The sequence below is a fragment of the Staphylococcus sp. FSL W8-0304 genome (assembly GCF_038006565.1).
GTDB classification, from domain to species: Bacteria; Bacillota; Bacilli; order Staphylococcales; family Staphylococcaceae; genus Staphylococcus; species Staphylococcus epidermidis.
This window is the reverse complement of sequence record NZ_JBBOVL010000001.1, coordinates 2076175-2306860: the sequence shown is the minus strand read 5'-3', so window position 1 is coordinate 2306860 and position 230686 is coordinate 2076175. Positions and strand designations below refer to the sequence as shown.

At 31.8% G+C, this 230686-nt stretch carries 216 protein-coding genes, 1 pseudogene and 2 riboswitches (2 of these 219 running past the window's edge); of the genes and pseudogenes, 149 read left to right on the top strand and 68 right to left on the bottom strand.

Annotated elements, in window-relative coordinates:
• The 7 genes from rpoB to tuf form a co-directional block, all read left to right on the top strand.
• On the top strand, positions 1-3427 hold the 3' portion of the coding sequence (gene rpoB, locus NST35_RS10950; RefSeq protein WP_001833083.1) for a DNA-directed RNA polymerase subunit beta. Its footprint begins 125 nt before the window's first position; the window shows 3427 of its 3552 coding nt (coding positions 126-3552); the start codon falls outside the window, past its left edge; the stop codon is at positions 3425-3427.
• Between the two features lie 158 nt (positions 3428-3585).
• Positions 3586-7182: a DNA-directed RNA polymerase subunit beta' gene (gene rpoC, locus NST35_RS10945; RefSeq protein ID WP_161386571.1), complete on the top strand. Its 3597-nt coding sequence runs from the start codon at positions 3586-3588 to the stop codon at positions 7180-7182.
• A 328-nt stretch (positions 7183-7510) separates the two neighbouring features.
• Positions 7511-7771, top strand: coding sequence for a ribosomal L7Ae/L30e/S12e/Gadd45 family protein (locus NST35_RS10940; RefSeq protein WP_001832275.1), 261 nt, complete (start codon positions 7511-7513; stop codon positions 7769-7771).
• Between the two features lie 90 nt (positions 7772-7861).
• Positions 7862-8275 (top strand): 30S ribosomal protein S12, encoded by a 414-nt coding sequence (gene rpsL, locus NST35_RS10935; protein WP_001833079.1) that lies wholly within the window; start codon positions 7862-7864, stop codon positions 8273-8275.
• 70 nt (positions 8276-8345) lie between these two features.
• Entirely contained in the window at positions 8346-8816 is a 471-nt protein-coding gene (rpsG, locus tag NST35_RS10930) for a 30S ribosomal protein S7 (RefSeq protein WP_001137495.1), read from the top strand.
• Between the two features lie 119 nt (positions 8817-8935).
• The gene (fusA, locus tag NST35_RS10925) at positions 8936-11017 is read left to right on the top strand and encodes an elongation factor G (protein WP_001832287.1); all 2082 of its coding nucleotides are present in this window, start codon (positions 8936-8938) and stop codon (positions 11015-11017) included.
• A gap of 218 nt (positions 11018-11235) precedes the next feature.
• Complete coding sequence (gene tuf / locus NST35_RS10920) at positions 11236-12420, top strand: elongation factor Tu (RefSeq protein ID WP_001832289.1); 1185 nt, start codon at positions 11236-11238, stop codon at positions 12418-12420.
• A 125-nt stretch (positions 12421-12545) separates the two neighbouring features.
• Here tuf and NST35_RS10915 read toward each other — a convergent pair whose 3' ends face one another.
• The gene (locus NST35_RS10915; protein WP_002494717.1) at positions 12546-13715 is read right to left on the bottom strand and encodes a M20 family metallopeptidase; all 1170 of its coding nucleotides are present in this window, start codon (positions 13713-13715) and stop codon (positions 12546-12548) included.
• 573 nt (positions 13716-14288) lie between these two features.
• On the opposite strand from NST35_RS10915, the gene NST35_RS10910 reads away from it, so the two are divergent.
• Positions 14289-14798, top strand: coding sequence for a GNAT family N-acetyltransferase (locus NST35_RS10910; RefSeq protein WP_001832276.1), 510 nt, complete (start codon positions 14289-14291; stop codon positions 14796-14798).
• 251 nt (positions 14799-15049) lie between these two features.
• Positions 15050-16000 carry an ornithine cyclodeaminase family protein gene (locus NST35_RS10905; protein WP_340747308.1) on the top strand — a complete coding sequence of 317 codons (951 nt, stop codon included), beginning with the start codon at positions 15050-15052 and terminating at the stop codon, positions 15998-16000.
• An 87-nt stretch (positions 16001-16087) separates the two neighbouring features.
• Here the strand turns inward: NST35_RS10905 and NST35_RS10900 are convergent, their stop codons facing one another.
• Complete coding sequence (locus NST35_RS10900) at positions 16088-16297, bottom strand: hypothetical protein (protein WP_002469109.1); 210 nt, start codon at positions 16295-16297, stop codon at positions 16088-16090.
• A 258-nt stretch (positions 16298-16555) separates the two neighbouring features.
• On the opposite strand from NST35_RS10900, the gene NST35_RS10895 reads away from it, so the two are divergent.
• The 6 genes from NST35_RS10895 to NST35_RS10870 all read left to right on the top strand — a co-directional run bounded on the left by NST35_RS10895 (position 16556) and on the right by NST35_RS10870 (position 23832).
• Positions 16556-17512 (top strand): NAD-dependent epimerase/dehydratase family protein, encoded by a 957-nt coding sequence (locus tag NST35_RS10895; protein ID WP_001832307.1) that lies wholly within the window; start codon positions 16556-16558, stop codon positions 17510-17512.
• A 456-nt stretch (positions 17513-17968) separates the two neighbouring features.
• A complete protein-coding gene (locus tag NST35_RS10890) occupies positions 17969-19045 on the top strand; it encodes a branched-chain amino acid aminotransferase (protein ID WP_002486095.1) in 1077 nt (358 codons plus the stop codon).
• A gap of 271 nt (positions 19046-19316) precedes the next feature.
• Complete coding sequence (locus tag NST35_RS10885) at positions 19317-20033, top strand: IspD/TarI family cytidylyltransferase (RefSeq protein WP_002445744.1); 717 nt, start codon at positions 19317-19319, stop codon at positions 20031-20033.
• The gene (locus tag NST35_RS10880; protein WP_002445745.1) at positions 20026-21057 is read left to right on the top strand and encodes an alcohol dehydrogenase catalytic domain-containing protein; all 1032 of its coding nucleotides are present in this window, start codon (positions 20026-20028) and stop codon (positions 21055-21057) included. The genes NST35_RS10885 and NST35_RS10880 overlap by 8 nt, the downstream gene beginning before the upstream one ends.
• 16 nt (positions 21058-21073) lie before the next feature.
• Positions 21074-22768 carry a CDP-glycerol glycerophosphotransferase family protein gene (locus NST35_RS10875; RefSeq protein WP_002445746.1) on the top strand — a complete coding sequence of 565 codons (1695 nt, stop codon included), beginning with the start codon at positions 21074-21076 and terminating at the stop codon, positions 22766-22768.
• A 368-nt stretch (positions 22769-23136) separates the two neighbouring features.
• Entirely contained in the window at positions 23137-23832 is a 696-nt protein-coding gene (locus tag NST35_RS10870) for an HAD family hydrolase (protein WP_002438704.1), read from the top strand.
• An 89-nt stretch (positions 23833-23921) separates the two neighbouring features.
• Here the strand turns inward: NST35_RS10870 and NST35_RS10865 are convergent, their stop codons facing one another.
• From NST35_RS10865 to NST35_RS10850, 4 genes are all read right to left on the bottom strand, one after another.
• Entirely contained in the window at positions 23922-25226 is a 1305-nt protein-coding gene (locus NST35_RS10865) for an NtaA/DmoA family FMN-dependent monooxygenase (protein ID WP_002438706.1), read from the bottom strand.
• Between the two features lie 48 nt (positions 25227-25274).
• Positions 25275-26027, bottom strand: a complete 753-nt coding sequence (locus NST35_RS10860) for a 3-oxoacyl-ACP reductase (protein WP_002456017.1) — start codon at positions 26025-26027, stop codon at positions 25275-25277.
• Positions 26028-26128: 101 nt separating this feature from the next.
• A riboswitch (TPP riboswitch) is annotated at positions 26129-26228 on the bottom strand.
• Between the two features lie 154 nt (positions 26229-26382).
• Complete coding sequence (locus NST35_RS10855) at positions 26383-27045, bottom strand: deoxynucleoside kinase (RefSeq protein ID WP_002438709.1); 663 nt, start codon at positions 27043-27045, stop codon at positions 26383-26385.
• Positions 27038-27655: a deoxynucleoside kinase gene (locus NST35_RS10850; RefSeq protein WP_002456016.1), complete on the bottom strand. Its 618-nt coding sequence runs from the start codon at positions 27653-27655 to the stop codon at positions 27038-27040. Before NST35_RS10850 ends, NST35_RS10855 begins: the two co-directional genes overlap by 8 nt.
• A 66-nt stretch (positions 27656-27721) precedes the next feature.
• Here NST35_RS10850 and tadA point away from each other — a divergent pair, with 66 nt between their 5' ends.
• From tadA to sdrG, 4 genes are all read left to right on the top strand, one after another.
• Complete coding sequence (gene tadA / locus NST35_RS10845) at positions 27722-28228, top strand: tRNA adenosine(34) deaminase TadA (protein ID WP_340747307.1); 507 nt, start codon at positions 27722-27724, stop codon at positions 28226-28228.
• A gap of 167 nt (positions 28229-28395) precedes the next feature.
• Positions 28396-29274 carry a Cof-type HAD-IIB family hydrolase gene (locus NST35_RS10840; protein WP_002438712.1) on the top strand — a complete coding sequence of 293 codons (879 nt, stop codon included), beginning with the start codon at positions 28396-28398 and terminating at the stop codon, positions 29272-29274.
• A gap of 4 nt (positions 29275-29278) precedes the next feature.
• Positions 29279-29845, top strand: a complete 567-nt coding sequence (locus NST35_RS10835) for an NADPH-dependent FMN reductase (protein ID WP_002438713.1) — start codon at positions 29279-29281, stop codon at positions 29843-29845.
• A gap of 482 nt (positions 29846-30327) precedes the next feature.
• Positions 30328-33084, top strand: coding sequence for an MSCRAMM family adhesin SdrG (gene sdrG, locus NST35_RS10830; RefSeq protein ID WP_071813250.1), 2757 nt, complete (start codon positions 30328-30330; stop codon positions 33082-33084).
• Positions 33085-33448: 364 nt separating this feature from the next.
• Here the strand turns inward: sdrG and NST35_RS10825 are convergent, their stop codons facing one another.
• From NST35_RS10825 to NST35_RS10795, 7 genes are all read right to left on the bottom strand, one after another.
• Entirely contained in the window at positions 33449-34951 is a 1503-nt protein-coding gene (locus NST35_RS10825; protein ID WP_002456013.1) for a glycosyltransferase, read from the bottom strand.
• Between the two features lie 370 nt (positions 34952-35321).
• Positions 35322-35720: an arsenate reductase (thioredoxin) gene (gene arsC, locus NST35_RS10820; protein WP_002445750.1), complete on the bottom strand. Its 399-nt coding sequence runs from the start codon at positions 35718-35720 to the stop codon at positions 35322-35324.
• Between the two features lie 15 nt (positions 35721-35735).
• Positions 35736-37028, bottom strand: coding sequence for an arsenite efflux transporter membrane subunit ArsB (arsB, locus tag NST35_RS10815; RefSeq protein WP_002445751.1), 1293 nt, complete (start codon positions 37026-37028; stop codon positions 35736-35738).
• A complete protein-coding gene (locus tag NST35_RS10810) occupies positions 37025-37342 on the bottom strand; it encodes an ArsR/SmtB family transcription factor (RefSeq protein ID WP_002445752.1) in 318 nt (105 codons plus the stop codon). The genes arsB and NST35_RS10810 overlap by 4 nt, the downstream gene beginning before the upstream one ends.
• 143 nt (positions 37343-37485) lie before the next feature.
• Positions 37486-38364: a GTP cyclohydrolase FolE2 gene (gene folE2 / locus NST35_RS10805; RefSeq protein ID WP_002445753.1), complete on the bottom strand. Its 879-nt coding sequence runs from the start codon at positions 38362-38364 to the stop codon at positions 37486-37488.
• A 13-nt stretch (positions 38365-38377) separates the two neighbouring features.
• A complete protein-coding gene (gene bshB2, locus NST35_RS10800) occupies positions 38378-39043 on the bottom strand; it encodes a bacillithiol biosynthesis deacetylase BshB2 (protein WP_002445754.1) in 666 nt (221 codons plus the stop codon).
• Between the two features lie 15 nt (positions 39044-39058).
• The gene (locus tag NST35_RS10795; protein WP_010959127.1) at positions 39059-39421 is read right to left on the bottom strand and encodes a YojF family protein; all 363 of its coding nucleotides are present in this window, start codon (positions 39419-39421) and stop codon (positions 39059-39061) included.
• A 284-nt stretch (positions 39422-39705) separates the two neighbouring features.
• Between NST35_RS10795 and nagB the strand changes: the two genes are divergently transcribed.
• The 9 genes from nagB (at position 39706) to NST35_RS10750 (ending at position 47340) form a co-directional block, all read left to right on the top strand.
• On the top strand, positions 39706-40437 hold the full coding sequence (nagB, locus tag NST35_RS10790) for a glucosamine-6-phosphate deaminase (protein ID WP_002475564.1): 732 nt from the start codon (positions 39706-39708) through the stop codon (positions 40435-40437).
• A 121-nt stretch (positions 40438-40558) separates the two neighbouring features.
• Positions 40559-41191: a 3-hexulose-6-phosphate synthase gene (gene hxlA / locus NST35_RS10785; protein ID WP_001832167.1), complete on the top strand. Its 633-nt coding sequence runs from the start codon at positions 40559-40561 to the stop codon at positions 41189-41191.
• A 1-nt stretch (position 41192) separates the two neighbouring features.
• On the top strand, positions 41193-41741 hold the full coding sequence (gene hxlB / locus NST35_RS10780; protein ID WP_002475501.1) for a 6-phospho-3-hexuloisomerase: 549 nt from the start codon (positions 41193-41195) through the stop codon (positions 41739-41741).
• A gap of 120 nt (positions 41742-41861) precedes the next feature.
• The gene (locus tag NST35_RS10775; protein WP_002475566.1) at positions 41862-42509 is read left to right on the top strand and encodes an HAD family hydrolase; all 648 of its coding nucleotides are present in this window, start codon (positions 41862-41864) and stop codon (positions 42507-42509) included.
• Positions 42510-42614: 105 nt separating this feature from the next.
• Positions 42615-43988, top strand: a complete 1374-nt coding sequence (locus tag NST35_RS10770; RefSeq protein WP_002475604.1) for a long-chain fatty acid--CoA ligase — start codon at positions 42615-42617, stop codon at positions 43986-43988.
• A gap of 2 nt (positions 43989-43990) precedes the next feature.
• Positions 43991-45139 carry an acetyl-CoA C-acyltransferase gene (locus NST35_RS10765; RefSeq protein ID WP_002445760.1) on the top strand — a complete coding sequence of 383 codons (1149 nt, stop codon included), beginning with the start codon at positions 43991-43993 and terminating at the stop codon, positions 45137-45139.
• On the top strand, positions 45105-45467 hold the full coding sequence (locus NST35_RS10760) for a protein VraC (protein WP_002475544.1): 363 nt from the start codon (positions 45105-45107) through the stop codon (positions 45465-45467). The genes NST35_RS10765 and NST35_RS10760 overlap by 35 nt, the downstream gene beginning before the upstream one ends.
• A gap of 3 nt (positions 45468-45470) precedes the next feature.
• Positions 45471-45731: a hypothetical protein gene (locus tag NST35_RS10755; RefSeq protein ID WP_002445761.1), complete on the top strand. Its 261-nt coding sequence runs from the start codon at positions 45471-45473 to the stop codon at positions 45729-45731.
• A gap of 187 nt (positions 45732-45918) precedes the next feature.
• Positions 45919-47340: an MFS transporter gene (locus tag NST35_RS10750; RefSeq protein WP_002486092.1), complete on the top strand. Its 1422-nt coding sequence runs from the start codon at positions 45919-45921 to the stop codon at positions 47338-47340.
• A 292-nt stretch (positions 47341-47632) separates the two neighbouring features.
• Here NST35_RS10750 and vraX read toward each other — a convergent pair whose 3' ends face one another.
• On the bottom strand, positions 47633-47812 hold the full coding sequence (gene vraX, locus NST35_RS10745) for a C1q-binding complement inhibitor VraX (RefSeq protein WP_002445763.1): 180 nt from the start codon (positions 47810-47812) through the stop codon (positions 47633-47635).
• A 450-nt stretch (positions 47813-48262) separates the two neighbouring features.
• Between vraX and NST35_RS10740 the strand changes: the two genes are divergently transcribed.
• The gene (locus NST35_RS10740; RefSeq protein WP_162152155.1) at positions 48263-48400 is read left to right on the top strand and encodes a hypothetical protein; all 138 of its coding nucleotides are present in this window, start codon (positions 48263-48265) and stop codon (positions 48398-48400) included.
• 229 nt (positions 48401-48629) lie between these two features.
• Here NST35_RS10740 and thiD read toward each other — a convergent pair whose 3' ends face one another.
• Together thiD and NST35_RS10730 are read right to left on the bottom strand one after the other, a co-directional pair.
• Positions 48630-49460 (bottom strand): bifunctional hydroxymethylpyrimidine kinase/phosphomethylpyrimidine kinase, encoded by an 831-nt coding sequence (gene thiD / locus NST35_RS10735; protein ID WP_032603372.1) that lies wholly within the window; start codon positions 49458-49460, stop codon positions 48630-48632.
• Positions 49461-49566: 106 nt separating this feature from the next.
• Positions 49567-50547: a choloylglycine hydrolase family protein gene (locus tag NST35_RS10730; protein WP_002458378.1), complete on the bottom strand. Its 981-nt coding sequence runs from the start codon at positions 50545-50547 to the stop codon at positions 49567-49569.
• 166 nt (positions 50548-50713) lie between these two features.
• On the opposite strand from NST35_RS10730, the gene NST35_RS10725 reads away from it, so the two are divergent.
• The 4 genes from NST35_RS10725 to NST35_RS10710 all read left to right on the top strand — a co-directional run bounded on the left by NST35_RS10725 (position 50714) and on the right by NST35_RS10710 (position 53732).
• Positions 50714-51364, top strand: a complete 651-nt coding sequence (locus tag NST35_RS10725; protein ID WP_002445765.1) for a uracil-DNA glycosylase — start codon at positions 50714-50716, stop codon at positions 51362-51364.
• 9 nt (positions 51365-51373) lie between these two features.
• Positions 51374-51733 carry a DUF5327 family protein gene (locus NST35_RS10720; RefSeq protein WP_002458377.1) on the top strand — a complete coding sequence of 120 codons (360 nt, stop codon included), beginning with the start codon at positions 51374-51376 and terminating at the stop codon, positions 51731-51733.
• Positions 51734-51757: 24 nt separating this feature from the next.
• A complete protein-coding gene (locus NST35_RS10715) occupies positions 51758-52126 on the top strand; it encodes a DUF423 domain-containing protein (protein WP_002458376.1) in 369 nt (122 codons plus the stop codon).
• Positions 52127-52241: 115 nt separating this feature from the next.
• Positions 52242-53732, top strand: a complete 1491-nt coding sequence (locus tag NST35_RS10710; protein WP_002445768.1) for an APC family permease — start codon at positions 52242-52244, stop codon at positions 53730-53732.
• Between the two features lie 160 nt (positions 53733-53892).
• Here NST35_RS10710 and NST35_RS10705 read toward each other — a convergent pair whose 3' ends face one another.
• The 3 genes from NST35_RS10705 to hemQ form a co-directional block, all read right to left on the bottom strand.
• On the bottom strand, positions 53893-54345 hold the full coding sequence (locus tag NST35_RS10705) for a threonine/serine exporter family protein (protein ID WP_002456857.1): 453 nt from the start codon (positions 54343-54345) through the stop codon (positions 53893-53895).
• A 12-nt stretch (positions 54346-54357) separates the two neighbouring features.
• On the bottom strand, positions 54358-55122 hold the full coding sequence (locus NST35_RS10700; RefSeq protein ID WP_002456858.1) for a threonine/serine exporter family protein: 765 nt from the start codon (positions 55120-55122) through the stop codon (positions 54358-54360).
• Between the two features lie 502 nt (positions 55123-55624).
• Positions 55625-56374, bottom strand: coding sequence for a hydrogen peroxide-dependent heme synthase (gene hemQ, locus NST35_RS10695; RefSeq protein ID WP_002458373.1), 750 nt, complete (start codon positions 56372-56374; stop codon positions 55625-55627).
• Between the two features lie 170 nt (positions 56375-56544).
• Between hemQ and pta the strand changes: the two genes are divergently transcribed.
• The 6 genes from pta to NST35_RS10665 all read left to right on the top strand — a co-directional run bounded on the left by pta (position 56545) and on the right by NST35_RS10665 (position 62615).
• Positions 56545-57534: a phosphate acetyltransferase gene (pta, locus tag NST35_RS10690; RefSeq protein ID WP_002445772.1), complete on the top strand. Its 990-nt coding sequence runs from the start codon at positions 56545-56547 to the stop codon at positions 57532-57534.
• A complete protein-coding gene (locus NST35_RS10685; RefSeq protein ID WP_002445773.1) occupies positions 57534-58373 on the top strand; it encodes a lipoate--protein ligase family protein in 840 nt (279 codons plus the stop codon). The genes pta and NST35_RS10685 overlap by 1 nt, the downstream gene beginning before the upstream one ends.
• Positions 58374-59065: 692 nt before the next feature.
• Positions 59066-59986 carry a mevalonate kinase gene (mvk, locus tag NST35_RS10680; protein WP_002445774.1) on the top strand — a complete coding sequence of 307 codons (921 nt, stop codon included), beginning with the start codon at positions 59066-59068 and terminating at the stop codon, positions 59984-59986.
• 4 nt (positions 59987-59990) lie between these two features.
• Positions 59991-60974 carry a diphosphomevalonate decarboxylase gene (mvaD, locus tag NST35_RS10675; protein WP_002469363.1) on the top strand — a complete coding sequence of 328 codons (984 nt, stop codon included), beginning with the start codon at positions 59991-59993 and terminating at the stop codon, positions 60972-60974.
• 12 nt (positions 60975-60986) lie between these two features.
• Positions 60987-62063, top strand: a complete 1077-nt coding sequence (locus NST35_RS10670) for a phosphomevalonate kinase (protein WP_001832075.1) — start codon at positions 60987-60989, stop codon at positions 62061-62063.
• 210 nt (positions 62064-62273) lie between these two features.
• On the top strand, positions 62274-62615 hold the full coding sequence (locus NST35_RS10665) for a DUF1450 domain-containing protein (RefSeq protein WP_002438738.1): 342 nt from the start codon (positions 62274-62276) through the stop codon (positions 62613-62615).
• A 388-nt stretch (positions 62616-63003) separates the two neighbouring features.
• Here NST35_RS10665 and merA read toward each other — a convergent pair whose 3' ends face one another.
• Both merA and hypR read right to left on the bottom strand, forming a co-directional pair.
• Positions 63004-64335 (bottom strand): hypothiocyanous acid reductase MerA, encoded by a 1332-nt coding sequence (merA, locus tag NST35_RS10660; protein WP_002456011.1) that lies wholly within the window; start codon positions 64333-64335, stop codon positions 63004-63006.
• Positions 64336-64339: 4 nt separating this feature from the next.
• The gene (hypR, locus tag NST35_RS10655) at positions 64340-64762 is read right to left on the bottom strand and encodes a redox-sensitive transcriptional regulator HypR (RefSeq protein ID WP_001832072.1); all 423 of its coding nucleotides are present in this window, start codon (positions 64760-64762) and stop codon (positions 64340-64342) included.
• Between the two features lie 156 nt (positions 64763-64918).
• Here hypR and NST35_RS10650 point away from each other — a divergent pair, with 156 nt between their 5' ends.
• The 8 genes from NST35_RS10650 to NST35_RS10615 all read left to right on the top strand — a co-directional run bounded on the left by NST35_RS10650 (position 64919) and on the right by NST35_RS10615 (position 74648).
• Complete coding sequence (locus tag NST35_RS10650; protein ID WP_001832085.1) at positions 64919-65857, top strand: aldo/keto reductase; 939 nt, start codon at positions 64919-64921, stop codon at positions 65855-65857.
• 460 nt (positions 65858-66317) lie between these two features.
• Positions 66318-68999, top strand: coding sequence for an MMPL family transporter (locus NST35_RS10645; protein ID WP_001832045.1), 2682 nt, complete (start codon positions 66318-66320; stop codon positions 68997-68999).
• A 23-nt stretch (positions 69000-69022) separates the two neighbouring features.
• Positions 69023-69967 carry a glycine betaine ABC transporter substrate-binding protein gene (locus tag NST35_RS10640; protein WP_001832065.1) on the top strand — a complete coding sequence of 315 codons (945 nt, stop codon included), beginning with the start codon at positions 69023-69025 and terminating at the stop codon, positions 69965-69967.
• A gap of 349 nt (positions 69968-70316) precedes the next feature.
• Positions 70317-70886, top strand: a complete 570-nt coding sequence (locus NST35_RS10635; RefSeq protein WP_001832161.1) for a TetR/AcrR family transcriptional regulator — start codon at positions 70317-70319, stop codon at positions 70884-70886.
• Positions 70887-71096: 210 nt separating this feature from the next.
• Positions 71097-71770, top strand: a protein-coding gene (locus NST35_RS10630) for an IS6 family transposase (RefSeq protein ID WP_325959010.1) whose coding sequence is annotated in 2 segments (ribosomal slippage) — positions 71097-71262 and positions 71262-71770 — 675 coding nt in all. Because the reading frame shifts where the segments join, the coding sequence is not laid out codon by codon here.
• Between the two features lie 448 nt (positions 71771-72218).
• Positions 72219-72695 carry a GNAT family N-acetyltransferase gene (locus NST35_RS10625; RefSeq protein WP_001832180.1) on the top strand — a complete coding sequence of 159 codons (477 nt, stop codon included), beginning with the start codon at positions 72219-72221 and terminating at the stop codon, positions 72693-72695.
• 91 nt (positions 72696-72786) lie between these two features.
• Positions 72787-74085: an HD domain-containing protein gene (locus tag NST35_RS10620; protein ID WP_001832138.1), complete on the top strand. Its 1299-nt coding sequence runs from the start codon at positions 72787-72789 to the stop codon at positions 74083-74085.
• Positions 74086-74141: 56 nt separating this feature from the next.
• On the top strand, positions 74142-74648 hold the full coding sequence (locus tag NST35_RS10615) for a YwhD family protein (RefSeq protein ID WP_002486210.1): 507 nt from the start codon (positions 74142-74144) through the stop codon (positions 74646-74648).
• A gap of 86 nt (positions 74649-74734) precedes the next feature.
• Here the strand turns inward: NST35_RS10615 and larC are convergent, their stop codons facing one another.
• Genes larC through larA form a run of 4 tightly spaced genes read right to left on the bottom strand, consistent with a single transcriptional unit; the run spans position 74735 to position 78825 of the window.
• Complete coding sequence (gene larC, locus NST35_RS10610; RefSeq protein ID WP_001832070.1) at positions 74735-75922, bottom strand: nickel pincer cofactor biosynthesis protein LarC; 1188 nt, start codon at positions 75920-75922, stop codon at positions 74735-74737.
• Positions 75919-76695 carry a nickel pincer cofactor biosynthesis protein LarB gene (gene larB, locus NST35_RS10605; protein WP_001832104.1) on the bottom strand — a complete coding sequence of 259 codons (777 nt, stop codon included), beginning with the start codon at positions 76693-76695 and terminating at the stop codon, positions 75919-75921. Before larB ends, larC begins: the two co-directional genes overlap by 4 nt.
• 14 nt (positions 76696-76709) lie before the next feature.
• Positions 76710-77537, bottom strand: a complete 828-nt coding sequence (larE, locus tag NST35_RS10600; RefSeq protein WP_001832048.1) for an ATP-dependent sacrificial sulfur transferase LarE — start codon at positions 77535-77537, stop codon at positions 76710-76712.
• Positions 77538-77556: 19 nt separating this feature from the next.
• The gene (gene larA / locus NST35_RS10595; RefSeq protein ID WP_002495845.1) at positions 77557-78825 is read right to left on the bottom strand and encodes a nickel-dependent lactate racemase; all 1269 of its coding nucleotides are present in this window, start codon (positions 78823-78825) and stop codon (positions 77557-77559) included.
• Positions 78826-79113: 288 nt separating this feature from the next.
• Here larA and adhP point away from each other — a divergent pair, with 288 nt between their 5' ends.
• The 14 genes from adhP (at position 79114) to NST35_RS10525 (ending at position 93198) form a co-directional block, all read left to right on the top strand.
• Positions 79114-80136, top strand: a complete 1023-nt coding sequence (gene adhP, locus NST35_RS10590) for an alcohol dehydrogenase AdhP (RefSeq protein WP_002445783.1) — start codon at positions 79114-79116, stop codon at positions 80134-80136.
• An 82-nt stretch (positions 80137-80218) separates the two neighbouring features.
• Positions 80219-80611, top strand: a complete 393-nt coding sequence (locus tag NST35_RS10585; protein WP_002445784.1) for a hypothetical protein — start codon at positions 80219-80221, stop codon at positions 80609-80611.
• 595 nt (positions 80612-81206) lie between these two features.
• Positions 81207-82406 (top strand): IS110-like element ISSep2 family transposase, encoded by a 1200-nt coding sequence (locus tag NST35_RS10580; RefSeq protein ID WP_071813246.1) that lies wholly within the window; start codon positions 81207-81209, stop codon positions 82404-82406.
• Between the two features lie 254 nt (positions 82407-82660).
• Positions 82661-83077, top strand: coding sequence for a DUF1934 domain-containing protein (locus tag NST35_RS10575; RefSeq protein ID WP_002458357.1), 417 nt, complete (start codon positions 82661-82663; stop codon positions 83075-83077).
• A complete protein-coding gene (argS, locus tag NST35_RS10570; RefSeq protein ID WP_002456919.1) occupies positions 83074-84735 on the top strand; it encodes an arginine--tRNA ligase in 1662 nt (553 codons plus the stop codon). The genes NST35_RS10575 and argS overlap by 4 nt, the downstream gene beginning before the upstream one ends.
• 241 nt (positions 84736-84976) lie before the next feature.
• Entirely contained in the window at positions 84977-85612 is a 636-nt protein-coding gene (locus NST35_RS10565; RefSeq protein ID WP_002470119.1) for an endonuclease III domain-containing protein, read from the top strand.
• Positions 85613-85666: 54 nt separating this feature from the next.
• On the top strand, positions 85667-86419 hold the full coding sequence (locus NST35_RS10560) for a MerR family transcriptional regulator (protein WP_002445809.1): 753 nt from the start codon (positions 85667-85669) through the stop codon (positions 86417-86419).
• Positions 86420-86865: 446 nt separating this feature from the next.
• Entirely contained in the window at positions 86866-87753 is an 888-nt protein-coding gene (locus tag NST35_RS10555; protein ID WP_002469601.1) for an ABC transporter substrate-binding protein, read from the top strand.
• Between the two features lie 276 nt (positions 87754-88029).
• Entirely contained in the window at positions 88030-88974 is a 945-nt protein-coding gene (locus NST35_RS10550; RefSeq protein ID WP_002469602.1) for a FecCD family ABC transporter permease, read from the top strand.
• A gap of 58 nt (positions 88975-89032) precedes the next feature.
• Positions 89033-89761: an HAD family hydrolase gene (locus NST35_RS10545; protein ID WP_002445812.1), complete on the top strand. Its 729-nt coding sequence runs from the start codon at positions 89033-89035 to the stop codon at positions 89759-89761.
• A complete protein-coding gene (locus tag NST35_RS10540; RefSeq protein ID WP_002456921.1) occupies positions 89739-90536 on the top strand; it encodes an alpha/beta fold hydrolase in 798 nt (265 codons plus the stop codon). The genes NST35_RS10545 and NST35_RS10540 overlap by 23 nt, the downstream gene beginning before the upstream one ends.
• Positions 90537-90740: 204 nt before the next feature.
• Entirely contained in the window at positions 90741-91250 is a 510-nt protein-coding gene (locus NST35_RS10535; RefSeq protein ID WP_002445814.1) for an SA0570 family protein, read from the top strand.
• A gap of 244 nt (positions 91251-91494) precedes the next feature.
• On the top strand, positions 91495-92214 hold the full coding sequence (locus tag NST35_RS10530) for a hypothetical protein (protein WP_002445816.1): 720 nt from the start codon (positions 91495-91497) through the stop codon (positions 92212-92214).
• A gap of 207 nt (positions 92215-92421) precedes the next feature.
• The gene (locus NST35_RS10525; RefSeq protein WP_002445817.1) at positions 92422-93198 is read left to right on the top strand and encodes an alpha/beta fold hydrolase; all 777 of its coding nucleotides are present in this window, start codon (positions 92422-92424) and stop codon (positions 93196-93198) included.
• A gap of 172 nt (positions 93199-93370) precedes the next feature.
• Here NST35_RS10525 and sarA read toward each other — a convergent pair whose 3' ends face one another.
• The 5 genes from sarA to sroA all read right to left on the bottom strand — a co-directional run bounded on the left by sarA (position 93371) and on the right by sroA (position 97166).
• A complete protein-coding gene (gene sarA, locus NST35_RS10520) occupies positions 93371-93745 on the bottom strand; it encodes a global transcriptional regulator SarA (protein WP_001832055.1) in 375 nt (124 codons plus the stop codon).
• Between the two features lie 412 nt (positions 93746-94157).
• A complete protein-coding gene (locus NST35_RS10515) occupies positions 94158-95111 on the bottom strand; it encodes a hypothetical protein (RefSeq protein WP_002438787.1) in 954 nt (317 codons plus the stop codon).
• Positions 95112-95436: 325 nt separating this feature from the next.
• Positions 95437-96366: a DMT family transporter gene (locus tag NST35_RS10510; protein WP_001832125.1), complete on the bottom strand. Its 930-nt coding sequence runs from the start codon at positions 96364-96366 to the stop codon at positions 95437-95439.
• Positions 96367-96719: 353 nt separating this feature from the next.
• On the bottom strand, positions 96720-96944 hold the full coding sequence (locus NST35_RS10505; protein ID WP_002438795.1) for a DUF2922 domain-containing protein: 225 nt from the start codon (positions 96942-96944) through the stop codon (positions 96720-96722).
• Between the two features lie 15 nt (positions 96945-96959).
• The gene (sroA, locus tag NST35_RS10500; RefSeq protein WP_001832147.1) at positions 96960-97166 is read right to left on the bottom strand and encodes a sigS mRNA-stabilizing protein SroA; all 207 of its coding nucleotides are present in this window, start codon (positions 97164-97166) and stop codon (positions 96960-96962) included.
• Positions 97167-97889: 723 nt separating this feature from the next.
• On the opposite strand from sroA, the gene NST35_RS10495 reads away from it, so the two are divergent.
• The 8 genes from NST35_RS10495 (at position 97890) to NST35_RS10460 (ending at position 106242) form a co-directional block, all read left to right on the top strand.
• A complete protein-coding gene (locus tag NST35_RS10495; RefSeq protein WP_002438805.1) occupies positions 97890-100292 on the top strand; it encodes a DUF4040 family protein in 2403 nt (800 codons plus the stop codon).
• On the top strand, positions 100279-100704 hold the full coding sequence (gene mnhB2 / locus NST35_RS10490) for a Na+/H+ antiporter Mnh2 subunit B (protein ID WP_001832105.1): 426 nt from the start codon (positions 100279-100281) through the stop codon (positions 100702-100704). Before NST35_RS10495 ends, mnhB2 begins: the two co-directional genes overlap by 14 nt.
• A complete protein-coding gene (gene mnhC2, locus NST35_RS10485; RefSeq protein WP_001832057.1) occupies positions 100701-101045 on the top strand; it encodes a Na+/H+ antiporter Mnh2 subunit C in 345 nt (114 codons plus the stop codon). Before mnhB2 ends, mnhC2 begins: the two co-directional genes overlap by 4 nt.
• Positions 101035-102537, top strand: coding sequence for a Na+/H+ antiporter Mnh2 subunit D (gene mnhD2, locus NST35_RS10480; protein WP_011082609.1), 1503 nt, complete (start codon positions 101035-101037; stop codon positions 102535-102537). The genes mnhC2 and mnhD2 overlap by 11 nt, the downstream gene beginning before the upstream one ends.
• The gene (gene mnhE2 / locus NST35_RS10475) at positions 102534-103016 is read left to right on the top strand and encodes a Na+/H+ antiporter Mnh2 subunit E (protein WP_001832121.1); all 483 of its coding nucleotides are present in this window, start codon (positions 102534-102536) and stop codon (positions 103014-103016) included. The genes mnhD2 and mnhE2 overlap by 4 nt, the downstream gene beginning before the upstream one ends.
• The gene (gene mnhF2, locus NST35_RS10470) at positions 103013-103315 is read left to right on the top strand and encodes a Na+/H+ antiporter Mnh2 subunit F (protein ID WP_001832031.1); all 303 of its coding nucleotides are present in this window, start codon (positions 103013-103015) and stop codon (positions 103313-103315) included. The genes mnhE2 and mnhF2 overlap by 4 nt, the downstream gene beginning before the upstream one ends.
• On the top strand, positions 103290-103754 hold the full coding sequence (gene mnhG2, locus NST35_RS10465) for a Na+/H+ antiporter Mnh2 subunit G (RefSeq protein WP_001832099.1): 465 nt from the start codon (positions 103290-103292) through the stop codon (positions 103752-103754). The genes mnhF2 and mnhG2 overlap by 26 nt, the downstream gene beginning before the upstream one ends.
• Positions 103755-104202: 448 nt before the next feature.
• Positions 104203-106242, top strand: coding sequence for a cation:proton antiporter (locus NST35_RS10460; RefSeq protein ID WP_001832160.1), 2040 nt, complete (start codon positions 104203-104205; stop codon positions 106240-106242).
• 734 nt (positions 106243-106976) lie between these two features.
• On the opposite strand, the gene mntC is transcribed toward NST35_RS10460, so the two are convergent.
• The 3 genes from mntC to NST35_RS10445 are packed head-to-tail and all read right to left on the bottom strand — an operon-like array spanning position 106977 to position 109486.
• Positions 106977-107906, bottom strand: coding sequence for a manganese ABC transporter substrate-binding lipoprotein MntC (mntC, locus tag NST35_RS10455; protein ID WP_001832103.1), 930 nt, complete (start codon positions 107904-107906; stop codon positions 106977-106979).
• The gene (locus NST35_RS10450; RefSeq protein WP_001832042.1) at positions 107903-108739 is read right to left on the bottom strand and encodes a metal ABC transporter permease; all 837 of its coding nucleotides are present in this window, start codon (positions 108737-108739) and stop codon (positions 107903-107905) included. The genes mntC and NST35_RS10450 overlap by 4 nt, the downstream gene beginning before the upstream one ends.
• Entirely contained in the window at positions 108740-109486 is a 747-nt protein-coding gene (locus NST35_RS10445; RefSeq protein ID WP_001832084.1) for a metal ABC transporter ATP-binding protein, read from the bottom strand.
• A gap of 119 nt (positions 109487-109605) precedes the next feature.
• On the opposite strand from NST35_RS10445, the gene NST35_RS10440 reads away from it, so the two are divergent.
• Positions 109606-110250, top strand: coding sequence for a metal-dependent transcriptional regulator (locus tag NST35_RS10440; protein ID WP_001832139.1), 645 nt, complete (start codon positions 109606-109608; stop codon positions 110248-110250).
• Between the two features lie 164 nt (positions 110251-110414).
• Here NST35_RS10440 and NST35_RS10435 read toward each other — a convergent pair whose 3' ends face one another.
• The gene (locus NST35_RS10435; RefSeq protein ID WP_002438814.1) at positions 110415-111161 is read right to left on the bottom strand and encodes a M50 family metallopeptidase; all 747 of its coding nucleotides are present in this window, start codon (positions 111159-111161) and stop codon (positions 110415-110417) included.
• A 174-nt stretch (positions 111162-111335) separates the two neighbouring features.
• Here NST35_RS10435 and tarA point away from each other — a divergent pair, with 174 nt between their 5' ends.
• A complete protein-coding gene (gene tarA, locus NST35_RS10430; RefSeq protein WP_002495310.1) occupies positions 111336-112094 on the top strand; it encodes an N-acetylglucosaminyldiphosphoundecaprenol N-acetyl-beta-D-mannosaminyltransferase TarA in 759 nt (252 codons plus the stop codon).
• A gap of 77 nt (positions 112095-112171) precedes the next feature.
• On the opposite strand, the gene tagH is transcribed toward tarA, so the two are convergent.
• The gene (gene tagH, locus NST35_RS10425; protein WP_001832071.1) at positions 112172-112966 is read right to left on the bottom strand and encodes a teichoic acids export ABC transporter ATP-binding subunit TagH; all 795 of its coding nucleotides are present in this window, start codon (positions 112964-112966) and stop codon (positions 112172-112174) included.
• A gap of 331 nt (positions 112967-113297) precedes the next feature.
• Between tagH and NST35_RS10420 the strand changes: the two genes are divergently transcribed.
• From NST35_RS10420 to NST35_RS10370, 11 genes are all read left to right on the top strand, one after another.
• The gene (locus NST35_RS10420; RefSeq protein WP_001832041.1) at positions 113298-114110 is read left to right on the top strand and encodes an ABC transporter permease; all 813 of its coding nucleotides are present in this window, start codon (positions 113298-113300) and stop codon (positions 114108-114110) included.
• Between the two features lie 322 nt (positions 114111-114432).
• Positions 114433-115524, top strand: coding sequence for a teichoic acid glycerol-phosphate primase TarB (gene tarB / locus NST35_RS10415; protein WP_002438817.1), 1092 nt, complete (start codon positions 114433-114435; stop codon positions 115522-115524).
• Positions 115524-116588 carry a glycosyltransferase family 2 protein gene (locus NST35_RS10410; protein ID WP_002438818.1) on the top strand — a complete coding sequence of 355 codons (1065 nt, stop codon included), beginning with the start codon at positions 115524-115526 and terminating at the stop codon, positions 116586-116588. The genes tarB and NST35_RS10410 overlap by 1 nt, the downstream gene beginning before the upstream one ends.
• A gap of 134 nt (positions 116589-116722) precedes the next feature.
• Entirely contained in the window at positions 116723-117121 is a 399-nt protein-coding gene (gene tagD, locus NST35_RS10405) for a glycerol-3-phosphate cytidylyltransferase (protein WP_001833002.1), read from the top strand.
• A 983-nt stretch (positions 117122-118104) separates the two neighbouring features.
• Entirely contained in the window at positions 118105-119832 is a 1728-nt protein-coding gene (locus NST35_RS10400) for an ABC transporter ATP-binding protein (RefSeq protein WP_001832157.1), read from the top strand.
• A 285-nt stretch (positions 119833-120117) separates the two neighbouring features.
• Entirely contained in the window at positions 120118-121347 is a 1230-nt protein-coding gene (locus NST35_RS10395; RefSeq protein ID WP_002493541.1) for a NupC/NupG family nucleoside CNT transporter, read from the top strand.
• Between the two features lie 536 nt (positions 121348-121883).
• Positions 121884-122717 carry a YitT family protein gene (locus tag NST35_RS10390; RefSeq protein ID WP_001832123.1) on the top strand — a complete coding sequence of 278 codons (834 nt, stop codon included), beginning with the start codon at positions 121884-121886 and terminating at the stop codon, positions 122715-122717.
• A gap of 358 nt (positions 122718-123075) precedes the next feature.
• On the top strand, positions 123076-123873 hold the full coding sequence (locus tag NST35_RS10385) for an ABC transporter ATP-binding protein (protein ID WP_001832050.1): 798 nt from the start codon (positions 123076-123078) through the stop codon (positions 123871-123873).
• A 319-nt stretch (positions 123874-124192) separates the two neighbouring features.
• A complete protein-coding gene (locus NST35_RS10380; protein WP_001832127.1) occupies positions 124193-124693 on the top strand; it encodes a hypothetical protein in 501 nt (166 codons plus the stop codon).
• 224 nt (positions 124694-124917) lie between these two features.
• Entirely contained in the window at positions 124918-125985 is a 1068-nt protein-coding gene (locus NST35_RS10375) for a YkvI family membrane protein (RefSeq protein ID WP_001832177.1), read from the top strand.
• Between the two features lie 278 nt (positions 125986-126263).
• On the top strand, positions 126264-127313 hold the full coding sequence (locus NST35_RS10370; protein WP_002438830.1) for an alpha/beta hydrolase: 1050 nt from the start codon (positions 126264-126266) through the stop codon (positions 127311-127313).
• Positions 127314-127873: 560 nt separating this feature from the next.
• Here NST35_RS10370 and NST35_RS10365 read toward each other — a convergent pair.
• Positions 127874-128380, bottom strand: a complete 507-nt coding sequence (locus tag NST35_RS10365; RefSeq protein WP_001832115.1) for a GNAT family N-acetyltransferase — start codon at positions 128378-128380, stop codon at positions 127874-127876.
• A 108-nt stretch (positions 128381-128488) separates the two neighbouring features.
• Between NST35_RS10365 and graX the strand changes: the two genes are divergently transcribed.
• From graX to NST35_RS10330, 7 genes are all read left to right on the top strand, one after another.
• A complete protein-coding gene (gene graX, locus NST35_RS10360; protein ID WP_001832033.1) occupies positions 128489-129412 on the top strand; it encodes an auxiliary protein GraX/ApsX in 924 nt (307 codons plus the stop codon).
• 18 nt (positions 129413-129430) lie between these two features.
• On the top strand, positions 129431-130105 hold the full coding sequence (gene graR / locus NST35_RS10355) for a response regulator transcription factor GraR/ApsR (RefSeq protein WP_001832046.1): 675 nt from the start codon (positions 129431-129433) through the stop codon (positions 130103-130105).
• Positions 130098-131138 (top strand): histidine kinase GraS/ApsS, encoded by a 1041-nt coding sequence (gene graS / locus NST35_RS10350; protein WP_002438833.1) that lies wholly within the window; start codon positions 130098-130100, stop codon positions 131136-131138. Before graR ends, graS begins: the two co-directional genes overlap by 8 nt.
• A gap of 145 nt (positions 131139-131283) precedes the next feature.
• The gene (gene vraF, locus NST35_RS10345) at positions 131284-132045 is read left to right on the top strand and encodes an ABC transporter ATP-binding protein VraF (RefSeq protein ID WP_001833013.1); all 762 of its coding nucleotides are present in this window, start codon (positions 131284-131286) and stop codon (positions 132043-132045) included.
• Positions 132035-133924, top strand: a complete 1890-nt coding sequence (gene vraG, locus NST35_RS10340) for an ABC transporter permease VraG (protein ID WP_001832022.1) — start codon at positions 132035-132037, stop codon at positions 133922-133924. The genes vraF and vraG overlap by 11 nt, the downstream gene beginning before the upstream one ends.
• Positions 133925-134445: 521 nt before the next feature.
• The gene (locus NST35_RS10335; RefSeq protein WP_002457534.1) at positions 134446-135063 is read left to right on the top strand and encodes a DUF47 domain-containing protein; all 618 of its coding nucleotides are present in this window, start codon (positions 134446-134448) and stop codon (positions 135061-135063) included.
• A 14-nt stretch (positions 135064-135077) separates the two neighbouring features.
• On the top strand, positions 135078-136088 hold the full coding sequence (locus NST35_RS10330; RefSeq protein ID WP_001832181.1) for an inorganic phosphate transporter: 1011 nt from the start codon (positions 135078-135080) through the stop codon (positions 136086-136088).
• 192 nt (positions 136089-136280) lie between these two features.
• On the opposite strand, the gene NST35_RS10325 is transcribed toward NST35_RS10330, so the two are convergent.
• Positions 136281-137081: a LysM peptidoglycan-binding domain-containing protein gene (locus tag NST35_RS10325; RefSeq protein WP_001832086.1), complete on the bottom strand. Its 801-nt coding sequence runs from the start codon at positions 137079-137081 to the stop codon at positions 136281-136283.
• A gap of 410 nt (positions 137082-137491) precedes the next feature.
• Between NST35_RS10325 and NST35_RS10320 the strand changes: the two genes are divergently transcribed.
• The 5 genes from NST35_RS10320 to NST35_RS10300 all read left to right on the top strand — a co-directional run bounded on the left by NST35_RS10320 (position 137492) and on the right by NST35_RS10300 (position 142507).
• Positions 137492-138151, top strand: coding sequence for a Bax inhibitor-1/YccA family protein (locus NST35_RS10320; protein ID WP_001832176.1), 660 nt, complete (start codon positions 137492-137494; stop codon positions 138149-138151).
• 262 nt (positions 138152-138413) lie between these two features.
• Complete coding sequence (locus tag NST35_RS10315; protein WP_001832107.1) at positions 138414-140588, top strand: helix-turn-helix transcriptional regulator; 2175 nt, start codon at positions 138414-138416, stop codon at positions 140586-140588.
• 114 nt (positions 140589-140702) lie between these two features.
• The gene (locus NST35_RS10310) at positions 140703-141062 is read left to right on the top strand and encodes a transcriptional regulator, SarA/Rot family (RefSeq protein WP_002455993.1); all 360 of its coding nucleotides are present in this window, start codon (positions 140703-140705) and stop codon (positions 141060-141062) included.
• A 252-nt stretch (positions 141063-141314) separates the two neighbouring features.
• A complete protein-coding gene (locus NST35_RS10305) occupies positions 141315-142031 on the top strand; it encodes a YebC/PmpR family DNA-binding transcriptional regulator (protein WP_001832120.1) in 717 nt (238 codons plus the stop codon).
• Complete coding sequence (locus NST35_RS10300; RefSeq protein ID WP_001832058.1) at positions 142031-142507, top strand: cupin domain-containing protein; 477 nt, start codon at positions 142031-142033, stop codon at positions 142505-142507. The genes NST35_RS10305 and NST35_RS10300 overlap by 1 nt, the downstream gene beginning before the upstream one ends.
• Before the next feature lie 251 nt (positions 142508-142758).
• On the opposite strand, the gene scdA is transcribed toward NST35_RS10300, so the two are convergent.
• Positions 142759-143433, bottom strand: a complete 675-nt coding sequence (gene scdA / locus NST35_RS10295) for an iron-sulfur cluster repair di-iron protein ScdA (protein ID WP_001832101.1) — start codon at positions 143431-143433, stop codon at positions 142759-142761.
• Between the two features lie 171 nt (positions 143434-143604).
• Between scdA and NST35_RS10290 the strand changes: the two genes are divergently transcribed.
• The 6 genes from NST35_RS10290 (at position 143605) to NST35_RS10265 (ending at position 148533) form a co-directional block, all read left to right on the top strand.
• Positions 143605-144750, top strand: coding sequence for a globin domain-containing protein (locus NST35_RS10290; RefSeq protein ID WP_001832143.1), 1146 nt, complete (start codon positions 143605-143607; stop codon positions 144748-144750).
• 19 nt (positions 144751-144769) lie between these two features.
• The gene (locus NST35_RS10285; protein ID WP_001832064.1) at positions 144770-144955 is read left to right on the top strand and encodes a hypothetical protein; all 186 of its coding nucleotides are present in this window, start codon (positions 144770-144772) and stop codon (positions 144953-144955) included.
• A 288-nt stretch (positions 144956-145243) separates the two neighbouring features.
• Complete coding sequence (locus NST35_RS10280; RefSeq protein ID WP_001832140.1) at positions 145244-145837, top strand: DUF402 domain-containing protein; 594 nt, start codon at positions 145244-145246, stop codon at positions 145835-145837.
• Positions 145838-145917: 80 nt separating this feature from the next.
• Positions 145918-146772 carry a LysR family transcriptional regulator gene (locus NST35_RS10275; protein WP_001832044.1) on the top strand — a complete coding sequence of 285 codons (855 nt, stop codon included), beginning with the start codon at positions 145918-145920 and terminating at the stop codon, positions 146770-146772.
• A 57-nt stretch (positions 146773-146829) separates the two neighbouring features.
• Positions 146830-148038 (top strand): sugar efflux transporter, encoded by a 1209-nt coding sequence (locus NST35_RS10270; protein ID WP_001832093.1) that lies wholly within the window; start codon positions 146830-146832, stop codon positions 148036-148038.
• A gap of 6 nt (positions 148039-148044) precedes the next feature.
• Entirely contained in the window at positions 148045-148533 is a 489-nt protein-coding gene (locus NST35_RS10265; protein ID WP_001832028.1) for a DUF456 domain-containing protein, read from the top strand.
• A 55-nt stretch (positions 148534-148588) separates the two neighbouring features.
• Here the strand turns inward: NST35_RS10265 and NST35_RS10260 are convergent, their stop codons facing one another.
• Positions 148589-149278: a DUF1129 family protein gene (locus NST35_RS10260; protein WP_001832056.1), complete on the bottom strand. Its 690-nt coding sequence runs from the start codon at positions 149276-149278 to the stop codon at positions 148589-148591.
• Between the two features lie 438 nt (positions 149279-149716).
• Between NST35_RS10260 and NST35_RS10255 the strand changes: the two genes are divergently transcribed.
• The 3 genes from NST35_RS10255 (at position 149717) to NST35_RS10245 (ending at position 151241) form a co-directional block, all read left to right on the top strand.
• A complete protein-coding gene (locus NST35_RS10255; RefSeq protein WP_001832142.1) occupies positions 149717-150139 on the top strand; it encodes an SA0632 family lipoprotein in 423 nt (140 codons plus the stop codon).
• A gap of 131 nt (positions 150140-150270) precedes the next feature.
• The gene (locus NST35_RS10250) at positions 150271-150567 is read left to right on the top strand and encodes a hypothetical protein (protein WP_001832178.1); all 297 of its coding nucleotides are present in this window, start codon (positions 150271-150273) and stop codon (positions 150565-150567) included.
• A gap of 125 nt (positions 150568-150692) precedes the next feature.
• Positions 150693-151241 carry a GNAT family N-acetyltransferase gene (locus NST35_RS10245; protein WP_001832026.1) on the top strand — a complete coding sequence of 183 codons (549 nt, stop codon included), beginning with the start codon at positions 150693-150695 and terminating at the stop codon, positions 151239-151241.
• Positions 151242-151539: 298 nt separating this feature from the next.
• On the opposite strand, the gene NST35_RS10240 is transcribed toward NST35_RS10245, so the two are convergent.
• From NST35_RS10240 to NST35_RS10230, 3 genes are read right to left on the bottom strand one after another with little or no spacing between them, the layout of a single operon-like run.
• Complete coding sequence (locus tag NST35_RS10240) at positions 151540-152106, bottom strand: LOG family protein (protein ID WP_001832158.1); 567 nt, start codon at positions 152104-152106, stop codon at positions 151540-151542.
• Positions 152107-152116: 10 nt separating this feature from the next.
• The gene (locus NST35_RS10235) at positions 152117-152566 is read right to left on the bottom strand and encodes a YaiI/YqxD family protein (protein WP_002438849.1); all 450 of its coding nucleotides are present in this window, start codon (positions 152564-152566) and stop codon (positions 152117-152119) included.
• Positions 152567-152568: 2 nt separating this feature from the next.
• Positions 152569-153249 (bottom strand): hypothetical protein, encoded by a 681-nt coding sequence (locus NST35_RS10230; RefSeq protein ID WP_001832119.1) that lies wholly within the window; start codon positions 153247-153249, stop codon positions 152569-152571.
• A gap of 196 nt (positions 153250-153445) precedes the next feature.
• Between NST35_RS10230 and NST35_RS10225 the strand changes: the two genes are divergently transcribed.
• Positions 153446-153910, top strand: coding sequence for a GyrI-like domain-containing protein (locus NST35_RS10225; RefSeq protein WP_001832179.1), 465 nt, complete (start codon positions 153446-153448; stop codon positions 153908-153910).
• Between the two features lie 282 nt (positions 153911-154192).
• Here NST35_RS10225 and NST35_RS10220 read toward each other — a convergent pair whose 3' ends face one another.
• Positions 154193-155065 carry an undecaprenyl-diphosphate phosphatase gene (locus tag NST35_RS10220; protein ID WP_001832082.1) on the bottom strand — a complete coding sequence of 291 codons (873 nt, stop codon included), beginning with the start codon at positions 155063-155065 and terminating at the stop codon, positions 154193-154195.
• A 210-nt stretch (positions 155066-155275) separates the two neighbouring features.
• On the opposite strand from NST35_RS10220, the gene NST35_RS10215 reads away from it, so the two are divergent.
• Positions 155276-156910: an ABC transporter ATP-binding protein/permease gene (locus NST35_RS10215; protein ID WP_002455988.1), complete on the top strand. Its 1635-nt coding sequence runs from the start codon at positions 155276-155278 to the stop codon at positions 156908-156910.
• Entirely contained in the window at positions 156907-158601 is a 1695-nt protein-coding gene (gene cydC / locus NST35_RS10210; protein ID WP_002438857.1) for a thiol reductant ABC exporter subunit CydC, read from the top strand. Before NST35_RS10215 ends, cydC begins: the two co-directional genes overlap by 4 nt.
• A gap of 240 nt (positions 158602-158841) precedes the next feature.
• On the opposite strand, the gene mgrA is transcribed toward cydC, so the two are convergent.
• Entirely contained in the window at positions 158842-159285 is a 444-nt protein-coding gene (gene mgrA, locus NST35_RS10205; RefSeq protein WP_001830335.1) for an HTH-type transcriptional regulator MgrA, read from the bottom strand.
• Between the two features lie 221 nt (positions 159286-159506).
• Between mgrA and NST35_RS10200 the strand changes: the two genes are divergently transcribed.
• The 5 genes from NST35_RS10200 (at position 159507) to NST35_RS10180 (ending at position 165078) form a co-directional block, all read left to right on the top strand.
• Positions 159507-160433, top strand: coding sequence for a CobW family GTP-binding protein (locus NST35_RS10200; protein ID WP_001830339.1), 927 nt, complete (start codon positions 159507-159509; stop codon positions 160431-160433).
• 21 nt (positions 160434-160454) lie between these two features.
• The gene (locus tag NST35_RS10195) at positions 160455-160748 is read left to right on the top strand and encodes a hypothetical protein (protein ID WP_001830319.1); all 294 of its coding nucleotides are present in this window, start codon (positions 160455-160457) and stop codon (positions 160746-160748) included.
• A 128-nt stretch (positions 160749-160876) separates the two neighbouring features.
• On the top strand, positions 160877-161818 hold the full coding sequence (gene mdh, locus NST35_RS10190) for a malate dehydrogenase (RefSeq protein ID WP_002438862.1): 942 nt from the start codon (positions 160877-160879) through the stop codon (positions 161816-161818).
• Positions 161819-161951: 133 nt separating this feature from the next.
• Entirely contained in the window at positions 161952-163508 is a 1557-nt protein-coding gene (locus NST35_RS10185; RefSeq protein ID WP_002438863.1) for an SLC13 family permease, read from the top strand.
• A 196-nt stretch (positions 163509-163704) separates the two neighbouring features.
• Positions 163705-165078: a cryptochrome/photolyase family protein gene (locus NST35_RS10180; protein ID WP_001830324.1), complete on the top strand. Its 1374-nt coding sequence runs from the start codon at positions 163705-163707 to the stop codon at positions 165076-165078.
• Positions 165079-165127: 49 nt separating this feature from the next.
• On the opposite strand, the gene NST35_RS10175 is transcribed toward NST35_RS10180, so the two are convergent.
• A complete protein-coding gene (locus NST35_RS10175) occupies positions 165128-165397 on the bottom strand; it encodes a hypothetical protein (protein WP_002438864.1) in 270 nt (89 codons plus the stop codon).
• The gene (locus NST35_RS10170; protein ID WP_002438866.1) at positions 165394-166011 is read right to left on the bottom strand and encodes a DUF1361 domain-containing protein; all 618 of its coding nucleotides are present in this window, start codon (positions 166009-166011) and stop codon (positions 165394-165396) included. The genes NST35_RS10175 and NST35_RS10170 overlap by 4 nt, the downstream gene beginning before the upstream one ends.
• A gap of 409 nt (positions 166012-166420) precedes the next feature.
• On the opposite strand from NST35_RS10170, the gene norA reads away from it, so the two are divergent.
• The 10 genes from norA (at position 166421) to NST35_RS10120 (ending at position 178358) form a co-directional block, all read left to right on the top strand.
• Positions 166421-167584: a multidrug efflux MFS transporter NorA gene (norA, locus tag NST35_RS10165; protein WP_001830321.1), complete on the top strand. Its 1164-nt coding sequence runs from the start codon at positions 166421-166423 to the stop codon at positions 167582-167584.
• A gap of 321 nt (positions 167585-167905) precedes the next feature.
• On the top strand, positions 167906-168376 hold the full coding sequence (locus NST35_RS10160; protein ID WP_001830333.1) for a hypothetical protein: 471 nt from the start codon (positions 167906-167908) through the stop codon (positions 168374-168376).
• Positions 168377-168489: 113 nt separating this feature from the next.
• Positions 168490-168972, top strand: a complete 483-nt coding sequence (ybaK, locus tag NST35_RS10155; RefSeq protein ID WP_001830357.1) for a Cys-tRNA(Pro) deacylase — start codon at positions 168490-168492, stop codon at positions 168970-168972.
• Positions 168973-169202: 230 nt separating this feature from the next.
• Entirely contained in the window at positions 169203-169961 is a 759-nt protein-coding gene (locus tag NST35_RS10150) for a DeoR/GlpR family DNA-binding transcription regulator (RefSeq protein ID WP_002438877.1), read from the top strand.
• Positions 169958-170878 (top strand): 1-phosphofructokinase, encoded by a 921-nt coding sequence (gene pfkB / locus NST35_RS10145; protein ID WP_002438878.1) that lies wholly within the window; start codon positions 169958-169960, stop codon positions 170876-170878. Before NST35_RS10150 ends, pfkB begins: the two co-directional genes overlap by 4 nt.
• A 5-nt stretch (positions 170879-170883) precedes the next feature.
• On the top strand, positions 170884-172836 hold the full coding sequence (locus NST35_RS10140) for a PTS fructose transporter subunit IIABC (protein ID WP_002456133.1): 1953 nt from the start codon (positions 170884-170886) through the stop codon (positions 172834-172836).
• A gap of 374 nt (positions 172837-173210) precedes the next feature.
• Positions 173211-174383 carry an N-acetylglucosamine-6-phosphate deacetylase gene (gene nagA / locus NST35_RS10135; RefSeq protein WP_001830343.1) on the top strand — a complete coding sequence of 391 codons (1173 nt, stop codon included), beginning with the start codon at positions 173211-173213 and terminating at the stop codon, positions 174381-174383.
• Between the two features lie 236 nt (positions 174384-174619).
• Positions 174620-175969, top strand: a complete 1350-nt coding sequence (locus NST35_RS10130; protein ID WP_340747306.1) for a hemolysin family protein — start codon at positions 174620-174622, stop codon at positions 175967-175969.
• Between the two features lie 240 nt (positions 175970-176209).
• Positions 176210-177049, top strand: coding sequence for an aldo/keto reductase (locus NST35_RS10125; protein ID WP_002457628.1), 840 nt, complete (start codon positions 176210-176212; stop codon positions 177047-177049).
• Positions 177050-177251: 202 nt separating this feature from the next.
• Positions 177252-178358, top strand: a complete 1107-nt coding sequence (locus tag NST35_RS10120) for a glycosyltransferase family 2 protein (RefSeq protein WP_002457627.1) — start codon at positions 177252-177254, stop codon at positions 178356-178358.
• Positions 178359-178426: 68 nt separating this feature from the next.
• Here the strand turns inward: NST35_RS10120 and NST35_RS10115 are convergent, their stop codons facing one another.
• The 8 genes from NST35_RS10115 to queC form a co-directional block, all read right to left on the bottom strand.
• Positions 178427-179479: a sensor histidine kinase gene (locus NST35_RS10115; protein WP_032602599.1), complete on the bottom strand. Its 1053-nt coding sequence runs from the start codon at positions 179477-179479 to the stop codon at positions 178427-178429.
• A gap of 2 nt (positions 179480-179481) precedes the next feature.
• Positions 179482-180171, bottom strand: a complete 690-nt coding sequence (saeR, locus tag NST35_RS10110) for a response regulator transcription factor SaeR (protein WP_002457625.1) — start codon at positions 180169-180171, stop codon at positions 179482-179484.
• Positions 180146-180619: a DoxX family protein gene (locus NST35_RS10105; RefSeq protein ID WP_001830332.1), complete on the bottom strand. Its 474-nt coding sequence runs from the start codon at positions 180617-180619 to the stop codon at positions 180146-180148. The genes saeR and NST35_RS10105 overlap by 26 nt, the downstream gene beginning before the upstream one ends.
• A gap of 50 nt (positions 180620-180669) precedes the next feature.
• Positions 180670-181107: a DM13 domain-containing protein gene (locus tag NST35_RS10100; protein WP_002457624.1), complete on the bottom strand. Its 438-nt coding sequence runs from the start codon at positions 181105-181107 to the stop codon at positions 180670-180672.
• 601 nt (positions 181108-181708) lie between these two features.
• Positions 181709-182308: a hypothetical protein gene (locus tag NST35_RS10095; protein ID WP_002445900.1), complete on the bottom strand. Its 600-nt coding sequence runs from the start codon at positions 182306-182308 to the stop codon at positions 181709-181711.
• Between the two features lie 99 nt (positions 182309-182407).
• Positions 182408-183121: a 7-carboxy-7-deazaguanine synthase QueE gene (queE, locus tag NST35_RS10090; RefSeq protein WP_002457623.1), complete on the bottom strand. Its 714-nt coding sequence runs from the start codon at positions 183119-183121 to the stop codon at positions 182408-182410.
• The gene (gene queD / locus NST35_RS10085) at positions 183122-183541 is read right to left on the bottom strand and encodes a 6-carboxytetrahydropterin synthase QueD (protein WP_002445902.1); all 420 of its coding nucleotides are present in this window, start codon (positions 183539-183541) and stop codon (positions 183122-183124) included.
• 4 nt (positions 183542-183545) lie between these two features.
• The gene (queC, locus tag NST35_RS10080; RefSeq protein ID WP_002457622.1) at positions 183546-184217 is read right to left on the bottom strand and encodes a 7-cyano-7-deazaguanine synthase QueC; all 672 of its coding nucleotides are present in this window, start codon (positions 184215-184217) and stop codon (positions 183546-183548) included.
• Between the two features lie 131 nt (positions 184218-184348).
• A riboswitch (PreQ1 riboswitch) is annotated at positions 184349-184395 on the bottom strand.
• 118 nt (positions 184396-184513) lie between these two features.
• Here queC and NST35_RS10075 point away from each other — a divergent pair.
• The 8 genes and pseudogenes from NST35_RS10075 to NST35_RS12540 form a co-directional block, all read left to right on the top strand.
• Positions 184514-185101, top strand: a complete 588-nt coding sequence (locus tag NST35_RS10075; protein WP_002457621.1) for an anthranilate synthase component II — start codon at positions 184514-184516, stop codon at positions 185099-185101.
• Positions 185091-186242 (top strand): chorismate-binding protein, encoded by a 1152-nt coding sequence (locus NST35_RS10070; RefSeq protein ID WP_002457620.1) that lies wholly within the window; start codon positions 185091-185093, stop codon positions 186240-186242. The genes NST35_RS10075 and NST35_RS10070 overlap by 11 nt, the downstream gene beginning before the upstream one ends.
• Before the next feature lies 1 nt (position 186243).
• Positions 186244-186852, top strand: coding sequence for an aminotransferase class IV (locus NST35_RS10065; protein ID WP_002457619.1), 609 nt, complete (start codon positions 186244-186246; stop codon positions 186850-186852).
• Positions 186853-186900: 48 nt separating this feature from the next.
• A complete protein-coding gene (locus NST35_RS10060; protein WP_001830353.1) occupies positions 186901-187107 on the top strand; it encodes a hypothetical protein in 207 nt (68 codons plus the stop codon).
• Between the two features lie 18 nt (positions 187108-187125).
• Positions 187126-187857: a 5-oxoprolinase subunit B family protein gene (locus NST35_RS10055; RefSeq protein WP_002457618.1), complete on the top strand. Its 732-nt coding sequence runs from the start codon at positions 187126-187128 to the stop codon at positions 187855-187857.
• Complete coding sequence (locus NST35_RS10050) at positions 187845-188849, top strand: 5-oxoprolinase subunit C family protein (RefSeq protein WP_002457617.1); 1005 nt, start codon at positions 187845-187847, stop codon at positions 188847-188849. The genes NST35_RS10055 and NST35_RS10050 overlap by 13 nt, the downstream gene beginning before the upstream one ends.
• A gap of 507 nt (positions 188850-189356) precedes the next feature.
• Positions 189357-191297 carry a polyglycerol-phosphate lipoteichoic acid synthase LtaS gene (ltaS, locus tag NST35_RS10045; protein WP_002457615.1) on the top strand — a complete coding sequence of 647 codons (1941 nt, stop codon included), beginning with the start codon at positions 189357-189359 and terminating at the stop codon, positions 191295-191297.
• A 295-nt stretch (positions 191298-191592) separates the two neighbouring features.
• Positions 191593-191889, top strand: a pseudogene (locus tag NST35_RS12540) (transposase); the annotation flags it as partial.
• Between the two features lie 705 nt (positions 191890-192594).
• On the opposite strand, the gene NST35_RS10035 reads toward NST35_RS12540, so the two are convergent.
• A complete protein-coding gene (locus tag NST35_RS10035; protein ID WP_001829605.1) occupies positions 192595-193410 on the bottom strand; it encodes a ZIP family metal transporter in 816 nt (271 codons plus the stop codon).
• A 121-nt stretch (positions 193411-193531) separates the two neighbouring features.
• Between NST35_RS10035 and NST35_RS10030 the strand changes: the two genes are divergently transcribed.
• The 6 genes from NST35_RS10030 to NST35_RS10005 all read left to right on the top strand — a co-directional run bounded on the left by NST35_RS10030 (position 193532) and on the right by NST35_RS10005 (position 201813).
• Positions 193532-195421, top strand: coding sequence for an ABC-F family ATP-binding cassette domain-containing protein (locus tag NST35_RS10030; protein WP_192805692.1), 1890 nt, complete (start codon positions 193532-193534; stop codon positions 195419-195421).
• Between the two features lie 10 nt (positions 195422-195431).
• Positions 195432-197213: a DNA helicase RecQ gene (gene recQ / locus NST35_RS10025; protein ID WP_100198936.1), complete on the top strand. Its 1782-nt coding sequence runs from the start codon at positions 195432-195434 to the stop codon at positions 197211-197213.
• A gap of 199 nt (positions 197214-197412) precedes the next feature.
• A complete protein-coding gene (locus NST35_RS10020) occupies positions 197413-198387 on the top strand; it encodes an ABC transporter ATP-binding protein (RefSeq protein ID WP_002457610.1) in 975 nt (324 codons plus the stop codon).
• A complete protein-coding gene (locus NST35_RS10015) occupies positions 198380-199894 on the top strand; it encodes an ABC transporter permease/substrate-binding protein (RefSeq protein ID WP_002457609.1) in 1515 nt (504 codons plus the stop codon). Before NST35_RS10020 ends, NST35_RS10015 begins: the two co-directional genes overlap by 8 nt.
• A gap of 202 nt (positions 199895-200096) precedes the next feature.
• Positions 200097-201152: a histidinol-phosphate transaminase gene (gene hisC, locus NST35_RS10010; RefSeq protein ID WP_002457608.1), complete on the top strand. Its 1056-nt coding sequence runs from the start codon at positions 200097-200099 to the stop codon at positions 201150-201152.
• A gap of 121 nt (positions 201153-201273) precedes the next feature.
• Positions 201274-201813, top strand: coding sequence for a 5' nucleotidase, NT5C type (locus NST35_RS10005; RefSeq protein ID WP_002445915.1), 540 nt, complete (start codon positions 201274-201276; stop codon positions 201811-201813).
• Positions 201814-201879: 66 nt separating this feature from the next.
• Here NST35_RS10005 and adhE read toward each other — a convergent pair whose 3' ends face one another.
• The 5 genes from adhE to NST35_RS09980 all read right to left on the bottom strand — a co-directional run bounded on the left by adhE (position 201880) and on the right by NST35_RS09980 (position 209612).
• Positions 201880-204489, bottom strand: a complete 2610-nt coding sequence (adhE, locus tag NST35_RS10000) for a bifunctional acetaldehyde-CoA/alcohol dehydrogenase (protein ID WP_002457607.1) — start codon at positions 204487-204489, stop codon at positions 201880-201882.
• 398 nt (positions 204490-204887) lie between these two features.
• The gene (locus NST35_RS09995; protein ID WP_002457606.1) at positions 204888-205811 is read right to left on the bottom strand and encodes a diacylglycerol/lipid kinase family protein; all 924 of its coding nucleotides are present in this window, start codon (positions 205809-205811) and stop codon (positions 204888-204890) included.
• Between the two features lie 624 nt (positions 205812-206435).
• Positions 206436-207941, bottom strand: a complete 1506-nt coding sequence (locus NST35_RS09990) for a peptide MFS transporter (RefSeq protein WP_002457605.1) — start codon at positions 207939-207941, stop codon at positions 206436-206438.
• A gap of 281 nt (positions 207942-208222) precedes the next feature.
• On the bottom strand, positions 208223-208723 hold the full coding sequence (gene queF / locus NST35_RS09985) for a preQ(1) synthase (protein WP_002445919.1): 501 nt from the start codon (positions 208721-208723) through the stop codon (positions 208223-208225).
• A 13-nt stretch (positions 208724-208736) separates the two neighbouring features.
• On the bottom strand, positions 208737-209612 hold the full coding sequence (locus NST35_RS09980) for a DMT family transporter (protein WP_002445920.1): 876 nt from the start codon (positions 209610-209612) through the stop codon (positions 208737-208739).
• A gap of 752 nt (positions 209613-210364) precedes the next feature.
• Between NST35_RS09980 and nrdI the strand changes: the two genes are divergently transcribed.
• The 8 genes from nrdI to NST35_RS09940 all read left to right on the top strand — a co-directional run bounded on the left by nrdI (position 210365) and on the right by NST35_RS09940 (position 217994).
• Positions 210365-210763 (top strand): class Ib ribonucleoside-diphosphate reductase assembly flavoprotein NrdI, encoded by a 399-nt coding sequence (gene nrdI, locus NST35_RS09975; RefSeq protein ID WP_001829589.1) that lies wholly within the window; start codon positions 210365-210367, stop codon positions 210761-210763.
• Positions 210726-212831 (top strand): class 1b ribonucleoside-diphosphate reductase subunit alpha, encoded by a 2106-nt coding sequence (nrdE, locus tag NST35_RS09970; RefSeq protein ID WP_002457603.1) that lies wholly within the window; start codon positions 210726-210728, stop codon positions 212829-212831. The genes nrdI and nrdE overlap by 38 nt, the downstream gene beginning before the upstream one ends.
• 118 nt (positions 212832-212949) lie before the next feature.
• Complete coding sequence (nrdF, locus tag NST35_RS09965) at positions 212950-213918, top strand: class 1b ribonucleoside-diphosphate reductase subunit beta (RefSeq protein WP_002445923.1); 969 nt, start codon at positions 212950-212952, stop codon at positions 213916-213918.
• Entirely contained in the window at positions 213893-214114 is a 222-nt protein-coding gene (locus NST35_RS09960; protein WP_002445924.1) for a hypothetical protein, read from the top strand. The genes nrdF and NST35_RS09960 overlap by 26 nt, the downstream gene beginning before the upstream one ends.
• Positions 214115-214177: 63 nt before the next feature.
• On the top strand, positions 214178-215152 hold the full coding sequence (locus NST35_RS09955; RefSeq protein WP_002457601.1) for an ABC transporter permease: 975 nt from the start codon (positions 214178-214180) through the stop codon (positions 215150-215152).
• Positions 215136-216095, top strand: coding sequence for an iron chelate uptake ABC transporter family permease subunit (locus tag NST35_RS09950; protein WP_002445926.1), 960 nt, complete (start codon positions 215136-215138; stop codon positions 216093-216095). The genes NST35_RS09955 and NST35_RS09950 overlap by 17 nt, the downstream gene beginning before the upstream one ends.
• Positions 216092-216871: an iron ABC transporter ATP-binding protein gene (locus tag NST35_RS09945; protein ID WP_001829596.1), complete on the top strand. Its 780-nt coding sequence runs from the start codon at positions 216092-216094 to the stop codon at positions 216869-216871. Before NST35_RS09950 ends, NST35_RS09945 begins: the two co-directional genes overlap by 4 nt.
• Before the next feature lie 79 nt (positions 216872-216950).
• Complete coding sequence (locus NST35_RS09940) at positions 216951-217994, top strand: ferrated catecholamine ABC transporter substrate-binding lipoprotein SstD (RefSeq protein WP_002457600.1); 1044 nt, start codon at positions 216951-216953, stop codon at positions 217992-217994.
• Positions 217995-218145: 151 nt separating this feature from the next.
• Here NST35_RS09940 and NST35_RS09935 read toward each other — a convergent pair whose 3' ends face one another.
• The 3 genes from NST35_RS09935 to NST35_RS09925 form a co-directional block, all read right to left on the bottom strand.
• On the bottom strand, positions 218146-218460 hold the full coding sequence (locus tag NST35_RS09935; protein ID WP_002445928.1) for a CHY zinc finger protein: 315 nt from the start codon (positions 218458-218460) through the stop codon (positions 218146-218148).
• Between the two features lie 21 nt (positions 218461-218481).
• Complete coding sequence (gene murB / locus NST35_RS09930; RefSeq protein WP_002445929.1) at positions 218482-219414, bottom strand: UDP-N-acetylmuramate dehydrogenase; 933 nt, start codon at positions 219412-219414, stop codon at positions 218482-218484.
• Positions 219415-219530: 116 nt separating this feature from the next.
• Positions 219531-220058, bottom strand: a complete 528-nt coding sequence (locus tag NST35_RS09925; RefSeq protein WP_002457598.1) for a GrpB family protein — start codon at positions 220056-220058, stop codon at positions 219531-219533.
• Between the two features lie 116 nt (positions 220059-220174).
• On the opposite strand from NST35_RS09925, the gene NST35_RS09920 reads away from it, so the two are divergent.
• The 3 genes from NST35_RS09920 to NST35_RS09910 all read left to right on the top strand — a co-directional run bounded on the left by NST35_RS09920 (position 220175) and on the right by NST35_RS09910 (position 222935).
• Positions 220175-221065, top strand: a complete 891-nt coding sequence (locus NST35_RS09920) for an EMYY motif lipoprotein (protein WP_002445931.1) — start codon at positions 220175-220177, stop codon at positions 221063-221065.
• 148 nt (positions 221066-221213) lie between these two features.
• Complete coding sequence (gene ytxJ, locus NST35_RS09915; RefSeq protein WP_001829675.1) at positions 221214-221534, top strand: bacillithiol system redox-active protein YtxJ; 321 nt, start codon at positions 221214-221216, stop codon at positions 221532-221534.
• A gap of 270 nt (positions 221535-221804) precedes the next feature.
• The gene (locus NST35_RS09910) at positions 221805-222935 is read left to right on the top strand and encodes a glycerate kinase (RefSeq protein WP_002457596.1); all 1131 of its coding nucleotides are present in this window, start codon (positions 221805-221807) and stop codon (positions 222933-222935) included.
• A gap of 91 nt (positions 222936-223026) precedes the next feature.
• Here the strand turns inward: NST35_RS09910 and pepT are convergent, their stop codons facing one another.
• The 4 genes from pepT to gdpS all read right to left on the bottom strand — a co-directional run bounded on the left by pepT (position 223027) and on the right by gdpS (position 226822).
• Positions 223027-224265, bottom strand: a complete 1239-nt coding sequence (pepT, locus tag NST35_RS09905) for a peptidase T (RefSeq protein WP_002457595.1) — start codon at positions 224263-224265, stop codon at positions 223027-223029.
• Between the two features lie 20 nt (positions 224266-224285).
• Positions 224286-224780, bottom strand: a complete 495-nt coding sequence (locus tag NST35_RS09900; protein WP_002445934.1) for a threonine/serine exporter family protein — start codon at positions 224778-224780, stop codon at positions 224286-224288.
• A gap of 15 nt (positions 224781-224795) precedes the next feature.
• Entirely contained in the window at positions 224796-225557 is a 762-nt protein-coding gene (locus NST35_RS09895) for a threonine/serine exporter family protein (protein WP_002445935.1), read from the bottom strand.
• 194 nt (positions 225558-225751) lie between these two features.
• Entirely contained in the window at positions 225752-226822 is a 1071-nt protein-coding gene (gdpS, locus tag NST35_RS09890) for a GGDEF domain-containing protein GdpS (RefSeq protein WP_002457594.1), read from the bottom strand.
• A 341-nt stretch (positions 226823-227163) separates the two neighbouring features.
• Here gdpS and NST35_RS09885 point away from each other — a divergent pair, with 341 nt between their 5' ends.
• Positions 227164-228243 (top strand): glycosyltransferase family 4 protein, encoded by a 1080-nt coding sequence (locus tag NST35_RS09885; RefSeq protein WP_002457593.1) that lies wholly within the window; start codon positions 227164-227166, stop codon positions 228241-228243.
• A gap of 59 nt (positions 228244-228302) precedes the next feature.
• On the opposite strand, the gene NST35_RS09880 is transcribed toward NST35_RS09885, so the two are convergent.
• Entirely contained in the window at positions 228303-228944 is a 642-nt protein-coding gene (locus NST35_RS09880) for a YigZ family protein (protein WP_002445938.1), read from the bottom strand.
• Between the two features lie 144 nt (positions 228945-229088).
• Here NST35_RS09880 and fakB1 point away from each other — a divergent pair, with 144 nt between their 5' ends.
• Together fakB1 and NST35_RS09870 are read left to right on the top strand one after the other, a co-directional pair.
• A complete protein-coding gene (fakB1, locus tag NST35_RS09875; protein WP_002445939.1) occupies positions 229089-229955 on the top strand; it encodes a fatty acid kinase binding subunit FakB1 in 867 nt (288 codons plus the stop codon).
• A gap of 324 nt (positions 229956-230279) precedes the next feature.
• A protein-coding gene (locus tag NST35_RS09870) for a DEAD/DEAH box helicase family protein (RefSeq protein ID WP_340747305.1) crosses the window boundary here: on the top strand, positions 230280-230686 show its start. The gene runs 676 nt beyond the window's last position; only the first 407 of its 1083 coding nucleotides appear in the window; its start codon is at positions 230280-230282; the stop codon falls past the right edge of the window.

The window sequence follows — 230686 nt, the reverse complement described above, 5'->3', positions numbered from 1 at the left end:
AGAAGGTTTATTAGAAATGTTCAGAGATATTTCTCCAATTGAAGATTTCACTGGCAACCTATCTTTAGAATTTGTAGATTACAGATTAGGTGAACCTAAATATGATTTAGAAGAATCAAAAAACCGTGACGCTACTTATGCAGCACCTCTTCGTGTGAAAGTGCGTCTTATTATTAAAGAAACTGGTGAAGTTAAAGAACAAGAAGTCTTCATGGGTGATTTTCCACTGATGACAGATACAGGTACGTTCGTAATTAATGGTGCTGAACGTGTTATCGTATCTCAATTAGTTCGCTCACCATCCGTGTATTTTAACGAGAAAATCGATAAAAATGGACGTGAAAACTATGATGCAACAATCATTCCTAACCGTGGTGCTTGGTTAGAGTATGAGACAGATGCTAAAGATGTTGTATATGTTCGTATCGATAGAACACGTAAATTACCATTGACTGTATTACTACGTGCGCTAGGTTTCTCAACTGATCAAGAAATTGTTGACTTATTAGGAGACAGCGAGTATTTACGTAATACATTAGAAAAAGATGGGACAGAAAATACAGAACAAGCTTTATTAGAGATTTATGAACGTTTACGTCCTGGCGAACCACCAACAGTAGAAAATGCTAAAAGTTTATTATATTCTCGTTTCTTCGACCCTAAACGTTATGATTTAGCTAGTGTAGGTCGTTATAAAGCGAACAAAAAATTACACCTAAAACATCGTTTGTTCAATCAAAAATTAGCAGAGCCAATTGTTAACAGTGAAACTGGTGAAATTGTCGTTGACGAAGGAACAGTTTTAGATCGTCGTAAACTTGACGAAATCATGGACGTATTAGAAACAAACGCTAATAGCGAAGTATTTGAACTTGAAGGTAGCGTAATTGACGAACCTGTAGAAATACAATCTATTAAAGTATATGTGCCTAACGATGAAGAAGGTCGTACGACTACTGTCATTGGTAATGCACTACCTGATTCTGAAGTTAAATGTATTACTCCAGCAGATATTGTTGCCTCAATGAGTTATTTCTTCAACTTATTGAATGGCATTGGTTATACAGATGATATTGATCATTTAGGTAATCGTCGTTTACGTTCTGTCGGTGAGCTATTACAAAATCAATTCCGTATCGGTTTATCAAGAATGGAACGTGTTGTTCGTGAAAGAATGTCAATACAAGATACAGATTCTATTACGCCACAACAACTGATTAATATCAGACCAGTTATTGCATCAATCAAAGAATTCTTTGGTAGTTCACAATTATCTCAATTCATGGACCAAGCTAACCCGTTAGCAGAGTTAACGCACAAACGTCGTTTATCTGCTTTAGGGCCTGGTGGATTAACACGTGAACGTGCTCAAATGGAAGTGCGTGACGTTCACTACTCTCACTATGGGCGTATGTGTCCAATTGAAACACCTGAGGGTCCTAATATTGGTTTAATAAACTCATTGTCAAGTTATGCTAGAGTGAATGAATTTGGTTTTATTGAAACGCCATATCGTAAAGTGGATTTAGATACAAACTCAATCACCGATCAAATAGATTATTTGACAGCTGATGAAGAGGATAGCTACGTTGTTGCACAGGCTAATTCTAGACTTGATGAAAATGGACGTTTCTTAGATGATGAAGTTGTTTGTCGTTTCCGTGGTAATAACACTGTTATGGCTAAAGAGAAAATGGATTACATGGACGTTTCACCAAAGCAAGTTGTTTCAGCAGCAACAGCATGTATTCCATTCTTAGAAAATGACGACTCTAACCGTGCGTTAATGGGAGCAAACATGCAACGTCAAGCAGTGCCTTTAATGAATCCTGAAGCTCCATTTGTGGGTACAGGTATGGAACATGTAGCCGCAAGAGACTCTGGTGCTGCAATCACTGCTAAGCATAGAGGGCGCGTTGAACATGTTGAATCTAATGAAATTTTAGTTCGTCGTTTAGTTGAAGAAAATGGAACTGAGCATGAAGGTGAATTAGATCGTTATCCTTTAGCGAAATTCAAGCGTTCAAACTCTGGTACTTGTTATAACCAACGTCCGATTGTATCAATTGGAGATGTTGTTGAATATAATGAGATTTTAGCGGACGGTCCTTCAATGGAATTAGGAGAAATGGCATTAGGACGAAATGTAGTTGTTGGTTTCATGACATGGGACGGTTACAACTATGAGGATGCTGTAATTATGAGTGAACGACTAGTTAAAGATGATGTATATACATCTATTCATATTGAAGAGTATGAGTCAGAAGCTCGTGATACGAAATTAGGACCTGAGGAAATCACACGTGATATTCCAAACGTATCTGAAAGTGCACTTAAGAACTTAGATGATCGTGGTATCGTTTACGTTGGTGCAGAGGTTAAAGACGGTGACATCTTAGTAGGTAAAGTAACGCCTAAAGGTGTAACAGAATTAACAGCTGAAGAGAGATTATTACACGCTATCTTTGGTGAAAAAGCACGTGAGGTTCGTGACACATCATTACGTGTACCTCATGGTGCTGGCGGTATCGTTTTAGATGTTAAAGTCTTTAATCGTGAAGAAGGAGACGATACTTTATCTCCTGGAGTTAACCAATTAGTACGTGTATATATTGTCCAAAAACGTAAAATACATGTTGGTGACAAAATGTGTGGTCGTCACGGTAACAAAGGTGTTATTTCTAAGATTGTTCCAGAAGAAGATATGCCATATTTACCAGATGGTCGACCAATCGACATTATGTTAAACCCATTAGGTGTACCATCACGTATGAACATTGGACAAGTATTAGAATTACATTTAGGTATGGCAGCTAAAAACTTAGGAATCCACGTTGCTTCTCCAGTGTTTGATGGTGCCAACGATGATGACGTTTGGTCAACTATCGAAGAAGCTGGAATGGCGCGTGATGGTAAAACTGTCCTATACGATGGACGAACTGGTGAACCTTTCGATAATCGTATTTCAGTTGGTGTCATGTATATGCTTAAACTTGCACACATGGTAGATGATAAGTTACATGCACGTTCTACTGGACCATACTCACTTGTTACACAACAACCATTAGGTGGTAAAGCACAATTCGGTGGTCAACGTTTCGGTGAGATGGAGGTATGGGCACTTGAAGCTTATGGTGCTGCTTATACTTTACAAGAAATCTTAACTTATAAATCTGATGATACTGTAGGTCGTGTTAAAACTTACGAGTCTATAGTTAAAGGTGAGAACATTTCTAGACCTAGTGTTCCAGAATCATTCCGAGTATTGATGAAAGAACTACAAAGTTTAGGTCTAGATGTTAAAGTGATGGATGAGCATGATAATGAAATCGAAATGGCCGATGTTGATGACGAAGATGCAGCAGAACGCAAAGTAGATTTACAACAAAAGAGTGCTCCAGAATCACAAAAAGAAACTACCGATTAATAAGCACTTAAGATAATTGAAACCTTAGAGGTATGAAATGCTAGTCATTTCAACCTCTTTAAGGTATTTAATTTCAATGTATGTAATCAATCAAATAGCACAGCTAATCTAAATTGAAGGAGGTAGGCTCCTTGATTGATGTAAATAATTTCCATTATATGAAAATAGGATTGGCTTCACCTGAAAAAATTCGCTCTTGGTCTTATGGTGAAGTTAAGAAACCTGAAACAATAAATTACCGTACACTTAAGCCTGAAAAAGATGGTCTATTCTGCGAAAGAATTTTCGGACCTACTAAAGATTGGGAATGTAGTTGTGGTAAGTACAAACGTGTACGCTACAAAGGTATGGTATGTGATAGATGTGGCGTTGAAGTAACGAAATCAAAAGTGCGTCGTGAAAGAATGGGTCATATTGAATTAGCAGCACCCGTATCTCACATTTGGTATTTCAAAGGAATTCCAAGTCGTATGGGGCTATTATTAGATATGTCTCCTAGAGCATTAGAAGAAGTAATATACTTCGCTTCATATGTTGTAGTTGATCCAGGACCAACTGGACTTGAAAAGAAAACATTATTATCTGAAGCTGAATTCAGAGAATATTATGATAAATACCCAAATCAATTTGTTGCCAAAATGGGTGCAGAAGGTATAAAAGACCTATTAGAAGAAATTGATTTAGATGAAGAATTAAAAGAGTTACGTGATGAGCTTGAATCTGCAACAGGTCAAAGATTAACACGTGCGATTAAACGTTTAGAGGTAGTTGAGTCATTTAGAAATTCTGGGAATAATCCTTCTTGGATGATTTTAGATGTATTACCTATTATACCACCTGAAATTCGTCCGATGGTTCAATTAGACGGTGGACGTTTCGCTACAAGTGATTTAAATGACTTGTATCGTCGTGTTATCAATCGTAACAACCGTTTGAAACGTTTATTAGACCTTGGAGCACCAGGCATCATTGTTCAAAATGAAAAACGTATGTTACAAGAAGCAGTCGATGCTTTAATTGACAATGGTCGTCGTGGTCGCCCTGTAACGGGACCAGGTAACCGTCCATTGAAATCTCTTTCACATATGCTTAAAGGTAAGCAAGGACGTTTCCGTCAAAACTTACTAGGTAAACGTGTTGACTATTCAGGACGTTCAGTTATCGCAGTTGGACCAAGCTTGAAAATGTATCAATGTGGTTTACCAAAAGAAATGGCGCTTGAATTATTTAAACCATTCGTTATGAAAGAGTTAGTTCAACGTGAAATTGCAACAAACATTAAAAATGCTAAAAGTAAAATTGAACGTATGGACGATGAAGTTTGGGATGTGCTAGAAGATGTTATAACTGAGCATCCAGTACTATTAAACCGTGCTCCAACACTACACAGATTAGGTATTCAGGCATTTGAACCTACTCTAGTAGAAGGTCGTGCAATTCGCCTTCACCCTCTTGTTACAACTGCTTATAATGCAGACTTTGATGGTGACCAAATGGCTGTTCACGTTCCATTATCAAAAGAAGCTCAAGCTGAAGCACGTATGCTTATGCTTGCAGCACAAAACATCCTAAACCCTAAAGATGGTAAGCCAGTTGTAACACCATCACAAGATATGGTTTTAGGTAACTATTACCTAACATTAGAGCGAAAAGATGCCGTGAATACTGGTGCAATCTTTAACGATACTAATGAGGTTTTAAAAGCTTATGCAAATGGTTATGTACATCTACACACTCGTATTGGTGTTCATGCTAATTCATTTAATAATCCAACGTTTACTGATGAGCAAAATAGCAAAATTTTAGCTACTTCAGTAGGTAAAATTATTTTCAATGAAATTATTCCTGATTCATTTGCATACATTAATGAACCAAGTCAAGCTAACCTAGAAAGAACGACACCTGATAAATACTTTGTTGATCCTACACAATTAGGTGAAGGTGGACTAAAAGAATACTTTGATAATACAGAACTTATTGAACCTTTCAACAAAAAGTTCTTAGGAAATATCATAGCAGAAGTATTCAATAGATTTAGCATTACTGATACTTCAATGATGCTTGATAGAATGAAAGATTTAGGATTCAAATTCTCATCTAAAGCTGGTATTACTGTTGGTGTTTCTGACATTGTTGTACTTCCAGATAAACAAGACATTTTAGATGAACATGAAAAATTAGTTGAACGTGTGACTAAACAGTATAATCGTGGTTTAATCACTGAAGACGAGCGTTACAATGCTGTTGTAGAAATTTGGACTGACGCAAAAGACCAAATTCAAGGCGAATTAATGCAGTCTCTTGAAAAAACTAACCCAATATTCATGATGAGTGATTCTGGTGCCCGTGGTAATGCATCAAACTTCACTCAATTAGCTGGTATGCGTGGATTAATGGCAGCACCATCTGGTAAGATTATTGAATTACCAATCACATCTTCATTCCGTGAAGGTTTAACGGTATTAGAATACTTTATTTCTACACACGGTGCGCGTAAAGGTCTTGCCGATACAGCACTTAAAACAGCTGATTCTGGTTACCTTACTCGTCGTCTTGTTGATGTAGCACAAGATGTTATCGTTCGTGAAGAAGATTGTGGTACAGACCGTGGTTTATTAGTTTCTGATATAAAAGAAGGAACTGAAATGATTGAACCATTTATCGAACGTATCGAAGGTCGTTATTCTAAAGAAACAATTCGACATCCTGAAACAGACGAAGTAATTATTCGCCCAGACGAATTAATTACACCAGATATTGCAAAACAAATCACTGATGCAGGTATTGAGCAAATGTATATACGCTCAGCATTTACATGTAACACACGTCATGGTGTATGTGAAAAATGTTATGGTAAAAACCTTGCTACTGGTGAAAAAGTTGAAGTGGGTGAAGCAGTTGGTACAATTGCCGCTCAATCTATCGGTGAACCAGGTACCCAACTTACAATGCGTACTTTCCACACTGGTGGTGTAGCAGGAAGTGACATCACTCAAGGTCTTCCTCGTATCCAAGAAATCTTTGAGGCACGTAATCCAAAAGGTCAAGCTGTGATTACTGAAATCGAAGGTGTAGTTGATGATATTAAATTAGCAAAAGATCGCCAACAAGAAATAATTGTTAAAGGTGCTAATGAAACTAGATCTTATCTAGCATCAGGTACTTCAAGACTTAAAGTTGAAATAGGTCAATCTGTTGAACGTGGTGAAGTTCTAACAGAGGGTTCAATTGAACCTAAAAACTATTTATCTGTAGCAGGCCTAAATGCAACTGAAAGTTACTTATTAAAAGAAGTACAAAAGGTTTACCGTATGCAAGGTGTTGAAATTGACGATAAACACGTTGAAGTTATGGTAAGACAAATGTTACGTAAAGTTCGCATTATTGAAGCTGGTGACACTAAATTATTACCAGGTTCACTAGTTGATATTCATAACTTTACTGATGCTAACAGAGATGCATTCAAACATCGTAAACGTCCAGCTACAGCTAAACCAGTATTACTTGGTATTACTAAAGCTTCTCTGGAAACTGAAAGCTTCTTATCAGCAGCTTCATTCCAAGAAACAACACGTGTGCTTACTGATGCAGCTATTAAAGGTAAACGTGATGATTTACTTGGTCTTAAAGAGAATGTTATTATCGGTAAGTTAATTCCTGCTGGTACTGGTATGAGACGTTATAGTGATATTCAATACGATAAAGCTACTGCACCAGTAACAGAAACAAGTGAAGAAGTTGAAACGATAGATTAATGAGTCTAATTAGACTTTGATTTATGACATTATCACAAATCATGCATTAGGCCGAAAATTATGAGCCATAAAATTCTAGTACAGAAATTTTCAGACGAAAATATTTGTGCCAGAGTTATCAATCAAGAGTGGGACGATGCGTTTAGTTTAATTTATGTCCCACTCTTTTCTTTTTTACTACAAATTATAGATATTGTAATAATTACTATGAAATTTTGAAGTGCTTTGTATTTTATTTATAAATGCAAATATAAGTTGTTGACTACTAGTAATAAATAATGTTAATATATTAAAGGTTGATGCAAGCAGAACTTTGGAGGATATGTAGATGTCTAATGAAAAAGTTGCACGCTTTAACAAACAACAATATGTAGTTGGTCTTAAAGAAACGCTTAAAGCGTTAAAGAAAGGTCAAGTTACATCATTGATTATTGCTCAAGACGTTGAAGTTCATTTGCTAACTCGCGTGTTAAGCTATATCAATCATAAAAATATACCAGTATCATTTTTTTCTAGCCAACGTGCGTTAGGAAAATATGTAGGTATTAATGTTAATGCGACAATAGTTGCATTAATAAGTGAGAATTAGTAAGTGTTTTACTTACTAAATTTTATTTAACCTTAAAATGAACCACCTGGATGTGTGGGATTAAAAAATGAAGAGAGGAGGACATATTCAATGCCAACTATTAACCAATTAGTACGTAAACCAAGAAAAAGCAAAACGAAACAATCAGATTCACCAGCTTTAAACAGAGGTTTCAATAGTAAAAAGAAACAATTTACTAACTTAAACTCACCTCAAAAACGTGGTGTATGTACTCGTGTAGGTACAATGACACCTAAAAAACCTAACTCTGCGTTACGTAAATATGCACGTGTGCGTTTATCAAATAACATTGAAGTTAACGCATACATTCCTGGTATCGGACACAACTTACAAGAACACAGTGTTGTACTTGTTCGTGGTGGACGAGTGAAAGACTTACCTGGTGTGCGTTACCATATCGTACGTGGTGCACTTGATACTTCAGGTGTTGATGGACGTAGACAAGGACGTTCATTATACGGAACTAAAAAACCAAAAAATTAAGTTTAAAATTACGTAAATTTTAAATATATTTTTAAATAATATACTATAATAGGAAGGGAGGATTTAGATTATGCCTCGTAAAGGATCAGTACCTAAAAGAGATGTATTACCAGATCCAATTCATAACTCTAAGTTAGTTACTAAATTAATTAACAAAATTATGTTAGACGGTAAACGTGGAACAGCTCAAAGAATTCTTTATTCTGCATTTGATCTTGTTGAACAACGTAGTGGTCGTGATGCATTAGAAGTGTTCGAAGAAGCAATTAATAATATCATGCCAGTATTAGAAGTTAAAGCTCGTCGTGTAGGTGGTTCTAACTACCAAGTACCAGTTGAGGTGCGCCCAGAACGTCGTACTACTCTTGGATTACGTTGGTTAGTTAACTATGCGCGTCTTCGTGGTGAAAAAACTATGGAAGACCGTTTAGCTAACGAAATCTTAGATGCTGCAAATAATACAGGTGGTGCAGTCAAAAAACGTGAAGACACTCACAAAATGGCTGAAGCGAACAAAGCATTTGCTCACTACCGTTGGTAAGATTAAAGCAATTACCCTGAGTGTGTTCCGTTATATGGTTTACCAATAAATGGCTCATGCTTAGGGCATCGCCATATCTATAGTACTTATTCAGTAAATACTGGAAGGAGAAAAAATACATGGCAAGAGACTTTTCTTTGAAAAATACTCGTAATATCGGTATCATGGCTCACATTGATGCTGGTAAGACAACTACGACTGAACGTATTCTTTACTACACAGGTCGTATCCATAAAATTGGTGAAACACATGAAGGTGCTTCACAAATGGACTGGATGGAACAAGAGCAAGACCGTGGTATTACTATCACATCTGCTGCTACAACTGCACAATGGCAAGGTCACCGTGTAAACATCATTGATACTCCTGGACACGTAGACTTCACAGTTGAAGTTGAACGTTCATTACGTGTACTTGATGGTGCCGTTACTGTACTTGATGCACAATCAGGTGTAGAACCTCAAACTGAAACAGTTTGGCGTCAAGCAACAACTTATGGTGTACCTCGTATTGTTTTTGTAAACAAAATGGACAAATTAGGTGCGAACTTTGAATATTCAGTAAGCACTTTACATGATCGTTTACAAGCAAATGCAGCACCTATTCAATTACCTATTGGTGCAGAAGATGAATTTGAAGCAATCATTGACTTAGTAGAAATGAAATGCTTTAAATATACAAACGACCTAGGTACAGAAATCGATGAAATCGAAATTCCAGAAGACCATAAAGAAAGAGCTGAAGAAGCTCGCGCTCAATTAATTGAAGCTGTTGCTGAAAACAACGACGATTTAATGGAGAAATATCTTGGGGATGAAGAGATTTCAGTTGATGAATTAAAAGATGCTATCCGCCAAGCTACTACTGACGTAGAATTCTACCCAGTACTTTGTGGTACAGCGTTCAAAAACAAAGGTGTTCAATTAATGCTTAATGCAGTAATTGATTATTTACCTTCACCATTAGATGTTAAACCAATTATTGGTCATCGTGCGAACAACCCTGATGAAGAAGTTGTTGCTAAACCAGATGATTCAGCAGAATTTGCTGCTTTGGCATTTAAAGTTATGACTGACCCTTATGTTGGTAAATTAACATTCTTCCGTGTATACTCTGGAACATTATCTTCAGGTTCATATGTGAAGAACTCTTCTAAAGATAAACGTGAACGTGTTGGACGTTTATTACAAATGCACGCGAACTCACGTCAAGAAATTGACACTGTTTATTCAGGTGAAATTGCAGCTGCAGTAGGCCTTAAAGAAACAGGTACTGGTGATACTTTATGTGGAGAGAAAAATGACATTATCTTGGAATCAATGGAATTCCCAGAACCAGTTATCCACTTATCAGTTGAACCAAAATCTAAAGCTGACCAAGATAAAATGACTCAAGCTTTAGTTAAATTACAAGAAGAAGACCCAACATTCCATGCACACACAGATGAAGAAACTGGACAAGTTATCATCGGTGGTATGGGTGAATTACACTTAGATATTTTAGTTGACCGTATGAAGAAAGAATTCAACGTTGAATGTAACGTAGGTGCTCCAATGGTTTCTTATCGTGAAACATTTAAACAACCTGCACAAGTTCAAGGTAAATTCTCACGTCAATCTGGTGGTCGTGGTCAATATGGTGATGTTCATATTGAATTCACTCCTAACGAAACAGGTGGCGGTTTCGAATTCGAAAACGCTATTGTTGGTGGTGTAGTTCCTCGTGAATACATTCCATCAGTTGAACAAGGTCTTAAAGATGCTATGGAAAATGGTGTCTTAGCTGGTTATCCATTAATTGATGTTAAAGCTAAATTATTTGATGGTTCTTATCATGATGTCGATTCATCTGAAATGGCCTTCAAAATTGCTGCATCATTAGCGCTTAAAGAAGCTGCTAAAAAATGTGATCCAGTTATCTTAGAACCAATGATGAAAGTTACTATCGAAATGCCTGAAGAATATATGGGTGATATCATGGGTGACGTGACTGCTCGTCGTGGACGTGTAGACGGTATGGAACCACGTGGTAATGCTCAAGTTGTTAACGCATATGTACCACTTTCAGAAATGTTTGGTTATGCAACTTCATTACGTTCTAACACGCAAGGTCGCGGTACTTACACAATGTACTTTGACCACTATGCAGAAGTTCCTAAATCAATTGCTGAAGAAATCATCAAGAAAAATAAAGGTGAATAATATAACTTGTTAAGACTAGCTATGCTAGGTTAAAATACAGGTTGAGCTTATTTATAAGCTGACATTTTTATGATTTGATTTTTAGGGGTAAATGCATTATAAAAGAATTATAAATTCTTTTATGCTACACTCAATCAATTTTCTTCTCATGATGGTGAGAAACTATCATGAGAGATAAATTTGAAATAACTTTTATTAAGAATAGGAGAGATTTAATAATGGCAAAAGAAAAATTTGATCGCTCAAAAGAACATGCCAATATTGGTACTATCGGTCACGTTGACCATGGTAAAACAACTTTAACAGCTGCTATCGCAACTGTATTAGCTAAAAATGGTGACACTGTTGCACAATCATACGATATGATTGACAACGCTCCAGAAGAAAAAGAACGTGGTATTACAATCAATACTGCACATATCGAATACCAAACTGACAAACGTCACTATGCTCACGTTGACTGCCCAGGACACGCTGACTATGTTAAAAACATGATCACTGGTGCAGCTCAAATGGACGGCGGTATCTTAGTTGTATCTGCTGCTGACGGTCCAATGCCACAAACTCGTGAACACATCTTATTATCACGTAACGTTGGTGTACCAGCATTAGTTGTATTCTTAAACAAAGTTGACATGGTAGACGACGAAGAATTATTAGAATTAGTTGAAATGGAAGTTCGTGACTTATTAAGCGAATATGACTTCCCAGGTGACGATGTACCTGTAATCGCTGGTTCTGCATTAAAAGCATTAGAAGGCGATGCTGAATACGAACAAAAAATCTTAGACTTAATGCAAGCAGTTGATGATTACATTCCAACTCCAGAACGTGATTCTGACAAACCATTCATGATGCCAGTTGAGGACGTATTCTCAATCACTGGTCGTGGTACTGTTGCTACAGGCCGTGTTGAACGTGGTCAAATCAAAGTTGGTGAAGAAGTTGAAATCATCGGTATGCACGAAACTTCTAAAACAACTGTTACTGGTGTAGAAATGTTCCGTAAATTATTAGACTACGCTGAAGCTGGTGACAACATCGGTGCTTTATTACGTGGTGTTGCACGTGAAGACGTACAACGTGGTCAAGTATTAGCTGCTCCTGGTTCTATTACACCACACACAAAATTCAAAGCTGAAGTATACGTATTATCTAAAGATGAAGGTGGACGTCACACTCCATTCTTCACTAACTATCGCCCACAATTCTATTTCCGTACTACTGACGTAACTGGTGTTGTAAACTTACCAGAAGGTACAGAAATGGTTATGCCTGGCGACAACGTTGAAATGACAGTTGAATTAATCGCTCCAATCGCTATCGAAGACGGAACTCGTTTCTCAATTCGTGAAGGTGGACGTACTGTTGGATCAGGCGTTGTAACTGAAATCTTTGAATAATATATTATTCATCAAAAAAGACTCCCATTTGGGAGTCTTTTTTTGTTATATCTCTGAATATAACTCATTCAATGTTCATTATGCTATTTTATTTAAATGATTTAATACACTTAGTTATCCTCTTGTTAAAAAACATTTTCAATTTCTAATATTTTTAAAAATTCACTAGCTGCATATTTTAATGAAGATTCATCAATGTCAAAATGAGGATTATGATGAGGTGCAGTAATGCCTTTGTCTTTATTACCACAACCAGTTAAGAAGAATGCACCAGGTCGTACTTTAAGGTAATGTGAAAAGTCCTCACCAATCATCATTAAGTCTGACTCATTAAATCTTAAATGTAAATCATTAGCTGCTTGTTTGACTACATCATATGATTGTTGATGATTGTGTACTGGTAAATAACCTTTAATATATTCCAATTCATATGTAATATCGTTTGATAAAGATAAACCTTGTAAGAGCTTATCCATTTTATTTTGAACATGACTTTGTAATTTTGTGTCAAAAGTACGTACAGTACCTTTACAAAAAGCTGTATCTGGAATAACACTATCTGTTGATCCTGCTTGAATCATTCCGAAAGTAAGAACAGCTTCCTTTACTGGATCAATTGTTCGAGAAATTATTTTTTGGGCACTTAAAATAAACTCAGCCATAATGACAATAGGGTCTATTGTTTCGTGTGGTTTTGCACCGTGACCACCTTTTCCATATATAGTCACACTAAATTCATCTGGTGAAGCCATTATTGCTCCAGGTCTAGAATAGATTGTCCCAGATGGATAACCACTCCATAAGTGTGTGCCATATATTTTATCGACATTCTGTAGACAGCCATCATCAATCATCTCTTGAGAACCACCTGGCATAATTTCCTCACCATATTGGAATATAAAAACAACATTACCTTTCAATAAATGACGATGCTCATGAACAATTTCAGCTACTCCAAGCAAAATAGCTGTATGTCCGTCATGTCCACAAGCATGCATGCACCCTTTATTTTTTGAACGATAGGGTACATCATTTAATTCTTGAACAGGTAGTGCATCGAAATCTGCTCGTAATGCAATCGTTGGTCCATTTGAATCAGATCCTTTAAAAGTTGCTTTTATACCATTACGTCCAACTGGTGTTTCTATGGTGCATGCTAATTGGCTCAATTGATTTACAATAAAATCATGCGTACGTTTTTCCTCAAAAGAAAGTTCTGGGTATTGATGCAAATATCGTCGTAATTGCACCATTCTCTTTTCTTTATTACTTGCTAATTGAAACCAATCAAACACATGTATCACTTCTTCCATCTTAATTATTGATATTAGTATATCATTATTGTTTTAGCTTAAATAGACTTTGTTTTGTTATTAAGATATCACACGTTTTTTACACTATCTATTAAGATTTGGAAACATTAAAATGATTAAATATAAATGAATAGCCCCATAAAAATACAACACAAATCATAATACCTCACTTAAAATTAATAAGAAAAAATCGTCCATAAAATTTTTGTTATTAACTGTTATTATAGAAGATAAAGTTTATGTAAAAGTATTCAAAAATATGTAGAATACTAAAATACTAGGTAGTGATGTGAATTAGGCGTATTTCTAAGAATTTAATTGGTATACGACATTTTAATATTATATGAAGTTCTGGCTAAAGGAATATTAGAATTAGTAATTATAGTTTATTAGAAGTGGAAAAAATTAAAAAGTAAGAAAATTATTATAAAATAATACCTTAACTTATATGTAGAAATATAAAATTATTATGATATAGTTTGTTATAATTTTTGATGTTCACAGTTAATCACATTAAAATAGAGTTATCAATAATATAAGTTATGGGGTATTTAAGTGGAGGAAATAAGACCAATAACCTATCAAGATAAAGAGGCATACTATTATTATATTCAAGAGTGGTATGAAAATGAGGAAAAAGTGGTACCAGGGAATACAGATATTGCCAATTATAGTTCATTTAACAATATGGTTGATCGGCTTAATTGTAGTGAAGTTGATGAGGGTTTTGTACCGACTACAACACTATTTTATTTTAAAGATTCAATTATTATAGGTGCTGTTGATATCAGACATCAATTAAATGATAAACTATCTAATATTGGTGGTCATGTGGGATACGGTGTAGCTAAATCTTATAGAGGGAAAGGTTACGCTACTATCCTTCTAGAAAAGGCTTTAGATGAACTTAAGACATTAAATGTAGAGGTCGTACTTATGACTTGTAATCCACTTAATTTTGCTTCTCAAACAGTGATGAAGAAATGTGGTGGATATCAAATTGAATCCTATATTAAAAAAAATGGTAAACCTGTTCATCGATATCATATACCTAATACAAAATAATCATGATTATTAAGAATATATTGTGATAAAGCAAATATATGATTTTTATTTTTAAAATGATTAGAAGAAAAGAGCTTTTTAAAGTCAATATTATTTGAGATAGGAGCTTAGACTTTTAAGTTTATTTAAGCAAAAGAATTTTAATGGAGACTTACGATTTAACACATCTTGTTATATTAAACTTTGTGAAAAACTTAACCATCTAAATAATCCTATATAATACATTAAACGCGTGGGGGGGATTCATAATAATGAAATATATAGATGAGCAAACACAAGCTCAATTATTAGACATGAATGAAGTCATTTTAGAAGTAGAAAAAGCTTTGCAAGCTTTTTCAGAGAATAAGACGATAACGCCATTAAGATATGTTTTGCCATTTAATGAGCAAAATCGTTATTTAGTGATGCCAGCATTATCAGATGAATTAAATATCGTTGGACTTAAAACAGTCTCATTTGCACCTGAAAATTCAAAAAAAGGGAAAGCGACTATTACTGGATCAGTTATTTTAAGTGACTATGAAACAGGAGAAACATTGTCTATATTAGATGGTGGTTTTCTTACTAAAGTAAGAACTGGTGCAATTTCAGGTGTAGCTACTAAATATCTAGCAAAAGAAAACGCTAAAACACTTAGTGTAATAGGGGCAGGTGTACAAGCTGAAGGTTTAATTGAAGCGATACTTGCTGTTAGAGATATTGAAAAAATTCACATCGCAAGTAGAACGTTCGAAAAAGCAGAAAAATTTGCTCAAAATATACGAAATCGATTTAATATTAAAGTGAGTGTATTTAGATCGGCAGATGAAGCGATAGACAGTGCAGATATTGTAGTTACAGCAACAAATGCAAATCAGCCCGTTTATACTCATTCTTTACATTCAGGCGTGCATTTAAATGCAGTCGGATCCTTTAAACCAGATATGCAAGAAATACCTTCAGAAACAATGCTTGTTGCTAATAAAATTGTTGTTGAATCTATGGAAGCAGCTTTAGAAGAAACAGGTGATTTAAAAATTCCTCAAGCAGAAGGAATATTAACTAAAAATATGCTACATAGTGAATTAGGCGACATTATTTCTGGTGAAAAAGTTGGCCGCGAAACTGAAGAAGAAGTGACAGTCTTTAAATCGGTCGGTCTAGCAATTGTAGATATCATTGTGGCACAATATTTTTATAAAAAATTAATACAATCTTAGGTTAAATCAATGTTAGGAAAAATAGAGCAGGTAGACCCGTAACTGCTCTATTTATTTTTTATCTGACGATAGGGAAATTACTTTTAACTAAGATTGATGTTTATAATTAGTTATACATTTGAACAATGCAACTACAAATAGCATGATAAAAATAATTAAACTGATACTTGATAATAGCACAGGCACAACTTGATGTTTATTAATAAGTACATTGATATCTACAATTAAAAAAATAACGAAAATAATCATAGATATAATTAAATTTGATTGACGACGTAGGTATGAACTTCGTTTCATCTACAATACAAATCCCCTTTAAAATTCAATACTTTTAGTATATATTTTATCGTATTTTACTAACAAAGAGCAAACCTACCTTTTTAGTCGTCAGTCACTGTGCCTTCAGACAAACGTTAGACTAACGTACGCGTGACTTTACAAATAAAGAACATATTTTATAAAGAAATTACCATCATATTATTATATTTTTTAAGTAAGAGGATTGTTCATTCTACAAAAGTTGCGTTTTATATTTAAATATAAGGAGATTAGTTTATGAAAAAAATAATAATCACTGGAGCACTTGGTCAAATTGGTACTGAATTAGTTATTAAGTGTAGAGAAAGATATGGAACTGAAAATGTATTAGCTACTGATATAAGAAAGCCAGAACCACACTCTCCAGTTAAAAACGGTCCTTTTGAAATCTTAGATGTTACAGATAGAAATCGTTTATTTGAAACAGTGAGATATTTCAATGCTGATACACTTATGCATATGGCTGCACTGCTTTCTGCTACAGCGGAAAAGAAACCACTAGTTGCCTGGGATTTGAATATGGGGGGACTTATAAATACACTCGAAGCAGCAAGAAGGTATCAATTAAAATATTTTACGCCAAGTTCAATAGGAGCTTTTGGTATTTCGACACCTAAAGTAAATACACCTCAATTAACAATACAACAACCAACGACTATGTATGGTATAAACAAAGTAACTGGGGAATTATTATGTCAGTATTATTATGTCAAATTTGGAGTAGATACACGTAGCGTTAGATTTCCTGGTTTAATTTCACATGTTAAAGAACCTGGCGGTGGCATAACAGATTATGCAGTTGATATGTATTTTAAGGCAGTTAGAAAAGGACATTATACAAGTTATATTAATCGTTACACTTATATGGATATGATGTACATGGAAGATGCTATTGATGCGATTATCAAATTAATGGAAGAAGACAGTGTTAAATTAAAAACAAGAAATGGCTATAACTTAAGTGCGATGAGTATTGAACCTGAAATGCTAAAACAAGCTATACAAGTATACTATCCAGATTTCACCTTAGATTATGACATTGATTTAGAGCGTCAAGATATTGCATTAAGTTGGCCAGATAGTATAGATACGAGCTGTGCTCAGGAAGAGTGGGGATTTGATCCTAAATATGATTTACCAACTATGACTAAAGTGATGTTAGAGGCAATTGAGAAAAAACAAAAAGAATGCTGAGCCCATACCGATTTTTTAAAGTATATAGCTATCTTTTAAAACTTTAATAAAAGATACTGCATCAAAAAATTGGATGACAAGTGAAGTTAGAAGCAGTTTTTCGCGTAACTACATTACACAAATTGTCTGATTTATATATCATCTCATACAGATGTTTTTTGGCTCATATGGTCAAATTGAATGATAATATATAGGGTAAAGAAAAGTCTATTTTAGTTCCAAGTCTACTTTTAAAGAAGCTAATTTTCGATGAGAACACAAATTTAATTACGGAAAAAATAGGTGATGATAATAACATAACTTGTAACTTAATAAAGGTAGTGTTTTACTTATACTGTATACATAATAAAATTAATATCTATTTTGAATATTTAGAAAATTCATTGAATAGTAGAATCACGATTGATATAATTTAGTGTATCTATTTAATTGGAATTATATTAGGAGGCAACAGTCATGTCAGAAAAAGTAAAATTCGAAAAAAGAGAGTCTTTAAAAGAAAAACCTGATACAGCAAACTTAGGATTTGGACAATATTTCACAGACTATATGTTAAGTGTTGATTATGACGCTGATCAAGGATGGCATGATATGAAGATTGTGCCGTACGCACCATTTGAAATTTCACCAGCAGCGCAAGGGTTACATTATGGTCAGGCAGTTTTTGAAGGCCTTAAAGCCTATAAACATAATGGCGAAGTTGTATTATTCCGTCCAGATCAAAACTTTAAACGTATTAATAATTCTTTAGCACGTTTAGAAATGCCAGAAGTTGATGAAGAAGCATTATTAGAAGGGTTGAAGCAGCTTGTCGACGTTGAACGAGATTGGGTACCTGAAGGCGAAGGTCAATCGTTATATATTCGTCCTTTTGTATTTGCTACTGAAGGTATTTTGGGTGTACGTTCTTCACATCAATATAAATTACTAATTATTTTATCTCCGTCAGGGGCTTATTATGGTGGTGACACATTAAAGTCAACTAAAATTTATGTCGAAGATGAATATGTACGTGCAGTACGCGGAGGTGTAGGTTTCGCTAAAGTTGCAGGTAACTATGCGGCCAGCTTACTTGCACAAACAAACGCTAATAAATTAGGTTATGACCAAGTATTATGGCTTGATGGTGTTGAACAAAAATATGTTGAAGAAGTTGGTAGTATGAATATTTTCTTCGTAGAAAATGGCAAAGTAGTTACGCCAGCATTAAACGGTAGTATCTTGCCTGGTATTACTAGAAAGTCAATTATTCAATTAGCTGAAGATTTAGGTTATGAAGTTGAAGAGAGAAGAGTTTCTATAGAAGAGCTGTTTAACGCATATGATAAAGGTGAACTTACAGAAGTATTTGGTTCAGGTACAGCAGCTGTTATCTCTCCTGTAGGTACACTTCGCTATGAAGATAGAGAAATTGTTATTAATAACAATGAACCTGGTAAAATCACTCAAAAATTATATGACACATATACTGGTATTCAAAGTGGCAAATTGGAAGATAAATACGGATGGAGAGTAGAAGTTCCTAAGTATTAACAATAGAGTTTTCAATTATTTATTAAATATCATCTATAGTATATTTATTATTTGGCAGATTGATTTTTTAAATTTCGATCTGCTTTTTTAAAATCCGTTTATATAAAAATATTTTTTAATTAATTAATCACTTCATATTTTTGTTGTGTGTGGTAAAATACAATTGATATAAAATGAATATAAATCAATTAAATTTAGACAGAGAAACTTTTTTAACGTATGTTTTTTCTGTCTTTTTTTATTTACACAACTAAGAATAAGGAGAGATAAAATGATTTATGCGGGTATATTAGCAGGTGGTATTGGTTCTAGAATGGGAAATGTTCCATTACCCAAACAATTTTTATTATTACAAGGAAAACCTATTATTATTCATACAGTAGAAAAATTTTTAATGTATAAGGACTTTGATGAAATCATTATTGCCACGCCTCAAAAGTGGATCAATTATATGCACGATTTGCTAAACAATTATCGATTAGACGATAAGAAAATAAAAGTAATACAAGGCGGCGACGACAGAAATCACACTATAATGAATATTATAGAAAGCATTGAGCAACATAAAAAATTAAATGATGAAGATATCATCGTTACCCATGATGCAGTTAGACCATTTCTAACAAATCGAATTATTAGAGAGAATGTGGAATATGCTAGTCAATATGGCGCTGTAGATACGGTTGTTAATGCTGTTGATACTATCATTTCTTCAAATGATGCACAATTTATTTCTGAGATTCCAATTAGAAGTGAGATGTATCAAGGACAGACGCCTCAAACTTTTAAAATAAAAGAGTTAAAGGATAGCTATTTATCGTTAACTCAATCTCAAAAGGAAATATTAACTGACGCGTGTAAAATACTCGTAGAATTGGGTAAGCCAGTAAAATTAGTCAAAGGAGAGTTATTTAACATAAAAATTACAACACCATATGATTTAAAAGTTGCGAATTCAATTATTACTGGAGCTGTTGATAATGATTAATCAAGTATATCAATTAGTAAGTCCAAGACAATTTGAAGCAACATTTAAAACTATTGATTTACATAATCATAATAGCAAAGTTATTGTTCGACCCTTATATTTGTCAATTTGTGCAGCCGATTTGAGATATTATTGTGGAAATAGAGATAGCAAAATTTTATCTAAGAAATTACCTATGTCATTGATTCATGAAAGTGTAGGTGAAATTGTATACGACTCTGAACATCGACTAAAAAATGGAACTAAAGTTGTTATGATTCCCAATACACCGTCTAAATCGCATAATATCATTGCAGAAAATTATTTAACTTCTAGTCATTTTAAGTCAAGTGGTTATGATGGTTTTATGCAAGATTATATAGTCATGAAACCTGATAGAGTAGTCACTTTACCACAAGAAATTGATTTGAGTGTAGCGTCGTATACTGAATTAGTTACAGTTAGTGTTCATGCAATAGATCGTTTTAAAGCAAAAGCAATACCACAATTTGAATCATTGGGGATATGGGGGGACGGTAATTTAGGATATATCACTGCAGTTTTACTAAAAAAACTATATCCTACTACTAAAATTATAGTTTTTGGAAAAACATTATATAAATTAAGCCGTTTTTCATTTGTAGATGAAATCATTCAAATTGACAATATTCCTCAACATATCAAAATTGATCATGCATTTGAATGTGTGGGTGGTAAAGGAAGTCAGCAGGCTATTGAACAAATTATCAATATTATTAATCCTGAAGGGAGTATCGCTTTATTAGGAGTGAGCGAACTGTCTATACAAGTGAATACAAGAATGGTTTTAGAAAAAGGTTTAACTATAATTGGTAGTAGCAGAAGTGGTTTAAAGGATTTTGAAAAAACTATTGAATTGTATCGTAAATATCCTGAAGTTCTTAATCAATTAGCATTACTTAAAGGTAAAGAATTTGAAATAAATACCATAGAAGACCTCATTACAGCGTTCGAATATGATATTTCTAACGCATGGGGAAAAACAGTTTTAAAGTGGAATATTTAAAGAAAAGGAAACAACTATGACAAAGCAAAATATATTTATAGATGACATTTATTGGGAACGTGTCCAACTCTACGTCAAAGGACATTTTGAAGGAGTAAAACCTACAAGAAATTTCCTTCTCAGAAACCTAACAGAAACAAAGCTGTTAAATGCTAATCGTGTTAATATTCAAGGATCAACTTTTGAGGCAAGATTTAATATTGCTATTTTAGAAAAAGGCAATTTTTTAAGTACAGGTAATTATATATTAATCAACCGACAAGAAGATGAATACGTCTGCCAAATTAATCCAAAATTTTTGAATGATAAAAAAAAGCAAATGACTTTAGAGGAGTTAAGAGATTACAACTCACTTGAGACCCAATCGTTACAAAAAAGTTATTTATTAAAAAATTATGGTAAGAGTTTTCAAAGGTATAATAACAAAGAGATTAAATCTTACGTCATTGTTCCAGCAATTTCCCAAGAAATTAATGAGTTTATTTTTAAAGTTCAATATAAATCTGAAATAAATAAAATAAGTAAACTTAAGCATTTATCATTCATATTACATAAAGCTTTGAGGAAAATTAGTTTCAATGTAAGAGATAAAATCTATTTGTCGATATTTAACATTTCCAAAACAGTATATAAGAATAATAAAAATCATGTTTTGTTTACATCAGATTCTAGAGCAAATATGTCAGGAAATTTTAAATTTATATACGAAGAAATGCTTAAACAACAATTGGACAAAAAACTTGTCATTCATTCCATTTTTAAACCTAATATAGCAAATAGGAGATCGTTTATTGATAAATTAAAATTCCCATATTTTTTAGGAAAATCTAAATATATTTTGGTTGATGATTATCATCCGATGATATATAAACTTCAATTTAGAGAAAACCAAGAAATAGTTCAAGTATGGCATGCCGTGGGTGCTTTCAAGACTGTAGGATTTAGTAGAACTGGGAAAAAGGGAGGACCTTTCATAGATTCTATTGGCCATAGGAATTATAGTAAAGCTTATGTTTCGTCAAATAATGATATTCTTTACTATGCTGAAGCTTTTGGAATTGAAGAACATAAGGTTATTCCAACAGGTGTTCCACGTACGGATGTTTTGTTCGATGAATCTTATAAAACACGCATTAAACAAAGTTTAGAAACAAAATTACCAATTATAAAAAATAAAAAAGTCATTCTTTTTGCACCTACATTTAGAGGAAGTGGGCATCGCACAGCACACTATCCTTTCTTTAAAATTAATTTTGCAAGATTAGCTAGTTATTGTGAAGAACACCAAGCTACTGTTTTGTTTAAAATGCATCCTTTTGTTAGAAATAAATTAAATATCCCAGCAATTTATAATAAATATTTTTTAGATATTTCAAATTACCGCGAAGTAAATGATGTATTGTTCATTACGGATATTTTAATCTCTGATTATTCTTCTTTAATCTATGAATTTTCAGTTTTTAAAAAACCAATGCTTTTTTATGCTTTTGATTTGGAAGATTATATTTACACGAGAGATTTTTATGAACCTTATGAAACCTTTGTTCCTGGTAAAATAGTGAAAACTTTTGATGAACTTATTTTAGCGTTAGAAAATAATGATTTTGAATTTGAAAAGGTAAAGCCGTTTTTAAATAAGAATTTTAAATATAAAGATGGTAAATCGAGTGAACGATTAGTTAAAGATTTATTTAACAAATTTTTTCAGTAAAAGAATTTAAAGGTTCTAATTTATGCTAATTGTAACAATAGATAAATAACAAGTTAGAAAATTTATATCATAGTGAAACAACTCTAAATCTAGTCATGTCTAGTAAATTTTCAAAGTATAGTTAAGTCATTTTGTTTTTAGCAAGTTCTAGATTAGTGATGTACAAAACGTATTATGAATAGAGTCTTTTAAAGTATGTATTAATTAATAAAAGTACCTAAAGAAAATAGCCATTTTTAATTTTGAACCCAATTTTAGTTTTTATACTTAAATAAAGTTCAGTTTCCTATAATTGTCATGTAATCTATAATACAATAGTTTATGTAACTATAATTAATATAAAAATCATTTTCAGGAGAGAATTAAAATTGGAATGGATATTATTTGATAAAGATGGTACATTGATTGAGTTTGACAGTAGTTGGGAAAAAATTGGCGTACGTCTCGTTGATCAACTTTTAGAAACCTTTCCAGTACATGATAAGGAAGCGGCACATCGCCAATTAGGCATTATCGATAAAAAAATTAAGCCAGATTCTGTTATGGGATCGGGTTCATTAGGTGAAATTATAGAGTCTTTTAATGGTGTAACAGGTAAAGAAACATCAGATTGGACAAAGGATACGAGTCAGGAACTCATTGATTCAAGAGTGCCTGAAAACAATTGGATTGATGGTGTACAAGAAACTATTCAAGCTCTTAGAAATGAAGGATATCACATAGGTATAGTAACAAGTGATACTAAAAAAGGAGTCGATCAATTTCTGGAGGAAACGCAAACTAGAAATCTCTTTGATTTAGTAATTTCTACAGAAACACACGCAGAAGAAAAGCCACATCCTAAAGTTTTAGATCCACTATTTAATGCTTTTGATGTTAAACCAGAAAAGGTAGCAATAGTAGGAGATACGGCCAACGATATGAAAACCGCGATTAATGCTCATTTAGGATTAGCTATCGGTGTGCTAACAGGCGTGGCTAAAAAAGAGGAACTCTACGACGCAGATGTCATCATTAATAGTGCAAAAGATGTTAAACAAGTTATAGAGCAATACGGAAAATAAAGTTTTTAAATTGAGTAAGACGTAGATGTGTGAGTCGATTCGCACGTCTACGTCCTTTTTCTTTTAATAATACATAAAAAACATCGGTTTTATGAGTCGAGATTTAATAATGTACGTAGTGTAGATTGATTATAAGAATTTTTAAATAAAGCACGACGTTGTAGTTCTGGTATAATGTATTTTAAAAAATCTTCAAGGCTATGGGGTAATGAAGGTGGCATCAGATTAAAGCCGTCTGCAACGCCTTCATTAAACCACTGCTCCATCTCATCCACTATCTCCTCAGGTGTACCTATAAGAGTAAGATGACCACCACCGGCACTTAAGTAACCTAATAATTCTCTTACAGTCGGTTGTTTATCTTTTATAATGGCTAAAACTGTTTCATATCGACCAATCGGACCTTTGAAATTTTTAGCAGGAGGTAAGGGAGGAACTGGTTCATCTAATTCCCAATCTGAACAATCTTGTTGAACAAAAAAACTGAGTTGCTTTAAAGCATCTTCAATGGGTAATTTTTGATCAAGTTCTGCTTTTTTTGATAATGCTTTTTCATGGGTTTCACCTACATAAGTTACTAAACCAGGGAAAATTTTAATTTTTCTATCTGGATGTTGAGTTTTAGAAATAGCATCAGACAATTTCTTTTTATAACTACGTGCTTGCTTGATATCCCATGAAACAGAGTAAACAGCATCAGCATATTTTGCTGCTAATGCAATACCTTCTTTTGACGCACCGGCTTGCATAGATACTGGTTTACCTTGAGGACTTTGTGGTGTTGTATGTGGTCCTCGTACTTGAAAATAGTCTCCCTCATGATAAAAAGGTTTAATATCTTTAGACTCAATAATTTTGTTGTTGTTTTTATCTGGTACATAAGATGCAGTTGACCAAGAAGTGAATAGCTGATTCATTACCGATGCAAATTCATCTGCTTTTTTGTAGCGCTCATGTCTTTCTGGTAAGTATTGAAGACTGTGATTTTGGGCTTCAATATCTGTCATGGATGTGACTAAATTCCAACCCACACGGCCATGAGATAAGTAGTCTAGACTTAATAATTGACGAGAAGCGGTGAATGGATTTGAAAATGTACTCGATATTGTTGGCACTAATCCTATATGTGATGTAACTTGTGCAATAGCTGATAAGTTAATTATAGGATCAAACCAAAAAGCGGGCATAGTAGTATTATCACTTGCATTAAAGGCTTGATTATCTGCAAAAAAGACGATATCCAAAAGACCTTTTTCAGCTATTTGAGCTAAATGCTGATAATAAGATATGTTGCCGATATCCTCAATATTAGAATCTTTCATACGCCATGCCGCTTGATGATGACCACATCCATACAGTAACACACCTATGTTAAGAAAGTGATTATTTGTCATATGAACACCTCATTAATTATTATCTTTTTGTAAAAAATACACAAACAATTAGTTCATTGTTAAACCACCGTCAACGGTAATATTTTGACCTGTTACGCCACGTGCTTCATCTGAAGCGAGATATACGACCATATTGGCTACATCTTGAGGTGATGTTACTTTTCTAAGAGGTGTAGTTTGAGCAATTAAATCAAATACTTCAGGTGTAGTGACTGCACTTGCATCAGTCGTTTTGAGTAATCCTCCAGAAACAACATTTGCTGTAATACCATATTGTCCAAGTTCTGCAGCAATATTACGAGTAAAGCCAATGAGACCTGCCTTTGCTGTTGTATACTCATGATAAGGTACGACTGGATTTTGATACAAATTGGTTCCAATACTAACAATGCATCCACTTTGTTGTTCTATAAATTGTGGTATGACGCTTTGAGTCACATTAAATGCTCCTTTTAAAGTACCATTAAGTTGTTGTTGATAATCTTCCCAAGTTAAATCTTTAAACGATTTTTGCTGATTTGGATCAAATTTAAAACCAACAAGTGCATTATTAATGACTATATCTATTTTTCCAAAATGTTGTGTGGCAGTTTGAATCATTCGATTCACATCGTTTCTGTCTGTCACATCAGCTTGAATAGCTATAGCCCTACTTTGATTATAATTTCTAATTAATTTTTCAGCTTTATCCTTATTTTGTTTGTAATTAACAACAACATTGTAGCCTTTTTCTAGTAAAGTTATTGCAATTTTAGCGCCTAATCCACGACTACTTCCCGTGATAATTGCAGTTTTTTTCATCTTTATGCCCCCAATAATTTTTATTTGTATAAGAAAAAATGCACAACCTTCATGAGAAAAGTTGTGCATCCAAATCAATATATAAAGACAGAATGATAATTAGATGAGATTCAACACTTTCCTCCGCTAGTATAAGCTAGTTCAGGTTCAAAGGGTTTGGATGATATCCATCTCAGTTAAAAAACACCCCTAGTGCATATAATTCAGTTATAGTATAAACATAGAATTTTTATAAAATATTGTCAACATTCTTAATAATAGCTATATCTGTTATTTTAATATTTGAGTAAAAGGTATATGAAATAACTTGTGAAAGTATATAAATATAAGCTCTAATTTTCTACAATTAGATATATTATCTTGTATCCACTTGTCGGTATGCTTTAATAACTTGAGCAATTTTATCAATGACTGAATCAAGGGAGTCTACGTCTTCGTGTATGTCATATTCATTAATATTAAGTCGAACAACAGGACATGCATTAAAATTGTTAATCCAATTTTCATACCGTTTAAATAGTTTTTTCCAATATTCTGGATCTGTATTGATTTCCATGTCACGTCCCCGCTGTTGAATACGATCAATTACTTCATCATAATCACATTCTAGATAAATCAGAACATCAGGCTTTGGAAAATAAGGTGTCATAACCATTGCATTAAATAATTCGTAATACGTGTGGTAGTCGTCAGCACTCATTGTTCCTTGTTCTTCGTGCATTTTTGCAAAAATATCCACATCTTCATAAATTGAACGATCTTGAACGAATCCGCCACCATACTCAAACATGCGTTTTTGTTCCTTAAAACGTTCAGCAAGAAAGTAAATTTGAAGATGAAAGCTCCAACGTTCAAAATTATGATAAAATTTATCTAAATAAGGATTATGGTCTACATTCTCAAAGGAAGTTTTAAAATTTAACTTGTCAGCAAGTGCTTGTGTTAACGTAGATTTACCAACCCCTACAGTGCCAGCAATGGTTATTACTGCATTTTGAGGAATACCATAATTATTCATCTTTATTTTCTCCAATCATAGGTTTTACTAAATTTAAAATATTTTGGTAATCGTAATCATTTTTAACGAAATCTTGTTGAGATGTATCAATTCGAATGACATTTGCACCGTCATTCTTTAATGATTCATAATAAGCAAGATAATCTTTTTTTAAAGTAAGTAAATAGTCATCTTCTATTTGAGATTCAAAGCTACGATTACGTTGTGCAATTCTAGATTTTAATACATCTAAATCAGCATCTAAAAAGATAATTGTATTTGGCATTTCGATATCTTCAGTTAAAATATCAAAAATACGACTGAATTTATCAAATTCTTTAGCATCTAAAGTATTTTTAGCAAAAATTTTATTTTTATGAATATGATAATCGCTAACTATACCTTGATTTAGCGACTCAATATCTCTAATCTGTTTATATCTGTTACATAAAAAGAACATTTCAGTTTGAAAACTCCACTTTTCTATATCATCATAAAAATCAGATAGAAATGGATTTTCATCAACAATTTCTTTCTCTTCATAAAAACCAAACGTCTTGCTTAATCGGTGAGCAAGAGAGGATTTACCAACACCTATAGGTCCTTCGATTGCAATAAATGGTTTATTCATAATCACTTCTCCAAATGTTAAGATAGACAATGAGTATTGTACCATAAGTGAGGTATTCCAACACATATGAAAAAAAATCATGATTACATGCGCTTAGCAATTAATGAAGCACACAAAGCCAAAGCATTAGGAGAAGTTCCAATCGGAGCAGTTATTGTTAAAGAGGATCAAGTCATTGCACGTGCACATAATTTAAGGGAAACATTGCAGCAACCTACTGCCCATGCAGAGCACATAGCGATAGAACGGACGTCAGAAGTTGTCGGCAGTTGGAGATTAGAAGAATGTACGTTGTATGTTACATTAGAGCCCTGTGTCATGTGTGCGGGCACTATTATTATGAGCCGTATTCCAAAGGTTGTGTATGGTGCTACTGATCCCAAAGGAGGATGTTCAGGAAGTCTTATGAATTTATTAGAACAACCGCAGTTTAATCATAGGGCAATCGTAGAAAAAGGAATTTTAGAAGAAGAGTGTGCAGAACTATTGAGAAGTTTTTTTAAGGAAATACGTGAAAAGAAAAAAGCAGAAAAACAGGGGAAGATACAAAAGGATATAAATTTGTTAAAATGATGTCGTACATAAATAAACGTATTTTTGAAGTCCAGTAAATCGTTAAAGATTGTGTGATAACATATAACAATGATGAAGTTAAGACACATGCTACACACATTAATTTTAAATCAATTAAAAAAATTCATATAGCATCACTTTAAAATAAGTGGAAACGAGGTCAACTAATGATAAAGCTAATAGCAACTGATATGGATGGAACATTACTTAACGCTGGTCATGAAATCACCACTATGAATCAAGAAGCGATAAAATTTGCGCAAGCGAACGGCATTACAGTAGTTATTGCAACTGGTAGAGCATTTTATGAGGCACAAACACCTGTTGCTGAAACAGACTTAAAAGTACCTTACATATGTTTGAATGGTGCAGAAGTTCGTGATGAATCATTTAATATAATGAGTACATCGCATCTTAATCATGATTTAGTACACAAAATTACTACAGCACTTAAAAATAATCATATTTATTATCAAATTTACACAAACCGTGGCATATATACAGAAGATCCTAAACGTGATTTAGCAATCTATATAGATATTGCAGAACGTGCGGGTCAAAAAGCAGATGTAGACAAGATACGAAATAATATACAAAAACGCATAGATAACGGTACTTTAAAAGTTGTAGATAATTATGATTCAATTGAAGATATTCCTGGAGAACTTATTATGAAGGTGTTAGCTTTTGATGCAGATTTAAGTAAAATCGACCAAGTAGGTCAAGCGTTAGCATCATCACCAAATTTAGCAGTATCTTCATCATCAAGAGGTAATCTAGAAATCACTCATTCAAACGCTCAAAAAGGCATTGCCTTATCAGCTATTGCTCATCAATTGGGTATAGATTTAACAGATGTGATAGCAATAGGAGATAATTTAAATGATATTTCAATGCTAGAACGTGTAGGTTATCCAGTAGCAATGAATAATGCTACAGACGAAGTTAAACATATTGCTAAATATGTCACAGACACCAATGAAAATAGTGGAGTTGGAAAAGCAATCATGAAAATATTAAAAGAAGAAAATAATTTAGAGGTGTAAAATAATGAAAGGTTTAATTATTATAGGGAGTGCTCAAGTAGGGTCTCATACGAACGCTTTATCAAAATATTTAAAAGGTCAACTCGGCGAACATGATGTTGAGGTGGAAATCTTTGACCTAGCTGAGAAACCCATTCATCAATTGGATTTTGCTGGTACAACACAAGCAGTTGATGAAATTAAAAACAATGTCAAATCTTTACAGAGTAAAGCAATGGAAGCAGATTTCTTAATTTTAGGAACGCCAAATTATCATGGATCGTTTTCAGGTATTCTTAAAAATGCACTTGACCACCTTAATATGGACCATTTCAAAATGAAACCCGTGGGACTCATTTGCAATAGTGGAGGAATAGTAAGTTCTGAGCCATTATCACACTTAAGAGTCATCGTACGTAGTTTACTTGGTATTGCTGTACCAACGCAAATTGCTACACATGACTCTGATTATGCTAAATTAGAAGATGGTACCTTATACTTAGAAGATAATGAATTTCAACTACGTGCAAAATTGTTTGTTGATCAAATTGTATCCTTCGTAACAAATAGTCCATATGAACACTTAAAATAATCATATTTTATGATTTGTTTTTATCAAGCAATATCATTAAATTAGCTCCCTTTGATGTTTTTAGTAAACATTAAAGGGAGTCTTTATATTTATTGCCTTAATAAAACATATACATGATTTTTGAGATTTAACTTTAAAATATTCCATAAAACACTGTGACAGAGATGTGCATAATACTAATATGAAACACCGCGGTTATTTATATTTTTATCATTCGAAATAGTTTGGTGACAATTTTTTTGATGAATATAGTAATAATTTCAACTATTTATGTTATTAGAATTTTAAGAAATGTAGAGCGAATTAATTAACTGTTTATTAAATGTTTGTTAACATATTTAAAAAATATTGCAAAAAAGACTTATATACTATATTGTATTTTACTCTAGAAACGATTTTTACTTGAAAATTACATTGAAATAGTCAAAGATAAGGAGTTTTTATGATTAAAAAAAAATAATTTACTAACTAAAAAGAAACCTATAGCAAATAAATCCAATAAATATGCAATTAGAAAATTCACAGTAGGTACAGCGTCTATTGTAATAGGTGCAACATTATTGTTTGGTTTAGGTCATAATGAGGCCAAAGCTGAGGAGAATACAGTACAAGACGTTAAAGATTCGAATATGGATGATGAATTATCAGATAGCAATGATCAGTCCAGTAATGAAGAAAAGAATGATGTAATCAATAATAGTCAGTCAATAAACACCGATGATGATAACCAAATAAAAAAAGAAGAAACGAATAGCAACGATGCCATAGAAAATCGCTCTAAAGATATAACACAGTCAACAACAAATGTAGATGAAAACGAAGCAACATTTTTACAAAAGACCCCTCAAGATAATACTCAGCTTAAAGAAGAAGTGGTAAAAGAACCCTCATCAGTCGAATCCTCAAATTCATCAATGGATACTGCCCAACAACCATCTCATACAACAATAAATAGTGAAGCATCTATTCAAACAAGTGATAATGAAGAAAATTCCCGCGTATCAGATTTTGCTAACTCTAAAATAATAGAGAGTAACACTGAATCCAATAAAGAAGAGAATACTATAGAGCAACCTAACAAAGTAAGAGAAGATTCAATAACAAGTCAACCGTCTAGCTATAAAAATATAGATGAAAAAATTTCAAATCAAGATGAGTTATTAAATTTACCAATAAATGAATATGAAAATAAGGTTAGACCGTTATCTACAACATCTGCCCAACCATCGAGTAAGCGTGTAACCGTAAATCAATTAGCGGCAGAACAAGGTTCGAATGTTAATCATTTAATTAAAGTTACTGATCAAAGTATTACTGAAGGATATGATGATAGTGATGGTATTATTAAAGCACATGATGCTGAAAACTTAATCTATGATGTAACTTTTGAAGTAGATGATAAGGTGAAATCTGGTGATACGATGACAGTGAATATAGATAAGAATACAGTTCCATCAGATTTAACCGATAGTTTTGCAATACCAAAAATAAAAGATAATTCTGGAGAAATCATCGCTACAGGTACTTATGACAACACAAATAAACAAATTACCTACACTTTTACAGATTATGTAGATAAATATGAAAATATTAAAGCGCACCTTAAATTAACATCATACATTGATAAATCAAAGGTTCCAAATAATAACACTAAGTTAGATGTAGAATATAAGACGGCCCTTTCATCAGTAAATAAAACAATTACGGTTGAATATCAAAAACCTAACGAAAATCGGACTGCTAACCTTCAAAGTATGTTCACAAACATAGATACGAAAAACCATACAGTTGAGCAAACGATTTATATTAACCCTCTTCGTTATTCAGCCAAAGAAACAAATGTAAATATTTCAGGGAATGGCGATGAAGGTTCAACAATTATCGACGATAGTACAATCATTAAAGTTTATAAGGTTGGAGATAATCAAAATTTACCAGATAGTAACAGAATTTATGATTACAGTGAATATGAAGATGTCACAAATGATGATTATGCCCAATTAGGAAATAATAATGACGTGAATATTAATTTTGGTAATATAGATTCACCATATATTATTAAAGTTATTAGTAAATATGACCCTAATAAGGACGATTACACGACGATACAGCAAACTGTGACAATGCAAACGACTATAAATGAGTATACTGGTGAGTTTAGAACAGCATCCTATGATAATACAATTGCTTTCTCTACAAGTTCAGGTCAAGGACAAGGTGACTTGCCTCCTGAAAAAACTTATAAAATCGGAGATTACGTATGGGAAGATGTAGATAAAGATGGTATTCAAAATACAAATGATAATGAAAAACCGCTTAGTAATGTATTGGTAACTTTGACGTATCCTGATGGAACTTCAAAATCAGTCAGAACAGATGAAGAGGGGAAATATCAATTTGATGGGTTAAAAAACGGATTGACTTATAAAATTACATTCGAAACACCGGAAGGATATACGCCGACGCTTAAACATTCAGGAACAAATCCTGCACTAGACTCAGAAGGCAATTCTGTATGGGTAACTATTAACGGACAAGACGATATGACTATTGATAGCGGATTTTATCAAACACCTAAATATAGCTTAGGGAACTATGTATGGTATGACACTAATAAAGATGGTATTCAAGGTGATGATGAAAAAGGAATCTCTGGAGTAAAAGTGACGTTAAAAGATGAAAACGGAAATATCATTAGTACAACAACAACTGATGAAAATGGAAAGTATCAATTTGATAATTTAAATAGTGGTAATTATATTGTTCATTTTGATAAACCTTCAGGTATGACTCAAACAACAACAGATTCTGGTGATGATGACGAACAGGATGCTGATGGGGAAGAAGTCCATGTAACAATTACTGATCATGATGACTTTAGTATAGATAACGGATACTATGATGACGACTCAGATTCAGATAGTGATTCAGACTCAGATAGCGACGACTCAGACTCCGATAGCGATTCCGACTCAGACAGCGACTCAGATTCCGATAGTGATTCAGATTCAGACAGTGACTCAGACTCAGATAGTGATTCAGATTCAGACAGCGATTCCGACTCAGACAGTGACTCAGGATTAGACAATAGCTCAGATAAGAATACAAAAGATAAATTACCGGATACAGGAGCTAATGAAGATCATGATTCTAAAGGCACATTACTTGGAGCTTTATTTGCAGGTTTAGGAGCGTTATTATTAGGGAAGCGTCGCAAAAATAGAAAAAATAAAAATTAAATTATTCAAATGAAATTAGTGAAAGAAGCAGATACGACATTTGAATAGAAAGTATATTTAGTCCAACAAATATAAGGTGTTGATTAAAACTATAATATAACTTTCACGTTTATCATATCTTGTGAAAAAGACGATGCAAACAAGGTCATTTTTATTAAAAATGACTGAAATGTATAATTTTTAGAGCAACAGATGTAACTCACAATCTGACAGTGATTTAATAGAGGAACCGTGAATTTTAAATGAATTCATGGTTCCTTTTTATCGAATGAATAAAAATTTTTTTATGTAATACAAAAAAATACTATGAAACCATTTAATGATAAATGACTTCATAGCAAAATTTGATTTTTGTTTTTATGCTTTAGTTAAAATGTTGAAGTAAATTTTTCCACAGTAACATGATTTGTGTTTGAGAATACTTTTGTGCAGTTTCAATACAATGGTGAGAAAAAGATTGTTGAAGTTGGGGGTTGTTGAGCAATAATTTTACTTTTTCAAATAGCATGTGTTGATTATTCTTTTCTATTAAATATCCATTCTTACCGTCCTGTATCAATTCACCTGGACCATATTGAATATCATAACTGATAGAAGGCACACCATGTGATTCACATTCTAATAATGCTAAGGAAAAGCCTTCCATATTACTTGTTATTAAATTTAGATATGCATCTTGATATTCATCAGTTAAATCTTTTAAAAAACCTCTTAATATTACGTGTTTTTCTAGTCCTAATTCTTGAATGCGTTCTTTTAAATGTTGTTCTTCTTTACCAAAACCATACATATGTAGTTCGATATTTGGAAACGTATCTTTAAGCCTATTAATAAGTTCAATTTGTTGTATCAATTGCTTTTCAGGTGAGTATCTTGCGACAGAAATAATTTTTTTAGGTGAAACATAGTTATTTTTATTAGAGTCATCGTTCATTTCAAAAGATGAATAACCAACTGGAATAGCATATACTGGAATGACTCCTCTGATTCTCTCAATTACGTCAGCTTTTTGTTGTTGTGTTGAAACAATGATGGCTTTATACCTTTGTAAATGTTCAAAAACCCCTTTATAAACATTTTTGATTGGTGAATGCGTTAAATCAGTAACATCTTTAACATGAGTGCTATGTAACACTGCAATAACAGGGATGTAAGATGCAACTATGTTAAATATATGTGATGTAACGAGGTTACGATCGCTAAAGAATAAGTCACTACTTTGATATATTGTTTCAATAAAAAAAGCACCTAGCTCAGTTTCATTGTTTAAAAAGTGCGTTTTACCTAAATGATTTAATATAATCTTTTTTGCCACATAGGGATGATTTGAATTAATATCATAATACTTTTCAATTTTCACGTTTCCTTGAGGAGAAAGATAGTACTCTGCTTGTATTTTTTGGTCCGTTGATAAAACTCTAACGCAACTTAAAAATCCACGTGTATCGTATAACTCTCTTTTTATTTTTCTTCTAGATGTATCAAAGTAATTAATATAATCAATTTTTTGATAAGCTTCATCAGCAAAATGCGCATACATTATAAATTGTTGTTGATCATAAATCCGAACGTCATTTGTCTCAGAAACAGGTTTTATAGTATAGCCACATTCATTTCTCCAGTAATGAATCCAATTTTTACTGAACACTGATGTTACGTTACTTGCTTCTTGAAAATAATCATACATGTTTATATAATCTTCGCTATTAATATATTGCGATGCTGTTTGAGTTAAATAGCGATTCCATGCTAGTAATAAGATTTTAGCTTGATAATGATATGCTTTAAATAGGTTTAATCGATTAATCATTGCTTTTTCTATACCAGCAGTTTTATGACCGATGTTATTACCTACAAAATAGTACATAATTTACCTCATATAGTTAAGTTTATTTTACAAACATTGTAACATAATAAAAACTTATAATATTAATAAAACTAATAAACATTTAAAAATAATTTATACGAAAATACATACTACTAACTATATTTACCTCTTTATAATCAAAAAATTTAAAATAACGAGTCACTTACAAACGAGCTTATAATAAAATTTATTGTGTGTGAATACAACTATTGTGATAGCACCCACAATAAACGATTTTAGTTGTTTATCATGATTACTCCACTTAGTATATTTCTGTTATTGTAGTTTCACTCATCAGTATGATAGCGAAGTATGTTGTTAAATTTGTTGAAAAGTATAAATAATAGTGAGTTTTAAGTTTTGAGTTAAGTTACACTCTATGAGCAAATGTTTCGATCGCTGCTTTAATCTCATCTCTTACACGTTGAAATTCTGACCAATCTTTACCAGCAGGATCATCAAATCCCCAATGTTCTTTAGTGACGTTTTTAGGTAAAACTGGACAGTTTGCATCTGCATCACTACACAATGTGACAACTATATCAGACGCTATTAAAATGTCATTGTTTATCAGGTCAGAAGTGTGATGTGAAATATCAATACCGACTTCTTTCATAGCTTTTATAGCATGCGGATTAACACCATGTGTTTCAATGCCAGCAGAATATACATTCCATTTATCACCTAATATTAATTTTCCAAAACCTTCAGCCATTTGACTGCGACAAGAATTACCAGTACAAATAAAATAAATAGTTTTCTTTTGCATAAAAAATCTCCTAATTTAAAAGATAATAAGTGTTAGGTAAAGACCTAACAAAGTAAAGAATAATACAGGTATAGTAATTACAATACCCGTTTTAAAGTAAGTACCCCAAGAAATTTTAACTCCTTTTTGAACTAAAACATGTAACCATAATAATGTAGCAAGAGATCCAATGGGTGTGATTTTTGGTCCTAAATCTGCTCCAATCACATTGGCATAAATCATTCCTTCTTTTATAGAACTTATAGCATGCGATTGATCGATGGCTATCGCATCAATAAGTACGGTAGGCATATTATTCATAATTGCTGAAAGAAATGCGGATACAAATCCCATGCCCATAATACTGCTAAAAAGTCCGTGCTGAGCTATTGATGATAAAATATCTGCTAAAATCAATGTCATCCCTACATTCTTTAAGCCAAAAATAACAAGATACATACCGATAGAAAATATCACGATATTCCACGGAGCCCCTTTGATCACTTGTTTCGTATGCACTACATTAGACTGACGCGCTAATAATATAAAAATCACAGCTATAGCTCCAGTGATAAATGATACAGGTATATGTATGAACTCACTCACTAAGTAACCTATAAGTAATAAAGCTAAAATAATCCATGAAATTTTAAATAATCGTGTGTCTCGTATAGCATCTTTAGGTTCAGAAATACTTGATATATCAAAAGTTTTAGGGATGGATTTTCTAAAGTAAAACCATAAAACTAAGATACTAGCTAATAGAGAAAATAAATTAGGTATAAACATACGCATTAAATATTCAACAAATTTAATACCAAAGTAATCTGCTGATACAATGTTAACTAAATTACTTACAACAAGTGGCAATGAGGTGGAATCTGCGATAAACCCACAAGCTATAATAAAAGGAAATACTAACTTATTATTGAAACCTAAATTTCTTATCATTGCTAAAACAATAGGCGTCAAAATTAAGGCTGCACCATCATTAGCAAAGAATGCTGCAATAAGCGCCCCTAATATCATGATATATATAAACATCTTTAATCCATGTCCATTAGATGCCTTAACCATATGAATAGCTGACCATTCAAAGAATCCTATCTCATCAAGAATCAATGATATAAGAATGACTGAGACAAAAGTTAGTGTAGCATTCCAAACAATTCCGATTACTTCTAATATATCTGTAAAATTTACTACACCCGTAATAATAACTAAAAGCGCCCCAATGATTGCTGAAATACCTATGTCTAACCCTTTAGGTTGCCAAATGATTAAGGTTAAAGTGATGAAAAATATTACAATTGCTAATACAGTAGTCATGAAATTTCACCTTTCTTTATAGTATGACAAATACATTGGTTATGAGTTGAATGAAGTAAATTTAATTGATTTGTCACTTGTTCAAATAAGCGGTGATTAAGTTCGTATATTTGTTTATTGCCAACTTTGTTTGCAAACACTAATTTGCAATCAACAAGTAACTTCATATGGTGGCTTAGTGTTGGTTGTGAAAAGTTAAAATGTATAAGTAAATCACACGCACACAATTCACCACAAGATAATAAATCTAAAATTTCTAATCTGCTAGGATTCGCAATGACTTTTAATATGTTAGATAATTGAATATATGACATAACATGGCCTCCTATAACATAACATAGATTATCATCTATATAGATAAACGTCTATGCTATATTGGCATTTTAGTTAAAAAAACATGCCAGTTGTATCTTATAAAATAAAAATACAACTGGCATTGTAATTGAAAATCGATATTTTATTTGCGATATTTCAGACGTGCGAAAGCATCATGCTGGTGGATAGACTCTTCATTACGACATTCAATATCGAACCCTTCAATCCAATCAAATTCAACTAAGTCTGCTGCAATTAGTCGAATTAAATCTTCAACAAATCGTGGGTTTTCATAAGCACGTTCTGTTACTCGTTTTTCATCAGGACGTTTTAAGATTGGATATAAGATAGAACTAGCGTTGGCTTCCATAGCGTCTAAAATTTTATTTTTATAATCATCGATGACGTCATTATTTTTATCTAAATATGCTTTAACTGTAACGATACCACGTTGATTATGTGCAGAATATTCACTAATTTCTTTTGAGCAAGGACATAGTGTTGTTACTTTGGCTTGAATAGTTAATTCTTTACGTGTAACGGTATGATTTTCAATAGCTAAACCATAAGTAACATCTGCATGACCTACAGCTTTAATATGTGTAACAGGACTATAACGATCAAAGAACCATTTACCTGACACATCAACACCTGCAGCATTTTGATTCATCTTATCTTGTAGCGTACGCAACAATTGATGTAGTGTGTTAAATTCAAGTTCAATGCCATTATCATAATGTTTTTCAACGCTTTCTAATATGCGACTCATATTAATGCCTTTTTCATTTTTATTTAAACTCGTTGAAAAACTAAATAAACCAGCTGTTTGATACTGATCAATTAAAACTGGATAAGTTAAATTTTTAATGCCTACTTCCTCTATTTCAAATAAGAAATTTTTGTGAGTGCTTTGTAAATCGGTCATTTCATTTTTAGTAGTTGGTTTCGTACCTTTGACAGGGTCAACAGAACCGAAATGTTTCCAACGACCCTCTCTAGTGGATAAGTCAAATTCTGTCATGTTTTACCTCCATTTAAGATTCAAAGTGATATGTCCAAAATGGCTCTATTTTTAAGAAACTTTGTGCTTGACCATCTATTTCGGGACTAGCAAGTTGTTTTAAAAATGGTCCTGTTTGTGAAGCATGCGCTTCGAAAGCTTTGAGTTTTATATCACTATATTGCGATATGTCATTTTGAATATCAGGTTCTCCAAGAATTTCCGGTGCATCATTGCTAAACGCTACAAGTGTAAGACGTGGGCGATCTGATACATGCATGCGCCCAACTGTACGTACTACAGCTTCTGCAGTTGCTTCGTGATCAGGGTGGACTGCAAATTTAGGATAGAACGAAATAATTAATGATGGATTTGTTTCGTCAATAAGTGATTGAATCATTTGATCCATTTGATCGTAAGGTTCAAATTCAACAGTTTTATCTCTTAACCCCATTTTCCTTAAATCTGTAATCCCAATTGCTTTGCATGCTTCTTCTAACTCACGTTCACGTATAAGTGGTAAAGATTCTCTTGTTGCAAAAGGAGGGTTACCTAGATTACGTCCCATTTGTCCTAGGGTGAGACATGCATATGTGACAGGAATACCTTTTTCAATGTAACTTGCGATAGTTCCAGCAGACGAAAAGGTTTCATCATCAGGATGAGGGAAAATCACAAGTACGTGTCTTTCATCAGTCATGATTAGCAACCTCCTTTATATAGTAAATGGCTGTTTACTTATTTCTATTGTAGCAGCCAATTGTCCTTCATAATTAAAACCTACAATTAAAAATTCGTTGTTCTTATTAACTTCATAGTGCGTAAGTCCTTGCACGTAAACCCAGCCACCATCTTTTAATTTAAGACCTACACGATATGGATCTTTATCGCCGCCTTTAAGTTGTGCATGTTCAAAAGTCACGACAATATTTCTTAAAAATGTTCCAGCGTTAAATACACGTTGATCGAAATGATTTGCATAAGCACCATTTGTTGTTTCAACGTGTAGGTAAACAGGCTGATTTGCGTAAGAAGTTAATAAATCTAGCACTTCTTGTTCTTTAATTGGTTCCAACACGTTCACTCCCTTAAACTAAATAATATGTTACTGACGGACTACCGATAAACATATTATTTACCAGCAAACTCGTTTATCTATCTATTTTACTAGAAAGCTATGTATATTTGTACACGAATGCTCGATTTAATTAGGAAAAATTCAAGAAAAAACTTTGAATACTACGTATAGAGCGTTAATATGTTTAAAATCTTAAGCATTTGTTACATTATAAATTAAGAGATACAAAAGAGTAAGGCGTAAGTCATCACTCATTGCCATATTGAAATTAGAGGTGTTTGATATTGAAAATGATTAATTTAGATTCAAAAAAACTTGCGTCATTTTATGTAGCATGCGAGTTGTTTAAACAGATACAGCAGTACCCTCATACCAAACTCGGTTTAGCAACTGGTGGAACTATGACTGACGTATATCATTACTTAGTAAATTTATTAACCAAAAATAAAGCTGATGTGTCGCAGGTTGAAACATTTAATTTAGATGAATATGTAGGTTTAAAAGCAAGTCATCAGCAAAGTTACCATACCTATATGAATAAAGTGCTATTTGAGCAATATCCTCATTTTGCTAAAAATCACATTCATATTCCTGATGGCTATTCAGAAAATCTAGAAGCAGAAGCGGAACGATATAACAAATTATTAGATGAAAGAGGTCCGATTGATATTCAAATTTTAGGAATTGGAGAAAATGGTCACATTGGATTTAATGAACCAGGAACAGACTTCAATAGTGAAACACATGTGGTGAACTTAACAGAAAGCACTATAAAAGCAAATAGTCGATATTTTGACAATGAAGCGGATGTTCCTAGACAAGCAGTTTCAATGGGATTAGCAAGTATTTTAAAAGCTAAAAGGATTATACTACTTGCATTTGGTCCAAAGAAAAAAGAGGCCATAAGTAAACTGTTAAATGAACAGGTTACCGAAGATGTACCTGCGACCATTTTACACACACATCCTAATGTTGAAGTTTATGTAGATGATGATGCAGCACCAGATTGTTTATAATTATTTAGTAGTTTATATAGTAGTTTTTATATACAAAATATTTTATGTGTTTAATAAGTTTAGTGAAGGGTATAAAACTATAAGCAAAAGAGAATTTCTCAAAATGAAAGGATGAATTTCATTGGAACTACAATTAGCCATTGATTTATTAAATAAAGAAGAAGCAGCAAAATTAGCTCAAAAAGTTGAAGAATATGTAGATATTGTTGAAATCGGTACACCAATTGTAATTAACGAAGGCTTACCTGCAGTTCAACATTTAAATGAAAATATTAATAATGCTAAAGTATTAGCTGACTTGAAAATTATGGATGCAGCAGATTACGAAGTAAGCCAAGCAGTAAAATATGGTGCAGATATTGTTACAATTTTAGGTGTTGCTGAAGATGCTTCAATTAAAGCAGCAGTTGAAGAAGCGCATAAACATGGAAAAGCATTGCTTGTTGATATGATAGCAGTGCAAAACTTAGAGCAACGTGCTAAAGAACTAGATGAGATGGGTGCAGACTATATCGCAGTTCATACAGGTTACGACTTACAAGCAGAAGGAAAATCTCCATTAGATAGCTTGCGTACAGTTAAATCTGTTATCAAAAATTCTAAGGTTGCAGTAGCAGGTGGTATTAAACCAGATACTATCAAAGATATTGTTGCAGAAGATCCAGATTTAGTTATTGTTGGTGGCGGTATTGCGAATGCTGACGATCCTGTAGAAGCAGCAAAACAATGTCGAGCAGCTATTGAAGGTAAATAAGATGAGTGAATTTAATAATTATCGTCTTATTCTTGAAGAGTTAGATGCTACTTTATCCCAAGTAGATAATACAGAATACGAACGTTTTGCTAATGATGTTATAGGTGCAGATCGCATATTTACAGCTGGTAAAGGTCGTTCAGGTTTTGTTTCAAATAGTTTTGCAATGCGCTTAAATCAATTAGGTAAAAATGCCTACGTTGTAGGTGAGTCAACAACACCTTCAATTAAAGAACATGATTTGTTTATTATTATTTCAGGTTCAGGTTCTACAGAACATCTAAGATTATTAGCTGAAAAAGCACAATCTGTCGGTGCAAAAATTGTCTTATTAACTACAAATGCGGATTCGCCAATCGGTAATCTTGCAGAGACAGTTGTTGAATTGCCTGCAGGTACTAAACATGATGTTGAAGGTTCAAAGCAACCACTTGGTAGTTTATTTGAACAGGCCTCACTTATATTCTTAGATAGTATTGTATTACCTTTAATGGATGCATTTCACATTAGTGAAAAAGCAATGCAAGAGAATCATGCTAATTTAGAATAACTAAAATGAGAGATAAGCACTTTTGTCTATGATTAGACAAAGGTGCTTTTTAATATATGGTGCAACATTACTCCTTTAAGTGTATATTTATAATATAACTTAAACTATGAGGTGAACATCATGAATTTTGATAGTTATATTTTTGATTTTGATGGAACGCTAATTGATACAACAACGTGTCATGTTAAAGCTATACAAAGCGCTTTTAAAAGATTAAATTTAGATGAACCTACAGAACAAGCTATTTTACATACATATCATTTAAATTTATATAACAATTTTAAAGCGTTAGCTTCACACGAACTGTCTTTTTATCAAATAGAAAAATTAATAGATGAATACCATCGTTGTTTTAGCAACGATGAAATACATCAATCAAAAGAATATACCGGAATAAGTGAAGCATTACAGTTTTTACATAACCAAAAGAAAAAAATATTTGTACTATCTAATAAAGATACACTAACAACGCAAAGGTATTTAGATTATCTTGGATTAAGTCGTTTTATAACTGATTCATTAGGTGTCTGTATTAAAAATGAAGACAAACTTCTTTGTGAAACGATTCAAAATTTGATACAGAAACATCATTTAATGATAGGTAAAACTGTGTATATAGGGGACACAGCACAAGATATCAAGAGTGCGAATCAAGCTCATGTGCAAACATGTGCTGTCACATGGGGAGCGCAATCTGCACACGAATTGTTGTATGAAAATCCTCATTATGTTGTTAATAATCCAGAAGAATTTTTAACAATTTTATAATATTCTCAATGGTAGGATAATCATTCATGAGGAATTTTATCCTACTCTTTTTTTAAAACTATGAAGCAAGTATAATGTAAACATAATTATATAGAGTGTTTACAAATGGTGATGAAGATGAAAAAAATAATGGAATATTTACAGCATTATATTAATCAATACCCGCATCGATTAGCTTTAGTATTTGAAGATCGACATCTAACGTATGGAGAATTAAGTAAAGAAATTTATCAGGCTAGTATGCGCTATAAAGAAGTAAAATTAAACGAAAAAGTAGGTCTAATGGATGACCATCCTGTAAATAATATTATTAACTATTTTGCGGTACATCAAAGAGGTGGAATTCCTTGCATTTTTAATCATCAATGGAGTAATGAAAGGATACATCAACTTGTAAAAAGTTATGACATACAATGGTTAATTAAAGATAATCATCTTACCTTAAATCATGATGACTCAATTTATAATGATGAGGTGATCCCACGTAATGTTATACATATAGGTTTCACGTCAGGAACTACAGGTTTACCCAAAGCGTTTTATAGAAATGAACATTCTTGGATAGTTTCTTTTAAGGAAAATGAGAAATTACTCCAGCATTGTGAAGAAACCATTGTAGCACCGGGTCCTTTATCACATTCACTTTCATTGTACGCATGTATTTATGCATTAAGTACTGGAAAAACATTTATAGGTCAAAAAAATTTTAATCCACTATCTCTTATGCGTCTTATTAATCAATTGAACAAAGCGACAGCAATATTTGTAGTGCCAACGATGGTACAACAACTTATTTCAACCCAACGACATTGTTCATCGATTAAAAGTATTTTGAGTAGTGGTGCTAAACTTACATTGCAACAGTTTCAACAAATCAGCACTTTATATCCACAAGCAAATTTAATAGAATTTTTTGGGACATCTGAAGCAAGTTTTATAAGCTACAATTTTAACCAATCATCTCCTGCTCATTCTGTAGGTAAACTTTTCCCTCATGTCGAAACGCGATTATTAAATCAAGATGATGATGCAGTAGGATTATTAGCCGTTAGAAGTGAAATGGTGTTTAGTGGTTATGTGGGACAGAGCAATCAAGAGGGGTCATGGATTAAAACAGGTGACTTCGCTTATATTAAAAATCAACATTTGTTTTTAGTAGGTAGAGAGAGTGACCGTATTATAGTTGGGGGAATCAATGTATATCCAACAGCTATTGAAAGCTTAATTATGGATATTGAAGGCATTGATGAGGCGCTTGTCATCGGTATACCACATGCTAAATTTGGAGAAATAGCGATATTACTTTATTCAGGTAAAGTACAATTGAATTACCGACAAATTAAATCTTTTTTAATGAAACAGCTTTCAAGACAAGAAGTTCCATCAAAATTAAAGAAAATTGACCATATGATATACACAGAATCGGGAAAGATTGCTAGAAAAGAGATGAAAAATAAATTTATTAATGGAGAGTTATAAAAATGAAGCAACCTGTTATTATTGCAGCAAAACGTATAGCCTTCGGTAAGTATGGTGGCCGATTGAAGCATTTAGAACCTGAATCATTACTAGAACCTTTATTTAATCATTTTACAGATCAGTATCCAAAAGTAATGTCTCTTTTGGATGACGTCATTTTAGGTAATACGGTAGGTAATGGTGGTAATTTAGCTAGAAAATCATTACTCGAAGCAGGATTAGATTTTAAAATACCTGGTATAACAATTGATCGTCAATGTGGTTCAGGTCTTGAAGCTGTTATACAAGCTTGTAGGATGGTACAAAGTGGTGCTGGAACAATATATATTGCAGGTGGTGTTGAGAGTACTAGTAGAGCTCCTTGGAAAATCAAACGCCCGCAGTCAGTTTATGAATCTGAGTTTCCACAATTTTTTGAACGGGCGCCTTTTGCAAGAGAAGGAGAAGACCCTTCAATGATTGAAGCCGCTGAAAATGTAGCGAAAAAATATCACATCAGTAGAAATGAACAAGATGACTTTGCTTATCGCAGTCATCAGTTGGCATCAAAAAACATGAATAACGGTAATATTTCCCAAGAAATTTTACCGTTCAAAGTGAAAGGTGAATGTTTTAATCAAGATGAAAGTATTAAACCTCAACTCACTCTCAAAACACTTGGCAGACTTAAACCGCTTTTAAATGAAGGAACAGTCACAGTAGGAAACAGTTGTATGAAAAATGATGGTGCAGTATTACTGATTGTTATGGAAGAAAATCGGGCACGTCAATTAGGATTCACCGAAGGGATTAAGTTTGTAAATAGTGCTACTGTAGGTGTTCAACCTCAGTATTTAGGAGTGGGTCCAGTGCCAGCAGTAAATCAATTATTAGCTCGGGAACGATTAACTATAAATGATATAAATGCAGTAGAATTAAATGAAGCATTTAGCTCTCAAGTTATTGCTAGCCAACAACAACTTAACATACCTTTGAATAAGTTGAATTGTTGGGGTGGAGCAATTGCTACAGGGCATCCATATGGTGCAAGTGGAGCAGCGTTAGTCACACGTTTATTTTATATGAAACATCAATTTAGAACTGTAGCAACTATGGGAATAGGTGGAGGAATAGGAAATGCAGCTTTATTTGAAAGATGGTATGGAAATTAGAGAAGTTCAATTTACAAATGAAGAAGTTCAAAATTATTGTGAATTGCTTAATATAAAGTATGACCATTATGTTCCTACTCTTATGTGTGCCAAGTTATGGCCACAATTTGAGTTATTTCAATCTTTTTCAAAGAAGCCTATCATATTAAAAGAGACACACATTAAGACACAACAACAACTTCAGGTCGATTGTACCTATGAAGCGACATTGCATAAGGTTTCACAAAAATTAATTAAAAATATCATTAAATATACATATGGACTCGAAATAAATAAAGATAAAAAACATTGTATGTATATAAAACAAATATTTATCGAGGTAAGATAAATTATGAAATTTACAATAGAAATGGTGAATGAATATTTAACTATAGTTAATGATGAGAATCCGATCCATCGTTCCATTGTACCGGGACAACTCATATGTGAAAAAGTATTTTCTGAACTTAATGTGAATTGGATGAATTACAAAATTAAGTACTTAAAACCAATAAATATAGATGAGGAAGTACAATTTTTAATAAAAGAAAATGATGAAATTATAGTTTTTAAAACGTATGATGATATCAAACTAACAATTACTAGAAGTTGAAAAGGTTAAAGCTTGTAAGTTAAATTTTAGTAAATATTTAACTAATAATAATTATTTCATCTCTAAACAATGAATTCTGAAAAATGAATAAAAATTAATTTTCAAAAAAATGTATTTTTAATAAGTTTGACATTTAAACTGAACACTCTATAATTACTTACCATATTCATAGAAGGAGTGTTTTGTTTTGGAGTTTGATAAAAACCAAATTACAATGGTTGACGGTAATAATGCCAAAAAAACAGTTATTGCCACTGGAATAGGTAACGCTATGGAGTGGTTTGATTTTGGTTTATACTCATATTTAGCAGTAATAATAAGTAAAAACTTTTTTAGTCAAGTTGATAATGATCAACTAAAGTTAGTTTTTACATTTGCTACATTTGCTATAGCATTTTTATTACGCCCTATAGGTGGTATTGTTTTTGGTATCATTGGAGATAAATACGGTCGTAAAATAGTATTAACTACAACAATCATATTAATGGCCTTTTCCACGCTATTAATAGGCGTTTTGCCTACATATAATGAAATAGGAGTATGGGCGCCAATATTATTACTTTTAGCTAGAGTCCTACAAGGATTTTCTACTGGAGGAGAATATGCAGGAGCAATGGTTTATGTTGCTGAGTCATCACCAGATAGAAAAAGAAATTCTCTTGGTTGTGGACTGGAAATTGGAACATTATCAGGATATATAGCTGCGTCAATTTTAGTATTTGCTTTAAATATCTCTTTAACTGAAACACAACTGAATTCATGGGGATGGAGAATTCCTTTTTTATTGGGAATGTTCCTAGGTCTTTTTGGATTATATTTGCGTCGTAAATTAGAGGAATCACCAATATATGAAAACGAACAAAGGGAATTACAAAAGCATCCCACAAGAGAGCCTATCGGGGTATTTACTTTAATTAGATTTTACTATAAAGATATTATAGTATGTTTTGTTGCAGTAGCATTCTTTAATGTTACTAATTACATGGTTACTGCTTATCTGCCATCATATTTAGAAGGTGTAATTAAATTAAATGGAACAACTACTAGTATCATGATTACTTGTATTATGGTTATAATGATTCCATTGGCACTAATGTTTGGACGTATAGCCGATAGAATTGGGGAGAAAAAAGTATTTCTTATCGGTTTAGGTGGATTAATATTATTAAGTGTTGTGGCTTTCTCATTGATGCAATTACAATCGTTATTCTTTGTATCAATAGGTGTATTAATACTAGGTTTCTTTTTATCAACTTACGAAGCAACGATGCCTGGTTCACTTCCAACGATGTTTTATACACATGTACGTTATCGTGCCTTAGCTATTACTTTTAATGTTTCTGTTTCTTTACTTGGAGGTACTACGCCATTGATAGCATCATATTTAGTTAGTACTACTAATAATCCATTAACACCAGCATATTATTTAACAGTAATAAGTATAATAGGTTTCATAGTCATAGCATTATTGCACAAAAGTACCGCAAGTAAGTCATTAAAAGGATCTTACCCTAATGTTGATAATGAAAAGGATAGAGAGTATTATGAAAAAAATCCTGAACAGGCATTATGGTGGTTAAAGGAAAGACAGGAAAAAGAAAAATTCTAATGTTTTAGTTTTAAAATTTATAAATCGTTGAACGATTATTTGTCCATATAAAAACGCTAATGTTAGCAATGCTCAAAGGTTCTCTCCGAGCTACAAAAGGGGACAAGTTTTGGCTAACATTAGCGTTTCTCACTTGTTAGGGTGAGTGTTAATTTAGGGATGATAGAATGTCTTTAAAGCTAAACGTATTAAGGGACTAAATGCTTTAAAACTCATTTTATTTGGGTCTGGAAAGACAAAAGTGCTAATTCTCAATTAGGTTTGATGCAATGTCTAGATGTCTAGAATAACGTTAACGATATGAGTAACTTGTCGGCATGTTGTCAACGTCATTCTCTAGTAGAGAGAGCAATTGATAGATTTCATACTTATTAAAAGTTTCATCACATTTTATAGTAATTGTCTTGAAAGTTTTAGTTATGATTTCATAAACGGGTGTTCCATTTTCTATATTTCTTCTGTAGATAATCATGTTGTTTATACCTCCCTTGCCTCTCTACACTTTAAATAATAAAGGATAAACCATAAGAAATCATGGGTCTGTAGTATCAAATTTGCATACGACGATAAACTGATTACTTTCTAAGACTTTATATGTATACAATGTTTATTACGGTTTGAAAGGAAAGAGAAGAGAGGCTGGGACATAATTCCTAGCAAAATAGCCAGTAAATGGATTTTCATAAATTCATTTACTGGCATCTTTATTTAAAATACTTCGTATTGTTGGCTCGCTTTCTTAGGTGACAGCTTCAGTCTGTAGTCTTCAGCTTGTCCTGTTCCCTCAAGAGTTTCGCCAAAATACTTTGTGTTTATATGTAAATTTATATTAAAATACTTTGAAAAATAAGGCCCTTTCGTATAATTTAATAAATACCAATAAACAAAATTAACGAGGTGCTTTATGTATAAAGACTATAACATGACTCAACATACTCTACTAATGGAAACTTCAGTTCATATCCCCACAAATGATATTTCACGACATGTAAATGATATTGCAGAAACAATTCCCGATACTGAATTCGATGAATTCAGACATTATCGTAGCTTAATATAAGAAAAGTAACAGCTCAACGAGCTGAAAATTATCAAAAAAATTATAAAAAAGACAATTCCTATATTATTTCAATAGAAATTGTCTTTATTTACTTATCTTGGACCTTTTTGTCCCAGGCTTTCCACATCTATATAGATATTGATTTAATTATAATTACAAAGTTTGTAGGAATTAAATGAGCCTATAAATTAGGGCTAAAATGTACTAGTATTTATACAATCTAGTATTTTTAAACCTCAGTGACTTCAACGTTAATCTGTTCAATACGGTTATATGCACCATGATCAACAGGTCCTACAAAGTCATTCATTTTCCAACCATTTTTGATTGCTGAAGCTACAAATGCTTTAGCAGCAATGATTGCTTCTTTTGGAGATTTACCGTTCGCAAGATAAGCTGTTGTGGCAGCAGCAAATGTGCATCCTGCACCATGATTATAACTTTGTTGGAACATGTCAGTAGTTAATTGATAAAATTGTTGGCCATCATAGTACAAGTCATAAGATTTATCTTGATCGAGTGCTTTGCCACCTTTAATAATGACATGAGGTGTGCCTTTGTCATAAATCACTTGAGCAGCTTTTTTCATGTCCTCAATTGATGTTAATTTTCCTAAACCAGAGAGTTGACCTGCTTCGAATAAATTCGGGGTAACTACTGTAGCTTTAGGTAGTAAATATTGAATCATTGCTTCTGTGTTTCCTGGATTAAGTACTTCGTCTTCACCTTTACAAACCATTACTGGATCAACTACAAAATAGTCTGCACCAGATTCAACAAAAACATCTCCGGCACGTTTAATAATGTCTTGTGTTCCTAACATCCCTGTTTTAATAGCATTAGGTCCAATTGATATTGCTGTTTCAAGTTGTTTTTCGAAGATATTCATATCAATGGGTGTTACATCATGGGACCATGTTTCTTTATCCATTGTCACAATAGATGTTAAAGCTACCATTCCATATACATCAAGTTCTTGGAACGTTTTAAGATCTGCTTGCATACCGGCACCAGCACTTGTATCTGAACCAGCTATCGTTAATACTTTTTTTAAAGCCATCATTCATTCACTCCCATTAATTTCTAGTGTCTTTATCATATCATGTTTATCGCGTACGCTAAATTATTATATTTTGTAAAATTCAAAATCAATCATCATACGTTAGTTACTGTATTGATGTTATCTTTAATTCGTGATTAATAGGTAAGAATGTCAACTCATTCTTACTTAAAAGATCTTCAGTTAATTTTATTTTGAAAATTTGATTACTAAAGTATGGCTTAATATAATAGCTTCTTTCTTTACTTTCCATCACTAATTGATATTGTGTGTAATGTATTTTATTGGCATCGATAACTGCACCTTGAGGGATACTGACTGATTCTAGAACTTTAAAACAATTCATTAAATTTTCATCTTCATTATGGGAACAGCGTAGTTGGTGTCTTAAATATGTAGCCCGTATAAAACGTTCTGTTGAAGTATAACCACCCGGTAAGCCATTTGTTCCTGCTTCACAACCCATTGATCTTACTAGCACTTTACCTATTAATTGATTGGTTGATTTCTGTGGTGTTAAATAAGCATAATTTCTTAAGTTAGATAGATGCCAATCTAATTTAGGCGCATTTGTTAAGGTATGAACATAATTATCTTTAACTATTAATAAGCCATTGTGAGGTTCTATGGCTACGGTATGTCCTGTTTCATCAGTGACCATGAAATGTAAAGGAGGAACGATATTCAAAGTTGTATTTTTTTCATTCATAATATTGATCTTCTTAACCTTTTGTTTTAATTCGCTAATACTTTTATTAAAACCTAAAACCCAAACAATAAACTCCTCAGGTGCTAAGTTAAAATAACCATAACGTTTATGGGTACTGTATGAGGCTTCACCAGTGAAGTAATGGTTCGAAATAGCTAAACCTTTTTCGTTTATACCATCACCAAATCTATAACGTCCTACTTTTAAATTTGTTCCAACAAAACCATATTCAAGACGCATGTCTGAATCTAGATCAAATTGGTAGTGATAATGACGTGGAACAATGGTTGGGATACCATTAAATTCAAATGCAAAGTCCATCGTTCTAGCTAAATAATGATAACGTTGTTTTGTATATAAAGAAATAGCCGTACACATATATAACACTCCAAACTACTGAAATTTATCTATAGTAATTGTAATATAATTAAAAATAGATTGATTGTAAACCTAAAATATATAAAGGTTTACAAAAATTAATGCTTATAAAATCAGTCATTTTTCCAATATGAATATGTTAAAATGTAGCTTGAGGTGAAAACGAATGAAATGGTCAGAGGTATTTCATGATATAACAACACGCCATGATTTTCAGGCGATGCATGACTTTTTAGAAAAAGAATATACGACTCAAATCGTTTATCCAGATAAAAAAAATATCTATCAAGCATTTGATTTAACGCCTTTTGAAGATATCAAGGTTGTTATTTTAGGACAAGATCCTTATCACGGTCCTAATCAAGCACATGGTTTAGCATTTTCAGTGCAACCTCATGCTAAATTTCCACCATCTTTAAGAAATATGTATCAAGAACTAGAAAATGATATAGGGTGTCATAGAACTTCGCCCCATTTACAAGACTGGGCAAGAGAAGGTGTCTTGTTATTAAATACGGTATTGACTGTTCGACAAGGTGAAGCACATTCACATCGAAATATTGGGTGGGAAACATTTACGGATGAAATCATACAAGCTGTTTCTAATTATCGTGAGCATGTTGTTTTTATTCTTTGGGGAAGACCTGCTCAACAAAAGGAACGATTCATTGATACATCTAAACATTTAATTATTAAATCGCCACATCCTAGTCCACTATCGGCTTTTAGAGGATTTTTTGGTTCTAAACCTTATTCAACTACAAATAATTATTTAAAATCTAAAGGAAAAACACCAGTTCAGTGGTGTGAAAGTTAGGTGAGAATAATGAACAAAAAACAGATTCTACAATTGATTGAGCAAGAATTGGTACAAGCAGATGAAGCTCAGACAGATACTGAATTTGAAAAGCATATGTATGCTATACACATGCTCACATCTCTTGTTAGTTCTCATCAAAGTCGTTCAACAATAGAGAAATTAAATCGTTCTAAACCAATGAATAGTAATATAAAAGATGATTATGAGATGAAACAACAGACTTCACAAAAACATGATGTAACTGTAGCTGAAATAGAAGCAATGGGTGGTAAAGTACCACAATCAATGAAAAAGCATCATACTTCTAATAATATGATGATTACAGATGATCATGTTGGTAATGGTGAATCTATTTTTGATTTTTAAATATAAAGGAGTACATTCAAAATGATGAAAGTTTTTATTATTTTAGGTGCATTAAATGCAATGATGGCTGTCGGTACTGGGGCATTTGGAGCACATGGATTGGAAGGTAAATTATCAGATAAATACATGTCAATATGGGAAAAAGCAACAACTTATCAAATGTATCATGGATTAGGTCTGTTAGTTATAGGTTTAATAAGTGGTACAACATCAATTAATGTAAATTGGGCTGGTTGGTTATTATTCTTTGGTATTGTCTTTTTCAGTGGTTCCTTGTATTTCTTAGCCTTAACACAAGTTCGTATTTTAGGTGCAATTACGCCAATAGGTGGTGTTCTATTTATAATTGGTTGGCTTGTTCTTGTAATTGCTACACTTAAATTCGCAGGGTAATCACTTCATACAATCTTGTTACAATATGACGTTCTTTACAATTTAATGGTAAAAGTTCATGAGTTAATTCACTCACCTTTTAGGGTATACTATACTCTCGAGGTGAGTTTTATTTATGGAAAATAAAAATAACAATGTAGATAGAGGTAACCTTAAGCAGAATCTTTCCGAGAAATTTGTATGGGCTATTGCATATGGTTCGTGTATCGGATGGGGCGCTTTTATATTACCAGGAGATTGGATTAAACAATCAGGGCCTATTGCTTCTTCAATAGGTATAGTAATCGGTGCGTTATTGATGATTCTTATTGCTGTAAGTTATGGCGCACTCGTTGAAAAATTTCCTGTTTCTGGTGGCGCATTTGCTTTTAGTTTTTTAAGTTTTGGAAGATATGTAAGCTTTTTCTCTTCATGGTTTTTAACATTTGGCTATGTTTGTGTTGTTGCGTTAAATGCGACAGCATTCAGTTTGTTGATTAAATTTTTATTACCAAATGTTTTGAACAACGGAAAGTTATATACAGTAGCTGGTTGGGATGTTTACATAACTGAAATTGTTATCGCAACAGTGCTACTTATAGTGTTTATGTTGATTACTATTAGAGGTGCCAGTGTGTCTGGTTCGTTACAATATTACTTCTGTGTTGCAATGGTCCTTGTAGTTGCACTTATGTTTATAGGTTCTTTCTTTAGCAGTCACTTTAGTTTGAGTCATTTAGAGCCATTAGCAAGTGTAGATAAAGGATGGTTTCAATCAATCATTATGATTGTCTCTATTGCACCATGGGCGTACGTAGGGTTTGATAATATACCGCAAACTGCTGAAGAATTTAACTTTTCTCCTAACAAGACGTTTAAACTTATTGTTTATAGTTTACTAGCTGCGTCACTCACTTATGTAGTGATGTTACTTTACACAGGCTGGCTAGGTACACAAGCAACAAGTTTAAATGGTAACTTATGGCTTACCGGTGCAGTGACTCAAGATGCATTCGGTTTTATTGGCCTTGCAGTATTAGCAGTGGCAATTATTATGGGGATTTTTACTGGATTAAATGGATTTTTAATGAGTTCGAGTCGCTTACTATTTTCAATGGGGCGCTCTGGCATTATGCCAACAGTATTTAGTAAATTACACAGTAAACATAAAACACCATATGTCGCTATTATTTTCTTAGTAGCTGTATCTTTAATTGCTCCTTGGTTAGGTAGAACGGCATTAACATGGATTGTAGATATGTCATCTACAGGTGTTTCAATTGCATATTTTATTACTTGTTTATCTGCTACGAAATTATTTAGTTTTAATAAACAGAGTAATACGTATGCACCAGTTTATAAAATTTTTGGTATTATAGGATCGATTGTATCCTTTGTGTTCTTATGTTTATTGCTTATTCCAGGTTCTCCTGCAGCACTTTCGATACCATCATACATCGCTTTAGGAATTTGGTTGGTAATAGGATTAATCTTTTTTATCATTCGCTTGCCAAAACTTAAGAAAATGAATAATGATGAAATGAGTCGATTGATTTTAAATCATTCTGAAGACGAAGTTTTAGAGATGATTCATGAACCTGGTCAATCTAATTCAACGAATAAATAAATTTAAAAGTTATTTTGTGACAATATTATAAAATCCCAAAATGAAATTTTTTAGAATTTCATTTTGGGATTTTTATTTATCATATATTTTCCAACAACATTTAACCATAAATTTAATTGGTTAGAGTAACGTTAATTTTTAGCGAAAGAGTTTATTGATATTACAATCCTTTTCTGGTACGCGCAAAACCTGAAATAACGATTTTAGAAATTTGATCAGCAAATAATAAACCCAAAGCAATAGCACCTGCTATTAATGTCACTTCAAGCATTGTGTTAATCGCCTTACCAAAGTGTAATAACACTAAGTTTTTAGTGGCATCATAAGCAAGTCCACCTGGAACTAGAGGTATAATACCTGTAACCATAAAAATAATTACAGGCTCTTTTTTTCGACGAGCCATGTAATGACTAAGTAGACCTAACGCTAAACTTCCGAAAAAGCTTGAGTAAATCGTATGGAGCTCAAAGCCGTTAAATAATACAGTATAAACCATCCATCCACAAGCGCCGACAAAGCCACAAGCAAAATACAACTTCCTAGGGGCATCAAATATGACACAGAAAAAGAGTGAAGCAAGAAAGCTAAATATAAAATTAAATATCCAAAACATATGAGTGCACTCCTAGACTAAAATTAATATTGAACTTACACCAGCGCCTATACCAAAGGCAGTAACTAAAGCTTCTAAAGATTTTGTTGTAAACATTAACATATGTCCTCCGAATAAATCTTGAATAGCATTTGTAATAAGTACTCCAGGTACAATAGGCATGACCGCGGCAATGATAATTGTAGCTAAATCTCCGCTAGGAACAAATGCATGTCCAATTACAGAAATAATACCTATTACCAAAGAACCTATAAATTCTGGAATAAATTGTGCGTGTAGCTTTCGATCTAATATTTCTACTACTAAGTATCCAATCGTTCCAGCTAATACAGCTGTGATGATATCAACCAGACGACCTCCCTGTAGATAGAGGAAGCTCGTAGCGATAATTGCTGCGGCAATTCCTTTGAAGGGTAGACTGCTATCTCTTTTAGCAACATATATTTCCTCTAATTGATACTTAGCTTCTTCAAGCGTCATCGTGCCATTTGTAATTTGACGTGAGATTTCATTAGCTTGAGAAATTTTTATTAAGTTCGTATCTCGAGTTTTAATCCTATATAACCGAGGATATGCTTCGTTATGTAAAACAAATTCAATTACAGTATTAGTCACGAAACTATTGCTTTCAGGATAGCCCAATTTTGTAGCAATACGTGCCATGGTATCCTCTACCCGTGTACCTTCTGCTCCAGATTCTAGTAATATACGAGCAGTAATCATAACAACATCTTTTATCAATGCTTCATGAGATGTTTCAATTGTATCCTTATTCATTTCATCACCAAATTTTTTTAAAATTAAGAATAAATCATTATTATAATTATAGTAAAGGTTTTAGGAAAACGCCACAACCCTTGAGGTTTACATGACGTGCAACTTGTCATTTAAAGTCATTTTCATAGAGTTAAGCAGATAAAATAATGATTATATAGATGAATTTTATAATAAATATTAAAAAAACCTTATAGTTGTACATTTACCTTTATATAATGTTTCAAATATTTCAAAAAGGTTAAAATAATATTAGTTAACGATGACAGTGAATATATTGAGTAGCGACGGTATATTCTATGAGGTTAACTATATACGTAGTAGTGATTTAAAGTTCTCCCAAGGATACTACAACATAAGAGCCTAGTACATCTTAATTGTACAGGCTCTTAAAATTTTTATAGTCATTAAATTTAAGATAAGGTATTATCTTTTCTACATATTAAAAACCCTACACACCAGTAAATTATGATTCTGGTGTGTAGGGTTAATTTTTCACTTTAACTTATATACTAAAAAATTGTTTGAAGTCTTCGATGTTTAAAATATGCCCAATATAGAAACTACCAAATTCGCCATAACGAGCAGTCGTTTCATCAAAACGCATTTCATAGACAATTTTTTTGAATTGAAGTACATCATTTGAAAATAATGTAACACCCCATTCGTAGTCATCAAAACCTACTGAACCTGTGATAAACTGTTTGATTTTACCAGCATATTTACGACCTATCATCCCATGGTTATACATTAAAGTTTTACGGTCTTCGATAGGTAACATGTACCAGTTATAAGTTTCATTGCGTCGTTTATCCATTGGATAGAAACATATATATTCAGAATGTGGTAATTCAGGGTATAATCGTGCCTTAACATGGGGATTTTCATAAGGATCTTCATCAGATTTGCCTGCTAAATAATTACTTAATTCTATCACTGACACATAGGAATAAGTTGGAATGAGATAGTCTGCGATACGTAATTTATTAAACTCATTTTCAATTTGATTTAACTCTTTCATCTCTGGACGTAAAAACCATAGTAAAAGGTCCGCTTTTTGACCTGTAATGTTATAAATTGCATGATCACCTTGATGTGATTCTCTAGCAACTGCTTTATCTTTAACAAATGTTTCTAGTTCAGTAATCATTGCTTCACGATCATCTTCAGCAATTAAACGAAAAGTTGTCCAGTCTACTGCATAAAATAAATGTAAGCTATACCAACCATCTAAAGTTTCTGCTGCTTCACTCATTATCAATCTCTCCTTTTTCAAAATTCTTATTGGATTCATTTCAAATTCTATCACAAACATTCATTTAACTACTAAAAAAATGTTTACAAAAGCGAAATGGAATTCTGATAAAAAATAACGTATAATTTACTATGTAAACGTTATTATAAGAGAGAATTAAGGAGGATATTATGGCTGATTTATTATCTGTATTACAAGACAAATTATCCGGAAAAAATGTAAAAATAGTATTACCTGAAGGTGAAGATGAACGAGTGCTCATTGCTGCGACTCAGCTACAAAAAACTGACTATGTTTCACCTATCGTTTTAGGAAACGAAGATAATATTAAATCTCTTGCGTCTAAACACGCTTTAGATTTAACGCAAATTGAAATCATAGATCCAGCGACGAGTGAACTTAAAGATGAGCTTGTAGATGCTTTTGTTGAAAGACGTAAAGGTAAGGCAACTAAAGAACAAGCAGTTGAATTATTAGATAATGTAAATTATTTCGGAACAATGCTTGTGTATACTGGAAAGGCTGAAGGTTTAGTGAGTGGTGCTGCACATTCTACTGGAGATACAGTAAGACCAGCATTACAAATTATCAAAACTAAACCTGGTGTATCTAGAACATCTGGTATTTTCTTTATGATTAAAGGTGATGAACAATATATTTTTGGGGATTGTGCTATTAATCCAGAATTAGATGCTCAAGGACTTGCTGAAATTGCAGTAGAGAGTGCTAAATCAGCACAAAGCTTTGGAATGAACCCTAAAGTAGCTATGTTAAGCTTTTCTACAAAAGGTTCTGCTAAATCGGATGATGTTACTAAAGTGCAAGAAGCATTGAAGTTAGCTCAAGAAAAAGCTGAAGCGGATCAATTAGAGCATGTAGTTATTGATGGGGAATTCCAATTTGACGCTGCTATTGTTCCTAGCGTAGCAGAGAAGAAAGCACCTGGTGCAAAAATTCAAGGTGATGCGAATGTATTTGTTTTCCCTAGTCTAGAAGCAGGTAATATTGGTTATAAGATTGCTCAACGTTTAGGTGGATACGATGCAGTAGGACCAGTCCTACAAGGATTAAACTCTCCAGTCAATGATTTATCTCGTGGTTGCTCAACTGAAGACGTTTATAACTTATCTATTATTACAGCTGCTCAAGCCTTACAATAATGGACTTAGCAACTAAATATTTTAATCAAATCAACTGGCGTTATGTCGATCATTCAAGTGGTTTAGAGCCCATGCAATCTTTTGCGTTTGATGACACTTTTTCCGAAAGCGTTGGTAAAGACTTATCTTGTAATGTAGTACGAACGTGGATACATCAACACACCGTGATTTTGGGCATTCATGATTCGCGTTTACCATTTTTAAGTGATGGTATTCGTTTTCTTACAGATGAACAGGGATATAATGCGATTGTTAGGAATTCTGGTGGCTTGGGTGTCGTATTAGATCAAGGAATATTAAATATATCTTTGATTTTTAAAGGACAAACCGAAACGACTATTGATGAAGCCTTTACAGTGATGTATTTATTGATTAGTAAAATGTTTGAGGATGAAGATGTTAGTATCGATACTAAAGAAATTGAGCAATCGTATTGCCCAGGAAAATTTGATTTAAGTATTAATGATAAGAAATTTGCCGGGATTTCTCAGCGACGAGTACGTGGTGGTATCGCAGTGCAAATATACTTATGTATTGAAGGTTCTGGCTCAGAACGGGCATTAATGATGCAACAGTTTTATCAACGTGCACTTAAAGGGCAGACTACTAAGTTTCACTATCCAGACATAGATCCCTCATGTATGGCATCTTTAGAAACTCTTTTAAATAGAGAAATTAAAGTGCAAGATGTTATGTTTTTATTATTATATGCACTAAAAGATTTAGGGGCAAACTTAAATATGGATCCTATTACAGAAGACGAGTGGACACGTTACGAGGGGTACTATGATAAGATGCTAGAACGCAATGCGAAAATAAATGAAAAATTAGATTTTTAGCAAGGTGACACCATAGATAAGTCATAAAAAGATAAGCCTGGGACAAAATAATTGTCTCAGGTTTTTTTACGTATTAGCAGTGATAGTTGATGTGAATAGAAAATATTTTTATATAAATTTTCAATCAATGGGGTTCTAACCAAGAGAATTTTACATAGAAAACCAATAAAAAAGACAAGTGTTATTCGAGGTTAAAAGAGGACAACAAATTCAATCCTACTACTATTTTGTTTAATAAAAATACCTTTCAAACAAAAGTTAAGATGACTTTGTTAGAAAATGATATATATTCTATCACAAATTTGTAGTATTATAGTTGAGGTGGAAAATTTTAAAAACTTTAGTAAAAAATTTAACGATGTTTACAAAATTGTCATTTAAGGTAAATATATTTCATGATTTTGATAACTCTTTAAAAGAGTTTTATAATATTAAAATGTTGTGAAAACTTAAACAAAAAGTTATTATACTCTTTTGTTGTTATTTTACTTTTAAATAGTTATAATAAACGCTTGATTATTGGCAATATAATAAATGTATTCGATAAAATTGACATTTAAGTGACATCAATCAAGATGAATATGTAAAGAAATTAAATTAATATCACGTTAAACAGCAAGTCAATCATTTTAACATCGTCAGTACATCTTATGAAGTGATATTTTAAAGAAGGTATATAAAGGTGAGAAAATATGACTAGACAAGGATACGGAGAATCTACTGGAAAGATTATTCTAATGGGTGAACACGCAGTTACATTTGGTCAACCGGCAATCGCAATTCCATTTAATGCTGGGAAAATTAAAGTCCTCATTGAAAGTTTAGATGAAGGAAATTATTCTTCTATCACAAGTGACGTATATGACGGAATGTTGTACGATGCTCCCGAACATCTAAAGTCTATCATTAATCGCTTTGTTGAAAAAAGTGGAGTGAAAGAACCACTATCAGTAAAAATTCAAACTAACTTGCCTCCATCAAGAGGTTTAGGTTCAAGTGCTGCAGTAGCAGTAGCGTTTGTACGTGCCAGTTATGATTTTATGGATCAACCTTTAGATGACAAAACATTGATTAAAGAAGCAAATTGGGCGGAGCAAATCGCACATGGTAAGCCAAGTGGTATCGATACGCAAACGATTGTGTCAAATAAACCTGTATGGTTTAAACAAGGGAAGGCCGAAACATTAAAATCACTAAAATTGAATGGTTATATGGTTGTCATTGATACCGGAGTAAAGGGTTCTACCAAACAAGCAGTGGAAGATGTTCACGTATTGTGTGAATCTGATGAATATATGAAATATGTAGAGCACATTGGTACACTTGTTCACAGAGCTAGTGAATCGATTGAACAGCATGATTTCCATCATTTGGCTGACATATTTAACGCATGTCAAGAAGACTTGAGACATTTAACAGTAAGTCACGATAAAATAGAAAAATTACTTCAAATTGGGAAAGAACATGGTGCCATTGCTGGTAAACTAACTGGTGGAGGAAGAGGTGGCAGCATGCTTCTTCTTGCGGAAAATTTACAAACTGCAAAAACTATTGTTGCTGCAGTTGAAAAGGCTGGCGCAGCACATACATGGATTGAACATTTAGGAGGTTAAATCATTGGTGAAAAGTGGCAAAGCACGAGCACATACAAATATTGCGTTGATTAAGTATTGGGGGAAAGCTGATGAAACTTACATTATTCCTATGAATAATAGTTTATCAATTACCTTAGATCGATTTTATACTGAAACAAAAGTGACTTTTGACCCTGATTTTACTGAAGATCGCCTTATTTTAAATGGAAATGAAGTGAATGCCAAAGAGAAAGAAAAGATTCAAAACTATATGAATATAGTGAGAGATTTGGCTGGAAATCGTTTGCATGCGCGAATTGAAAGTGAGAATCATGTGCCAACAGCAGCTGGACTTGCTTCTTCAGCGAGTGCTTACGCTGCTTTAGCTGCCGCTTGTAATGAAGCTTTGTCATTGAACTTATCAGATACAGACTTATCACGTTTAGCTCGACGTGGTTCAGGTTCTGCTTCTAGAAGTATTTTTGGTGGATTTGCTGAATGGGAAAAAGGGCATGATGATTTGACCTCATATGCACATGGAATTAATTCCAATGGTTGGGAAAAAGATTTATCAATGATATTTGTAGTGATTAATAATCAGTCAAAAAAAGTATCTAGTAGGTCAGGTATGTCACTAACAAGAGATACTTCTAGATTCTATCAATATTGGTTGGATCACGTTGATGAAGATTTAAATGAAGCTAAAGAGGCAGTTAAAAACCAAGATTTTCAACGCTTAGGCGAAGTCATTGAAGCAAATGGTTTACGTATGCATGCCACTAACTTAGGTGCTCAACCTCCTTTTACGTATTTAGTGCAAGAAAGCTACGATGCTATGGCGATTGTGGAACAGTGTCGAAAAGCCAATTTACCTTGTTACTTTACAATGGATGCGGGTCCCAATGTAAAAGTTTTAGTAGAAAAGAAAAATAAACAAGCTGTGATGGAACAATTTTTAAAAGTATTTGACGAATCGAAGATTATAGCAAGTGATATCATCAGCTCTGGCGTTGAAATTATTAAGTAAGGAAGAGATAGAATGATTCAGGTAAAAGCCCCCGGAAAACTTTATATTGCAGGCGAGTATGCAGTAACCGAACCAGGATATAAATCTATTCTTATTGCAGTAAATCGCTTTGTAACGGCGACAATTGAGGCGTCAAATAAAGTTGAAGGTAGTATTCATTCCAAAACATTACATTATGAACCAGTTAAATTTGACCGTAATGAAGATAGAATTGAAATCTCAGATGTTCAAGCTGCTAAGCAACTGAAATATGTTGTGACAGCTATAGAAGTGTTTGAACAGTATGTGCGCAGTTGCAATATGAATTTAAAGCACTTTCATTTAACCATTGATAGTAACTTAGCAGATAACTCTGGTCAGAAGTACGGATTAGGTTCAAGCGCCGCTGTTTTAGTATCTGTTGTTAAAGCTTTGAATGAATTCTATGGTTTGGAATTATCAAACCTTTATATTTATAAATTAGCTGTAATTGCAAATATGAAATTACAAAGTTTAAGTTCATGTGGTGATATTGCGGTTAGTGTCTACAGTGGTTGGCTTGCATATAGTACGTTCGACCATGACTGGGTGAAACAGCAAATGGAAGAAACATCGGTGAATGATGTTTTGGAAAAAAATTGGCCAGGCTTACATATCGAACCTTTACAAGCTCCCGAAAATATGGAAGTCCTTATTGGATGGACTGGGTCCCCAGCTTCTTCTCCACACTTAGTGAGTGAAGTCAAACGTTTAAAATCAGATCCAAGTTTTTATGGTGATTTTTTAGATCAATCTCATGCTTGTGTAGAAAGTTTAATCCAAGCTTTTAAAACTAATAATATCAAAGGTGTTCAAAAGATGATACGTATAAACAGACGTATTATTCAATCTATGGATAACGAAGCATCAGTTGAAATTGAAACAGATAAGCTAAAAAAATTATGTGATGTCGGTGAAAAGCACGGTGGCGCTTCTAAAACTTCAGGTGCTGGTGGTGGCGATTGCGGCATTACTATTATCAATAAGGTAATTGATAAAAATATTATTTATAACGAATGGCAAATGAATGATATCAAACCATTGAAATTTAAAATTTACCATGGACAATAAGTAAAGTAACTCGTGATATAAGTCATTTAGGGTTCGAGGCTCAACCGGGGGTGGGACTGTGTATTCAGTTCCACTTTCTTATTTTATTAGTATATGGTATGTATGAATTTTAAAGTGAAAAGTATCTTGAATTTTATAGTAAAAAGAGTAAAATAAATAGAGTTATATTAACGATGATGGAAGAGTTTATATAGAAAGGTGGGTAGCAAGATGAAAAATAAATTTTTAATCTGTGATGAGTGTCAGGCTGTGAATTTAAAATCTTTGAAGCGAAAATTAGAAAAATTAGATCCGGAAGCTGAAATTGAAATAGGCTGTCAATCTTATTGTGGACCAGGTCGGCGTAAAACATTTGCATTTGTTAATAATCGACCACTTGCTGCATTAACCGAAGAAGAACTTATGGAAAAGGTTACAAAACAATTAAAAAAACCACGTGATCCAGAAGAAGAAGAGCGACTAAGAAAACGTAACGAAGAACGAAAACGTCGTAAAGAAGAACAAGATCGCAAACTTAAGGAAAAGTTAAAGAAGCACAAAGCAGAGAAATAAATAAATCAAAACCACCTGAGACATGAATGATTGTCGCGGGTGGTTTTGATGTTAGTAGTACATAATTAAGTTGCAAATTCGAATATATGAAGCCATTTAATTTTCATTACTTTGTAATATGATAGAAGAAAGCATTAAATATGAATACTGTCATATTCTTATTAAAGACTGATGAGTTCTAAAAAATGAATTTATCGGTCTTTAATTTTAAATAGTCATGATAGATAATTCCTACATTTGTAGTATCTAATCATCAGAAATCAAAGTATAGAGTGGAGCGCAGGAGAAGGATTCACCTGCATAAGAACCACTAATGATCAGAGATCAAAGTATAGAGTGGAACGCAGGAGAAGGATTCACCTGCATAAGAACCACTAATGATCAGAGATCAAAGTGGTTCTAAAAACAAGTCATTAAAGGATTCGGTCATTGTCGGATGTGTGTATATATTATCTCTTAATACTGTGTAAGGAATATGTTGATCTATAGCAAGTTTGATTAAGCTAATCAGTTCTTCTGATTCTTTGCCATATAATGACGCTCCTAAAATTTCTTTTGTATCTTTATTAATTACTGCTTTAAATAAACCTCTGGAATCATTATTGATTTTGTGACGGGGTATGTTACTGACAAAGACTTTATTTTCTAGAATATCGTATCCTTGTAATTTCGCCTCACTTGCAATTAGTCCTACTCTAGATAGAGGAGGATCAATAAAGACCGTATAAGGTATTGCACCACGATTTTCAGTTGTTCTAGAACCATCACCAAATAGATGTGATTTAATGATTCTATAATCATCGAGTGAAATATACGTAAATTGCAATCCACCTTTAACATCACCTGCAGCGTATATGTGTTTCACTGTACTTTGCAAATGTGTATTTACAATTACTTCACCTTGTTTTCCGATTTTTACATCTGTATTTTCAAGACCTAAGTGATTTGTATTTGGCTTACGACCTGTGGCTAAGAGCACAGTATCAGCTGATATTTCTCCATGATTTGTGTGTATGATAGTTTGATCTTTATTGTTTGAAAATGCAATAGTACTAGTATTAGTGTTTATAGTCACACCTTTATCTTGTAAATCTTTGACAATAAGATTTGCAATGTCTTGATCTTCATTTGTCATGATAGCATCACCACGCTCAAGAATTGTTACATGTGTTCCAAAATTTGCAAACATTGAAGCGAATTCGAGAGCGATATAACCACCACCAATAATAACAAGTTCTTGAGGTTGATAGTCAATATTTAGTAATCCAGTAGAATCATATATATTTTGAGCTGTATCTATCCCTTTGATATCTGGGATATTTGCACGTGAACCAGTGTTGATTACTATCTTATCTGCTGTAATTGTTTCTTGAATTGTTCCATTATTATCTTGTAGTTCTATTACCTCGTTAGAAATAAAATTAGCTTTATAATTTAGAACATCTATATTGTCCTTTGAATTTAAGCCTTGATAGTTCTTGTTATTCAATGCCTGTACGACTTCTTTTTTTCTAGTAATAGCCTCTTTGAATGAACTACCTTCAATACCATCATGAATTAATGTTTTAGTCGGTATACATCCGATATTAATGCATGTACCGCCATACATCTTTGTTGATTGTTCTACCACTGCAACCTTTTGTCCGTGACTAGCAGCATGTGCCGCTAATGTTTTACCTGCTTTTCCAAAACCAATAATAATCAAATCATAATTTTTCATGGTTTTACCCCTCCTGTAAAATATCTGCCAAAACATCTGTAATATTTTTATCTTTGTAAAAATCTAATATTATTTGATGTTCTTGAGAATAATAATGTGACATTGTATGAGCAATTTTCTTAGAAATTTGACAATGACTGTCAGAAGCGCCAGTAAATCGTCTTTGGCTATTATTTTTATCTAAAACAAAGTGTTGATATAACTTGGCTAAATCTACTTGAGCAGTATGTTGATTGGCTTGGTAGCCTCCTGCTTTACCACGCTGAACTTTGATATAGTTGTGTTCAGTTAAATATGCTAGAACGCGTCTAAGTTGTACAGGGTTCAGACATGTTAATTTAGCTAATTCTTTACTATTGAATTGTTCTTGATCGTGTTGAGCAAGAAAACATAGTACATGTACTGCAATATTGAATTCTAAATTCATTTTTACCCACCTTAATGTAACTTCATTAGTTACATTAAAGCGTATAATGATTTTAAGGTCAAGATACTTGCTTCTAATAGATAATTAACATGAATGAATAAGTTATGATTTGGGTATAATATATTTAAGTATTTTAAATAAAGGAGATGACTTTTAATGGTAAAACAAGTACGATTAGGTAAATCTGATGTCAATGTTTTTCCTATCGCATTAGGTACAAATGCAGTAGGTGGTCATAATTTATATCCTAATTTGGATGAAGAGCAAGGGAAAGAAGTTGTACGTCAAGCTATTGATAATGGTATAACATTATTAGATACAGCATATATCTACGGGCCTGAACGTTCTGAAGAATTAGTTGGACAAGTTGTAAAAGAATATCCACGCGAGAAAGTGCAAATTGCAACAAAAGGTTCGCATGTTATTAAAGAAAATGAAGAAGTTGTTCAAAATAACGATCCAGAATATTTAAAACAGCAAGTTGAAAATAGTTTGGAACGTCTTCAAGTGGATTATATTGATTTGTATTATATTCATTTTCCTGATGACGATACACCAAAAGATAAAGCGGTGGCGGCTCTTAAAGAGCTTAAAGATGAAGGTAAAATTAAAGCAATAGGTGTATCTAATTTCTCTTTAGAACAATTAAAAGAAGCGAATAAAGATGGATATGTTGATGTTGTTCAATTAGAATACAATTTATTACATCGTGAAAATGAAGAAGTAATGGCATATGCTGCAGAAAATAATATTACATTTGTTCCTTACTTCCCACTTGCTTCAGGTATACTAGCTGGCAAGTACGATGAAAATCAAACATTTGAGGATCATCGTGCAGAACGTCCTGATTTTCAACCAGACGTATTCAAAGATAATGTGCGTCGTGTAAAAGCATTAACTGATATTGCAGAGGCACATGATACAACGATTGCCAATGTCGTATTAGCATTTTATCTTACACGTCCATCACTAGATGTTGTCATCCCTGGTGCAAAACGTGCAGAGCAAGTTGTTGAAAATATTGATGCTGCAAATATTGAATTATCGCAAGGTGAAATAGACAAAATTGATAGTTTATTCCCAATTAAAAAATAACTTAAGAGATAGATTAAGAACCTGAGACATCATTTGTTGTCTCAGGTATTTTTTACGCAATAATAAATAGGGTTCTGTTGCAAAGTTAAAAATCATGTAATATTTATACTGAAAAACGAAAAATAATTAATACTAATAAAGCTCTTTACTGTTAAAACAATATTTGCTTTTATAGTTTTGTATAGATGTGCATATAATTTTAACTTTGCAACAGAACCTGTTTTCTTATATATCTCCTTAATACACGCTATTTTCACCAACAATTTTTCCAAAGTGTTGCATTTTCCAACGACGTAAAACTTTTAATGGTACCGAACGTGGGTATAACTTGTTACATTATCAAATGTAACATTTTAAATATGCTTAATTTGAGGTATCGATTTAATGTAATTGCTCACAAAACATCAGCACACTACCCATACTTTAAGCGATATAAATTAATGAAATAGGGGGAAATGTCTTGGCAAAGCTATTATACAAACTAGGAAAATTTATAGCTAAGAACAAATGGCTAAGTGTTATAGGATGGCTTGTTATACTAGGTGTTATTATCACGCCATTAATGATAAACTCACCGAAGTTTGACAGTGACATCACTATGAACGGCCTTAAGTCATTAGACACAAACGATAAAATCAGTAAAGAATTTCATCAGGACAGTGAGAAAGCCTCGATGAAAATAGTCTTCCATTCTAATAAGAATGATGGACTCAATAATAAAGATACGAAGAAAGATATTGAAGATGCTTTAGACAATATCAGACAAAATGATGATTATATCCAAAATATCTCTAATCCATATGACAGTGGACAAGTTAATGATGAAGGCGATACTGCTATCGCTAACGTAAGTTATGTAGTTCCACAAACTGGATTAAAAGATTCTTCTAAACATATCATCGACAAAGAATTAAAAGATGTAACTGACAACCATAATGTGCAAATTGAAAAAACTCAAGGTGGCGCTATGAATTCCGAACCTGGTGGTACATCAGAAATTGTCGGTATCATCGTAGCATTCGTAATCTTACTTATTACCTTTGGTTCACTTATCGCAGCTGGTATGCCAATTATTAGTGCAATCATCGGTTTAGGTTCAAGTGTTGGTATCATCGCATTATTAACATATATCTTTGATATTCCAAACTTCACTCTTACACTAGCTGTAATGATAGGTTTAGCTGTTGGTATTGACTACTCACTCTTTATTCTATTTAGATTTAAAGAACTTAAGAAAAAAGGTGTCGATACTGTAGAAGCTATTGCAACAGCAGTGGGTACAGCAGGCAGTGCTGTAATATTCGCTGGTCTTACAGTTATGATTGCTGTTTGTGGTTTATCACTTGTAGGAATCGACTTCTTAGCGGTTATGGGATTCGCTTCAGCGATTAGTGTGTTATTTGCAGTATTAGCAGCATTAACACTATTACCTGCCCTAATCAGTATCTTCCATAAAAGTATTAAAATTAAAGATAAACCAACTAAAAGTAAAGACCCTAAAGATCATTCTTGGGCAAAATTTATTGTTGGTAAGCCAGTTATCGCTGTTATTGTAAGTTTAATTATTTTAATTTTAGCTGCTATACCAGTCAGTGGCATGCGTTTAGGTATTCCAGATGATAGTTTAAAACCAACTGACTCATCAGAATACAAAGCCTATAAATTAATCTCAGATAATTTTGGCGAAGGTTATAACGGACAAATTGTCATGTTAGTAAATACAAAAGATGGTGGAAGTAAAAGCACTATCGAACGTGATTTAAATAATATGCGTAGTGATTTAGAAGACATTGATAATGTTGATACAGTTTCAAAAGCACAACTAACTGACAACAACAATTACGCATTATTCACAATCATTCCTGAAAAAGGACCGAACTCACAGTCAACAGAAAATCTAGTATATGATTTACGTGATTATCATAGCCAAGCGCAAGAAAAATATGACTATGGCACTGAAATTTCAGGACAAAGTGTTATTAACATCGATATGTCAGAAAAACTAAACAACGCTATTCCAGTATTTGCAGGCGTTATTGTTGTATTAGCATTCTTCTTATTAATGATTGTGTTCCGTTCGATCTTAGTTCCATTAAAAGCAGTACTAGGCTTTATCCTTTCATTAATGGCTACATTAGGTTTCACAACATTAGTCATTCAACATGGCTTTATGGGTAGCTTATTTGGTATTGAAAACACAGGACCATTACTTGCATTCCTTCCAGTAATCACAATTGGATTGTTATTCGGACTTGCCATCGACTACGAGCTCTTCTTAATGACACGTGTACATGAAGAATACAGTAAGACTGGCGATAATGATCATTCAATCCGTGTAGGTATCAAAGAAAGTGGACCTGTTATCGTAGCTGCTGCACTTATTATGTTCAGTGTATTCATCGCATTCGTCTTCCAAGATGACAGTGCAATTAAGTCAATGGGTATCGCATTAGGTTTCGGTGTGTTATTCGACGCATTCGTCGTACGTATGACATTAATTCCAGCATTGACGAAACTCTTTGGTAAAGCTTCATGGTACCTTCCTAAATGGTTAGGTGCAGTATTGCCAAACGTTGACGTTGAAGGTAAAGCTTTAGAAGAAGATAATCATCACGACACATCTTCTGAAAAAGGTCATGTCAACGATAAAAATAGTGAATACTCTAGACAAGACAAAGATAACTATGTTTATCAAAATGACAAACGTAACTACAATCGCAATTATAATGACGAAGATTATAACCGTTCTGTGCATTTAAATAATCATCATGACCAGCATCATCGCCAACATCAATATGATAATCAACGTGATGATATCGACTATGAATCACTTTATACTCAAGATGGCGACCATACTCATCATGATGAACGTAATTATAATGATCGACACTATCAAGACAATTACGATAGAAATGATGATTATCGTCACAACAATCATGATCATCAAAATGATAACCATGATTATCATGATTCAAATTTTGATAAAACAACAAACTTATACAAAGAATTAACTGATAGCAATATTGATCAAGATGTATTATTCAAAGCATTAATGTTATACGCTCGTGAAAACAACAAAGGTGTTTACGATAGATATAACCGATCATCTCAACATCGTCATGATGACGAACTTAGAGACTAATATTAAAAAGGGGGAAACACGTTATGTTAAAACGACGTAGTTCGAAATTCTTAGGACTACTAGCCACACTAGCCTTAGCCATAGTGCTAAGTGCTTGTGGTAATAGTGGTAACGGTAGTGGTTCATCAGACGATAGTCAAACATCACTTGGTAATAAAGAAATCGAAATATCTTATATCGCGAGTGATAATTCAACACCACGTTCACTAGTTATAGCAGAAGTATTGAAAAAAGCAGGTTATGATGTAACAACTACACCAGTAACAGCAAGTGGCCCGTTATATGCTGCTGTATCAGAGAACTCTGATTCATTCCATGCATCAGGTATATTCCCTACTACTGATAAAAGTTACTACGATAAGTTCAAAAGTAAATTAACAATTTATGATGATAAACATTTAATTGATAACGCAAAAGTAGGTTTAGCCGTACCTAAGTACGTGCAAGATGTCGACTCAATTAGTGACTTAAAAAACAGTGACTTCGGAAAATCTGTAGATTGGGCAATTCAAGGCACAGACGCACGTAATGGCGTTATGCAAGAAACTAAAGATGAACTTGATAGTGACAACTTGGATAAATATAGCTTGAAAGAAAGTTCTGACCAAGACCAATTCAAGAAAATTCAATCTGCTTTTAAACAACAAGAACCTATCGTCTTCACAGCAATGGAACCTAGCTGGTTCTCTAAAGAATTAGACGTTAAAATGTTGAAAGATCCAGACAACATTTATGGTAATAATAATCAACATATTGACTTAGTATTTAACAAAGACTTTAAAGAAGCACATCCAGCTGCATACACAGTTGCAACACGTATGGCAGATGATTGGAGTAAATCTGACGAAGACAAATTAGCTAAAAAAATCTTTGTTGATAACAAAAATCCAGAACAAGTAGCTAAAGACTATGTGGATGATAATGATAATAAAGTAGATGAATGGTTAGAAGGTATTGAGACTATCTAATTACAAAGTAAAGAAAGACAAATAAAGAATATGCTCGTTTGGTGTAGCATATTTAAAACTCATAATGCAAATTTACAGTAGCAAACCGAGTTGAGAAGGCGCTTAAGACAAACTCTTCTCAATCGTAGCTATTATTGCGAGGGAGTGAAACTAAACTCAGTTTCGCTCCTACTTTTTTATATCGCTCTTATAGTATTAAACGTTTCAAATAACTTATTTACTCTTTTTTTATAAACAAATTTAAACGTAGTATCAGTTGTTATGTTTGGAAAAATCAACTTTATTGTGATAAATTACTCTTATTACGTCAGGCTATCTGACTAGATTAAATAAATAGGAGAATCAGATAATGCCGTCAGCAAATCAAAAGCGTATGATTAAACATATTCATGAAACAGTGTTTATACTTTTACATGATTATCATTTTGATGAAATCACGGTTCAAAAAATATGTGATATTGCAGAAATCAACCGCAGTACGTTCTATAGATACTTCCAAGATAAATATGAATTACTCTACACTTTACCTGACTTTATTACACAACAAATTATAGCTAAAAGTGACACATCAGCAGACATTACAACCCCTGAATCATTTGAAGACTTTATCTATTACATTGGTAATAATAAAAAGATTTTTAAGCATCTATTAGTTTCGTCTCGACAGGCAGATGTATTTAGAAGTTTAACGAATGTGAGTCGCGAAATGATGTTAAATAACCCAACTCGTAAGCGTGCCCCCTTAGCGCAAAAGATTAGAGAAAGTAAACATCCTGAAATTGTAGCTGATTTTTACAGTAGTGGCGTAATAGAAGTACTAAGACGTTGGGTAGAAAATGACTATAACTATACAGTTGAAGAAGTGTTTGTAACATTAAATAATGTGCTTGAAACGTCATTATATTGTTATGATAAATAAAAGCAATCTCACATAAATTAAGAGTGAGATTGCTTTTTTGTCATTTGCGTTTTTTAACGTCTACTGTCTTGTAAACCATAAAAATACTATTAGCTATGATTAATAATGCTAGAATGACCATTGGCCAAATACCTATATTAATCATATTAAATATGGCTCTGTTGCAAAGTTGAATTTATATTATAATTTTAATAAAAAGGAGTCTTTTGTATGAACTATTTCAGATATAAACAATTTAACAAGGATGTTATCACTGTAGCCGTTGGCTACTATCTAAGATATGCATTGAGTTATCGTGATATATCTGAAATATTAAGGGAACGTGGTGTAAACGTTCATCATTCAACGGTCTACCGTTGGGTTCAAGAATATGCCCGATTTTATATCAAATTGGGAAGAAAAAGCATAAAAAATCTTATTACAAATGGCGTATTGATGAGACGTACATCAAAATAAAAGGAAAATGGAACTATTTATATCGTGCCATTGATGCAGAGGGACATACATTAGATATTTGGTTGCGTAAGCAACGAGATAATCATTCAGCATATGTATTTATCAAACGTCTCATTAAACAATTTGGTAAATCTCAAAAGGTAATTACAGATCAGGCACCTTCAACGAAGGTCGCAATGGCTAAAGTCATTAAAGCTTTTAAACTTAAACCTGACTGTCATTGTACATCGAAATATCTGAATAATCTCATTGAGCAAGATCACCGTCATATTAAAGTAAGAAAGACAAGATATCAAAGTATCAATACGGCAAAGAATACTTTAAAAGGTATTGAATGTATTTACGCTCTATATAAAAAGAACCGCAGGTCTCTTCAGATCTACGGATTTTCCCCATGCCACGAAATTAGCATCATGCTAGCAAGTTAAGCGAACATTGACATGATATATTAGTGGTTAGCTATATTTTTTACTTTGCAACAGAACCAAATTATTTATAAGTAGGAAGATAGACGACATTGATAACATTATTTTTGGTAGAAATCGTCCAAAAGCTAACGTAGTGCAATTCATAAAGTAAGCATTTAATCATGTAAAAGAATGGAATGGGGAAATAACCAAATCATGATTTTAAGAAGGTTAGTATGAAATTATAGTATTGAGTGATTATTTAATGATTGCTTTAAAATTTTAAATAATTAGAAATATGTGTATAAAAAATATTGTGTCAAATAATCATATTTAAAAAGTTGTAGTTATTAATAGTTCTAAAATAAATTTTGTGAAGCTTTTTGAATGTCTAGATTGAATTAAGGTATCATACATGTGGTATAATGCCTATATTAATAGTCAAGTAAATAGTTAGGGGAGAAGTCACATGTATAGTGTCAGACAAGCAACTGAAAAAGATGCTGTAGCGATAAGAGATGTTGCGACAAAAGCTTGGTATAACACATATTTAAATATTTATGCTGCTTCAACAGTTAATGAACTGTTGGCCGCTTCATATAATGAAACGCATTTAAAAAAGAGATTAAATGAGCAATTATTTTTAGTGGCAGAAGAAGATAGTGAGATTGTTGGTTTTGCAAATTTCATTTATGGTGAAGAGCTTTATTTATCTGCACACTATGTTAGACCTGAATCTCAGCATAAAGGTTATGGAACTCGTTTGCTAGAAGCGGGGTTAAAAAGGTTTAAAGACCAGTATGAAACAGTTTATCTAGAAGTTGATAACAATAATAGCAATGGCATCGAATATTATCAGAATCATGGATTCGAGATTATTCGCTCATATCAACCTGAAATGTATGGTGAAATCATGGATTTAGCTTTAATGAAGAAATCATTTTAACAATCACATAAATAATTAAGATTGTTTCGTCTAGAGATATGAGAAATAAAAAATAAATATTTTTTGGAATATATAGGATAGGAGGGAAAGTATGACGCTATCATCATATGCAACGAGTAAATTAACAGAAGAAAAGGTATTTAAAGATCCAATTCATCGATTTATCCACGTACAGGATCAATTGATTTGGGATTTAATTAAAACAAAAGAATTCCAACGTTTGAGACGTATTAAACAACTAGGTACTTTATATTTATCTTTTCATACAGCCGAACACAGTCGTTTTGGACACTCTTTGGGTGTTTATGAAATTGTGCGTCGAATGATTGATGAGACATTTATAGGACAAGACGCGTGGGATAATACAGATCGGCCACTCGCGTTGTGTGCTGCGTTGTTACATGATTTAGGTCATGGTCCTTTCTCTCATAGTTTTGAAAAAATATTTAATACAGACCATGAAGCATTTACACAAGCTATTATTACAGGAAATACTGAGGTTAATGGTGTACTAAGTCGAGTCTCTGATAACTTTCCTAAACAAGTAGCTGATGTAATTAATAAAACGCACGATAATAAGCTTGTTATTTCTATGATTTCCTCACAAATTGATGCTGATCGAATGGACTATTTACAAAGAGATGCATATTTTACAGGCGTAACGTATGGCTCATTTGATATGGAGCGTATTTTAAGGTTGATGAGACCATCTAAAGAAGAAGTGTTAATTAAAGATAGTGGTATGCATGCTGTCGAAAATTTCATTATGAGTCGTTATCAAATGTATTGGCAAATATATTTTCATCCAGTAAGCCGTGGTGGAGAAGTTTTATTAAACAATTGTTTAAAACGAGCTAAGCAGCTTTATAATGAAGGATATGAATTTAAAATGTATCCAAAAGACTTCATACCATTCTTTGAAGGAACAATGACGATTGAACAATATGTGGAACTTGATGAAGCAGTTGTATTGTATTACTTGAAGAAATGGATTCATGAAAATGATCCAATATTAAGTGATTTATCAAGACGGTTTATCAATAGAGATTTATTTAAATATATTCCTTTCGACGGTTCAATTATTACCATTTCTGAATTGCAAGAATTATTTGAAGCGGGTGGTATTAATCCTGATTATTACTTTGTAAGTGAAGCATTTTCAGATTTACCTTATGATTATGATCGCCCGGGATCAAATCGTAAACCGATTCATTTATTAAAAAGTAATGGTGGAATTACAGAAATAAGTAATCAATCATTGGTAATCAATAGTATTACAGGGATTAATAGAGAAGACCATAAATTATATTATCCTAAAGAAATGATTTTAAAGATTAAAGATTATCAAATTAAAGGTTCTATTATTAACTTGCTTAATGAATTAAACTAACTGTTAAGAATAAGATATATCGTTTTTATTTAATGACTTATTAGGAGGTGTCTCGTTTGTCTGAGAAAAAAGGTTTCAATTTCAATATTATAAAAAATGATCCACTAGATGGTCATAAAGGAACTAATATTGGTTCAATTAGTTTAGATAATATTGCCCCGGTTTTTATAGATATTGAAAATCAGAAGGCATTTGTTGATATTGGTGGTATGCATGCACGTGCTGAAGTTGAAAAGGGTGTCAAGTGGATTACTGACAAATCGCAAGTTGAAGGTGAGGAGGCTAAAGCATACTGGCTATGTTGGGTGACGACCGAACGTAGTGAACAAGGACCATATTATGCGGGTGTGACTGCATGCTATTTATTAGTTAACAAAAGTATTAGACGTGGTTATAAGAGCATGCCAGAACATGTTAATATGATGGATAAGTCCATGAAACATCAATTTATCATTGACCAAATCGGTGATGATAACAAACAAATTTTAAAAGAATTTCTACAGAATCATAACGTTGAAATGTGGAATAATTCTAGTGAAGAACTATATCGAACATTTGAATAGAATAAAAGGATAGATGACAGTTTTATGTAGAATGACTGTCCCTATCCTTTTTTTGATGTGCAAAATTTAAATGAATAAGACTTAATTTATTGAAGTATATCTCCTATACGATATGTTTGATAGAGTTGTTGTAATACCTCGTTATGAATTACTTGAAACGGTTGGTTTGTAGTTTTAGCCATCTTCTTCAAATCTTCATACTCGGGTTTCATTTTCATAATTTTTCCATTTTGTAGACCAAATTTAATGGAAACAGTGCCGTGTTGTGTAGAAAGAATTTTAAACGCGCGATTCAAGATCTTTCTATTAACAGAAGTACTTCTGACGCCTAAAGAACTTGTTTCTTGTAAGATAAGTTGTTCGAAATATATCTTATCATGTAATTTACATATTAACGTTAACTGCGTGCTTGGGCGACTTTTTTTCATAAATATAGGCGTATAGTAAGCATCTAAAGCACCTTGTTCTAACGCATTATTCATAAAATCACCTAATGCTTCAGGGGTCATATCATCTATTTGACACTCTATTACTTGAACGCTATCTTGTTGCTCGAATTCAGAGTCAAATTGAATAACCCTTAATATATTAGGGAAATTAAAATCCTTACTGCCAGCACCATAGCCTATATGTTGTATTGTTGCTGAAGGAAATGGCCCAAACGATGAAACGAGTCCCTTAGCAAATGCAGCACCAGTAGGGGTTGTGAGTTCACTTTGAACATCAAAATGTGCGATTGGGATACCTTTAAGAATTTCAGCAGTAGCAGGTGCAGGGATTGGATAAATGCCATGAGCAATATGGATTTTACCATGACCTGTTGGAATAGCTGAACAGTATAATGTGTTAATCCCTAGTTGTTCTAGAGCAATACACCCACCAATAATATCGATAATAGAGTCCATTGCCCCTACTTCATGAAAGTGAACTTCTTCAAACGACATGCCATGAATTTTAGCTTCTGCTTGGCCAATAATTTCAAAAATTTTCTTACTGCGATATTTAACTCTTTCCGGAAGAGTACTGTCATCTATCATTTTAAATATATCATTAACGTGACGATGATGATTTGATTCTTTAACATCAATGTTTAATGTCATTGCATGAATACCTTGTTTTACTCTTTTTTGAAAATGTAGCTTAAATTGATCTAAAGGTAACTTTTTTAGTTCTGATTCAATGTCTTCAGGGTGTGCGCCTAAATCAACTAAAGCAGAAAGTAGCATATCTCCGGCAATACCTGCGTGGCAATCTAAATACAATGCTTTTGTCATAAAGATACCTCACTCTCTTTATTTTCTAGCATATGGATAATCTGTGCAGCGTTGTAACCGCCACCAAATCCATTATTGATATTTAATACGCTGGTTCCGGGTGCACAACTATTTATCATTGATAATAGGGTGGTAACCCCATTCAAGTTTGCTCCATAACCTATACTCGTTGGTACTGCATATATAGGGTGGTTGACTAATCCTCCAACAACACTTGCTAAAGCGCCTTCCATTCCAGCTATAACGATTGAAACTTTACCTTTGCGTATATCATGAATGTTGGATAATAAGCGATGAATTCCTGAAACCCCGACATCATAAAATCGTTTTACACTTACTCCCATGATTTCAGCGGTTAACGCAGCTTCTTCTGCAATAGGTAAATCAGAAGTTCCAGCACAAAGTACAGAAACATAATATTTAGATTGTGGTATATCATTCAGTGGCGTGCTAATTAACTGTGCAGTTTGATGATATTCCAACTTTGGATAATGTTGTAAAATATATTTTGCTTTCATTTCATCAACACGTGTCACTAGAATAACTTCATTATGAAATATCAAACTAGAGATGATTTTAGTGATTTGTTCTTTTGTTTTTCCTTGCCCAAAGATAACTTCGGGAAACCCTTGACGCTGTGCTCTATGTAAGTCAATTTTAGCAAAGCCCAATTCGTCATAATGACTGAGTTGGGCTTTAGCATCATTAATAGATAGTTGATTTGATTTTACAGCTTTGAGCACCTCTTCTATAGAATTATAACTATGGCTCATAGGTACTCACATCCTTATTTAAAACTTGTAGATTTGGTATCAATGATTTCATTCATACTACCTGTACGATAGCCTTCTAAATCCATTGTTACATAGTCAAATCCTAATTCTTTCAAATGTAATATGATACTGTCTTTCAATTTAAGAAGATTAGTTAATTGATCTTCTGTTACTTCAATGCGTGCTATGTTGTGATGATAGCGTACTCGTACGTGGTTGATACCTAGGCTTAAAATGAATTTTTCTGCTTCGTTGACCTTGTTAACTTTTGTGAAACTTAATTCCTCACCATAAGGTATTCTTGATGCTAGACTACATAAGGCTGGTTTATTCCATACAGGCAAGTCATGTTGATGACTTAATTCTCTAACTTCAGATTTATATAGTTTTGCTTCTTGTAAAACGCTACGCACACCAAAGTCGTCTCTTGCTTTTAATCCGGGACGAAAATCATCTAAGTCATCCATAATCATACCGTCTAGCACATAATTAAATCCTAGTTTATTCTTAATATTCTCAAGTTGACTATACATCAAGCGCTTGCTATAGTACCAACTTTCGGGCGTGTTTTTAACGATATTCGCATCTTGAAGTTCAGACATTTCAGTTTCTAATACTTCAACACCTAGACTTTGTCCAAGTTTAAGCGCTAGTTCAAACTCTTCATTTCTAAATAATTCTGATTTTACTACAACAGGTTTAACATAATTAACACCTAAAACATCAATCGCTTTTTTCAGTAACAAGCTACTATCTACTCCACCTGAGAAGGCAATGACTACACTCTGCATGTCTTTCAATAGTGCGTCTAATTTCATTTCTTTAGTATTTAATTCAGTCATAGTTTCCATCCTCCATTTATTATTCTTTGTCTTCTACGTACGGTATCGTTAAAGGACCTTGTGGCATAACACCAATGGTTAATTTACGACCATATCGATGTTCTAATTCTTGTATTGTATGTTCAATGTTAGAGGTTGGGATTAACATCGAGTCTTTAAGTTGTTGGTCAGTAAGTTCTGAATAAACATGCACATTGGCAAAAGTTTGAATACTTGCTTGTTTTTGTACTTGCCATTGGTCAACTTCCTTAAAGTTTGGATCGTGAATAAGTTCTAAAATACCTTGAGGTGTGTCTGCCATTTTGAAAATTTCGGCAAATTTACCATGATCAGGAAAGCCATCTGCACATTCAGATACCATAATAATATGACCGTCTTTTTTTACAATTTTACTCGCTGCACTCATCCCTTTTACTGTTTGATATAAATTTTGATCTAAAGGATAGCCAGAATTTGATGCGATAACAATATCAAAGTGTTGATCACATTTAAACATTGCATGTTCTTTTACATATGCGCATCCTTCTTTGTGTGTATCAAAGATTTCACCAGCAAATGCTGCAGTAATTTCTTTACTTTTATTCAATGCAACGTTAAGTAAAAAGTCAGGTTTACACATACGGTTAACTTCCCGTGCCATGTCTTGAACTGGATTATCTTCTAAATTTCCCCACGTTGATCTCGAATCGCCAATCATCTTTGCATTATGAAAAGTTTGAATTGTTTCTAAACCTGCAATTCCAGGCATTATCCCTTTAGGTCCCCCTGAAAATCCCGCAAAAAAGTGAGGTTCAATAAAACCTGTTACAATTTTAAAATCGGATTCTACATATGCTTTGTTTAAATATACATCACATCCATATTGACTGTGTCCCACTTTAGCTAGACTTTCTTTTTCTGAGCAATGATTGTGAACGATTTTTACTGAATTTACAATATCTTCACCTAACATTTGAATCAATTCATCTCGCGTTTGATCTCGATGAGTCCCTGTACCATTAATAATTACGAAATTCTCACGAGGAACATGATTTAATTCCTCAATTAGTAAAGGTACAAGAATATGGTTAGGCGTTGGACGTGTTATATCACTAATAACAATAGAAACAATATCATTACTGTTTACCATTTCTTTTAAAGATTTAGAATTTGTGGGGTTTCTTAATACATTTTTAATTGCTGATTCATAGTCTTGAATAGCATTGATGTTTTGAGGCTCTATGATTGTGCTATCATCAGGCACATTGATTTCAATTTCAGATTTTCCATATAAAACTTGCGACTTCACTTTCATCCCCTCCGATTAAGATTTTTAAAATACACATCTTCATCCCCAGAATTATAAGGTGTGATTAAGAGCGATGACTTTTCACTAACATGATATATATAGTTAAAAAATTAAAATATATGAATAAAGCATAAAATATGCTATAAAAGTGACGATATTATGTCGCTCTATATACAATTTACAAAAAATTCAGTATAAATGAAAGGACTTTTGGAAAACGATTTCAAAAGAGTGTAAAATAAGGGTGGAAGTAATAGAATTACACTTTAATACTAGGGAGGGCTTTTTATGAAAGCAGCTGTAGTAACCAAAGATCACAGAGTAAGTATTGAAGAAAAACGTTTAAGAGAATTAAAACCTGGAGAAGCATTAGTAAAGACTGAATATTGTGGTGTATGTCACACTGATTTACATGTTAAAAATGCAGATTTCGGTGACGTAACAGGTGTAACGCTAGGACATGAGGGAATTGGACGTGTCATTGAAGTTGCTGATAACGTAGATTCATTAAAGGTAGGGGATCGTGTATCTATAGCATGGATGTATGCAGCATGCGGTAATTGTGAGTATTGCACAACTGGTAGAGAAACATTATGCAGGGATGTTCTTAATGCCGGATATACTGTTGACGGGGCAATGGCTGAAGAAGTCATTGTTGATGCGAATTATGCAGTTAAAGTTCCCGAAAATCTTGATCCAGCGGCTGCTTCATCTATTACCTGTGCAGGTGTGACAACATATAAAGCAGTAAAAGTGAGTGGCATCGAACCAGGACAATGGTTAGGCGTATTTGGTGTGGGCGGATTAGGTAATTTAGCATTGCAATACGCCAAAAACGTAATGGGCGCGAAAGTTGTTGCATTCGACATTAATGATGATAAATTAAATTTTGCTAAAGAGCTTGGTGCTGATGCAATCATAAATTCAACTAATGTTGATCCTATTGAGGAAGTTAATCGTCTAACGAATAATAAAGGATTAGATGCAACGGTGATTACTGCTGTAGCTAAAACACCTTTTAATCAAGCAGTGGATGTTGTTAAGGCGGGTGCACGTGTGGTAGCAGTAGGACTTCCAGTAGACAAAATGGATTTAGATATTCCACGTTTAGTGCTTGATGGAATTGAAGTCGTTGGCTCATTAGTTGGTACCAGACAAGATTTAAGAGAAGCATTTCAATTTGCTGCCGAAAATAAAGTTATTCCTAAAGTCCAATTAAGACAATTATCTGAAATTAACGATATTTTTGATGAAATGGAAAAGGGAACAATCACAGGTCGAATGGTCATTGATATGAAAAGCTCGCACTAAAAGTGAACATAAAAGATAATATAATATTTGGAAATTATATTATCTTTTAATTTGTGAATGTAAAAAAGGGAAGGGATTAATTATGCAATTTAAATTAAAAGAAGATAAAATTTTAGAGTTTTTAGATTTAAATTTTCCACAACAAACATTTGAAAAGGGGCGTCTCCTAATTGGGCAAAATAAGAGACAACCATTACACGTTTATTATTTTGGAGAAAAATTCTTGGCTCTTTTAAATGTAAATTTTAACACTTTTGAATATATTAAAGTAGATGAAGTCGATTATAATGATATAAAAAAAATCACTTTAAAAGACGGACTACTTTTTAAAAAAATGTTTATTGAGACTGAGGATTTTATGTTTAATTATAGTACATCTAAAGCTCTTTTAAGTGATTTTCAAAATAATAATTTTAATCACTTTATTCAAAATAAAAAAGAGCGTGTAATATTTGAAGATGGACATTTCATCTAAAATATATGAATGAAAATTAACTCGAACCTTAAATATTTTATAGAAATGAAATTTGATAATGCTATAATATATTATAGATTTAAAAATATTTTGAGGAATATGAGGTTAAAAGATGAAAAAGACAATGTTCATCATTGCAACAATGATATTCGGCATCGTATATTTCGATAAATATAGATTTTTATTAAAAAAATATAAAACTGACATTATTGATGTTGAATAATAGCAAATCTGATTGAAGTGATAGGTGACATTTATATTGAATGTGTGAGCTCTCTGTGGCAACAATATCTAGAATAGGAAAGTGCCACTTTCACATCAGTTATGAATTGTGAATATGTAAAACATACTAAGATTAGCTATGAAGAAATCTATGACGATAGATTTTTTCATAGCTATTTTTTATAGTTATAGAGAGAAGTAGACTGTCCAGACTCTTGGATTTTAAATCCGTATAAAAAACAAGTCAGCTTTACTCTCGCCTTTTGAAATTCGTTTGTAGTATGTTGGGTTCTTGAAACCGTGTATAGGAAAATGAAATGAGAAAGGTTAAGTAAAGTTTTTAGCTTCTCAATTATTCAAAGGAGGTTTTTTTATCGATTACTTAGGTGTTGATATTAGTAAAAGAAGTAGTGTAGTTGCACATTATAAAAATGGAAAATTCCAAAAAGAGTTTTTCATCCAGAATAATAAAAATGGTTACAATTATTTACTCAAGTATTTGAATGACTTAGACCACCCACAACTCATTTTTGAATCTACAGGTATCTATTCAAGAGGTATGGAACGATTTTGTTGTGTAAATCAAATTAACTATATTCAAATGAATCCGTTAGAAGCCAAATTTAAAACGAGCGCTCTAAGATCATGGAAAACTGATCAGGCAGATGCTCATAAGCTTGCTTGTTTAGGACCGACGCTTAAACAAACAGACAGCTTACCTATACATGAGTTAATATTCTTTGAATTAAGAGAACGCGTCCGTTTTCATCTAGAAATCGAGAATGAACAAAATCGACTTAAATTTCAGATCCTTGAATTACTCCATCAAACATTCCCTGGTTTAGAAAGATTGTTTAGTAGTCGATATTCAATCATTGCACTCAACATCGCAGAAATCTTTACTCATCCAGACATGGTTCTTGATATCGACAAGGAGGTACTGATTACACATATATTCAATTCTACAGATAAGGGAATGTCAATGGATAAAGCTACAAAATATGCACTTCAATTAAGGGTGATTGCTCAAGAAAGCTATCCTAATGTCGATAGACATTCCTTTCTAGTCGAAAAATTACGCTTACTTATTCAACAATTAAAACAATCTATTCATCATCTCAAACAATTAGATGATGCCATGATTCAATTAGCACAACAACTCGATTATTTTGAAAATATTCATTCGATACCTGGTATTGGTAAGCTAAGCACAGCTATGATTATTGGGGAGATTGGTGATATTAAGCGATTTAAATCAAATAAACAACTCAATGCTTTTGTTGGCATTGATATCAAACGATATCAATCAGGTCATACACACTGTAGAGATACCATCAACAAGCGTGGTAATAAAAAAGCGAGAAAACTTTTATTTTGGGTGATTATGAATATAATAAGAGGGCAGCATCATTATGACAATCATGTCGTCGATTATTACTACAAACTAAGAAAGCAGCCTAATGAGAAACCTCATAAGACTGCCATCATTGCTTGTATAAATCGATTATTAAAAACAATTCATTATCTTGTAATGAATCATAAATTGTACGATTATCAAATGTCACCACATTAGCCAAACGTACAATTAAATATAGTTTAACACCTTATTCAAAAAAATTAAAATGAACGGTTTAGTTAAGTAATGCTTATTTTAATTATAAGTACTTGACTAATCGTAGGAAAAGAATCTGAGACAAAATTGATGTTTCAGGTTCTTTTCATATTGTGTAAATTTTTGACATGAACACATGTCTTGAGTACTACAAGCAATAGCAGTTTTATGCTATAATGACATTTATTATTGTAAGGGTTAAGGTGAGTAGTAAATTGAATAAAAATATTAACATTCAAACCCATCAAGTTTTGAAACAGAATGGTGAAAAGCAGAGATTTGAGTTTACTACAAAAGGTTTTTGGCAACAAAAATTTGCAGATTTTATACGTTACGAAGAACAAATTGAAGATGCTAAAGTCAATGTTACGATTAAAATTGAAGATACCGGTGTAAAGTTAATTCGTAAAGGTGACATTAATATGAACTTACATTTCGTCGAAGGACATGAGACGACAACACTCTATGATGTACCTGCCGGAAAAATACCTTTAACTGTTAAAACATTAAGTCTTAAGCATTTCGTCACTCATAATGGCGGTAAGCTAAAAATACATTATGAGTTATATCAAGATGAACAAAAAATGGGTTCTTATCAATATGAAATAAATTATAAGGAGATAAGTGAATGAGTATAATCGATCAGGTTAAACAAACGCTAATAGAAGAAATAGAAGTTAGTATTAGAAAAGCTAACCTCGCAGAAGATATTCCAGAAATCAAAATTGAAATACCTAAAGATCCTAAAAATGGAGATTATTCTTCTAATATTGCTATGGTTTTAACAAAGATTGCTAAGCGTAATCCCCGTGAAATTGCGCAAGCTATTGTCGATCATTTAGATACAAGCAAAGCACACGTTAAACAAGTTGATATTGCTGGGCCAGGTTTCATCAACTTTTATCTGGATAATCAATATTTAACAGCCATTATTCCAGAAGCTATCACAAAAGGTGATCGATTTGGATATGCAACACAATCTAAGAATACTAACATTTTATTAGAATATGTATCAGCTAATCCAACAGGAGACTTACATATTGGTCATGCTAGAAATGCATCTGTAGGCGATTCTTTAGCTAATATTCTCATTGCGGCTGGTTACAACGTTACACGTGAATATTATATTAATGACGCAGGTAATCAAATCACTAATTTAGCACGATCAATTGAAGCACGATACTTTGAAGCTTTAGGTGATACGAGTTATGAGATGCCGGCGGATGGTTATAATGGTAAAGACATTATTGAAATCGGGAAAGACCTCGCTGTTAAACATCCAGAAATAAAAGACTACACTGATGAAGAACGCTTAAAAACATTTAGACAACTTGGTGTCGATTATGAAATGGAAAAATTGAAAAAGGATTTATCTGACTTTAACGTGCACTTTGATAATTGGTTTAGTGAAACATCTTTATATGAAAATGGCGCGATTGAAAATACATTATCTAAAATGAAAGAACTAGGCTATACGTATGAAGCAGATGGTGCAACTTGGTTACGTACAAGTGACTTCAAAGACGATAAAGATCGTGTATTAATAAAAAAAGACGGTAATTATACTTATTTCACACCAGATACGGCTTATCACTACAATAAGATTAATAGAGGAAATGATATTTTAATTGATTTAATGGGTGCTGATCACCACGGTTATATTAATCGTCTCAAAGCTAGCTTAGAAACATTTGGTGTAGACAGCGATCGTCTTGAAATTCAAATTATGCAAATGGTTCGCCTTATGCAAAATGGAGAAGAAGTGAAGATGAGTAAGCGTACAGGCAATGCGATTACTTTACGTGAAATTATGGATGAAGTCGGTATCGATGCTGCACGTTATTTCTTAACAATGCGTAGTCCTGATTCTCATTTTGACTTTGATTTAGAGTTAGCTAAAGAGCAATCTCAGGACAATCCAATTTATTACGCACAATATGCACATGCACGAATTTGCTCTATTTTAAAGCAAGCTAAAGAACAAGGTATTGAAGTGTCTACTGATGCAGACTTTTCTAAAATAAATAATGATAAAGCAATAGACTTATTAAAAAAAGTAGCAGAATTTGAATCAACGATAGAGAGTGCAGCCGAACATCGCGCACCTCATCGTCTAACTAATTATATTCAAGATCTAGCTGCAGCATTCCATAAATTTTACAATGCTGAAAAAGTGCTTACAGATGATACAGAAAAAACTAAAGCATATGTAGCTATGATTGAAGCGGTGCGTATTACCTTGCACAATGCATTAGCATTAGTAGGTGTCACAGCACCAGAATCTATGTAAAACTTCATAAAATAGATACACGAGAGCCTGACATATTTATATGTACAGGCTCTTACATTTACATATGCATACCCAAAAGAAAAAATAAGCATAGCAAACCGAGATTGGGGTACAGCATAAAGTTTGTTATAAAAGGAATATCAACAATTAGGTAGGACAACACCTCAGACTTCTTGGGAAAATTGGATAATGTAGCATGCGAGATAAAATAATCATTCGAAGTTTTGCGGGGGAAGAAATCATGTTATCAATAGAGAAATTATATCAAATTCTATATCAAAATATGGGCCCTCAATATTGGTGGCCAGCAGAAACACCAATAGAAATGATGCTTGGGGCAATTCTAGTCCAAAATACTAATTGGAATAATGCAGATATAGCGTTATCAAGATTAAAGGAAGAAACTTCTTTTAATGCACAGACAATATTGAAAATGCCTTTAGAATCGTTGCAGCAAGTGATACGTTCGAGTGGTTTCTATAAAAATAAAGCTAAGGCTATACAAGCATTGTTACTATGGTTAAATGAACATCACTTTGATTATAGTAGTATAGCTAAGTTATACAGTGATAACTTAAGAAAAGAGTTACTCACCATCCGTGGCATAGGTGAAGAGACCGCTGACGTCTTAATAGTATATATTTTTAAAGGTAAAGAATTTATACCTGATAGTTATACTAGACGTATTTTTAGAAAATTGGGATATCAACATACAGAAAGTTATCATCAATTGAAGCAGGAATTAACACTTCCTGAATCATTTTCAAATCAAGATGCAAATGAGTTTCACGCTTTATTAGATAATTTTGGAAAAAATTATTTTAATGGTAAAGGGAAACAACGCTATACCTTTTTAGATACCTATTTTAAAAAATAAGTATTGACCTTAACGTAACGTCATACCTCATACTTTAATTCAGGAGGTGAAATGATGAAAGAACGCTTCAGTCCCAAAATGCTTTCTGACATTACCGGAGTTAGTATACGTACGCTTCATTATTATCATGAAAAGGGGTTACTCGTACCACAACAAATGAGTGCTAATGGGTACCGATATTATAATGTTCAAGATATTTCAAAGTTACAATATATTCTCTTTTTAAAGGAATTAGATTTAACACTAAAACAAATACAGATATATTTTGAAGGTGATAGTGATTTTAGAACTAAAATATTACATGATAATTTTTATCACATTGTTAAAAAAAGAGATCGCTTAAATGATATTATCTGTACGTTAGAACATCATTTTCACCAAGATAATGAAGAGATTGAGGTAACTACAATGCAAAATTTCAATTTAAATGAACAGTATGAAAAAGAAGCAGCAAGTAAGTATGGAGATACCCATTATTATCAAGCATATAAAGATAAACAAAAAAGTAAGGATGAATCAGAACAGCAAAATCATTTTGAGGAAATTAATAAGCAATTAAATATGTTTTTTGACGATATGAATCAGCTATATTTAAACAAAGTTTCTATACTTGAAGCAAGTGGAAAAATTAAGAAATTACTATGTATTTTGAAAGAACAAGTTCCTAATTGTGACAATCAATTTTTAGAATATATAGCTCAGATTTATATTGAAGACGAGCGATTTGTAAAGTTTATTAACAAGCAACGTGAACGTGGTTTGAATTTATACATTTCTGATGCGATAAAAACGTTTATTAAATTATAAAATATGATGTGTCTGGGACATCGTTGATTGTCTCAGACATTTTTAGCATTTTACCGATTGATACTTACATTGTAAAACTGATACCAATACAGAGAAATTCAACGAGAAATTCTACAGACAAAGCAAGTTGGGGTTGGGGCCCCAACATAAGGAAATTCAACGAGAAATTCTACAGACAAAGCAAGTTGGGGTTGGGGCCCCAACATAAGGAAATTCAACGAGAAATTCTACAGACAAAGCAAGTTGGGGCCCCAACATAAGGAAATTCAACGAGAATTTCTACAGACAAAGCAAGTTGGGGTTAAATATATTAATTGATTTAATTCAAAGTTGTCTTTTTCTCATATTTTGTGAAAATCAAATAAAATTGTATCTACAAATATTGGTATATTTTGATATGATGAATAGGAACATTAAAAATAATTTGTGAAAGGGTGATGCTCCAAATGAAAAGTAAACTATGGATAGTTATATGCGCATTGATTGTAGTACTGGCTGCATGTAGTCAAGATGCCAACCACTCATCTAATAATAAAGACACTGAAAAAAGCGATAAAAAATATCATAGAATTGTTTCGCTCATTCCTAGTAACACAGAAATTTTATATCGCTTAGGAATCGGAGAAGATATAGTAGGTGTATCCACTGTGGATGATTATCCTAAAGATGTAAAAAAAGGTAAAAAACAATTCGATGCGATGAATTTAAATAAAGAAGAATTAATAAAAGCTAAACCGGATTTGATTTTAGCGCATGAGTCACAGAAAAATTCTGCAGGTAAAGTGCTAAAGTCACTTAAAGATAAGGGAGTAAAAGTCGTTTATGTGAAAGATGCACAATCGATTGATGAAACTTATGATACCTTTAAATCAATTGGAAAATTAACGGATCGTGAAAAACAAGCTAAAGAACTTGTTGATGAAACAAAACATAATGTAGATAAAATCATTAACTCCATTCCTAAACATCATAAGAAACAAGAAGTGTTTATGGAAGTATCATCTAAACCAGACATTTACACTGCCGGAAAAGATACATTCTTTAACGATATGTTAGAGAAACTAGATGCTAAAAATAGTTTTGATGATGTTAAAGGTTGGAAATCAGTAAGTAAAGAAAGCATTATTAAACGTAATCCTGATATTCTGATTTCCACAGAAGGTAAATCAAAATCAGACTACATAGAAATGATAAAAAAACGTGGTGGTTTTGATAAAATTAATGCTGTAAAAAATACACGTATTGAAACAGTAGATGGGGATGAAGTTTCTCGACCAGGTCCTCGTATTGATGAAGGGCTAAAGGATTTAAAAGACGAAATATATAAAAAATAATTATTTGAATACGATGTATTGTATTTTGCTTAGATAATTATTTTTCTTAATAAGCTGACAAAGATGTATTTCAAACGCCTGGGACAGTAGTTATTGTCTCAGGTATTTTTAATATTTATGATAAACGGGGATTGAATTAAACTGATGCAAATGCCCTTTGATTCAACCTCATTACTCGATGACTAAATCGTCCAACGAATGGAAGACAGTCGTTTTACACTTTTTAAGTATTGTTTTGTTAATATAGTGATTAAGAAAGTATTGAAAGAGAGAGTTATGAATAAATATAGAAGTGTTATTATATGGTTATTTATTTTAATATTAAGCATGAGCTTAAGTTTATGCTGGGATGTAGGAAAACTTGATGATGTTTTTAATCAAACCATATTATTCCAGGTTCGTTTACCTAGATTGCTTGAAGCCATGCTCACTGGTGCAGTACTTACATTAGCTGGCCAAGTGTATCAAATCGTGTTAAATAATCCACTTGCAGATAGTTTTACATTGGGATTAGCTAGTGGTGCATCATTAGGATCTGGAATTGCTTTATTTTTGGGACTTAGTTTTTTATGGTTCCCTATATTCTCCATTATTTTTAGTTTAATCACACTGTTACTTGTTTTAAGTGTTTCAGCGATGCTAGCCAAAGGATATCCTGTTCAAATGCTTATATTAACGGGATTACTACTTGGTGCACTATTGAATGCATTATTGTATTTGCTTGTTTTGATTAATCCTAAGAAGATGAATCCAATTGCTAGTTATCTGTTCGGTGGGTTTTCATCAGCTGAATATCAGGACGTTATGATTATTAGCATGATAGCATCTGTCGCAATCATAGTATTATTTTTAATGCAAAAAGGAATTAAATTATTGCAAGTTGGTGAATTGAAAAGTCAGTCTTTAGGATTAAATGTACAACAAGTAACGTATATTGTTCTTATAGTAGCTTCCATCATGACAGCAGTTGTGGTCGCATACGTTGGAGTTATTGGTTTTATAGGCATGATTATTCCACAACTGATTAGAAAATTTTATTGGCGTTATCAAATAGGATTACAAATGTTATTGAATATAATCATAGGTGCTGTAGTCATGATAATGGCAGATTTTATAGGAAGTACAATGATACAACCTATTCAAATTCCTGTAGGCATCGTGATGGCATTGCTCGGCGTACCAGTCCTATTTTATATTTTAGTTAAACAGACTAACATATGACGTTCACACTACTCTTTTGCTACAATAGTATTATTAAAAAGTTAAGAGGTCATTGAAAATGAATTTAAACTGTATTAAGGCTATCGTCTTTGATTTAGAAGGCACGCTATTAGATAGAGTTAAATCGCGTGAAAAGTTTATAGAAGAGCAATATGAACGGTTTCATGATTATTTTATTCATGTGCAACTAGCAGATTATAAGAATAAATTTATTGAATTAGACGATGATGAAGACAACGATAAACCTGATCTATATAAGGAAATCATTAAACAATTTCATATCGACCGTCTTAAATGGAGAGATTTATTTAATGACTTTGAAATGCATTTCTATCGTTACGTTTTCCCTTACTATGATACTTTGTATACATTAGAAAAGTTATCGAAACATCATTACATGATTGGTGTGATTGCAAATGGAAAATCCAAAATTAAACAATTTAGATTGCATTCATTGGGTATTATGCACGTTATTAATTATTTAACTACTTCTGAAACTGTAGGTTATCGTAAGCCGCATCCTAAAATCTTTGAAGATATGATTGATCAATTGGGGGTTAAACCATCTGAAATAATGTATGTCGGAGATGATGCATTAAACGATGTTGCTCCTGCACGTGCAATGGGGATGGTAAGTGTGTGGTATAAACAAGAAGATGCAGAATTGGAGCCATTAACAGAAGAAGTAGATTATACGATTACTACCATAGAGGAATTGCTTAAAATTTTACCAGATAATTTTGAAACAGAAGGAGAAGAACAACATGGCAATGGATTTAATTACTAAACAAGACGGTACAACATTACACTATAGTACTATGGGGCAAGGTTATCCTGTCGTACTCGTGCATACCGCTTTTGATAATTATGCTGTTTTTAATGATTTAGCTAAGGTATTAGCAAAGTCTTTTCAGGTTGTGCTCATCGATCTGAGAGGACATGGTTATTCTGATAAGCCTAGAAATATAGAGTTTTATGACTTTGCTGACGATATAAAATTTTTATTAGATGCTATATATATTGATGAAGCAGCATTTATTGGCCATGAGATGGGGGCACTTATTGTTGCTGATATGTCTGTTAGAAATCCAGGCTATGTATCCTCAATCATATTAGTTAATCCTACTTCAATAGAAGGTGAATTGCCTGAAGAACGCTTGTTCAGAAAATATGCACATAAAATACGTAACTGGGAAGATGATAAGCAAGAAAAATTTTTGGATAAACGTAGATATTATAAAGCACGTAAGATGAATAAATTTTTAAAGCATGTCGTTGATACAAATAGTATTTCTACTAAAGAAGAAATTCAAGCTGTTAAAGATGTTTTCAAATCCGAAGGTATTGCAGATGTTTTCAAGCATGTTCAAGTTCCTACGCTTATTGTTGCTGGAGAACACGGAGAACGTACAACTACACTAGAAGCTAAAGAAGTCGCAGATTTGATTCAACACAGTGAATTTAACGTCTATCAACATTCAAGTGTATATCCTTTTGTTGAAGAACAGGCTCAATTTACTCAAGAGTCAACAAACTTCATTCACCAATATGCACCTAAATAAAAGAGTTCATACTGAAATTTTGTAAGGTAATAATCAATGAATTAAGCAAGATATGTTTTACTATAAGCGCTGAAACAGTTGTTAAAAGAAAGTTATCTACACAATTTACGTAATCATTTTGTAATATTATTGTTATTTTAGTAATATTTATAGTACAATTAACATGAGCACAGAAGACATAAAGAATCAAAGGAGTGAGTGCTTATGAAAAAACTAATAACATCATTACTTGTTTTAGGATTAGTTTTAACAGGAGTAAGCGTTGGAAACAACGTTGAAGCGGCAACTGGTAATTCAATGAAAACAGTACAACAATTAAACAAAGGTGATAAATCATTAGAAAACGTTAAGATAGGCGAATCAATGAAGAGTGTATTAAAAAAGTATAGTCATCCTATCTATTCTTATAACCCAAATAGTAATGAAAAGTATTACGAATTTAGAACTGATAAAGGTGTTTTGTTAGTAACAGCTAACGGTAAAAAAGAAAGAGGAAATGTTACACGCGTATCAATGACGTATAATAATGCAAACGGCCCTTCATACAAAGCCGTAAAACAACAACTTGGTCATAAAGCTATAAGTCGTGTACATTATAATAATGTTACAGGTAACTTTGGCTATATTCAAAAAGGCCAAGCAAGTTATCAATTCAGTTCAAATTCACCAAAAGATAAAAATGTGAAGTTATATCGTATAGACTTAAATAAATAAGAAGAATTGGATATACGTTTTATAAGATAAAATAGTTTGAAATTTGAAGAGTTTAAAGATGAAATCATAATTTGTAAAATGGATTTCACTTTAGCTCTTCTTTTTATTTTAGTTGCTAATGATGATATGATTAATCATTATGTTCAAGTAAAATTGTAAGATGTATGATAAAATTTTAATTTGAAAATAATTAACTTATGAAATCTACAATTTACATCAAGATTTAAATGAAAAGGAGTAAATCATGCGTACGAATGATAAAGTATTACTCGAAAATATTAATGATTATTTTAGTCACAAAGGAATGTCACCACACTTAATTGATGATATAAAAGAAAAATATCGACAAGATATTAAAAAGTCTGAAGAAAAAGATCAAGATTACATTGAATATAGAGGTAAATCACCTGCGCAATTAATATTAACAATTCAGCGTAATTTGTTTGCATTACAACTCAATCCAATGATTTTCTTTATCATTAACTTTATTCTTATTTCATATTTGTACGATAAACAATATGTACCTTTTCAAGCAATTACCGGTATAAGCTTATTTTATTGCTTAGTCATATTTCCAATAACACTCATATTATATGTGCGTATTGCCAAAAAAAACTATTTATACAGTAATAAGTATGAAATGAGAACTGGAATAATCATTGGTATTATTGCTTTAATTCTAGTAATTATGCAAGGATTTCACTTTAATTGGGCTATTATTCCTATTTCTATCTACGGTCATCAGTTTGTATTTTTCGCTGGAATCATTCTAAGTCTTGTTGGTATATTCTTTAAACGTATAGAATTTGTTGGAGTTGGCTTACTATTTTGTCAAAAAACAATAGATGCAATGGTAACTAATCCGGAAATTGCACAGTTTTTCTCTTTAGCAATATGGATTATACTTGTTGTGCTAATCATTTTTTATACGATACGTTTATCTGCACGTACTAAATCATCATAATACAAAGATTTTAACTCAGAAAATATGCTAGACATATCTTTCTGAGTTTTTTAATTTATTAAAATATATCATTTGTTTACCATAAAGCTTGTTTTAGAAAATGAATCACCATTTTAATCTAAAAATAATTTAATTAAACTGAAAATAACCTGAAAGCGTAACACTATTTTAATATGGGTATATAAATGACTAAAGGGAGGTGCCAAGATGAATAAAATTCAAATTTGTAATCAGATTGAACTTAACTATATTGATGAAGGCGAAGGCATCCCCATCATTTTAATTCATGGATTAGATGGAAATTTGGCAGGATTTAAGGATTTAAAAAATGAACTCAAGAAGCAGTATAGAGTAATTACTTATGATGTCAGAGGTCATGGGAAATCTTCACGAACAGAATCATATGAATTAAAAGATCATGTTGAAGATTTAAATGATTTAATGAGAGCATTAAACATCGATTCTGCACATATTTTAGGACATGATATGGGGGGCATCATTGCAAGTGAATTTACTGAAAAATATCAATATAAAGTGATTACATTGACAATTGTTTCGGCTAAAAGTGAGGACATTGCAAATGGTTTCAACAAATTAATGGTTGATTACCAAGAAGAATTAGCAGGGTTTAATAAATCTGAGGCAATGATTATTTTATTTTCTAAATTATTTAAAGAGAAAGATAAAGCAATGAAATGGTATCAAAGCCAAAAATTATACAATAGACCAACTCCGGAAGAAAGTGCAATTGCAGTACGTGCATTGCTTAATATTAAAGATTTAACTCGTGTTCATCATAATGTGTCTATACCTACTTTAATTGTGAATGGTAAGTACGACCCACTCATACAAAATAAAAGTCATTATGATATGGATCAATATTATGATCAAGTTACAAAAATTGTATTTGATAATTCAGGACATGCACCACATATCGAGGAACCAGAAAAATTCCTGAAACTCTATTTAGATTTTGTTAGTTAAAAAATAAGAACATAAATAAAAACCCTTAAATGATTATTGTCGGAAAATCATTTGAGGGTTTTGTAGTAGCAGTAAAGTTTGGACTCAGATCACTATCGTATTAACTTAATAAAAGAGTAAAACAGTCTTATCTTTCATAAGTGAAAGAAATATCTGTTTTACTCCCTAGCCATTATACTTCATTTTCATTATTTGCTTCTGTGATACGGTTGTTTACTCGTTTAAGTAAATCATCGATTTTTTTACGCTGCTTAGAATCTACTAAGATTAAAACAGTTCTTTCATCGTGTTCATTACGTTTTTTATTAAAGTAATTTTCTTGAGATAAATTTTTAACAGCTTTAACAACTTGAGGTTGTTTATAATTTAAGTGATTGATAATATCTTTAAGATAATATTCCTCTTCTTTATTCTCACTAATATAAGTTAATACTGCAAATTCTTCAAAGCTGATTGAGAATTCTTTTTTAATTATTCCTTTTAATCTGTCAGCATAAGTGACCATAGCTAATAATTCAAAGCAGTCATTGATTTTTGAAATAGCCATTAATGAAACCTCCCTATTTATATCATATCCATAAATCTTAAAACCCATCTTTTTAAATTTAAAGATAGTTAATTATATTATTGAATTAAGATTACTTGGATACTATACCCTAATTTATTAATTTATATCTATTTTTCTTATGAAAATACGAAAGTGTCCGTCATAATATAGTATTAATTTAAATTTAAAGAATATATTTAATGCTATATTATTTAGTTAATTATAACTAAATAAAATTAAGAAGTAAACAAATAAGTGTTTATAAAACAAATTATCTTTTAAAGTTTATACTTGAATTAGCAATGTAGCATTTGCTATATTCAAAAAAAATAAGATTGTTTCTAATTTTCCTTAATTTAATAAAAATTATACTAAAAAGAATACTTTTTGGAAAGAATTTTACTAACATTTTTTATATATAAATGTTTATTAATTTAGAAGTAGGATTTTTAACAACTTTTTCATCTATCAATAAGCCTTTAGTTATATTAATATACCCACTTTTTAAACTCTTTTTGTATGTTACTTCTCTTTTTGTAATTTTCCCGTTTTTTAGAATTAAAACATAGCGTTTTTGAACAATAGCTGACGTAGGTAACTCTATGTCATTTGAGGCTAATTTGATTTTAAAGTGTGTTCCAATTTGATGATTGGGTTGTGTAGAAAGTAAAATGTCGTAATATGAGACGCCATTTTTTATTTTTGATGGTATATTCGAAATTTCTTTAATTTTACTAGTAAATTGAGTGTTGTCACTAGATGTTACAGAAATATTTTGATTTATTTTTAATAAATTCAACTCAGATTCTGATATATTAGCACGAATAATACGTTCGTTGCTATTAATTTGCACTATCTTTTCGTTTGGTTTTGAAGGGATAGAATTAATATATGAAATACTTCCATTAATTGGTGAAAATAAAGTGGATTTAATTGAGGATTTAGTTTGAATCATTTGTAATTTTAGCTGATTAAGGAATGAATAATAATGTAAATCATTTTTAGAATTTAAAGTTTTGTTGTTACGTTCATTACTAAGTGTATTTTGGAGTTCCTCATATAAATGATCTTTTTCATAATTGTAATATTCTAACACTGGAGTGTTTTTAGATACTTTGCTATGATTTTTTACTAAAAGTTTTTGGAGTTGTCCTAAAGTGGGAGTGTAGTAGAAAATATAGCTGTTAAGAGGGGCTTGTATACCAGTTGTTGAAAGGAGTAATTTGGGCTTTGCTTTTATAGTTTTTATATTTTTAATATCTTCTGTTTTAGAAGTTAATTTAGAGAAAGTAATGTAACTAAAACTACAAGTTGTGAGAATGAAAATGAATAGTAATGAAGAAATAACGATGCGTTGCTTGGTCATGGATGTTCACCTCATAATATTATTGTGAGGTTATTATACACTATTATTTTAAATGAAAATATATTAATTTTAAAATAAGCATTACTTTTGGTTTGTATATTGTTTTATTTCAAAAAATAAAGTAAATCAATTTAATAAATTGAAAAATAGAAGGCTATCTTTAATTTTAAAATATATGATTCTACATAAATGTTACTATAAGAAGAATCACTCATAAAAACTGCCAACAAAGACAAAATCTTTGTTGGCAGTTCGAAATAGACATTTATTTGTATGAGGAATCTACATTAATATAAGCGGATAATTTTTATTCAGAATAAGGAATTTAAAATAATCGTAATAAAATAATACCTATAGCTATACATAATAATCCACCTAACTTACGTGATGTTATTTTGTTTTTAGGTGAACCCAACAAACCGAAATGATCGATAATAATACCCATAATCATTTGGCCCATCATAGCAATTATAGTAGTTAAAGCTGCTCCTAAGAAAGGCATTAAAATAATATTAGATGTTACGAATGCCATTCCTAGTATCCCTCCAATAAAATAAATAGATTTAATCTTACCTAGTGTTTTATGAGTAGATGATATTTTCAGACTACGATTAAATACTAATGTTAATATAAATAACGCTATTGTACCAACGCTAAATGATATGAGTGAAGCAAATATGGATGAGTGTGTGTGTTGAGCCAGTGTGCTGTTGATTGTTGTTTGGATTGGCGGAGCGAAACCAAATACGAATCCAATAAGCAACCAGAATACTATTGGTGTATTCTTATGTCTATTAACAGGATGTCTACGAACATAATTCATAAATATAATTCCAGTAATTAAAAATATAATTCCAACACCTTTAAATAATGTAAAAGATTGTTGATGGGCGCCCAATAATCCAAATGTATCAATGATTACACCCATAATAATTTGCCCTGTAACCGTAATAACAACAGTAAGTGCTGCGCCTAATCTTGGTAATAATAATAAGTTTCCAGTTAAATAGATAACACCTAATAGTCCTCCTAGGACCCAAGTATAGTTAAGTGTTTGCTTAGAAAAGAATTCTGGTGTTAATACTTGTGGATGAATAATGATATTAAGCACAAGTAAGCATATTGTTCCGACAGCAAAAGATATGGTTGAAGCATAAAAAGATGAACGGGTAAATTGGCTTAGCCTTGAGTTGATTGAAGTTTGAATAGGAAGTAACATGCCAACAAAAATTCCTAAAAGATATAGAAAAAACAATGATAAAAACCAACTTTCTCAATTTAATATGATTATCATACCATTCATAATCATGTTTCTAAAATGATTGAGCCATAAGCAAAGTATAGAAATAAGTTGTGAATGTTCTGAGGTGTCATACAGCCGATACTATTTTGATGAATCATTATAATAAAATGCACATTAAACAAGTTTTAGAATTAAAAAAAGCGAGACATCATTTTGAATTTGATATCTCACTTCATATTAATAAAAGAACAATGTAAATTAAGTTCTTTTTTAGACTTGAACAATTTTAAAAAATTTGTTCTTCGATAAGTCTTTTTTATGATTTTAGTACTTTAAATAAAGCGTCAAAAATAATGTTTTATGAATTAATTTTTATCTTCAAATATAACAGTTGTACTTTTATCAATAAGTTGTGCAGCATAAATTTTGACAGGCTTTCCCAAACTAAATCTTAAAATGTCTAATTCTAAAAGTTGGTTCATACTTTCTTTAATTAATTGTTCTGTAGTAATAGCGTTAAAATCGGGTAATAGTAATTTGACGGGTTTATTAAGATTTGATTTAAATACGAGTTCCAAAGTTTTTGACATACTGATGTATCCTCCTTAAATTAAAGATTCTGTTTTAACGATCTCGACTTTGTCATACTCTTCGCCACTGATACGTTCAATGATGGAACGAAAAGATTTGATTTGATCATTAGAAACAAGCGGATTAATGTTAGAAAAACGACGCTTATGTTCGACTACTTTACCTTCAGAATTATGTTTGATTTGAGTAAAGATAATCGTCACTTGATTGACTTCATTCATAATAAAACCTCCTTTCACTATATATATCGAAATAGATTGAAAAAAAAGGACACATTTTTTGAAAAATATAGGCAAATGCCTTTGATGTGATACAAACGTCATTTATCATTAATTATGAAACCTGTTTTAGAAGGTATATGAGGTAAGTAGAATTGTTAAGTTGTAAAAGAAAAAATTGGAACCTGATATTTAAAATAACCAACTTAAAAGATTGATCAGTGTCTAAAATTACTATTTATATATGAATTAAAATATTAAGATCTCCCAATATGAGAATGAATTAGTTTAAGTTTATCGATGATTGAAAAATTATAGCCTCATGGATTCTATCTTATATAAAATAAAGTTCTATTCCCTTTTGGATATAAATAAGAATAGTTACCTTTTTGTGATATGCCAATTCAGAAAAAAAGCGACAGTGCTTGAATCTATGTATGCTCAATAAACTCATTCAAATCAACTAGCAATATCAAATCATAAATCGTGTTGCACCATAATAAGGATTAAAACCTGTTAGTTTAACTAATTTAAGAAAAACATTTGATTATCTTCTCTTTCAATCGGGAATATTAATTTCTATCATTCAACAATATTTTGGATATCAGATAACTTAAGAAATATTGAGATTTATTGAAATACGATATGTTTCAAATCGCCATACAATGATTACACTTAATAAATGATTACACTTAATATAAATGTAAAAAGAAAAGGAGGGGTTAAATGAGTTTAGTATATCTTATGGCGACTAATTTATTAGTCATGCTCATAGTTTTATTCACTCTGAGTCATCGTCAACTAAGAAAGGTTGCGGGCTATGTTGCATTAATAGCTCCTATTGTGACATCTACATATTTTATTATGAAAATACCAGATGTGATTCGAAATAAGTTTATTGCTGTTCGATTACCATGGATGCCTTCAATTGATATTAATTTAGATTTAAGATTAGATGGTTTAAGTTTAATGTTCGGCTTAATTATTTCGCTAATAGGTGTGGGTGTATTTTTTTATGCTACGCAATATTTATCCCACAGTACGGACAATCTTCCTAGATTTTTCATCTATTTACTATTATTTATGTTCAGTATGATTGGCATTGTAATAGCTAATAATACCATCTTAATGTATGTATTTTGGGAACTCACAAGTATTTCCTCATTCTTGCTTATATCCTATTGGTACAATAATGGTGAAAGTCAATTAGGCGCCATTCAATCTTTCATGATTACAGTGTTTGGTGGGCTAGCGTTATTAACAGGATTTATCATTTTATATATCATTACAGGAACAAACACAATTACTGATATCCTTAATCAACGCAATGCAATTTCACGACATCCTTTATTTATACCAATGATTTTGATGCTATTATTAGGTGCTTTTACCAAATCTGCACAATTTCCGTTTCATATTTGGTTACCAAAGGCCATGGCAGCACCTACACCAGTAAGTGCTTATCTTCATTCGGCAACAATGGTAAAGGCTGGAATCTTTTTACTATTTAGATTTACACCTTTATTGGGACTTAGTAATGTTTATATTTATACAGTGACATTTGTTGGTCTAATAACTATGTTATTTGGATCTTTAACTGCTTTACGACAATACGACTTAAAAGGTATACTCGCTTATTCTACAATAAGTCAATTAGGTATGATTATGACAATGGTAGGTCTAGGTGGCGGTTATGCTCAGCACACATCAGATGAATTGTCTAAGTTTTATATTTTAGTTTTATTTGCTGGCTTATTCCATTTAATGAATCATGCGGTTTTTAAATGTGCATTATTTATGGGCGTTGGTATCATTGATCACGAGTCCGGAACACGTGATATTCGTTTGCTAAATGGTATGCGTAAAGTCTTCCCTAAAATGCATATTGTCATGTTGCTCGCTGCATTATCTATGGCAGGTGTTCCTTTTTTAAATGGCTTTTTAAGTAAGGAAATGTTTTTAGATTCGTTAACTAAAGCAAACGAACTTGATCAATATGGCTTCGTATTAACGTTTGTGATTATTTCAATAGGTGTCATCGCGAGTATATTGACTTTTACTTATGCACTTTACATGATAAAAGAAACATTCTGGGGAAATTACAATATAGAAAAATTTAAACGTAAACAAATACATGAACCATGGCTATTTAGTTTACCAGCTGTGATTTTAATGTTACTCATTCCAGTTATCTTCTTTGTTCCAAACGTTTTTGGCAACTTTGTTATTTTGCCCGCAACCAGATCTGTATCTGGGATAGGTGCGGAGGTTGATGCATTTGTGCCACATATTTCTCAGTGGCATGGTGTGAATCTTCCATTAATTTTAAGTATAGTTGTTATTATTATTGGACTTATTTTAGCTCTAGTTGTGAATTGGAAAGAGGTTACGCATCAAATAATCAAAAGTGCTTCGATTACAGATGGCTATCGGAAAATTTATAGAGAATTTGAATTATACTCAGCCCGTGGTATACGTGCATTGATGAATAATAAATTGAATTATTACATCATGATTACATTATTTATTTTTGTAGCTATTGTAGTTTATGGATATTTGACTGTGGGTTTTCCTCATGTACATCAGCTTCATATTAGTTCTTTCGGACCGTTGGAAGTTATCTTATCAGTTGTAACATTGATTATCGGCATTTCATTAATCTTTATTCGTCAACGACTAACGATGGTGGTATTGAATGGAATGATTGGATTCGCAGTTACATTATATTTTATTGCAATGAAAGCTCCAGATTTAGCTTTAACACAGTTAGTTGTTGAAACTATTACGACAATCTTATTTATTGTTAGTTTTTCGAGACTACCTAACATCCCTCGAGTTAAGGCAAATTTAAAAAAAGAGACCTTCAAAATCATTGTGTCACTTGTTATGGCATTGACGGTGGTATCACTTATTTTTGTTGCTCAACAAGCAGATGGTATGCCTTCAATTGCTAAATTTTATGAAGATGCATATGAACTTACAGGTGGAAAAAATATTGTCAATGCTATACTAGGTGACTTCAGAGCTTTAGATACTATGTTTGAAGGACTAGTGTTAATCATAGCTGGATTAGGTATTTATACGTTACTTAATTACAAAGATAGGAGGGGGCAAGATGAAAGAGAATGATGTAGTACTTAAATCAGTTACAAAAATTGTAGTGTTTATTTTGTTAACATTTGGATTTTATGTATTTTTTGCTGGCCATAATAATCCAGGTGGTGGCTTTATTGGTGGCTTGATTTTTAGCTCGGCATTTATCTTAATGTTTCTTGCCTTTGATGTAAATGAAGTGTTGAAAAGCTTGCCTATTGATTTTAAAAAATTAATGATTATAGGTTCACTCATATCTGTTGCAACTGCATCAGTGCCTATGTTTTTTGGGAAGCCATTTTTATATCAAACTGAAGCAAATGTAACATTTCCATTACTAGGACATGTTCATGTTACTACTGTGACTTTATTTGAGCTTGGCATCTTATTAACAGTAGTAGGTGTGATTGTTACAGTTATGCTATCTATAAGTGGGGGTAGATCATGAATTTAATATTACTCCTTGTGATAGGATTTTTAGTGTTTATTGGAACTTATATGATTTTATCTATTAATTTAATTCGTATTGTTATTGGTATTTCTATTTATACACACGCCGGTAATTTAATTATTATGAGTATGGGGAAATATGGACCTCATATGTCTGAACCGCTAATTCAAGGTCATGCTCAAAACTTTGTTGATCCTTTATTACAAGCTATCGTTTTAACAGCTATTGTGATTGGATTTGGTATGACTGCGTTTTTATTGGTGTTAATATATAGAACTTACAGAGTAACTAAAGAGGATGAAATAAGTGCATTGAAAGGTGATGAAGATGATGAGTAATTTAATAATATTGCCTATGTTGTTGCCTTTTGTATGTGCTTTAATTTTAGTCTTCACTAAAAATAAAAATCGTATTTCGAAAATCCTATCCATTACAACTATGATTGTTAATACAATGATTTCAATTGCTTTACTTATTTATGTCGTTAATCATAAACCGATAACACTTGATTTTGGGGGATGGAAAGCACCTTTCGGCATTCAATTTCTAGGTGATTCACTGAGTCTGCTTATGGTGTCAGTATCATCTTTTGTTGTTACGCTAATAATGGCATACGGCTTTGGTAGAGGGGAGAAGCGAGTCAATCGATTTCACCTTCCTACATTTATTCTTTTATTAACAGTAGGTGTTATTGGTTCGTTTTTAACTTCTGATTTATTTAACCTATACGTGATGTTTGAAATTATGCTTCTTGCTTCGTTTGTACTTGTTACATTAGGACAATCTGTTGAACAATTACGTGCAGCGATAGTATATGTTGTTCTGAATATTTTAGGTTCGTGGTTGCTTTTATTAGGAATTGGCATGTTATATAAGACAGTCGGAACACTTAATTTCTCACATTTAGCGATGCGATTGAATCATATGGAAAATAACCAAACAATAACGATGATATCTTTAGTATTTCTAGTTGCTTTTAGTTCAAAGGCAGCACTAGTGATTTTCATGTGGTTACCTAAAGCATATGCAGTGCTTAATACGGAACTTGCCGCGTTATTTGCAGCATTGATGACAAAAGTTGGAGCTTATGCGCTTATTCGTTTTTTTACTTTACTATTCGACCATCATCCAAGCGTCACGCATACATTGCTCGTGTTTATGGCTTGTATCACAATGATTATCGGTGCATTTGGTGTCATCGCTTACAAAGATATTAAGAAAATTGCGGCTTATCAAGTTATTTTGTCTATTGGATTCATTATTTTAGGTTTAGGTTCTCATACTATATCAGGTGTAAATGGTGCTATCTTCTATTTAGCGAATGATATTATCGTTAAGACATTATTGTTTTTTGTAATTGGTAGTCTTGTTTATATGTCAGGCTATCGAAATTATCAGTATTTAAGTGGACTGGCAAAAAGAGAACCATTCTTTGGTGTTGCATTTGTCGTGGTAATTTTTGCTATAGGTGGCGTACCTCCTTTTAGTGGCTTTCCGGGTAAAGTCTTAATATTCCAAGGGGCTATTACAAATGGTAATTATATTGGTTTAGCACTTATGATTGTGACAAGTTTAATTGCTATGTATAGTCTTTTTAGAGTGATGTTTATAATGTATTTTGGTGATGCTGACGGAGAACAAGTACAATTTAGACCACTACCTATTTATCGTAAAGGTTTACTTAGTGTTTTAGTTGTAGTGGTATTAGCGATGGGTATTGCAGCCCCTGTTGTTCTGAAAGTAACAGAGGATGCAACAAATCTTAATATGAAAGAAGATGTCTTTCAAAAGAATGTAAATACACATTTGAAGGAGGTTAATCATAAGTGAAGCAAGTTGTATTAAATATTGTTATCGCGTTCCTTTGGGTACTCTTTCAAGATGAAGATGAATTTAAATTTACAACCTTCTTTGCTGGATTTTTAATTGGTTTAATTGTGATTTATATTCTGCATCGCTTTTTTGGTGAAGAATTTTATTTGAAAAAGATATGGGTGGCTATTAAATTTTTAGCTGTATACCTATACCAGCTTATTACTTCTAGTATAAGTACCATAAATTACATCTTATTTAAGACGAATGAAGTTAATCCAGGTTTACTCACATATGAAACTTCATTAAAAAGTAATTGGGCTATTACTTTTTTAACGATTTTAATTATTATTACTCCAGGATCGACAGTTATTCGAATTTCTAAAAATACTAATAAATTTTTTATTCACAGTATTGATGTGTCAGAAAAAGATAAAGAAAATCTTCTAAAAAGTATTAAGCAGTATGAGGATTTAATTTTGGAGGTGACACGATGATTGAAATGTTCACTCAAATATTTATTATAAGTGCATTAGTGATTTTTGGTATGGCACTACTTGTTTGTCTAGTCAGATTAATTAAAGGTCCCACTACTGCTGATAGAGTTGTATCATTTGATGCCTCGAGTGCTGTTGTTATGTCTATTGTTGGTGTGATGAGCGTTATTTTTAACTCAGTGTCTTATTTAGATTCAATCATGTTAATTGCAATTATTTCGTTTGTCAGTTCGGTCTCAATTTCAAGATTCATCGGGGAAGGACGTGTCTTCAATGGAAATCATAAAAGACATCGTTAGTCTTATTGCTTCGATACTTATTTTCTTAGGAAGTATTATTGCATTAATTAGTGCAATAGGGATTGTAAAATTTCAAGATGTCTTTCTAAGAAGTCACGCCTCAACGAAAAGTTCTACATTGTCAGTATTACTAACTGTAGTTGGTGTACTGATCTATTTTATTGTGAATTCAGGTTTTTTCAGTGTCAGATTATTATTATCACTAGTTTTTATCAATCTTACATCTCCGGTTGGAATGCATTTGATAAGTAGAGCGGCCTACCGTAATGGTGCATATATGTACAGGAAAGACGATGCATCTAGACAATCTACTATCTTATTAAGCCAAAAAGAGTTTAATACGCCAGAAGAATTAAAAAAACGTGCAAAACTACGAGAAGAAAGACGAGAAAAATTATACTATAAAGAAAAAGAATATATTAATAAAATGGACGATTGATTGTTTAAGCTTTTAAACTACTAGCATATAAAAGATATATCTTTTATATGCTAGTAGTTTTTTGTATATCTGAGGTGAAGATATTAATGATATAAAAGCTATTTATTTAAGAATCTGGTTAATAAATGATAAAATTGTAAACAAGAATAATTGTGAATGACAGTTGTCACTAATTTTTTCAATGAAATTACACATAAGCATTTTCTCGTTCGAAGAAGCGAGCTTCATAAGTTAATTTAAATGTTCATGTTTGATTTCACTGATAAAGAAAATAATTGAGTTTTGAATAGTATATTTGTGGCATGATTGAGTGTTAATAGTTATGTCCTTACAGGAATGACTCTATTGTTATTATTTCACTTCTTCAGTGTTGCAGTAGATAACCTTGCAACTTTTTATTGTTTTGATGACTAAATTTGCAATTAAAAATTAATAAAGAGGTGAAAGTGTGGAGATATTTGAAACTCTACTCATATTTGTCGCACTAGTTATTGTGAGCTCCTTTGTACATACTTTCATACCTAAAGTACCTCTTGCATTTATCCAAATTTTCCTTGGGATGATTTTATACCTCACTCCCATTCCAGTTGAATTCAATTTTGATTCTGAATTATTTATGGTTACATTGATTGCACCACTACTATTCGTTGAGGGTGTTAATGTTTCAAGAGTACATTTAAGGAAGTATATCAAACCTGTTATGATGATGGCTCTAGGTCTTGTCATAACTACCGTTATAGGCGTAGGATTGTTTATTCATTGGATTTGGCCTGAATTACCTATAGGTGCTGCTTTCGCAATTGCGGCTATACTTTGTCCTACAGACGCTGTTGCGGTACAAGCAATCACGAAAGGTAAGGTTTTACCAAAAGGTTCAATGACCATTCTTGAAGGTGAATCTTTACTTAATGATGCTGCAGGTATCATTTCATTTAAAATTGCCGTAGGTGTATTGATTACTGGAACTTTTTCCATTTTTGATGCGATTCAACAATTTTTGATTGCCTCTATTGGAGGTGCTATTGTTGGTCTAATTATAGGCATGGCTTTAGTGAGATTTCGTTTAACATTAATGAGACGTGGCATTGAGAACATTAACATGTTTACATTTATACAATTGCTGACGCCGTTTGTCACTTATTTGATTGCTGAATTATTCCATGCATCAGGGATTATTGCAGCAGTAGTTGCGGGACTCGTGCATGGATTTGAACGTGACCGTATAGCTCAAACGAGAACACAATTACAGATGAGCTATAATCACACATGGAGTATTTTAGGCTACGTTTTAAATGGTTTTGTGTTTTCAATCTTAGGTTTTTTAGTACCTGAGGTAATAGTGAAAATTATTAAAACTGAACCGCATAATTTATTATTCTTAATCGTCATCACATTGCTAGTCGCTCTTGCGGTGTATCTCTTTAGATTTGTGTGGGTATATGTACTTTATCCTTATTTCTATTTATCTGTCAGTCCATTCCAAAAAATGATTTCTAAAAATGATGAAGATAAAGTTACTGAGAGTAAACCTAAGCGTAGCTTATATGCACTAATCATGACTCTATGTGGTGTACATGGAACCATTTCACTCGCAATCGCCTTAACCTTGCCATATTTATTAGCAAATCATGAAACATTTGCTTATCGAAATGATTTATTATTTATTGCTTCCGGAATGGTAATATTAAGTTTAATTATTGCACAAGTCATTCTGCCTTTAGTAACGCCTGATAGCCCTGAAGTGAAGATAGGTAATATGTCATTTAAAGAGGCGAGAATCTACATTTTAGAACATGTTATCGATTACCTAAATCAAAAATCGACGTTTGAAACGAGTTACCGTTATGGAAACGTCATTAAAGATTACCACGATAAACTCACATTTTTAAAAACGGTTGAAAAGGAAGATGAAAACTCCAAAGAACTAGAACGACTTCAAAAGATTGCATTTAACGTAGAAACAAAAACGCTAGAGAAATTGGTTGATGATGGCGAAATTACTGAGAGTGTTCTTGAAAACTATATGCGTTACGCTGAACGAACAGAAGTGTATAAACAAGCTTCGTTATTAAGACGAATTATTGTTGGTTTAAGAGGAATGCTATTGAAACGTCGTGTAAAAACAAAAATTAATTCGGCATCATCTCTTAGTGTTACTGATAACTTATTAGAATTGGGTAAAATCAATAAGCTTGTTCATTATAACGTCGTAAGTCGTTTAGCCAAAGAAGCTACTACTGATAATAAACTAGAAGTAGGTATGATTTGCGATGGATATCTGATGAGAATAGATAACTTAACACCAAACAATTTCTTTAATTCCAGACATGAAGATACACTTACCAAAATTAAATTAAATGCTTTAAGAGAACAACGTCGTATTCTAAGAGAACTAATTGAAAATGATGAGATAACAGAAGGTACTGCATTAAAATTAAGAGAATCCATTAATTATGATGAAATGGTAATTGTAGATAGTATGACATAATGAATAAAAAATAATATATAAGCAAAGCTTCCAAATGACTTCTTAAACTAAAGTTGATTTGGAAGCTTTTCTCATTTTAAAGGAAATGGTTGTTTAGAATATATTGCTCGGTTAAACATATTTGTATAGATCGTATTCATGTAGTTTAAAATTTTATTTAAAATGAAAAAGTTGCACTAATATCAACTGATTAGTGCAACTAACCTCTCCATGGGGAGGATAATGGATACCACGGAGATAACTGAGTGATTATTTGTGGCTTTAGTAACTATTCAAAAATTGAATAGAACTTATAAATACTAATTACTATATAATGACACAAGTAATTAGATATTCATTGTATATACATTATTCACATTTATCGCTCAAAAATATGAAGTAATGTATTGGTACATCATCATTATTTAAAGCACCATTTACGGAGAGGGTGGGGCTTCAGTTTATTATGATAATGCACAGCTAACTAATACCACCATATCGTGTGTAAAAGATGTTGTTTATATTATAGGAGGGTAATATAAAACCACACGATATGGGACTACTAGTTATATAGTATGATGAGTATAAAGGAGTAATCCTCTGCTCAAAATTTTTCAATATAATGGCAGACGATGACTGAGTTGAAAGTTGGCTTATAATAAGTTGCTTCAACTAAAGTCTTCGTTGCCATTAGCGACCGAATTCAAAACGAATCCGGTCTTATTAACATATCATTTAGGGCTATTTTTACCATGTTATTTCATACTACCATGTATTGTATCAATATTAGATTTCATCATTTTATAGTATGAGTCACCTTTAGTACCTTCCTTACCTATAGAGTCGGTAAATACTTCACCATAAATATCTTTCTTAGTTTCTTCTGATAAACTTTGCATAGCTTTTTTATCTACGCTTGTTTCGACTAATAAATGTTTTAAATGATTATCTTTAACAAATTTAATGGCTTGTTTCATTTGACCAGGTGTACCTTGTTTTTCTGTGTTTATCTCCCAAATATAACCTGGTTTAACATCGAATTGTTGAGCAAAATATTTAAATGCACCTTCACTTGTCATCATGGCACGTTGATTTTTGGGTATGTCATCAAATTTATTTTTACTATCTTTATTAAGTTCTTCTAATTTTGATATATATGCATTCCCTTGTTTTTCATATGTAGACTTATCTTTTTTATCATGATGTTCTAGTGATTTTTGTATTGTTTTTACGTATTTAATTCCATTCTCTAAACTTAACCATGCATGTGGATCTTGTTTGTTTTTGTTACCTTCCTCACCATTTAAGTATATTGGTTTAACATTATTTGATGCTGCTATCACATTTTTATCTTTTGTTGATTTTCCTGCTTGGTCAAGTGCTTTTTCAAACCAACCATTTCCAGTTTCTAGGTTTAAACCATTATAAAATACAACGTCAGCATCTGTTAATGCTTTAATATCTTTAGGTTTAACCTCATATTCATGTGGATCTTGTCCTACTGGAACGATGCTATGAACATCGACCTTATTTCCACCGACACGTTTAACCATGTCATAGAGAATAGAGTTTGTAGTTACAACTTTTAATTTTCCTTCATGTGAGTGATGTTCATGGTTACTGTGATTCCCACATGCGGCAAGGATAATTAAAAATGCTATTGCTAAAGCGAGAATTTTTTTCACGTTAAAGCGCTCCTTTTTTGTTTATTTTTAATTCTAGTAATTGATAGCGTTACAATATAAATCATAAAGGTACAGATTACAATAGTTGCTCCACTTGGAATATTATATATATAACTAAAATATAGACCGATAATCGAACTTATCACGCTGATTATGCTTGCAATTACCATCATGGCATAAAGTTGTTTACTGATTAAAAAAGCTGTAGAAGCTGGAGTGATTAGTAAAGCAACTACAAGGATAATTCCAACTGTTTGTATGCTCGCAACAGTTACAAGTGCGAGTAATAACATGACAAAGTAGTGAATTAATGTTGTGTTCAGCCCGCTCATACGACTAAAAGTTGCATCAAATGTTGAAATCATTAAAGGTCTATAAAAGATAATAATAAGTAAAATAACCAGTACAGTAATGACAATTGTTGTCCAAAATGATTGATGTGTAATTGCTAATAAATTGCCAAATAAAATGTGATATAAATCTGTTGTACTATTGATTAAACTAATAATTATGACGCCAGATGCTAGGAATGCAGTGAAACTTATTCCTATTGCAGCATCTGGTTTTGTTTTACTGTTTGAAGTAATAAAACCAATAAACAAACTTGCAAGCATTCCCGTTACAAGTGCCCCGATAAACATTGGAATATTAAATAAGAAAGATAAAGCAACACCTGGTAAAACAGCATGACTCATGGCATCACCCATTAAAGAAAGACCACGTAAAACAATAATGCTACCCATCGTTCCACATACAATCCCAACTAAAATAGATGTGATTAATGCACGATTTAAAAATTGATAACTAAGCAAATGGTTAATGAAATCTAACATCTAATTCGTACTCCCTTGTGAGGATAGTGTTAAAAGCGAATCATCTTTGTAATTAATGAAAGTTGCATTTAATCGTTCAGATGATAATGCTTCTTTTGTTGGCCCTAAAAACTGCAACGATTGATTTAATAATAAAATGCGGTCAAAATATTGATCTGCTTTTGATAAGTCATGATGAACAATTAAAATCAATTTACCCATATGTCTTAAATGTTTAATTTTCTTCATAATAAGTTGTTCGCTATAAATGTCGATGCCAACAAAAGGTTCGTCTAAACAATAAATATCACTATTACTCATAAGTGCTCTTGCAACAAGAACACGTTGCAATTGTCCACCACTTAATTCTGCAATTTGTCGATGGCGTATATGGTCGAGTTCTAAATCATTAAGTAATTGGTTAAGTTTCGTTTTTTCAACTACACTTGCTTTTTTAAACCATCCAATGTCTTCATAACATCCTGATAGTATCACTTGATCCACTTTTATAGGAAAATCTAAATCAATATGAGCTTTTTGTGGGATATATGTAATATATCTAAGTTGTGTATGTATAGGGTGATCATATAATGTATGTTTACCGGTCGCTTTAAATTCTCCGATAAATGCTTTGAGAAGAGATGATTTACCGGCACCATTAGGTCCTACAATACCAATGATTTCACCATTTATAGGTAATGAGAATGTAATATCTTTAAGAATGTGCTTTTTTCCCAAAAATAAATTCAAATGATTCACTTCGAGCAATAATTAAAACCTCCTAATAAAAAGTTTAGGTTAACCTAATTTATTTTATAATATACTCTAAAGTTTTAACATGTCAAGTTAATTCATGGTACAATAAAGTGAATGTGTGAGGTGAAACGATGTTAACTGAAGAAAAAGAGGATTATTTGAAAGCAATTTTGACTAATGATGGCGACGTGTCCTTTGTATCAAATAAAAAACTATCGCAATTTTTAAATATCAAACCACCATCAGTAAGTGAAATGGTAGGGCGTTTAGAAAAGGAAGGCTATGTTGAAACAAAACATTATAAAGGTGCCCGTTTAACTGAAGAAGGGTTAAAGCAAACGTTAGACATCATAAAACGACATCGATTACTAGAATTATTTTTAATAGAAATTTTACAATATAATTGGGAAGAGGTTCATCAAGAAGCTGAAATACTTGAACATCGGATATCAGATTTATTTGTAGAGCGTTTAGATAAGATTTTAAATTTTCCGAAAACATGCCCTCATGGAGGCGTCATTCCTAGAGGTGATCAATATAAAGAAATTTTTACTACGTCAATTCTTAATTTTGAACCTGGAGAACGTGTTACTGTACGACGAGTTCGTGATAAGACAGAGTTGTTAGTTTACTTATCAAGTAAGGATATTTATATTGGAAATACAGTTGAAATTGTATCCAAAGATGATACCAATAAGGTTATTATTCTTAAGAGGAATGATATTGTAACAATTTTAAGCTATGAAAATGCGATGAATATTTTTGCAGAAAAATAAACGATAAAAAGAGCCTAGGATTAATTTCCTAGGCATTTTTAAGATATTGGCATTTAGTGAAAGGATTTAAAGTGTGTTTGTAATAAGCGTTTTAAGTCACTGTCTCTTTGTTAGAATGTGCTTACTAATTCAATGTACATGATGATAAAATCTATTTATCGTATTTATAGTATTGTGTATTTGATTAATAAATACACAGTATAGAGATTGAATAATATCCACACTAAACTAAAGATAAAGGTGGGTACTCGAGTAACTTTCGTTAAAGCACTGCCATCCCAAGAAGGTTTAGGTCGTTGAAAGGTAAGACGAAAAATCGTCCATGAGGATTGTAATATTTCACCTAAAAGTACGCCTAAAATAAAATGGTAACTTAATGTGACAATGTCGTAAATGAACCATTGATGGTCTTGTTTAAATACTAAATAGAGTAAACTTGAGATGAGTATAATGACAATCAAAGGTGATAGTTTACGGGAAGTAATAAAGAAATAATATATAAAAATAAATAAATATATAGTAATAAATATACTTGGATATTGATAGTGAATAGATACCAATCCAGTTAAAAACATCAATGGTGGCATAAGATACCCACCTATAGTTGTAATAAACTGACCTAAGTATCCTTTAGATTGTGTAATCGCATAGCCTTGTTGTGAAGTGACTTTTCTTTCTCTAGGGCTTGTCACAATGACAAGATCTTTGGCCTTTCCACCAGCGAGTTTGTTAAATAAGACGTGGCCAAATTCGTGTGTAAGTACCGGTATATAATTTAAATAAATATCTAAGAAAGCGTTAACACCTTTATTTCTATAATAGTGGATGATTACGTAAAGCAGTCCAATAACTAAAATAAGATAGATATTTAATTGGATAGTTGTAGTAATAAAATTTTGTAAATAAATCATGAGTGAACCTCGTATTTCTTTAAGTTAAAATCATCTTTATTTAATTATATATGAAAAGACTGTGGATATCCTTTAGACTTTAGATGTAAATGATTAGAAAATATTTTTTGTTTGAATTTTCATGTGTTAAAATAATTTATGCATTTTAAACGTGTTGTAAAGTGGGGATTGAATATGTATCAAAACCAAAGAATAAAAGATAAAATTAACATATTAGGTGTAAGTTTTGATAATACTACAATGCTGGAAATGGTAGAAAATATTAAACAATTCATATCTAGCAATACAGATGATAATTTATTTATAGTGACTGCTAATCCTGAAATCGTGGATTATGCAACTGAACATGAGCTATATAGAAATTTAATTAATCAAGCTGATTATGTAGTTCCAGATGGTACAGGAATAGTAAAAGCTTCAAAGCGATTAAAACAGCCCTTAAAACGGCGTGTGCCAGGAATAGAACTTCTTGAAGAATGTCTGAAAATAGCACATGTCAGCCATCAGCGCGTATATCTGCTTGGATCTAAAAATGAAATTGTTGAGTCAGCAGAGAAAAAACTTCAATCTCAATACCCTAATATCCACTTTGCACATCATCATGGCTATATTCATCTAGAAGATGAAACAGTCATAAAACGTATAACAAGTTTTAATCCCGATTACATTTTTGTAGGAATGGGATTTCCAAAGCAAGAACAATGGATTCAAAAGCATAAGGACAAGTTTAAGCACACTGTGATGATGGGCGTAGGTGGGTCGTTTGAAGTATTCAGTGGCTCAAAGAAAAGAGCACCTCAAATATTTAGAAAGTTAAATATTGAGTGGGTATATCGTGTGCTTATTGATTGGAAACGCATTGGGAGAATGATAAGTATTCCTAAATTTATGTTAAAGGTAGCAATACAAAAATATAAAATGAAATCAAAATAAGAGTAAAAAAGGGAGGCAATCAATTCGGATGAATTTTATTGCACTCCCTTAATGTTTAAGTTTTACTTTCTTCAAATTTATTTTACGACAAAACGTGACTCATCTAATTTATTTCTAAATTCCTTTTGTTCTGCTTTAGATTTTTTCTTAAAAGTTTTAAGAAACGCCTCATAATCAGGTAATACTTCTTCAAGTTCGCCGAATTCTTTTAGTTTACCGCCCTCAATCCAAGCGATTTTTGTACAAAATTCACGCACTTGTCTAATATTATGACTAACAAAAAATATTGTTTTTTTAGCCGCTTTAAATTCATAAATTTTATCTAAACATTTTTGAGTAAATGTTTGATCGCCTACTGATAATGCTTCGTCAATAACTAATATGTCAGGATTAACAGTAATATTAATTGAAAATCCAAGTTTTGCACGCATACCACTTGAATATTTTTTAACAGGTTGATAAATAAATTCGCCGAGTTCACTAAATTCTATAATTTCCGGCATTAATTTTTTAATTTCTTTCCTTTTAAAGCCCATGCAGAGCATTTTAAATTCAATATTTTCTACACCTGTCAATTGTCCATTTAGTCCTGCATTAATAGCGATGACACTCACATCACCATGTCTCGTTATTTCACCGGAACTTGGTGAAATAGAGCCACCAATCATATTACTTAAAGTAGACTTACCTGAACCGTTGATGCCGACTAAACCTATCACATCTCCCTCATGCGCTGTTAAACTTACGTTATCCAGAGCGTAAAATGTTTTATTTTTGTTTTTAGGTATTAATGCATCTTTAATTCTATCTTTATTATTTCTATAGATACGGTATTCTTTTGTTAAATTTTCAATATTTACCGAAACGCTCATTTTTGTACCTTCCTTATAAACATTTATATAGATTATAATATACAACACATCAGTTGTTAAATTTATTAACCTAGTGTAAAGTGAATAGAAGATTTTGTTGAAAATAAATATAACACAGTGAGTTAAGAAAGTGATTCATTTTCTAAAATTAAATCTTACACGAAATTTCTAACAATTTTTAACTGAATTGATTGTATAATATAATGAGCTTATGATAAACAGTTAAATGTTATTATTTAAGAATGGACTCAATGAATCAAATTAAAGAGAAACTATTAATGATTTACAATAGATAGATAATCTATTATAGGAGAAAGCGTGGTTAAGTTTAATGTTCGCAGTTGGAACGGTTTTAAAAGAACATATTAAAAACTTCTATTTAATTCAAAGACTAGCACAATTCCAAATTAAAATTACCAATCATAATAACTATCTAGGTATTGCATGGGAAGTGTTGAATCCTGCTTTACAAATCATGGTGTATTGGCTTGTTTTTGGTTTAGGAATTAGAAGCAATGCACCTATACACGGCATTCCGTTTGTATTTTGGTTGTTAGTTGGTATAAGTATGTGGTTCTTTATTAATCAAGGTGTCCTAGAAGGAACTAAATCAATCTCACAGAAATTCAATCAAGTGGCAAAGATGAATTTCCCACTCTCAATCATTCCTACTTATATTGTAACAAGTAGGTTCTATGGTCATTTAGGATTATTAGCAATTATTATAATAGCTTGTATGTTCAATGGAATTATCCCTTCAATTCACATTGTACAATTACTTATATATGTACCTTTTGCATATTTGCTAACATCGTCGGTGGCACTTTTAACATCCACTTTGGGGATTTTAATTAGAGATACGCAGATGATTATGCAAGCATTAATGAGAATATTGTTTTATATGTCTCCAATTTTATGGGTGCCAAAAAATCACGGCGTAAGTGGTTTGATTCATCAAATTATGTTATTTAATCCAGTATATTTTATCGCAGAATCATACCGAGCAGCGATATTGTTCCATCAATGGTATTTCATAGATCATTGGAAGTTAATGCTATATAACGTTATTATCATTCTCTTATTCTTTATAGTAGGTTCTATTTTACATAGACGCTATAGAGATCACTTTGCGGACTTCTTGTAAAAGTGTCAATCAAGAGGGTTCTATTAACGATTTACCATAAAACGAATTAATATTTAACTTATTATCAAAGATTTAGTTTATTTATTAAAAGAAATTATAATAATTGTTTGTTAGAAATATTTCAAATTTAATATACGCTATATTGACGTTATGAGGTAGGACAATGGATTCAAGATGAATTCGTAGTCCTACTTTTTTTATAATATCGAGACTCCTAGTAGAATTTTTGAGTGAATTAAAAATTATTTGCTTTTATTTTCTTTGAAAGTAAGTATCGTTTATAATTTGATATAATGATTGGAAATTTAAAGATGGTGAAAAAATGAGATTGATAATTAAAAAGATTTATATCATAGCTATTGTGCTTTTAAATATGGTTTTTAAACCGTTTAATATAAATTCGAAGCACATTGTGATAATGATGACCTTTAAGCAAGATATACTGCCTATTATAGAGGCCTTATGTAGTGAAGGATACCATGTGACGGTTATAGGTAAAAAAATATATCAGAAAGATATTAATAACATTAATCATGCATATTTTATACCTGCCGGAAATAAATATATTATGAGACATATGAAAGTATTAAGTAAAGCAAAGGTTATTATTTTAGATACGTATTATTTAATGATGGGTGGCTATCAGAAGAAAAAAGGGCAAACTGTTATTCAAACATGGCATGCTGCTGGTGCGCTTAAAAATTTTGGCTTAACTGATCATCAAGTTGATTTAAAAAATAAGGCTATGGTAAGACAATACAAAAAAGTTTATGATGCTACCGATTATTATTTGGTAGGTGGGGAGAAAATGGCTCAATGTTTTATACAATCGTTTGATGCATCTCCATCGCAAATGTTAAAGTTTGGACTTCCAAGACTGACCCAATACTTTAGAAGCAATCTTAAGTTAGAACAACAACGATTAAAAAAGAAATATCATATTACAAATAAACTCGCAGTATATGTTCCGACTTATAGAGAAGGTCAAGTAGCACAACGTACTATTGATAAAGAAAACTTTGAACGGCACTTGCCGAATTATACGTTATTGAGTCATTTGCATCCTTCGACTGTTGATTGTCAAACTTCTCATTCAATCGATGTTACTTCATTGTTAATTATGGCGGATATTATTATAAGTGATTATAGCTCATTACCTATTGAAGCAAGCGCACTTAATAAACCGACACTTATTTATAATTATGATGAACAGCAATATGAAAAAGTAAGAGGATTGAATGAATTTTATTATGCTATTCCAGAACGATACAAAATGAGTAATGAAGAGTCAATTATACAAGCGATACAGGATAACGATGAGCAATTTCAATCTTTATTTAATGATTGGCATCAATATAACTCAAAAGATAGTCTTAACCAGTTAGTTCATTTTATTAATAAGTTGGTGAAATAATGAAATTAGCAATAATTATTCCAGTGTATAACGCTGAAGAAACGATTAAACGTGCTATACTCTCAGTTGATACTAGTGTGCCTTATGAGATTATTTGTATCAATGATGGTTCAACTGATCAAACACAACATGTACTTACAGAATTACAACAAAAACATCCACACATTAAAGTCATTCATCAGAGTAATCAAGGAGCAGCTCGAAGTAGAAATGTTGGCTTAGAAGCTATGTCTGAAGATGTTGATGCATTTTTATTTTTAGACGCAGATGATGAGTTTTTACCTAGTAGGATTGATTTAATGGTGAATGCTTTTAATAAAAACAAAGAAACCGATGTTGTTATCGGTCAAATGGCAAGAGATGTTAACGGCGAATGGCAAGTCATTTCGACCCATCAATCTATGGTAAAAGATGCGATTGTCACACTTGATCGTAAACCGGATATTTTACAATCGATAGGACCTGGAGCAAAATTATTTAGCTCGAAGTATGCTGGATTACGTTTTGATGAAGATGTCGTTTTCTGTGAAGAGCATACCTTTATTGTCAAAGCGTTCTCTAAAGCGCGAGATATTCAACTTATACCTAACATTGTATATGGCTATAATGAGAGAGAAGGATCAGTAACAGCGCAACGTGCTGATACATTCTTACCTTATATGAGTGATGCGTTAAAAGTTCGTCAACGCGTGATGGAATTACTATTATTATTAGACGAAAAAATCTACTATAGTTATCGAATGGATAACCTCATAGTAAGTTACTTAATACAGGCACATTTAAAGAAAAATAACAAAATAACGCAATCTTTGCTTGAAAGTGTTATAGCGTATATGAAAGCTATGCAGCATACACATTACTCGGGAGAGGCTATGTTTCGAATTGTTAGAGCTGTTGAACAGAGTGCAACACATTGGACAAAGCCTTTATACTTACAATGGAAAAAGGCACTTAGTGAGGTTGGAATTGGCAGACCAGGATTAATTCGTTTTAAACTTCAAGTTATACCTAAAAAGATATCCTTTTCTGGTAAAGAATCACTAAAAAGAATTTTTAAAAAATAACTTTTCTTTGAAGTAAGTTTTAAATTTATTTATGTTTAGTATCTAATATAGTATTAATGGCATGGTCAAAATATTTATGATACATTAAGATTATAAATTTTTATTAAATTTTTAGTTAAGGAGAATTTCGTATCATGAAAAGAGTCATTACTTATGGTACATATGACTTGCTTCATTATGGTCATATTGAATTACTTAGAAGAGCTCGTGAGATGGGGGATTATCTTATCGTTGCGCTTTCTACTGATGAATTCAACCAAATCAAAAACAAAAAATCATATTATGATTATGAACAACGTAAGATGATGTTAGAGTCTATTAGATACGTAGACTTAGTTATCCCTGAAGAAGGATGGGGACAGAAAGAAAAAGATGTTGATCGTTTTGATGTTGATGTATTTGTGATGGGTCATGATTGGGAAGGGGAGTTTGACTTCCTTAAAGATAAGTGTGAAGTCATTTATCTTAACCGCACAGAAGGTATCTCAACTACCAAAATCAAGCAAGAATTATACGGAAAAGATACAAAATAACTAAGAGTATTTATGACACTATTGAACATTTAATCTTGAAAATAGAGATAAGAAAGAATTGTTCTTTAAATCAATGTGACTAGAGTTGGAAAAGGTTGATATAAACTTATTTTTATCTAGTCATCGATTGTCAATATGTAAATGAAACCTGAGATAATGGTAGATGTCTCAGGTTTTATATTTAAAATCAAACATTCTGTAATTCGAGATGCCTATATATTATTTAATAAAGGTGAAGACATAAATCTATAAGAACAGCAGTAAGATATTATTTAATGAGAAAATATCTTGCTGCTTTTTTCTATTTTGATAATTTATTAACCTCGTCTTTCACGAATGTGTGGATGTAAATGCATTGTATTTGGTGGATGCTACTATTCAAAAGTTTTATGGCAAAGATTATGTTTTAAGGTGTGGTTTGACAGCTATTATATTACGAATAGAAATTCTTTTAGAATACATCAATCGACAGTTTATTTTGTATCAATAAAGTCATAAAACATTTACATGATAGTGAGTTTGATAAATTGAATCACCATATTGATGTCACGTATTATCATTTTTAAATATTGTTAAATTTCATCACATACATTTTAATATTTTTAGATTTTGTGTGCAGCTGATTCGGATAAAATCGATTATTCGTAGAAATGTTGTATCATAGTAAATATTTCGTTAGTGTTTTTTTAACACAGAAAGGTGACAGAAAATAAAAATAGATGACGTGCAATTTTTTGTACTAATAAATAATCTTTTGCGTGTGTTCTGATAAAAAATGTTATAATATCAACTACGAAGAACATAGTTACGTACATGAGAAGTTGAATGTTAAAATTACATAGTTTGCAACATTTTGGGTGTCATATAAATTTGCTTAAAAGACTGATAAATAAGCAATCATTATATATCTTGTGATTTGGGATGAAATGAACTTTTACAAGATTAAGCAAGATCAAATATGAATATAAAGACGAGGTATAACTATGAAAGAACAAAACCCTTTGTTTTTCTTATTTAAAAGACTCTCATGGCCATATGGGTTAATCATTGCAGCGGTTATCATTACTTCGTTGGGAAGTTTAAGTGGTTTATTAGTACCATTATTCACCGGGCGTTTAGTTGATAAATTTTCCGTCAGTAGTATTAATTGGGGAATGATAGCTATATTTGGCTCGATTTTCTTAGTTAATGCATTGCTTAGCGGTATAGGCCTATATTTGTTAAGTAAAATTGGTGAAAAGATTATTTATGCGATTCGTTCATTATTGTGGGAACATATTATTCAATTAAAAATGCCGTTCTTTGATAAAAATGAAAGTGGCCAATTAATGAGTCGTCTAACAGATGATACAAAAGTGATTAATGAATTTATTTCACAAAAGCTACCTAATTTATTGCCTTCTGTTTTAACTTTAATAGGTTCATTAGTCATGCTATTTATCATGGATTGGAAATTAACTTTATTAACATTTATTACTATTCCTGTATTTATTTTAATCATCGTTCCTTTGGGACGTGTGATGCAAAAAATATCTACCAATACGCAATCTGAAATTGCGAACTTCAGTGGATTATTAGGTAGAGTGCTTACCGAAATGCGTTTAGTTAAAGTATCTAATACTGAGCGTTTAGAGTTAGATAATGCGCATACAAATCTTAAAAAAATATATAGATTAGGATTAAAACAGGCTAAAATATCAGCAGTCGTACAGCCCATTTCTGGTGTTGTTATGCTATTAACTATTGCGATTATTTTAGGTTTTGGTGCATTAGAAATAGGTACTGGAGCAATTACTCCTGGAACACTTATAGCTATGATATTTTATGTAATCCAGTTATCTATGCCACTGATTAACTTATCGACACTAGTTACGGATTATAAAAAAGCTGTGGGTGCGAGCAGTCGTATATATGAAATTATGCAAGAGCCTATTGAACCTACTGAAGCTTTATCAGAATCTAAAGACGTTACGATCATCGACGGCGAATTAGTATTTGAGCACGTGGATTTTAAATATGACGTTAAAAAGATTTTGGAAGATGTGTCATTTAGTATTCCACAAGGTGAAGTGAGCGCGTTTGTAGGACCTTCTGGTTCAGGTAAAAGTACGATTTTTAATTTAATTGAGCGCATGTATGATATTGAACGTGGAGATATTAAATACGGTAATCAAAGTATTTTTGATATTCCACTTTCAAAGTGGCGCACAAAAATTGGTTATGTTATGCAATCTAATTCGATGATGAGTGGAACGATAAGAGATAATATTTTATATGGTATTAATAGAAAAGTTGATGATGAAGAGTTAATAGAGTATGCTAAACTAGCTAATTGTCATGATTTTATTATGCAGTTTGACGAAGGTTACGACACGATGGTTGGTGAGCGTGGACTCAAATTATCAGGTGGTCAACGACAAAGGATAGATATCGCTAGAAGTTTTGTTAAAAATCCTGATATTTTGTTATTAGACGAGGCGACAGCGAACCTAGATAGCGAAAGTGAATTGAAAATTCAAGAAGCACTTGAAACACTTATGGAAGGCAGAACTACTGTAGTCATTGCTCATCGACTTTCAACTATAAAAAAAGCTGGTCAAATTGTATTTATTGATAAAGGTGAAGTTACCGGTAAGGGAACGCATCATGAATTGATGGCAAGTCATGATAAATACAGACATTTTGTTACATCTCAAAAATTATCAGATTAATATTAACCACGCCCTAATTAATGAGTGGAAGGGCGTGGTTTTTTATATAAGTTTTGTAAAAATGTCATTTTAACCCTATTTTTCACGTGGTATAATAACTTTTGTAAGATTAAAAGAACTTTTGGGGTTTGCACAGAAATATAGTACGTAAAACAAACGCTTTCATTTTTTTGTTGTTCATCATTGTTCATCATTAACAAAATACATAGAATGACATATTGATAGTCTTACAGGATTGCATAATCAATGCATGAAAGTATAAAAATACATATAGGTAGGTGCCAAATGTTTTTATTAGTTAATATCATTGGATTATTTATTTTCCTAGGTATAGGAGTTATTTTCTCTAGAAATAGGAAGAATATACAATGGAAATCTATTTTTATTTTGGTTATTTTGAATTTGTTTTTAGCTTGGTTCTTTATATATTTTCCATGGGGAAGAGCAGGGGTTAAAGGAGCAGCTAACGGTATAGCATGGGTTATAGAATCCGCACATGAGGGTACCGGATTTGCATTTAAAAGCTTCACGTCTAATAAAATGATGGACATGGCGGTAAGCGCGCTCTTCCCTATTTTATTAGTTGTACCATTATTTGACATTCTTATGTACTTTAATATACTTCCAAAAATCATTGGCGGTATTGGTTGGGTACTTGCTAAAGTTACACGCCAACCTAAGTTTGAATCATTTTTTGGTGTTGAAATGATGTTCTTAGGTAATACTGAAGCTCTTGCAGTTTCTAGTGAACAACTTAAACGAATGAATGAAATGCGGGTACTAACTATTGCGATGATGTCTATGAGTTCAGTTTCAGGAGCAATTGTGGGCGCTTATGTGCAAATGATACCTGGAGAACTTGTATTGACGGCAATTCCACTTAATATTATTAACGCAATTATAGTTTCTTGTATTTTGAATCCTGTATCAGTTGAAGAACAAGAAGATGTCGTGTATAGCATTAAAGATCACCAAACTGAAAGACAACCATTTTTCTCATTTCTTGGAGATTCAGTTTTAGCAGCTGGAAAGCTTGTATTAATTATCATTGCATTTGTCATTAGCTTTGTAGCTTTGGCTGACTTAATTGATAGATTGATTCATTTAATCACACATCTTATTGCAAATGGTATTGGTGTCAAAGGTAGCTTTGGTCTTGATCAAATCTTAGGCGTTTTCATGTATCCATTTGCTTTACTATTAGGTTTACCGTTTAATGAAGCGTGGGAAGTAGCACAACAAATGGCGAAGAAAATTGTAACAAACGAATTTGTTGTGATGGGGGAAATTTCTAATCAAGTCAATGCGATGACGCCTCATCATAGAGCAGTTATATCAACATTTTTAGTTTCTTTTGCAAACTTTTCAACTATTGGAATGATTATAGGTACATTGAAAGGTATTGTTGATAAGAAAACGTCGGATTTCGTTTCCAAATATGTACCGATGATGTTGTTAGCAGGAATTTTAGTATCCTTACTTACTGCTGCATTTGTTGGATTATTTGCTTGGTAATTTACTTTTAAGATTTTTAATTAATATAGGCACGCTACTCATCCTATTTTGTAATTAGATGAGTCGTGTGCTTTTTAATTTTGTAGAAAGCTGACGAATTGATTTGCGAATCTCTAAAATGATAAAAACCAAGCATAAAAGTGAGGAGACACTTTTTATACTTGGCTTTTATGGGAAATGAATATTAATGTACTTGTAACGGTAAGGACTAGGTACTGTCACAGTACTTCGAGCAAAATTTGTTTTGTTACTATAAACAACACAAAGGAGATAACTTCTCTTTCAAGAAGTTAAAATTATTATAGCAGACCTAGGAGTATAAGTAAATTAAAAATTCAGAATATTTAAATTTATTCAAAATCAGATGTATTGAATTCCCACTTTAGTACGCTTAAGATGACATATATTTATAATTACGAATATATGATATGTGAATTTGTTTTTTTAAATCATATAGTTATTTGAAATTTTATTGTAGTAAGTAGTTATCTTATGCTAACATTTTAATAATTAAACAAAGTTTTAGGGGTGATTGAGTGAATAAAACTATCAGAGATATCATTTTAGTTATGATAGGTTCATTTATTTTCTCTGCAGGTATCAATGCATTTGTTATTTCAGGGAATTTGGGTGAGGGTGGTGTCACTGGTATAGCCATCGTATTATATTATGCTTTTCATATTTCACCGGGAATAACCAATTTCGTTTTAAATGCTATTTTAATTATTGTGGGTTATAAATATTTGAGTAAACGTAGTACATATTTAACAATTTTTGCTACAGTACTCATTTCAATCTTTCTAGGTTTAACTGAAACATGGCATGTAGAAACTGGGAATGTTGTGATTAATGCTGTGTTCGGTGGGACTTGTGTTGGTTTAGGAATTGGTATTATCGTTTTAGCAGGGGGAACAACCGCTGGAACGGTTATTCTTGCGAGAATTGTTAATAAATATTTAGATATTAGTACGCCTTACGCTTTGTTATTCTTTGACCTTATCGTTGTGCTTATTTCATTGACAGAAATTCCTTTAGTGAAGTGCTTAGTTACAGTTATGTCTTTATATATAGGTACAAAAGTGATGGAATTTGTTATAGAAGGATTAAATACTAAAAAGGCAATGACTATTATATCTAGTCGCCCTAATGAGGTAGCAAAAGCTATTGATCAGCAAGTTGGAAGAGGATTAACAATATTAAATGGACACGGTTATTACACTAGAGAAGAAAAAGATGTACTTTACGTAGTCATCTCTAAAACACAAGTATCTCGTGCTAAACGAATCATCAAAAATATTGACGAAAATGCCTTTTTAGTTATTCATGACGTTCGTGATGTATATGGTAATGGTTTTTTGTTAGATGAGTAAAATATCAATATATTATAAAGTTAAAAAGTTGTTAAAATGTAAGGCACTTTTTTAAATGAAGTCTAAAATGATTGCTTAGTTAAAGTCATTTTGGGCTTTTTATTATCATACTGTTCTCTACTTATTTATTAAGGACAGTACTACTCGCTTAATTTACTACTACTCATTTACGAATATAATATATAACCTAGTGAAAATAATTGTTAGTCATAATATAGAAGAGATGTTATAATAAAAACTGTGATAATGATTATCAATTACAAGTTTGTGACTGATAATGAGTGAATAACTTAATTAATAACAATGTTTTTACTATATATAAAGCAAGATTTTAGAGAATGAAAGTAGGGGAATTATTATGAGTCGTTTAAGTGGTGAACAAGTGAAAATTGGCTACGGTGATTCTACGATTATTAATAATTTGGATGTCGCAATTCCTGATGGAAAGGTTACTTCTATTATTGGACCTAACGGGTGTGGGAAATCAACTTTATTGAAAGCGTTATCTAGACTATTGTCGATTAAAGAAGGTAAAATTAATTTGGATGGTAAGAGTATTCATGCCACATCCACGAAAGAAATAGCTAAAAAAATAGCAATTTTACCACAATCACCAGAGGTCCCAGATGGACTTACTGTAGGAGAACTTGTTTCTTATGGGCGTTTTCCACATCAAAAAGGATTTGGTCGTTTAACTGCAGAAGATAAAAAAGAAATTGATTGGGCATTGTCAGTTACAGGTACAAGTGAATTTCGTCATCGTACTATAAATGATTTAAGTGGTGGACAAAGACAACGCGTGTGGATTGCAATGGCACTAGCCCAACGTACTGATATTATTTTCTTAGATGAACCTACAACTTATTTAGATATTTGTCATCAATTAGAAATATTAAATTTAGTCAAAAAGCTCAACGAAGAAGAAGGTTGCACTATTGTGATGGTTTTACATGACATTAATCAAGCAATTCGCTTCTCAGATCATCTCATTACGATGAAAGCTGGAGATATTGTTGCTACTGGTCAAACTGATGAAGTGTTAACTAAGGACATTTTAGAAAAGGTATTTAATATTGATGGTGTTTTAGATATAGATCCGAGAACAGGGAAACCAATTTTAGTTACTTACGATTTATTCTGTCAGACGTATTCGTGATTCAATGAATACAGTCTTATTGATAAGATATGATAATAAAAAATGCTCAAAATGATAATTGTTTTGAGCATTTTTTTATATCATAACCATAGTTTGAATAATTTTATCACGTGAACCACAATAATTTTTAAAGTTCACCATTTATACATTTATTATTGTTATAATAAGACGTATACATATAAAGAAAAGATGTTTGAAAATATATTGTAATTTTACGATACAAAACGTTGAGTATCATTTTTTAAATGAAATTTAAAGGTAATTATGGTATTATAATAATAATTGCTATATAAAATCTGGACAATAGGAGGACATTGCCATGCAACATCTTATAAAAAAACATGTATTGAATGGCGAGTTTGAACTAGTTAGACAGTTAATGTCCGAAACAGATTTTATGGAATTTGAAGAAGCATACATCTCTAGTGCTCATGAAGTAGAGAGTATGATGTTTTATACATGTATTCTAGATATGATTAAGGTAGAAGAATCATCAGAATTACATGATTTAGCATTCCTTTTACTTGTTTATCCTTTAAGTGAATATGAGGGCGCACTAGATTCAGCTTATTATCATGCAGATTCTTCCATAAAACTTACTGACGGAAATGAAGTGAAGAGTTTATTACAAATGTTATTGCTTCATGCTATTCCTGAGCCAGTTATTTCGGATAAAAAAGCGTTTGATGTCGCTAAACGAATTCTAAAACTCGATCCAAGTAATAATGTTGCACGAAATGTACTTAAAGATACAGCAAAACGTATGGATAATGTAGTTGTAGACATTAATGAATTGAACAATCAAAGAGATGCACGCTAAAAAATGAGTTATAGTCGCTCAAGTTTATTGAAACTTTTGCGACTATTTTTTTATACATGATTACGTTTGATTATACATTTTTATTTATATTGATTCCTGAAAAATCGTTTTCTAAAATGATTAAAAATACAGAATAGCTAAATTTATACATTTTTTTAGGGTTGCAATAAAAAGTCAGTACGTTATAATTCTCACTGTGCAACTCTAAGGAGGTAAATATTCACATGGGGCTGAATAAAGAAGCTATAAAAATTGGTTTTGCCTATGTCGGCATTGTTGTCGGCGCAGGATTTTCAACAGGACAAGAAGTGATGCAATTTTTCACACCATTTGGTTTATGGTCATATATTGGAGTGATTATCTCAGGATTTATACTTGGATTCATAGGAAGACAAGTAGCTAAGATAGGTACTGCATTTGAAGCGAAAAATCACGAGTCCACATTGCAATATGTGTTTGGAAAAAAATTTAGTAAAGTTTTTGATTATATTCTTGTCTTTTTCTTATTTGGTATAGCTGTCACTATGATAGCCGGATCAGGTTCTACTTTTGAGCAAAGTTTTGGAATTCCTACTTGGTTAGGCGCATTAATCATGACAGTTTTGATTTACTTAACATTATTATTAGATTTTAATAAAATTGTAAGAGCTTTAGGACTAGTTACACCATTTTTAATCATAATGGTTATTCTTATTGCTGTGTTTTACCTATTTACAGGTAGTATTTCATTAGGGGAAGTAAACAGTGCTATGCCTGAAACGAGTGCTTGGAAAGGTATCTTTTGGGGATTAGTATACGGCGGATTAGCCTTTGCTGTAGGATTTAGTACGATAGTAGCTATCGGCGGTGATGCGTCTAAGCGAAGAGTTTCAGGTGCAGGAGCAATGTTTGGTGGTGTGCTATACGCTATCCTACTTGCGTTAATTAACTTCTCGCTTCAAACAGAATATTCAAAAATTAAAGATGTGGCAATACCTACGCTTAACCTAGCGAAAGGTATACATCCATGGTTAGGTCTTGTACTCACAGTCATTATGTTAGCTGTGATGTACAACACGATTTTAGGTCTTTGTTATTCTTTTGCAGCGCGTTTCACAGAACCTTATAGTAAAAAATACCATATATTCATTATTATCATGATGGTGATGGCATTTATTTTAAGTTTCGTAGGATTCGCTGATTTAATCAATGTCTTATACAAATTTATGGGTATTGTCGGATTATTTATTGTAGTAGCAGTATTGATTAAATATTATAAACGTAAAAAAGATGATGAAGAGCATATCGCGTAATCATTGCTTCACACTTTTATGATTAAAAATGTTTATTTTAATCGTGAGAAGTTTAAGGTTAAAAAATACATGAACAAGTATATATGTTCATCCGAGTTGACTAAGTTAAAGATGCACGCTTATATTAAATAATTTTAAATTGAGTCAGCTTTGAGGGGTGGGACTTCGAATTCATCAAAATGGATTCTGTCCTACCCCTTTGTTTAATTATATCGATATTTGTTTTATTATATTAATAGCAAGACAAGTAGAGTAATTATTTGAAAGGGTTAGCCATGATGAAAGAAAAGCTAAAATGGATATGGATAACAACACTAATCATACTTGTTGTCTCACTTATATTGGCTTTTAATTTGAAGAGTCATTATAACCATGTTCATGATAAACAGAAGAGCAAGACAAATGTTCAAATTAATAACAAAAATGTAAAATTATATAGAGATATCTCATATGGTAAAGGTATACCCAACAGCAAATTAGACATTATTACCCCAGCTGATATGAGCAATGATACGAAATTACCGGTAATTTTTTGGATGCATGGTGGAGGATTTATCGCTGGAGACAAACAATATAAAAATCAATTATTGTCAAAAGTTGCAGAACAAGGATACATCATTGTCAATGTAAATTATGCGTTAGCTCCGCAATATAAATATCCAACGCCGCTAGTACAACTCAATCAAGCTGTAAAGTTTATAAAAGAGAATAAGCATGAGTTACCTATTGATTTTGATCAAGTTGTTATTGGGGGAGACTCTGCTGGCGCTCAGTTAACTAGTCAATATGTAGCTATGCAAACCAATGAAGACTTGAGAGATGAAATGCATTTTGAACAGCAGTTCAAGCCTTCACAAATAAAGGCTGCTGTATTTTTTGGTGGTTTTTATAATATGAAAACCGTTAAAGCAACTGAGTTTCCGAGAATACAATTATTTATGAAAAGTTATACTGGAACAAGTCATTGGGAAACAGATTTTAAAAACTTATCTCAAATGTCAACGCTCAATCAAGTGACTCACGAATACCCACCGACATTTCTTTCGGTTGGTGACGCTGATCCTTTTTATAGTCAAAATAAAGAATTTGCGCAAGGTTTGAAAACAGAAAATATTCCAGTAGATACATTATTCTATGATGGTTCGCATCACTTACATCATCAATATCAATTTCATCTAGATAAACCGGAATCAAAAGAGAATATCAAAAAAGTACTGCTATTTTTAAGTCGAAACACATCATCTTCTGGAGTGGAGAGTAACGAGTCATCACAAAATCAGCCAACTCAAAATACTAATGAAGTATCCTTATACCCTTTTGATTCTTAAGTTTATTAAACATGTATTTCAATGGATTCGTGCATTGAAGTACGTCATTGCGAGGAGTACTGTATATGTTCTGAGAATACGATTGTATAATTAAATACCATAACTACATTAAAGAGATTTCATTCAAATTCAATGTGCAATGACTATCAGCATCAAACAATCCCAAAGTCAGTTATCTTTGTAATTTCTGTAAGAAATTCTACTCTGAATTATTGATATAGTAAGCTTGACATAAATACATTTTTAATCCAGTCATCGACTGAAAGCATATTAAAATGCTCAAGACAATATTGTGCACCCCAAAAGCTAGACTAAATTTTAGCTTTTGGGGTGCGTTTTTATAATTAAACAGTATAAATTTGATTTTAAAATTAAAGTAATTTAAGAATAATTCAAAGATATACGAAGTGATGATGCAGTAGATTCATAATAAGTAAAGAATAAATAATCTTAAACTTATAAGTAGTAAAGATAATTTAAATACGCCTCAATATGAGAGACGTATGATGATATTATTTAATATTTTAAATATGTGGTAAAATTTATAGTGACATACTTAGTTAATTTAATATTTTAGCCATTACATATTCGTTATAATATTTTTGGTTTATAAAAAGCTTATCTTTAAGTTCACCTTCGATTTGAAAGCCCATGCCTTTAAACAATTCTATTGCGTTAATGTTTTCAGTAACAACCGTAGCTTCAATACGTCGAATATGATGATTTAAAGCCCATGCTTCAATTCTATTGATAAGTGCTTGTCCAATACCTTGATGTTGGTAATATTCTCTAACACCAAGGTACACCACAGCTTCGTGCTGTGTACGTTCATAAGTTTCAGTATTAACAAATACGTATCCAACAAGTTGCTCATCACTTTCAGCGACATATATTGCTTTGGTAGGTGAGGTGATGTATTTTTCTAAGTGTTGACTTGCGGAAGATATCGTTGGTGAATATTCACCTGGATTGTAGAATGTAAATTCTGATTCATCATATATTTGGCTTAATAGGCTGATAAAGTTTTCAACGTCTTTAATACTAATTTCACGAATGAGATGTGTCATATCAACACTCCTGTTTTGTTAAATCAATTGTCTTCCTTATTATAGTACACTTTACATAATTACGCTTGATATGAAATTATCTAAAAGAAAGTTTAGGAGTTGATATTTATGAAGCCTAAAGTATTGTTAGCAGGTGGCACCGGCTATATTGGTAGATATTTAAGTCGAGTCATTGAACATGATGCTCAATTATTTGCTTTATCTAAATATCCCAAACCTGACAAAGGATCTACGAACAAAATCACATGGTTAAAACGCGATATATATAATCATAAAGATGTAGTTGAAGCTATGAAAGGTATAGACATTGCGGTATATTATTTAGATCCAACTAAACATTCTGCTAAATTAACACATGCAACAGCACGAGATTTAAACTTTATAGCGGCAGATAACTTTGGTAGAGCTGCATCAATAAATAAGCTGAAAAAGATTGTGTATATTCCGGGGAGCCGTCATGATAATGAAGCTATTGAACGTTTAGGCGCTTATGGCGTACCAGTTGATTGTACGGATGTTGAAGTGAAACGTCCTCATATTAACGTAGAATTACAAACAGCTAAATATGATGATGTTCGAACAGCGATGAAGATGATTTTACCAAAGAAATGGACGCTCAATCAACTTGTAGACTATTTTAGTAGGTGGTTAGATGAGACAAAAGGAACTTTTGTACATACTCAAAAACAAGATCATCACTACATCATTTACAATAGGAACATTAAAAGACCTTTAGCTATTTTCAAAATGGTTAATACAACAGAAGATATAATTACATTACATCTTGTTGATGGTAAATTGATGAAACCTAAATCAAAGAAGCAAGCAAAATTAGAATTTAGACTTCTTAAAGGAACACGTTTAATTATGGTTCATTTATACGATTATATCCCTAGATTATTTTGGCCAATTTACTATTTCATACAAGCACCGATTCAAGGACTTCTTATGAGAGGTTTTGAAATTGATTGTAGAATTAAGCATTATCAAGGTCGCATTCAATCAGGTGAGAAGATTAAATATACTAAATAATATATTAGGTGATTCGTTATGCAAATATTATTAGTCGAAGACGATAATACGCTTTTTCAAGAATTAAAAAAGGAATTAGAACAATGGGATTTTAATGTCGTTGGTGTCGAAGATTTTAGTCATGTGATGGAGACATTTGAAACATTTAATCCAGAAATAGTTATTTTGGATGTTCAATTACCGAAATACGATGGGTTTTATTGGTGTCGAAAAATGAGACAACAGTCGAACGTTCCTATTTTATTTTTATCATCAAGAGATAATCCAATGGATCAAGTGATGAGTATGGAACTTGGTGCAGATGATTATATGCAAAAACCATTTTATACAAACGTCTTAATTGCTAAGCTACAAGCTATTTATAGACGCGTTTATGAATTTGGAGTTGAAGAAAAGAGAACGTTAAGTTGGCAAGACGCTACTGTGGATTTATCAAAAGATAGTATTCAAAAAGATGATAAAACTATCTTTTTGTCTAAAACAGAGATGATTATTTTAGAGATGTTAATCAATAAACGTAATCAAATCGTGACACGAGACACTCTCATTACTGCTTTGTGGGATGATGAAGCTTTTGTTAGTGATAATACTTTAACAGTTAATGTTAATAGATTAAGAAAAAAATTATCAGAAATTGACATGGATAGTGCAATTGAAACCAAAGTTGGTAAAGGATACTTAGCTCATGAATAATTTTCGATGGTTTTGGTTTTTTATAAAATCTCGTATTAATTGGATATTGTGGATATTATTTCTCAACATTATTTTATTAGGTGTTGCCTACATAGATTATGAGATTTCAGTTGAAAGTGTATTTTATATAGTGATATTAAACGTAGGATTGAGTATACTTTTCTTATTATTTACGTTTGTTAAAGAAGTCCGTCTATCTAAACATTTTTATGAAGATAAAGAAATTGAAGAAATTAAGCATAAAGATTTGGCAGAAACCCCATTTCAACAACAAGTCATAGATTATCTGTATCGTCATATAGCCGCTCAAAAAGAGAAAGTAGTCGAACAACAATTACAAATTAAAAATCATGAACAAACAATTACAGAGTTTGTTCATGATATAAAAACACCTGTTACGGCTATGAAATTATTGATAGATCAAGAGAATGATGATCAGCGTAAGCGAGCGTTATTATTTGAATGGTCTCGTATTAATGAGATGTTAGATAAGCAATTATATTTAACAAGGCTTGAAACACATCATCGTGATATGTATTTTGATTATATTTCATTAAAGAGAATGGTTATAGATGAAATACAAGTTACTCGACATATCAGTCAGGCAAAAGGGATAGGTTTTGAATTAGATTTTAAAGACGAACAAAAGGTTTATACAGATGTTAAATGGTGCCGTATGATGATTAGGCAAGTTCTATCTAACTCTTTGAAATATAGTGATAATTCTACAATAAATTTAAGTGGTTATAACATAGAAGGACACGTTGTTTTAAAAATTAAAGACTACGGTCGTGGAATTAGTAAAAGAGATTTACCACGTATATTTGATAGAGGATTTACTTCTACAACAGACCGCAACGATACTGCGTCTTCTGGTATGGGATTATACCTTGTACAAAGCGTGAAAGAACAACTTGGGATTGAAGTTAAAGTTGATTCAATAGTGGGGAAAGGAACAACGTTTTATTTCATTTTCCCACAACAAAATGAAATCATTGAGCGCATGTCTAAAGTGACAAGATTGTCATTTTAAACGTGCGTTTTGTTACTTACTATTATCACAATTGTAATAAATAATCGATATAATAAAAGATGTAAATTAAAGAAGATATGATAGTCTACATTAAGTTTGTCTTCGTAAAAAGATAATTTGGTTGAAGTATGACAGGAGTGATTATTTGTCGATATTAGAGGTAAGACAGTTGTCAAAAGTCTATGGTGATAAGCAAGCTTTCCAAGAAGTTTTGAAAGAAATTAATTTAGATGTTGATGAAGGTGAGTTTATATCAATTATGGGACCTTCTGGTTCAGGAAAGACAACTTTATTAAATGTACTTAGTTCGATTGATTATATGACTAAAGGATCTATTACAATCAACGGGAAACAACTTGAGAAGTTATCTAATAAGCAATTATCTGATATTAGAAAAAAAGATATTGGATTTATTTTTCAAGATTATAATATTTTAAATACCTTAACCGTTAAAGAAAATATCATGCTTCCACTATCAGTTCAAAAGTTAGATAAACAAATAATGCATGAACGTTATCAACGTATAGTAGAAGCTTTGAACATTAGTGATATTAGTGATAAATATCCATCAGAGTTGTCAGGTGGACAGCGTCAACGTACCTCAGCAGCAAGGGCATTTATTAATTTACCTTCAATTATATTTGCTGATGAGCCTACAGGTGCTTTAGATTCTAAAAGTACACTAGATTTACTTAAGCGTCTTAAATATATGAATGAGGAATTTAACACAACCATACTTATGGTGACACATGATCCAGTAGCGGCTAGTTTTTCAAACCGTGTTGTGATGTTAAAGGATGGACAAATCTTTACTGAGTTGTATCAAGGTGATGATGATAAACAAACGTTTTATAAAGAAATTATAAGAACGCAAAGTGTACTTGGTGGCATCAATTATGAGCTTTAATGAAATTATCTTCAAAAACTTTAAACAAAATGTGACGCACTATGCTATTTATTTATTATCTCTTGTTATCAGCGTTGTATTATATTTTAGTTTTGTAACTTTAAAATATGCGCACCATTTACACGGTAATCAATCGTTTCCTGCCATCAAAGAAGGTTCACAAGTAGGAAGTTATTTTTTATTTATCATTATTGTGGTCTTTTTGCTTTATGCTAATTTTTTATTTTTGAAAAGACGAGGTCGTGAACTATCGTTATTACAAATTATTGGTCTAACAAAGAAAGATATCATGAAAATGATTATGTTGGAGCAATTGATGACATTTATGATGACAACTATTGTAGGTATCATATTGGGAATCTTTGGTTCGAAAATTTTACTCATGATTGTATTGCGATTATTAGGAATCAACGTGAGTGTTTCTATTATATTTAATTATCATGCCATTTTAGAAACGTTATTATTAATAGCTGTGTCATATGTACTTATAGTCTTTCAAAGCTATGTATATTTACTTAAACGTTCTATTAAAGAGTTAGCGTCTGATGTAAATAAAAAAGAGTTCAGTCATACACGCACAACACTTGGTGAAGTTGTATTAGGTTTGCTAGGGATTATTATGATAGTTAGTGGTTATATAATGTCGACTAAATTAGTAGATAACGTAGAAACAATTATTCAACCTTTTGCTATTTTATTTTTAACTGTTATAGGATCATATTTTTTCTTTAGAAGTACAGTTTCATTGATATTTAAAGCGATACAGCGGTTGAGAAATGGAACGGTAAGTGTCACAGATGTTATGTTCACATCACCTATTATATATCGTGTTAAGAAGAATGCATTTTCTCTAACTGTAATGACTGTTGTGTCAGCAATAACAGTTTCTGTATTATGTTTTGCGGCGTTAAGTCGTAGTACGTTAACAAATGAAGTGTTACTGAGTTCACCACATGATGTTACGTTAAAGAATCAGAAACAAGCAAATGAACTTGCTTTTAAATTAAATAACCGTAATATTGAACATTACTATAATTATAAAGAGGTCGTGTATGCAAAAGTTTATAAAGATCATCTTTTTAGCGAAGGTGTATATAGACCGAAAGAAATCACAGTAACGAGTGATAAATATATTCCAAATGTAAGTACGAAAAAAGGGCAGACAGATATTATTATACCTAGAGGATCTCTCAAAGATGTTGTTAAAACAGACAAAAAAAGGACGGCTTATGTAGGAAGTAAGAAGTTTCGTTTAAAAGTAAGTTTGAGAAAAGGGATAAATAAAGTCTATTTTATGTCTGATGTTGATCGTGGTAGACCGACACTTATTTTAAATGATGAAGATTATCAAAAAATTAGAGAACATATAAAAGAAAAGAATATTGTTTCCCAATATGGTTTTGATCTTAAAAATAAAAATGATTTACCAGAATTAGAAAAATTAGTTAGTAGTATCAATGAAGATATAGAAACAAGAAGTGAAGCGGCAAGTGAAATTTCTAGTTTAACTGGTATTTTATTATTTGTGACATCGTTTTTAGGAATTACATTTTTAATCGCAGCAGGATGTATAATTTACATTAAACAGATTGATGAAACGGAAGACGAACTTGAGAACTACACGATTCTTCGTAAGCTAGGATTTACGCATCAAGATATGTCTAAAGGTTTGAAACTTAAGGTAATATTTAATTTTGGTTTACCTTTAATTATTGCATTACTGCATGCATATTTTGCTTCACTTGCTTATATGCATTTAATGAATGTGACAAATCAAATACCTATTTTTATAGTTATGGCAGTTTATACAGCAACTTATGCAGTATTTGCTATTATAGCTTATAATCATTCTAAAAGAACAATTAAACATTCGATATAAATTTATACTTATTGAATTTGTGTTATTTAATTTATAGATTTTAATATATTTTCAAAACTCAATTGATAATACTAAGCGACATTTTAATCATTGAAAATAACAAATGATTAAAGTGTCGCTTTATTAAATTGAATGAAAATTACAATTAATATTTGAAATTGATTTAATAAATCGTTATTTTAAAGTTGGAGTGGATAAAAGTGTTTCCATGATTTTATCGCTCATCATTTTTAATAAGATTATGAGACACTTATGTAAAAATTTAATATCTAGTTTGTTAAGAATTTGTAAATAGAATTGTGGTTATGTAAATTTTGTGATATTTTCAAGTAGGGACAAAACTGGATGTTGGCGAACATCAATAAATGATTACTATATATTAAATTTACACAATTTTTACAATATAAGAATTGCTAGTTACTTTTTATAATAATTGTAAATCAGTTCCTCAACCACTTGTCTTACGCAAATAAAATTTAATAATGTGATTGATGACAATCGCTCAAAATGGAGGATTTTTAATGTTTAGTAAGAAAAAGGATAAGTTCATGGTTCAATTAGAAGAAATGGTATTCAATCTAGACCGTGCAGCTATTGAATTCGGCAAAATGGACTTCAATACACACTTAGATTTGAAAGCTTATTCTGATAATATTAAAACGTATGAGTCACATGGTGACGAACTTATGCATCAAGTTATTTCTGATCTCAACCAAACATTCATTACACCAATTGAACGTGAAGATATCTTATCTTTATGCAATGCAATAGATGATGTTCTAGATGCTATGGAAGAGACATCAGCAATGTTTGAAATGTATTCAATTGAATATACAGATGAGTACATGGCTGAATTTGTAGAAAACATACAAAAAGCAGTTGCCGAAATGAAGCTAGCTGTAGGATTACTTGTAGACAAAAAGTTATCTCACATGCGCATTCATTCTATTAATATTAAAGAATTTGAGACAAATTGCGACGGTATCTTAAGACAGTCGATGAAACACATCTTCAACAGTGAAACAGATCCAATCACATTAATTAAAATAAAAGATATTTATCAAAGCATGGAAGAAATAGCAGATAAGTGTCAAGCTGTTGCTAATAATTTTGAAACTATAATCATGAAAAATAGCTAAGGGAGTCTTTATTTATGTCATATATTTTAATTGTCACGATAGCTATAGTTATATTTTCATTAATATTTGACTTTATCAATGGTTTCCATGATACAGCTAATGCTGTAGCTACTGCGGTTTCTACTCGAGCATTAACACCAAGAAGAGCTATTTTATTAGCAGCAGTCATGAACTTTATTGGGGCATTGACCTTCACAGGTGTTGCTGGAACTATTACAAAAGATATCGTTGATCCATTCAAATTACAACATGGTTTAGTTGTTGTGTTAGCAGCTATTATTGCTGCCATTATTTGGAATTTAATCACTTGGTTGTATGGAATACCAAGTTCATCTTCTCACGCACTAATCGGATCTATAGCGGGTGCAGCCATTGCATCGCAAGGTTCGTTTGCAGTATTACACTATCAAGGTTTTACAAAAATTATTATCGTATTAATCATTTCACCAATTATAGCTTTTTGTGTAGGTTATATGATGTATACGATTGTTAAAATCGTTTTTAAAAATTCAAATTTAACACGTACTAATCGTAATTTTAGGTTTTTCCAAATCTTTACTGCAGCATTACAATCATTCTCACATGGTACAAACGATGCTCAAAAATCTATGGGTATTATCACATTAGCTTTAATTGTAGGTAATTTACAAGATGGTAGTAATGTTGAACCTCAAGTATGGGTTAAAGTTGCGTGTGCAACAGCTATGGGATTAGGTACAGCAGTAGGTGGTTGGAAAATCATCAAAACTGTTGGCGGAAATATTATGAAAATTAGACCTGCTAACGGTGCAGCCGCTGATATTTCTTCAGCATTAACGATTTTCGTAGCGTCATCATTACATTTCCCATTATCTACTACACACGTTGTGTCTTCATCTATTCTAGGTGTAGGTGCTTCAAATCGTGCGAAAGGTGTTAAATGGAGTACTGCTCAACGTATGGTTGTAACATGGGTGATTACTTTACCTATCTCAGCTGTTTTAGCAGCAATTATTTATTTTATTATTCATCTGTTCTTAAAATAAAAAAGGTTTGTATAATACGTAAGTACATATAGCTAAAGGCCACACAAAGACTGACATTTTTAGTCAACTTTGTGTGGCCTTTTTATTTGAATTGCTTAAAATATAAAATAATGAGGTTCAATCATTCTATTAAAATAAAAAACTACAAGGTATATTCCATTACCTTGTAGTAAAATCATTAATCATCAATGATTAGTGGATAAATGCATATGAAGATACTTCTGAAGCTGGGATAGTACGATAGTTCATATTGTATGGACCATTTGCATAATTCATTTCTGAAATTAAAATACTACCATCACCATTAATACGTTCAACGTATGCTACATGACCATATGGTCCAGGTGTACTTTGCATAATTGCACCAACAGATGGAGTATTATCAACTTGATAACCATCATTCGCTGCATTTGACGCCCAGTATTTTGCATCAGACCAGTAAGTACTGATAGGTTTACCAGCTTGTGAACGTTTGTCGAACACATACCATGTGCATTGACCTTCAGTGTATAAGTTTTGATGGTTGAATGAAGGTGAAGTATAATTACCGCTAGTTTGAGTTGCTGTACCACCTGATCCTGAACCAGAACCACCATTAGGGATAGTTAATATTTGGTTAGGCATAATTAAATAACCATTTAGATGATTTGCTTGCATTAATGCATCAACTGAAACACCATATTTATTAGCTATGATGTTTAATGATTCACCTGCTACTACAGTATGTGAAGATGCTGAACTTGAAGAAGTGTTTGAACTAGTATTTTGTGAAGCACTTCCACCTACATTAATAACTTGTCCTGGGAATACCATATTGTTGCTAAGATTATTATTCTGCTTAATGCTTTCTACTGAAGTATTGTATTGTTGTGCAATAGTCCATAAGGATTCTCCAGATTGAACCTTATGTTGTGTAGAAGCTTCAGCATCATGATGTGATAGAACTGCTGCTGCGCCTGAAGCGGCTGTAATTGCAAAGGCTAACTTTTTCAAAGTAACTCCTCCTTAAATATAACAAAGATTTAATTGATTTAAGTTTAATGATTTAGATAATTGTCCCGACAAGTCTCTGTACATTAACTTTTTGTTTTTTTATTACGTACCCCATACTAACAAAAATATTTGACTTTGTGGGCTTTGTTATTATCTTGTAACATTGTTAAAATAATGTATTGTTCTGAACATTTATTAAAGAAAGTTGATATATCGCTATTTATAAGACATATTTCGTTACTTTTCTTAATATTTATTAGATAAATTGTAATAAAGTAAAGTTCAATGTAATGAGTTTTCTAAAACTTCTATATATTTAGAATTTATGAACTTAAATACTTTTGTAATTCTTTATAGTGTTGTAAAATTTTTATTACCTAATTATTTAATATAGAAAAGGAGTTATTATAATGTCACAATCGACACACCAATCAACTGATCATAAAAGACAATCTCAAGATAAGAACCAAACACATGCCTATGCAAAAGTTTGGTTATATTTTATGTATTATTGGATGATTTTTGGGATTGGTTGTTATTTTGGACAATATCTTCCTATGTCATGGAGAAAACCATTGTCTCTAGGATTGTTAATTCTGATATTAGCAACGTTGTTTATTAAACGTGCGCGAAAATATGGATTAGTGATCTCTCATATATACGCTATTATTGTAGGTTTGCTTTCGTATGCTCTTTTTACGACTTACTTACAAAATTTAGGAGCAGAAGTATTCTATAAAAATATTATTCTTGCTATTGGTGCATTTATAGCTTTTGGTATTATAGGTTACTTTTTAATAAAAGACGCTTCGAGTATGGGAAAATATTTGTTTGTGACATTAATTGCGCTAATTATAGCTGGGATTATAGGGATATTTATTAATAATCCAATTTTTCATACTGTCATTACAATAGTGAGCTTATTATTGTTTCTCCTTTATACTTTATACGATTTTAATAGAATGAAAAGAGGTCAATTCTCACCAAGAGAAATGGGATTTAATTTGTTTATCAACTTATTAAATATCATCGAAGATATACTTAGTTTAGCAAATCGCTTTAAAAACTAAAGAGATTATGAATGAATTAAAAGATGTGATCGTGTTTCTCTATCAGAGAGTTTCTGGGTTTTTCATTTAATGTTGAACTCTCAACACGACACATCTTTTTTTATATCTAATAGAAAAGATGAAGTACAAAAATAAAAAAATGATTAAATATATCTTTTTCTTTTTGATTTATTTTTATATTGTGTTAGATTATTTTCTGATACTTGTGAAAATTTACATGAATTGATATGGGCATAAAAGACTGAGGGAAAGAGGTAAAGATATGGCAAATTCTTGTTTGCATATACTTTCAAAAAAAGAATATACGGCAACACGATGTCAAGACGGCATTTTATTATTTTGGCCTATCGAAGGGAGTATGCACTTTCAACAATTTATGAAAGAAAGGATACTCTCAGATGAGTTATATATTGTGAATAATATGGATGTGTTTAGTATCAGTGACAATGGCATCACACTAGAAGTATATATTTCTAGTGATTGGTTTACAGAGTTAGGCTATTCTTTTTTTAATTACCATTATATTTCGGATTTAATACAATCTAAGAAAGAAATTAAAGAACTAGTTGCTCAACTTACGTTGAATTTTTTAGATAATGATGTGGATAAAGAGCAAGATATTATCAATAAAATTGTTCATATTCTTGCTAATGAGGCTATTATTGACAAAAAAATTGCTGAAGACCAATATATGTATGATTATTATGGTGAGTTAAAGGATGAATTGAATTATATATATAATCACATCGAAGAAAGACTTACTCTAAAAGATATTTCCAATAAATTATATGTTTCTAAGTCCAACCTTTCTACGCAGTTTCATTTGTTATTAGGTATGGGATTTAAAAAATATATAGATACACTTAAAATTAGTAAATCTATAGAGATGCTACTTACGACAACTAAAACGATAAGCCAAATTAGTGAAACGTTAGGATTTAGTAATGTATCTACATATTCTAGACAATTCAAAAATTATTTAAGTGTAACGCCCAATGCATATCGTGCAATGAAAAAATATGATAAGTACAATGGATGTTCTGATGATGATGTTTCAGAACACTTAAAATCATGTGTACAATCATTAATATGTTCTAAAATGCCAACGAATGAGTTAGATAATTATGATGAAATTGTTATTGACCAATATCCAATTTCTAATGTTTCAACGTTTTATTCTGTCGTTCAAATTAATTCAATTGATGAAATTAAAATGTTGTTTTTGCAAGGTATTCATAAAAAAATAGGGTATGAAGGTTCAAATATTATTTTTTGTATTATGCCTAACTTATGCCAATATAAGAATTTGTTCTCTCAAGAAGAGATGAATGATATCATTAAAATTATTATTGAATATCGCTTGCACGTCGCATTTAGCATCGATAAAATCGAGCAAATATATGAACTTAATCAACTTTTTACATATCAATATGAAAACTTAAAAATTATGAATAAATGTTCTGTTTCAGATTACAATGTGCAATTTATATTTAATTTGAACGAAAAAAGTATTCGAGAAATTTATCGTAATATCTTGAAGATACAAAACATCGAATTGGAATATAAAATAGGTTTAGATATTAGTTGCATGTTTAATGACACTGCACAATTTAAATCATTAGCTTCGCAAATAAAGCGTTTAAAATTTGACTATCTTTATATTGATAATGCTAGATTAAAGTCACCCTATTTACTTGATAATGAGGAAGGTTTATTACTCAAAAATATTCTACAATTTAAGCATTTAATAGATGATTTAAAGCAGTTTGATTTTAGTAGTGAAAATTTAATTTTTCTAAATTTATATAATCATCAATTACTGAATAATAATGAAATTGATTTAAGTAATAGCGCTCCATTACTATTTAAAACGATTTCAAAACTAAAAAAACATTTTAAAGGCTACGGATTAAATGTATTTTCAAATCCTAAAGTCTTTAACGCTGTACATTTATTTGATGAGAATGGGTTTAAAACAACGTTTGGACTGATTTTTAATCATTTGAGTTGGATGACTAATCAAAACCAAATTGAACAACGATTCTATAATATTATTGAAAATGCTGATCAATATTATCTCTACTTATATGATTGGCGTGTGATTGAAAGTGAATCTAATGAGAGCGACTTTAAAGACGTTGATATATGGATTAACTTTGAAGATGAAGCGTTAATAGATGAATATATTTGTGTGATTGCTAAAGTTGATGATGAAGGTGGCAATATTAATCATATGATTTCTCAAAACTTACGTCACAAATATGTTTGGTCTACACCGTTCTTGATGAGAGTTGAGGAGAACTTTAGACCATACATGCACATTATGGAACATGACTTTAAAAAGGGCCCATTGAAAATCAGAATGAAATATAATGCAGTATATTTAGTTGAAATATATAAAAAAGATAAAATAAATAAAAGGCGTAGCACAACTTAAATTGTGTTTATTCGTAATTTTGACAATTGTTTAAAAACAAATGTCAAAGACAATTATCCAAATATTTAAGATAATGATATATGCGTTGTCTACTTATATTTGGAGGTGCAGATTTTGAATGAGCAGAAATTAATTAAATTACTAGAATTTTACAAACAATATAAAGCATTATCTGGATATATAGATAAAAAATATAAGTTGACGTTAAACGATCTTGCTGTACTATATTTAGCTAAAAAATATTGCTTAGATGAGCGAATTCTTATGCAAACTTTTCTAAAACTGGCTACAGGAGAGTTAGATATTAGTAGAACTAAGATTTTGATGTCTATTAGAAGATTGATAGACAAAGAAAAGTTAAATAAAGTAAGATCGAATAGAGATGAAAGAAAAATTTTTCTATATATGGATGAAAATAATATGAGTGAATTTGATGCTTTATTTGAAGATGTTGAAAAATTCTTAAGTTATTAATGACATTTTAATCGATATACAAAATGTATAGAGATGTGTCGAAATGAATCAAGCTACATAAAATGAGTTTGCTGTCGTCAAAAGTTTTATTTTGATGACAGTTTTTTTATTAAAAATGTTTATTGTATTTTGAGGAACAATAGGTATCTATAATGATTGATTTAACAATGTTTGTAACATGTTAACAGATTTTACAAAGACGGTAGCTAAATATATAATATGGTACATAGATGATGAAAGTGAGATGACATTATGGGACGTAAATGGAACAACATTAAAGAGAAAAAAGCCCAAAAAGATAAAAATACTAGTAGAATATATGCCAAATTTGGTAAAGAAATATATGTAGCTGCAAAGTCTGGTGAGCCTAATCCAGAGTCAAATCAAACTTTAAGATTAGTATTAGAACGTGCAAAAACATATTCAGTACCTAATCATATTATAGATAGAGCTATTGATAAGGCTAAAGGCGCTGGTGACGAAAACTACGATCACTTAAGATATGAAGGTTTTGGTCCGAATGGTTCAATGCTTATAGTTGACGCATTAACAAACAATGTAAATCGTACAGCATCAGATGTACGTGCTGCGTTCGGTAAGAATGGAGGAAATATGGGAGTATCTGGTTCAGTAGCTTATATGTTTGACCATACTGCAACCTTTGGTGTAGAAGGTAAATCTGTAGATGAAGTCTTAGAAACACTAATGGAGCAAGATATTGATGTAAGAGATGTAATTGATGACAATGGCTTGACTATTGTTTACGCAGAACCAGATCAATTTGCACAAGTTCAGGATGCATTACGTGAAGCTGGCGTTGAGGAATTTAAAGTAGCAGAGTTTGAAATGTTACCTCAAACTGATATTGAGTTGTCTGAAGAGGATCAAGCTATTTTTGAAAAATTAATCGATGCACTTGAAGACTTGGAAGATGTTCAAAATGTTTTCCATAATGTAGATTTAAAATAATGATGACTGCTAATGATTGGATAGACCGGTTGGAATTAATTTCGCATCCTGAAGGCGGATATTTTAAAGAAACAATGAGAGGCGACGGTAAAGGAAGAGCGTCTTTTAGCAGTATTTATTTTCTATTAACACAGCGCGATATATCACATTTTCATAGAATAGATGCAGATGAAGTATGGTATTATCATGCTGGTCAGACGTTGAAGATTCATATGATAACCCCTAAAGGTGAATATCATACTGTTAAATTAGGTAGAGATATAGATTGTGGTGAGTGTTTACAATATTGTGTGCCAAAAGGGACAATTTTTGCTTCTACTTTAGATAGTGCAGAGGGATATAGTCTAGTTGGATGTATGTGTCAACCTGGATTTGAATACGAGCATTTTGAACTTTTAACACAAGAATATTTGATTCGTCAATATCCACAATATGAAAGCATAATAAAAAGATTAGCTATATCTCAAGAAGATTAATAGAATATATAATAAGTATAAGAACCTGAGACATCGGTAATAGTCTCAGGTTTTTTGATATATTGACAGTCGATAACTAAATTAATATACGACTATTTCAAATTTTTTAGAACACAACATAGAGAATTTCACCGAGAAATTCAACAGGCAAAGCAGGTTGGGGTTCGGGATTCAGGACGTGGGGCAACGAATTCAATTTGAAATTTGACACGTGCACTCAGTTAATTAAATGAAGCCTAAGTTTTATTTAATTAACTTACCTTTTTAAATAACACATGGTTTTCAAGATGTACATGTTGGTGTGTTTGACGTTCGATATTTTGTAATCTTTGGTAAACAAGCTTCCATGTTCCACATGCTTCTTCTGGGGTTTGATAATCAGAGGTTAGTTGATTCATAACATTTAATAATTGCCCAGTATCTTCGTGGTCATTAATTAAATCTTCTAATATGATTTTAATGTTTTGTACATCTTGTCCTTGACTATATTGAATGAGTTTAGGAAAATCTTCCTCATCTTCTTTACGTATATGATCCAACATACTATCACGAAACTCGCGATATAAGTCTTGTAATTTTAATAAGTATGGGTGACTAGGACCATGTACTTTTGCCAATTTAGTCATGTAAGGTGTAAGATTCTTAAATTCTTCTTTAAGCGTTTCGTGATAAGCTGATTGTATATATTGTATAAGAGATTCAACATTTAAAAATTTAGGATTAATGGTACTGTTACCTTCTGTATTATCAATATGATTCAACTTATTTAATAAGGAATTTAAGTCAATATTTGGTTTATGATTGACAGCTGAAGCGATACTCTCTTGTCCGCCACAACAAAAATCTATTCCAGCATTTCTAAATATATCTGCACTTTTAGGATAATCTGTTACAACATCTGCAACAATATCTTCTTTTGTAATCATAAAAATTCCTCCTTAATATTTAGTATAAATGAAAAGTAAAAAATTGAATCAATCATAAAGATAAACTTCATAAAATATTCAAATAATAATAAAAAGGTTGCAATTCATAAATTTATCCTTTGAAATATAGGATAATAGCTATCATAATTAGAAAAGAGGGAGGAATGAATTATGCTAACTGAAAAAGAGCAAGATATTATCAAACAAACTGTACCATTATTACAAGATAAAGGAACTGAGATTACTTCAATTTTTTATCCTAAGATGTTTGAGGCTAACCCAGAATTATTAAACATGTTTAACCAAACAAACCAAAAGAAAGGTATGCAATCTGCTGCATTAGCACAAGCAGTACTAGCTGCAGCAATGAATATTAATAATTTAGGTGCAATTAAGCCAGCAATTATGCCTGTGGCACATAAGCACTGTGCTTTACAAGTTTATCCCGAACATTATCCAATTGTAGGTGAAAATTTACTTGCTGCAATTCAAGATGTGACAGGGTTAGAAAGTGACGACCCAGTAATTCAAACATGGGCAAAAGCGTATGGAGAAATTGCAGATGTATTTATCAAATTAGAGCAAGAAATTTACAACCATATGTTATGGAAAGGTTTTAAACCATTTAAAATCACAAACATTACACAAGAAACAAGTGACATCAAATCTTTCACAGTTGAATCTGAAGAATATGATTTAAGTCAATTCGAACCAGGTCAATACATTACCGTAGATGTTTCTAGTGAAAAGTTACCATATAGAGCTAAACGTCATTATTCAATCATAGATGGAGATGAAAATCACTTAGTATTTGGTGTCAAACGTGATGTGACTACTGAACATGAAGGTGAAGTTTCAACAATTTTACATGATGAAATATCAGAAGGTGACATGATTAATTTATCTGCTCCTGTAGGTGGCTTTTCAATAGAAAATACTGAAAGACCGCAATTGTTTATTGGTTCTGGCGTAGGTATGACACCATTAGTTTCAATGTTTAAAAAAGCTGCATCATTAAACGTTCCAACTCAAATGATTCAAGCGGTTGTGACAGAAGATGAACGACCATTTGCTCAAAAACTTGATAGCATTACAGATAATTATGAGCAAGCACAGCTACATTTACACGTGAAAGATAAAGAAGGTTATTTAGAAGCTAAAGAATTAGAACAATATTTAAGTGAACAGCCTGAAATTTATATTTGTGGTGGTACGAAATTCTTACATTCAATTATAAATTCTCTTAAAGAATTAAATTATGATATGAATCATGTTCATTTTGAAACATTTATTCCTCGTTTAAGTGTTCAAGTATAGTTTTAAAGAAGGTAATATAATGAAAATGAATCCAAGATATGTTAAAGTGTTTTTTCTATATTTAGTAAGCACATTTATTTCTAATCGCTTAACAACGAATAAATCTTTATGCAAAACATTAATGCAAGGCATTTTAGGTTATGGTTTATTTGCATTAGGATTAAAGTATTTAACTATTAAGAAAAAACAACATCAAGCGCAATAGAATTTTAATAATTGTTTTACCATTAATAAAATTGGTATTTTATCAAGCAACGAGCAACAGTGTTTATGACTCTGTCACTCGTTGCTTATTTTTATGTTCACATTTTTAAATTTCAATATTTATGTGTTAAAACCTAGTATTTCTATCTATTTTAAGTAAAATAAATCAATTTATAGTAAAATAGTCTTAATGATTTAATAAGAACATTTATGTAAACAGTATTTATCTGAGACTTAAGATGACATTGACATCCTAGTTTAATATAATAAAAGCAAGGAGTTGGTGACTGTGAAAGTAAAATATATAGACAAACGTCACTGGCGTCGCCTGGTAGAGAGAGAATATACAGAGGTTAAAGTTAATAATAATAGATTTAAAGGTATTATAGGCTTGGTCACGATGAAAAAGGTTCGTGAGCCTTTAGAGGTGACGGTAGTTGGACAAAACATAATAGTTGCAGATGACAATTATAAATGGTTACAGATACTACCGGATAAGAAGCGGTATAGTATGACTGTCATGTTTGATAATAAAGGGAATCCATTAGAATACTACTTTGACATTAATATAAAGAACATTACTCAAAAAGGAAATGCACGTACCATCGATTTATGTTTAGACGTTCTCGTTCTACCTAATGGTGAGTATGAACTTGTAGATGAAGATGATTTAATGTACGCACTACAAAATAAACAAATTTCAAAGAAGCAATATCATGAGGCATATATTATCGCCCATCAATTAATGATTGAAATAGAAGATAATTTTTCAGAAATACAAGATAAGGTTATGCGTTGTTATCATAAAATCAATCATAAAGCACAGAAAATGAAACATAAACGTCCCTATAAAGCTAAAAAGAAATCACACCGACGACATTAACAATTTTAATCAATTTATCGCTGATGGTAAGTTATGTCGTTTCACTAAGATTAAAGTAAAAACATATGTAGGGGGACGCTATGAAAATAGATGATTATCGTTTGCTCATTACTTTAGATGAGACAAAAACTTTACGCAAAGCAGCAGAAATTCTATATATTTCTCAACCTGCAGTTACTCAACGTTTAAAGGCAATTGAGGCTGCATTTGGAGTTGAGATTTTTATTCGTACAAAAAAACAGCTCATTACTACGACTGAAGGTTCAATGATTATTGAACATGCGCGTGATATGCTCAAACGTGAACGTTTATTTTTTGATAAAATACAAGCACATATTGGTGAAGTGAACGGTACAATTTCAATCGGTTGCTCTTCGCTTATTGGACAAACATTGCTTCCTGAAGTATTAAGTCTTTATAATTCGCAATTTCCCAATGTGGAGATACAGGTTCAAGTAGGATCTACTGAACAAATAAAAGCGCATCATCGAGACTACCATGTGATGATTACACGTGGAAATAAAGTAATGAATTTATCGAATACACATTTATTTAATGATGAACATTATTTTATATATCCTAAGGATCGTAAGGAAGATGTAACTAAACTGCCTTTTATTGAATTTCAAGCGGATCCAATTTATATTAACCAAATTAAACAATGGTATAACGATCATTTGGGACATGATTATCACGCGACAATCACAGTTGATCAAGTTGCCACATGTAAAGAAATGTTGCTTAGTGGTGTAGGGGTAACTATACTACCAAAAATTATGATGAAAAATATCGATAAGAACATGTTTGAATTTGAAAAAGTCACTATTGATAAAAAGCCACTTATTCGGTCAACATACATGAGTTATGACGCAAGTATGCTACAACTTCCTCAAGTAGACGCATTCGTAAATTTAATGTTGAACTTTATTAGATAATTGAGGCTTAATTCTGTTGTGTAACTGCAATCTAAAAATAGGATAGAGGTCGAGAAGATGTTTACAGCATTATTGCAAATAAAGAATTATAAATTGTTTGTGGTCAATATGTTGTTACTAGGTATGGGAATAGCAGTGACTGTACCTTATTTAATTTTATTTGCTACAAAAGATTTGGGGATGACGACAACACAATATGGACTGCTACTTGCACTTGCTGCGATAAGTCAGTTTATAGTCAATTCCATTATTGCAAGATTTTCTGATACACATCATCTTAATAGAAAGATTCTAATCATCACTGCTTTGTTTATGGGGGCAGTGAGCTTCTCAATTTATTTCTACGTTCATCAAATATGGTTATTCATCGTGTTATATGCGTTGTTTCAAGGATTATTTGCACCAGCAATGCCACAATTGTATGCCTCTGCCAGAGAATCAATCAATGCTTCAAGTTCACGTGATCGTGCTAAGTTTGCTAATACTGTTTTACGTTCAATGTTTTCACTTGGTTTTTTATTTGGGCCATTTATAGGTGCACAACTTATTGAGTTAAAAGGTTATTCTGGATTATTTGGTGGCACAATAGCTATTATTTTATTTACTTTAATTTTACAAGTGTTTTTTTATAAAAATTTACCGGTAAAAAATCAAATTTCTGAACAACAGCATATTGAGAAAATCGCACCAAATATGTTTAAAGATAAATCATTATTTATTCCATTTATAGCGTTTATATTACTTCATATTGGGCAATGGATGTATACGATGAATATGCCACTTTTTGTGACAGATTATTTAAATGAAAAGGAAAGATATGTAGGCTATTTAGCAAGTTTATGTGCAGGTTTAGAAGTGCCGTTTATGGTTATATTAGGTATATTATCAGCTAAATTGCCAACTCGAACTTTATTGATCATTGGCTCTGTATTTGGTGGCGCATTTTACTTTAGTATTGGTGTATTTAAAAATTTTCATATGATGCTTGTTGGGCAAATATGTTTAGCCATCTTTCTAGCAATATTACTAGGTCTTGGGATTAGTTATTTTCAAGATATTCTTCCTGATTTTCCAGGTTATGCATCAACACTTTTTGCCAATGCCATGGTAATAGGACAACTTGGTGGTAATTTGCTAGGTGGTGTGATGAGTCATTGGGTTGGTTTGGAAAATGTATTCTTTGTCTCAGCAAGTTCTATCTTCGTAGGGATGATACTCATCTTGTTTACGAAAGATCAAAAAATTACAATAGAAGATGTGGAGTAGATAGAGATGACAGCGATATTATGGATTTTAATTATTATAGCCTTTGCGTTAGCATTTATTGGTTTAATTAAACCGGTGATACCATCACTTTTAATGTTATGGATTGGTTTTTTAATTTATCAATTTGGTTTTCATGAGGGAAGATTATCGTGGATTTTTTATGTTGCAATGATTATCTTTACCATTATGATATTAGTAGCCGATTTTGTGATGAATAAATATTTCGTCAATCGCTTTGGAGGAAGTAAAATAGGTGAATACACAGCGCTCATAGGTGTGATTGTAGGTTGTTTCGTTTTTCCTCCCTTTGGTATTATCATTATTCCTTTTGTTGCTGTGTTCATTGTTGAATTGGTTCAAGGGTTTAACTTTCAACAAGCTATAAAGGTGAGTTTTGGCTCAGTGATTGCATTTTTAGCGAGTACAATTGCTCAAGGTCTAATAATGATTGTAATGGTTATTTGGTTCTTTTTAGATGTCTTTCTAATAAATTAAATTGAGATAAAATAAAGACTTGCACTCAAAATAAACGTTTTGAGTGTAAGTCTTTTTATATGCGTGTATTTGCTTCTTTATTATAAAAGTGATGATTCACATAAAATGAAATAGGGATGATTATTATCGCAATAATGATGAAAGTCCAATTACTAACTTTAATATATGGTCCAAACGCTAAAAATGATTGCGGTATAAAAAAAACATAAAAAAGAGTGATTAATAATAATGCGATGACACCATAGGTGAGCCACCAGGTCCAATAAGAGTTGTTAAAGCACTGTAATTGTACCGTTTTAAAGTTCATCCAAATAAATAAAAATATAATTACTAAACCAATAATGACAGTTAGGGGAAACGTATATAAATATAGTAAATTACTATCGCCCCCTATAAAAAAGCCAATCAATCCTTTGAGAAAACAAAAAATACCTATTAAAAGAATGAAGTTATGACTTATATATTTAAAAATGTTTTTAAATGTTTCATTTGGGAGTTCCCTTATCTCTTTTTTAGCATGTGCTTTAGGATCATGGTTGAAAAACTCCATCGCAAGCATTCCAGTATCACCTGCACGAATTAAGTGTTTCAAAGTACGGTTTAACATTAATTCTGAATCGTGAGGGTTAACTCGTAAGTCAGCACGCACATATGTCATGTAATTTTCAAATATTTCACGATCGGTATTGTTCAGTCGCAAAGCTTTGACATTATTCTCCTTTGTTAATTGCGCAGTGGATTTCATAATAAAATACTCCCTTAAATTTTAAATTCATAAATAAATACTACTTTAAAAAGGATAACTAAGTTAAAGTATCATTTAAAAACATGATGATTAGTATGATAAACACAATCATATCATAATTATCACATGTATATCATTACTCTTATACAAGTTCAAAAGGGCTATTAGACAAAATTATAGGAATTGTAAATCTTTTTTCTATTTCACACAAACGTCGTTTAATTTTGATAAAATAGCGCGAATGATATCATAACTAAAAAGATAACTTTAATAAAAGTAAAACTTTTATAAATAAAGAGTAAATAATTTACCATTAAATATATATGTTACTTTGTGAAATTAAATGTAATGAAATGATATTTTATGTTAAAAAATGATTAAATCAAAAAACCATGTTAAAATAAAGAGTATCGATAAGTAACTACAAAGGAGTCTATCATGAGAAAATGGTTAACCTTACTATTAATTACAACATTGGTGTTAACTGCATGTGGTAAAAGTAACGAAAAAGCTTCTTTAGAAAAAAGCATTGATCAGTTGAAAAAAGAAAATAAGGATTTAAAAAAACAGAAGAAAAAGTTACAAGAGCAAAAGGATAAGCTTAAACACAAACAGGATAGTCTCCAAGAAGATGTAAATGACTTGCCTGCTAAAAGCACATCCCGAGATAAGAAAAATAAAGATAATCATGATGCAAAAGAAAAGTCTTCAGATAATCAATCGACATCTGCTAATCATGATGATCAAACTAACAAAATAAAAAGCAATCAAGATGAACATGACAGTCAATCCTCTAAACCACATACACAGCAGAAGCCCTCACAGAATGATAGAAAAAATAATCATCGACAAGAACGATAGGTAGTTATTCCTAACGTTTAAATACGAAACGGGAAGGGTATTATATGTTGCGAATAGGTATTAGTGAGTTTAACAAACATTTAGATTGGAAGATAGCGAATAGTTGATAGCTTTAAGAGGAGAGAAGAACGATGCATGAACAAGATTTTAATATTCTAGAAGGTAAAAAGATGACATTAGTAGAATTAGGTCGTGAGTTAGAGAATCTAACTGGTCGTACTATTAAAGATACAACAAGTGATATTAAACGAGTCATTGCACATTTGCCTAACTTTGAATCAGATACAGATACATTTGTAGCAACATACCACCTTAATCATCAAAATGATTTTATTGATGCAACATTTGTTGCACCTAAAAATCAAAGTGATCGTTTGAAAGAAATACCGGTACACATTAAGTTGATTAGTTATATTTCTAAAAACTAATAAATATAAAAAAGAATATATGTTTAAATAACGCGATATGAGTAGAGTTAAAAACTTCATAACGCGTTAATTTTATATTAAAATATAGGCAAAATAAGCATTTTCGATTAAATGGAGTGTTTAAGATGGTTATTTATATTGAAACTGAACGTTTAAACTTAAGAGATTGGGAAACCAAAGATTTATTACCTTTTCAAAAAATGAATGCTAATGCGCAAGTACGTAGATACTTCCCTAGTTTACTTAGTTATCGTCGTTCTGAGATAGACATGGAAAATATGGATAGCATAATACAAGAGAGTGGCCTAGGTTTATTTGCTGTAGAGTTGAAAGAGACGGGAGAATGGTTAGGGTTTATAGGTGTGAATTACGTTTCAAAAGATAGCCATTACCCTTTTAAAGAGTTACCGTTTTATGAAATAGGTTGGAGGCTAATTCCAGAAGTATGGGGAAATGGTCTAGCTACAGAAGGGGCAGAAGCCGTAATGAAATATGCTAGAGATAAAGGAATTAAAGAATTATATAGTTTTACTTCTGAAAATAATTTGCCTTCTAGAAAAGTCATGGAAAAATTAGGAATGACTTTTTTAGACAATTTTGAATATCCGAATCTTAGTAAATACCATCCCCTTAAACGTCATGTAAGATATTATAAAGAGCTACTTCCTTCTTGAAAGGAAAGTTAGTAGTTCTTGTACAAATGAAATTGTGATTCATAAAAGCACCTTCACGGATGGGGATTTGTAGTTTTTGTATAATTGGAAATGATAATCCATATAATAAAAAACTTGAAAATAATAAGTCAATAATATAAACTACAAAGTTATTAAATAATAAATGATTATGTTTATTTGATACTTAATTTTAAGATAGATTTTAATAAACATGAAAGAGTTTAATAGTTTTATTGAAAAATACCCACAAATGTTTCTTTAGATGAAATCATTTGTGGGTTCTCTACCTTTTACTTTATTAATCGTATGTACGTACACCAAGTGGTTTGTAATGTTTAAGTCCTTCGATGAGTGATTCTTTAGTATCATATAAAGGTGCAAGCTTTTGATATTTCTCATCAATAAATCCTTCTTTAATCATATGGTCGATTAAGTGTTGTAGTGGCTCAAAGAATCCATTTAAATTAAATACACCTATAGGCTTTTGGTGTATACCAATTTGAGCCCAACTATACATTTCAAAAAATTCTTCTAATGAACCAGCACCGCCTGGAGCCATAATAAAAGCATCGGCAAGTTCAGTCATTTTATTTTTTCGTTCATGCATAGAATCTACTAATATAAGCTCACTTACTTTTTGGCTTGTTATTTCTCGTTCATCTAACATTTTAGGCATGACACCGATAGCTTTACCGCCATGCTCAAGTATGCCATCTTGAATAGCTCCCATAATGCCGACTGATCCTGCTCCGAATACAAGCTCGTATCCTTGTTCAGCCATATATTTTCCTAATTCGTATGCCTCTTTAACATAAGATGGGTTTTTCCCTTTACTTGCACCACAATAAACAGCAATTCTTTTCATAATATGCCTCCTATATTTGATTAATGATTTTTCTAAAAGCATGCTCGAATTTAAGTCTATCCTCTGTTGTGAAGGGAGGAGGGCCTTTGTGACGACCACCTCGTCTTCTTATTTGAGCATTTAGATATCTTTGATTTAATAAGCTTTGGATGTTGTTTGAGTGATAAATATTTCCTTTATGATGCATGACAGTATGTACTTTGTCTATCAGTAGACTAGCAAGTCCATAATCTTGTGTGATGACGATATCATTATTGCTAGCAAGTTCGACTATTTTATAGTCTACCGCATCGGGACCGTCATCAACGTATACAATTTTTACATGTTCGGGTTGTATTTGTTGTGAAAAATGGCTAAAACTTCTTAAAATTGTAACAAAAATGCCTGTCCCTTTCGTCAATTCAATGACAGAATTAACAACAGGACAAGCATCTCCATCTATAATTACGTTAGTCTTCATGGTTAAGAATGATTTGATTCCTTATGTTGTTTTACGACACTGTCAGCCACGTAATTTTCATATTTTTTAAATTCTTTTTTTCTAGCTTTCTCTGCTTCTTCACGCTGTTTTTGTTCTTCTTTATGACGTTTTTCAATATTCTTTTGAAGCTTTTTATCTAATTTTTTAATATCTTTACGATTATCTTTTTCTAGTTTTTCGCCTTTTTTCTCAATTTCGTGATCTATTTTACCAGGAGTTAAGCCAACTTGCTCTTCGTATTTTTGAGTTTTTTTCATGTCTTTAATACGTTGTTTCTGATTAGCTTCACGTTGTTTTTGTTCTTCTTTATGACGTTTCTCAATATTCTTTTGAAGCTTTTTGTCCATTTTGTCTGCTTCTTTACGATTTTGTTTAGCTAATTTTTCGCCTTTTTTCTCAATGTAGGCTGGATCATTTTCCTTCGCAATTTTCTTCAATTCACGCTTATTATCAAATTCTTGCTTTTTATCTCCTACGTACTCTTTGACATCTGAAGCTTTATTTGAAATTGCAGAAGTTGTTTTTGAAGTAGCTTTAGATGTAGCATTAGTTACTTTCTGTACATCTGGATGTTCTTTAATACGCTTACGTTCAGTTACTAATGGTACGATAACGATTGGTAATACATTGATAAGTGTTTTAATGAGTTTCTTTTTGTCCATACACGTTGCCTCCATAACTTTTACTATTCTTTTTCATACCCTATGATACATGAAAATAAACGATTGATACTAGTTGAATGGTTGAAAATAAAATTTTCATATTAACATCATAAAGCGCTTTATTGTATAACAAAATTTTAAAATTTATGTTGAAAAAAATTTTAACTCGGGTTACTTTCTCAGTGGAGGCGATAATATGAAATATAAGATTGAAAAATTGGATGACAGTAGCGTCGTTTATATGAGAATGATAGGTACTTATCAAAGTGATAAAAACTTTGAAATGATGAAGACTTTTAAGCATTGGATTCAGACTAATCATTATTGGAAATATGTTGAGAAATACGGTGTGTTAGGTATAGCATTAGATAATCCTCTCCACGTTCAAAGTAATCAATGTAGATATGACGTTGTTTTGAGAATAGATGAAACAGTAAATGATCAGACAATATCTAAAAGAGATTTTACAGGTGGCATATATGCTGTGTTTAAAGTTAGTCATACAAAAATAAATATAGAGAAGTTCTTTAGCAATTTAGAAAATATTTTAAATGAAAGTCATTTGCGTATGAGAAATGAACCAATTATAGAGAGATACATTGAAGAAGAGGGAACAGATAAAGTGTGTGAAATGTTAGTGCCTATCTATGAAGTAAATTAAAAAACATAGACAATTTCGATAATTTTAGTATTCATACTAAAAACCTTTATAGCAACAAAACACATTTTATTTATAATAAAGAAAATATAAGTTTAATAAAAAAACTCCCACCTGTCTGGCGAGAGTTTAATGATTGGTAACTTTCATTACCTAGTAAAATCTGGAACATCTTACAATATTTCAATTTTATACGTAATGATGATAAACAAACTGAAGATAAGTTGATATACAATCATTTCTATAATATTGAAATAGACTAACGTATTTCATACGTGCGTTTTATTAAATTCCTTTGCCAATACCGAATCCGAAGTATAGGATTGCTATAAAAATAACTAAGACAATTCTATAAATAGCAAAAGGTACTAACTTAACTTTATTAATTAAGTGTAAGAATGTTTTAATTGCAATTAATCCAACAATAAATGCCGCTAAAAATCCTAAAATGTAGAATGGTATGTGTGCTAAATGAATATACTCATAATGTTTTAGTAAAGATAATCCACTTGCAGCTAACATAATTGGTACCGACATAATAAAAGTGAAATCAGATGCAGCTTTATGATTCAATTTCATAAGAACACCTGTTGAAATCGTTGAACCGGATCTACTAAATCCAGGCCACATAGCTATTGCTTGAGAGATACCAATGACAAATGCTTGGAAATAATTAATTTGATCTACTGTTTGAGGATGCTGAACAGTTTTAGAATACTTATCAGCTATAATCATATAAATGGCACCTATAAATAAACCAATTAAGACTGTTGGTACACTAAATAAGTATTTTTCAATTAAATCATCAAATAAAAATCCTAAAATCCCTGCTGGGACCATACCTACTAATACATGTATTAAATTCAGACGTCGTGGTTTTGAACGTCTGTCTCCCGAAGTGGAAGGTTCAGGTTTATGTTGGCCAATATGTAAAATTTCTAAGAAGCGTTCTCTAAATACCCAGGCGGCCGCAAATACTGAACCTAACTGTATAACAACTTTAAATGTGAATGCTGATTGAGAACCGAGAAAATTAGTTGACTTTAACCACATATCATCGACAAGTATCATGTGCCCAGTAGATGAAACAGGGGCGAATTCGGTAAGTCCTTCTACGATACCTAAGATGATGCCTTTTATTAATTCAAGTAAAAACATACTTTACCCACTTTCTTATCTCTATTAATTTATTACTAGTACTCAAAATACCATATTATCATAGCATAGAAAATCATATTGATGGTGTTTACAATCTAAATACTAGACCAAAGTCTTATAAATGTATTAAGTTGTGACTAGAATTATTCTGTGAGCGAATTGATTTTAATTTTTTGTAAACACTCTATAATATATGTAGGTGATATTATTGTGAAAAAACTAACAAAAATGGTTTTAAGTTATAAATTATACCCCACACTCATGTTAATCATGAGCGTTTTTTTATCTTTTACGGTCGTTGCGCAAAACATTTCAATTTCACACTTTTTAAATCACTTACTGTATTATCAACAACAATCTTTATTATTATTGTTATCAGTTATTTTTATCTCTCTTATTTTAAGAGCAACATTTAATATGCTGATTCAATTTTTAGGAGATCATTTGGCATTTAAAGTAAAACATATGCTTAGAGAACAAGTGATTTTGAAAAAAAGTGTCCGTTCAATTGGTGAAGAAATAAATATTTTAACTGAAAGTATTGATGGTATCGGTCCGTTCTTTCAGAGTTATTTACCTCAAGTCTTTAAATCAATGTTGATTCCCATCGTTATTATTATTACCATGTGTTTTGTTCATTTACCTACTGCTATTATTATGATAGTTACCGCACCTTTTATTCCATTGTTTTATGTTATTTTTGGACTTAAAACAAGAGATGAGTCAAAGGATCAAATGACATATTTAAACCAGTTTAGTCAACGTTTTTTAAATACAGCTAAAGGTCTTATTACATTTAAACTTTTAAATCAAACGAAACAATCTGAGCAACAACTTTATAAAGACAGTACACGTTTTAGAGATTTAACAATGCGTATTTTGAAAAGTGCCTTTTTATCAGGACTTATGCTTGAGTTCATAAGTATGTTAGGGATTGGATTGGTCGCATTGGAAGCGGCTTTAAGCTTAGTTGTATTTAACCATATCAACTTTGTGACTGCAGCGATAGCGATTATTTTAGCTCCTGAATTTTATAATGCGATTAAAGATTTAGGTCAAGCATTTCATACAGGTAAGCAAAGTGAAGGTGCTAGCGATGTGGTGTTTTCATTTTTAGAATCTGAAGATAAAGCTGATTCTCCTACATTAAAAGTGGATGAGCAACAGTTTGAACAAGTTTTAATTAAGCATGTTGATTTTCAATACGCTAATAGTAATCATATGGCTTTGAAAAACATTTCTTTTTCGGTAAATAAAGGAGAAAAGGTCGCTATTGTGGGACCGAGTGGTGCAGGGAAATCCACTTTAGCTAAGTTGCTTAGTCAATCAGTAACACCCACACATGGAACACTTTCATTTAACCAAGCATCATTAAATATCGGATTTCTAAGTCAGCGCCCACATATATTTGCAGATTCTATCAAAAATAATATTGCAATGTATGATGATGAGATATGTGATGAGCAAGTGATTCAAGTGCTTGATGAAGTGGGGTTAAAAGAGAAAGTACTTTCATTAAAATATGGTATCTATACTTCTATTGGTGAAGGTGGGGAAATGTTATCAGGTGGACAAATGAGACGTATTGAGTTAAGTCGTTTATTATTATTGAAACCAGATATTGTAATTTTTGATGAACCAGCGATAGGATTAGATATTGAAACTGAAAAGGTCATACAACAAGTATTAGAGCATCATTTTTCTACAACGACAGTGTTTATTATTGCACACCGTGATTCAACCATTCGAAGTTCAGCACGGCGTATATATATCGAAAGTGGTCATCTTATAAAAGATGATTCGATAATTTCTGTTACGCGTAGTGAGGTGAAGATAGATCAATGAAATCACATATTCATTTTAGTATAGATAGAGATTTAATATGCGCTATCATGGTAGGTGTTTTAAGCGGAATTGTAACATTAGCAATGTTCTTTTTAAGTGGTTATATGATTACTCAAAGTGCGCTAGGTGCGCCACTTTATGCATTAATGATTTTAGTTGTATCTGTTAAATTGTTTGGTTTTTTAAGAGCAATTACACGCTATATAGAAAGATTACTTTCACACAAGACGACATTTACAATGTTACGTAATGTACGAGTTCAATTTTTAAAAATGCTATATCCAGTCGTTCCAGATATCTATAGAAGATTTAATTCAAGTGATCTTATTACAAAAATGATAAGCCGTGTAGAAGCTTTACAAAACATATATCTGAGAGTATATTACCCACCGATTGTAATCGGATTAACTGCAATTGTTTCAGTAATAACTATGTTGTTTTTATCTCCACTACATGCATTAGTGATTACTTTAAGTATGTTATTAACTTTATGGATTGTTCCTTGGTTAAGTGCTATGAAAGCACGTAAATTAAAGCAACAAGTGACCCAAACGCAAAAAACATTTCTTAAAAGATATTATGATTATAAAGAAGGTCATGAAGAATTAAAACGTTTCAATCGCAGCGATGACTTCGAAAATACAGTTTCCCAGTCTTTACGACAATTTGATGATATGCAACTTAAGGAACGCCGATTTCTTTCTATTTATGACTACTTGTTAAACTTAATAGCGATGTTCTCAATATTTATGTGTTTAGTGTTAGGTGCGCAACAGATTCATGATGGTCAGCTCAATGCTATTTATATTACAAGTATTATATTGATGATATTAACTTTATTTGAACAAGCAGTACCTATGAGCAATGTGGCATATTATAAAGCAGATACAGACCTGGCACTTGAAGAGATACAAGAGGTTATTGTACCTAAGTATAAAATTCCTTCAGAACATACAAACTTAAAGCGTTCGCAAAATCTTTTATTAGAAATTAAAAATGTCACATTTAAATATGAACATCAACATCATTCTACTTTAAAACAGATTAATCTAACCATTGAATATGGTGATAAGGTGGCAATCATTGGTCCTTCAGGATCAGGTAAAAGTACTTTGCTTCATGTATTACTTGGGCTATATCAAATAGAAGAGGGAGAAGTGAGATTAAATGGTAAGGATATGAACAGTATCAATGACAATGATAAATATCAAACATTTAATGCAATGCTTCAATCTCAATATATTTTTGATGGTTCAATTCGTGATAATTTATTTTCTGAGCAATCAGATGATAACCTCAAAAAGGTTCTCGAAGATGTTGGATTAGAATATTTAAATTTAGATAGTATAGTTACGTTAGACGGTCATAATTTATCAGGTGGGGAAGCTCAACGTCTAAGTTTAGCGAGATTGCTATTAAGACCTTCGGCCGGTTTTTGGATATTAGATGAACCTACTACAGCACTAGATATTAATAATACCCAAAAAATTATAAATTTGATTGAATCCTTATCCCAAACACTCATCATAGCTACACATGATTTAGAAATACTTCCAAGATTTAATAAAATTATAGTCATGAATGACGGAGAAATAATAGAAAATGATTCATATCAAGAATTAATGCAGCATGACGGTTATTTAAAAAAAGTAATAGAAATGAATGGAAACGAAATGAAATTTTTTAATTAAATAATATATAACAAAATCCTGAGACACTAAATTTTGTCTCAGGATTTTGTTATATATTGGTAGTCGATGACTAAGATGAAAAAGAACTTGTATTCAGTCTTCTCAGTCATAGTTCTCGTTACCACAAGGAAGGACATGAATTTAATTCAGATTCTGTTCCCACCTTTGTTATATAATATGTTTGAGTGTACAGTGTATTTAAAACTTAACCTTTAACTTTAGTTTCATGACAGCAACACATTACTTTTCTTTTGTTTCGATAAATGCATCGATGACTTTACCTAATAAGCGATTAAGTTCTTTGACCTCTTCTTTAGATAAAGAAGAAGCGGTTGCAACTTTCTCAGATGCGTTGCTTAATTCGGGCCTAATCATTTCACTTTTGTCTGTTAAGTGAATAAATACTTCACGTTGATCTACTTCAGAACGTTCACGTTTGATTAAATCAACTTGTTCCATTCTCTTGAGTAATGGCGATACAGTTCCAGTATCAAGTGCTAATTCTGTAACGACCTTTTTGACGTTAACAGGTGATTCATCCCATAATATTGTTAAAACAAGAAATTGTGGGTATGTTAGATTGTACTTTTTAAAGACTTTGTTAGAATAGTAGCGATTAACTTGTCTTTGAGCATTGTACAAACTAAAGCATAGCTGCTCTTTTAAATTATGTTGTTCAGACATTAAAGTTCTCCTCCAGACATTCTATCCGTATTCTCTTTTTTTTCGGATTGGAATCCATCTATGTTGCTTGTTTTATATACAACACTATGATTCAATGTCATGCTAAAATTAAAGTATGTTTAAAGTTTAGAAGATATCTTACATTAAATCAAGTAAAAAGATAATTAAATATTTATGTTATCATATATTAAAATATTTGTAATAGTAAAGGATATATTAAAATGAAAAATAATAAAAATGAAAAGTTGAAAATCACAATCGTTAGCGGTTTCTTAGGCAGTGGTAAAACTACGTTCCTGACACATTATATTAATGAATTATTAAAAATTGATGAGAAAATAACAGTAATTATGAACGAATTTGGATCATTTGATGTAGATGGTAACCATTTGAGTGAATTAGTCAAAGTGTATCCATTGTTGAACGGTTGTGTTTGTTGTGATATGAAATCAGATTTAGTTCAACAAATTGAGATGCTCAGTCACAACCATGAAACGGACCATATTATAATAGAAGCAACTGGTATCGCGCATCCTATTGAATTGATTATGGCGTGTCAAGATCCTCGCATAGTTCAGTTTGTTGAACGTCCCCACGTTGTTAGTATTGTTGATGCACTTCGCTTTTTACAAAGACAACAGTATACTGACTCCACAAAGCGTCTCATGGAAGAACAACTCGAGGTAAGCGATGTGCTCGTCGTTAATAAATTAGATTTAATATCTGTTGAAGACAGAGATGCTTTAAAGAACCAACTTAACGAAGTAAACAAATATAGTTCAAAAATATATACTACTTATGGACAAGTTAATATCGAGGAGTTGTCACAATTTCGTGATCAATTAGTAATGACACACACACATTCTCATCACCATGGTATAAATAGTATGCAATACACATTTACAACAGCTATTGACCGACAATTATTTTACCAATTTATTTTGCGTATGCCTGATAATGTTTTAAGATTAAAGGGATATGTACAATTTAAAGATGAACCCAATGTGACATATGAGTTTCAATATTCATTTGGTATGCCGGATTATGAAGTTATTAATGGGGATTATCCGTTAACAATAGTATTGATTGGTGAACAACTTGATGTTAACAGACTAAAAAATAAACTCGATGTTTTGCAATTCTCATAAATCAAGGAGAGTATGATAAAAATGAATGAAGATAACCGTAACAAACAAATTAAATTTGAAAGAAACCTAATCACTTTTCCATATTTAGGTTTTGCCTTTATTGTTTTATTATTTAATATTTTTTATACTGATGTAAAAATTACAATGGTCTTATTTGGTCTATTCTTTGCTTACAATTTAGGAATGCTTTTTATAGCCTTCATAAGACATTTTAAACGTACACTTATATTAACCTTAATACTAACAATATTAAGTGGTATAGCATTTTTTGTACTACTTTATGTTTTTGGATTAAATCACGATATTTTTGGATAGTCAGTTATTATATAAATATTTATTTCACTTAAGTATTCAAAAGCTTTGTCATTTCAATGTTATAATTAACATGAAGTGGCAAAGCTTTTTGATTTTTAAAGAAAAAATTAAACAAGGGGGCATTGCTTATGGTCAATAGAAGAAAGATATCAATTATTGGCGCGGGACATACAGGTGGGACTCTAGCATTCATTCTTGCACAAAAGGAATTAGGAGATATTGTGTTGATTGAACGCCAGCAATCAGAGGGTATGGCTAAAGGAAAGGCGTTAGATATTTTAGAAAGCGGACCCATTTGGGGGTTTGACACATCTGTACATGGTTCAGTAAATATAGAAGATATTAAAGATTCAGACATAGTGGTGATGACTGCAGGTATACCTAGGAAATCAGGAATGACAAGAGAAGAATTAGTTCAAACTAATGAACAAATAGTACGAGAAACTGCATTACAAATTGCAACGTATGCACCTCATTCAATAATTATTGTATTGACTAATCCGGTTGATGTTATGACATATACTGCATTTAAAGCATCAGGTTTTCCTAAAGAACGTATTATTGGTCAATCTGGAATTTTAGACGCTGCAAGATATCGAACTTTTATTGCTCAAGAACTTAACGTGTCTGTCAAAGATGTAAATGGGTTTGTTTTAGGTGGACATGGTGATACGATGTTACCTTTGATTAATAACACACACATTAATGGGATTCCAGTTAAGCATCTTATTTCTGAAGAAAAGATTGATCAAATTGTTGAACGTACACGTAAGGGTGGTGCAGAAATTGTTGCATTACTAGGTCAAGGCTCAGCATATTATGCACCAGCAACTGCTATATATGAAACTATAGATGCAATTTTTAATGATCGGAAACGGTTATTACCAAGTATTGCTTATCTAGAGGGAGAATACGGTTGTTCAGATATTTGTTTCGGAGTTCCTACTATAATAGGATATCAAGGAATAGAAAAGATTATAGAGGTAGATATGAATAATGATGAGTATCAACAACTACAACACTCTGCGCAAGCTGTGAGTGAAGTCAAAAACTCACTAAAATTCAAATAAATAATTATGAAGTTCTACATCTTAAATTGTTAGATTTTTGTGAAAATTGTGTAAAGGGTATTTTTTCGTTGATTTATAAAAGCGCTTTCTTGATATAATGAACATATATTCATAGAATAAGGAGACGATTAAAATGGCTAAAGGGGACCAATATCAAGCTCATACTGAAAAATATCATGATAAAAAGTCTAAAAAAAGTTATAAACCTGTGTGGATTATCATTAGTTTTATTATTTTAATTACAATCTTGTTATTACCCACACCAGCAGGATTACCTGTAATGGCTAAAGCAGCACTAGCTATTTTAGCTTTCGCTGTAGTTATGTGGGTTACAGAAGCAGTTACTTATCCAGTTTCTGCAACATTAATTTTAGGATTAATGATACTTTTACTAGGTTTAAGTCCAGTTCAAGATTTATCCGAAAAACTTGGAAACCCTAAAAGTGGCGACATAATACTAAAAGGTAGCGATATTTTAGGAACGAATAACGCGCTTAGTCACGCTTTTAGTGGTTTTTCAACCTCAGCCGTAGCACTTGTAGCTGCAGCATTATTTTTAGCAGTAGCTATGCAGGAAACCAATTTACATAAACGACTTGCATTACTTGTGCTATCAATTGTTGGAAATAAAACTAGAAATATAGTCATTGGTGCTATTTTAGTATCTATTGTTCTAGCATTCTTTGTACCATCAGCTACAGCACGTGCTGGTGCAGTTGTCCCAATATTACTGGGAATGATTGCTGCATTTAATGTGAGTAAGGATAGTAGACTTGCTTCATTATTAATTATTACTGCTGTACAAGCAGTTTCGATATGGAATATAGGTATTAAAACGGCTGCAGCACAAAATATTGTAGCCATCAATTTTATTAACCAAAATTTAGGACATGATGTATCATGGGGAGAGTGGTTTTTATATGCTGCGCCGTGGTCAATCATTATGTCTATAGCTCTTTATTTTATAATGATTAAGTTTATGCCACCTGAACATGATGCAATTGAAGGTGGAAAAGAGTTAATTAAAAAGGAACTTAATAAATTAGGACCAGTCAGTCATAGAGAATGGCGACTAATTGTGATTTCAGTGCTTTTATTATTCTTCTGGTCGACTGAGAAAGTATTGCATCCGATTGATTCAGCTTCGATTACACTAGTTGCTCTAGGTATTATACTAATGCCAAAGATTGGTGTTATTACTTGGAAAGGTGTTGAAAAGAAGATTCCTTGGGGGACGATTATAGTATTTGGTGTAGGAATCTCACTTGGTAATGTATTACTTAAAACAGGAGCCGCTCAATGGTTAAGTGATCAAACATTTGGTTTGATGGGTCTTAAACATTTACCGATCATAGCAACTATTGCGTTAATTACCTTATTTAATATATTAATACATTTAGGTTTTGCAAGTGCAACGAGCTTAGCCTCTGCGTTAATACCTGTGTTTATTTCTTTGACTTCAACGCTAAATTTAGGTGATCATGCTATTGGTTTTGTATTAATACAACAATTTGTGATTAGTTTTGGTTTCCTACTACCTGTCAGTGCACCACAAAATATGCTTGCATATGGTACTGGGACTTTTACCGTAAAGGATTTTTTAAAGACAGGTATACCTTTAACGATAGTAGGTTATATTTTAGTTATCGTATTTAGTTTGACGTATTGGAAATGGCTTGGTTTAGTGTAAGTAAAAGATTTAGGTATTAAAATGATAATTATAAATGTCTCGTAAAGTTTAATATTTTAACTTTACGAGACATTTTTTATAAACTCGTGGCAAGTTAATCTTAATAGTTGAAATGTATCGTATAAAAAATATATGAATGTAAATAGAATTTAGTATTAGAGAATAACAAAAAATTGATGTTAGGTGGTAAAATCTAATGGCTATAGGTGTCATATTAAATAGAGTTTTTAGGCTAAATAATAATCCATTATTTGATTATATATATAGTAATAAAGAATCTATAAATCATTGTTATTTTATTATTCCAACTGAAGAGTTTGAAGAAGAAGCAAAAAAGAAAGCACAATACTATTATGGGTCCATACAGAAGTTTATGTATGAACTACAACGATATGATATAGAACCCTTTTTGATGTCTTATGATAAATTAATAGACTTTTGTAAAAAACAAGCTATAGACAAAGTTGTTGTTGCAGGTGATATTATGAGTTATCATCACGAAGAATATGACATTTTACATCAAAGGAAACGATTTAAACAAGCTAATATTCAAGTAATATCATTAAGAGCAAATCATTATTTTAACCCCCGCAAAACACATAATAAACAAGGGGAACCATATAAAGTATTTACCAGTTTTTATAGAAAATGGCGTCCTTACTTAATGATTAGAGATGAATATGACTATCATTTAGAAGATATTTCAAAGGTTGTAGTGAAATCTCAACATAAAATTAAAGAAGATTATCATTCATATGGTATAAGTGAACGTGATGTTCAAAATCGTTGGTCTGAATTTTTATCTCAAGATATCGAAAATTATAAAGAAAACAGGGAATACTTGCCTGAAGTATTAACAAGCCAACTAAGTATTTACTTAGCTTATGGAATGATAGATATTATACAAGTTTTCAACGATTTACTTCAAAATTATGATAAAAATGAACAAAATTACGAAACTTTTATACGTGAATTGATTTTTAGAGAGTTTTATTATGTATTAATGACCAATTATCCCGAAACAGCTCATGTTGCTTTTAAAGAAAAATACCAACAATTGAAATGGTCTTATAATGAAGAGAATTTTAAACTGTGGAAAGATGGGAATACTGGTTTTCCAATTATTGATGCAGCAATGGAGGAACTTAAAACAACTGGATTTATGCATAATCGCATGAGAATGGTAGTTTCTCAATTTTTAACTAAAGATTTGTTTATTGACTGGATTTGGGGTGAGTCATTTTTCAAACAAAAATTAATAGATTATGATGCAGCTTCAAATGTTCACGGATGGCAGTGGTCAGCTTCTACTGGAACAGATGCTGTACCATACTTTAGAATGTTTAATCCTATAAGACAAAGCGAGCGTTTTGATAATAATGCACGATATATAAAAACTTACATTCCAAGATTAAATCAGGTAGATGCTAAGTATTTACACGATACTCATAAATTCGAGCAACAAATAAAGGGGCAAGGTGTTGAAATAGGTAAAGACTATCCTAAACAAATGATTGATCACAAAGAAAGTAGACAACGTGTAATGTCAGAATTCAAAGCATTAGATTAAATAAAAAAGATCTGAACAACAGTATATAGGTGTTCAGATCTTTATCTAGTTACATAAAAAAGCAAACATAGATTAAAATATATTCTAACAAAGTTAAAATATACATATATTTAAGATTTAATTTAGTTTTCAAAGGTACTTCCCAATTTGTATAACGGGGCTCATAATAAAATAATTGCATCAAATATAATCCTATCCCTAACGGTAAACACATTAATAAAATAGCTTTAGTATAACTCCATCCTATTTGATGCCATAAATGACCTATCATAAGTTGAATAATGATGAGACATACCATTAAAATTACTTCAATTATCATTGGTATAATCTCACCCCTTTAATAAACAATATGACTGTTGCTTGTATGAGCACCATTAAAACGACAAATAGTAACGCTTTAACATCTATGATTAAAAAAACCTCTTTCACAATTTTTAAAGGTGCATTTAATAAATAGACAGTATGTAATCTTAAGAATCGACCGATGTAAATACCTAATCCATTTAAGAACATTAATATAACTATCAATAGTCGATTTAACCATACATAAGACGTAAAATGTGCAATTTCTAAAAATATAAGAATTGTGAGGTATATTGCTAAGAGTACGCCAAGTATTAAATAGGTGAAATAAATCCATTCTGTGATGTTTAATCCAGCTAAAAAGTTAAATTGAAATTGGTTTAAGTGTATGAGATCGGTAATCATATAAAATGTGTTTGGAACTAATAATAGAAATATGAGTCCGAAAACAATAAATAAGGGCCATTCAAAAGCTTTGACTGGTTTGAACAATTTTAAAAGTAGACAAAGTTCAAATGGCACGTATGCTAAAAATAAATTTAACGTCATAAAGTTAAAAATATGTGATTCAGTCATAGATATAACAAATAAGATAATAAAGTATATTCTTGCAAAGTAACGAGATTGCATAACCACGCACTACTTTCTATAGAGTTTGATAATCGAGAGTTAATGATAACTTTTACAGTGAGGCATTTCAAACAATTTGAGGTGTTTTCTGTTTATACAGATGTGAAAGCGAAGAAAAATTATACCGTATGTTCATTAGACTTTAGTCAATTGGATAAAGGTTTTGTCGAAAGTTTATGAAGATACAGGTTCGTTTAATTATATGTTAAATTTTTAACTAAAAAATTAGAGTTTAGTGAAATTTAAAAATTAAAGTTTTTCAAAATGATTGTCATGTCACGTTAAATTGTTATACAATGTAGAAACTTTTAGTAAAGTAAAGTTCTTATGTGGGACATTAAAAATAAATTTGCGATAAATTTCAAAATTATTGGTATGCTTACTATATTAGAAAAAAAGGGGGGTTCCTATGAAAAAACAATTATTCATTCTTTATTTTAATATATTTCTTATATTTTTAGGGATTGGATTAGTTATTCCTGTACTTCCTGTATATTTGAAGGATTTAGGATTAAAAGGTAGTGACTTAGGAATGCTAGTTGCTGCTTTTGCATTATCACAAATGATTATTTCACCATTTGGTGGGACACTAGCTGATAAATTGGGTAAAAAATTAATTATATGTATCGGTTTAGTATTCTTTGCTGTCTCTGAATTTATGTTCGCAGCCGGTCAAAGTTTTACCATTTTAATCATTTCACGTGTTTTAGGTGGCTTTAGTGCAGGCATGGTCATGCCTGGTGTAACAGGTATGATTGCAGATATTTCTCCAGGAGCTGATAAAGCTAAAAACTTTGGTTACATGTCGGCAATTATTAATTCAGGTTTTATATTAGGACCTGGATTTGGAGGCTTTTTAGCTGAAATTTCACATAGATTACCTTTCTATGTTGCTGGAACATTAGGTGTTGTTGCATTCATTATGTCAGTTTTATTAATTCATAATCCTCAAAAAGCAACTACAGATGGATTCCACCAATATCAACCTGAATTATTCACTAAAATTAATTGGAAAGTATTTATTACTCCAGTCATATTAACACTTGTATTAGCATTTGGTTTATCTGCTTTTGAAACATTATTTTCTTTATATACAGCTGACAAAGTAAATTATACTCCTAAAGATATTTCGATAGCTATTATCGGTGGAGGCGTGTTTGGCGCATTATTCCAAGTATTCTTCTTTGATAAATTTATGAAATATATGAGTGAACTTAATTTTATTGCATGGTCATTACTATATTCAGCCATTGTTCTCGTTATGTTAGTGCTTGCAAACGGTTATTGGACGATTATGATTATTAGCTTTGTTGTTTTTATAGGTTTTGATATGATTAGACCAGCTTTAACCAATTACTTCTCGAATATAGCAGGCAAACGGCAAGGTTTTGCAGGTGGATTGAATTCAACTTTTACCAGTATGGGTAACTTTATAGGTCCTCTTGTAGCTGGTGCATTATTCGATGTTAATTTAGAGTTTCCTTTATATATGGCTATTGCGGTTTCATTAAGTGGAATTATCATTATTTTTATTGAAAAAGGACTTAAGTCACGCCGTAAAGAAGCAAATTAATACGGGGCCCCAACAAAGAGAATTTCGCCGAGAAATTCTACGGACAGAGCAAGTTTTGGGGACGAGGTGGGACACAGTGTTCAAGACGAATTCTGTGTCCCACTTCTTTTGTTTTATAACTTGTAATGTAAAGTTGATGTTATCTCAAATATAAGTTTTAAAAGATTATGAGTTATTAGTGGTTTATGTAACAAAAATAACAACTATATTAATGTTAGTGTTACAAATATTACAATCTATTTAAATTGTAATCTACATATCTTTTATTAAAAGTTGTTGTGTTAAGATAGAATAAATCTTAAGAGAAATGTGGGTAAGGAGATGAAATTGAAAAACTTATTTTTAAGTTCTGTTGCAGTTATTTTATCAATTTGTTTAGTACTTTTATTATTTTTAGCTACAAACCAAAATGCATTAGCGAAAGTCCATAAAACAATTTGTACTTTTACTAAAGTGAAAACAGTATCTCATAACGATATATTCCCTAACTTAAATATGAATCATGTTGCTGAAGCTTCAGAAAAAAACTCTGATCACCAAAAGAATGTTAATAAAACAAATCAACAAAGTGTAAGAACGCAAGCATCTTATGATTTCAACCCACAGGAATGTAAAGTAATTGCTTTGAATTACGCTGAGAATCATTTAAGCAAAAAATATAATATAGAGCGTACTTTCAACGAGTCGCTTCATTCAGTATATGTATTTTCTAGTGAAAATAAACTTCATCAAACTAAGGTTAAAGTCAATAAAAGTGGGACTGTACATGCATCAAACATCAATAATCATTAATTAACACGCTTTCTTCTATATAAGAAAGGGTGTTTTTTAATAGTGTTAGTGTAAATGAAATAAAGTTTTCATGTTAAAATGAGATGTGAATGATTGTTATAAAGGGTGAGAATATGTCTAAAACTAAAAAAACAAATGCAATGCGGATTTTAGATAGAGCTAAAATTAATTATCAAATGAATACTTACGAAGTTACTGACAAGCATCAACATGGAGAAGAGATTGCACAACTCGTAGGTGCTAAAATAGAAGAAGTCTTTAAAACACTTGTACTAGAGAATTCCAATCATGAACACTATGTTTTTGTCATTCCAGTTAATGAAACCTTAGATATGAAGAAGGCGGCTCATGTTGTTAATGAAAAGAAATTGAATTTAATGCCTCTCGATCAATTAAAACAAGTAACAGGGTATGTTAGAGGAGGATGTTCACCTATCGGTATGAAACATTCCTTTAAAACGACGATTGATGCTTCCGCTAAAAATTTAGAAAAAGTTTATATTAGCGGAGGTCAAAGAGGAATGCAAATTATCATTCATGTGAATGATTTAATTGACATGACAAAGGCTCAGGTAGAATCTATTACACAGAATTAAACGTATATAGACATTTAATGTTTCAACATTATTTAATACTTAGAAAATGATTTCTGAAAATTAAAATGTACGTCTTAAAGTGTGATGATACAATCCATTTCAAACACCTAATCTGAAAGGTGTTTTTATTTTTGTCATAAAATGATTGTTTTTGATTGAAAATGGAAGATTTTGATTGAAATATGTAAGCGTAGCCATTACAATATAAGTGAATTAGGGGAGGTATAGCAGTGATATCAGAAAAACGACAGAATTTAATTTTACAAGAATTAACTCAAAAGGACTTTTTAACACTTCAAGATTTAGTTGATAGAACAGGATGTAGTGCATCAACTATACGAAGAGATTTATCTAAGTTGCAGAATATGGGTAAATTACAACGAGTACATGGTGGTGCTACAATTCATCAAAATCGAGTTAAGGAACCTAAGTTATCTGAAAAAAGAACTCAGAATTTACGTGAAAAACAAGAAATCGCTAAACGTGCTGCATGTGATATCCAAGATCATGAATGTATATTTCTAGATGCGGGTTCCTCAACTTTTGAGTTAATTCAATATATTGAGGCAAAAGATATTACTGTTGTAACAAACGGAATGACACATGTTGAAGAACTATTAAAGCACGGTATTAAAACTTTAATGGTTGGTGGCCAAGTTAAACCTACGACAATGGCTACAGTTGGTGCTAACGCGTTAGAAACATTAAGACGTTATTGTTTTGATCGTGCTTTTATAGGAATGAACGGTATTGATGTGAAATATGGATTAACAACCCCTGATGAACAAGAAGCTTTGATTAAAGAAACAGCTATGAAACTATCAAATCACAAATATGTGCTTGTCGATCAATCAAAGTTTAATCAAATTTATTTTGCAAGAGTTCCAATTTTAGATGGACTTAGCATCATAACTTCGCAAAAAGCAATGCAAAGCAAGATGACTGAAGCTTACATGAATGAATTTAATTTTATAGGAGGGAAATCATGATATATACAGTTACCTTCAATCCTTCAATCGATTACATCATTTTTACTGATGGATTTGAAATATCAGGATTAAACCGGGCAAAAGCAACGTATAAATTTGCAGGAGGTAAGGGAATCAATGTATCAAGAGTACTTAAAACTTTAGATGTTGATTCTACAGCCTTAGGATTTTCAGGAGGTTTCCCTGGAGATTTTATTGCTCAAACACTTGAGGACAGTAATATCCAATCAGATTTTGTTCAAGTAGATGAGGATACGCGTATTAATGTAAAACTAAAATCAGGTCAAGAAACAGAAATCAATGCACCCGGACCTAAAGTGACACACGCGCAATTTGAACAACTTTTATCTCAAATACGTCGTACTACAAACGACGATATTGTTATTGTAGCTGGAAGTGTACCGAACAGTATTCCAAGTGATGCTTATGCACAAATAGCACAAATCACTGAAAAAACTGGTGCGCAACTAGTTGTTGATGCAGAAAAAGATCTTGTTGAAACAGTATTACCATATCGACCATTATTTATTAAACCAAACAAAGATGAATTAGAAGTAATGTTTAACACTACAGTCAAGAGTGATGAAGATGTTATAAAATATGGTAAAGAAATTTTGAAAAAAGGGGCACAATCAGTCATCATTTCACTTGGTGGCGATGGTGCAATATATGTTGATCAACATCAAAGCATTAAAGCTGTGAATCCACAAGGACATGTAGTTAATACAGTAGGATCTGGTGATAGTACAGTGGCAGGTATGGTAGCAGGGTTGTCCATGGGTCTTAATATAGATGAAGCTTTTCAACAGGCCGTAGCTTCAGGAACAGCGACTGCTTTTTCAGAAGATTTAGCGACAAGAGATGCTATAGAAAATATTAAATCTCAAGTGACAATTTCTGTACTTGATGGGGAGTGAAAAAGATGAGAATTACTGAACTGTTAACTAAAGAAACAATAGCGATGGATTTAGATGCTTCTGATAAAAGTGGGGTGATTACTGAGCTTGTTAATCAATTGGATAAAGCAGGTAAGTTAAGTGACCCTGTATCGTTTAAAGAGGCAATTCATAATCGTGAATCTCAGAGCACAACAGGAATTGGTGAAGGTATTGCTATACCACATGCTAAAGTTGCAGCAGTTAAAACACCTGCAATTGCATTCGGTAAATCTAAAGAAGGTGTGGATTATCAAAGTTTAGACATGCAACCTGCACACTTATTCTTTATGATTGCAGCGCCTGAAGGTGGAGCACAAACGCATTTAGATGCGCTTGCGAAACTTTCTGGAATATTAATGGATGAGAAAATACGTGAAAAATTAATTCATGCTGAATCTCCTGAAGAAGTGTTAAACATTATCGATGAAGCGGATGATGAGGCAACAAAAGAAGAAGAAGCAGAAGCGAACGAAAATGCAACTGTTTCAACTGACAACTCAAATCAAGATAATAATGAGCCATATGTTTTAGCTGTTACAGCATGCCCAACTGGGATTGCCCACACATATATGGCACGTGATGCTTTGAAAAAGCAAGCTGAGAAGATGAACATCAAAATTAAAGTTGAAACAAATGGTTCTAGTGGTATTAAAAACCATTTAACTGAACAAGATATAGAACGTGCAACTGGAATAATTGTTGCAGCAGATGTCCATGTAGAAACTGATCGTTTTGATGGGAAAAATGTGGTTGAGGTTCCTGTTGCTGATGGTATTAAGCGTCCCGAGGAACTAATTAATACAGCTTTAGATACAAATCGTAAACCATTTGTAGCGCAAGGTGGATCTAAAAAACATGACGATAATGAAGAAAAGTTAAGTCCAGGAAAAGCATTCTATAAACACTTAATGAATGGTGTTTCTAATATGTTACCACTTGTTATTTCGGGTGGTATCTTAATGGCAATTGTATTCTTATTCGGCGCAAACTCATTTAAGCCTGATAGTTCAGAATATAATGCATTTGCCGAACAATTATGGAATATTGGTAAAAATAGTGCCTTTGCTTTAATTATTCCAATTTTAGCTGGTTTCATTGCACGTAGTATTGCAGATAAACCAGGTTTTGCAGCTGGTTTAGTTGGTGGTATGTTAGCTATTTCTGGAGGTTCTGGCTTTATTGGTGGAATTATTGCTGGTTTCTTAGCAGGTTATTTAACTCAAGGAATTAAATATATTACACGTAAATTGCCACAAGCAATTGAAGGCTTGAAACCTACTTTAATCTATCCATTACTTTCAGTTTCAATTACTGGATTGTTAATGGTGTATGTCTTTAATCCGCCAGCAGCTTGGTTAAATCATTTGCTACTAAATGGTTTAAATAGTCTGTCAGGCTCTAATATTATGTTACTTGGTCTTGTGATTGGAGCTATGATGGCAATTGACATGGGCGGTCCATTTAATAAAGCAGCTTATGTATTTGCTACTGCTGCATTAACGGAAGGAAATGCAGCTCCTATTACTGCAGCGATGATTGGTGGTATGATTCCTCCATTAGCTATCGCTACAGCAATGTTAATCTTTAGAAGAAAATTCACTAAAGAGCAAAGAGGCTCAATTGTACCAAACTATGTCATGGGATTATCATTTATTACTGAAGGTGCCATCCCATTCGCAGCTGCCGATCCATTACGTGTGATTCCTTCAATGATGGTTGGCTCAGGTGTGGCTGGAGCAATTGCTTTAGGTTTAGGATCAAGTATCAAAGCACCTCATGGTGGAATTTTCGTCATTATTGGTACTGATTTTAACCATATACTTCAAACTCTTATTGCTTTAGTTGTGGGTACGTTAGTTTCAGCTTTAATTTATGGTTTCTTGAAACCAAAAGTAACAGAAAATGAAATTCAAGCATCTCAAGCTATGGATGAATAGTAATTTTAAAATTAGTAATAACAATGCTTTAAATATATAGAAAATTAATTGAATTAAACGGTGATTTCCATTTTGAAAATAAATGGGAATTGCCGTTTTTTTTGAATCGAAACTTATGTTGCATTGGTTAGATTGAATGTTATCGTTGTAATAAAGACTAAGAAGTTTTAATAAATTTACATTAAATAGTTATTTTGTATGAAAATAATATCTTAAATTAAAAATACAGTTATTAAATTAAGAATATAGAGTGAATTAGTAAAATTCATCTGTTAACCAGTAAAATATTGAAAAAGTGATATTCATTACGAAGAAAGATATAATAAAATAGTTCAGTCAACTACTAATAATTCAAAGAAAAGAAGGGTTCAATCATGTCAGAATATGTTTTAACGAATGGCATCGTATATACAGAAAATGAAATGATTAACAATGGATATGTTCATATTAAAGATGGGAAAATTTTAGACGTTGGTAAGTGTCCTTTTCATCCGTCATCGTCGCATAATACAATTGACATTATTGATGTAAAAAAACGACATATACTGCCAGGATTTATAGATATTCACATCCATGGGGGGTATGGTGAAGATGCCATGGATGCATCTGAACAAGGCTTACAACATTTAGCAGAATCACTCCTTTCTGAGGGGACAACATCTTTTTTAGCAACAACAATGACACAGTCAACAGTCAATATTGAGCGAGCACTTCAAACTATTGCTAAATATACTCAACAACAAGATGTTACAAATGCTGCCGAAATTGTGGGAGTACATCTTGAAGGTCCATTTATTTCAGAACATAAAGTAGGCGCACAACATCCTCAATTCGTACAACGTCCTACGGTTGATAAAATAAAGTCGTTTCAGGAAGTAGCGAATGGACTAATTAAGATTATTACGTACGCTCCTGAAGTTGATGGAGCAACAGAAACGTTAAAGACAATGAAAAATGATATCATTTTTTCAATCGGACATACGGTGGCAACGTTTGATCAAGCGAATACAGCTGTGAGTCATGGTGCCAAACACATCACTCATTTGTATAATGCAGCGACCGGCTTTCAACATAGAGAACCAGGTGTATTTGGTGCAGCCTGGTTAAATCAAGGGTTGCATACTGAAATGATTGTGGATGGTGTTCATTCACATCCTGCATCCATCGCACTTGCATATAGACTTAAGGGGAATCAAAGCTGTTATTTAATTACAGATGCGATGAGAGCTAAAGGAATGCCAGAAGGACATTATGATTTAGGTGGTCAGGATGTGATTGTAAAGGGAAGTGAAGCACGCCTGTCTTCTGGGGCTTTAGCTGGAAGTATACTCAAAATGAACGAAGGACTTAAAAATTTAATACAATTTACAGGTGACACGATTGAGCATTTATGGAGAGTAACAAGTTTAAATCAAGCGATAACATTAGGTATAGACGACATAAAAGGTAGTATTAAAATCGGGAAAGATGCAGATATTGTTATCATAGATGATGCATGTAATGTTGAAACGACGATTAAAAATGGAAAATATCATGCTTTCAAATGATTTGTCATTGGTTGAATAAAAAAATTATTTTGTCTACAATATAGTATTGGCATATGTTTAACATATAACAAAAGATTTATGATAGAATGAAGCCAATCACATTTTTTACGGGGAGTATCACGATGGGAAGGTCTTAGCATGTAGTTGTCACTTATTGAGTCATGATGATTTAAATACGTGTTACCTAAGCGTGACACAACATATATGGAGGTGAATCCCTAGAAATAGGGAATTAATTGGAAACTTCGACCATAATTAGTTTAGCTATATTTTTTCTTTTGATTGCATTAACAACAGTATTCGTTGGGTCAGAATTTGCACTAGTAAAAGTGAGATCAACGCGTATTGAACAATTAGTAGATGAGGGTAATAAGAGCGCAAAAATTGTCAAAAAAATGATAGACAATCTTGATTATTACTTATCTGCCTGTCAATTAGGTATTACAGTAACATCTTTAGGCTTAGGTTGGTTAGGTGAACCGACATTTGAAAAGATGATGCACCCACTATTCGAGTTATTACATTTACCTAGTCCTTTAACAACGACGATTTCATTTGTTGTTTCATTCATTGTTGTGACATATTTACATGTTGTATTAGGCGAATTGGCACCTAAATCATTTGCTATTCAACATACAGAACAACTTGCACTTTTATATTCAAGACCATTATTTTATTTTGGTAATTTTATGAAACCACTGATATGGTTAATGAATGGTTCTTCTCGTGTGATTGTCAGAATGTTTGGATTTGATCCAGATGCTCAAACTGATGCAATGTCAGAAGAAGAAATAAAAATTATTATAAACAATAGTTATAATGGTGGGGAGATTAACCAAACCGAGCTTGCGTATATGCAAAATATTTTTTCATTTGATGAACGTCATGCAAAAGATATTATGGTGCCACGTACACAAATGGTTACGCTCAACGAACCATTTAACGTAGATGAATTATTAGATACTATCAAAGAACATCAGTTTACAAGATATCCAATCACTGAAGATGGTGATAAAGACCATGTAAAAGGATTTATAAATGTCAAAGAGTTTTTAACAGAATATGCGTCAGGTAAACCAATTAAAATCGCCAATTATATTCATGAATTACCCATGATTTCAGAAACAACTAGAATAAGTGATGCTCTTGTAAGAATGCAAAGAGAGCATGTACATATTAGTTTGATTATAGATGAATATGGTGGGACAGCAGGTATTTTAACAATGGAAGATATTTTAGAAGAAATTGTTGGTGAAATCAGAGACGAATTTGATGATGATGAAGTTAACGATATAGTTAAACTTGATGATCATACTTATCAAATTAATGGTCGTGTTTTACTTGATGATTTAAATGAAAAATTTGACATAGAGTTTGAAGATTCTGAGGATATTGATACTATTGGTGGTTGGTTACAATCACAAAATACTAATTTGCAAAAAGATGACTTCGTTGATACTGAATATGATCGTTGGACGATTACAGAAATCGACAATCATCAAATTATTTGGGTCAATTTGAATTATGAATTTAATAGTGGACGTCCTTCTGTTGATGAAGAACAAGAAGATGACGAACGTGATTAATACTTAAAAAGATAAGTTGTGGGATAGAATACAAGTGAGTTCTATCCCACTTTTTGTTTTGAAAAAGGATAATTAAAATGTAGAGGGTAACGAAGATATTCATCATTTAAGGAGCAATAAATTGCTTTGTATTAAAATAACAAAATGAATAGATCAAATTTGTTTTATCAGTAAATAAAAAAGGTATTAAAATGATAATAAGCGAATAATATTTATGTAAATAAGGAGAGTTAATGTACTATGACAAATGATGTTCAAATTTTAAATAACGGTTATCCAATGCCTGCAGTTGGGTTAGGAGTTTATAAGATAGCGGATGACCAGATGGAAGAGGTTGTTCGTACAGCTTTAGATGCAGGATATCGCGCATTTGATACGGCTTACTTTTATGGAAATGAAAAAGCGTTAGGTAGTGCATTAAAACAATCAAATATTGAGAGGGACGAGCTATTCATAACATCTAAACTTTGGAATGATTATCAAGGTTATGACCAAACAATAGAGTACTTTAATAAATCATTGGACAATTTAGGGTTAGACTATTTAGATTTATTTTTAATTCATTGGCCTTGCGAAAATGATCAATTGTATATTGAATCATATAAAGCCTTAGAACATTTATATGAAGAAGGTAAAATAAAAGCCATTGGTGTATGTAACTTTAAGATACATCATTTAGAAAAGTTAATGAGAGAAACTAAAATTACACCACAGGTGAATCAAATTGAGTTGCATCCGTACTTTAACCAACAAGATGTACAAGACTTTTGTGATGAACATGATATTAAAGTAACAGCTTGGATGCCTTTAATGCGTAATAAAGGATTGCTTGATGATCCTGTTATTACAGATATTGCTCATCGTTATGATAAAACACCTGCACAAATTGTCTTACGTTGGCATCTCGCACATAATCGTATTATCATTCCTAAATCACAAACACCTCAACGTATTAAAGAAAATTTTGATATTTTTGATTTTAATCTTGAGTTAACAGATGTTGCAGAAATAGATAGTTTAAATAAAAATGCTAGACAAGGAAAAGATCCTGATGATGTCAGTATTGGAGATTTGAAATAAATATAATTAACCAGTTAGCGTTAACTTTTAAAAGATAATTAAATACTTTTTACTAAAAGTTAATGTGTTCCTCATAAATGATAATGTTTAAAACTATTAAGCTTAATTTAAGATTATGTAAATACACAGTATTTAACTAGAATGTATGACAAGGAAATTGATAAAATGATAGCAAATAGTTCAGAGAAAAGGATGTCATTTAATGAAAATCAGAGTCATCGTCCCTTGCTATAATGAAGGCGAAGTCGTTTTGAAAACTTATGACAAATTAACTGAAATAATGAAGAAAGATAGTTTAATCAAAAACTATGAATACGATTTACTCTTTATTAACGATGGTAGTATAGATACAACAATACATCATATCAAGAATATTGTTGCGTATGATAACCATGTTAAATATCTTTCGTTCAGTCGAAACTTTGGCAAAGAAGCTGCAATGATTGCTGGCTATCAGCATAGCACAATGCACGACGCGGTGATTATGATTGATGGAGATTTACAACATCCGCCTGAATATATTCCACAAATGATAGAGGGTTACATTGAAGGTTACGATCAAGTGATTGCTAAGAGGAATCGTCAGGGAGAGAATTTTGTACGTAAAACGTTGTCTCGATGTTATTATAAGTTAATTAATGCATTTGTAGAGGATATCCAATTTGAAGACGGCGTTGGTGATTTTAGATTACTCAGTCGACGTGCAGTTCAAGCTTTAACAACCCTTGATGAATATAATCGTTTCTCTAAAGGTCTATTTGAATGGATAGGTTATGAAACAAAAGTATTTCAGTATGAAAATGTGACCCGAGAAGATGGAGAATCTAAGTGGACTTTTAGAAAGTTACTCAACTATGGTATAGATGGACTCATCTCTTTTAACAATAAGCCTTTACGCATGATGATTTACCTAGGTATGTTCACGTTTTCTATCAGTATTTTATATATAATTTATTTGTTAATAAATATTTTGATTAATGGTATAAATATACCTGGTTATTTTACTACGATTGCTGCTATATTATTGTTGGGTGGTATTCAATTAATGTCTATTGGCGTAGTAGGAGAATATATCGGTCGTATTTATTATGAAGTTAAACATAGACCGAAGTATATTGTTGAAAATTCTAATATTCAGACTGAGAATCTCGACATGAGATATAATGCTTTAAACCTGAATAAAAATAGAAATAACAAGCGTAGTAATGATTTATATAAATTAAGTTCTTTTTATAAAGTTAAAACATATAGTGATACGTATGCATCAAATTATTCTCAAGAAGAAGGCTTTAAAGAGCGTGTACATTAATGAAAACCGAATGTAGCTAGAATGTTCAAACTCATTCCAGCTACATTCGGTTTTTTATACAGTACAAATTACTTTTTAAATTGAAATTTTTTTAAGGTAAGTGTCATCGTGGTTCCAATGTCTAAATCACTTTGGACTGTGATAGAGGCGTCAATTTGTTGTGCTAACTCATTTGCAATGTATAACCCTAACCCCGAACCACCAGTCTTAGTATTTCGAGAGTCTTCAACTCTAAACGTTCTTTCAAAGATACGTGATTGAAGTTCTGGAACGATACCTATGCCCTCATCTTTTATTGCAATACTAATAGCGTCGTTTTCTTTACACTCAGAAATAATAATATCAATACGGCTACCAGAATTAGAAAATTTTAATGCATTATCTAGTAAATTAGTCAAAATACGTTCGATTGGAGGTCGATACTGGTAGAATGCATCAATATCTGTGCAGAAATTAACTTCAAGCGTACGATTTTCTTGTTTTATGTGTTGTTCGTATGGTTGTAATATATTAACAAGTAATTGATCGAGCTGTATTAATTCCAAAGGATAAGAACGTCCAGTATTTAAATTAATCACATGTGTAATGTCATCAAATAAAATTGATAAACGATTTGCTTGTTTGATTAATGTTTCATATGCTTCATGAACTTCTTGAGGATTACTAATGACACCATCTCGTAGACCTTCAGAATATGATCGAATACCAGCTAAAGGTGTTTTTAAATCATGTGCAAGGTTTTGTATAATTTCAGTTTTTTCTTGTTGCTCGTTTTTTATCATATTCATTTGATTATTAATTTCATACGCCATTTTATTAAATGAATCATTCAACTCTTTAATTTCTCTAGGAGACTGGAATGTTTCATCATCGATGAATTTTTCGTGATTTATAAATTGCTTAGTCTTAATGTTGAATTGCTTAATCTTCTGAATTAAAGGATTAATAAAAATACTACAAATCGAAAGTGTTAAACAGCTTGTTATCATAGTAGTGATGGCTAAAGTGAGTGTCATGTGACCATTAAACCACATGAGCTTATATGCAATAACCAGTATAATTGTTGTTAAAATAACGCTTGAAATGACACCGATAATGATTTGACTTCTTATTGAAAAAATAGTTATCGGCTCCTTTCAAACTTATAACCAAGTCCCCATACAGTTGTAATAGTGTAGGGTAAAAAATCATATTTTTCTAATTTCTCGCGAATTCTATGTATGTGGACATTGACAGTGTTAGCATCTTCGTAGTAGTCATACCCCCATACTTTTTCTAGAAGTTCGGATTTAGAAATAACGTCACCTTCTCTAGAAGCAAGATACCATAGCAATTCAAATTCTTTTATGCGCATAGGTATCTCTATATTGTTAATGGTAAGCGTCTTGCTTAAATTTTTTAAAACTAAACCATCAAATTCTAATTGTTCAATTTTATTAGAATAATTTGATTTACTCATTCTAGCGAGAAGGTTATTAGTACGTAATACTAGTTCTCTTGGGCTAAAGGGTTTTTTAATATAGTCATCAGCACCTAATGTCAGTGCGTATATCGTGTCATGTTCTTGAGTTTTTGCTGTTAGATATATGAAAGGTATATCAAGTTGCATATCTTTCATTTTTTTGACAATATCGTATCCATTAACTTCAGGCATCATAATGTCTAAAATCATAATATCAATATCTGAAGATAATAATTTTAGTGCTTCTTTACCACATGTTGTTGTCGTAACCTGATATCCTTCATATTCGAAATACGTTTGACAAATGTCTACAATATCTTTTTCATCATCCACGATTAGTAAGTGGGTCATGCTTATCTTCACCTCGGTTATTACGGTCTCTAAAATAAGCGATGATTTCTTTAAGTGATACCTTAGCCAATAAAGAGTGGCTCATGAGTAAAATAATAAAGAAAGCTAATTGTAGAGGGTACGTAAAAATCATATCTGCTAAAATATAATTTATCATAACGAAGGCTCCAAAGAAACTTGCAGCGTATGCAAATATACCTAAAATTAAACCTAAACCAATTGCCATTTCCCCTAAAGGCACGATTATATTAAATAATCCTGTTGTGTGTGCAACAATATGTTCAAAAAACCATTTATACCATTGTGGAGAGTCTGTGTTATCTCTAATTACTGGAACTAGCCCGTTTAATGTAAAATCACCTGTAAATTTCTCCCATCCTTGTCTGAAAATAACAATGCCTGAAATTACACGAATTAAAAATATTATAAATAAACTTATTTTCTTCATGATTAACACTCTCTTTCTATAGTTAAAAACGTCTACATTTAATAGCTAAATTATTTTAATTTAGCGCCACCAAAAATGACATGTGCTTTTTCGCAATAGATTGTTACTTCATTGTATTTTTCTAAATCTACATTTTTTAAGTCAAAAGTTTGTTTGGATTTATTGTAGTCTACTGTTGAAATCTTTTTACCGGATTTAATATCTCCGTTTTTAGTTAGGTAAACATACAGGTCTGGACCTTTTGAAGATTTGTAATTCTCTAACATAAGTTTGCCATTTTCAATTTTAGCTTTACCTTCTACTTTTTCTCCGTTTTTAGATTCAAAATTACCAGATAATTTTTTCGTTGTGTCTGTTTTTACATTACTTTCTTCTTGTTGTTTATCTTGGTGATTAGCGTGATCGCTTTCTGAGTTAGAATTTCCACACGCGCCTAACGTAAGTGATGTAACAATTGCTCCGACTGCTAATAAATATTTTGTATTCATAATGTATTCCTCTTTTCTGTTTTTATTTAAGAATAGTTTAATCGGAATACGTGAACATAACCATTAACTGTTTCTTAACTACATTTAAAAAAGAATTAAATCAAAATGATTTTTATTTATAATTATAAAAATGAAAGAGTTTTATTAGAATGTAATAGGCTTGATAAATAAAAAATGAAATAAATAAAAGAGATAAAATGAAGAAAAGGTGTCAATATTGAAAATTAATATGAATTAACAGTTGGAGGACGAGGGTATTCATTTTGAATTCTTTTTCCTAATATGAGTTCGACACAACTTATATAACAAGTGAAATTTCTCAGTGACATTTTCTTATTGAATCAAGTGTTTAAATTACAAATTGCTATAAAGATATTCTCAATTATGTATTAGACTGTCTAAAAAATATGCCTAATCCAATCACTTATGACCTAAGCTCAAAAGATGTTTCACTTTATATATTGTCTACAAATAAAAAACACTATGAAATTACCTTTTGTTGAAAAGTAATTTCATAGTGCTATCTTATAAATCAATGTAAAGTTTGGATGATGTATCGTATTTTAATGTGAAAGCATTATTTTAACTGTAGCAAGGATAATTATTTTTTATTTTTTATGAAGAAAACACCTTGCCATAATATAAAACCAATGAGTAAGCTATAAATGATTAAAAAGACATACCAAAAGGGCGTTAAAATCATCGTTGATATGAGAGATAGGATAATAATAATTGTACCTGTTGTCATTGGTCTTTTAATTTTACGAAATAGTGAAAGACGTTCAACTTCGTCTATTTTGAAAGTACCTACAAAAAGTAAAATCGCGCCTATTATAAATATCGTGGGTGATAAATATGGGATGGACATATACACCGATTGTGTGCTCGATTTATCTGTAATAAATTGCAATAAGCTTATAACAATAGCTAGTATTATAGCAATAAACTTTTGGTCAGAAATTACAAAAGGATATAGCTTGAAATTTAAATATATTTGTAAAAGTGTCCATATCATAAAGAGCGTGACGGTAAACATCGTAATAAAATTGAATTGATTAATCGCAAAAATATCAATCACACTATTGATTAAAATAGATAATAATATGGAGCTAAACTTAAGCTGTCTGAAACGATGTCGGTATAAATCGATGCCAAGAATTAGCAAGACGATGGCGATGTTAATTAATATATATATAATCATGTTGAACTCCTATTCGTAATTCTTCATCTCTTCATTATACCAATTAACATTAACTTAATCATTTCATAACACTCAGAAATATTTAACGTATTTTCAATATTAGACGCCTTTTTTATTACTCCATAATAATGTATGTAATTGTGGTAGTACATAGACATGATTCATATCACTACTTTGCATTACACGATCCACTAATTTCTCATATCTTTCAAGTAATTTATCTGTATGTTGGTCAACGTTATCATCAAGATAAGGATTGCCTACCTGTAGATAGAATGGGATGTTAGGATAACGATGATGAATTAATTTTGCAAAATCATAGTCTGCATCGTCAAAAATCACCACTTTCAAATTAAGTGAATGAAATGTACATTGATTTATAACAGAATCTAATACTTCTAGATTAGTTTTCATTCCCGAACTAGGGGGTTTTGGACTAATTGTTAAATCGTCAATTTGTGTCATCCATGATTGGAAACGACTACCTTGTGTCTCTAAAGCTGTATAAATATGTTTCTCTTCAAATAAATCTACTAATTCCTGTATACCTTTGATTAAAGCAGGGTTACCTCCAGATATAGTCACGTGATTAAATCGATGACCACCTATTTCAAGTAACGCTTCATAAATTTCTTCAGCAGTCATTAATTTGATATCTTCTTTAGCACTACCGTCCCAAGTAAATGCAGAATCACACCAGCTACATCTATAATCACAACCAGCTGTTCGTACAAACATTGTTTTTCTTCCTATTACACGACCTTCACCTTGAATTGTTGGTCCGAAAATTTCTAAAACGGGTATTTTAGCCATTTACACTTGATCTTCCTTTGGTCTATAAACTACGTAACTTGAAGGTGTTTCTCTAAGATAAACTTGAACACATTTCGGTTGATTCTCTCTTTGATTTAACTCTTTTTGAACAATGTGGTAAATCGTTTGTGCGACAATTTCTGTTGAGGGACTTTTATCCTTAAAAGCAGGCAAGTCATTAAGCAAATAATGGTCAAATTGTTCGTGAACTAGCTTTTTTAAATCTCTAAAATTAACTAAAAATCCACATTTATCTAGTGTATTACCAGCAATTGTTAAGTTGACGTAATATGTATGACCATGTGTACGAATACATTTTCCTGCTTCTTCAAAGGGAATATAATGTGCAGCAGAAAAGTTAAAATCTTTGTTAAGTTCGAATTGATATGGGTGAGTGACACTTGGATAAATTTGTTGCATTTTCTTATTCTTCTCCTTTATGTTCAAGATAATGTTTTAAACCTCTAGCTCTTAAGTGACATGCTGGACATTCACCACAGCCATCACCAATGATACCGTTATAACATGTTAATGTGTTGTGGCGAATATAATCTAACACACCTAGCTTATCGCTCAGTGCCCATGTCTGTGCTTTGTCTAACCACATTAATGGCGTATGAATGACAAAGTCTTTATCCATTGAAAGACTTAAAGTTACATTCATAGATTTGATAAAGTTATCTCTACAATCTGGATAACCTGAAAAATCTGTTTCACAAACACCAGTAATAATATGTTTAGCATGAATTTGATAGGCCAACGCGCCAGCAAAAGATAAAAACAATAGATTTCTAGCTGGTACGAAAGTATTAGGAATACCATCATCATTATCTTCAATTTGTAACTCATGTTGAGTAAGTGCATTGGGAGTAAGTTGAGATAGTAATGACATGTCTAAAATATGATGTTTCAAGTTTTGCTCTTTTGCAATTTTTTTTGCAACTTCAATTTCTGTATCATGTCGTTGTCCATAATTAAATGTAACGAGTTCTACTTCTTTAAAATGTTTTTTAGCGTAAAATAAACATGTCGTACTATCTTGACCACCACTAAATACGACAAGTGCTTTTTCTTTATTTAAGTCATTTTGCGACATTGATATGACTCCTCATCATTTTGATAATTTTGCATAAAAAAAAGTCTATCTCTATAAAAAAGATAGACAGAAATATTAAAGACATATATAGTCTTAACGTTATAATATGAAGAAATTCATTATTGAAATTTTCATGTCTAGTTTTTTATAGAGGGTTTCGGCTAGGAACCTCTGTTATTATTTTGTACGGAACATAGAATAAACGAAATGCTATATAAAATCAAGTCCTGTTCTGTGATAATAGAGGGTAAGAACTATAATAATTAACAATCTTTATCGATAATTGAGGTATGAATATGATTTTAATGATAGATAATCAAGATTCTTTTACATATAACTTAATAGATTATATTAAGGTACAAACTACTGAAGAAGTGAAAATCATTTCTGTAAATGATTTGATGATACAGCATCTCGATGAATTGAATCCGAGAGCGATTGTCATTTCACCTGGACCTGGGAAACCAAGTGATTATCCAATACTATCATCAGTATTAGAAATATTTCACCGTCACGTTCCCATTTTGGGTGTCTGTTTAGGTTTTCAATTAATCATTGAATACTTTGGAGGAAACATTATCCATAATGATAAACCTGTTCATGGACATATTACCAAGATAAGCCATAGCAATGAGGGTATTTTTAAAGGTCTACCATCATATTTTAACGTAATGAGATACCATTCACTTATGGCTGACCCTTCTACAATATCTAGCGTATTAAAAGTCACAGCGCTGAACCGCGAGAATGTTATTATGGCTGTTGCACATCGTAAGTATCCTATTTATGGCTTACAGTATCATCCTGAATCAATACTAAGTGAATATGGTCACGAACAATTAAATTTATTCTTAACCGAGGTAGGGGTTAAATATGCACATTGAATTTAAGTATCGCTATTATGAGAATGAAAAGGACTATGAAGACTATCAATTAGAAATGGATAATGCTCAAGATTTTAAAATTGCATATCGTCTTGATGAAGTAGGGGATGTCATTCACTTTGCAGAACAAGAACAACGTAACGGAAGTTATGTTGCACTTTATGTTACTTATGAAGCAGCACCTTTTTTTAATAAGGAAATGGTGGTCAATATCGTGGAACAATCCCATATTTTTGCTGCGGCTTATTCATTTAAATCGGTCAATTCGATAAAAAATATAAAAAAAGTAATGTCTACTAAAAATCATATAAAAACTGAAGGATTTTATTTTTGTGAAAGTGATAAAGCGATGATTAACAAGGTTAAATCGATTCATAAAGCCATCATCGAAGGGGCAACGTATCAGGTGAATTACACAACGCGCTTAAAAGCAGAAATTTTCTGTCCTATAAGTCACTTATATCATCAACTTACTATGTCACAAAATGGTAATTATACCGTTTTAATGGACACACCTGATATAAAAGTAGCATCAATATCGCCTGAACTTTTCTTTCAAAAAGGTGACTATAAAGGTAAATCAAATATGATTGTTAGCAAGCCGATGAAAGGAACCATGCCTAGAGGAAAAAATATTAAAGAAGATGAGCTATATTATAATAATTTAAAAACTTCCTCTAAAGATATGGCAGAGAATGTGATGATTGTAGACTTATTACGTAACGATATTACAAGAATTGCTCAAAGTGGAACTATAGATGTACCTGAACTGTTTTCGATTGAGAAATATGACACAGTTTTCCAAATGACCAGTACAGTTTGTGGCCAATTACAAGATGACATTCAATTAATAGATATGATGCGAGCGCTCTTTCCTTGTGGTTCTATTACAGGTGCACCAAAAATAAATACAATGCAATATATAGCTCAGTTGGAGGACATGCCAAGATCCATTTACTGTGGAACAATTGGCTTATTACTTCCAAACCAAAGGATGATATTTAATATACCTATACGGACAATTGAGTATAATCATGAAGAAGCGGTTTATGGGGTGGGTGCTGGTATAACAATTGATTCAATACCTGAAAATGAAGTTCAAGAATTTCACGATAAAACTAAAATTTTGGAGCGGTTATAATATGCAGTTATTTGAAACAATGAAATTGGATAGGGGATTCATTCCTCGGCTTGATTACCATTATCAACGTATTTCAACTTCTAGTGAGCATCTAGGATTTCAATTTGATCATCTATTTTGGAAGCAGTTTATTCATAATATAAAAACCTTGCATTCAAAAGGCGTATATCGTTTGAAGGTGACGTTAAACAAAGAAGGGGAACTCAACTATGAGTTATTTCCGATAGCCGATAAACCTTTTTTTACCGCACGACTAGTTCAACAAAAAAAGAATATTGATAAAGTAATCATAACTAATAAAACAACAGAACGTGATTATTTAACACATAATCATTTCACAGATTTAATACTGATCTATGATGAAGAAGGTAAAATTTTAGAGTTTGACATTGGCAACGTAATGATACAAGAAAGAGATAAATTGTATACACCAACATATAAAGAAGACATGCTCCCCGGCTGTATGAGACAATCTCTTATAGATCAAGGGAAAGTTATAGAAAAAGATTTTTATATCGAAGAATTTATAGAAAAAATCAAATCGAGTCAAATCAACGTCTATTTAATCAATAGCTTAAGAGAGGTTGTCGGTGTTAAAGTATATGTATAATATATTTATGAAAAAGAATTTTAATGATAAAAAATAATGAGGTAGCCTATGACATTATTATGGTTAGCTATATTAATACTTCTTACTGTATTAGGTAAAAAGATGTCAAACCAAGCCATTAAAAACAATCAAGTGCTTATTGCTAAGTTAATAGCTACTATAACTACATTTTGTGCGTTTGTGTTGGTTTATTTGCTTATGCAATCTATAATGCCACATATTATTAAATTGATGAATGTGTTTTATCATCATTAATTTTGACGAGGTGATATTATGAAAATATATAGTCAAGGCGACCAAGCCATTGTTGTTTCAATAGAGAAAAATGTATCTCAAAGACTGACAGAAGATTTACTTTCATTGAGAGCATATTTAATTGATAAATCGTATCCATTTATTACTGAAATTGTAGCTACAGAATCTGACCTAATGATTTGCTATGACGCAAGAGATATGATTAAACATCACCATATTCAGTCACCATTTTTATATATGAAAGCTTTAATTGATTCTATAAAATTAGAAATTAGACATCATCGGCAACAACTTCAAGCGAAATATATTCAAAAACAACAATCTGTTAATATTCCAGTTATATATGGCGGAGAATTTGGGCCTGATTTACAACATTTGTTAAAGCATCTTAAACTCAAATTAGAGGATTTTGTAAAATTACACACTCAAGAAAAATATTTTGTATCAATGATGGGGTATTCACCAGGATTTCCGTATCTTACCGGAATGAATAAAAAATTACATGTGAACCACACAAGTAAAAAGAAAAAATTCATCCCTTGTGGATCAGTTATTATTGAAGGGGAAAAATGTGGAATAGTGACTACTGATACATATAATGATTGGTTAGTTATAGGATATACACCAGTTCAACTTTTCTTTCCTGAGCAACAAAACTTTACATTATTAAAGCTAGGAGACAATGTCACATTTGAGTCTAAAGGTATCAATGAAATAGAGCTAGGAGATTATAAAATATGTCAATCATAATTGAAAATAGTGGTCTATTTAGTAGCTTTCAAGATTTTGGCAGAAAGGGATATGAACATGAAGGTGTCATCCCGAGTGGTGCACTAGATGAATTAGCACATGAAATAGCCAACCGTCTGGTTGCAAATGACAAGAATGAAGCAACACTTGAAATGACTCAAAAAATGGCAACAATTCGCTTCACTGAGCCGGCACTAATAGCTTTAACAGGTGGAAATTTTAAAGCTGAAACTGAACATATGAAAATTTATCCTAATAAATTATATCTCATCAATGAAGGTGAGACATTGAAATTTAATGAAACCAGCCGAACATCACGCGTTTATCTAGCAGTTGGTGGCGGTTTTAAACTAGAAAAATGGCTTCATTCAGCATCTACAGATTTTAATGTGGAGATTGGTGGTTTTGAGGGGAGAAAGCTTAAGAAAGGTGATGAAATAGAATTAAAACACCATTATTCTCAACGACATCTTAAGCTATTTGAAAACTTATCTGACAAACGTACAACTGATTGGGGAATTGATGGTTACGCATTGTCTTTTAATTATGTTTCGGATGTTTTTCATGTTATTAGAAATAAGGGAACGGAAGATTTTAAAAAAGAGGCGACGCGTCGTTTTACAATGGCTGAATATAGTGTGTCCAGTAAAACAAATAGAGTAGGTATGGTGCTTGATGGACCCCAAATCAAAGCATACTATGATGATATGCCGGCTCATCAATCAGTAAAAAGAGGAACCATTCAAGTTAAGAGAGATGGCACACCGATTGTATTATTAAACGATCATTATACATTAGGAAGTTATCCTCAAATAGGTACAATCGCAAGCTATCATCTAACAAAATTAGCACAAAAACCACAAGGCTCAAAATTGAAATTTCAATTTATAGATATCGAAACTGCAGAAAAAAACTTAATAAAGTATAGCAATTGGTTAAATCAATTGTTCCATGGTATTGAACATCGTATGCAATTAGAAATGTTAAAGTGACGTATAACTATGGAATTGTTTTCCCATAAATAAAAAAGAAGTAGTCTTGTGCACGTACATCAGATTTGGAACTTAAATTGAATCGTCCTGGAGACTGATGAACATAAGAAATACTGAGTTTATAATGAATCATTATATATGTAAAAGAACTCAATTATTTAAAATTTTAATAGCACTTTTATGTTGACAATTTACCTGTATAGCGTGCTTTTACTTGATATTTAAGACATAATACTATATATTTATAAATTGAACTATGTATTTTTATTACAATAAGATTACAAACATTTAAAAATCTTAATAAAAAGTTAACAACTACATAGTCTAAACAATGACGTATTCGCATTTACGATTTATATCAAATTTTTAAATTTATAAATAGAAATAATCGATTTGATCAAATGAATATAAAGTAATTTAAAAGATAGTTATAATTTGAATTAACTGAAGGTAAAGTGAATCATTTAACGTAAAAATGATTCATTACTAAAAACGGAGGAAACAAACATGAGTTTACCCAAGAAGAAAATAGGAATTTTTGCGTTCTTCTTATTAACGGTATTCACCATTACTTTGAAGACATATTTTTCATATTATGTTGACTTTTCTTTAGGTGTCAAGGGTTTAGTACAAAACTTAATATTGCTTATGAATCCTTATAGTTTGATTGCACTTGTACTAAGTGTTTTCCTATTTTTTAAAGGTAAGAAGGCATTTTGGTTCATCTTTATTGGAGGATTTTTACTTACGTTTCTACTTTACGCAAACGTTGTGTACTTCAGATTTTTCTCAGATTTCTTAACTTTTAGTACACTAAACCAAGCAGGCAACGTTGAATCAATGGGTGGTGCAGTAAGTGCTTCTTTCAAATGGTATGACTTTGTCTATTTCATTGACACTATTATCTACCTTGCCATTTTAATATTTAAACGTAAATGGTTAGATAATAGAGCATTCAGTAAAAAATTTGTACCCGTTGTAATGGCTACGTCAGTAGCATTATTTTTCTTAAATTTAGCGTTTGCAGAAACAGACCGTCCCGAATTATTAACAAGAACTTTTGATCATAAATATCTTGTGAAATACTTAGGACCATATAACTTCACTGTTTATGACGGTGTAAAAACAATCGAAAATAATCAGCAAAAAGCACTAGCTTCTGAAGACGACTTAACTAAAGTGCTGAATTACACTAAGCAGAAACGTACTGAACCAAATCCTGAATATTACGGTGCAGCGAAAAAGAAAAATATAATTAAAATTCACCTTGAAAGTTTCCAGACTTTCTTAATCAATAAAAAGGTAAATGGTAAAGAGGTTACACCGTTTTTAAATAAATTATCTAGTGGTAACCAAGATTTTACGTATTTCCCAAACTTTTTCCATCAAACAGGGCAAGGTAAAACATCTGACTCAGAGTTTACAATGGACAACAGTTTATATGGCTTGCCACAAGGATCAGCCTATTCACTGAAGGGAGATAATACGTATCAATCATTACCTGCTATACTAGATCAAAAGCAAGGTTATACATCTAATGTAATGCATGGTGACTACAAAACATTTTGGAATCGAGATCAAGTTTATAAACATTTCGGTATTGACAATTTCTATGATGCTACTTACTATGACATGTCTGACGACAATATTGTTAATCTTGGTTTAAAAGATAAACCATTCTTTAAAGCATCAGCAGATTATCAATCTAAAATGAAAAAGCCATTTTATTCACACTTAATTACTTTAACTAACCACTATCCTTTCACATTAGATGAAGAGGATGCTTCTATTGATAAACCTAATACTGGTGACTCAACAGTAGACGGTTATATACAAACGGCACACTATCTCGACCAAGCTTTAGAGGAATATATTACTGATCTTAAGAAAAAAGGTCTATATGATAATTCAGTCATTATGATTTATGGAGACCATTATGGTATTTCAGAAAATCATAATAATGCTATGGAAAAATTATTAGGTGAGAAGATTACACCAGCTAAATTTACAGATTTAAACCGCACTGGTTTCTGGTTAAAAGTTCCAGGTAAATCAGGGGGCGTAAATAAAGAGTATGCTGGACAAATGGATGTAATGCCTACATTACTGCATCTTGTTGGTATTGATAGCAAGAATTACCTAATGTTTGGCTCTGACATGCTCTCTAAACAACACAATAACGTAGTACCGTTTAGAAATGGTGATTTTATCACTGAAGATTATAAGTATGTGAATGGTAAAATTTACTCAAATAAAGATAATGAATTGCTTACTGAAAAACCTAAAGACTTCGATAAAAATAAAAAACAAGTTGAGAAAGATCTTGAAATGAGTGACAGCGTGTTAAATGGTGACTTGTTCAGATTCTACAAAAATCCTGACTTTAAAAAAGTAAATCCTGGTAAATATGAATATAAATCAGGTCCAAAAGGGAACGAAAAAAAATAGTTTTTTCAGTGAGTTGAAATTGTTAAGAGGTTGGGACATAATTCCTAGCAAAATAGCCAGTAAATGAGTTTTTATAAATTCATTTACTGGCTTCTTTATTTACAATACTTCGTATTGTTGGCTGGCTTTCTTAGGGGATAGCTTCATCCTGTATTCTTTAGCTTGTCCTATTCTCTCAAGAGTTTCGCCAAAATACTTTGTATTTATATGTAATTTAACAATGAAATACTTTCAAAAATAAGGCCCTTTCGTATAATTTAACAAATACCACTAAACGAAATTAACGAGGTGCCTTATGTATAAAGATTATAATATGACTCAACTTACTTTACTAAAGGAAACTTCAGTACTTATCCCCACACATGATATGTTACAATATGTGAATGATATTGTTGAAATAATTCCCGATACTGAATTCAGACATCATCGAGGTGCAACATTATATCATCTCAATATGATGTTGAAAATAGTGTTATATGCCTACACAAAATTTGTGTTTTCAGGACGTAAGATAGAAAATTTACTCAATGTTAGCATCCGAATGATGTGGCTATCACAAAATCAAAAGTTTTCTTTTAAAACGATTAATCGATGCAAAAACAAATAAAAAAATAATGAAGAATTATAGTTGGTAATATTTTAAAGGCCAAATTAATAAAAAGCTTTCAGAACCAAAAAACATCTACAGTCAAAGAAAAATTGATGTAGAGCTTGTTTTTGTATTTATGAAGCTTATTTTGGGTTCCACTTGTATGTCCGTTTGAAGGAGAAATAAAGTCAAAAGAGAACTAGGATTTGTGCTGATGACACTTAATATAATAAAAGTAACAGTTCAACGAGCTGAAAATAATCAAAAAAATTATAAAAAAGACAATTTCTATATTAATTCAATAGAAATTGTCTTTATTTACTTATCCTAGAACTTTATGTTCCAGGCTCTTATTTTTATGTTAATGTCTTTACTAATCATTTTGAAATTAGAATATCTTTAAGAGTGACTTCTGTATTTAATATATTTTTGTACAAATAAAGTAACTTTGAAACTTTCAATGACACACCTTTTTCAGAAAAAAACATTAATATCAACATATAACTTTATAAGTATGTTTTATTTATATTGGAATTAATTGAAGTCATTTGTTTTATTAACTATAAAACAAAATCTCAAATTTTTATTATGATTAATGTTAAGGACAATGAAGTTCTCCGATTATAAATGATTGGGTTATAAGGCTAAATATAAACTAAAACAATATAGTTGATTAATCTATTATGATTCTTTTTTTAATGATATGAATTATCCAAGTGCAACGTCTAGAATCATCATAATTGTAAAACCAATCATTAGACTTAAAGTTGCCAAATCAGTGTTGTTACTTGATTGAGAATCAGGTATCAGTTCTTCAACAACAACGAAAATCATTGCACCTGCAGCAAACGCCAGTGCATAAGGCAATATAGGATTTACCACTAAAATTGCCGCAGCACCGATAGTAGCGAAAATAGGCTCAACAATTGCTGAAGCTTGTCCATAATTAAATGCTTTCCAACGTGTTGCACCTGCGGCACGGATTGGCATCGATAGTGCTGCACCTTCAGGAATATTCTGTATGCCGATACCTATCGCTAGACCAATCGCACCTAAAAATGTAGCGTGACTGTTACCAGATACAACACCACCGAATGCAACTCCGATAGATAGTCCTTCAGGTATGTTGTGAAGTGTGATAGCTAACACAAGTAGTGCATTTTTTCCAAGAGAGGTAGGCACACCCTCTTGTTGTTGGTTTTTATCTTGGGCATTTTGGTGAATATGGGGAATAATATAATCTAGAACCCTGATAAAAACGCCACCGAGAATAAAACCTATTGCTGCAGGAAGCCATGGCATAGCGCTATTTTCACTTGATTCAATTGCGGGTTGTAATAATGACCAAAAACTTGCTGCTATCATGATTCCAGCTGCAAAACCTTGCATCGAATTTAAGACTTTATCATTCACTTTCTTAAATATAAAAACTGCTGCCGCACCCAAAGCAGTTAGTAACCACGTGATTATTCCGGCTATAAGCGCCTGAATGTAGGGTGGTGCGTTTTGGAATAAATCTGACATATCTAAGTCTCCTTATATCTTTTGAATCTAAAAAGGTGTATAATATATAGAACTGAATTTAGCTTAACAAAATTTTTTTGAAAATTCGATAGTTGACAATTTCCAGTATTTGAAAAGGAAGATAAGCATGGAAGCATACAAAATTGAACATTTAAATAAATCCTATGCAGATAAAGAAATTTTTAATGATCTTAACCTATCTATATCTGAGCATGAAAGAATTGGATTAGTAGGTATTAATGGAACAGGTAAAAGTACACTATTAAAAGTCATTGGTGGTCTAGACGAAGATTTTACTGCAGATATTACCCACCCTAATCAATATCGCATTCGTTATTCCTCTCAAAAACAAGACCTCAATGGTCATATGACTGTGTTCGAAGCTGTTTTAAGTTCGGATACCCCTACATTAAGAATTATAAAAAAATATGAAGAAGCGGTTAATCGCTATGCGTTAGATCAAAGTGACTCTAATTTTAATAAAATGATGGAAGCACAAGAAGAAATGGATCAAAAGGATGCATGGGATTATAATGCAGAAATTAAAACGATTTTATCTAAACTAGGGATTCACGATACAACTAAGAAAATAGTTGAACTTTCGGGTGGTCAACAAAAAAGAGTTGTATTGGCTAAAACTCTAATAGAGCAACCGGATTTACTTTTGCTAGATGAACCGACGAACCATCTTGACTTTGAATCCATCCGTTGGCTTATTAATTATGTTAAGCAATATCCGCATACAGTTTTATTTGTAACACATGATCGCTACTTTTTAAATGAAGTATCGACGCGAATTATTGAACTGGATAGAGGGAAGTTAAAAACATATCCAGGTAATTATGAAGATTACATAGTAATGCGTGCAGAAAATGAATTAGTAGAACAAAAGCAACAAGAAAAACAAAAAGCATTGTATAAACAAGAGCTAGCATGGATGCGAGCAGGAGCAAAGGCAAGAACTACTAAACAACAGGCACGTATCAATAGATTTAATCAACTGGAATCAGATGTTAAGACGCAACATACACAAGATAAGGGTGAACTTAATCTTGCATATTCAAGGTTAGGTAAACAAGTATATGAGTTAAAGAATTTATCAAAATCAATTAATAATAAAGTTTTATTTGAAGGTGTCACTGAAATTATTCAAAGTGATAGACGTATAGGTATTGTAGGACCTAATGGAGCGGGGAAAACAACATTACTTAATATTTTAAGTAATGAAGATCAGGACTATGAGGGTGAGCTCAAAATCGGTCAGACTGTTAAGGTTGCTTATTTTAAGCAAACCGAAGAGACACTTGAACGTGATATTAGAGTGATTGACTATCTAAGAGAAGAAAGTGAAATGGCTAAAGAAAAAGATGGTACCTCAATTTCAGTTACACAATTGTTAGAAAGATTTTTATTTCCGAGCGTTACACACGGTAAAAAAGTTTATAAACTTTCAGGTGGAGAACAAAAGCGCCTGTATTTATTGCGTTTACTTGTTCATAAACCTAATGTACTCCTTTTAGATGAACCGACTAATGATTTAGATACTGAAACACTTACGATTTTAGAAGATTACATTGATGATTTTGGTGGTTCTGTCATTACGGTCAGTCATGATCGTTATTTCTTAAATAAAGTGGTACAAGAATATTGGTTTATTCATGATGGTAAAATCGAAAAAATTATTGGATCATTTGAAGATTATGAATCTTTTAAAAAGGAACATGAACGCCAAGCCATGTTATCTAAACAAACTGAACAACAAAATAAATATAAGCATCAACCAAAAAAGAAAACAGGACTTTCCTATAAAGAGAAGTTAGAATACGAAACAATTATGACGCGTATAGAAATGACTGAAACGCGTTTAGAAGAGCTTGAACAAGAAATGATAAATGCAAGTGATAATTATGCAAGAATCAAAGAACTTAATGAGGAAAAAGAGCAACTTGAAGCAACTTATGAAGCAGACATCACGAGATGGAGTGAGCTTGAAGAAATTAAAGAACAATAAGGGGAATGTAATCATGCAAAAGACTTTATCGCATTATTTTGGTTATAAGTCATTTCGACCAGGACAAGAAGAAATTATAACTAAAATATTAAATCATCAGCATACACTGGGTGTACTACCTACCGGTGGCGGTAAATCGATATGCTATCAAGTACCGGGTTTAATGCAGGGTGGCACAACTATTGTTATAAGTCCACTTATTTCTTTGATGAAAGACCAAGTTGATCAACTACAAGCAATGGGAATTCAAGCTGCATATTTGAATAGTAGTTTGACTCATAAACAACAAAAAGAGATTGAAGAGCGAATAAAGCGTGGCGCCATTCAGTTTTTATATGTAGCTCCAGAGCGCTTTGAAAATACATTTTTTCTAAATTTATTACGTAAAATAAAAATACCCCTTATCGCTTTTGATGAAGCACACTGTATATCGAAGTGGGGACATGATTTTAGACCTAGTTACCAAAGTGTCATACAAAAAGTTTTTACATTACCTCAAAGCTTCACAATAGTTGCACTTACAGCTACGGCAACTGCTGAAGTTCAACAAGATATCATGTCTAAGTTATCAATTGGACAAAATGATGTTGTCAAGACAAGTACTAAAAGACGCAATTTAATCTTCAAAGTCAATCCCACTTATCAGCGCCAAAAATTTGTTGTGGATTATGTTGCAAATCATGAAGGGCAGGCAGGAATCATTTATTGTTCTACTCGTAAGCAGGTTGAAGAATTACACGAAGCTCTAAATAGTGAAAAAATTAAGAGCACAATTTATCATGCTGGTTTAACGAATAAAGAGAGAATAGAGGCGCAAAATGATTTCTTGTATGATCGTGTAGAGGTTGTCATTGCGACAAATGCATTTGGTATGGGTATTGATAAATCAAATGTACGTTATGTCATTCACTATAACATGCCTGGAGATTTGGAATCTTACTATCAGGAAGCTGGACGTGCGGGACGTGATGGTTTAAAAAGTGAATGCATCCTTTTGTTTAGTGAACGAGATAAGGGATTACATGAGTATTTTATTACTGTATCCCAAGCTGATGATGACTATAAAGATAAAATGGGCGAAAAATTAACAAAAATGATTCAATATACCAAAACGAAAAAGTGCTTAGAAGCGACAATTGTTCATTATTTTGAACCCAATGAAAATCTAGAGGAATGCAATCAATGTAGTAATTGTATACAGGAAAATAAAACGTATGATATGACACGTGAAGCTAAAATGATTATTAGCTGTATTGCTCGAATGAAGCAACAGGAAAGTTATAGTGTTATTATACAAGTTTTACGTGGAGAAGTGACAGATTATATAAAACACCATCATTATAATGAATTAACGACACATGGATTGATGAAAAATTACACAACATCTGAGTTATCACACTTAATTGATGAGTTACGTTTCAAAGGATATTTAAATGAAAATGATGAAATTCTTATGTGTGATACATCGGTGAAGCAATTACTAAATAATCATACCAAGGTTTATACCACTCCGTTTAAACAAAAAACTAAAGAGAAGGTATTTATCAACACTGTTGAAGGTGTGGATAGAGCGTTATATCGTGAGCTTGTTGATGTACGTAAACAGTTAAGTGATACACTTGGAATAGCACCTGTAAGTATATTTTCTGATTACACACTCGAAGAATTTGCTAAGCGTAAACCTGAATCGAAACAAGAAATGATTGCTATTGATGGTGTAGGAAGTTATAAATTAAAGCATTATTGTCCTAAGTTTATCGAAACCATACAAAGCTATAAAACTAGTATATAAATGATTAAACGACGAAATCTCCTATCTTTTGATTTCGTCGTTTTTTAATTATATGAAGTTAGATATTAAGTATTAATAATACTTTTTGTTAATTTGGATTTTGAAATACAATAAATGTTAATTTTCAATTAAAAATGATTTAATAGGGAATATAGATTAAAATGGTCTACTATTTTGTAGAGGGAATGAAGGTGAAAAAGTGATTAAATTTAAAAATGTCACAAAGCGATATGGTAATAATATTGCTGTAGATAATGTAAGTTTTAATATTAAAGAAGGAGAATTTTTTGTGTTAATTGGTCCTTCAGGTTGTGGTAAGACAACAACACTTAAAATGATCAATCGTTTAATTCCTTTAAGCGAAGGTTACATATATTTTAAAGATAAACCAATTAGTGATTATCCAGTTTACGAAATGCGTTGGGATATTGGATATGTACTACAACAAATTGCATTATTTCCTCATATGACCATCAAAGAAAACATTGCACAAGTACCCCAAATGAAAAAGTGGAAAGATAACGATATTAATTTACGTGTGGATGAATTATTGACAATGGTAGGTTTAAACCCTGAGCAATTTAAAAATAGAAAACCTGATGAACTATCGGGTGGACAACGACAAAGGGTTGGTGTAGTGCGAGCATTAGCTGCAGATCCTCCCGTTATTATCATGGATGAGCCTTTTAGTGCGCTTGACCCAATTAGCAGAGAGAAGTTGCAGGACGATTTAATTGACTTACAAACGCAAATTAAGAAAACAATAGTTTTTGTAACGCATGATATCCAAGAAGCGATGAAACTAGGTGACAGAATTTGTTTACTCAATGAAGGCCGTGTTGAACAAATTGATACACCTGAAGGTTTTAGAACGCGACCTAAAAGTGATTTTGTAAAGCAATTCATGGGTAGTCATTTGGATACAACGCATAATATTGTGAATCAAGTGAAGATTAAAGATTTAGGAATTAATCGACCTGTAGATGACAACACAAGCGTTATTCATTATCCTGAAGTAGATGCTGAGTTGTACTTAAATAATATTTATGAAGATTTGTCTCATTATGATGCAGTTGTGGTCAACGATAAAGAACAACATCGTCGATATTTGTTAAATAGAGAAGATGTGTTTACTTATTTATCTCTCAATAAGGAGGATGCGACACATGAATGAGTTCTTTGCGACATTAAGTGATAGAAAAGGACAGCTATTTTCTACTATAATTGAACACATTCAACTTTCTTTTATAGCCCTTTTCATTGCAACTCTTATAGCAGTACCACTTGCAATTTTGCTTACTAAAACAAAAAAACTTTCAGAAATCGTCATGAATATTGCAGCTGTTCTACAAACAATTCCATCACTGGCACTACTTGGTTTGATGATACCAATTTTCGGAATTGGGAGACTTCCGGCAATTATCGCCTTAGTTGTATATGCGTTACTTCCTATTCTACGTAATACATACACAGGTATTAAGGAGGTCGATCCCTCTCTTATTGAAGCGGCTAAAGGTATTGGGATGAAACCACTTAGAAGATTGACCAAAGTCGAGCTCCCTATTGCAATGCCTGTCATCATGGCAGGAATACGCACAGCTATGGTATTAATCATTGGTACTGCTACACTCGCAGCTTTAATAGGCGCTGGTGGTCTAGGAGATTTAATATTATTAGGCATAGATCGTAACAATAGTGCACTCATTTTAATAGGTGCTATTCCAGCTGCACTTCTAGCTATTATTTTTGACTTTATTTTAAGATACATGGAACGTTTATCATATAAAAAATTGCTCATTTCTTTAGGGACAATTGTAATTGTGATTATCATAGCTATTGCTGTACCTATGGCAGCTCAAAAAGGTGATAAAATCACATTAGCAGGTAAGCTGGGATCAGAACCGTCAATTATTACTAATATGTATAAAATACTTATCGAAGAAGACACAGATGATACTGTAGAAGTCAAAGATGGCATGGGTAAAACATCATTCTTATTTAATGCGCTTAAGTCAGATGAAATTGATGGTTATTTAGAATTTACAGGTACCGTATTAGGTGAATTAACGAAAGAAGATTTAAAGTCTAAAAAAGAGAAAGACGTATATCAACAAGCAAAGTCTAGTTTAGAAAAAAAATATCATATGACAATGCTTAAACCGATGAAATATAATAATACGTATGCATTAGCTGTAAAACGAGACTTTGCGAAAAAACATCAAATTAAAACAATAGGTGATTTACGCAAGGTGGAAGATAAACTTAAACCAGGTTTTACATTGGAATTTAATGATAGACCAGATGGATACAAAGCTGTTAAAAAAACGTACCATCTTAATCTTTCTAATGTTAAAACTATGGAACCTAAATTACGTTATACTGCAGTTAAAAAGGGAGATATTAATCTCATAGACGCATATTCTACTGATGCTGAATTAAAACAATATAACATGGTAGTATTAAAAGATGATCAACATGTATTTCCTCCATACCAAGGAGCACCGCTATTTAAAGAAAAATATTTAAATGACCATCCTGAAGTTAAAAAACCACTCAATAAATTGGAGAATAGAATCACAGATGAAGAAATGCAAGAAATGAATTATAAGGTAACAGTGAAGAAAGAGGATCCTTATAAAGTAGCAAGAGAATACTTAGAAAAAGAAAAATTAATAAAATAAAATTGTGTGTTTCTAGATTGATTTGATAGCTATTCGATGTACCATTTAAACATCGAATAGCTATTTATAATTTAACTATTTCAACCGATATAGCGAATTTAAAATGTAATCTTAGAAGTGTGATTGATTTTAAGGTATGAGTTTGTTTATAATAGGTACTAAGTTTTTTAAAATTTCAGTCAATTTAAGGTGTGATCTATGTATGAAGAAACAATTAGACCAATTAACAGCATATACGCCAGGGCTTTCTCCAGAATCTTTAAAAAAACAGTATGGTATTAAAGGTGAATTACATAAACTTGCTTCAAATGAAAATGTATATGGTCCAAGTCCAAAAGTTAAAACGGCTATTCAATCTCATTTAGATGAATTATATTATTATCCGGAATCTGGATCGCCAAAATTAAGGGAAGCAATAAGTCAACAACTTAATGTTGATGCATCTCGTATTTTATTTGGTGCGGGTTTAGATGAGGTCATTCTAATGATATCAAGAGCCGTATTATCACCAGGAGATAAGATTATCACTAGTGAATCTACTTTCGGACAATATTATCATAATGCAATTGTGGAATCTGCTGATGTTATCCAAGTGCCTCTCAAAGATGGTGGATTTGATTTAGATGGTATATTACAACAGATTGATAATAAAACGTCTTTAATTTGGTTATGCAATCCTAACAATCCAACTGGGACTTACTTTTCGCACGATGAATTATTTAACTTCTTAAAACGTGTCCCAAGTGATATTCCTGTATTAATTGACGAAGCATATGTAGAATTTGTTACTGCTGATGATTTTCCGGATACGCTAAAGTTACAGGAGGATTTTGACAATGCCTTTTTATTACGTACTTTTTCTAAGGCATATGGATTAGCTGGATTAAGAGTAGGATATGTTATAGCTTCTGAAGACGCCATTGAAAAGTGGAATATTATTCGTCCACCATTTAATGTTACTAGAATTTCAGAATATGCAGCAATCGCTGCCTTAGAAGATCAAGAGTATTTGAAAGAAGTGACAGAAAAAAATAGTTTTGAACGAGATAGATTTTATCAAATTCCTCAAAGTCAGTATTTTTTACCAAGTCAAGCTAATTTTGTCTTTGTTAAAACTTCAAGAAGTCAAGCACTTTATGATGCATTGTTAAACGTAGGATGTATTACACGTTTATTCCCTAACGGTGTTAGAATTACTATTGGTTTACCAGAACAAAATGATAAGATGATTGAAGTTTTAAAACATTTTGAGTATTAAACTAACACTCTTTGATAGCTTCTGATTTAAAAAGATGTGATATCGCACTTAAATAGATTAAACAGAAGGAAAAAATTTTGCTATACTAAACACGTATATCAAGAACAGGGAGTGTAAGCGCATGACGCGAGAGAGAATCGCCATTGATATGGATGAAGTGCTTGCTGATACATTGGGTGCTGTTGTTAAAGCGGTCAATGAACGAGCGGATTTAAATATCAAAATGGAATCATTAAACGGTAAAAAATTAAAACATATGATACCCGAACATGAGGGGTTAGTCATGGATATTTTAAAAGAACCTGGATTCTTTAGAAATTTAGATGTAATGCCGCATGCTCAAGAAGTTGTAAAACAACTCAATGAGCATTACGACATATACATAGCCACAGCAGCGATGGATGTACCAACCTCTTTTCATGACAAATATGAATGGTTATTAGAATTCTTTCCTTTTTTAGATCCACAACATTTTGTATTTTGTGGTAGAAAGAATATTATTCTTGCAGATTATCTTATTGATGATAATCCAAAGCAATTGGAAATTTTTGAAGGGAAATCAATTATGTTTACTGCTTCTCATAATGTTAATGAACATAGATTTGAGCGCGTAAGTGGTTGGAGAGATGTAAAGAATTATTTTAATTCAATTGAAAAATAGAGAAGATAAAAGTCATAGGTCACTTTATTTGATGGCCTATGACTTTTTTGTTAAACATTTTTGAAGTTATCTTTCATAATCATATGCTCTTTCGATAATGCCTTTAAGCTCACTAATTAGCGGTTCTTTTGGATTAGCAGTTGTACATTGGTCTTCAAATGCTAATTCAGCCATTCTGTCTATAGTAGAATGAAGAAGCTCTTCAGTTACGCCTTGCGATTTTAAATTCATGTCAATACCAATTGAACTTCCTAAATCATACACCGCATTAGCTAGAGCATCCACTAATTCTTCAGTTGTATTACCTTTGAGTCCTAAAAATTTTGCAATGTCAGCATAGTCTGTATCTGCTCTAAAGAAATCATATTTAGGAAACAGTGTATGTTTTTGTGGATCTTTGGCATTATAACGAATGACATGTGGTAATAAAATAGCATTTGTTCTACCGTGGGGAATACCGTATTCACCACCAATTTTATGTGCGATAGAATGAGAAATTCCTAAAAAAGCATTGGCAAACGCCATACCGGCCATTGTTGAAGCGTTATGAATTTTTTCTCGTGAGTGTTTATCATTTTCTTGAACTGATGATTTGAGATAGTCAAAAGTTAACTTTATTGCTTGTAAGCTTAAGCCCCTTGTATAATCTGAAGCCATGACAGAGACGTAAGATTCAATGGCATGTGTCAAAACATCCATTCCTGTATCTGCGACAACATCTTTAGGTACACTTAATACGAATTGTGGATCGACGATAGCAATATCGGGAGTTAACGCATAATCTGCTAGTGGATATTTAACGTGCGTCTCACTATCAGTAATTACTGCAAAAGGTGTCACTTCAGAACCAGTTCCAGATGTCGTTGGTATACATATAAATTTTGCGTTTTTAGGTTTGCTAATTTTATAAGTACGTTTACGAATATCTAAGAACTTTTGTTTTGCCCCAAAAAATGAAGTTTCTGGATGCTCAAAGAACATCCATATTGCTTTGGCTGCATCCATTGCCGAACCACCACCGAGTGCAATAATAGTATCAGGTTGGAAATTCATAAACATTTCTAATCCCTTATAGACTGTATGAGTTGATGGATTAGGTTCAACTTCGTTAAACACTTTAATTTGAGGTTGGTTTTCTCGGCGTCTCAACACTTGTTCAACTATATCAGTATAACCAATATTAACCATCCCTGGATCACAAACTATCATTGCACGTTCAACATTATCCATCTCTGTCAAATACATAACTGAATTTTCTTCAAAATAAACTTTAGGCGGGAGTTTAAACCATTGCATATTATTACGACGTTTTGCTATTGTTTTAATATTTAATAAGTCTACTGCGCTTACATTATGAGAAATAGAATTTCTACCATATGAACCACAACCTAACGTAAGAGAAGGAATGAGTTCATTATACATATTTCCAATTCCTCCAACAGCAGAAGGTGTATTTACCAATACACGGCAAGCTTTCATTTTTAGACCGAATTTTTGTTGTAATTGACTATCCTCGGTGTGAATTACAGCAGTGTGACCTAAACCACCAAATTTTAATGTGTCTTCACAAATTTGTAGTGCATGTCTTGTTGATTTTGCAGTTACCATTGCGAGTAAAGGTGATAATTTTTCACGTGATAAAGGATAATCATTTCCAATTCCATCAATTTCTGCGACTAATAATTTTGTTTTTTCTGGAACACTAATTCCTGACAATTTCGCTATATCTACAGCAGATTTACCAACTATATCAGGTTTAACTGCAGTTTTATCTTCATTCATGATGGCATCTTCTAATTGTTGTAGTTCATTTTTATTAACAAAATATGTTTGGTGTAATTTGAATTCTTTAACGACGTCAGAGTATACTTCTTTATCAACAACCATGACTTGTTCAGAAGCACAAATCATACCATTATCAAAAGTTTTAGAACCAATGATATCATTAACAGCACGTTTGGTATGTGCAGTTTTTTCAATATAAGTAGGAACATTACCTGGACCGACTCCTAATGCAGGTTTACCTGTCGAATATGCGGACTTTACCATTCCAGAGCCTCCAGTCGCTAGAACTAAAGCAATGTCTTTATGGTTCATTAATTGTTTAGTTGCTTCAATTGATGGTATTTCTATCCATTGAATACAATCTTTAGGAGCACCTGCTTTTATTGCTGCTTCCAAAATGACTTTAGCAGCATGTTTTGATGATTGTTGCGCACTTGGATGAAATGCGAAAATAATTGGATTACCTGTTTTAATAGCAATCATTGCTTTGAAAATAGTTGTAGATGTAGGGTTGGTCGTTGGTGTCACTCCACAAATAACGCCTATAGGTTCAGCTACATACGTTAATCCTTTTTGTTTATCTTCACCTATGATACCTACTGTTTTATTGTCTTTGATTGAATTCCATATGTACTCTGAGGCATATAAATTTTTGATAGCTTTGTCTTCATAAATACCTCTACCTGTTTCGTCGTAAGCGAGTTTAGCTAAATGCATATGCTGATCAACAGCAGCCATGCTCATCTGATGTACAATGTCATTAATCTCTTGTTGAGATTTTTTAGATAATTCTTTTAGAGCTTCTTGTCCTTTTTCTGCTAATGAATCAATCATTTGTGTGACTTCATCTTTGTTTGATTCATATGTATTTTTTTTAGTTACAGATAACATATACAACCACTCCTTAGATATTGTGAAATAATTCACAAACATTATATTACACCTTTTTTCAAATTAAAAGAAAATACAGACTATTAAAGAGTCAATTGTGATGTTTATATGAACACGTTGTTAATCTGTATATTTAGTCGGGATTAATGTGTAAGACTTGATACAAAGGGAACAAAACGTATTTGGTAATTAAAAAAATCTATTTTTAAAAGAAGTAAATTTTAAAAAATTTATTGTAAGTATTCATACTAAAAATTATGAGGGGTGTTGTAATGAAATTATCGTCTCACACGACTAACGATGTTATCAATTTATAAAATAAAAAACTGAGACAATCATTTATGTCTCAGTAGCTCATGCTTTAAAAATAAATTGATAAAGAATAAGTGAAATTTACATTAATTATTTTGTTCAGTTTCAGTAAGAAGTTGTATCGCTTTGGGTAATACTTGAATCTCAATTGGTGTTTCTAAATTAATTTCGCCATCAATATCCACTTTCATACTAGGGTTTGTTGAGAGTGTGATGTGCTTACCAGATATGTGATCAATACCTTGTGTGATTTCATTCCAATTCATACTATCACGTTTTTTTAATATATCATTCAATATATTTAGTGTTTGATCATTAAATACAAATGTGTTTGCTCTTCCATCTTGTGGTGATAAGTCGGTTAGCGGAATTTGTCCACCACCTATATTGGGACCGTTTGCTATTAACATCATCGAAGTATTTCCTTCTTTTGTTTCACCATCAACAGTCAATGAGAAATCAAACTTAACAGGATTTAATAATGTTTTAACAGTTGATCCAATATAGCTGAATTTACCGAATATATCTTTAGAACCATCTTGAACATTCTCTGCATTTTGTACTATTAAGCCTAGTCCAACGAAATTAAGTACATATAAATCGTTCACTTTTAACACATCATATGATTCAGCGTGCGATGTTAATAATTGCTCACTAGCTATTTTAAAATTAGGGTGCAGTTGAAGTGTTTTTGTAAAATCGTTAAAGGTACCACCTGGTATTACACCGATTGGTAAATCTAATTGATATTGCATAACGCCATTTACTAGTTCATTAAGTGTACCATCTCCACCTAAAATAAATAAAACGTCTACATCAGAACTGTAATTTTCATTTTTAATAGCTTTACAATATTTAATAATATCGCCTTTATTTTCACTGAGTTGAAGAGAAAGGTGTTTACACATTGAACTAAGAGATTTTGCAACTTCTCCTATGCCATTATGTATATCTTTCAAACCGCTATGTTCATGATAGAAAAGAACACCATGGTTATACGGTTGTTTCATAAATATATACCTACTTTCGATAAATAGTCTATGTAATTAGATTGTTTGAATATCCACTTATGTTTGATTTACATTATAAATTAAAATTTATGTTATTGAAACTTAAGTGTTCTATAGAGATAGATGTTCAAAATAAAATAGCATAAAATTAAGAATAAGAATATAAGGTTGGCAAAAAATTTGTGTAGGCATATAACACTATTTTTAATTTCATTTTGGGATGATATAATGTTGCGCCACGTTGATGTCTGAATTCAGTATCGGGAATTGTTTCAACAATATCATTGTGGGGATAAGGACTGAAGTTTCAATCTGGTAGAGTGAGTTAAGCCTCTTTATACATAAGACACCTCGTTAATTTAGTTTAGTGATGTTTATTAAATTATACGAAAGGGCCTTATTTTTAAAGTATTTCGATGTAAAATTACATATAAACGCAAAGTATTTTGGCGAGACTCTTGAGAGAACAGGACAAGCTGAAGACTACAGGATGAAGTTGTCTTCTAAGAAAGCCGGCCAACAATACGAAGTATTATAAATAAAAAGCCAGTAAATGAATTTATAAAAACTCATTTACTGGCTATTTTTCTAGGAATTACATTCTATCTCATTTTAGTCAAATGATTAGCGAATACCTTTCATTGCTTTAGAAATCTTAGGAATAAACGCTAATATAATTAACGTAATAACGGTTGCAACAACACCTAAGAAGATAAAGTAATTGGTTTGACCAAGTGGTTTAATTAATTTAACTAATGTCCCGTTAATGGCTTGAGCTGAAGCGTTAGTTAATAACCAAAGACTCATCATTTGTGCGTTAAACGCCTTAGGTGCTAATTTAACTGCTGCACTACTACCAGTTGGAGAGAGACAAAGCTCACCAATAACACAGATAACGTATGAAAGAATAACCCAGTTAACTGAGAATTGTGTATCCCCGTAGATATAACCGATTGCTCCCATCAGTATGTAAGATGCGCCTGCTAAAATAGTACCAATTGCAAACTTAATAGGTAGGCTAGGTTGTTTTTTTCCTAGCTTTTGCCATAAAAGAGTAACAACGGGTGCAAATAATAAAATAAATAATGGGTTAATAGTTTGGAAAATAGCTTCACCAAAATGTGTTTTCCAACCAAATAAATTTAATTTCATATCAGAGTTTTCAATACCATAGATATTTAATACATTAGATCCCTGTTCTTGAATTGACCAAAATAACATACCTAAAATGAATAATGGAATAAATGCTTTTACTCTTGATCTTTCAGTATCAGTAACTTCTTTACTTCTAATCATTGTTGTAAAGTAAATGATTGGTAAAGCAATACCTAAAATTAAAACAGTATTACTGATTAGATTAAATGATAGCGTATGTGTAAAGTAAGCAATCATAAGGATTAATACTATTGCTATAACAACGATTCCGATGATTGTTCCGTACTTTTTCTTTTCAGAAGAAGATAATGGGTTCGTCGGTTTCATACCGATACTACCTAAAGTTTTACGGTTGAATAATAAGTACCAAACTAATCCCAGAGCCATTCCTATTGCTGCAATCAAGAAGCCACCATGGAAATTTCTAATATCGATATAGTGTTGTAAAATAATTGGTGAAACGAGTGCACCCATGTTCACTGACATATAGAAGATAACAAATCCAGCATCCATACGTACGTCGTTTTCGGGATAGAGTCTACCAACAATATTTGAAATGTTTGGTTTCATTAAACCTGATCCTACAATAATAAAGAACATAGAAGTGAATAAACCAACCATTGCAAAAGGAAGGCTTAAACATATGTGACCTATAATAATTAGTATAGCTCCGATTAATGTGGCACCTCGTGTACCTGTAATTCTATCAGCTATCCAGCCACCTGGAATTGAAGACATATAAATTAATGATCCATATACAGACATGATAGACATGGCTGTTGTTTTGTCCATCCCAAGTCCGTTTTCCTGGAGTGCAAAATACATATAAAAAATAAGCATTGCTCTCATTCCGTAATAGCTGAATCTCTCCCAAAATTCTACGAAAAAGAGAACGCCTAATCCTTTTGGATGTCCGAAGAATCCATGTTGCGGTATTTCTTGAACTTCTTGTTCATGGGACTTATTTGAAGTCATAAATCATCCCAACCTTTCTTGCCCAAATCACCTTATTAAATTGTTTTAAGGTGATTTTACTATTGTGATAAAAAAATTTCAATAATTTTCAAAAAATTTAAAAAAGAAAATTCTATCAATTGATATAATTTGTAACATTTAATCCGATGATATAATTTCAATAATTTTATTACTATATTTATTCAATGACGCGCTATATATAAAATACGCTTTAATGCAGTAAAGTGCAACAAAAATCTCTACCATCAAATATGAAAGTAGAGATTTTTATGAAATACATATTAACGATTATCTATTTTTTCTGGATACATGTCATGATTCATTAATCGATGTTCAGCTATTTTTTCATATTTTGTATTAGGACGACCATAATTCGTGTAAGGATCTATGGAAATGCCACCTCTTGGAGTAAATTTACCCCAGACTTCAATATAATGTGGGTCCATTAAATTAATTAAATCATTCATAATAATATTCATACAATCTTCGTGAAAATCTCCGTGGTTTCTAAAACTAAATAAATATAACTTTAATGATTTAGATTCGACCATCTTGATATTAGGGATATACGAGATATAAATTGTCGCAAAATCTGGTTGACCCGTAATAGGGCATAGTGATGTGAATTCTGGACAATTAAACTTAACAAAATAATCACGACCTTGATGCTTATTATCAAAAGTTTCTAAAACTTCCGGTCTATAATCAAATTCATAAGTGTTATTTTGATTGCCTAATAAAGTAATATCTTTTAATTCATCTTTTTGACGTCCTTGTGTCAATTTTCTAGCTCCTTTAATTATTTTGATTTAGAGTTGTTTCACGTCTTGCTTTATCAAACATATAGTAACTTGCTCCGATAATGACAATATATCCTACTGTTGCAAGCATATCAGGTGATTCTCCAAACAGAATAAATCCAAATAATGCAGTAAATATTATAGACGCATATGTGAAGATGGAGATATCTTTTGCTGGAGCAAAACTATAAGCTAATGTTATACCAATTTGTCCTACAGCTGCTGATAATCCAGCGCCGAGTAAGAAAAGAATTTGAATTGTTGTCATAGGTGTATAAGTAAATATTGAAAAAGGTATAAGCACTACAACTGAGAATAATGAAAAATAAAACACTATCGTATAAGGTTTTTCACGAGTGCTGAGTGCTCTAACACATGTATAGGCAGATGCTGCAAAAATACCTGATAGTAATCCTGCTATTGAAGGAATAACTGATGATGAAAATTCTGGTTTAACAATTAAAAGCATCCCTAATATAGCAATAATCATCGCCGTAATTTGATATTTTCGTACCTTTTCATGTAAAAAAATTAAACTAAGAACAATTGTCCAAAAAGGATTTAATTTCATTAATGTATCAGCATCGCTTAATACCATGTGATCAATTGCATAGATATTAAGTAAGACACCGATTAACCCAAGTGTTGAACGTGAGATGAGTAGAGGTTGACTACTTAATTTCCCAAACATAGGTTGTCTATACTTATAAATAAAAAATAATGGTATAAACATGGCTACAAAATTTCTAGCTAGAGATTTTTGAAAGACTGGTAAATCACCGGCCAATCTAAAAAAGACTGACATAAAACTAAAACCCACAGCTGAAATCAATATAGCAATAATACCTTTAACTTTCGGATTCAATATCATCGCCTCAATATTATATGATTAACGACATTATATTAGCATATAAACTCTAACTATGCATAAGTTCTTGATAATTCAATGGAAACGAGCTATAATAAAAGCGAACAAACGTTCGTATTCGAAGTCTTTATAACTGTTGTGCAATTTAATAAAAAGCTAGAATCATGTTTTTAAAAATGTAATTTATATCTGTTATTGTAGAAATTTACGTAACTATTCATTTAACTCTATATGTCTAATTTCAATAGAAAAGCAAGTAAAGACACTCAAAAAAATTTTTTTATTTTAAAATAATGACACTAAACTCGTAGTGATGCACTTTCCAAATGATAAGTTATTTCTGCCATCAATTTTTAACTTTCATTAGTGATATGAGTTATGTATAATGAAACACAGAATATAGTATTGAATCAAAAATACAAACACTATATATAGTGTTTGACTGAGAATATAACGTTGTAGCATTTAATCATTTTAATGCAATTTGACACTACTTTTATCTCGAAAATATTGCAATTATAGTAAAAACCTACTAAAAAGATAATTTATCATGTAGTGTAAATTTAAGTTTTAACCACTATATATTGTGGTTATTTATATATTTTAAAGGCTATTTACAGATTGAAAAATTTTTACGTAAAAGTAACTATTTTCAACTGTTTTTATAAGTAGATGATTTAAATTATATTATAGATATTTGATCATTTCTAATCTACTTTTAGCAGAATCAAAGGTTGACGAAAGAAGGTGATCCAATGAAAGTAGTATATTATTCATTTTCTGGTAATGTTAGACGATTTATTAGTCGTGCTGGTATTAAAGATACATTTGAAATTACTCAAGATAATTGTAACGAATCAGTTAATGAACCTTACATTTTAGTTACTGGCACTATTGGATTTGGAGAGGTGCCGCAGCCGGTTCAATCTTTTTTAAATGTAAATCATACTCAGTTACAAGCTGTTGCTGCGAGTGGAAATCGAAATTGGGGACAAAATTTCGCTAAAGCTGGCCATACAATTTCTGAGGAATATAAAGTTCCATTAATGATGAAGTTTGAAGTACAAGGGACAAATAAAGACATTATTGAATTTAAGGATAAGGTGGGCAATTTCAATGAAAACCATGGAAGAAAAGAAATACAATCATATTGAATTAAATAATGAAGTGACCAAGAGAAAAGACAATGGTTTCTTTAATTTAGAGAAAGATCAAGAAGCATTGAAGGTGTATCTTGAAGAAATCCATGATAAAATGATTTCCTTTGATGATGAAATCGAAAGACTTCATTATCTTGTTGACAATAATTTTTATTTTAATGTTTTCGAAAAATATAGCGAAGCAGAATTAAGTGAAATTACTGAATACGCAAAATCAATTCACTTCCAATTTGCTAGTTATATGTCGGCAAGTAAGTTTTATAAAGATTATGCTTTAAAAACGAATGATAAAACTAAGTTCCTTGAGGATTATAATCAGCACGTCGCAATCGTTGCACTTTATTTAGCGAATGGTAATGTTAAACAAGCTAAACAATTTATTTCTGCAATGGTGGAACAACGCTATCAACCGGCGACACCAACATTCTTGAATGCAGGTAGAGCAAGACGTGGAGAACTTGTTTCATGTTTCTTATTAGAAGTAGACGATAGCTTAAATTCTATCAATTTCATTGATTCAACTGCAAAACAACTTAGTAAAATTGGTGGTGGTGTGGCCATTAATTTATCTAAACTTCGTGCACGTGGAGAAGCAATTAAAGGAATTAAAGGTGTAGCTAAAGGTGTTTTACCTGTTGCTAAGGCACTTGAAGGTGGATTTAGTTATGCAGATCAATTAGGACAACGTCCTGGCGCTGGGGCAGTGTACTTAAATATTTTCCATTACGATGTTGAAGAGTTTTTAGATACTAAGAAAGTGAATGCTGATGAAGATTTACGTTTATCTACAATTTCGACTGGTCTTATTGTGCCTTCTAAATTCTTTGATTTGGCAAAAGAGGGTAAAGATTTCTATATGTTTGCACCTCATACAGTTAAACAAGAATACGGTGTGACTTTAGATGATATTGATTTAGAAAAATATTACGATGATATGGTTGCAAACCCTAATATCGAGAAAAAGAAAAAAGACGCGCGTGAAATGTTAAATATGATTGCTCAAACACAATTACAATCTGGTTATCCATATCTTATGTTTAAAGATAATGCAAACAAAGTACATGCAAATTCAAATATTGGGCAAATTAAAATGAGTAATTTATGTACTGAAATTTTCCAATTACAAGAGACATCAGTAATCAACGACTATGGAACTGAAGATGAAATTAAAAGAGATATTTCATGTAACTTAGGTTCGTTGAATATCGTGAATGTTATGGAATCAGGTAAATTCAGAGATTCTGTGTTCACAGGTATGGATGCTCTTACAGTTGTAAGTGATGAAGCAAATATTCAAAATGCACCAGGCGTAAAAAAAGCGAATAGTGAACTACATTCTGTTGGATTAGGAGTAATGAACTTACATGGTTATCTAGCTAAAAATAAAATTGGCTATGAATCTGAAGAAGCAAAAGACTTTGCTAATATATTCTTTATGATTATGAACTATTATTCCATCGAACGTTCAATGGAAATTGCGAAAGAGCGTGGAGAAAAGTATCAAGACTTTGAACAATCAGACTATGCAAATGGTAAATATTTTGAATTTTATACATCTCAAGAATTTGAACCAAAATTTGAAAAGGTTCGTCAACTTTTTGATGGTATCGATATACCTACTTCAAATGATTGGAAAGAATTGCAAAATAAAGTAGAACAATATGGACTTTATCACGCTTATAGATTAGCTATAGCTCCGACTCAAAGTATTTCTTATGTTCAAAATGCGACAAGTTCTGTTATGCCTATTGTTGACCAAATTGAACGTCGTACGTATGGAAATGCGGAAACATTTTATCCAATGCCATTTTTATCACCAGAAACAATGTGGTATTACAAATCAGCATTTAATACTGATCAAATGAAACTTATTGATCTAGTAGCTACAATTCAAACTCACGTCGACCAAGGTATTTCAACGATACTTTACGTTAATTCAGAAATTTCAACACGTGAGCTTTCAAGATTATATGTCTATGCACACCATAAAGGGCTTAAATCTTTATACTATACACGTAATAAATTATTAAGTGTGGAAGAATGTACAAGTTGTGCAATTTAATTAATTAAGTTGTAAATATTTTAGGGTAGAGTGATGAATCGATGTATTTCTTTAAATTATAGATTTACATTGGTTCAAAACTCTTTATTTTATACATAAATATGACAGGAGGATTTTAATGAAGGCGGTAAATTGGAACACCCAAGAAGATATGACTAATATGTTCTGGCGGCAAAATATCTCACAAATGTGGGTGGAAACAGAATTTAAAGTATCAAAAGATATAGCAAGTTGGAAAACATTAACAGATTCAGAGAAAAATACTTTTAAAAAAGCGCTTGCAGGTTTAACAGGTTTAGATACACATCAAGCTGATGATGGTATGCCATTAATCATGCTTCATACTACTGATTTAAGAAAGAAAGCTGTTTATTCATTTATGGCTATGATGGAACAAATCCATGCGAAAAGTTATTCTCATATCTTCACTACATTATTACCATCTAGCGAAACCAATTATTTATTGGATACTTGGGTTATTGAGGAGCCACATTTAAAATATAAATCAGATAAAATTGTAGAAAATTACCACAAACTTTGGGGTAAAGAAGCATCGATTTATGATCAATATATTGCTCGTGTTTCTAGTGTGTTCTTAGAAACATTTCTATTCTATTCTGGCTTCTATTATCCATTATATCTCGCAGGACAAGGAAAAATGACTACGTCAGGTGAAATTATACGTAAGATACTTTTAGATGAATCTATACATGGCGTGTTCACAGGTTTAGATGCACAAAGTCTGCGTAATGAGTTATCTGAAAGTGAGAAACAAAAAGCTGATCAAGAAATGTATAAATTATTAAATGAACTTTATGATAATGAAGTTTCATATACACATTTATTATATGATGATATTGGCCTTGCTGATGATGTATTAAATTATGTTCGATATAATGGAAATAAAGCATTATCGAATTTAGGTTTTGAACCATATTTCGAAGAAAGAGAGTTTAATCCTATTATTGAAAATGCCTTAGATACATCTACAAAGAACCACGATTTCTTCTCTGTTAAAGGTGATGGCTATACATTGGCTTTAAATGTTGAGCCTCTTCGTGATGAAGACTTTGTTTTTGATAATTAGTATAGTACTTTTAAAGAGATTCCTATTAAAATTAGTAGGAATCTCTTTTTTTATGAAAGTTGGTATTATAAAATATTCTGATGAATTATTACTGCTGGATAAAACATTTATAAAATTTCTAAAAAAATATGAAAAACTATTGAAAAAAGAAAATAGAGTCTATAATATTGATGTTAATGATAATCATTATCATTGACATCGATATTACTTTCGTATATTGACCTAATACATCTTTAATATTTAGCAAGGAGAATAACTAATGAAATTTATTTTTAAAGGTTATACCTTATTTATTTTATTAGTGATTTTAACTATTGTCTCTTTATTTATAGGGGTGAGTCAGCTCTCTCTAATAGATATTTTCCATTTAAGTGATGAACAAATGAACATTTTGTATTCGAGCCGAATTCCCAGAACAGTTAGCATTCTACTTTCAGGTAGTTCACTAGCTTTATCAGGATTAATTATGCAACAGATGATACAAAATAAATTTGTAAGCCCAACGACTGCTGGTACTATGGAGTGGGCAAAATTAGGTATTTTATTGTCATTGTTGTTCTTTCCTAATGGTCACATTTTAATCAAATTATTATTTGCTGTTGTCCTAAGTATTGTTGGAACGTTTCTATTTGTCCAATTAATTAATCTTATCCGTGCAAAAGATGTAATCTTTGTTCCACTTTTAGGCATTATGATTGGTGGCATTTTATCCAGTTTTACTACATTTGTAGCACTGAGAACCAATGCTTTACAAAGTATTGGAAACTGGTTAACTGGTAACTTTGCAGTTATAACGAGTGGTCGTTTTGAGGTGTTGTATCTTACAATACCATTACTTATTTTGGCATTTGTATTTGCAAATCATTTTACTATTGCAGGTATGGGAAAAGACTTTAGTCATAATTTAGGTGTAAGTTATGAAAAAATTATTAAAATAGCGTTATTCATAACAGCAACGCTAACAGCATTAGTTGTTGTTACTGTTGGAACATTACCATTTTTAGGTTTAATCGTACCGAATATCATATCTATCTATAGAGGCGATCATTTGAAAAATGCATTACCACACACGCTTATGCTCGGTGCAATTTTTGTTTTAATTGCTGATATTATTGGTAGAATAATTGTTTACCCTTACGAAATTAATATTGGATTGACGATAGGTGTATTTGGCACAATTATTTTCCTAATCTTGCTCATGAAAGGTAGGAAAAATTATGCAAATGAGCACTAGTAAAAAAATAAGTATACTGGTCGTTATAGCAATTTGTATGTCAATTTTTTATTTATTGGTAGGTTTAGATTTTGATATATTTGAATATCAATTCCAAAGCCGTTTCAAAAAATTTATTCTTATATTATTAGTAGGAGCAGCGATAGGAACGTCTGTAGTTATTTTCCAATCTATTACTACAAATAGATTATTAACTCCTTCTATTATGGGACTTGATTCTGTGTATTTATTTGTCAAAGTCTTACCTATTTTTATTTTAGGTGAACAAGCAACCGTGGTTACAAATATCTACCTTAATTTTTTAATCACTTTGATTGCAATGGTGTTTTTTTCATTGCTGCTATTTCAAGTTATATTTAAATTAGGTCACTTTTCAGTCTATTTCATATTACTAGTTGGTGTAATATTAGGAACTTTCTTCCGTAGTATTACAAGTTTTCTCCAACTTATAATGAATCCTGAATCTTTTTTAGCAGTTCAAAATGTTATGTTTGCTAGCTTTGAAGCATCAAATTCTAAATTAGTAACTGTTTCAGGCATATTATTAGTTATCTTAATAATTGTTACAATAATACTTCGACCATATTTAGATGTTCTTTTGTTAGGTAGAGCACAAGCAATTAATCTAGGTGTTTCTTATGAAAATATGACGCGCATGTTTCTTATTCTGGTTGCTCTACTCGTCTCGATATCTACTGCATTAATAGGTCCTGTAACATTTCTTGGCTTATTAACAGTCAACTTAGCACACGAATTTATGAAGACCTATGAACACAAATTTATTTTACCAGCAACAATATTATTCAGCTGGATTAGTTTATTTATAGCGCAATGGGTAGTTGAAAATCTATTCGAAGCAACAACTGAATTCAGTTTGATAGTAGATTTAGTTGGTGGAAGTTACTTCATATATTTGCTTGTCAAAAGGAGAAATGCAAATTGATTCAAATTCGAAATTTAGATAAAACGATAGACAATAAACCTATTTTAAAAGATATTAGCGTAGATATTAAAAAGGGAAAATTGACTTCACTCATAGGGCCTAACGGTGCTGGTAAGAGTACATTATTATCTGCTATCAGTCGCTTATTTAGTTATGAGAATGGTTCAATTTTGATTGAAGACAAAGAAATTTCAGAATATAAAACTGACGATTTAGCTAAAAAATTAAGTATTTTAAAACAATCTAATCATACTGATATGAACATAACTATCGAGCAACTAGTTAAATTTGGTCGTTTTCCATATTCAAAAGGTCGAATGAAGCAAGAAGACTATGACAAAGTGGAATATGCTCTTGATTTATTACAGCTTAATGAAATTAAGCATCGTAATATTAAAACACTATCTGGAGGTCAGCGACAACGTGCATATATTGCTATGACTATAGCACAAGATACTGATTATATATTATTAGACGAGCCTTTAAATAATTTAGATATGAAACATTCAGTACAGATTATGCAAACGTTACGAGATTTATGTCGTCAGTTAAATAAAACAATCATTATCGTATTACATGATATCAACTTTGCTTCTTGTTATTCAGACGACATCATTGCGCTTAAACAAGGTGAGCTAGTTAAAGCTGATGATAAAGATAATGTTATTCAGTCTGACATTTTAAAAAGTTTATATGAAATGGAAGTACGTATAGAAGAGATAAGGGGACAACGTATTTGTCTATATTATGATGAAACTACTTTTGACTCAGTTTAATAATTAAAATTGAGACTCATAGTAAAAGAGGTTATCCATACGAAAAAGAAATTATAAATTTGATTAGGGAGTTGCACATATGAAAAAAACAGTTTTATTTTTATTATTGTCTCTAGTTTTAGTTTTAACGGCTTGTAATAATAGTTCGAATAATAATTCAACTTCGAAAAAAAATAATAGTGATTCTAAAGAAACTGTAACAATCAAGAATAGTTTTGAAACAAGTGGTAAAGAAAATAATGGCAGTGATAAGAAAAAAATCTCTAATACTGTCAAGGTACCAAAGAATCCTAAAAATGCCGTTGTGTTAGATTATGGGGCACTTGATGTATTGAAAGAATTAGGTGTGGCTGATAAAGTAAAAGGCTTACCTAAAGGTGAAAATAACCAATCTTTACCTAATTTTTTAGATGAATTTAAAGAAGATAAGTATATTAATACTGGAAATTTAAAAGAAGTGAACTTTGATAAAGTTGCATCAGCTAAACCAGATGTGATTTTTATTTCAGGAAGAACAGCTAATCAGAAAAATTTAGATGAATTTAAAAAAGCTGCACCAAAAGCTAAAGTCGTATATGTAGGTACAAGTGATGACAACTTAATTAAAGATATGAAAAGAAATACAGAAAATTTAGGGAAAATCTACGATAAAGAAGATAAAGCTAAAAAAATTAATAAAGATTTAGATAGAAAAATATCTGATATGAAAGATAAAACTAAAGACTTTAATAAGAAAGTAATGTATTTATTGGTTAACGAAGGTGAACTATCAACGTTTGGACCAGGAGGAAGATTTGGTGGTTTAGTGTTTGATACATTAGGATTTAAACCTGCAGACAAAAAGGTTAGCAAAAGCCCACATGGTCAAAATATAAATAATGAATATATTAACAAACAGAATCCAGATGTTATTTTAGCTATGGATCGTGGTTCAGTTGTAGGTGGCAAAGCAACAACAAATCAAGTTTTAAAAAATAAAGTTATAAAAAATGTAAAAGCAGTAAAAAGTAATCATATTTACGAATTAAATCCAAAACTATGGTATTTCTCTTCAGGGTCTTCAACGACAACTATCAAACAAATTGATGAATTAAATGAAGTAGTAGAGAAAGTTGAAAAATAATCTTATAATAAGAGAAAAACCAACCAAGGTATAAGAAGAAAACTTTAAATACATGAATAGAATGTTGAGATAAGAAGAGCTCCTAAAACGAATTTTTAAATAAAATTCACTTTAGGAGCTCAAATATTTCAAAAACTTTGTAACAAGTTATTTATACTTCAAAATATAAATGATAATGAAATTTACAACGACTGTTAAAATGCGCTTTACAACGAGGACACATTTCTACCATCATATAGTCACGGATACGCATCTCATGTTTACAAACACCACACATAATAGCTTTTACATCAAACTCATTTTCAGCCCATCTTTCAATTGTATGAGATACGTGTTCATTATGACATTTATAACACGGATAATATTTGTTGCAACATTTAAATTTAATGGCAATAACATCTAAAGATGAGTAATAATGTGTACATCGTGTTTCATTATCTATGAGTGATCCATAAACCTTTGCCAATGATGTGCCCTCCTTAAAGAATTAATCTGTAGGATGTTCACCTATAATACGTACCTCAGTATTCAATTCAACATCAAATTTTTCTTTAACTGTTTTTTGTACGTGATGTATAAGTGCTTCATAATCAGTTGCTGTTCCGTTGTCTACATTAACCATAAATCCAGCATGCTTAGTTGAAACTTCAACGCCACCAATTCGATAGCCCTGTAAATTTGAATCTTGAATGAGTTTACCTGCAAAATGACCCGGTGGTCTTTGGAAGACACTTCCGCAAGAAGGGAATTCAAGTGGTTGTTTAGATTCACGTCTTTCAGTAAGATCATCCATTTTAGCCTGAATTTCATCTAATTTACCTGGTTCTAAGGTGAAAGCAGCCTCTAATACAACTAAATGTTTTTGTTGTACCACACTATTTCTATAGTCTAATTCCAGTTCAGCTGTAGTGAGCTTTAATAAATCACCTTTTTCATTTACACATAATGCATAGTCAATACAGTCTTTAACTTCTCCACCATAAGCACCAGCATTCATGAATACAGCGCCACCAATTGACCCAGGGATACCGCATGCAAATTCTAAACCGGTTAATACATGGTCACGTGCAACATTTGAAACGTCAATAATTGCTGCGCCACTACCTGCTATAATTGCATCATCAGAGGTTTCAATATGATTGAGAGATAGTAAGCTGAGGACGATTCCTCGAATTCCACCTTCTCGAATGATGATGTTCGACCCATTTCCTAGATAAGTTACCGGTATACTGTTCTCATGGGCAAACTTTACGATGGCTTGGACTTCTTCATTTTTGGTAGGGGATAAATAAAAATCTGCCTTTCCTCCTGTTTCTGTATATGTATAACGCTTGAGAGGTTCATCCACTTTAATAATATCTTTAGGAAGAATTGACTCTAGTCCGCGTAAGATGTCATTTTTATTCAATGTTTTGAACATCCTTTCTCATCTTCTTAATATCAACATTATTATATCAATTATAAAAGTTATTTGCGAAATTTGGATATATGAATTGATTATAAATATAAAATGGTTATGTCGTACTTTATGAGTATTTACGATAACAAATTAGATTCCTTATACAATTTCTCAAACAAATTTTGTTTTTGAGACTCATATTCACGTATCTTTTTAGCATGTTGCACAATTTCATTTTTCTTACTTGCAAACCATTCTGCTATTGCTTTATCGTTATGTAATAAATGATTGACTGTTTGATATTGTTTAAAAAGAGGAGTTTTCATTTGAATAATATGTAATCTTACTTCTTGTTTTAATTCACTTAAATTATTAAAACGTGCCATGACAACTTTCTTCTTGTAAGAATGGTGCAAACGATAAAATCCAGCATAATTTAAGCGCTTTTCATCTAGTGAAGTAATATCGTGCAAGTTATTTACACCAACAAGTATATCTAAAATGGGTTCAGTTTGATAATTAAAATGACAGGTACCACCGATATGCTGAGTGTATTTAATAGGAGAATCTAAAATTGTAAACAATACGTCTTTCACTTTGTTATATTCATATGTAAATTGTTTCATAGATTCTTTTTTAATAAAAGGTTGAACATTAGCGTACATGAAATACTCCTCATTTATAAAAATAATATATACAATAAAGTCTGACATACTATAACACAATTTATTTTCATAATAAATACGTTTATGTATAATGTTTAGTGATAAGGAGTGCAAATATGAAAAAACTACTATTTATCATAACAGTTATCATTTTAACCATAGTTGTATCTGCTTGTGGAAATGAAACAAAAAGAGATATTAAACAATTTGAAAGTCAATATAAAGAAATTCATCAAAAACAACACAGTGTAGAAAAAGTTATGGATAAAATACCATTAAAAGAGTTAGATAATTTAAGTAAAACTGATACCACTGATAAAAATAAAAAAGAATTTCGTGCACTTCAGCAGGATATTAATAACTATTTGATACCTGAGTTTAAAAAATATAAAAATTCAACTCAACATTTAACAGCAGATACTAATGAAGTTAAGCACTTGAAAGAGGATTATCTAAAAACTGTTGAAAATAAAGAGAAATCTATATATGATTTAAAAGAATTTGTAGATTTATGTAATCGCTCAATTAAAGATAATGAAGATATTTTGGATTATACTAAATTATTCGAGAAAAATAGAACTGAAGTGGAGTCTGACATTAATAAAGCACAAAATAAAGAAGATGCAAGTCAACTTAAATCAAAATTGGAAGAAAATAATCAACAATTAAAAGATACTGCTAAAAAATATTTAAATTCTTCAAATAATGATTCTGACTCAGCGAAAGAAGCAATCAAAGATCATATTTCACCACTTATTGACAAACAAATTACGGATATTAATAAAACAAATATTTCTGATAATCATGTTGATAATGCTAGAAAAAATGCAATTGAGATGTATTATAGTTTGCAAAATTATTATGATACGAGAGTAGATACGATTAAAACTAGCGAAAAATTAGCTCAAATTGATGTTGATCGATTGCCAAAAGAGGGAAAAGATATATCAGAAATGGATAAATCGTTCAAAAGAGAATTTAAAAAAATAAAAGAAAGTATAAATTAAATGCTATCTGAATTTAAAAAATTGAAAATTTATGGTTAACATTACATAGCAGAGTGTGTATAATTGTACCCATTGATAAGATTTTAGGGATAAAAATTTCACGCATATGCTTAGTATGAAGTGATAAATATTTTTAGAGGTGAATAGAATGGCTATTAAGCTGAGTTCAATTGACCAGTTTGAACAAGTATTAGAAGAAAATAAATATGTTTTTGTATTAAAACACAGTGAAACTTGTCCAATTTCTGCAAATGCGTATGATCAATTTAATAAGTTTTTATATGAAAGAGACATAGATGGTTATTATCTAATCGTTCAACAAGAGCGTAAACTATCTGATTATATCGCAGAGAAAACAAACGTAAAACACGAATCACCACAAGCTTTTTATTTTGTAGATGGTGAAATGAAGTGGAATGCAGATCACGATGATATTAACGTTTCTCAACTTGCTCAAGCTGAGGAATAATTAGAAAAGAATGAAATGATGAAGTAGCTTGCCTCAAATGTCAATGTTAGACAGATACAGGCAAGCTATTCTTATGTTATGAAAATTTTAAAATAGTTATGTATAATGTGATAATAAGTATAATTAATGGACATAATAAAGAACATGCAGAAGATATGTTATTTCTTTAATGTCAAATCATTGTTACTTAGATTTATAGATTATTCTCATACATCCTTTAGTATGTTTAAAATAATTTTTGGAAAAGAGAAAAATAAGGTGGTTAAGACAATGAAAGTTTTAGTAGCCATGGACGAATTTAATGAAATTATTTCTAGTTACCAAGCTAATAGATATGTTGAAGAAGCGGTAGCAAGTCAAATTGAAGATGCAGATATCGTTCAAGTTCCACTATTTAACGGTCGTCACGAATTATTAGATTCAGTCTTTCTTTGGCAATCAGGAAATAAATATCGTGTGAGTGCGCATGATGCTGACATGAAAGAAACCGAAGCAATATATGGACAAACGGATAGTGGTATGACTATTATCGAAGGGCACTTATTTTTAAATGGCAAAAAACCTATTCAACATCGATCAAGTTACGGTTTGGGAGAGGTTATAAAAGCAGCATTGGACAATCATACAGAACATCTTGTTATCTCTTTAGGTGGAATAGGAAGTTTTGATGGCGGTGCAGGCATGTTGCAAGCATTGGGTGCAAGATTTTATGATGATGAAGCACAAATTGTCGATATGAGGAAAGGTGCAGATTTAATAAAATATATTAGACGTATTGATTTATCAGGTGTTCATCCACAATTAGCGAAGGTAAACATTCAATTAATGTCAGATTTCTCAAGTCGGTTGTATGGGAAAAAAAGTGAAATCATGCAAACATACGAATCATTAGATCTGTCTCAAAATGAAGCAGCCGAGATAGATAATTTAATTTGGTATTTTAGTGAATTATTTAAGAATGAATTGAAAATAGCAATGGGACCAATCGAGCGCGGTGGTGCTGGAGGTGGTATAGCAGCTGTATTAAATAGTCTCTATCAAGCTGAGATTTTAACAAGCCATGAATTAGTGAATCAAATCACACATTTAGAAAACTTAATTCAACAGGCAGATCTTATTATTTTCGGAGAAGGTTTGAAAGAAGAAGATCAAATTCTAGAGACTACAACAATACGTATAGCAGAACTTACCCAACAATACAACAAGCCAGCTATTGCAATTTGTGCTACAAATGATAAATTTGATTTGTTTGAATCGTTGAATGTTACAGCAATGTTTAATACATTTATTGATATGCCTGATTCATATACAGATTTTAAGATGGGTATTCAAATCAGACATTACACAGTACAAGCACTAAAATTATTGAAAACGCAAATAAACTTACCGCTTTCATCCTAATATTAGAAAAAGTTTTCATACACATTCAATTTAAAAGCCATTGACAGTAAGAGTAGCTTTTAGAGCTACATACTGACAATGGCTTTTTATGTTATTTATAAGATTGATGGCTGTTTGCTACTTCTTGAGCAATACCAACGACAACATGAACAGCTTTTTCCATTACATCGATAGAAGCGTATTCAAAAGGACCGTGGAAATTGCCACACCCCGTAAAAATATTAGGTGTAGGTAACCCCATAAAAGATAATTGTGATCCATCTGTACCGCCTCGAATAGGTTCAGTGTTAGGTACGATGTCTAAAGCGTCAAAGACACGTTTAGGTATATCTATGATGTGTTTCAAAGGTTTAATTTTTTCGGCCATGTTAAAATATTGGTCATGTACATCTACTTTAATTGGAAAATGATTATAATGAACATTAATATCATCACGAATTTCCATCATGCGTTTTTTACGTAGCTCAAACTGCTCTTTATCATGGTCGCGAATAATATATTGTAGAGTTGCTTTTTCAACATTACCTGTAAAATTCATTAAATGATAGAACCCTTCGTATCCTTCAGTTCTTTCAGGTACTTCATGTGAAGGAAGTAAAGTATTAAACTGTTGACCTAAACTAATTGCATTAACCATGGCATTTTTAGCTGAACCTGGATGAACGTTAACACCGTGACAAGTGACAGTTACTTCTGCTGCATTGAAACTTTCGAATTGTAGTTCTCCTAATTGACTGCCATCCATTGTATATGCAAAATCTGCATTAAATCGACTAACATCAAATTGATGCGGGCCTCGTCCAATTTCTTCATCAGGTGTAAAGCCTACTCGAATTGTACCGTGTTTAATTTCAGGATGATCAATTAAATACTTTATACCTTCCATTATTTCCACAACACCTGCTTTATCATCGGCGCCTAGTAGAGATGTACCATCTGTCACCATTAGTGTATGCCCCACAACTTTATTTAATTCAGGAAAAACATCAGGATCTAAGATACGCTGAGATTCACCAAGTTTGATAGGTTGCCCATTATAGGCTTCAATGATATGCGGATTTACATGAGAAGCATTGAAATCTGGTGAAGTGTCTACATGTGCTAAAAAACCGACAGTAGGTACATTATAATTAATATTGCTTTCGAGTGTAGCAAATAAGTAACCATGTTCATCCATGTCTGTTTTAAGCCCTAATGATTGAAGCTCTTCTTCCAATAGATTTAATAAATCCCACTGTTTATTCGTAGATGGCGTAGTCTTGGAATCAGGATTAGATTGTGTATCAATTTTTACATATCTCGTTAATCTTTCGATAATTTGTTTCTTCATACGAGTTCATCCCCTTAGATTTATACTCTATTATTCATATTATAGGATTTTTTATAAGTTTTACCCTTGATTTTACCATAATATTGCTTGATGCGTGAATAAATGTAATAGACGATTTCAGATACAAGTATACCGAATGCAATTGCACCAGAAATGAGTGTTACCTCTAAAAAAGTATTAACTGCATTCGTGTAATCATTTGATACTAAAAATCTTGTAGCTTCATATGCTGCGCCACCTGGAACGAGAGGTATAATGCCGGGGACGATAAATATAATAACAGGTTGCTTGTACCGTCTACTCATTGTATGACTCATTAATCCTAATATTAGACTTCCTAAAAATGAAGCGCCAACTTTACCTAAATCCATACCTACTGTCATCTGATATATTGTCCAAGCAACAGCTCCAACAAATCCACAAGCTAACAGTAATTTTTTAGGTGCATTAAATATAATTGAAAAAAGGACTGTGGCAATGAAACTAATGATAAAGTGAAACAGATAAATAAACATAACTAACAGCCTTTCTTATAATAATAGTAATACAATAGCTACGCCTGCACCAATAGCAAATGCAGTTAAAGCAGCTTCAACACCACGTGACATACCAGCAAGTAACTCTCCGGCAAGTAAGTCACGAATAGCGTTAGTAATCAAAATACCAGGAACGAGAGGCATGACACTTGCAATAGTAATAATGTCTTGATTTTTAGCTATACCTAGTTTAGTGAATATTGCTGCAATGCTAATAACAACAGCAGATGCCACAAACTCTGAAAAGAATTTAATTTGTATATACTTTTGCACGAAACTAAACGTTAAAAAAGCTATGCCACCCGCTAGACATGCAATCCAAGCGTCGGAAGCTACGCCACCAAACATGAATAAGAAAAAACCACAAGCTACAAAGGCAGCAATGAGATTTGTTAAGAAAGAAAACTGAAGAGACGCACGTTTAAGTTGCAGTAACTCGTTTTTTGCTTCGTCAATTGTAAGTTGCTTACTCGAAATTTTACGAGATAGGCTATTGGTTAAAGCAATTTTCTCAAGGTCGGTTGTACGCTCGCGAATACGAATCAATCTTGTACTAGTACGATCATTTAATGAGAAAATAATTGCAGTTGATGTCACAAAACTGTATGTATCATGTAAACCATAACTATGGGCAATACGATTCATTGTATCCTCAATTCGATATGTTTCAGCGCCTGCTTCAAGTAAGATTCGCCCAGCAATTAAGACTACATCAATTACTTTATTTTCATCAATGATAGTGATTGAATCTGACATATCTCATCACCTCCGAAGCTATTTAATATTTTTATGAACAATTGAAGTTTACAACTTGAAGACTTAAGTTTCAATAGAGAGCTTGATTTTAATAACATTTTCAATACTAATTAAAAATAGTAAAAAAATGCTATGCATAACTGTATACGCTTTAATGATTTTTTACGTAGCAGTTAACATAGCATTTAGATTGATTATAATTTGACAATAGGATTAAACATGACTTTATTTCTTCCTTCACTTTTAGCCACATGTACCATATCATCAGCATCTTTAAATACTTTACGTTGAGATTTACGATCATCTTGAGTTAAGTATCCAACACCAATTGAAACTGATAGCTTGATTACTTCTTTGTTTGGTAGGTGGAAAGAAGATTTTTCAACACCGCTTCGAATATTTTCTGCTAATTTCACGCTTTGATCTAGTGTGTAATCTCTGATTACAACAGAAAATTCTTCGCCACCGTTTCTAAAGATTTTGAACTGGTTTGGAACATAGTTTTTTAATAGTTGAGACATTTGTTTGAGAACAGCATCTCCTGATTGGTGTGAATAATGATCGTTTACATCTTTAAAGCCATCGATATCAATGAGAAGTAAGGCTAAACTTTGTTTCTTTTCTTCAGCTTTACTTGAGACCTCATTTAAGTGTCTATCAAATTCTTTTACATTACCTAGACCTGTAAGATAATCGTATTTATCTTCATTTTCATAACGATTGACTAAAGAGAAAAAGTGCCATATATCAACGAATGTTATTGCTGAAGCAATTGTAATAATAAATGAAATAGGGATAAGCACTAAAATCTCTACGAGTTCATAAATAGGACTTAATAATGCTAAAAATAACAAAATGACAATGCTAATCAAATTTAAAATAAGTAAAGAAATGATATCGTTTTGCTTTAAAAATGGTCCAACTGCACTGACAATACCTGCAATAACGATTAATGTAATACCATAAATAATTGAGTTTCCAAAGATAAATACATCGACTAAAGATACGATAAAAGCAGCCGTGAGTGTATATATCATGTTGGTATAACGTCCTAAAAACAAAAGAGGTACAAATGTTAAATGAACGAGGTATTCGTTCTGAAACGGGATAGGGTATGCCGCTAAAAGTAAAGAAACGAATGTCATTAGTACAGTTACATATTCTTTAGAAAAAATCATTCTTTTATTTTCAGAATATTGTAACCTATGAAATAAATATATTCCTGCCACCATGACAGATATGTTATATATGATAGCTTCAAACATTTCCATACCGACTCCTTTTTTAACCATTAGCTATTGTAAGTGAAAACTTACAATTTGTCATCATCTAGCAACAGAAATTACACACAAACAATGGTATTTAATGTTAAAATAAGCACTTAAATGGTATGATTAAAAAAATGTATAGACAATACAAAGATAATGTAAAGGTTAATCTTTGTAATTTAGACAATAGCTATGTAACATGGATATTTATGATTTTAGTTCAATGAAAACGACATTTATGGTTGATAAATATTTGCGCATATAAATATTGCATTAAAAATGATAGATAACAAATTTTACATAGCGTGAGGTACAACTTATTCAATGAAGGTGAACTGATGTATACACTATTACTTATAGCTTTTACTATGATAGTCAGTTTAATAATTACACCCATTATTATTGTAATATCAAAAAAATTAGATTTAGTAGATCGTCCTAATTTCAGAAAAGTACATACGAAACCTATCTCAGTGATGGGAGGAACGGTCATTTTATTTTCTTTCTTAATAGGGATTTGGCTCGGACACCCTATTGAACGTGAGGTTAAACCGCTTATATTAGGTGCAATTACAATGTATATGGTTGGATTGATTGATGATATTTACGATCTAAGACCTTATTTAAAGTTAGCAGGTCAAATTGTTGCAGCTTTAATTGTTACGTTTTATGGAATTACAATAGACTTTATTTCATTGCCAATTGGACCAACGATTCATTTTGGCATATTTAGTATTCCTATTACAGTAATATGGATTGTAGCAATTACCAATGCTATTAATCTTATCGACGGACTTGATGGACTTGCCTCAGGCGTCTCAGCATTGGCATTAATGACTATTGGATTCATCGCTATTTTACAAGCGAACATATTTATTATCATGATTTGTTGTGTACTTTTAGGGTCTTTACTTGGTTTCTTGTTTTATAACTTTCACCCAGCGAAAATTTTCCTAGGTGATAGTGGCGCATTAATGATAGGATTTATTATCGGTTTCTTATCATTACTCGGCTTTAAAAACATCACATTTATTGCTTTATTCTTTCCTATTGTTATATTAGCAGTGCCATTTATTGATACATTGTTTGCAATGATTCGTCGAATGAAAAAAGGACAACATATAATGCAAGCAGACAAGTCACATTTACATCATAAATTACTTGCTTTAGGATATACCCATAGACAAACCGTTTTACTTATTTATTCAATAGCGATTATGTTTAGTTTATCTAGTGTTATCCTCTATTTGTCCCAACCTTTGGGTGCACTTATGATGTTCATTCTCATTGTCTTTACGATTGAGTTGATCGTTGAATTTACTGGATTAATAGATGATAATTATCGACCAATATTAAATTTAATTACAAAAAAAGGGAATGGCAAGCCACATCATTATGATGAACATCATCGTTCATAATAAAAAACACTATGTAGGTCATAAGCACGCGTTGCTTTAACTTACATAGTGTTTTTTATTTAATTGGTTTCAATATCAAAAGGTAATAGTTTAATGTCTTCTTGTTTCAAATCATAATTTCCGGAAGTAATTCGATTTAAAAAGTCTATAAAAGTATCATATTCATTTTTTACTACGTCAATTTGATAACTTACTTTATCGGTATAAAATTGTTCTCTTAATAAGAATGTGGTAGAGGCAAGTTCATATTCAAATTTTCCTGTCTGATCATAATCTAACGTAACGGTTACTGGAATAGCTTCTCTTAATTCGACTCTACCCATATCATATATCACGTCACGCACGGCGCCACTATATGCCCTAATAAGACCGCCTGCACCTAATTTGATACCACCGAAGTAGCGTGTCACGACGACGCAAACATTGTGTATCTCTAATTTTTTCAGTATCTCAAGCATTGGGATGCCGGCTGTTCCACTTGGTTCGCCATCGTCGTTTGCTTTTTGAATATTCATCTCCGGTCCGACAGTATAGGCTGAGCAATTATGAGTTGCATCTTTATGCTTTATTTTAATTTCATCTATAAAAGCTTTTGCTTCATTTTCAGTCGAAACAGGCTTAATATATGCTATAAAGCGTGATTTACTTATCACATTTTCAATTGAATGTGCTTGTTTAATAGTAATTATGGATTTATCCATCTTATTTTTGCCACCTACAATTCAGTTTTCTAACAATATTATACACGTAACAAGATAGGTTCTAAATTATTACGATGATATTTTCTTTTTTAAAAAATTATTGTATCATAACTATGAGTATAATTGAGGAGGATAAGTATTAAGATGAAGATTGCAGTTATGACCGATTCTACAAGTTATTTACCACAACATATAATAGATCAATATAACATACCAGTCGCTTCACTAAGTGTAACTTTCGATGATGGAGTGAATTTCACTGAGAGTGATGATTTTTCTGTAGATGATTTTTATAAAAAAATGGCTTCATCTAAAACTATACCAACAACAAGCCAACCTGCTATTGGCGATTGGATTGAGAATTTTGAAAGATTAAGAGAACAAGGATACACTGATGTCATCGTGATTAACTTATCAAGTGGTATAAGCGGAAGCTATCCTTCAGCAACACAAGCTGGTGAAATGGTTGAAGATATTCAAGTACATACGTTTGATAGCCGTCTTGCTGCGATGATTGAAGGTAGCTTTGCAATTTACGCTGCTCAATTGGTACAAAAGGGATATAAACCTGATGATATTATTAATGAACTAACTGAAATAAGACAACATATTGGTGCATACTTAATTGTTGATGATTTAAAAAATTTACAAAAAAGTGGTCGTATCACTGGAGCTCAAGCTTGGGTAGGTACATTGTTGAAAATGAAACCTGTCTTGCATTTTGAAGAAGATGGTAAAATACATCCACACGAAAAAGTACGTACAAAAAAACGTGCGCTAAAATCTTTAGAAACAAACATTTTTAAAGAAATAGAAGGCTTGGAAGATGTGACTGTATTTGTAATAAACGGTGATAAAACAGAAGATGGAAAGTCATTTCTTCAGCAATTAAAGGAAGATCATCCTAATGTTCATATTCAGTATTGTGAATTTGGACCAGTGATAGCATCACATTTAGGATCAGGCGGTTTAGGATTGGGTTACTTCCCAAGAAGAATAGACATTAATTAATATATAATCAAAAGTCTGAAAGCTTGATAGGAAAGAACACAGTGGTAATATCATTAGATATCACTTGTGTTCGCTTATTTGAGTATTTCAGACTTTTTTTGAAAGTAGTGAAATAAAATTAAATATTACGGCAGACTTATTTCTCCAACGCATCAACTTGAAGATGAATTAGTATCTCAAGTTTCAAAAGGTGTTATAAAAGACAGTGAGCGTTGGTATTGTATTCAATGTGGAAACACTTCTTTGCAATATTTTGTGACTTACAATTCAACGATATTGGATAAAACAATCACATACTGTAGGCGATGCATTCAACTAGGCAGAATGGATAGTATTACAGATATATGTCTCGTAAAAAGTTTTCAAAAAGCAACAAAAGCGAATTATCAGTTACCCTTTGAATTATCAAAGCAACAGCAATACGCTTCAGAAGCTATCATTCAAGCTATAAAAAATAATAATGATCTCTTGTTATATGCCGTCACAGGAGCAGGGAAAACTGAAATGATGTTTGAGGGTATAAGGATAGCTCGTCAAATGGGACATAATATTGCCATCGTATCACCTCGTGTAGACGTTATTATTGAGATAAGTCATCGAATTAAAGATGCTTTTATCGATGAACGTATAGATGTGCTACATCAATCCAGTAGACAGCAATATAATGGTCATTTTGTTATTGCTACTATCCATCAATTATTGAGATTTAAACAGCATTTTGATACTGTATT

Coding starts and splice junctions, on each gene's coding strand:
- rpoC (WP_161386571.1), top strand. CDS start 3,586: ATGAAAATAGGATTGGCTTCACCTGAAAAAATTCGCTCTTGGTCTTAT.
- NST35_RS10940 (WP_001832275.1), top strand. CDS start 7,511: ATGTCTAATGAAAAAGTTGCACGCTTTAACAAACAACAATATGTAGTT.
- rpsL (WP_001833079.1), top strand. CDS start 7,862: ATGCCAACTATTAACCAATTAGTACGTAAACCAAGAAAAAGCAAAACG.
- rpsG (WP_001137495.1), top strand. CDS start 8,346: ATGCCTCGTAAAGGATCAGTACCTAAAAGAGATGTATTACCAGATCCA.
- fusA (WP_001832287.1), top strand. CDS start 8,936: ATGGCAAGAGACTTTTCTTTGAAAAATACTCGTAATATCGGTATCATG.
- tuf (WP_001832289.1), top strand. CDS start 11,236: ATGGCAAAAGAAAAATTTGATCGCTCAAAAGAACATGCCAATATTGGT.
- NST35_RS10905 (WP_340747308.1), top strand. CDS start 15,050: ATGAAATATATAGATGAGCAAACACAAGCTCAATTATTAGACATGAAT.
- NST35_RS10900 (WP_002469109.1), bottom strand. CDS start 16,297: ATGAAACGAAGTTCATACCTACGTCGTCAATCAAATTTAATTATATCT.
- NST35_RS10895 (WP_001832307.1), top strand. CDS start 16,556: ATGAAAAAAATAATAATCACTGGAGCACTTGGTCAAATTGGTACTGAA.
- NST35_RS10890 (WP_002486095.1), top strand. CDS start 17,969: ATGTCAGAAAAAGTAAAATTCGAAAAAAGAGAGTCTTTAAAAGAAAAA.
- NST35_RS10885 (WP_002445744.1), top strand. CDS start 19,317: ATGATTTATGCGGGTATATTAGCAGGTGGTATTGGTTCTAGAATGGGA.
- NST35_RS10880 (WP_002445745.1), top strand. CDS start 20,026: ATGATTAATCAAGTATATCAATTAGTAAGTCCAAGACAATTTGAAGCA.
- NST35_RS10875 (WP_002445746.1), top strand. CDS start 21,074: ATGACAAAGCAAAATATATTTATAGATGACATTTATTGGGAACGTGTC.
- NST35_RS10865 (WP_002438706.1), bottom strand. CDS start 25,226: ATGACAAATAATCACTTTCTTAACATAGGTGTGTTACTGTATGGATGT.
- NST35_RS10860 (WP_002456017.1), bottom strand. CDS start 26,027: ATGAAAAAAACTGCAATTATCACGGGAAGTAGTCGTGGATTAGGCGCT.
- NST35_RS10855 (WP_002438709.1), bottom strand. CDS start 27,045: ATGAATAATTATGGTATTCCTCAAAATGCAGTAATAACCATTGCTGGC.
- NST35_RS10850 (WP_002456016.1), bottom strand. CDS start 27,655: ATGAATAAACCATTTATTGCAATCGAAGGACCTATAGGTGTTGGTAAA.
- tadA (WP_340747307.1), top strand. CDS start 27,722: ATGAAAAAAAATCATGATTACATGCGCTTAGCAATTAATGAAGCACAC.
- NST35_RS10840 (WP_002438712.1), top strand. CDS start 28,396: ATGATAAAGCTAATAGCAACTGATATGGATGGAACATTACTTAACGCT.
- NST35_RS10835 (WP_002438713.1), top strand. CDS start 29,279: ATGAAAGGTTTAATTATTATAGGGAGTGCTCAAGTAGGGTCTCATACG.
- NST35_RS10825 (WP_002456013.1), bottom strand. CDS start 34,951: ATGTACTATTTTGTAGGTAATAACATCGGTCATAAAACTGCTGGTATA.
- arsC (WP_002445750.1), bottom strand. CDS start 35,720: ATGCAAAAGAAAACTATTTATTTTATTTGTACTGGTAATTCTTGTCGC.
- arsB (WP_002445751.1), bottom strand. CDS start 37,028: ATGACTACTGTATTAGCAATTGTAATATTTTTCATCACTTTAACCTTA.
- NST35_RS10810 (WP_002445752.1), bottom strand. CDS start 37,342: ATGTCATATATTCAATTATCTAACATATTAAAAGTCATTGCGAATCCT.
- folE2 (WP_002445753.1), bottom strand. CDS start 38,364: ATGACAGAATTTGACTTATCCACTAGAGAGGGTCGTTGGAAACATTTC.
- bshB2 (WP_002445754.1), bottom strand. CDS start 39,043: ATGACTGATGAAAGACACGTACTTGTGATTTTCCCTCATCCTGATGAT.
- hxlB (WP_002475501.1), top strand. CDS start 41,193: ATGAGTGAATTTAATAATTATCGTCTTATTCTTGAAGAGTTAGATGCT.
- NST35_RS10775 (WP_002475566.1), top strand. CDS start 41,862: ATGAATTTTGATAGTTATATTTTTGATTTTGATGGAACGCTAATTGAT.
- NST35_RS10770 (WP_002475604.1), top strand. CDS start 42,615: ATGGTGATGAAGATGAAAAAAATAATGGAATATTTACAGCATTATATT.
- NST35_RS10765 (WP_002445760.1), top strand. CDS start 43,991: ATGAAGCAACCTGTTATTATTGCAGCAAAACGTATAGCCTTCGGTAAG.
- NST35_RS10760 (WP_002475544.1), top strand. CDS start 45,105: ATGCAGCTTTATTTGAAAGATGGTATGGAAATTAGAGAAGTTCAATTT.
- NST35_RS10755 (WP_002445761.1), top strand. CDS start 45,471: ATGAAATTTACAATAGAAATGGTGAATGAATATTTAACTATAGTTAAT.
- vraX (WP_002445763.1), bottom strand. CDS start 47,812: ATGATTATCTACAGAAGAAATATAGAAAATGGAACACCCGTTTATGAA.
- NST35_RS10740 (WP_162152155.1), top strand. CDS start 48,263: ATGACTCAACATACTCTACTAATGGAAACTTCAGTTCATATCCCCACA.
- thiD (WP_032603372.1), bottom strand. CDS start 49,460: ATGGCTTTAAAAAAAGTATTAACGATAGCTGGTTCAGATACAAGTGCT.
- NST35_RS10730 (WP_002458378.1), bottom strand. CDS start 50,547: ATGTGTACGGCTATTTCTTTATATACAAAACAACGTTATCATTATTTA.
- NST35_RS10725 (WP_002445765.1), top strand. CDS start 50,714: ATGAAATGGTCAGAGGTATTTCATGATATAACAACACGCCATGATTTT.
- NST35_RS10720 (WP_002458377.1), top strand. CDS start 51,374: ATGAACAAAAAACAGATTCTACAATTGATTGAGCAAGAATTGGTACAA.
- NST35_RS10715 (WP_002458376.1), top strand. CDS start 51,758: ATGAAAGTTTTTATTATTTTAGGTGCATTAAATGCAATGATGGCTGTC.
- NST35_RS10710 (WP_002445768.1), top strand. CDS start 52,242: ATGGAAAATAAAAATAACAATGTAGATAGAGGTAACCTTAAGCAGAAT.
- NST35_RS10705 (WP_002456857.1), bottom strand. CDS start 54,345: ATGTTTTGGATATTTAATTTTATATTTAGCTTTCTTGCTTCACTCTTT.
- NST35_RS10700 (WP_002456858.1), bottom strand. CDS start 55,122: ATGAATAAGGATACAATTGAAACATCTCATGAAGCATTGATAAAAGAT.
- hemQ (WP_002458373.1), bottom strand. CDS start 56,374: ATGAGTGAAGCAGCAGAAACTTTAGATGGTTGGTATAGCTTACATTTA.
- pta (WP_002445772.1), top strand. CDS start 56,545: ATGGCTGATTTATTATCTGTATTACAAGACAAATTATCCGGAAAAAAT.
- NST35_RS10685 (WP_002445773.1), top strand. CDS start 57,534: ATGGACTTAGCAACTAAATATTTTAATCAAATCAACTGGCGTTATGTC.
- mvk (WP_002445774.1), top strand. CDS start 59,066: ATGACTAGACAAGGATACGGAGAATCTACTGGAAAGATTATTCTAATG.
- NST35_RS10670 (WP_001832075.1), top strand. CDS start 60,987: ATGATTCAGGTAAAAGCCCCCGGAAAACTTTATATTGCAGGCGAGTAT.
- NST35_RS10665 (WP_002438738.1), top strand. CDS start 62,274: ATGAAAAATAAATTTTTAATCTGTGATGAGTGTCAGGCTGTGAATTTA.
- merA (WP_002456011.1), bottom strand. CDS start 64,335: ATGAAAAATTATGATTTGATTATTATTGGTTTTGGAAAAGCAGGTAAA.
- hypR (WP_001832072.1), bottom strand. CDS start 64,762: ATGAATTTAGAATTCAATATTGCAGTACATGTACTATGTTTTCTTGCT.
- NST35_RS10650 (WP_001832085.1), top strand. CDS start 64,919: ATGGTAAAACAAGTACGATTAGGTAAATCTGATGTCAATGTTTTTCCT.
- NST35_RS10640 (WP_001832065.1), top strand. CDS start 69,023: ATGTTAAAACGACGTAGTTCGAAATTCTTAGGACTACTAGCCACACTA.
- NST35_RS10635 (WP_001832161.1), top strand. CDS start 70,317: ATGCCGTCAGCAAATCAAAAGCGTATGATTAAACATATTCATGAAACA.
- NST35_RS10625 (WP_001832180.1), top strand. CDS start 72,219: ATGTATAGTGTCAGACAAGCAACTGAAAAAGATGCTGTAGCGATAAGA.
- NST35_RS10620 (WP_001832138.1), top strand. CDS start 72,787: ATGACGCTATCATCATATGCAACGAGTAAATTAACAGAAGAAAAGGTA.
- larC (WP_001832070.1), bottom strand. CDS start 75,922: ATGACAAAAGCATTGTATTTAGATTGCCACGCAGGTATTGCCGGAGAT.
- larB (WP_001832104.1), bottom strand. CDS start 76,695: ATGAGCCATAGTTATAATTCTATAGAAGAGGTGCTCAAAGCTGTAAAA.
- larE (WP_001832048.1), bottom strand. CDS start 77,537: ATGACTGAATTAAATACTAAAGAAATGAAATTAGACGCACTATTGAAA.
- adhP (WP_002445783.1), top strand. CDS start 79,114: ATGAAAGCAGCTGTAGTAACCAAAGATCACAGAGTAAGTATTGAAGAA.
- NST35_RS10585 (WP_002445784.1), top strand. CDS start 80,219: ATGCAATTTAAATTAAAAGAAGATAAAATTTTAGAGTTTTTAGATTTA.
- argS (WP_002456919.1), top strand. CDS start 83,074: ATGAGTATAATCGATCAGGTTAAACAAACGCTAATAGAAGAAATAGAA.
- NST35_RS10565 (WP_002470119.1), top strand. CDS start 84,977: ATGTTATCAATAGAGAAATTATATCAAATTCTATATCAAAATATGGGC.
- NST35_RS10560 (WP_002445809.1), top strand. CDS start 85,667: ATGAAAGAACGCTTCAGTCCCAAAATGCTTTCTGACATTACCGGAGTT.
- NST35_RS10555 (WP_002469601.1), top strand. CDS start 86,866: ATGAAAAGTAAACTATGGATAGTTATATGCGCATTGATTGTAGTACTG.
- NST35_RS10550 (WP_002469602.1), top strand. CDS start 88,030: ATGAATAAATATAGAAGTGTTATTATATGGTTATTTATTTTAATATTA.
- NST35_RS10545 (WP_002445812.1), top strand. CDS start 89,033: ATGAATTTAAACTGTATTAAGGCTATCGTCTTTGATTTAGAAGGCACG.
- NST35_RS10540 (WP_002456921.1), top strand. CDS start 89,739: ATGGCAATGGATTTAATTACTAAACAAGACGGTACAACATTACACTAT.
- NST35_RS10535 (WP_002445814.1), top strand. CDS start 90,741: ATGAAAAAACTAATAACATCATTACTTGTTTTAGGATTAGTTTTAACA.
- NST35_RS10530 (WP_002445816.1), top strand. CDS start 91,495: ATGCGTACGAATGATAAAGTATTACTCGAAAATATTAATGATTATTTT.
- NST35_RS10525 (WP_002445817.1), top strand. CDS start 92,422: ATGAATAAAATTCAAATTTGTAATCAGATTGAACTTAACTATATTGAT.
- sarA (WP_001832055.1), bottom strand. CDS start 93,745: ATGGCTATTTCAAAAATCAATGACTGCTTTGAATTATTAGCTATGGTC.
- NST35_RS10515 (WP_002438787.1), bottom strand. CDS start 95,111: ATGACCAAGCAACGCATCGTTATTTCTTCATTACTATTCATTTTCATT.
- NST35_RS10505 (WP_002438795.1), bottom strand. CDS start 96,944: ATGTCAAAAACTTTGGAACTCGTATTTAAATCAAATCTTAATAAACCC.
- sroA (WP_001832147.1), bottom strand. CDS start 97,166: ATGAATGAAGTCAATCAAGTGACGATTATCTTTACTCAAATCAAACAT.
- NST35_RS10495 (WP_002438805.1), top strand. CDS start 97,890: ATGAGTTTAGTATATCTTATGGCGACTAATTTATTAGTCATGCTCATA.
- mnhB2 (WP_001832105.1), top strand. CDS start 100,279: ATGAAAGAGAATGATGTAGTACTTAAATCAGTTACAAAAATTGTAGTG.
- mnhC2 (WP_001832057.1), top strand. CDS start 100,701: ATGAATTTAATATTACTCCTTGTGATAGGATTTTTAGTGTTTATTGGA.
- mnhD2 (WP_011082609.1), top strand. CDS start 101,035: ATGATGAGTAATTTAATAATATTGCCTATGTTGTTGCCTTTTGTATGT.
- mnhF2 (WP_001832031.1), top strand. CDS start 103,013: ATGATTGAAATGTTCACTCAAATATTTATTATAAGTGCATTAGTGATT.
- mnhG2 (WP_001832099.1), top strand. CDS start 103,290: ATGGAAATCATAAAAGACATCGTTAGTCTTATTGCTTCGATACTTATT.
- NST35_RS10450 (WP_001832042.1), bottom strand. CDS start 108,739: ATGTTAGATTTCATTAACCATTTGCTTAGTTATCAATTTTTAAATCGT.
- NST35_RS10440 (WP_001832139.1), top strand. CDS start 109,606: ATGTTAACTGAAGAAAAAGAGGATTATTTGAAAGCAATTTTGACTAAT.
- NST35_RS10435 (WP_002438814.1), bottom strand. CDS start 111,161: ATGATTTATTTACAAAATTTTATTACTACAACTATCCAATTAAATATC.
- tarA (WP_002495310.1), top strand. CDS start 111,336: ATGTATCAAAACCAAAGAATAAAAGATAAAATTAACATATTAGGTGTA.
- tagH (WP_001832071.1), bottom strand. CDS start 112,966: ATGAGCGTTTCGGTAAATATTGAAAATTTAACAAAAGAATACCGTATC.
- NST35_RS10420 (WP_001832041.1), top strand. CDS start 113,298: ATGTTCGCAGTTGGAACGGTTTTAAAAGAACATATTAAAAACTTCTAT.
- tarB (WP_002438817.1), top strand. CDS start 114,433: ATGAGATTGATAATTAAAAAGATTTATATCATAGCTATTGTGCTTTTA.
- NST35_RS10410 (WP_002438818.1), top strand. CDS start 115,524: ATGAAATTAGCAATAATTATTCCAGTGTATAACGCTGAAGAAACGATT.
- tagD (WP_001833002.1), top strand. CDS start 116,723: ATGAAAAGAGTCATTACTTATGGTACATATGACTTGCTTCATTATGGT.
- NST35_RS10400 (WP_001832157.1), top strand. CDS start 118,105: ATGAAAGAACAAAACCCTTTGTTTTTCTTATTTAAAAGACTCTCATGG.
- NST35_RS10395 (WP_002493541.1), top strand. CDS start 120,118: ATGTTTTTATTAGTTAATATCATTGGATTATTTATTTTCCTAGGTATA.
- NST35_RS10385 (WP_001832050.1), top strand. CDS start 123,076: ATGAGTCGTTTAAGTGGTGAACAAGTGAAAATTGGCTACGGTGATTCT.
- NST35_RS10380 (WP_001832127.1), top strand. CDS start 124,193: ATGCAACATCTTATAAAAAAACATGTATTGAATGGCGAGTTTGAACTA.
- NST35_RS10375 (WP_001832177.1), top strand. CDS start 124,918: ATGGGGCTGAATAAAGAAGCTATAAAAATTGGTTTTGCCTATGTCGGC.
- NST35_RS10370 (WP_002438830.1), top strand. CDS start 126,264: ATGAAAGAAAAGCTAAAATGGATATGGATAACAACACTAATCATACTT.
- NST35_RS10365 (WP_001832115.1), bottom strand. CDS start 128,380: ATGACACATCTCATTCGTGAAATTAGTATTAAAGACGTTGAAAACTTT.
- graX (WP_001832033.1), top strand. CDS start 128,489: ATGAAGCCTAAAGTATTGTTAGCAGGTGGCACCGGCTATATTGGTAGA.
- graR (WP_001832046.1), top strand. CDS start 129,431: ATGCAAATATTATTAGTCGAAGACGATAATACGCTTTTTCAAGAATTA.
- graS (WP_002438833.1), top strand. CDS start 130,098: ATGAATAATTTTCGATGGTTTTGGTTTTTTATAAAATCTCGTATTAAT.
- vraG (WP_001832022.1), top strand. CDS start 132,035: ATGAGCTTTAATGAAATTATCTTCAAAAACTTTAAACAAAATGTGACG.
- NST35_RS10335 (WP_002457534.1), top strand. CDS start 134,446: ATGTTTAGTAAGAAAAAGGATAAGTTCATGGTTCAATTAGAAGAAATG.
- NST35_RS10330 (WP_001832181.1), top strand. CDS start 135,078: ATGTCATATATTTTAATTGTCACGATAGCTATAGTTATATTTTCATTA.
- NST35_RS10320 (WP_001832176.1), top strand. CDS start 137,492: ATGTCACAATCGACACACCAATCAACTGATCATAAAAGACAATCTCAA.
- NST35_RS10315 (WP_001832107.1), top strand. CDS start 138,414: ATGGCAAATTCTTGTTTGCATATACTTTCAAAAAAAGAATATACGGCA.
- NST35_RS10305 (WP_001832120.1), top strand. CDS start 141,315: ATGGGACGTAAATGGAACAACATTAAAGAGAAAAAAGCCCAAAAAGAT.
- NST35_RS10300 (WP_001832058.1), top strand. CDS start 142,031: ATGATGACTGCTAATGATTGGATAGACCGGTTGGAATTAATTTCGCAT.
- scdA (WP_001832101.1), bottom strand. CDS start 143,433: ATGATTACAAAAGAAGATATTGTTGCAGATGTTGTAACAGATTATCCT.
- NST35_RS10290 (WP_001832143.1), top strand. CDS start 143,605: ATGCTAACTGAAAAAGAGCAAGATATTATCAAACAAACTGTACCATTA.
- NST35_RS10285 (WP_001832064.1), top strand. CDS start 144,770: ATGAAAATGAATCCAAGATATGTTAAAGTGTTTTTTCTATATTTAGTA.
- NST35_RS10275 (WP_001832044.1), top strand. CDS start 145,918: ATGAAAATAGATGATTATCGTTTGCTCATTACTTTAGATGAGACAAAA.
- NST35_RS10270 (WP_001832093.1), top strand. CDS start 146,830: ATGTTTACAGCATTATTGCAAATAAAGAATTATAAATTGTTTGTGGTC.
- NST35_RS10265 (WP_001832028.1), top strand. CDS start 148,045: ATGACAGCGATATTATGGATTTTAATTATTATAGCCTTTGCGTTAGCA.
- NST35_RS10260 (WP_001832056.1), bottom strand. CDS start 149,278: ATGAAATCCACTGCGCAATTAACAAAGGAGAATAATGTCAAAGCTTTG.
- NST35_RS10255 (WP_001832142.1), top strand. CDS start 149,717: ATGAGAAAATGGTTAACCTTACTATTAATTACAACATTGGTGTTAACT.
- NST35_RS10250 (WP_001832178.1), top strand. CDS start 150,271: ATGCATGAACAAGATTTTAATATTCTAGAAGGTAAAAAGATGACATTA.
- NST35_RS10245 (WP_001832026.1), top strand. CDS start 150,693: ATGGTTATTTATATTGAAACTGAACGTTTAAACTTAAGAGATTGGGAA.
- NST35_RS10240 (WP_001832158.1), bottom strand. CDS start 152,106: ATGAAAAGAATTGCTGTTTATTGTGGTGCAAGTAAAGGGAAAAACCCA.
- NST35_RS10235 (WP_002438849.1), bottom strand. CDS start 152,566: ATGAAGACTAACGTAATTATAGATGGAGATGCTTGTCCTGTTGTTAAT.
- NST35_RS10230 (WP_001832119.1), bottom strand. CDS start 153,249: ATGGACAAAAAGAAACTCATTAAAACACTTATCAATGTATTACCAATC.
- NST35_RS10225 (WP_001832179.1), top strand. CDS start 153,446: ATGAAATATAAGATTGAAAAATTGGATGACAGTAGCGTCGTTTATATG.
- NST35_RS10220 (WP_001832082.1), bottom strand. CDS start 155,065: ATGTTTTTACTTGAATTAATAAAAGGCATCATCTTAGGTATCGTAGAA.
- cydC (WP_002438857.1), top strand. CDS start 156,907: ATGAAATCACATATTCATTTTAGTATAGATAGAGATTTAATATGCGCT.
- mgrA (WP_001830335.1), bottom strand. CDS start 159,285: ATGTCTGAACAACATAATTTAAAAGAGCAGCTATGCTTTAGTTTGTAC.
- NST35_RS10200 (WP_001830339.1), top strand. CDS start 159,507: ATGAAAAATAATAAAAATGAAAAGTTGAAAATCACAATCGTTAGCGGT.
- NST35_RS10195 (WP_001830319.1), top strand. CDS start 160,455: ATGAATGAAGATAACCGTAACAAACAAATTAAATTTGAAAGAAACCTA.
- mdh (WP_002438862.1), top strand. CDS start 160,877: ATGGTCAATAGAAGAAAGATATCAATTATTGGCGCGGGACATACAGGT.
- NST35_RS10185 (WP_002438863.1), top strand. CDS start 161,952: ATGGCTAAAGGGGACCAATATCAAGCTCATACTGAAAAATATCATGAT.
- NST35_RS10180 (WP_001830324.1), top strand. CDS start 163,705: ATGGCTATAGGTGTCATATTAAATAGAGTTTTTAGGCTAAATAATAAT.
- NST35_RS10175 (WP_002438864.1), bottom strand. CDS start 165,397: ATGATAATTGAAGTAATTTTAATGGTATGTCTCATCATTATTCAACTT.
- NST35_RS10170 (WP_002438866.1), bottom strand. CDS start 166,011: ATGCAATCTCGTTACTTTGCAAGAATATACTTTATTATCTTATTTGTT.
- norA (WP_001830321.1), top strand. CDS start 166,421: ATGAAAAAACAATTATTCATTCTTTATTTTAATATATTTCTTATATTT.
- NST35_RS10160 (WP_001830333.1), top strand. CDS start 167,906: ATGAAATTGAAAAACTTATTTTTAAGTTCTGTTGCAGTTATTTTATCA.
- ybaK (WP_001830357.1), top strand. CDS start 168,490: ATGTCTAAAACTAAAAAAACAAATGCAATGCGGATTTTAGATAGAGCT.
- pfkB (WP_002438878.1), top strand. CDS start 169,958: ATGATATATACAGTTACCTTCAATCCTTCAATCGATTACATCATTTTT.
- NST35_RS10140 (WP_002456133.1), top strand. CDS start 170,884: ATGAGAATTACTGAACTGTTAACTAAAGAAACAATAGCGATGGATTTA.
- nagA (WP_001830343.1), top strand. CDS start 173,211: ATGTCAGAATATGTTTTAACGAATGGCATCGTATATACAGAAAATGAA.
- NST35_RS10125 (WP_002457628.1), top strand. CDS start 176,210: ATGACAAATGATGTTCAAATTTTAAATAACGGTTATCCAATGCCTGCA.
- NST35_RS10120 (WP_002457627.1), top strand. CDS start 177,252: ATGAAAATCAGAGTCATCGTCCCTTGCTATAATGAAGGCGAAGTCGTT.
- saeR (WP_002457625.1), bottom strand. CDS start 180,171: ATGACCCACTTACTAATCGTGGATGATGAAAAAGATATTGTAGACATT.
- NST35_RS10105 (WP_001830332.1), bottom strand. CDS start 180,619: ATGAAGAAAATAAGTTTATTTATAATATTTTTAATTCGTGTAATTTCA.
- NST35_RS10100 (WP_002457624.1), bottom strand. CDS start 181,107: ATGAATACAAAATATTTATTAGCAGTCGGAGCAATTGTTACATCACTT.
- NST35_RS10095 (WP_002445900.1), bottom strand. CDS start 182,308: ATGATTATATATATATTAATTAACATCGCCATCGTCTTGCTAATTCTT.
- queE (WP_002457623.1), bottom strand. CDS start 183,121: ATGGCTAAAATACCCGTTTTAGAAATTTTCGGACCAACAATTCAAGGT.
- queD (WP_002445902.1), bottom strand. CDS start 183,541: ATGCAACAAATTTATCCAAGTGTCACTCACCCATATCAATTCGAACTT.
- queC (WP_002457622.1), bottom strand. CDS start 184,217: ATGTCGCAAAATGACTTAAATAAAGAAAAAGCACTTGTCGTATTTAGT.
- NST35_RS10075 (WP_002457621.1), top strand. CDS start 184,514: ATGATTTTAATGATAGATAATCAAGATTCTTTTACATATAACTTAATA.
- NST35_RS10070 (WP_002457620.1), top strand. CDS start 185,091: ATGCACATTGAATTTAAGTATCGCTATTATGAGAATGAAAAGGACTAT.
- NST35_RS10065 (WP_002457619.1), top strand. CDS start 186,244: ATGCAGTTATTTGAAACAATGAAATTGGATAGGGGATTCATTCCTCGG.
- NST35_RS10060 (WP_001830353.1), top strand. CDS start 186,901: ATGACATTATTATGGTTAGCTATATTAATACTTCTTACTGTATTAGGT.
- NST35_RS10055 (WP_002457618.1), top strand. CDS start 187,126: ATGAAAATATATAGTCAAGGCGACCAAGCCATTGTTGTTTCAATAGAG.
- NST35_RS10050 (WP_002457617.1), top strand. CDS start 187,845: ATGTCAATCATAATTGAAAATAGTGGTCTATTTAGTAGCTTTCAAGAT.
- ltaS (WP_002457615.1), top strand. CDS start 189,357: ATGAGTTTACCCAAGAAGAAAATAGGAATTTTTGCGTTCTTCTTATTA.
- NST35_RS10035 (WP_001829605.1), bottom strand. CDS start 193,410: ATGTCAGATTTATTCCAAAACGCACCACCCTACATTCAGGCGCTTATA.
- NST35_RS10015 (WP_002457609.1), top strand. CDS start 198,380: ATGAATGAGTTCTTTGCGACATTAAGTGATAGAAAAGGACAGCTATTT.
- hisC (WP_002457608.1), top strand. CDS start 200,097: ATGAAGAAACAATTAGACCAATTAACAGCATATACGCCAGGGCTTTCT.
- NST35_RS10005 (WP_002445915.1), top strand. CDS start 201,274: ATGACGCGAGAGAGAATCGCCATTGATATGGATGAAGTGCTTGCTGAT.
- adhE (WP_002457607.1), bottom strand. CDS start 204,489: ATGTTATCTGTAACTAAAAAAAATACATATGAATCAAACAAAGATGAA.
- NST35_RS09995 (WP_002457606.1), bottom strand. CDS start 205,811: ATGAAACAACCGTATAACCATGGTGTTCTTTTCTATCATGAACATAGC.
- NST35_RS09990 (WP_002457605.1), bottom strand. CDS start 207,941: ATGACTTCAAATAAGTCCCATGAACAAGAAGTTCAAGAAATACCGCAA.
- NST35_RS09980 (WP_002445920.1), bottom strand. CDS start 209,612: ATGATATTGAATCCGAAAGTTAAAGGTATTATTGCTATATTGATTTCA.
- nrdI (WP_001829589.1), top strand. CDS start 210,365: ATGAAAGTAGTATATTATTCATTTTCTGGTAATGTTAGACGATTTATT.
- nrdE (WP_002457603.1), top strand. CDS start 210,726: ATGAAAACCATGGAAGAAAAGAAATACAATCATATTGAATTAAATAAT.
- nrdF (WP_002445923.1), top strand. CDS start 212,950: ATGAAGGCGGTAAATTGGAACACCCAAGAAGATATGACTAATATGTTC.
- NST35_RS09960 (WP_002445924.1), top strand. CDS start 213,893: ATGAAGACTTTGTTTTTGATAATTAGTATAGTACTTTTAAAGAGATTC.
- NST35_RS09955 (WP_002457601.1), top strand. CDS start 214,178: ATGAAATTTATTTTTAAAGGTTATACCTTATTTATTTTATTAGTGATT.
- NST35_RS09950 (WP_002445926.1), top strand. CDS start 215,136: ATGCAAATGAGCACTAGTAAAAAAATAAGTATACTGGTCGTTATAGCA.
- NST35_RS09940 (WP_002457600.1), top strand. CDS start 216,951: ATGAAAAAAACAGTTTTATTTTTATTATTGTCTCTAGTTTTAGTTTTA.
- murB (WP_002445929.1), bottom strand. CDS start 219,414: ATGTTCAAAACATTGAATAAAAATGACATCTTACGCGGACTAGAGTCA.
- NST35_RS09925 (WP_002457598.1), bottom strand. CDS start 220,058: ATGTACGCTAATGTTCAACCTTTTATTAAAAAAGAATCTATGAAACAA.
- NST35_RS09920 (WP_002445931.1), top strand. CDS start 220,175: ATGAAAAAACTACTATTTATCATAACAGTTATCATTTTAACCATAGTT.
- ytxJ (WP_001829675.1), top strand. CDS start 221,214: ATGGCTATTAAGCTGAGTTCAATTGACCAGTTTGAACAAGTATTAGAA.
- NST35_RS09910 (WP_002457596.1), top strand. CDS start 221,805: ATGAAAGTTTTAGTAGCCATGGACGAATTTAATGAAATTATTTCTAGT.
- pepT (WP_002457595.1), bottom strand. CDS start 224,265: ATGAAGAAACAAATTATCGAAAGATTAACGAGATATGTAAAAATTGAT.
- NST35_RS09900 (WP_002445934.1), bottom strand. CDS start 224,780: ATGTTTATTTATCTGTTTCACTTTATCATTAGTTTCATTGCCACAGTC.
- NST35_RS09895 (WP_002445935.1), bottom strand. CDS start 225,557: ATGTCAGATTCAATCACTATCATTGATGAAAATAAAGTAATTGATGTA.
- gdpS (WP_002457594.1), bottom strand. CDS start 226,822: ATGTTTGAAGCTATCATATATAACATATCTGTCATGGTGGCAGGAATA.
- NST35_RS09885 (WP_002457593.1), top strand. CDS start 227,164: ATGTATACACTATTACTTATAGCTTTTACTATGATAGTCAGTTTAATA.
- NST35_RS09880 (WP_002445938.1), bottom strand. CDS start 228,944: ATGGATAAATCCATAATTACTATTAAACAAGCACATTCAATTGAAAAT.
- fakB1 (WP_002445939.1), top strand. CDS start 229,089: ATGAAGATTGCAGTTATGACCGATTCTACAAGTTATTTACCACAACAT.